This is a genomic window from Streptomyces sp. NPDC088554, assembly GCF_044752945.1.
Classification (GTDB): domain Bacteria; phylum Actinomycetota; class Actinomycetes; order Streptomycetales; family Streptomycetaceae; genus Streptomyces.
Window position 1 is genome coordinate 55,216 of record NZ_JBIVMF010000004.1, and the last position, 224,914, is coordinate 280,129.

The 224,914-nt window shown below is 71.1% G+C and carries 204 protein-coding genes, 2 tRNA genes, 7 pseudogenes and 1 riboswitch (2 of these 214 running past the window's edge); of the genes and pseudogenes, 93 read left to right on the top strand and 120 right to left on the bottom strand.

Translation table 11 applies throughout. The features are described 5' to 3' along the window. On the top strand, positions 1 to 926 hold the 3' portion of the coding sequence (locus ACIP8W_RS05870; RefSeq protein WP_402202100.1) for a tetratricopeptide repeat protein. 463 nt of this gene lie to the left of the window's left edge; 926 of the gene's 1,389 nt are visible here — the last part of the coding sequence; the start codon falls outside the window, past its left edge; its stop codon occupies positions 924 to 926. A gap of 113 nt (positions 927 to 1,039) precedes the next feature. Here ACIP8W_RS05870 and ACIP8W_RS05875 read toward each other — a convergent pair whose 3' ends face one another. Together ACIP8W_RS05875 and ACIP8W_RS05880 are read right to left on the bottom strand one after the other, a co-directional pair. Beyond that, the gene (locus tag ACIP8W_RS05875; protein WP_402149407.1) at positions 1,040 to 1,483 is read right to left on the bottom strand and encodes an ATP-binding protein; all 444 of its coding nucleotides are present in this window, start codon (positions 1,481 to 1,483) and stop codon (positions 1,040 to 1,042) included. Further along, positions 1,480 to 1,776: a hypothetical protein gene (locus tag ACIP8W_RS05880; protein ID WP_401946726.1), complete on the bottom strand. Its 297-nt coding sequence runs from the start codon at positions 1,774 to 1,776 to the stop codon at positions 1,480 to 1,482. Before ACIP8W_RS05880 ends, ACIP8W_RS05875 begins: the two co-directional genes overlap by 4 nt. Positions 1,777 to 1,978: 202 nt before the next feature. Here ACIP8W_RS05880 and ACIP8W_RS05885 point away from each other — a divergent pair, with 202 nt between their 5' ends. Then, complete coding sequence (locus ACIP8W_RS05885) at positions 1,979 to 2,524, top strand: UTRA domain-containing protein (RefSeq protein WP_401946728.1); 546 nt, start codon at positions 1,979 to 1,981, stop codon at positions 2,522 to 2,524. Continuing rightward, on the top strand, positions 2,521 to 3,300 hold the full coding sequence (locus ACIP8W_RS05890; protein WP_402149405.1) for a GntR family transcriptional regulator: 780 nt from the start codon (positions 2,521 to 2,523) through the stop codon (positions 3,298 to 3,300). The genes ACIP8W_RS05885 and ACIP8W_RS05890 overlap by 4 nt, the downstream gene beginning before the upstream one ends. A 250-nt stretch (positions 3,301 to 3,550) precedes the next feature. Here the strand turns inward: ACIP8W_RS05890 and ACIP8W_RS05895 are convergent, their stop codons facing one another. Continuing rightward, complete coding sequence (locus tag ACIP8W_RS05895; protein WP_402202103.1) at positions 3,551 to 6,451, bottom strand: SAV_2336 N-terminal domain-related protein; 2,901 nt, start codon at positions 6,449 to 6,451, stop codon at positions 3,551 to 3,553. Positions 6,452 to 6,526: 75 nt separating this feature from the next. Here ACIP8W_RS05895 and ACIP8W_RS05900 point away from each other — a divergent pair, with 75 nt between their 5' ends. Then, complete coding sequence (locus ACIP8W_RS05900; protein ID WP_402149401.1) at positions 6,527 to 6,718, top strand: DUF6104 family protein; 192 nt, start codon at positions 6,527 to 6,529, stop codon at positions 6,716 to 6,718. Positions 6,719 to 7,007: 289 nt separating this feature from the next. On the opposite strand, the gene ACIP8W_RS05905 is transcribed toward ACIP8W_RS05900, so the two are convergent. Further along, on the bottom strand, positions 7,008 to 7,817 hold the full coding sequence (locus ACIP8W_RS05905; protein WP_401946738.1) for a hypothetical protein: 810 nt from the start codon (positions 7,815 to 7,817) through the stop codon (positions 7,008 to 7,010). Positions 7,818 to 7,995: 178 nt separating this feature from the next. Here ACIP8W_RS05905 and ACIP8W_RS05910 point away from each other — a divergent pair, with 178 nt between their 5' ends. Beyond that, positions 7,996 to 8,895, top strand: a complete 900-nt coding sequence (locus ACIP8W_RS05910) for a DUF4097 family beta strand repeat-containing protein (RefSeq protein WP_402149399.1) — start codon at positions 7,996 to 7,998, stop codon at positions 8,893 to 8,895. A gap of 1 nt (position 8,896) precedes the next feature. Beyond that, positions 8,897 to 9,919: a helix-turn-helix transcriptional regulator gene (locus ACIP8W_RS05915; protein WP_402149396.1), complete on the top strand. Its 1,023-nt coding sequence runs from the start codon at positions 8,897 to 8,899 to the stop codon at positions 9,917 to 9,919. A 63-nt stretch (positions 9,920 to 9,982) separates the two neighbouring features. Here ACIP8W_RS05915 and ACIP8W_RS05920 read toward each other — a convergent pair whose 3' ends face one another. Further along, positions 9,983 to 10,423: a hypothetical protein gene (locus ACIP8W_RS05920; RefSeq protein WP_402149395.1), complete on the bottom strand. Its 441-nt coding sequence runs from the start codon at positions 10,421 to 10,423 to the stop codon at positions 9,983 to 9,985. A 38-nt stretch (positions 10,424 to 10,461) separates the two neighbouring features. Next, positions 10,462 to 10,584 (bottom strand): hypothetical protein, encoded by a 123-nt coding sequence (locus ACIP8W_RS05925; RefSeq protein WP_401946748.1) that lies wholly within the window; start codon positions 10,582 to 10,584, stop codon positions 10,462 to 10,464. A 525-nt stretch (positions 10,585 to 11,109) separates the two neighbouring features. On the opposite strand from ACIP8W_RS05925, the pseudogene ACIP8W_RS05930 reads away from it, so the two are divergent. From ACIP8W_RS05930 to ACIP8W_RS05940, 3 genes and pseudogenes are all read left to right on the top strand, one after another. Further along, a pseudogene (locus ACIP8W_RS05930) lies at positions 11,110 to 11,371 on the top strand (hypothetical protein). Continuing rightward, a complete protein-coding gene (locus ACIP8W_RS05935) occupies positions 11,343 to 11,870 on the top strand; it encodes a DUF6879 family protein (RefSeq protein WP_401946751.1) in 528 nt (175 codons plus the stop codon). Before ACIP8W_RS05930 ends, ACIP8W_RS05935 begins: the two are co-directional and overlap by 29 nt. A gap of 24 nt (positions 11,871 to 11,894) precedes the next feature. Then, positions 11,895 to 12,746 carry a helix-turn-helix domain-containing protein gene (locus ACIP8W_RS05940; protein WP_401946754.1) on the top strand — a complete coding sequence of 284 codons (852 nt, stop codon included), beginning with the start codon at positions 11,895 to 11,897 and terminating at the stop codon, positions 12,744 to 12,746. Positions 12,747 to 12,824: 78 nt separating this feature from the next. On the opposite strand, the gene ACIP8W_RS05945 is transcribed toward ACIP8W_RS05940, so the two are convergent. The 8 genes from ACIP8W_RS05945 to ACIP8W_RS05980 form a co-directional block, all read right to left on the bottom strand. Beyond that, a complete protein-coding gene (locus tag ACIP8W_RS05945) occupies positions 12,825 to 14,309 on the bottom strand; it encodes a carboxylesterase/lipase family protein (RefSeq protein WP_401946757.1) in 1,485 nt (494 codons plus the stop codon). A 310-nt stretch (positions 14,310 to 14,619) separates the two neighbouring features. After that, the gene (locus ACIP8W_RS05950; protein WP_402202107.1) at positions 14,620 to 17,031 is read right to left on the bottom strand and encodes an ATP-binding cassette domain-containing protein; all 2,412 of its coding nucleotides are present in this window, start codon (positions 17,029 to 17,031) and stop codon (positions 14,620 to 14,622) included. 84 nt (positions 17,032 to 17,115) lie between these two features. Further along, positions 17,116 to 17,532 carry a VOC family protein gene (locus ACIP8W_RS05955; RefSeq protein WP_401946762.1) on the bottom strand — a complete coding sequence of 139 codons (417 nt, stop codon included), beginning with the start codon at positions 17,530 to 17,532 and terminating at the stop codon, positions 17,116 to 17,118. Positions 17,533 to 17,541: 9 nt separating this feature from the next. Beyond that, positions 17,542 to 18,039: a helix-turn-helix transcriptional regulator gene (locus ACIP8W_RS05960; RefSeq protein WP_401946765.1), complete on the bottom strand. Its 498-nt coding sequence runs from the start codon at positions 18,037 to 18,039 to the stop codon at positions 17,542 to 17,544. Between the two features lie 51 nt (positions 18,040 to 18,090). Continuing rightward, entirely contained in the window at positions 18,091 to 18,666 is a 576-nt protein-coding gene (locus ACIP8W_RS05965) for a Clp protease N-terminal domain-containing protein (protein ID WP_401946768.1), read from the bottom strand. After that, on the bottom strand, positions 18,666 to 18,875 hold the full coding sequence (locus tag ACIP8W_RS05970) for a helix-turn-helix domain-containing protein (RefSeq protein ID WP_401946771.1): 210 nt from the start codon (positions 18,873 to 18,875) through the stop codon (positions 18,666 to 18,668). Before ACIP8W_RS05970 ends, ACIP8W_RS05965 begins: the two co-directional genes overlap by 1 nt. A 31-nt stretch (positions 18,876 to 18,906) precedes the next feature. Beyond that, positions 18,907 to 19,878, bottom strand: coding sequence for a zinc-binding dehydrogenase (locus ACIP8W_RS05975; protein ID WP_401946774.1), 972 nt, complete (start codon positions 19,876 to 19,878; stop codon positions 18,907 to 18,909). A 244-nt stretch (positions 19,879 to 20,122) separates the two neighbouring features. Next, positions 20,123 to 21,376 carry an NADP-dependent malic enzyme gene (locus ACIP8W_RS05980; protein WP_401946777.1) on the bottom strand — a complete coding sequence of 418 codons (1,254 nt, stop codon included), beginning with the start codon at positions 21,374 to 21,376 and terminating at the stop codon, positions 20,123 to 20,125. A 563-nt stretch (positions 21,377 to 21,939) separates the two neighbouring features. On the opposite strand from ACIP8W_RS05980, the gene ACIP8W_RS05985 reads away from it, so the two are divergent. The 4 genes from ACIP8W_RS05985 (at position 21,940) to ACIP8W_RS06000 (ending at position 25,508) form a co-directional block, all read left to right on the top strand. Then, the gene (locus ACIP8W_RS05985) at positions 21,940 to 22,902 is read left to right on the top strand and encodes an ABC transporter substrate-binding protein (protein ID WP_401946779.1); all 963 of its coding nucleotides are present in this window, start codon (positions 21,940 to 21,942) and stop codon (positions 22,900 to 22,902) included. Between the two features lie 58 nt (positions 22,903 to 22,960). Then, positions 22,961 to 23,911 (top strand): amino acid ABC transporter permease, encoded by a 951-nt coding sequence (locus tag ACIP8W_RS05990; protein ID WP_401946781.1) that lies wholly within the window; start codon positions 22,961 to 22,963, stop codon positions 23,909 to 23,911. Beyond that, positions 23,908 to 24,672 carry an amino acid ABC transporter ATP-binding protein gene (locus tag ACIP8W_RS05995; protein WP_401946784.1) on the top strand — a complete coding sequence of 255 codons (765 nt, stop codon included), beginning with the start codon at positions 23,908 to 23,910 and terminating at the stop codon, positions 24,670 to 24,672. The genes ACIP8W_RS05990 and ACIP8W_RS05995 overlap by 4 nt, the downstream gene beginning before the upstream one ends. A gap of 206 nt (positions 24,673 to 24,878) precedes the next feature. Then, the gene (locus tag ACIP8W_RS06000) at positions 24,879 to 25,508 is read left to right on the top strand and encodes a CGNR zinc finger domain-containing protein (protein WP_401946786.1); all 630 of its coding nucleotides are present in this window, start codon (positions 24,879 to 24,881) and stop codon (positions 25,506 to 25,508) included. Here the strand turns inward: ACIP8W_RS06000 and sodX are convergent. Continuing rightward, positions 25,412 to 25,828 carry a nickel-type superoxide dismutase maturation protease gene (gene sodX, locus ACIP8W_RS06005; protein WP_401946787.1) on the bottom strand — a complete coding sequence of 139 codons (417 nt, stop codon included), beginning with the start codon at positions 25,826 to 25,828 and terminating at the stop codon, positions 25,412 to 25,414. The two genes, ACIP8W_RS06000 and sodX, sit on opposite strands and share 97 nt — an antisense overlap. 150 nt (positions 25,829 to 25,978) lie before the next feature. On the opposite strand from sodX, the gene sodN reads away from it, so the two are divergent. Beyond that, complete coding sequence (gene sodN / locus ACIP8W_RS06010) at positions 25,979 to 26,374, top strand: superoxide dismutase, Ni (protein ID WP_402202111.1); 396 nt, start codon at positions 25,979 to 25,981, stop codon at positions 26,372 to 26,374. 541 nt (positions 26,375 to 26,915) lie between these two features. On the opposite strand, the pseudogene ACIP8W_RS06015 reads toward sodN, so the two are convergent. After that, positions 26,916 to 27,080: pseudogene (locus tag ACIP8W_RS06015) on the bottom strand (metallophosphoesterase family protein); the annotation flags it as partial. 135 nt (positions 27,081 to 27,215) lie between these two features. Then, complete coding sequence (locus ACIP8W_RS06020) at positions 27,216 to 27,641, bottom strand: RidA family protein (protein WP_401946793.1); 426 nt, start codon at positions 27,639 to 27,641, stop codon at positions 27,216 to 27,218. 209 nt (positions 27,642 to 27,850) lie between these two features. Between ACIP8W_RS06020 and ACIP8W_RS06025 the strand changes: the two genes are divergently transcribed. After that, on the top strand, positions 27,851 to 28,549 hold the full coding sequence (locus tag ACIP8W_RS06025) for a hypothetical protein (RefSeq protein WP_402154591.1): 699 nt from the start codon (positions 27,851 to 27,853) through the stop codon (positions 28,547 to 28,549). 13 nt (positions 28,550 to 28,562) lie between these two features. On the opposite strand, the pseudogene ACIP8W_RS06030 reads toward ACIP8W_RS06025, so the two are convergent. From ACIP8W_RS06030 to ACIP8W_RS06055, 6 genes and pseudogenes are all read right to left on the bottom strand, one after another. Continuing rightward, a pseudogene (locus tag ACIP8W_RS06030) lies at positions 28,563 to 28,901 on the bottom strand (GntR family transcriptional regulator); the annotation flags it as partial. A 268-nt stretch (positions 28,902 to 29,169) separates the two neighbouring features. Continuing rightward, entirely contained in the window at positions 29,170 to 29,622 is a 453-nt protein-coding gene (locus ACIP8W_RS06035) for a DUF6304 family protein (protein ID WP_401946797.1), read from the bottom strand. A gap of 47 nt (positions 29,623 to 29,669) precedes the next feature. Then, positions 29,670 to 29,890, bottom strand: a pseudogene (locus tag ACIP8W_RS06040) (dihydrofolate reductase); the annotation flags it as partial. 4 nt (positions 29,891 to 29,894) lie between these two features. Then, on the bottom strand, positions 29,895 to 30,491 hold the full coding sequence (locus tag ACIP8W_RS06045) for a GNAT family N-acetyltransferase (protein WP_401946800.1): 597 nt from the start codon (positions 30,489 to 30,491) through the stop codon (positions 29,895 to 29,897). A gap of 66 nt (positions 30,492 to 30,557) precedes the next feature. After that, entirely contained in the window at positions 30,558 to 31,616 is a 1,059-nt protein-coding gene (locus tag ACIP8W_RS06050; protein WP_402202114.1) for a family 2 encapsulin nanocompartment cargo protein polyprenyl transferase, read from the bottom strand. A 104-nt stretch (positions 31,617 to 31,720) separates the two neighbouring features. Then, positions 31,721 to 33,127 (bottom strand): family 2B encapsulin nanocompartment shell protein, encoded by a 1,407-nt coding sequence (locus ACIP8W_RS06055; protein WP_401946804.1) that lies wholly within the window; start codon positions 33,125 to 33,127, stop codon positions 31,721 to 31,723. A gap of 236 nt (positions 33,128 to 33,363) precedes the next feature. Between ACIP8W_RS06055 and ACIP8W_RS06060 the strand changes: the two genes are divergently transcribed. Next, positions 33,364 to 33,954 carry an N-acetylmuramoyl-L-alanine amidase gene (locus ACIP8W_RS06060; protein ID WP_401946806.1) on the top strand — a complete coding sequence of 197 codons (591 nt, stop codon included), beginning with the start codon at positions 33,364 to 33,366 and terminating at the stop codon, positions 33,952 to 33,954. Between the two features lie 58 nt (positions 33,955 to 34,012). After that, positions 34,013 to 34,963 (top strand): 1-aminocyclopropane-1-carboxylate deaminase/D-cysteine desulfhydrase, encoded by a 951-nt coding sequence (locus ACIP8W_RS06065; protein ID WP_401946808.1) that lies wholly within the window; start codon positions 34,013 to 34,015, stop codon positions 34,961 to 34,963. A 14-nt stretch (positions 34,964 to 34,977) separates the two neighbouring features. On the opposite strand, the gene ACIP8W_RS06070 is transcribed toward ACIP8W_RS06065, so the two are convergent. Further along, complete coding sequence (locus ACIP8W_RS06070) at positions 34,978 to 36,573, bottom strand: Na+/H+ antiporter (protein WP_402202116.1); 1,596 nt, start codon at positions 36,571 to 36,573, stop codon at positions 34,978 to 34,980. A 121-nt stretch (positions 36,574 to 36,694) separates the two neighbouring features. Between ACIP8W_RS06070 and ACIP8W_RS06075 the strand changes: the two genes are divergently transcribed. From ACIP8W_RS06075 to ACIP8W_RS06085, 3 genes are all read left to right on the top strand, one after another. Further along, a complete protein-coding gene (locus ACIP8W_RS06075; protein ID WP_401946814.1) occupies positions 36,695 to 36,955 on the top strand; it encodes a UBP-type zinc finger domain-containing protein in 261 nt (86 codons plus the stop codon). 242 nt (positions 36,956 to 37,197) lie between these two features. Then, positions 37,198 to 37,611, top strand: coding sequence for an anti-sigma regulatory factor (locus ACIP8W_RS06080; protein WP_114622250.1), 414 nt, complete (start codon positions 37,198 to 37,200; stop codon positions 37,609 to 37,611). Further along, positions 37,608 to 38,603: an RNA polymerase sigma factor SigF gene (locus ACIP8W_RS06085; RefSeq protein ID WP_401946816.1), complete on the top strand. Its 996-nt coding sequence runs from the start codon at positions 37,608 to 37,610 to the stop codon at positions 38,601 to 38,603. Before ACIP8W_RS06080 ends, ACIP8W_RS06085 begins: the two co-directional genes overlap by 4 nt. 60 nt (positions 38,604 to 38,663) lie before the next feature. On the opposite strand, the gene ACIP8W_RS06090 is transcribed toward ACIP8W_RS06085, so the two are convergent. Next, entirely contained in the window at positions 38,664 to 39,110 is a 447-nt protein-coding gene (locus ACIP8W_RS06090; RefSeq protein WP_401946819.1) for a hypothetical protein, read from the bottom strand. Between the two features lie 96 nt (positions 39,111 to 39,206). On the opposite strand from ACIP8W_RS06090, the gene ACIP8W_RS06095 reads away from it, so the two are divergent. Both ACIP8W_RS06095 and ACIP8W_RS06100 read left to right on the top strand, forming a co-directional pair. After that, on the top strand, positions 39,207 to 40,175 hold the full coding sequence (locus tag ACIP8W_RS06095; protein ID WP_401946822.1) for a diacylglycerol/lipid kinase family protein: 969 nt from the start codon (positions 39,207 to 39,209) through the stop codon (positions 40,173 to 40,175). Positions 40,176 to 40,492: 317 nt separating this feature from the next. Continuing rightward, positions 40,493 to 40,750: a WhiB family transcriptional regulator gene (locus tag ACIP8W_RS06100; RefSeq protein WP_004937597.1), complete on the top strand. Its 258-nt coding sequence runs from the start codon at positions 40,493 to 40,495 to the stop codon at positions 40,748 to 40,750. 217 nt (positions 40,751 to 40,967) lie between these two features. On the opposite strand, the gene ACIP8W_RS06105 is transcribed toward ACIP8W_RS06100, so the two are convergent. Then, entirely contained in the window at positions 40,968 to 42,461 is a 1,494-nt protein-coding gene (locus tag ACIP8W_RS06105) for a histidine kinase N-terminal domain-containing protein (protein WP_401947418.1), read from the bottom strand. Between the two features lie 626 nt (positions 42,462 to 43,087). Here ACIP8W_RS06105 and nagB point away from each other — a divergent pair. Beyond that, on the top strand, positions 43,088 to 43,870 hold the full coding sequence (gene nagB / locus ACIP8W_RS06110; protein ID WP_401946825.1) for a glucosamine-6-phosphate deaminase: 783 nt from the start codon (positions 43,088 to 43,090) through the stop codon (positions 43,868 to 43,870). Between the two features lie 59 nt (positions 43,871 to 43,929). Here nagB and ACIP8W_RS06115 read toward each other — a convergent pair whose 3' ends face one another. Beyond that, positions 43,930 to 45,483 (bottom strand): glycoside hydrolase family 3 protein, encoded by a 1,554-nt coding sequence (locus ACIP8W_RS06115; protein WP_402202119.1) that lies wholly within the window; start codon positions 45,481 to 45,483, stop codon positions 43,930 to 43,932. A gap of 304 nt (positions 45,484 to 45,787) precedes the next feature. Here ACIP8W_RS06115 and ACIP8W_RS06120 point away from each other — a divergent pair, with 304 nt between their 5' ends. The 5 genes from ACIP8W_RS06120 (at position 45,788) to ACIP8W_RS06140 (ending at position 53,024) form a co-directional block, all read left to right on the top strand. Next, the gene (locus ACIP8W_RS06120) at positions 45,788 to 46,549 is read left to right on the top strand and encodes a GntR family transcriptional regulator (RefSeq protein WP_402202262.1); all 762 of its coding nucleotides are present in this window, start codon (positions 45,788 to 45,790) and stop codon (positions 46,547 to 46,549) included. Positions 46,550 to 46,737: 188 nt separating this feature from the next. Then, positions 46,738 to 48,963: a carbon starvation CstA family protein gene (locus ACIP8W_RS06125; protein WP_401946831.1), complete on the top strand. Its 2,226-nt coding sequence runs from the start codon at positions 46,738 to 46,740 to the stop codon at positions 48,961 to 48,963. Continuing rightward, positions 48,960 to 49,166, top strand: a complete 207-nt coding sequence (locus ACIP8W_RS06130; protein WP_402202121.1) for a YbdD/YjiX family protein — start codon at positions 48,960 to 48,962, stop codon at positions 49,164 to 49,166. Before ACIP8W_RS06125 ends, ACIP8W_RS06130 begins: the two co-directional genes overlap by 4 nt. Before the next feature lie 152 nt (positions 49,167 to 49,318). Then, a riboswitch (cobalamin riboswitch) is annotated at positions 49,319 to 49,459 on the top strand. Positions 49,460 to 49,611: 152 nt separating this feature from the next. Continuing rightward, positions 49,612 to 51,996 carry a ribonucleoside-diphosphate reductase subunit alpha gene (locus tag ACIP8W_RS06135; RefSeq protein ID WP_401946836.1) on the top strand — a complete coding sequence of 795 codons (2,385 nt, stop codon included), beginning with the start codon at positions 49,612 to 49,614 and terminating at the stop codon, positions 51,994 to 51,996. Next, the gene (locus tag ACIP8W_RS06140; protein ID WP_402149381.1) at positions 51,996 to 53,024 is read left to right on the top strand and encodes a ribonucleotide-diphosphate reductase subunit beta; all 1,029 of its coding nucleotides are present in this window, start codon (positions 51,996 to 51,998) and stop codon (positions 53,022 to 53,024) included. The genes ACIP8W_RS06135 and ACIP8W_RS06140 overlap by 1 nt, the downstream gene beginning before the upstream one ends. Positions 53,025 to 53,103: 79 nt before the next feature. On the opposite strand, the gene ACIP8W_RS06145 is transcribed toward ACIP8W_RS06140, so the two are convergent. Continuing rightward, positions 53,104 to 53,598, bottom strand: a complete 495-nt coding sequence (locus tag ACIP8W_RS06145) for an ATP-binding protein (RefSeq protein ID WP_401946840.1) — start codon at positions 53,596 to 53,598, stop codon at positions 53,104 to 53,106. Positions 53,599 to 53,776: 178 nt separating this feature from the next. Here ACIP8W_RS06145 and ACIP8W_RS06150 point away from each other — a divergent pair, with 178 nt between their 5' ends. Continuing rightward, a complete protein-coding gene (locus ACIP8W_RS06150) occupies positions 53,777 to 54,616 on the top strand; it encodes a Scr1 family TA system antitoxin-like transcriptional regulator (protein WP_401946843.1) in 840 nt (279 codons plus the stop codon). Next, positions 54,613 to 54,882 carry a DUF397 domain-containing protein gene (locus ACIP8W_RS06155; protein ID WP_401946845.1) on the top strand — a complete coding sequence of 90 codons (270 nt, stop codon included), beginning with the start codon at positions 54,613 to 54,615 and terminating at the stop codon, positions 54,880 to 54,882. The genes ACIP8W_RS06150 and ACIP8W_RS06155 overlap by 4 nt, the downstream gene beginning before the upstream one ends. A 466-nt stretch (positions 54,883 to 55,348) precedes the next feature. Here the strand turns inward: ACIP8W_RS06155 and ACIP8W_RS06160 are convergent, their stop codons facing one another. Next, positions 55,349 to 56,269 (bottom strand): alpha/beta fold hydrolase, encoded by a 921-nt coding sequence (locus ACIP8W_RS06160; RefSeq protein WP_402202123.1) that lies wholly within the window; start codon positions 56,267 to 56,269, stop codon positions 55,349 to 55,351. A 595-nt stretch (positions 56,270 to 56,864) separates the two neighbouring features. Between ACIP8W_RS06160 and ACIP8W_RS06165 the strand changes: the two genes are divergently transcribed. Together ACIP8W_RS06165 and ACIP8W_RS06170 are read left to right on the top strand one after the other, a co-directional pair. Next, positions 56,865 to 58,682, top strand: a complete 1,818-nt coding sequence (locus tag ACIP8W_RS06165) for a transglycosylase domain-containing protein (RefSeq protein ID WP_402202125.1) — start codon at positions 56,865 to 56,867, stop codon at positions 58,680 to 58,682. Between the two features lie 171 nt (positions 58,683 to 58,853). Next, positions 58,854 to 60,863 (top strand): transglycosylase domain-containing protein, encoded by a 2,010-nt coding sequence (locus ACIP8W_RS06170; protein WP_401946853.1) that lies wholly within the window; start codon positions 58,854 to 58,856, stop codon positions 60,861 to 60,863. On the opposite strand, the gene def is transcribed toward ACIP8W_RS06170, so the two are convergent. The 8 genes from def to ACIP8W_RS06210 all read right to left on the bottom strand — a co-directional run bounded on the left by def (position 60,839) and on the right by ACIP8W_RS06210 (position 69,008). Then, positions 60,839 to 61,522, bottom strand: a complete 684-nt coding sequence (def, locus tag ACIP8W_RS06175; protein ID WP_401946856.1) for a peptide deformylase — start codon at positions 61,520 to 61,522, stop codon at positions 60,839 to 60,841. The genes ACIP8W_RS06170 and def overlap by 25 nt on opposite strands. Before the next feature lie 321 nt (positions 61,523 to 61,843). After that, positions 61,844 to 62,848: a tetratricopeptide repeat protein gene (locus tag ACIP8W_RS06180; protein ID WP_401946859.1), complete on the bottom strand. Its 1,005-nt coding sequence runs from the start codon at positions 62,846 to 62,848 to the stop codon at positions 61,844 to 61,846. Positions 62,849 to 63,009: 161 nt separating this feature from the next. Beyond that, on the bottom strand, positions 63,010 to 64,296 hold the full coding sequence (locus ACIP8W_RS06185) for an HD-GYP domain-containing protein (protein WP_402202128.1): 1,287 nt from the start codon (positions 64,294 to 64,296) through the stop codon (positions 63,010 to 63,012). Beyond that, a complete protein-coding gene (locus tag ACIP8W_RS06190; protein ID WP_401946864.1) occupies positions 64,293 to 65,825 on the bottom strand; it encodes an HD-GYP domain-containing protein in 1,533 nt (510 codons plus the stop codon). The genes ACIP8W_RS06185 and ACIP8W_RS06190 overlap by 4 nt, the downstream gene beginning before the upstream one ends. Positions 65,826 to 66,027: 202 nt before the next feature. Further along, positions 66,028 to 66,363: a mycothiol system anti-sigma-R factor gene (gene rsrA / locus ACIP8W_RS06195; RefSeq protein ID WP_401946867.1), complete on the bottom strand. Its 336-nt coding sequence runs from the start codon at positions 66,361 to 66,363 to the stop codon at positions 66,028 to 66,030. After that, entirely contained in the window at positions 66,360 to 67,019 is a 660-nt protein-coding gene (locus ACIP8W_RS06200) for a sigma-70 family RNA polymerase sigma factor (RefSeq protein WP_401946870.1), read from the bottom strand. The genes rsrA and ACIP8W_RS06200 overlap by 4 nt, the downstream gene beginning before the upstream one ends. 336 nt (positions 67,020 to 67,355) lie before the next feature. Beyond that, positions 67,356 to 68,021: an alpha/beta family hydrolase gene (locus ACIP8W_RS06205; RefSeq protein WP_402202264.1), complete on the bottom strand. Its 666-nt coding sequence runs from the start codon at positions 68,019 to 68,021 to the stop codon at positions 67,356 to 67,358. A gap of 171 nt (positions 68,022 to 68,192) precedes the next feature. Then, the gene (locus ACIP8W_RS06210; RefSeq protein WP_401946872.1) at positions 68,193 to 69,008 is read right to left on the bottom strand and encodes an SOS response-associated peptidase; all 816 of its coding nucleotides are present in this window, start codon (positions 69,006 to 69,008) and stop codon (positions 68,193 to 68,195) included. Between the two features lie 151 nt (positions 69,009 to 69,159). Here ACIP8W_RS06210 and ACIP8W_RS06215 point away from each other — a divergent pair, with 151 nt between their 5' ends. The 4 genes from ACIP8W_RS06215 (at position 69,160) to ACIP8W_RS06230 (ending at position 72,796) form a co-directional block, all read left to right on the top strand. After that, a complete protein-coding gene (locus tag ACIP8W_RS06215) occupies positions 69,160 to 69,888 on the top strand; it encodes a M50 family metallopeptidase (protein WP_402153102.1) in 729 nt (242 codons plus the stop codon). 111 nt (positions 69,889 to 69,999) lie between these two features. Next, complete coding sequence (gene aroA, locus ACIP8W_RS06220) at positions 70,000 to 71,352, top strand: 3-phosphoshikimate 1-carboxyvinyltransferase (RefSeq protein ID WP_401947427.1); 1,353 nt, start codon at positions 70,000 to 70,002, stop codon at positions 71,350 to 71,352. A gap of 4 nt (positions 71,353 to 71,356) precedes the next feature. Next, positions 71,357 to 72,367, top strand: coding sequence for a ribosome small subunit-dependent GTPase A (gene rsgA, locus ACIP8W_RS06225; RefSeq protein WP_401946877.1), 1,011 nt, complete (start codon positions 71,357 to 71,359; stop codon positions 72,365 to 72,367). A gap of 105 nt (positions 72,368 to 72,472) precedes the next feature. Next, a complete protein-coding gene (locus ACIP8W_RS06230; RefSeq protein WP_401946880.1) occupies positions 72,473 to 72,796 on the top strand; it encodes a DMT family transporter in 324 nt (107 codons plus the stop codon). On the opposite strand, the gene ACIP8W_RS06235 is transcribed toward ACIP8W_RS06230, so the two are convergent. Beyond that, complete coding sequence (locus ACIP8W_RS06235; protein WP_402202131.1) at positions 72,762 to 73,595, bottom strand: TetR/AcrR family transcriptional regulator; 834 nt, start codon at positions 73,593 to 73,595, stop codon at positions 72,762 to 72,764. The genes ACIP8W_RS06230 and ACIP8W_RS06235 overlap by 35 nt on opposite strands. A 173-nt stretch (positions 73,596 to 73,768) precedes the next feature. Between ACIP8W_RS06235 and hisN the strand changes: the two genes are divergently transcribed. Both hisN and ACIP8W_RS06245 read left to right on the top strand, forming a co-directional pair. After that, a complete protein-coding gene (hisN, locus tag ACIP8W_RS06240) occupies positions 73,769 to 74,569 on the top strand; it encodes a histidinol-phosphatase (protein ID WP_401946884.1) in 801 nt (266 codons plus the stop codon). 193 nt (positions 74,570 to 74,762) lie between these two features. After that, entirely contained in the window at positions 74,763 to 75,167 is a 405-nt protein-coding gene (locus ACIP8W_RS06245; RefSeq protein WP_401946887.1) for a cyclic nucleotide-binding/CBS domain-containing protein, read from the top strand. 152 nt (positions 75,168 to 75,319) lie between these two features. On the opposite strand, the gene ACIP8W_RS06250 is transcribed toward ACIP8W_RS06245, so the two are convergent. Next, on the bottom strand, positions 75,320 to 76,702 hold the full coding sequence (locus ACIP8W_RS06250) for a catalase (protein ID WP_401946889.1): 1,383 nt from the start codon (positions 76,700 to 76,702) through the stop codon (positions 75,320 to 75,322). Between the two features lie 138 nt (positions 76,703 to 76,840). Between ACIP8W_RS06250 and ACIP8W_RS06255 the strand changes: the two genes are divergently transcribed. Beyond that, a complete protein-coding gene (locus tag ACIP8W_RS06255; protein ID WP_401946892.1) occupies positions 76,841 to 77,260 on the top strand; it encodes a Fur family transcriptional regulator in 420 nt (139 codons plus the stop codon). A 210-nt stretch (positions 77,261 to 77,470) separates the two neighbouring features. On the opposite strand, the gene ACIP8W_RS06260 is transcribed toward ACIP8W_RS06255, so the two are convergent. From ACIP8W_RS06260 to ACIP8W_RS06275, 4 genes are all read right to left on the bottom strand, one after another. Continuing rightward, positions 77,471 to 77,544 (bottom strand) — tRNA-Met (locus ACIP8W_RS06260). Between the two features lie 76 nt (positions 77,545 to 77,620). Further along, a complete protein-coding gene (locus tag ACIP8W_RS06265; protein ID WP_402202134.1) occupies positions 77,621 to 79,591 on the bottom strand; it encodes a tetratricopeptide repeat protein in 1,971 nt (656 codons plus the stop codon). A gap of 208 nt (positions 79,592 to 79,799) precedes the next feature. Beyond that, positions 79,800 to 79,873 (bottom strand) — tRNA-Met (locus ACIP8W_RS06270). A 42-nt stretch (positions 79,874 to 79,915) separates the two neighbouring features. Further along, positions 79,916 to 82,909, bottom strand: a complete 2,994-nt coding sequence (locus ACIP8W_RS06275; RefSeq protein ID WP_401947430.1) for a UPF0182 family protein — start codon at positions 82,907 to 82,909, stop codon at positions 79,916 to 79,918. Between the two features lie 161 nt (positions 82,910 to 83,070). Here ACIP8W_RS06275 and ACIP8W_RS06280 point away from each other — a divergent pair, with 161 nt between their 5' ends. Further along, the gene (locus tag ACIP8W_RS06280) at positions 83,071 to 83,631 is read left to right on the top strand and encodes a PPA1309 family protein (RefSeq protein WP_401946897.1); all 561 of its coding nucleotides are present in this window, start codon (positions 83,071 to 83,073) and stop codon (positions 83,629 to 83,631) included. A 111-nt stretch (positions 83,632 to 83,742) separates the two neighbouring features. Here ACIP8W_RS06280 and ACIP8W_RS06285 read toward each other — a convergent pair whose 3' ends face one another. The 4 genes from ACIP8W_RS06285 to ACIP8W_RS06300 form a co-directional block, all read right to left on the bottom strand. Beyond that, positions 83,743 to 84,831, bottom strand: coding sequence for a PDZ domain-containing protein (locus ACIP8W_RS06285; protein WP_401946899.1), 1,089 nt, complete (start codon positions 84,829 to 84,831; stop codon positions 83,743 to 83,745). Between the two features lie 58 nt (positions 84,832 to 84,889). Next, positions 84,890 to 85,078, bottom strand: coding sequence for a hypothetical protein (locus ACIP8W_RS06290; protein ID WP_401946901.1), 189 nt, complete (start codon positions 85,076 to 85,078; stop codon positions 84,890 to 84,892). 203 nt (positions 85,079 to 85,281) lie between these two features. Then, complete coding sequence (locus tag ACIP8W_RS06295; protein WP_401946902.1) at positions 85,282 to 85,737, bottom strand: molybdenum cofactor biosynthesis protein MoaE; 456 nt, start codon at positions 85,735 to 85,737, stop codon at positions 85,282 to 85,284. 53 nt (positions 85,738 to 85,790) lie between these two features. After that, positions 85,791 to 86,903 carry an SDR family oxidoreductase gene (locus tag ACIP8W_RS06300; protein WP_401946904.1) on the bottom strand — a complete coding sequence of 371 codons (1,113 nt, stop codon included), beginning with the start codon at positions 86,901 to 86,903 and terminating at the stop codon, positions 85,791 to 85,793. 305 nt (positions 86,904 to 87,208) lie between these two features. Between ACIP8W_RS06300 and ACIP8W_RS06305 the strand changes: the two genes are divergently transcribed. Beyond that, positions 87,209 to 88,654 (top strand): zinc-dependent metalloprotease, encoded by a 1,446-nt coding sequence (locus tag ACIP8W_RS06305; RefSeq protein WP_401946906.1) that lies wholly within the window; start codon positions 87,209 to 87,211, stop codon positions 88,652 to 88,654. Further along, positions 88,651 to 89,196 (top strand): NUDIX hydrolase, encoded by a 546-nt coding sequence (locus ACIP8W_RS06310; RefSeq protein ID WP_401946909.1) that lies wholly within the window; start codon positions 88,651 to 88,653, stop codon positions 89,194 to 89,196. Before ACIP8W_RS06305 ends, ACIP8W_RS06310 begins: the two co-directional genes overlap by 4 nt. 73 nt (positions 89,197 to 89,269) lie before the next feature. Here ACIP8W_RS06310 and ACIP8W_RS06315 read toward each other — a convergent pair whose 3' ends face one another. The 4 genes from ACIP8W_RS06315 to ACIP8W_RS06330 form a co-directional block, all read right to left on the bottom strand. After that, positions 89,270 to 89,800, bottom strand: coding sequence for an AIM24 family protein (locus ACIP8W_RS06315; RefSeq protein WP_402202266.1), 531 nt, complete (start codon positions 89,798 to 89,800; stop codon positions 89,270 to 89,272). Beyond that, positions 89,698 to 90,354, bottom strand: a complete 657-nt coding sequence (locus ACIP8W_RS06320; protein ID WP_401947432.1) for a TerD family protein — start codon at positions 90,352 to 90,354, stop codon at positions 89,698 to 89,700. Before ACIP8W_RS06320 ends, ACIP8W_RS06315 begins: the two co-directional genes overlap by 103 nt. Then, positions 90,282 to 90,698: a TerD family protein gene (locus ACIP8W_RS06325; protein WP_401946913.1), complete on the bottom strand. Its 417-nt coding sequence runs from the start codon at positions 90,696 to 90,698 to the stop codon at positions 90,282 to 90,284. The genes ACIP8W_RS06320 and ACIP8W_RS06325 overlap by 73 nt, the downstream gene beginning before the upstream one ends. 116 nt (positions 90,699 to 90,814) lie before the next feature. Continuing rightward, positions 90,815 to 91,408, bottom strand: a complete 594-nt coding sequence (locus tag ACIP8W_RS06330; RefSeq protein ID WP_402148331.1) for a M48 family metallopeptidase — start codon at positions 91,406 to 91,408, stop codon at positions 90,815 to 90,817. Positions 91,409 to 91,574: 166 nt separating this feature from the next. On the opposite strand from ACIP8W_RS06330, the gene ACIP8W_RS06335 reads away from it, so the two are divergent. After that, on the top strand, positions 91,575 to 92,723 hold the full coding sequence (locus ACIP8W_RS06335) for a ThiF family adenylyltransferase (RefSeq protein ID WP_401946923.1): 1,149 nt from the start codon (positions 91,575 to 91,577) through the stop codon (positions 92,721 to 92,723). Between the two features lie 57 nt (positions 92,724 to 92,780). Continuing rightward, positions 92,781 to 94,232 carry an ABC1 kinase family protein gene (locus ACIP8W_RS06340; RefSeq protein WP_402202138.1) on the top strand — a complete coding sequence of 484 codons (1,452 nt, stop codon included), beginning with the start codon at positions 92,781 to 92,783 and terminating at the stop codon, positions 94,230 to 94,232. 110 nt (positions 94,233 to 94,342) lie between these two features. On the opposite strand, the gene ACIP8W_RS06345 is transcribed toward ACIP8W_RS06340, so the two are convergent. From ACIP8W_RS06345 to ACIP8W_RS06360, 4 genes are all read right to left on the bottom strand, one after another. After that, positions 94,343 to 94,669: a hypothetical protein gene (locus tag ACIP8W_RS06345; protein WP_401946928.1), complete on the bottom strand. Its 327-nt coding sequence runs from the start codon at positions 94,667 to 94,669 to the stop codon at positions 94,343 to 94,345. After that, entirely contained in the window at positions 94,666 to 95,034 is a 369-nt protein-coding gene (locus tag ACIP8W_RS06350) for a WhiB family transcriptional regulator (protein ID WP_401946931.1), read from the bottom strand. Before ACIP8W_RS06350 ends, ACIP8W_RS06345 begins: the two co-directional genes overlap by 4 nt. Positions 95,035 to 95,205: 171 nt before the next feature. After that, entirely contained in the window at positions 95,206 to 95,550 is a 345-nt protein-coding gene (locus ACIP8W_RS06355) for a hypothetical protein (RefSeq protein ID WP_401946934.1), read from the bottom strand. A gap of 176 nt (positions 95,551 to 95,726) precedes the next feature. Further along, a complete protein-coding gene (locus ACIP8W_RS06360; protein ID WP_402202140.1) occupies positions 95,727 to 97,934 on the bottom strand; it encodes an ATP-dependent DNA helicase UvrD2 in 2,208 nt (735 codons plus the stop codon). An 82-nt stretch (positions 97,935 to 98,016) separates the two neighbouring features. Between ACIP8W_RS06360 and ACIP8W_RS06365 the strand changes: the two genes are divergently transcribed. Then, the gene (locus ACIP8W_RS06365) at positions 98,017 to 98,142 is read left to right on the top strand and encodes a hypothetical protein (protein ID WP_401946940.1); all 126 of its coding nucleotides are present in this window, start codon (positions 98,017 to 98,019) and stop codon (positions 98,140 to 98,142) included. Between the two features lie 37 nt (positions 98,143 to 98,179). Continuing rightward, the gene (locus ACIP8W_RS06370; protein ID WP_401946943.1) at positions 98,180 to 98,422 is read left to right on the top strand and encodes a mycoredoxin; all 243 of its coding nucleotides are present in this window, start codon (positions 98,180 to 98,182) and stop codon (positions 98,420 to 98,422) included. 81 nt (positions 98,423 to 98,503) lie between these two features. Here ACIP8W_RS06370 and nudC read toward each other — a convergent pair whose 3' ends face one another. The 5 genes from nudC to ACIP8W_RS06395 form a co-directional block, all read right to left on the bottom strand. Beyond that, entirely contained in the window at positions 98,504 to 99,469 is a 966-nt protein-coding gene (gene nudC, locus ACIP8W_RS06375; RefSeq protein ID WP_401946946.1) for an NAD(+) diphosphatase, read from the bottom strand. A gap of 40 nt (positions 99,470 to 99,509) precedes the next feature. After that, a complete protein-coding gene (locus ACIP8W_RS06380) occupies positions 99,510 to 100,931 on the bottom strand; it encodes a dipeptidase (protein WP_401946949.1) in 1,422 nt (473 codons plus the stop codon). Between the two features lie 10 nt (positions 100,932 to 100,941). Continuing rightward, on the bottom strand, positions 100,942 to 104,535 hold the full coding sequence (locus ACIP8W_RS06385) for a UvrD-helicase domain-containing protein (RefSeq protein WP_402202143.1): 3,594 nt from the start codon (positions 104,533 to 104,535) through the stop codon (positions 100,942 to 100,944). A 130-nt stretch (positions 104,536 to 104,665) separates the two neighbouring features. Next, a complete protein-coding gene (locus ACIP8W_RS06390) occupies positions 104,666 to 107,968 on the bottom strand; it encodes an ATP-dependent helicase (protein WP_401946955.1) in 3,303 nt (1,100 codons plus the stop codon). A 206-nt stretch (positions 107,969 to 108,174) separates the two neighbouring features. After that, complete coding sequence (locus tag ACIP8W_RS06395; protein ID WP_401947434.1) at positions 108,175 to 108,564, bottom strand: MGMT family protein; 390 nt, start codon at positions 108,562 to 108,564, stop codon at positions 108,175 to 108,177. 245 nt (positions 108,565 to 108,809) lie between these two features. Between ACIP8W_RS06395 and ACIP8W_RS06400 the strand changes: the two genes are divergently transcribed. The 4 genes from ACIP8W_RS06400 to ACIP8W_RS06415 all read left to right on the top strand — a co-directional run bounded on the left by ACIP8W_RS06400 (position 108,810) and on the right by ACIP8W_RS06415 (position 114,384). After that, positions 108,810 to 111,773, top strand: coding sequence for a lysylphosphatidylglycerol synthase domain-containing protein (locus tag ACIP8W_RS06400; RefSeq protein WP_402202145.1), 2,964 nt, complete (start codon positions 108,810 to 108,812; stop codon positions 111,771 to 111,773). Between the two features lie 96 nt (positions 111,774 to 111,869). Further along, positions 111,870 to 113,507: an alpha/beta hydrolase gene (locus tag ACIP8W_RS06405; RefSeq protein WP_401946960.1), complete on the top strand. Its 1,638-nt coding sequence runs from the start codon at positions 111,870 to 111,872 to the stop codon at positions 113,505 to 113,507. Continuing rightward, the gene (locus tag ACIP8W_RS06410) at positions 113,435 to 114,268 is read left to right on the top strand and encodes an alpha/beta hydrolase (RefSeq protein WP_402202147.1); all 834 of its coding nucleotides are present in this window, start codon (positions 113,435 to 113,437) and stop codon (positions 114,266 to 114,268) included. Before ACIP8W_RS06405 ends, ACIP8W_RS06410 begins: the two co-directional genes overlap by 73 nt. Further along, entirely contained in the window at positions 114,265 to 114,384 is a 120-nt protein-coding gene (locus ACIP8W_RS06415; RefSeq protein WP_402202149.1) for an alpha/beta hydrolase, read from the top strand. Before ACIP8W_RS06410 ends, ACIP8W_RS06415 begins: the two co-directional genes overlap by 4 nt. Positions 114,385 to 114,624: 240 nt before the next feature. On the opposite strand, the gene moeZ is transcribed toward ACIP8W_RS06415, so the two are convergent. The 12 genes from moeZ to ACIP8W_RS06475 all read right to left on the bottom strand — a co-directional run bounded on the left by moeZ (position 114,625) and on the right by ACIP8W_RS06475 (position 129,351). Next, positions 114,625 to 115,803 (bottom strand): adenylyltransferase/sulfurtransferase MoeZ, encoded by a 1,179-nt coding sequence (gene moeZ / locus ACIP8W_RS06420; protein WP_401946964.1) that lies wholly within the window; start codon positions 115,801 to 115,803, stop codon positions 114,625 to 114,627. Between the two features lie 72 nt (positions 115,804 to 115,875). Then, the gene (locus ACIP8W_RS06425; protein WP_402148344.1) at positions 115,876 to 116,688 is read right to left on the bottom strand and encodes a spherulation-specific family 4 protein; all 813 of its coding nucleotides are present in this window, start codon (positions 116,686 to 116,688) and stop codon (positions 115,876 to 115,878) included. Beyond that, positions 116,676 to 117,677 carry an NAD-dependent epimerase/dehydratase family protein gene (locus tag ACIP8W_RS06430; protein ID WP_401946972.1) on the bottom strand — a complete coding sequence of 334 codons (1,002 nt, stop codon included), beginning with the start codon at positions 117,675 to 117,677 and terminating at the stop codon, positions 116,676 to 116,678. The genes ACIP8W_RS06425 and ACIP8W_RS06430 overlap by 13 nt, the downstream gene beginning before the upstream one ends. A 117-nt stretch (positions 117,678 to 117,794) precedes the next feature. Further along, a complete protein-coding gene (locus ACIP8W_RS06435; RefSeq protein WP_401946974.1) occupies positions 117,795 to 119,024 on the bottom strand; it encodes a hypothetical protein in 1,230 nt (409 codons plus the stop codon). Next, complete coding sequence (gene pelF, locus ACIP8W_RS06440; protein ID WP_402202152.1) at positions 119,021 to 120,847, bottom strand: GT4 family glycosyltransferase PelF; 1,827 nt, start codon at positions 120,845 to 120,847, stop codon at positions 119,021 to 119,023. Before pelF ends, ACIP8W_RS06435 begins: the two co-directional genes overlap by 4 nt. 189 nt (positions 120,848 to 121,036) lie before the next feature. After that, positions 121,037 to 122,743: an ABC transporter ATP-binding protein gene (locus tag ACIP8W_RS06445; RefSeq protein ID WP_402148349.1), complete on the bottom strand. Its 1,707-nt coding sequence runs from the start codon at positions 122,741 to 122,743 to the stop codon at positions 121,037 to 121,039. 20 nt (positions 122,744 to 122,763) lie between these two features. After that, complete coding sequence (locus tag ACIP8W_RS06450) at positions 122,764 to 123,753, bottom strand: ABC transporter permease (RefSeq protein ID WP_401946981.1); 990 nt, start codon at positions 123,751 to 123,753, stop codon at positions 122,764 to 122,766. Then, positions 123,750 to 124,793: an ABC transporter permease gene (locus tag ACIP8W_RS06455; protein ID WP_402202154.1), complete on the bottom strand. Its 1,044-nt coding sequence runs from the start codon at positions 124,791 to 124,793 to the stop codon at positions 123,750 to 123,752. Before ACIP8W_RS06455 ends, ACIP8W_RS06450 begins: the two co-directional genes overlap by 4 nt. Continuing rightward, positions 124,790 to 126,505: an ABC transporter substrate-binding protein gene (locus ACIP8W_RS06460; RefSeq protein WP_401946987.1), complete on the bottom strand. Its 1,716-nt coding sequence runs from the start codon at positions 126,503 to 126,505 to the stop codon at positions 124,790 to 124,792. Before ACIP8W_RS06460 ends, ACIP8W_RS06455 begins: the two co-directional genes overlap by 4 nt. A 214-nt stretch (positions 126,506 to 126,719) precedes the next feature. Continuing rightward, positions 126,720 to 126,818, bottom strand: coding sequence for an Ms4533A family Cys-rich leader peptide (locus ACIP8W_RS06465; RefSeq protein ID WP_401946989.1), 99 nt, complete (start codon positions 126,816 to 126,818; stop codon positions 126,720 to 126,722). A gap of 74 nt (positions 126,819 to 126,892) precedes the next feature. After that, positions 126,893 to 128,323, bottom strand: coding sequence for a DUF3152 domain-containing protein (locus ACIP8W_RS06470; protein WP_401946992.1), 1,431 nt, complete (start codon positions 128,321 to 128,323; stop codon positions 126,893 to 126,895). An 8-nt stretch (positions 128,324 to 128,331) separates the two neighbouring features. Then, positions 128,332 to 129,351, bottom strand: a complete 1,020-nt coding sequence (locus ACIP8W_RS06475; protein ID WP_401946994.1) for an alpha/beta fold hydrolase — start codon at positions 129,349 to 129,351, stop codon at positions 128,332 to 128,334. 112 nt (positions 129,352 to 129,463) lie between these two features. Here ACIP8W_RS06475 and ACIP8W_RS06480 point away from each other — a divergent pair, with 112 nt between their 5' ends. The 4 genes from ACIP8W_RS06480 (at position 129,464) to ACIP8W_RS06495 (ending at position 131,489) form a co-directional block, all read left to right on the top strand. Then, positions 129,464 to 129,703 (top strand): hypothetical protein, encoded by a 240-nt coding sequence (locus ACIP8W_RS06480; RefSeq protein WP_401946997.1) that lies wholly within the window; start codon positions 129,464 to 129,466, stop codon positions 129,701 to 129,703. Positions 129,704 to 129,892: 189 nt separating this feature from the next. After that, complete coding sequence (locus ACIP8W_RS06485) at positions 129,893 to 130,534, top strand: TetR/AcrR family transcriptional regulator (protein WP_401947000.1); 642 nt, start codon at positions 129,893 to 129,895, stop codon at positions 130,532 to 130,534. A 120-nt stretch (positions 130,535 to 130,654) separates the two neighbouring features. Continuing rightward, positions 130,655 to 130,882, top strand: coding sequence for a DUF3107 domain-containing protein (locus ACIP8W_RS06490; protein ID WP_401947002.1), 228 nt, complete (start codon positions 130,655 to 130,657; stop codon positions 130,880 to 130,882). Positions 130,883 to 131,219: 337 nt separating this feature from the next. Continuing rightward, positions 131,220 to 131,489, top strand: a complete 270-nt coding sequence (locus ACIP8W_RS06495) for a hypothetical protein (RefSeq protein WP_401947005.1) — start codon at positions 131,220 to 131,222, stop codon at positions 131,487 to 131,489. 9 nt (positions 131,490 to 131,498) lie between these two features. Here the strand turns inward: ACIP8W_RS06495 and ACIP8W_RS06500 are convergent, their stop codons facing one another. Next, positions 131,499 to 132,245: a ferritin-like fold-containing protein gene (locus tag ACIP8W_RS06500; RefSeq protein WP_401947008.1), complete on the bottom strand. Its 747-nt coding sequence runs from the start codon at positions 132,243 to 132,245 to the stop codon at positions 131,499 to 131,501. A 516-nt stretch (positions 132,246 to 132,761) separates the two neighbouring features. On the opposite strand from ACIP8W_RS06500, the gene ACIP8W_RS06505 reads away from it, so the two are divergent. Together ACIP8W_RS06505 and ACIP8W_RS06510 are read left to right on the top strand one after the other, a co-directional pair. After that, positions 132,762 to 134,819 carry a DEAD/DEAH box helicase gene (locus ACIP8W_RS06505; RefSeq protein ID WP_402202157.1) on the top strand — a complete coding sequence of 686 codons (2,058 nt, stop codon included), beginning with the start codon at positions 132,762 to 132,764 and terminating at the stop codon, positions 134,817 to 134,819. Positions 134,820 to 134,925: 106 nt separating this feature from the next. After that, positions 134,926 to 135,771, top strand: coding sequence for an alpha/beta fold hydrolase (locus tag ACIP8W_RS06510; protein ID WP_401947014.1), 846 nt, complete (start codon positions 134,926 to 134,928; stop codon positions 135,769 to 135,771). Between the two features lie 79 nt (positions 135,772 to 135,850). Here ACIP8W_RS06510 and ACIP8W_RS06515 read toward each other — a convergent pair whose 3' ends face one another. After that, positions 135,851 to 136,786: an NYN domain-containing protein gene (locus tag ACIP8W_RS06515; protein WP_402154099.1), complete on the bottom strand. Its 936-nt coding sequence runs from the start codon at positions 136,784 to 136,786 to the stop codon at positions 135,851 to 135,853. Between the two features lie 190 nt (positions 136,787 to 136,976). On the opposite strand from ACIP8W_RS06515, the gene ACIP8W_RS06520 reads away from it, so the two are divergent. Then, positions 136,977 to 137,129 (top strand): hypothetical protein, encoded by a 153-nt coding sequence (locus ACIP8W_RS06520; RefSeq protein WP_165840668.1) that lies wholly within the window; start codon positions 136,977 to 136,979, stop codon positions 137,127 to 137,129. A 104-nt stretch (positions 137,130 to 137,233) separates the two neighbouring features. Here the strand turns inward: ACIP8W_RS06520 and ACIP8W_RS06525 are convergent, their stop codons facing one another. The 4 genes from ACIP8W_RS06525 to ACIP8W_RS06540 all read right to left on the bottom strand — a co-directional run bounded on the left by ACIP8W_RS06525 (position 137,234) and on the right by ACIP8W_RS06540 (position 140,532). After that, a complete protein-coding gene (locus ACIP8W_RS06525) occupies positions 137,234 to 137,839 on the bottom strand; it encodes a MarC family protein (protein ID WP_401947019.1) in 606 nt (201 codons plus the stop codon). A gap of 239 nt (positions 137,840 to 138,078) precedes the next feature. After that, positions 138,079 to 138,948: a PHP domain-containing protein gene (locus ACIP8W_RS06530; RefSeq protein WP_401947022.1), complete on the bottom strand. Its 870-nt coding sequence runs from the start codon at positions 138,946 to 138,948 to the stop codon at positions 138,079 to 138,081. A 91-nt stretch (positions 138,949 to 139,039) separates the two neighbouring features. Continuing rightward, positions 139,040 to 139,678: a DUF6758 family protein gene (locus ACIP8W_RS06535; RefSeq protein WP_401947024.1), complete on the bottom strand. Its 639-nt coding sequence runs from the start codon at positions 139,676 to 139,678 to the stop codon at positions 139,040 to 139,042. Positions 139,679 to 139,938: 260 nt separating this feature from the next. After that, positions 139,939 to 140,532 (bottom strand): suppressor of fused domain protein, encoded by a 594-nt coding sequence (locus ACIP8W_RS06540; RefSeq protein ID WP_401947027.1) that lies wholly within the window; start codon positions 140,530 to 140,532, stop codon positions 139,939 to 139,941. A 443-nt stretch (positions 140,533 to 140,975) separates the two neighbouring features. On the opposite strand from ACIP8W_RS06540, the gene ACIP8W_RS06545 reads away from it, so the two are divergent. Beyond that, complete coding sequence (locus ACIP8W_RS06545) at positions 140,976 to 142,109, top strand: magnesium and cobalt transport protein CorA (protein ID WP_401947030.1); 1,134 nt, start codon at positions 140,976 to 140,978, stop codon at positions 142,107 to 142,109. 134 nt (positions 142,110 to 142,243) lie between these two features. Continuing rightward, positions 142,244 to 142,771 (top strand): hypothetical protein, encoded by a 528-nt coding sequence (locus tag ACIP8W_RS06550; protein WP_402202161.1) that lies wholly within the window; start codon positions 142,244 to 142,246, stop codon positions 142,769 to 142,771. Positions 142,772 to 142,798: 27 nt separating this feature from the next. Here the strand turns inward: ACIP8W_RS06550 and ACIP8W_RS06555 are convergent, their stop codons facing one another. Then, positions 142,799 to 143,578: a hypothetical protein gene (locus ACIP8W_RS06555; protein ID WP_402153862.1), complete on the bottom strand. Its 780-nt coding sequence runs from the start codon at positions 143,576 to 143,578 to the stop codon at positions 142,799 to 142,801. 200 nt (positions 143,579 to 143,778) lie between these two features. Between ACIP8W_RS06555 and ACIP8W_RS06560 the strand changes: the two genes are divergently transcribed. From ACIP8W_RS06560 to ACIP8W_RS06570, 3 genes are read left to right on the top strand one after another with little or no spacing between them, the layout of a single operon-like run. Next, entirely contained in the window at positions 143,779 to 145,062 is a 1,284-nt protein-coding gene (locus ACIP8W_RS06560) for a magnesium transporter MgtE N-terminal domain-containing protein (protein ID WP_401947039.1), read from the top strand. Beyond that, positions 145,055 to 145,657, top strand: coding sequence for a DUF1003 domain-containing protein (locus tag ACIP8W_RS06565; RefSeq protein WP_401947436.1), 603 nt, complete (start codon positions 145,055 to 145,057; stop codon positions 145,655 to 145,657). The genes ACIP8W_RS06560 and ACIP8W_RS06565 overlap by 8 nt, the downstream gene beginning before the upstream one ends. Before the next feature lie 54 nt (positions 145,658 to 145,711). Beyond that, on the top strand, positions 145,712 to 146,872 hold the full coding sequence (locus tag ACIP8W_RS06570; RefSeq protein WP_401947042.1) for an Mrp/NBP35 family ATP-binding protein: 1,161 nt from the start codon (positions 145,712 to 145,714) through the stop codon (positions 146,870 to 146,872). A 211-nt stretch (positions 146,873 to 147,083) separates the two neighbouring features. Here ACIP8W_RS06570 and ACIP8W_RS06575 read toward each other — a convergent pair whose 3' ends face one another. From ACIP8W_RS06575 to sigE, 5 genes are all read right to left on the bottom strand, one after another. Beyond that, positions 147,084 to 147,746 (bottom strand): hypothetical protein, encoded by a 663-nt coding sequence (locus ACIP8W_RS06575; protein ID WP_401947045.1) that lies wholly within the window; start codon positions 147,744 to 147,746, stop codon positions 147,084 to 147,086. Positions 147,747 to 147,862: 116 nt separating this feature from the next. Beyond that, on the bottom strand, positions 147,863 to 148,381 hold the full coding sequence (locus tag ACIP8W_RS06580; protein ID WP_401947047.1) for a sec-independent translocase: 519 nt from the start codon (positions 148,379 to 148,381) through the stop codon (positions 147,863 to 147,865). Between the two features lie 168 nt (positions 148,382 to 148,549). Further along, positions 148,550 to 150,241 (bottom strand): trypsin-like peptidase domain-containing protein, encoded by a 1,692-nt coding sequence (locus ACIP8W_RS06585; RefSeq protein WP_402202164.1) that lies wholly within the window; start codon positions 150,239 to 150,241, stop codon positions 148,550 to 148,552. Positions 150,242 to 150,330: 89 nt separating this feature from the next. Further along, entirely contained in the window at positions 150,331 to 151,215 is an 885-nt protein-coding gene (locus ACIP8W_RS06590) for an anti-sigma factor family protein (RefSeq protein WP_401947053.1), read from the bottom strand. Continuing rightward, the gene (gene sigE / locus ACIP8W_RS06595) at positions 151,212 to 151,970 is read right to left on the bottom strand and encodes an RNA polymerase sigma factor SigE (RefSeq protein ID WP_401947055.1); all 759 of its coding nucleotides are present in this window, start codon (positions 151,968 to 151,970) and stop codon (positions 151,212 to 151,214) included. The genes ACIP8W_RS06590 and sigE overlap by 4 nt, the downstream gene beginning before the upstream one ends. Positions 151,971 to 152,122: 152 nt before the next feature. Between sigE and ACIP8W_RS06600 the strand changes: the two are divergent. Further along, a pseudogene (locus ACIP8W_RS06600) lies at positions 152,123 to 152,789 on the top strand (O-methyltransferase). A gap of 176 nt (positions 152,790 to 152,965) precedes the next feature. Here ACIP8W_RS06600 and ACIP8W_RS06605 read toward each other — a convergent pair. After that, entirely contained in the window at positions 152,966 to 153,133 is a 168-nt protein-coding gene (locus ACIP8W_RS06605; RefSeq protein WP_009997451.1) for a DUF3117 domain-containing protein, read from the bottom strand. A gap of 312 nt (positions 153,134 to 153,445) precedes the next feature. On the opposite strand from ACIP8W_RS06605, the gene ACIP8W_RS06610 reads away from it, so the two are divergent. Continuing rightward, complete coding sequence (locus ACIP8W_RS06610; protein WP_402150606.1) at positions 153,446 to 154,249, top strand: enoyl-CoA hydratase/isomerase family protein; 804 nt, start codon at positions 153,446 to 153,448, stop codon at positions 154,247 to 154,249. 3 nt (positions 154,250 to 154,252) lie between these two features. Here ACIP8W_RS06610 and ACIP8W_RS06615 read toward each other — a convergent pair whose 3' ends face one another. Then, complete coding sequence (locus ACIP8W_RS06615) at positions 154,253 to 154,837, bottom strand: DNA-3-methyladenine glycosylase I (RefSeq protein WP_402202167.1); 585 nt, start codon at positions 154,835 to 154,837, stop codon at positions 154,253 to 154,255. After that, complete coding sequence (locus ACIP8W_RS06620; RefSeq protein ID WP_402202169.1) at positions 154,834 to 155,352, bottom strand: hypothetical protein; 519 nt, start codon at positions 155,350 to 155,352, stop codon at positions 154,834 to 154,836. The genes ACIP8W_RS06615 and ACIP8W_RS06620 overlap by 4 nt, the downstream gene beginning before the upstream one ends. Positions 155,353 to 155,515: 163 nt before the next feature. On the opposite strand from ACIP8W_RS06620, the gene folP reads away from it, so the two are divergent. After that, positions 155,516 to 156,385 (top strand): dihydropteroate synthase, encoded by an 870-nt coding sequence (folP, locus tag ACIP8W_RS06625; RefSeq protein ID WP_401947065.1) that lies wholly within the window; start codon positions 155,516 to 155,518, stop codon positions 156,383 to 156,385. Between the two features lie 48 nt (positions 156,386 to 156,433). Here the strand turns inward: folP and ACIP8W_RS06630 are convergent, their stop codons facing one another. Further along, the gene (locus ACIP8W_RS06630) at positions 156,434 to 157,180 is read right to left on the bottom strand and encodes a TIGR00730 family Rossman fold protein (RefSeq protein WP_401947439.1); all 747 of its coding nucleotides are present in this window, start codon (positions 157,178 to 157,180) and stop codon (positions 156,434 to 156,436) included. A gap of 130 nt (positions 157,181 to 157,310) precedes the next feature. Further along, the gene (gene dapE, locus ACIP8W_RS06635; protein ID WP_401947068.1) at positions 157,311 to 158,417 is read right to left on the bottom strand and encodes a succinyl-diaminopimelate desuccinylase; all 1,107 of its coding nucleotides are present in this window, start codon (positions 158,415 to 158,417) and stop codon (positions 157,311 to 157,313) included. A gap of 121 nt (positions 158,418 to 158,538) precedes the next feature. Between dapE and ACIP8W_RS06640 the strand changes: the two genes are divergently transcribed. Further along, positions 158,539 to 159,498, top strand: coding sequence for a hypothetical protein (locus ACIP8W_RS06640; protein WP_401947070.1), 960 nt, complete (start codon positions 158,539 to 158,541; stop codon positions 159,496 to 159,498). Positions 159,499 to 159,807: 309 nt separating this feature from the next. Beyond that, on the top strand, positions 159,808 to 160,182 hold the full coding sequence (locus tag ACIP8W_RS06645; protein ID WP_401947072.1) for an ATP-binding protein: 375 nt from the start codon (positions 159,808 to 159,810) through the stop codon (positions 160,180 to 160,182). A gap of 112 nt (positions 160,183 to 160,294) precedes the next feature. Here ACIP8W_RS06645 and ACIP8W_RS06650 read toward each other — a convergent pair whose 3' ends face one another. Beyond that, on the bottom strand, positions 160,295 to 161,401 hold the full coding sequence (locus tag ACIP8W_RS06650) for a bifunctional succinyldiaminopimelate transaminase/glutamate-prephenate aminotransferase (protein WP_401947075.1): 1,107 nt from the start codon (positions 161,399 to 161,401) through the stop codon (positions 160,295 to 160,297). Positions 161,402 to 161,544: 143 nt separating this feature from the next. Beyond that, entirely contained in the window at positions 161,545 to 161,865 is a 321-nt protein-coding gene (gene fdxA / locus ACIP8W_RS06655; RefSeq protein ID WP_018845645.1) for a ferredoxin, read from the bottom strand. A 140-nt stretch (positions 161,866 to 162,005) separates the two neighbouring features. Here fdxA and ACIP8W_RS06660 point away from each other — a divergent pair, with 140 nt between their 5' ends. Together ACIP8W_RS06660 and ACIP8W_RS06665 are read left to right on the top strand one after the other, a co-directional pair. Then, the gene (locus ACIP8W_RS06660) at positions 162,006 to 163,001 is read left to right on the top strand and encodes a GNAT family N-acetyltransferase (RefSeq protein WP_402202172.1); all 996 of its coding nucleotides are present in this window, start codon (positions 162,006 to 162,008) and stop codon (positions 162,999 to 163,001) included. Further along, positions 162,998 to 163,867, top strand: coding sequence for a transglutaminase-like domain-containing protein (locus ACIP8W_RS06665; RefSeq protein ID WP_401947080.1), 870 nt, complete (start codon positions 162,998 to 163,000; stop codon positions 163,865 to 163,867). Before ACIP8W_RS06660 ends, ACIP8W_RS06665 begins: the two co-directional genes overlap by 4 nt. 4 nt (positions 163,868 to 163,871) lie before the next feature. On the opposite strand, the gene ACIP8W_RS06670 is transcribed toward ACIP8W_RS06665, so the two are convergent. The 5 genes from ACIP8W_RS06670 to ACIP8W_RS06690 all read right to left on the bottom strand — a co-directional run bounded on the left by ACIP8W_RS06670 (position 163,872) and on the right by ACIP8W_RS06690 (position 168,473). Continuing rightward, on the bottom strand, positions 163,872 to 164,087 hold the full coding sequence (locus ACIP8W_RS06670) for a hypothetical protein (protein WP_402202174.1): 216 nt from the start codon (positions 164,085 to 164,087) through the stop codon (positions 163,872 to 163,874). A 178-nt stretch (positions 164,088 to 164,265) separates the two neighbouring features. After that, the gene (locus ACIP8W_RS06675; RefSeq protein WP_402202176.1) at positions 164,266 to 166,377 is read right to left on the bottom strand and encodes a hypothetical protein; all 2,112 of its coding nucleotides are present in this window, start codon (positions 166,375 to 166,377) and stop codon (positions 164,266 to 164,268) included. Between the two features lie 195 nt (positions 166,378 to 166,572). Next, positions 166,573 to 166,995, bottom strand: coding sequence for a DUF6113 family protein (locus ACIP8W_RS06680; RefSeq protein WP_401947086.1), 423 nt, complete (start codon positions 166,993 to 166,995; stop codon positions 166,573 to 166,575). Further along, positions 166,992 to 167,942, bottom strand: a complete 951-nt coding sequence (mshB, locus tag ACIP8W_RS06685; protein ID WP_401947089.1) for an N-acetyl-1-D-myo-inositol-2-amino-2-deoxy-alpha-D-glucopyranoside deacetylase — start codon at positions 167,940 to 167,942, stop codon at positions 166,992 to 166,994. The genes ACIP8W_RS06680 and mshB overlap by 4 nt, the downstream gene beginning before the upstream one ends. A gap of 336 nt (positions 167,943 to 168,278) precedes the next feature. Further along, complete coding sequence (locus ACIP8W_RS06690) at positions 168,279 to 168,473, bottom strand: hypothetical protein (protein WP_388815399.1); 195 nt, start codon at positions 168,471 to 168,473, stop codon at positions 168,279 to 168,281. A gap of 170 nt (positions 168,474 to 168,643) precedes the next feature. Here ACIP8W_RS06690 and ACIP8W_RS06695 point away from each other — a divergent pair, with 170 nt between their 5' ends. Continuing rightward, on the top strand, positions 168,644 to 170,806 hold the full coding sequence (locus ACIP8W_RS06695; protein WP_401947092.1) for a prolyl oligopeptidase family serine peptidase: 2,163 nt from the start codon (positions 168,644 to 168,646) through the stop codon (positions 170,804 to 170,806). Positions 170,807 to 170,966: 160 nt separating this feature from the next. On the opposite strand, the gene ACIP8W_RS06700 is transcribed toward ACIP8W_RS06695, so the two are convergent. The 13 genes from ACIP8W_RS06700 to ACIP8W_RS06760 all read right to left on the bottom strand — a co-directional run bounded on the left by ACIP8W_RS06700 (position 170,967) and on the right by ACIP8W_RS06760 (position 189,156). Continuing rightward, complete coding sequence (locus ACIP8W_RS06700; protein ID WP_401947094.1) at positions 170,967 to 172,058, bottom strand: ABC transporter ATP-binding protein; 1,092 nt, start codon at positions 172,056 to 172,058, stop codon at positions 170,967 to 170,969. Beyond that, a complete protein-coding gene (locus tag ACIP8W_RS06705) occupies positions 172,051 to 173,025 on the bottom strand; it encodes an ABC transporter ATP-binding protein (RefSeq protein WP_401947097.1) in 975 nt (324 codons plus the stop codon). The genes ACIP8W_RS06700 and ACIP8W_RS06705 overlap by 8 nt, the downstream gene beginning before the upstream one ends. A gap of 12 nt (positions 173,026 to 173,037) precedes the next feature. Continuing rightward, a complete protein-coding gene (locus ACIP8W_RS06710) occupies positions 173,038 to 174,039 on the bottom strand; it encodes an ABC transporter permease (RefSeq protein ID WP_401947100.1) in 1,002 nt (333 codons plus the stop codon). Then, positions 174,032 to 174,955: an ABC transporter permease gene (locus ACIP8W_RS06715; protein WP_401947102.1), complete on the bottom strand. Its 924-nt coding sequence runs from the start codon at positions 174,953 to 174,955 to the stop codon at positions 174,032 to 174,034. Before ACIP8W_RS06715 ends, ACIP8W_RS06710 begins: the two co-directional genes overlap by 8 nt. A gap of 37 nt (positions 174,956 to 174,992) precedes the next feature. Further along, on the bottom strand, positions 174,993 to 176,630 hold the full coding sequence (locus tag ACIP8W_RS06720; RefSeq protein WP_401947104.1) for an ABC transporter substrate-binding protein: 1,638 nt from the start codon (positions 176,628 to 176,630) through the stop codon (positions 174,993 to 174,995). 299 nt (positions 176,631 to 176,929) lie between these two features. Next, the gene (locus ACIP8W_RS06725; RefSeq protein ID WP_402202179.1) at positions 176,930 to 178,060 is read right to left on the bottom strand and encodes an ABC transporter ATP-binding protein; all 1,131 of its coding nucleotides are present in this window, start codon (positions 178,058 to 178,060) and stop codon (positions 176,930 to 176,932) included. Between the two features lie 25 nt (positions 178,061 to 178,085). After that, positions 178,086 to 179,147, bottom strand: a complete 1,062-nt coding sequence (locus ACIP8W_RS06730; RefSeq protein WP_402202181.1) for an ABC transporter ATP-binding protein — start codon at positions 179,145 to 179,147, stop codon at positions 178,086 to 178,088. A gap of 10 nt (positions 179,148 to 179,157) precedes the next feature. Further along, complete coding sequence (locus ACIP8W_RS06735) at positions 179,158 to 180,135, bottom strand: ABC transporter permease (protein ID WP_402202183.1); 978 nt, start codon at positions 180,133 to 180,135, stop codon at positions 179,158 to 179,160. A gap of 115 nt (positions 180,136 to 180,250) precedes the next feature. After that, the gene (locus tag ACIP8W_RS06740; protein ID WP_402202185.1) at positions 180,251 to 182,050 is read right to left on the bottom strand and encodes an ABC transporter substrate-binding protein; all 1,800 of its coding nucleotides are present in this window, start codon (positions 182,048 to 182,050) and stop codon (positions 180,251 to 180,253) included. 98 nt (positions 182,051 to 182,148) lie between these two features. Then, on the bottom strand, positions 182,149 to 183,120 hold the full coding sequence (locus tag ACIP8W_RS06745; protein WP_402202269.1) for an ABC transporter permease: 972 nt from the start codon (positions 183,118 to 183,120) through the stop codon (positions 182,149 to 182,151). 568 nt (positions 183,121 to 183,688) lie between these two features. Then, positions 183,689 to 184,273: a hypothetical protein gene (locus ACIP8W_RS06750; protein ID WP_402202186.1), complete on the bottom strand. Its 585-nt coding sequence runs from the start codon at positions 184,271 to 184,273 to the stop codon at positions 183,689 to 183,691. 226 nt (positions 184,274 to 184,499) lie between these two features. Continuing rightward, a complete protein-coding gene (typA, locus tag ACIP8W_RS06755; RefSeq protein ID WP_401947125.1) occupies positions 184,500 to 186,374 on the bottom strand; it encodes a translational GTPase TypA in 1,875 nt (624 codons plus the stop codon). A gap of 376 nt (positions 186,375 to 186,750) precedes the next feature. After that, a complete protein-coding gene (locus tag ACIP8W_RS06760; RefSeq protein WP_401947128.1) occupies positions 186,751 to 189,156 on the bottom strand; it encodes an ABC transporter family substrate-binding protein in 2,406 nt (801 codons plus the stop codon). 293 nt (positions 189,157 to 189,449) lie between these two features. Here ACIP8W_RS06760 and ACIP8W_RS06765 point away from each other — a divergent pair, with 293 nt between their 5' ends. The 6 genes from ACIP8W_RS06765 to ACIP8W_RS06790 all read left to right on the top strand — a co-directional run bounded on the left by ACIP8W_RS06765 (position 189,450) and on the right by ACIP8W_RS06790 (position 196,937). After that, a complete protein-coding gene (locus tag ACIP8W_RS06765) occupies positions 189,450 to 189,674 on the top strand; it encodes a hypothetical protein (protein WP_401947131.1) in 225 nt (74 codons plus the stop codon). A gap of 277 nt (positions 189,675 to 189,951) precedes the next feature. Then, entirely contained in the window at positions 189,952 to 190,827 is an 876-nt protein-coding gene (locus ACIP8W_RS06770; protein WP_402149772.1) for a hypothetical protein, read from the top strand. 21 nt (positions 190,828 to 190,848) lie between these two features. After that, positions 190,849 to 192,792: a fumarate reductase/succinate dehydrogenase flavoprotein subunit gene (locus tag ACIP8W_RS06775; RefSeq protein WP_402149773.1), complete on the top strand. Its 1,944-nt coding sequence runs from the start codon at positions 190,849 to 190,851 to the stop codon at positions 192,790 to 192,792. After that, the gene (locus ACIP8W_RS06780) at positions 192,789 to 193,592 is read left to right on the top strand and encodes a succinate dehydrogenase/fumarate reductase iron-sulfur subunit (RefSeq protein ID WP_401947140.1); all 804 of its coding nucleotides are present in this window, start codon (positions 192,789 to 192,791) and stop codon (positions 193,590 to 193,592) included. Before ACIP8W_RS06775 ends, ACIP8W_RS06780 begins: the two co-directional genes overlap by 4 nt. Before the next feature lie 427 nt (positions 193,593 to 194,019). Further along, positions 194,020 to 196,086, top strand: a complete 2,067-nt coding sequence (locus tag ACIP8W_RS06785; RefSeq protein ID WP_402202270.1) for a TPM domain-containing protein — start codon at positions 194,020 to 194,022, stop codon at positions 196,084 to 196,086. A gap of 137 nt (positions 196,087 to 196,223) precedes the next feature. After that, positions 196,224 to 196,937 (top strand): PspA/IM30 family protein, encoded by a 714-nt coding sequence (locus ACIP8W_RS06790; protein WP_402202189.1) that lies wholly within the window; start codon positions 196,224 to 196,226, stop codon positions 196,935 to 196,937. 37 nt (positions 196,938 to 196,974) lie between these two features. On the opposite strand, the gene ACIP8W_RS06795 is transcribed toward ACIP8W_RS06790, so the two are convergent. From ACIP8W_RS06795 to ACIP8W_RS06815, 5 genes are all read right to left on the bottom strand, one after another. Further along, a complete protein-coding gene (locus ACIP8W_RS06795) occupies positions 196,975 to 199,539 on the bottom strand; it encodes a SpoIIE family protein phosphatase (RefSeq protein ID WP_402202191.1) in 2,565 nt (854 codons plus the stop codon). A gap of 146 nt (positions 199,540 to 199,685) precedes the next feature. Continuing rightward, positions 199,686 to 200,135 (bottom strand): ATP-binding protein, encoded by a 450-nt coding sequence (locus ACIP8W_RS06800; RefSeq protein ID WP_402149966.1) that lies wholly within the window; start codon positions 200,133 to 200,135, stop codon positions 199,686 to 199,688. Positions 200,136 to 200,273: 138 nt separating this feature from the next. Beyond that, entirely contained in the window at positions 200,274 to 200,696 is a 423-nt protein-coding gene (locus ACIP8W_RS06805; RefSeq protein ID WP_401947150.1) for a (deoxy)nucleoside triphosphate pyrophosphohydrolase, read from the bottom strand. A 156-nt stretch (positions 200,697 to 200,852) separates the two neighbouring features. Further along, the gene (locus tag ACIP8W_RS06810) at positions 200,853 to 201,032 is read right to left on the bottom strand and encodes an SPOR domain-containing protein (protein WP_402202194.1); all 180 of its coding nucleotides are present in this window, start codon (positions 201,030 to 201,032) and stop codon (positions 200,853 to 200,855) included. Positions 201,033 to 201,346: 314 nt separating this feature from the next. Then, positions 201,347 to 202,099: a GntR family transcriptional regulator gene (locus tag ACIP8W_RS06815; RefSeq protein WP_401947156.1), complete on the bottom strand. Its 753-nt coding sequence runs from the start codon at positions 202,097 to 202,099 to the stop codon at positions 201,347 to 201,349. Positions 202,100 to 202,330: 231 nt separating this feature from the next. On the opposite strand from ACIP8W_RS06815, the gene ACIP8W_RS06820 reads away from it, so the two are divergent. After that, positions 202,331 to 203,446 (top strand): threonine synthase, encoded by a 1,116-nt coding sequence (locus ACIP8W_RS06820; RefSeq protein ID WP_401947158.1) that lies wholly within the window; start codon positions 202,331 to 202,333, stop codon positions 203,444 to 203,446. 61 nt (positions 203,447 to 203,507) lie between these two features. Here the strand turns inward: ACIP8W_RS06820 and ACIP8W_RS06825 are convergent, their stop codons facing one another. Genes ACIP8W_RS06825 through ACIP8W_RS06835 form a run of 3 tightly spaced genes read right to left on the bottom strand, consistent with a single transcriptional unit; the run spans position 203,508 to position 205,947 of the window. Further along, positions 203,508 to 204,491 carry a biotin-dependent carboxyltransferase family protein gene (locus tag ACIP8W_RS06825; RefSeq protein ID WP_402202196.1) on the bottom strand — a complete coding sequence of 328 codons (984 nt, stop codon included), beginning with the start codon at positions 204,489 to 204,491 and terminating at the stop codon, positions 203,508 to 203,510. Then, complete coding sequence (locus tag ACIP8W_RS06830) at positions 204,488 to 205,189, bottom strand: allophanate hydrolase subunit 1 (RefSeq protein WP_401947163.1); 702 nt, start codon at positions 205,187 to 205,189, stop codon at positions 204,488 to 204,490. Before ACIP8W_RS06830 ends, ACIP8W_RS06825 begins: the two co-directional genes overlap by 4 nt. After that, positions 205,186 to 205,947 carry a LamB/YcsF family protein gene (locus ACIP8W_RS06835; RefSeq protein WP_401947165.1) on the bottom strand — a complete coding sequence of 254 codons (762 nt, stop codon included), beginning with the start codon at positions 205,945 to 205,947 and terminating at the stop codon, positions 205,186 to 205,188. Before ACIP8W_RS06835 ends, ACIP8W_RS06830 begins: the two co-directional genes overlap by 4 nt. Positions 205,948 to 206,183: 236 nt before the next feature. Between ACIP8W_RS06835 and ACIP8W_RS06840 the strand changes: the two genes are divergently transcribed. Next, complete coding sequence (locus ACIP8W_RS06840) at positions 206,184 to 208,775, top strand: glycosyl hydrolase family 65 protein (RefSeq protein ID WP_402202198.1); 2,592 nt, start codon at positions 206,184 to 206,186, stop codon at positions 208,773 to 208,775. Positions 208,776 to 208,804: 29 nt separating this feature from the next. On the opposite strand, the gene ACIP8W_RS06845 is transcribed toward ACIP8W_RS06840, so the two are convergent. Then, a complete protein-coding gene (locus ACIP8W_RS06845; protein WP_401947171.1) occupies positions 208,805 to 209,134 on the bottom strand; it encodes a hypothetical protein in 330 nt (109 codons plus the stop codon). 203 nt (positions 209,135 to 209,337) lie between these two features. Beyond that, positions 209,338 to 210,528, bottom strand: a complete 1,191-nt coding sequence (locus tag ACIP8W_RS06850) for an 8-amino-7-oxononanoate synthase (RefSeq protein WP_402202200.1) — start codon at positions 210,526 to 210,528, stop codon at positions 209,338 to 209,340. Between the two features lie 569 nt (positions 210,529 to 211,097). Here ACIP8W_RS06850 and ACIP8W_RS06855 point away from each other — a divergent pair. The 12 genes from ACIP8W_RS06855 (at position 211,098) to ACIP8W_RS06910 (ending at position 223,316) form a co-directional block, all read left to right on the top strand. Continuing rightward, positions 211,098 to 211,682, top strand: a complete 585-nt coding sequence (locus tag ACIP8W_RS06855) for a LuxR C-terminal-related transcriptional regulator (RefSeq protein ID WP_402202202.1) — start codon at positions 211,098 to 211,100, stop codon at positions 211,680 to 211,682. Between the two features lie 362 nt (positions 211,683 to 212,044). Continuing rightward, on the top strand, positions 212,045 to 213,679 hold the full coding sequence (locus ACIP8W_RS06860; protein ID WP_402149959.1) for a long-chain fatty acid--CoA ligase: 1,635 nt from the start codon (positions 212,045 to 212,047) through the stop codon (positions 213,677 to 213,679). A gap of 314 nt (positions 213,680 to 213,993) precedes the next feature. Beyond that, complete coding sequence (locus ACIP8W_RS06865) at positions 213,994 to 214,914, top strand: ribonucleotide-diphosphate reductase subunit beta (RefSeq protein ID WP_401947181.1); 921 nt, start codon at positions 213,994 to 213,996, stop codon at positions 214,912 to 214,914. A gap of 10 nt (positions 214,915 to 214,924) precedes the next feature. After that, positions 214,925 to 215,416 (top strand): hypothetical protein, encoded by a 492-nt coding sequence (locus tag ACIP8W_RS06870; protein WP_401947184.1) that lies wholly within the window; start codon positions 214,925 to 214,927, stop codon positions 215,414 to 215,416. 186 nt (positions 215,417 to 215,602) lie between these two features. Next, positions 215,603 to 216,775 carry an acyl-CoA dehydrogenase family protein gene (locus tag ACIP8W_RS06875; RefSeq protein WP_401947187.1) on the top strand — a complete coding sequence of 391 codons (1,173 nt, stop codon included), beginning with the start codon at positions 215,603 to 215,605 and terminating at the stop codon, positions 216,773 to 216,775. Between the two features lie 10 nt (positions 216,776 to 216,785). Beyond that, positions 216,786 to 218,300 carry an amino acid adenylation domain-containing protein gene (locus tag ACIP8W_RS06880; protein WP_402202205.1) on the top strand — a complete coding sequence of 505 codons (1,515 nt, stop codon included), beginning with the start codon at positions 216,786 to 216,788 and terminating at the stop codon, positions 218,298 to 218,300. Then, complete coding sequence (locus ACIP8W_RS06885) at positions 218,297 to 218,569, top strand: acyl carrier protein (RefSeq protein ID WP_401947193.1); 273 nt, start codon at positions 218,297 to 218,299, stop codon at positions 218,567 to 218,569. The genes ACIP8W_RS06880 and ACIP8W_RS06885 overlap by 4 nt, the downstream gene beginning before the upstream one ends. 54 nt (positions 218,570 to 218,623) lie before the next feature. After that, positions 218,624 to 219,985 (top strand): NAD(P)/FAD-dependent oxidoreductase, encoded by a 1,362-nt coding sequence (locus ACIP8W_RS06890; RefSeq protein ID WP_401947196.1) that lies wholly within the window; start codon positions 218,624 to 218,626, stop codon positions 219,983 to 219,985. A 141-nt stretch (positions 219,986 to 220,126) separates the two neighbouring features. Continuing rightward, positions 220,127 to 220,852 (top strand): class I SAM-dependent methyltransferase, encoded by a 726-nt coding sequence (locus tag ACIP8W_RS06895; RefSeq protein WP_401947198.1) that lies wholly within the window; start codon positions 220,127 to 220,129, stop codon positions 220,850 to 220,852. Between the two features lie 20 nt (positions 220,853 to 220,872). Continuing rightward, positions 220,873 to 221,913 (top strand): ketoacyl-ACP synthase III family protein, encoded by a 1,041-nt coding sequence (locus ACIP8W_RS06900; RefSeq protein WP_401947200.1) that lies wholly within the window; start codon positions 220,873 to 220,875, stop codon positions 221,911 to 221,913. After that, entirely contained in the window at positions 221,910 to 222,053 is a 144-nt protein-coding gene (locus ACIP8W_RS06905) for a hypothetical protein (protein ID WP_401947202.1), read from the top strand. The genes ACIP8W_RS06900 and ACIP8W_RS06905 overlap by 4 nt, the downstream gene beginning before the upstream one ends. Before the next feature lie 9 nt (positions 222,054 to 222,062). Beyond that, on the top strand, positions 222,063 to 223,316 hold the full coding sequence (locus tag ACIP8W_RS06910) for an Nramp family divalent metal transporter (protein ID WP_401947204.1): 1,254 nt from the start codon (positions 222,063 to 222,065) through the stop codon (positions 223,314 to 223,316). A 36-nt stretch (positions 223,317 to 223,352) separates the two neighbouring features. On the opposite strand, the pseudogene ACIP8W_RS06915 reads toward ACIP8W_RS06910, so the two are convergent. Next, positions 223,353 to 223,502, bottom strand: a pseudogene (locus ACIP8W_RS06915) (Txe/YoeB family addiction module toxin); the annotation flags it as partial. Positions 223,503 to 223,737: 235 nt separating this feature from the next. Between ACIP8W_RS06915 and ACIP8W_RS06920 the strand changes: the two are divergent. From ACIP8W_RS06920 to ACIP8W_RS06930, 3 genes and pseudogenes are all read left to right on the top strand, one after another. Beyond that, the gene (locus tag ACIP8W_RS06920; RefSeq protein WP_401947207.1) at positions 223,738 to 224,007 is read left to right on the top strand and encodes a type II toxin-antitoxin system Phd/YefM family antitoxin; all 270 of its coding nucleotides are present in this window, start codon (positions 223,738 to 223,740) and stop codon (positions 224,005 to 224,007) included. Then, a pseudogene (locus ACIP8W_RS06925) lies at positions 224,000 to 224,264 on the top strand (type II toxin-antitoxin system RelE/ParE family toxin). Before ACIP8W_RS06920 ends, ACIP8W_RS06925 begins: the two are co-directional and overlap by 8 nt. A 65-nt stretch (positions 224,265 to 224,329) precedes the next feature. Further along, on the top strand, positions 224,330 to 224,914 hold the start of the coding sequence (locus ACIP8W_RS06930; RefSeq protein ID WP_401947210.1) for a hypothetical protein. The gene runs 585 nt beyond the window's last position; the window shows 585 of its 1,170 coding nt (coding positions 1-585); its start codon is at positions 224,330 to 224,332; its stop codon lies off the right edge, out of view.

The following is a 224,914-nucleotide window of genomic DNA, read 5'->3' on the forward strand; positions in this document are numbered from 1 at the left end:
ATCCGCAACGGCGTATCGGGGCGGCCGAAGTGCAGGCGGTGTCGGCCATGACCGATCGCCTGTCGGACCTCGATGACGATTTCGGTGGGCGCTACGCGCGTCCGATGGCTGCCGCCTTCTTGACCAATACGGTCGCCCCCTATTTGAGAGCGAGCGCGTCGAGCGAAACCCGGAAGTCGATGATGTCCACTGCCTCATTTCTCTGCTATCTGACGGGGTGGATGGCAGTGGACGAAGGCGCACATGGCCGAGCGCAAGAGTATTACGTGAAAGCATTGGAGCTCGCGGGTGCGAGTGGCGACCACCTGACCTATTGCCATGTTCTGCGCGGCATGTCGGTGCAGGCCGCGAACCTGGGGCACGGGACACCGGCCGTACGGTTTGCGAACGCCGCCGCCGAAGCATCCCCCGAGTCCAGTCCCCGCATGCGCGCCTTTCTTGCCGGGCAGCAAGCGCACTCGTACGCCCTGGCGGGCGAGCGGACGAACGCGCTGAACAGTCTGCGCGAGGCGGAACGCGCGGTGAATCAGGCTGAAAGCCGACTCGGGACGTTCGGCGGTTTCAGCTCGGCAACGCTGGCGTATGCCACATCAGAGGTCAGACATGCCCTCGGCGACGTGAAGGGAAGCGTTGAATCACTTCACGATCATTTTCGTCTGCGGGATTCCAGCGACAGCAAGAGGTCGGAAATTAAATTCGGTGCGATGCTGGCCGAAAGGCAGCTCGAAATTGGCCACCTCGAAGCGGCCTGTGTCACATGGGGGAAGGTGCTGGATGCGTACCCCGAGATCCATTCGAGCAAGGTTGACGGGCACGTAAGGAAAATCCCTTCCCTTCTCGCCCCGTTCCGCAGAAACGCGATGGCGCGTCACGTCTACGAACGCTCCCGGGAGATGCCTCCGAAGGCAAGGCAGGTGCCGGGATAGCCGCGCTGTCGGGCGATCCACTCGTGGAGGGAGCGCCGTCCTACGAGACGACAGCACCCCCACGGGCACCACCCGGCGAGGCGGCCCACTCCCGCAGCACGCGCATCAGCTGTTCAACGTTCATGCCGCCCACCACCGTCCGGGCCGGAGGCCGACAGCAGCGTGGCCCAGACGAGTTTCCCCACCCCGTGCCGCTCACCGACACCCCACCGGTCGGCCAGCGCCTCCACCAACACAAGCCCCCGCCCACCGCACCCCTCCGGATCGGCCCCCCGCCGCTGTGGTCGGTCCGACGACGCGTCATGCACCTCCAGCCGCAGGCCGCCCGGCACCATGAGAAACCGGGTCTCGATCTCCCGCCCCGGCGGCACATGGGCATGCCGTACAGCGTTGGTGACCAGTTCGGAAAGGACCAGCACCGCCGAGTCCTCCAGTGCGCTCAGCCCCCAGCCCGCCAGCGCCTTACCCAACTCCAGCCGCGCCAGCCCCACCGAGGCGGCATGCCGTTTCCACCGCAGCACCACAGCGTTGCCGTCCCGCTCCGGAACCCGGCTCACCGAGCCGCCCCAGCGATCCACAGCTCGCGCCGGCGCTGCCGACGGCGCCACTGCACGACGCGCTCGGAGCGCTCGAACTCGCTTCGGGCATAGAACAGCAGCAATGTGCCGTGCGTCCCGCCCACGGCAGTACGGCACCCATGAACGAAGACCACCACCGAGCGGAAACCGACCGGCCTGCGCGGGACTGCAGGTACCGGGTGCGGCGGAGTGGGCCGCGGGTGTCCCCGCTCCTCGGACGGAAATAAGCCACGCAACAGCGGCTCGAAGAGACGAACGATAAAGTCGCTCACTGTCCACGCTCCTTCAAAGCGTTGGCCGTACCCCGGGACGCATCACCGTCGCCGGGGTTTTCGTTGACCCTGGCTGTACGATCACGAGAACCGTACCGCTATTCACGAAAAGCAGCAAGACTGGTCGAGGCTGTGACAGCAAGTGACTCGCTTACCGTGTAAGCAGCAAGGCCGGAACAGCACCGGCAGACAGGAGGACGTCATGAGCGGCGACGCGTGGGTCAGTACCTCGATGCCGTATCTGACACCGTCGCGAGATGGCCAACCCGACGCATGGGCAGCCGAGTTGGCCGTACGGGGACGGCGGGGCGGCCAGCGGATCGTGCACGCGGGGGAGATCGGGGCACCGGCCGAGGTGGCGGAGGCTTTCGGGGTCGCCGAGGGGGAAGTGGTCGTTGTGCGGCGGCGGGTGATGTATCTGGAGGAGCGGCCCTGTGAGCTGACCGATACGTACTACCCCGTGTCCCTCGCGCGCGGCACGCCGCTCGCCGGGACCGCGAAGATCCCCGGTGGGGCCGTTGCCCTGCTCGCCGGGCTGGGGCATGCCGGGGTTCGCGTACGGGAGGATGTGACCGCCGCGATGCCCGGCGAGGCGGAGCGCGAGGCTCTGGACATGAGGCCGGGCGAGCCGGTGCTCCGGCTGACCCGTGTCACCTTCGACGGCACGGACCGGCCCGTTCAGGTGGACACCATGGCCATGCCCGCCGACCGTCAGCGGTTGCGCTACGAACTCGGGATCGGACGATGACCGTGGGCCCGGCCGAAGAGGAGACGTACGACCGGCGCTCCCTCCACGAGCGGATCGCCGCCGATCTGCGCGACGAGATCATGACTGGCGACCTCGCACCGGGTGGAGCGCTGCCGTCCACGGCACGGCTCAAGGAGCGGTTCGGCGCCTCGAACGCCACTATCCAGAAGGCGCTGCGGCTCCTCAAGGACGAGCGGCTGGTCATCGGCCGCGCGGGCGCCGCCGTGACCGTACGGGAGCACCGGCAGCGGACCGTCCGGCCCACGTCGTCCTTGGCGACGGCCGGTCCCGGGGAGCCGTACCCCTGGCTGGCCGAGGTCGCGGAGCACGGCGCGCGGGCCCGGAGCGAGCTGGTCGCCGTCGCCGAGACCGTGCCGCCCGCCGATGTCGCGGCGGCGCTGCGGCTGCCCGACAGCGGTACGGCGCTGCTCCGCCACCAGTTGCTCACCCTCGACGGCGAGCCGGTGGAACTGGTCCACTCCTACTACCCGCTGGATATCGCCCGGGGCACCGCCCTGATGGAGCACCGGAGGATCCTGGGCGGCACGCCCACGCTCCTGACGGCGCTGGGCCACCCGCCCCGTACCTGCGTGGACCGTGTCTCCGCGCGCGTACCCACCCGGGAGCAGTACGAGGCGCTGCGGCTGCCGGGCAGTCTGCCCGTGCTCCGGACACTGCGCGTGGTGTACGGCGACGGCGGGCGGCCGGTCGAGGCCACGGTGATGGCGAAGGCGGGCCATCTGTACGAGCTGCGCTACGAGTTCGCCCCGGAGTGAACCCGCCTCCGGACCAGCGGGGACAGAGCTTCCGCCGACGGCTCGGAGCCGTTCGGGGAGTTCGCCGACGCCGGCCGTGTGTGCGTATCGCGACAGCTCCGGTTCGAGGTCGCGGATCAGCGTCACGCACCTGGGGGCGTCGACGCGGCCGGCCAGGGCGAGGGCGCGGGCCTGGCGCGGGCGGCGGAGGGAGCGCGCGGCGGCGCGCCGGAGGCGGGCGAGCCGCTGGTGCGGGCGCCGGCGCTCCGGCTCAGCGCTCCAGCTCCGCGAGGCGGTCCGAGGTCAGCCGGGCCGTCCCGCCGCCGCCGTCCGGCAGCCTGCGCCATTCCGTACGGGCCGCCCGGTACGCCTCGCGCGCGGCCCGGGGGCGGCCCGCCTCCTCGTAGGCCGTACCCCGCCAGTGGTGGGCCGCGGCACGCAACTCGACGGCTTCCAGGAACTGTCGCGGATTCTCCGGCTCCGTCTCGGCGGTCCTGGCGGCCTCCGCCGCGTCCCGGAACGCCCCCGCCGCGTCGTCCAGCCGGGCCGGGCGGTGCAGCAGCCGGTGGGCGTCGAGGTGCGAGCGGCCCAGCTCCAGCCAGCAGCGGGCGGCGGTCAGCGGGTCGCGCGCCTCCTGGGCCGCGAGCCAGAAGAGGTGTTCGGCCTCGCGCAGGTCGCCCCGGTCCTCGGTGACGCGGTGGCGCAGCATCAGCGCCTTGCCGAGCATCAGCAGCCGTTCGGCCTGCCGGGCGGTGCCGGCCACCGTTTCCGTACGGCAGTCGCGCAGCACGCGCACCGCCGCGCCGGTGGAGTCGGCGCCGTCGGAGAGCTGGGCGCGGGTGAGGAGGGTGGCGCCCCACTCGGCGAGCAGGTCGGCGTGGGCCCGGGAGTCGCGCACGGTGCCCCGGGTGGCGAGGGCGAAGTACTCGGCGGCCTCGTCGAGGTCGGCCGGGCGCGGGGCGTCGCCCGCGCGTTCGTACCGGGCGACGCGGATACGGCCCGCGCGGATCCGGAGCGAGGCGAGAAGCCGTTCGTCGTGGACCGTCGCCAGCGACTGCTCGACCAGGGTCCACGCCTCGTCCAGTCCCTCGCCGGACAGCAGCAGCGCGTCCACCAGGTCCAGCAGGATGCGGGCCCGGCCGGAGACGGTGTGGCCGCCGGGCGCGAGCGCCTCGCGCAGCGAGCGGGCCGCCTGTCCCGCGTACAGCTGGGCCTGTTCGGTGTCGCCGGTCGCGCCGGAGAGGCGCAGCAGCGTACGGCCGTGGGCGAGCGGCAGCCCGGGCGGGCGGTGCTCCTGGTCGGGCCGGGCGTCGGCGAACTCCTCCAGCATGCCGATCGCCCCCTGGAGCAGCGCGGTGTCCCCGCCGAGCCGCCACTGCGCCTCCAGGGCGCGCACCCGCTCCAGGGTGAGCCGCAGGGCCTCGGCGGGGTCGAGGCCGGGCGCGGCACAGGCGACGGTGTACGCGCGGTCGGCGCGGCGCAGCAGCTCCAGGGCGCCGCGTTTGTCGCCCCTGCGGCGGTCGGCGGCGGCGACGTGCAGGACGCGGGCGAGGACGGCCTGTTCGCGGACGGCCCGGGGGTGCGCGGCGGCCCGCTCGGCCGCGCGTTCGGCCTCGCTGAGCAGCTCGCCGCCGCCCTGGACCTCCCAGAGCCGCAGCAGGCAGCGGGCGAACTCGGCCCACAGCCGGGGGTCGAAGGCGGCCGGTTCCTCGCGCTCGGTGGCGCCGCGCAGCAGTTGTACGGCGTCGATCAGGTCCTGGACCATGCCGTCGGACTCGAACTGGGCCAGCAGCTCGCGGGCGCTCTCCACGGCGGCGTTGAGCGGCGGGGCGGCGGCGGGCACGAACTGTTCCGGCAGCGGCACGAAGCGTTCCAGCACGCGTGCGGCGACCTCCGCGAAGGGGTGCGGGACGCGCCGGTCCTCGGCCTCCTCGCCCTCGTCGTCGCCGGGCGGCTCGTCCTCGTCGAGCGTGCCGCGCGGGAAGGGCGGGGTGTGCCGGGCGTCGCCGAGCCGGGCGAGCGCCAGGGCGGGGAAGTTGGGGCCGCCCCTGCCGAATCTCTGCTCTATGTACGCGGAGCAGTGTTTCAGTACGAGGACGGCCTCCTCGCGGCCGAGCGGTCCGAGCAGCGCTTCCTGGACGCCGTCCGCGAACTCGTACCACGGCTCGTCGTCGGCGCCGCCCTCCTTGCTGCGTATGAGAAGCCCGCTGAGCAGTACTTCGGCGAGTTCGGAGGGGCCCGAGTCGGGCAGCATCGCCCGCTGGACGAGCTGCATGACGGGCAGGTGGAGCGGGGCGGCGGCGAGGTAGACGGCGAGCTGTCCGGCGACCGGTGAGGCCGCCGAGCGGAAGCGGCTGACCAGCTGGAACGAGGAGAGCCGGTCCCCGGCCCCGGCGGCGGGCGTCGGCTGCTGGTCGGCGCGCACCCAGGCGACCGCGCCGGAGATGCGTCCCGCGCCGGTCCCCGACAGCAGCCGCGCCCAGGCGCCGAGCGCGCCCGCGACGGGCGGCAGGACGGGGACGGCGAGCGTCCCGGGCCGCTGCGCGGCGGAGGCGGTGGCCGCGTCGCCGCCGACCTTGAGCACGGCGCCGGCGGGTCCCTCGCCCCGGGACAGGACACCGTAGGTGACGGGGAGTCTGGTGCGGTTCCACATCCGCTGCGGCAGCGGCTGGAGTACGGCGGTGGGCGCCTGGCGGCCGAGCTGGTGCAGCAGCCGGTGGGCGTGCCCGCTGTGCCAGAGCGGTCCCGCGCAGTCGCTGACGACGACGGTGACCCGCCGTCCGGTCGGGTCGCTCAGCCGGTCGGCGGAGCTGAGCGGCGCGGCGGCCGGATCGGGGCTGCGGCTGACGGCGGGCGCGCCATCGGGTCCTTGGTGCAGATAGCGCACCCGGACATCGCGGAAGACACCCAACTGGCCCAAGATCTGCTGGAGTTCGGCGAACAGCCGCTCCCACACCCGCATCGACGACGACGCGTCCATGACGAACTGGAGGAGCGCGTCCGCCCGCGACACCCCACGGAACACCGGAATGATCAGCCCGCCGGCTCGGGCGCTCAGCTCAACGGTCGCCACCTCGTCAAGGGTACGGCGCAACGGGGGCGCGGCCGGACGGTACCGCTGGAGTGGCCGCAGCGCGCGCCGGAGTTCGAGCGGCGCGGTCAGCGCGGGCACCGTGGGGGGCACCCGGGGTGAGCCCGCCCCCCTCTGCCCGCCGTACCACCCCCACCAGGCATTAGGCTGAACGGCATGTACTTCACGGACCGAGGGATCGAGGAACTGGAGAAGCGGCGCGGCCAGGAGGAGGTCACTCTTGAGTGGCTGGCCGAGCAGCTGCGTACGTTCGTCGATCTCAACCCCGACTTCGAGGTTCCGGTAGAGCGCCTGGCGACATGGCTGGCGAGGCTGGACGACGACGAGGACGAGGACGAGGACGACTGACACTTCGGTCCTGGGGCGTTTCGCTCCTGAGCCGTTTCGGTTCCGGAGCGTTTCAGCCCTGGGGGGCTTCAGTGCTGGAGGCTTCAGCGCCGGAGGCTTCAGTGCCGGGGGGCTTCAGTGCCGGGGGGCTTCAGTGCCGGGGGGCTTCAGTGCCGGGGGGCTTCAGTGCTGGAGGGCTTCAGTGCCGGGGGGCTTCAGTGCTGGAGGGCTTCAGTGCCGGGGGGCTTCAGTGCCGGGGGGCTTCAGTGCTGGAGGGCTTCAGTGCCGGGGGGCTTCAGCGCTGGAGGCTTCAGTCCCAAGGCGTACGCAACCGGTCGTACGCCAGCGCCAGCGCCCCCTGGACCATCAGCAGCCCGCCCGCGAAGGCCCAGCCCGCGCTGCGCCGACGGGCCGCCCAGAGGGTGAGCGGGATACCGGCCGTGAGCTGGGCGGCGCCGAGGAGCCGGGCCCGGGGGCCGCGCAGCCAGGGGCCGAAGGGGCCGTCCTCGACCACGTCCAGCTCGGCGCGTAGAGCGTCGCGCCGGCCCGCCCACTCGACGCTCTCGGCGTCCGGCTGGACACGGACCACTTCGCGCAGCCGGTCGGCGGGTTCGCCGGGGGTGAGCCCGGCCGGGAGGACGAGGCCGGTCCTGGCCAGGAACGCCGTCAGGGCGAGCAGCCGGGCCCCGGAGTCGGCCTCGGGGTCGGGGCGGGAGAGCGGCTCCAGCGCCTGGAGGTCGAGCACGGGGTCGAGGCCGAGCCGCGCCGCGAACGTACGCATCGCCTCGTCCTCACCGACCGGGGTGCCGTCCGCGAGCCAGACGTAGCCGACGGTACGGCGGAAACCGGCGGCCAGCGTGTATCCGGCCCGGTCGCCGTCCCACCAGAGCGCGAGGACCGGCCAGCTCGCGCCGACGGCGAGCGCGGCGGCCCAGCCGGTGACCACGCGCTCGACCGGGTCGGCACCGTCCAGCCAGGGCTTGCCCTCGGGGACCAGGACGCTCCACTCGCCGCCCGCCGGGGCGAGCAGCAGCCGTTCACGGAGCAGATGGGCGGCGGGCCGTACGGCCGCCGGTTCGGCCCGGCAGAGCAGCAGCGCACCCACGGATGTCGCGGTCATGACCTCCACGCTAGGGCAATTTGCCCGCATATGAGCACTTGGACCCCGAGGGGGACGGCAAGGCCCTTGACTTTCCGTAACCGAGATATATCGTGTTGTCCGGGAGACGCGATATGTTGCGTCATGCCGGTCGGTTCCCAGTCCCAGCCCCAGCCCAGTTCCCCAGGAGGTCAGCATCATGGCGGAGTCGACGTGGGAGGTCGCCGAACCCGAGAAGCTCACCTTCGACGCCCCGGTGACCGCGCTCCATGTGCGCCTGGTCAACGGCACGGTGAACGTGGTCGGGACGGAGCGGAAGGACGCCCGGCTCGAAGTCTCCGGGCTCGAAGGACCGCCGCTGAAGGTGACACTGGACGGCTCCACGCTCACCGTGGCCTACGAGGATCTGCCGTGGAGCGGCATCCTCACATGGCTCGGCGGCAAGAGCCGGGTCGCGCGCTGGAGCGAGGAATGGCGCCGCAGCGCGGTCGTCTCCCTCTCCGTCCCGGCGGACACCTCCATCGAGGTGGGCACGCTCGGTGCCGGGACCGTGATCTCCGGGGTCCGGGGGCATACGGACATCAGGGGCCTCACCGGCGACACCACCTTCGTGGGGCTGTCCGGCGAGGCCCACGCCGAGACCCTGTCCGGGAGCCTGGAGGCCCAGGCGGTCACCGGCGCCCTCCGGTTCCACTCCCTCTCCGGTGACCTCACGGTCATCGAGGGGGCGGGTTCGTCCGTACAGGCGGACTCGGTCAGCGGTGACATGGTCATCGACCTCGACCCCGGCGAGCGGCCCACGGACATCAGACTGACGACGGTCTCCGGCGAGGTCGCGATCCGGCTGCCGCATCCGGCGGACGCTCGGGTGGAGGCGAACACCGCGAGCGGCTCGGTCTCCAACGCGTTCGACGATCTGCGGGTGACCGGCCACTGGGGCGCGAAGAAGATCACCGGCAGACTGGGCGCGGGCACGGGCATCCTCAGGGCGACGACCGTATCCGGATCGATAGCCCTGCTCCGCAGACCACCGGCCCAGGACGCACCGTACGACACCGACACCGCACAGGCTTCCCCGGCCGACACGAAGGAGCTCTGACATGCCCCCGGTCTTCGCCCACGGCCGACTCCGCCTCTATCTGCTCAAGCTCCTGGACGAGGCCCCCCGCCATGGTTACGAGGTGATCAGACTCCTGGAGGAGCGCTTCCAGGGGCTGTACGCGCCTTCCGCGGGCACGGTCTACCCGAGGCTCGCCAAGCTGGAGGCCGAGGGCCTGGTCACCCATGCCACCGAAGGCGGCCGCAAGGTCTACTCCATCACCGACGCGGGCCGCGCCGAGCTGGCCGGACGCACCGGGGAGCTGGCCGACCTGGAGATGGAGATCCGCGAGTCGGTCTCGGAGCTGGCGGCCGAGATCCGCGACGACGTACGGGGCGCGGCGGGCCAGCTGCGCAGCGAGATGCGCGCGGCGGCCTCCCGGACCCGTAAGGACGGCGGTCCGCCGAAGCCGGAGTGGGACAGCGTCTTCGCCGACAGCGAGTCCTGGCGCGTGGCCAAGGAGGAGCTGAAACGCGCGAAGCAGGAGTGGAAGGAGCAGGCCCGCAGGGCGAAGGACGAGTCGCGCCGGGCCCGTGAGGACGCCCAGAAGGCCCGCCGCCAGGCGAAGGAGGCGCAGGAGACGGCCCGCGAGGAGATGCAGCGCATCGCCCAGCAGGTCCAGGACCAGGTCCAGACCCACTTCGCCCGGGGCGACTGGCCCACAGCCGTCCGGGACGGCCTCTCCGAACTCGCGGTCCAACTGGGCGGCCTGACAGCCACCTCCTGGCCCCACCCCAAGCCAACCCCCACCCCGGAGCCCCCGGAAGCCCCCTCGGCTCCCCCGACTCCCCCGACTCCCCCGACTCCCCCCGAGGACCGATACACAGACCTCCCCACCACCGGCGACCCGACCAGAGACCTGGACCGACTGCTCGACCGCTTCCGCGACGACATCCGTGACACCGCCCGGGACAACGGCGTCACGGAAGCCCAACTGGCCGAGGCCAGACACCACTTGTCCACAACGGCAACGCACCTGGACGCACTGCTGCGCCCTTCGGGAGACCGCCCGGCAGACGTGTAGGTGCCACCGGCCGACCCGCCGGGGATGCCGTCGTCCGGCGGGCCCGGCCGGGTTCCGTCCCGGTCACCCCGTCGTCAGCGCCGACGCCCGTCGCATCAGCACCGGATCGGCCAGTACGAAACGGCCGGTGCACAGCCGATCGTGCCCGTACATGGTCCGCCCCAGCTCGATGGTCCCGGCACACTCCAACGACCAGACAGCCGAGCCGAGTTCAAGACCCCCGGGCTTGGGAACGCTCCGCCCGCTCCACCCCACACAGATCAGCCAGCAGGCTTCGGCGAACCCGCCACCACCGGTGGATCCGTACAGCCGGGTGGGCTGATGTCGCGCGGCGATCCCGAGCAGCCCCGGATCCGGGACACCGGGCGGGGACACGTATCCGATGACGGCGGTGTCCCCGAAGGCGCCGGTGGTGGCGTAGGCGAGTACGACGTACTGGTCGGGCCAGGTGTGCAACAACGGCACCACGGTCACCCGCCCGGTGCCGGTGATGGTTCGTGCCACGTTCTCTCCCTCTGAGCGTGCCGGGCGGGTCACTCGGTTCAGCCGCCGTTGTCCCCGCAGCCGGAGGAGGGGTTGGAGCCTCCGCCGTCGCCGTCCTCGATATCGGTGTTGTCCGGGTCGCTCTGGACAACCGCCGAGCGGTACGGGTGGATGTCGGCCATGTGCCTTTCCCTTCTTCTTCGAGGGGTTGGTGCACGGACCCGCTCCGGTCGTTGTCCTGCCAGGGAATGGACGACCGGAGCGGGCGAGGCTTCGGTGACCGCGCTACGCCGGCTCTCCGCCACGCACGGCCGGGGCCAGCGCGGGCCGCGCGGGCGCCGCGCACGGGGAGGGCGGCCCGCCGGGGGCGGCGTCATCCGCGTCGGGCCCGGTCATGCCACAGCAGGGTGACGCCGTGGCGTTCGCAGTAGGCGCCGGTCCCGTCCTCGTAGGGGAAGTCGTGACTTCCCCTGGCGCAGATCATCGGGCCGCCTCACCGATATGACGGAGTAACTCGAAGGTGTCCATGCCCAGGACCGTAGGGAACCCGGCCGCACTCCCACCAGGAATGTGCACCAATGTTCACACCAGCCAGTTACCCCTGTTTCAGAGCGACTTGTGCTCTTGTCAGGCGCCCTCCGTCAGCTCATTATGCTGAACATCAGCGCACACACAGCGAGCTGGAGGAACCATGCCGTTATTAGTTCATCGGCATCGACCCGAACACCGGGGAAGGCGAAAGCCCGACCGCCTGGGCGGACCACGAGCGACAGGAACTCGTCTTCCAAGGCCGGAAGGCCGACGAGGATTTGGAAGCGGAGTGCGCGGCCACGGAGATCCCCGGCCACGGAGATCCCCGGGCACGCGAAGGGCATCCCGGAGAACGAAGCCGTGATCCGGATTCCCGCCAGGATGGTGCACATCGTAAGGAAGGCATGCGATGCGCTTGACCGTCCCCAGCTGGGATGACCTCCTCGACTCGGCGCGTACCTCCGCCATGCACCTGGAGACGCGCGACTCCTACGCGGTCGACTACGAGAGCGGACCGTTCGCCGACTGGCGGGCCGGTTTCCGTATCGACCCGGCCGACCGGGCGTCCTGGTGGCGGCCGTGGCACACACTGATCGAGCGGACCGTGGCGCGCGGGGTCCTCGTACGCCGCGCGCGCATCGTGTCCGAACCGGTCAGCGAATACACCCGGTTCCTGCACGACGGCACGTTCAAGAACGTCACGGCCGGAGAGCAAGTGGTCTGGCTGCCACGCAGACAGACCACAGGCATCGCACTGCCCGGAAACGACTTCTGGCTCATTGACTACCAGCTGATCCGCTGGAACCATTTCACCGGCGAAGGCGCCTCAGCGGGGGGAGAGATGAGCGACGACCCGGCAGTGGCCGCGCTGTGCGCCACCGCGTTCGAGGCCGTCTGGGAGCGGGGCATTCCCCATGAGAAGTACCTGATCAGCTAGCGAGAGAGCACCCGAACCCGCCCCATGCCCGTATCTCCGTCCTCGTCGGCCCAGGCCGCACGCGAAGGCATCGCACAGCGCCTGCGCGCGCTTCGGGCCGACGCCGGAATCACCGGTTCCGAGCTGGCCGCCCGCTGCGGCTGGACTCATTCGAAGTCCAGCCGCATCGAGAATGCCCGAACGCCCCCGTCGCCTGCGGATATACGCGCATGGTGCGGTGCGTGCGGGGCGGAGGACCAGGCCGCCGACATCATCGCCCAGTCACACAACGCCGAGTCCCAGTACGTCGAATGGCGCCGCAAGGTACGAACGGGGCTGAAGCAGCTCCAGCACAGCTATGTGCCGCTGTTCAAAGCCACCCGGGTTTTCCGCGTCTACTCGGCCACGCTCGTCCCCGGCCTGCTGCAGACCGAGGGCTACGCCACCGGACTCATGTCGTCCATCACCGACTTCCGGGAAATCCCGAACGACGTCACACATGCGGTCGCCGCCCGCCTGGAACGGTCCCGGATCATCCACGAACCCGGACACCGCTTCGTACTCCTCATCGAGGAATCCGCACTGCGACACCACATCGGTGATGCGGAGGCAATGGCCGCCCAGCTCGGATATCTGCTGACCGCAGGCGCGCTGCCCTCGGTTTCGCTGGGTGTGATTCCGGCGGCGACACCGGAACGCTCCATCTGGCCGATGGAAACCTTCCACGTGTACGACGACACCCTCGTATCCATGGAACTCCTGTCCGCCCGGGTCACCGTCACCCAGCCGAGCGAAATCGCCCTCTACCTCAAGGCGTTCGAGGAGCTGCGCGGCATGGCCGTCTACGGAGCCGAGGCGCGGGCCCTGATCGTGAAAGCCATCGACGCTCTGAACTGACGATTCAACCGACCCGCAGCAGCCCCGGCACCGTCCGTGACGCGAAGGTCCCGGCCGGGCCGAGGCTGCGTTGCCCGTTCAGCCGGTGGCCGCGACCGCGTCCCACAGCGCGCACTGGTGGGCTGCGGTGAAGTCACCGGCCGGGCTCGGGCCGCCGGCTGACGCGGTCCGAAGGACCATCACCTCGCCCGGTCGGACACGCTGGTCAGCCATGTCGGGGAGGCCGGGGGCCCGGGGGACTCCGTGTGCGACGAACGACGACCAGTACTGGATCATCTGCCGGGACAGCTGCCGCTCCTCGGCGTTGAACGGCGCCTCGCGTCCGTGGTGCCGGAAGAGGTACTGGAGATCGTTGGTGTGCGTGGCCCCGAAGTCGTAGTCGGTGTTCTGGTTACGGAGATGCTCGGCGGGCGGACCGGTCACGTCCGCGAACTCGTACTGGTACACCGGGGCGCCCTGGGCGAGCTGCCGGCTGACGCGGGCGGTCGGACAGGAGTAGTCCCGGTCGCCGCGGGCGGCGGCGTGCGCGAGCGTCGGGGTCGGGTGGCCGGTCAGCGGATAGCGTGCCAGCACCTCGTCGGCGATGTCCTCGCCGAACCAGTCCCGCATGGCCCGGGGGTACTGTTCCGCTGTCAGCGGCCGGCCCTTGCCGTCGAAGTCGAAGTAGTCGAAGTACCGTCCCTCGTCGCGGTTGGTGCCGAAGAGGACCGGCACTTTCGCCTGCAGACCGGCCGCGAATGCCTCGGCGGGCTGACGCGGCAGTACGCGGTCGCCGACGACGGGCCCCCAGCCGTGGCGGGACTGCGCGGCGAGGATCTCCTGCGGGGACTTGGCGCGCAGGCAGTCCAGCACGGCGCCCGAGCCGGTGTCCGTACAGCCGAGAGCATCGGCGAAGGCGCGACCGGTGCTCCCTGCGTTCTCGAGGGGGATGGCCGCGCAGTCGCGGTAGGAGGCGGACTGGCTGATCGCGGCCCGGAACAGCCCGCGTGCGGTGGGCGAGGCCAGCTGGCTGCACACCGCACGGCCGCCCGAGGAATCCCCGGCGATGGTGACCGCGTACGGGTCGCCGCCGAATCGGGCGATGTTGGCGCGTACCCAGCGCATGGCGGCCTGCTGGTCGAGCAGGCCGTAATTGCCCCGCACGCCGGGCAGGGCCAGGAAGCCGGCCGCGCCGAGACGGTAGTTGATGGTCACCACGATCACGTTGCCCCGCGCGGCGAAACGGTCGGCGACGTAGTCCCTGCCGCCGCCCTGGACCATGCCGCCGCCGTGGATCCACAGCATCACGGGCAGCCGCCGCGGGCTCGCCGGGGTGTAGACGTTCAGGTTCAGGCAGTTCTCGGTGTACGTGGCCTGTTCGGGGTTCGTGCCCTGCGGGCAGCGGGGGCCGAATGCCGTGGCGTCGCGTATGCCTTCCCAGGCGGGGTGGGGCTGTGGTGGACGCCAGCGCAGTGTGCCGACCGGATCGGCGGCGTACGGAACGCCGAGGAACTGCCGTCCCTCGGCGGAGGTCTGTCCTCGGACCGGACCGGCGGTGGTCCGTACCACCGAGGACCCGTCCATGGCGGTGATCGCCGTACCGGATGCAGGAGCCGGAACGGAACCGGAACCGGAAGCAGACGCAGACGCAGACGCAGACGCGGAAGCGGGAGCGGGAGTGAGCACGGCAAGCAGCGTCGCGAGACACACTGCGGCAGCTGTGCGACGGGTGAGGAGCATGGGGGGATCGTCCTTCCACCGCTCGATATGCAGCGGCTGTGCGGTAGGGCAGCACTAAAGGATATTGATCTCTCAAGCTCTTGTACCGAAAACGGAATTCCACGCTCCTACGGAGAACGGGAAAGAACGGGAGAACGGCTCGCATCACGTCACGTCACGCCCCCGTGTACGCCGCCAAGTGCTCGGCCGTGAGCGTGGAGCGGGCGGCCACCAGCTCCGCCGGGGTGCCCTCGAAGACGATGCGGCCGCCGTCGTGGCCCGCGCCGGGGCCGAGGTCGATGATCCAGTCGGCGTGTGCCATGACCGCCTGGTGGTGCTCGATGACGATGACCGACTTTCCGGAGTCGACGATCCGGTCGAGCAGGCCGAGCAGTTGCTCGACGTCCGCGAGGTGGAGGCCGGTGGTCGGCTCGTCGAGGACGTACACGCCGCCCTTCTCCGCCAGGTGCGTGGCCAGCTTGAGCCGTTGACGCTCACCACCGGAGAGCGTGGTGAGCGGCTGGCCGAGGCAGAGGTAGCCGAGGCCGACATCGGCGAGCCTGCCGAGAATGACGTGCGCGGCGGGGGTGCGCGCCTCGCCCGCGCCGAAGAACTCCGCCGCCTCGGTCACCGACATCGCCAGCACCTCGCTGATGTCCCGGCCGCCGAAGTGGTGGTCCAGCACCGACGCCTCGAACCGCTTCCCCTCGCACTCCTCGCAGGTGGTGGCGGTCCCGGCCATCATCGCCAGGTCGGTGTAGATGACGCCCGCGCCGTTGCAACCGGGGCAGGCGCCCTCGGAGTTGGCGCTGAACAGCGCCGGTTTCACCCCGTTGGCCTTGGCGAACGCCTTGCGGATCGGGTCGAGCAGTCCGGTGTACGTCGCCGGGTTGCTCCGGCGCGAGCCCTTGATCACGGCCTGGTCGATGGCGACCACGCCGTCCCGTCCGGCCACCGAGCCGTGGATCAGCGAACTCTTGCCGGAACCGGCGACCCCGGTGATCACGGTGAGCACGCCGAGCGGGATGTCGACGTCGACGTCCTTCAGGTTGTGCGTACCGGCGCCGCGTACCTCCAGCACACCCGACCGCTCGCGCACCGACGGCTTCAGCGCGGCCCGGTCGTCCAGGTGCCGTCCGGTGAGCGTGCCGCCGGCCCGCAGCCCCTCGACGGTGCCCTCGAAGCAGACGGTGCCCCCTTCCGTACCGGCGCCGGGGCCGAGGTCGACGACATGGTCGGCGATCACGATCGTCTCGGGCTTGTGCTCCACGACGAGCACCGTGTTGCCCTTGTCCCGCAGCCTCAGCAGCAGGTCGTTCATCCGGCTGATGTCATGGGGGTGCAGCCCGATGGTGGGCTCGTCGAAGACATAGGTGGTGTCGGTCAGCGAGGAACCGAGGTGGCGGATCATCTTGACGCGCTGCGCCTCGCCCCCCGACAGCGTGCCCGCCGGCCGGTCCAGCGAGAGATAGCCGAGACCGATCTCCACGAACGCGTCGAGGGTCTTCCCCAGCGCGGTGAGCAGTGGCGCCACCGAGGGCTCGGCGAGACCGCGTACCCACTCGGCCAGGTCGCTGATCTGCATCGCGCACGTCTCGGCGATGTTGACCCCGCCGATCCGTGACGACCGGGCCGCCTCGCTGAGCCGGGTGCCGTCGCACTCGGGGCAGGCGGTGAAGGTGACCGCCCGGTCCACGAACGCCCGGATGTGCGGCTGCATCGCCTCCCGGTCCTTGGACAGGAACGACTTCTGGATCTTGGGGATCAGCCCCTCGTACGTGAGGTTCACCCCCTCGACCTTCACCTTGGTCGGCTCCCGGTAGAGGAAGTCCTGCATCTCCTTCTTGGTGAACTTGACGATCGGCTTGTCCGGGTCGAGGAAGCCCGACTCGGCGTACGTCCGCACGGTCCACCAGCTGTCCGACTTCCAGCCGGGGATGGTGAACGCGCCCTCGGAGATCGACTTGGAGGCGTCGTAGAGCTGGGTGAGGTCGATGTCGGAGACCGTGCCCCGGCCCTCGCAGCGCGGACACATGCCGCCGACGACGCTGAAGCTGCGCCGCTCCTTCACCGTCCGCCCGCCCTGGACGAGCGTGACCGCGCCCGCTCCGCTGATGGAGGGGACGTTGAAGGAGTACGCCTTGGGCGAGCCGATGTGCGGCTTCCCGAGCCGGCTGAAGAGGATGCGCAGCATCGCGTTGGCGTCGGTGACGGTGCCGACCGTGGAACGCGGGTCGGCGCCCAGCCGCTGCTGGTCGACGATGATCGCGGTCGTCAGCCCTTCGAGTACGTCGACCTCGGGCCGCCCCAGCGTCGGCATGAAACCCTGGACGAAGGCGCTGTAGGTCTCGTTGATCAGCCGCTGCGACTCGGCGGCGACCGTGCCGAACACCAGCGAGCTCTTGCCGGAGCCCGAGACCCCGGTGAACACCGTGAGCCGGCGCTTCGGGATCTCGATGCTGACGTCCTTGAGGTTGTTCACGCGCGCGCCGTGCACACGGATCAGATCGTGGCTGTCCGCGATGTGCGGGCCGGTCGCGACGGGCTTCGCGGGCGACCGCGTGTCCTTCCTCGGGGCCATACTCATCGCCTCTCCGTCCTCATCGTCACCGGTCCGATCGCCTTATCGCTTACTTCGATTGCTTCGATTGCTTCGATTGCTTCGATCGTCTTATCGCTCACGGGGCTGGGTGAAGCGGAGCATGTTACCGGCGGGGTCGCGGAAGGCGCAGTCACGGACGCCGTACGGCTGGTCGACCGGCTCCTGGAGCACCTCGCCGCCTGCGGCCCGGACGCGTTCGAAGGTGGCGTCGCAGTCGTCGGTGGAGAAGATCACGCCCCGCAGCAGCCCCTTGGCCAGCAGTTCCGCCATCACCTGCTTGTCGGCCTGTGAGGCGTTGGGGTCGGCGAGCGGCGGTTCGAGGACGATCTCGACGTCCGGCTGGGCGGGTGACCCGACGGTCACCCAGCGCATTCCCTCGAACGCGACGTCGTTGCGTACCTCCAGGCCGAGCGCGTCGAGGTAGAAGGCGAGCGCCTTGTCATGGTCGTCGACGGCGATGAAGCACTGTGCGAGTTTGATGTCCATGCCTCGACGCTACGAGGCGGCGGCTGATTCCGCTTCTCCGTTCCTGACCGGTTCGCCGGTACGGGCCGGAGCACCGCTCCCGCCGCCCGGGGCACCGCTCCGACCGGCACCGGGCCCCGGCCGTACCGGCCGTGTGAGGACCTTGGCGACGCACGCCGGGATCGCGGCCCCGGCCTCGTGGGGGCGGGCCCGGTAGACGCTGGGGCTCTCGCCGACCAGCTCGGTGAAGCGCGAGCTGAACGACCCCGGCGAGGTACATCCGACCGCGAAGCAGACCTCCGTCACGCTCAGATCACCCCGGCGCAGCAGCGCCTTCGCCCGCTCGACACGGCGGGTCATGAGATAGCCGTACGGTGTCTCCCCGAAGGCGGCGCGGAAGCTCCGGGAGAAGTGTCCCGGGGACATGAGGGCGACCCGCGCCAGCGCCGGGATGTCCAGTGGCCGCGCGTAGTCGCGGTCCATCGTGTCCCGGGCGCGCCGTAGCCGTACCAGGTCGTCCAGGGTCATACGTACCAGGATCGCACGGCGCCCGCGCCCAGCCCCGGCCCCGGCCCGGCCTCAGACCGCCGTGGGCAGTCCGCCCTCGCCCCACTCGCCGAACATCGCGCGCTCCAGGGCCGCGTACGTCGCGCCGTGGTCCGCCAGTACCTCGGCGGCGACGCCCGGCCGGGCGGCCAGGGCCAGCAGAAGGTATTCGGCGCCGATGCGGCGGTCCCGGCGGCCTTGGGCGATACGGAGCGACTCGACCAGGACCGCCTTGGCGGCGGGGGTGAAGGCGCGCGTCGCGAGCCGACGGCGGGACTGCTTCGCGGTGGGACGCATCGCGCCCTCGCCATGGGCCCGCTCGACCTTCGCGACGATCTCGCCCAGGTCGATGCCGAGCCCGGCCAGCGCCTGCTCGTCCGCCCGGGAGAGGCCGCCGCGCCGCCGGGCGTCGGTGAGCGCGGTCTCGATGGACGCGCGCCGGTCCGTGAGGCCGAGCGCGGCGAACGCGAACGACGCGCGCGTGCCGCGCTGTTCGAGGAGGGCCAGCAGCAGGTGTTCCTCCGCGACCGGGTCCGTTCCCGTACGTTCCGCCTGACCGACCGCCCCGGTGACAACGCTCCGGGCGTCCTGGGTGAACCGTTCGAACATCACTGCCTCCCGTGTTTCTTGTGCGCGGCCTGCCGGCTGACGCCCAGCTCGTCCGCGATCTCCTGCCACGACCAGCCCTGGTTACGGGCGCCTCGTACCTGTACGGCTTCGAGCTGTTCCAGCAGCCGTCGCAGCGCGGCGACCGCCCGGAGCCCGATCCGGGGGTCGCGGTCGCCCGCCCGTGCGGCGAGATCCGTTGCTTCGGTCATGACGTCAACTTACGTTGACACGGGAGGCGTGTCAACCTTCGTTGACACGCAGCACCACCTTGCCGAACAGCTCCCCCTCCGCCATCAGCCGGAAGCCCTCCCGTGCCCGGTCCAGCGGCAGCACCCGGTCGATCACCGGCCGCACCCCCTTCGCCGCGCAGAACGAGAGCAGCCCGGCCAGCTCGTCCCGCGAGCCCATGGTCGAGCCGACGACCTTCAGCTCCAGGAAGAAGATCCGGGTCAGCTCCGCGTGTGCCGGCCGGTCGCCGCTCGTCGCGCCGGAGATGACCAGCGTGCCGCCGCGCCGCAGGCACTTGACCGAGTGCGACCAGGTCGCGGCGCCGACCGTCTCGATCACCGCGTCCACCCGGTGCGGCAGCCGCGCGCCCGGCTCGAACGCCTCCTGGGCGCCCAGCTCCACCGCCCGCGCCCGTTTCACGGCGTCGCGGCTGGTCGCGTACACGCGCAGCCCCGCCGCGCCGCCGAGCACGATCGCCGCCGTGGCGACCCCGCCGCCCGCGCCCTGGACGAGGACCGAATCCCCGGGCCGTACACCGGCGTTGGTGAAGAGCATGCGGTACGCGGTCAGCCAGGCCGTGGGCAGACAGGCGGCCTCCTCGAAGCTCAGCCCGGGCGGCTTGGGGAGGATGTTCGCGGTCGGCACGGTCACCTGTTCGGCGAAGGTGCCCTGGTGCCGCTCGGTGAGGATCGACCGGGGCTCGGCGTCGGGCGCCCCGTCGTCACCTCCGCCGATGACGGAGTGCACGACGACCTCGTTGCCGTCGGGGTCCGTCCCTGCGGCGTCACAGCCGAGGATCATCGGCAGCCGCTCGGCGGAGAGCCCCACCCCGCGCAGCGACCACAGGTCGTGATGGTTCAGGGAAGCGGCCCGTACGGTGACGGTGGTCCAGCCCGGACGCGCCCCGGGCGCCGGGCGTTCGCCCAGCTCCAGGCCGTCGAGGGGGCGGACGGGGTCGATTCTGGCTGCGTAGGCGGCGAACATGGCCCGACGATAGGCCGGGGACGGCGCCCGGTGGAACCCGTACGGGCCCGGTCGAACCATACGTACACGAAGGAACCGTACGTACGGAAACGAGCGGGCCCGCACCGGAGAAGCCCCCGGGAAGGCCCCTACGGGAACGGCCCTGCGGCGGAACCCCTACGGGCCGCCCCGCCGGGAACGCGCCCGACACCGGGAGCATCCCCGACACCGGGAACGCGCCCCGACGCCGGGAACGCGCCCCCGATTACCTGCGCGCCACGCCCTCGGCCCTGGCCGCCGCCGCCACCGCGGCCGTGACCGCCGGGGCGACGCGCTCGTCGAAGGGGGACGGGATGACGTAGTCCGCCGCCAGTTCCTCCCCGACGACATCGGCCAGCGCGTCCGCCGCGGCGATCTTCATGCCCTCGGTGATCCGGGACGCCCGCACCTGGAGCGCGCCCGCGAAGATGCCGGGGAAGGCGAGGACGTTGTTGATCTGGTTCGGGTAGTCCGACCGGCCGGTGGCCACGACCGCCGCGTACCGGTGCGCGATGTCGGGGTGGACCTCGGGGTTCGGGTTGGCCATGGCGAAGACGAACGCCCCGGGGGCCATCGCCGCGATGGCGGGCTCCGGGACCGTACCGCCCGAGACGCCGATGAACACGTCCGCGCCGGACAGCGCGGACTCCAGCGAACCGGAGAGCCCGGCACGGTTGGTCAGCCCGGCCAGCTCGCGCTTGACGTCGGTGAGATCCTCGCGGTCGGCGCTGACGAGCCCCTTGCGGTCGGCCACGGCGACATCGCCGATGCCCGCCGCCAGCAGGAACTTCGCGATGGCGACCCCGGCCGCGCCCGCACCGGAGATGACGGCGCGCAGGTCACCGAGGGTGCGGCCGGTCAGCTTCGCCGCGCCCCGCAGGGCGGCGAGGGTGACGACGGCCGTGCCGTGCTGGTCGTCGTGGAAGACGGGGATGTCCACGCGCTCCTGGAGCCTGCGCTCGATCTCGAAGCAGCGGGGCGCCGAGATGTCCTCCAGGTTGATCCCGCCGAAGGAGGGGGCGAGCCGCACGACGGTCTCGATGATCTCGTCCGTGTCGGTGGTCGCGAGCGCCAGCGGCACCGCGTCGACACCGCCGAACTGCTTGAACAGGATCGCCTTGCCCTCCATCACGGGGAGCGAGGCCTCCGGCCCGATGTCGCCGAGTCCGAGCACCGCCGTACCGTCCGTCACGACGGCGACGACCTGCGACTTCCAGGTGTAGTCGTGCACCAGCTCGGGGTTCTCGGCGATCGCGCTGCACACCTTGGCGACACCGGGGGTGTACGCGAGGGACAGGTCGTCCTTGTCCCGGACGGGCACCGTGGCCTGGATGGCCATCTTGCCGCCGCGGTGGAGCGCGAAGGCCGGATCGAAGGGCTCGTCGGTGCCCGATGTACCGGATGCCGTACCGGCCGCGCCGCTCACGCCGCCCGTCAGGTCTGCACTGTCGCTGCGAGGATTGACGATCTCCGCTGCCATGTTCGTAACCCCTTAGAAGTCTTCATCGGTTGAGGGTGTCCACTCCTGGTCGAGGAGGGTGGGTGGGCGCCGCGTACCTACCCGCTCGGCGGTCGCGCCCCCAGGGATCCCCGGGGATGTCGTCGCGCCCACAGGGATCTATACGTACGCGCGGGCACGCCGCACACGTGCCGGGGCCCCGGATCAGGGGTGTGATCGTCCTTCTTACCGGACGGACCCGGTCCTTCACGAGTCCGCGCCCAGGCCGCGTACCGCCCATATCTCCGCGGTGACATGACTCATAGCCGATAATTCGGGCACAGAAGGCAACCGCTATGAATCACTCCCGAAAAGGGAGGCGGACGGAGATCTTCCGGCCGGAAGAAGGCATTCCGACGGATGGTCCGGCGTGATGGGCCGCTACGTCGAGGTCAGGGGGTGTCCCGTTACCCGATTTTGACATGACGGGTCCCCTGATTGGGTCAGTCCAAATGGCAGGATGCCACTCATCACACACGGTGGCGGCGCTCGAAGACGCGTGCTGGCCACTTTGGCAGCCCCTCACCCGCCGGAGGACCCTGATCATGACCGCACGCACCATCCGTCGTACGACCGCCGCGAAGTCCCGCATCGCCGCGGCCGGCGCGATCGTGGTCGCCGGCACCATGCTGCTGACCGCCTGCGGCGACCAGACGAAGAATGGCTCGGAAGGGTCCCCCTCGGCCGCCGAGAGCAAGGCCCCGCTCTTCGACCAGCTCCCCAAGGACATCCAGGACAAGGGCGTCATCAAGGTCGGCTCGGACATCGCGTACCCGCCGGTGGAGTTCAAGGACGACTCCGGGAAGACGGTCGGCATCGACCCGGACATCGCCGACGCCCTCGGCAAGGAGCTGGGGGTGAAGTTCGAATTCGAGAACGGCACCTTCGACACCCTCGTCACGGGTCTGCGTTCGAAGCGGTACGACATCGCCATGTCGGCCATGACGGACACGAAGAACCGCCAGGACGGCATCGACCCCGAGACCAACAAGAAGGTCGGCGAGGGCGTCGACTTCGTCGACTACTTCACGGCGGGCGTCTCCCTCTACACCAAGAAGGGCGCCGACACGGGCATCACCAAGTGGTCCGACCTGTGCGGCAAGAAGATGGTCGTCCAGCGGGCCAGCATCTCGGAGGACCTGGCCAAGGCCGAGAGCAAGAAGTGCGTGGCCGACGGCAAGGGCGCGATCTCCCTCGAAGCGTTCGACAACGACCAGCAGGCCCAGACCCGACTGCGCAGCGGCGGCGCCGTGGTCGGCTCCAGCGACTTCCCGGTCGCGGCGTACGCGGCGAAGACCTCGGGCGGCGGCAAGGACTTCGAGGTGGTCGGCGAGCAGGTCGAGGCCGCTCCGTACGGCATCGCCCTCGCCAAGAACAACCCGCTGACGAAGGCGCTCCGATCCGCCCTCGACGCGATCATCAAGAACGGCGAGTACGGCAAGATCCTGACCAAGTGGGGCGCCGAGGCCGGTGCGGTCAAGGAAGCCAGGCTCAACGGCGGTTCCTGAACCGCGTCGGGCCGAAAGGCTGAGCTGGCCGAAGTGAAGGGCTGAAAGGCAACCCCCCGTGACTGTCGACATCAACAAGTCGGACGGACCGAAGGCCGGGCCTCCGGAACCGGCGACCGCCGTTCCGGAGGCGATCAGGGCCGTACCCGTACGCCACTACGGGCGCTATGTGTCCGCGCTCGTGGCGATCGGTCTGTTCGTCGCCATCGTGTACGCCTTCTCGCAAGGCAAGATCAACTGGGGCGCCGTCCCCGAGTACTTCTTCGACGACCGGATCCTCAAGGGCGTCGGGCAGACCATGCTGCTCACGGTCCTGTCGATGCTGATCGGTGTCGTCGGCGGCATCATCCTCGCGGTGATGCGGCTCTCGAAGAACCCGGTGGTCAACTCGATCGCCTGGTTCTACATCTGGTTCTTCCGCGGCACCCCGGTCCTGGTCCAGCTGATGGTCTGGTTCAACCTCGGCCTGGTCTTCGAGTACATCAACCTCGGGCCGATCTACAAGGACTACTGGTCCAGCTTCATGACGCCGTTCCTGACGGCTCTGCTGGGCCTCGGCCTGAACGAGGCCGCGTACATGGCCGAGATCTGCCGCGCCGGTCTGCTCTCGGTCGACGAGGGCCAGACGGAGGCCTCGCACGCGCTGGGCATGAGCCAGGGCAGGACGCTGCGCCGGGTGGTGATCCCGCAGGCGATGCGCGTGATCGTGCCGCCGACCGGCAACGAGGTCATCAACATGCTGAAGACGACCTCGCTGGTGGCGACGGTGCAGTTCTACGAGCTACTGCGGTACGCGCAGGACATCGGGCAGACGTCGGGCTCCCCGGTGGAGATGCTCTTCCTCGCCGCCGCCTGGTATCTGGTCCTGACCTCGGTCCTGAGCATCGGGCAGTTCTATCTGGAGCGGTACTACGCGCGCGGTTCCAGCCGCAGCCTGCCGCAGACCCCGTTCCAGCGGATCAGGGCCACGGTGCTGTCCGTCGGCCGGCCCAAGGGAGGCATGGCATGACCACGGCGATGGTGAAGGCGGAGGGCGTCCACAAGTCCTTCGGCGCCGCCCACATCCTCAAGGGCATCGATCTGGAGGTCGCCCCCCAGGAGGTCTTCTGCCTGATCGGTCCGTCCGGCTCCGGCAAGTCGACGTTCCTGCGGTGCATCAACCATCTGGAGAAGGTGAGCGCGGGACGGCTCTCGGTCGACGGCGAGCTGGTCGGCTACCGGCAGAAGGGCGACAAGCTGTACGAGCTGAAGGACAGCGAGGTCGCCAAGAAGCGCCGGGACATCGGCATGGTCTTCCAGCGCTTCAACCTCTTCCCGCACATGACGGCGATCGAGAACATCATGGAGGCGCCGGTCCAGGTCCGCGGCGAGGCCAAGGCCGTGGCCCGCGCCCGCGCCGAGCGGCTGCTCGACCGGGTCGGACTGGCCGACAAGGCGGCGAACTACCCCTCGCAGCTCTCCGGCGGCCAGCAGCAGCGCGTGGCCATCGCCCGCGCGCTGGCGATGGAGCCCAAGCTGATGCTCTTCGACGAGCCGACCTCGGCGCTCGACCCCGAGCTGGTGGGCGATGTGCTGGACGTGATGCGCGATCTGGCGGAGTCCGGCATGACGATGATCGTCGTGACGCACGAGATGGGCTTCGCACGCGAGGTCGGGGACGCGCTGGTGTTCATGGACGACGGCGTGGTCGTCGAGTCCGGGCACCCGCGCGACGTCCTGGGCAATCCGCAGCACGACCGGACGAAGTCGTTCCTGTCGAAGGTGCTGTAGCGCGGAAACGCTACGGGTGAGGGGGCGGTACGGGGTCCCGTACCGCCCCCTCACCCATGGGTACCGCTCCCGGCGGACGTCACGCCGGACGGCCGGACGTCACGCCGGGCGCCGCCACCCGCACGGAACGTAATACCCTAGAAGCGCGAGGAGCCATTACGGGCTCCGCCGATCCCGACCCCGGACCGCTTCCGTAAGGACTACAGGTGGAACTGGCCTCTTACTCGGACTACGCCGTACGCCTGGTCAACACCGAGGAACCGGCCCGCGGCGCGGACACCCTGACCTCGGTCGAGGCCGTCCGTGCCCTCTTCGGCGCGAACAGCCAGGCGGCCCGGCGCGCCACGGAAGCGGACATCCCGCGCTTCCGTTCCGTACGGTCACGGCTGCGCGCCGTCTTCACCGCCGCCGACGAGGGCGAGGCGACCGGGGCGGTGGACATGCTGAACTCGTTGCTGCTGGAATTCCCGGTCAGCCCGCAGGTCTCCGGCCACGACCTCCTCGACGACGAGGGGCACCCACGCTGGCACATGCACCTCGCGGAGCACCCCTCCAACGCCACGGCGGGCTATGCGGCGACCGCCGCGATGGGGCTCGCCTTCCATCTGACGGCGTACGGGGTGGACCGGCTGGGCCTGTGCCAGGCTCCGCCGTGCCGTAACGCCTATCTCGACACCTCCACCAACCGGTCGCGCCGCTACTGCTCGGACCGCTGCGCGACCCGCGCCAACGTCGCCGCCTACCGGGCCCGCAAACGCCTGGAGACCGAACGCTCCGCCCGTACGAGCCGCAGTGCGGACAGCAGCCAGGAGACCACCGCGCGCGCCGACCGCTGATCCCCCAGCGGCCGGTAGCGCACCCTGACCCGGCCGAGCAGCAACTCCTCGGGCACCGTGCCGAACACCCGGCTGTCGCCCTCGGCGCCCGGATTGTCCCCGAGCACCCACCATCCGCCGTCGCGCCGCTCCGCCAGCCGCTTCACGATCAACAGGTCCTGCTGCAACGGGTGCTTCAGCACCGCCACATCGCCCGGCCGCACCGGGGCGCGGTAGTGCACCAGGAGCTGATCGCCGTGTTTGAGCGTCGGATACATGGACGGGCCCATGACCTCAGCGATTCCCAGCAACACCCTCGGCTCCCTCCCGCGCTCCGCCATCCGGTCACCTCCCGTTACCACGGTACGTTCCGTCACGAGTCCCCTACCGACCCCGGACTTTTGTCCTAAGCCCCAGGGGCACCCGCGAAAAGACGCTTCTCACGGAGTAATGTCCCACCTGAGAAGACGATCACGAGGAAGGACAGCTCCATGCTTTCCCGCCTGTTTGCCCCCAAGGTGAAGGTCAGCGCCCACTGCGACCTCCCCTGCGGCGTGTACGACCCCGCCCAGGCCCGCATCGAGGCCGAATCGGCCAAGGCCGTCCAGGACAAGATGGCCGCCAACGACGACATCCACTTCCAGGCGCGCGCCACCGTCATCAAGGAGCAGCGCGCCGAGTTGGCCAAGCACCATGTCTCGGTGCTCTGGAGCGACTACTTCAAGCCCCCGCACTTCGAGAAGTACCCGGAGCTGCACCAGCTGGTCAACGACACCCTGAAGGCCCTCTCGGCCGCCAAGGCGTCGACGGACCCGGCGACGGGCCAGAAGGCGCTGGACTACATCGCCCAGCTCGACAAGATCTTCTGGGAGACCAAGAAGGCCTGATCCCCGATCCAGGCCCCACGACGGCACCCGGCCCGCCCAGCGGACCGGGTGCCGTCGTTTTCACCGACTGCCCCCGTCCCCCGCAGGGTCTTCGGAGTCCTCGTCGAACGGCGTGTCGCTCCAGCGGAACCACGCGCGGCCGCCCTCTGCGCGCAGGAGGAACTCCGCCACGGCTCCGTCCGGCGCCACCGGCGAGACCGCCCGTCGTATCCCGTCGTACGCGGCCTCCCAGGCGTCCGGCTCCTCGTCGTCGCGGTCGGTCGGGACGAGCTCCTCGCCGTCGCGGTCGGTCAGGACGAGCTCCTCGTCGTCGCGCGGGGTCGCGTGGCAGAACAGGACGTCGCCCAGCCCCCGTCACCCGCAGATACCGCGTGGCCGGCAGCGCGGCCAGCAGGTCGATCCGGTCCTCGCGCAGCCGGCCCGCCGCCCGGGTGGGGATCGTGTCGGCGGCGGGCGGTACGCCCCTGCGCAGCTCGACGAGTTCGCGGTCGGCGTTGCCGCCGATCAGCACGGCCCGGTCGCCCAGCCGGGCCGGCCGGTCGAGCACTTCGGAGGGCTGCGGCCCGGCGGCGATGTCGCCGGTGACCACGATGCGGTCGGCCGCGGCCACCTCGGGTTCGGCGAGCACCGCCTCCAGGGCGGGCAGAACGCCGTGGATGTCGGAGAGAACGGCTACACGGCCGGGCGGGGTCGACACCGATCCCACTCCCCCTTCGGGCGGGCGCCGGGTGACGGTGAGGCCCCGTTCGCGCGGCGCGGAATCGCCATACGTGAGTTGTCGTCATGAACAGTCACAAACAGTCATGAACGGGCATCGGCGGCGTTGCCGCGTTGCCGTACGTCAGACCGTCCCGGCGCCCTCCGGAACCTCCGGGACCTCCGCCACCGCCGTGATCTCGACGAGCTGGCCGGTATATCCCAGGCACGCGACCCCGAGCAGCGTGGACGCGTGCGGACCCAGCGTCAGTCCGCCCGCGCGGACCACCTCCCAGACCCGGCTGAGGTCCGCCGGATCGCTCGTGACCACCGACACCGTGGTCACCACGACATCGCCCAGCCCGCAGCCGATCGCCCTCAACGCGGTCTCCAGATTGGCGAGGACCTGCTCGGTCTGCGCGACGAAGTCCTCGGGACCGACGAGTTTGCCGTCCGCGTCGAGCGGTACGGCACCGGCCAGAAAGGCCAGCCTCCGGCCCGTCTCGACGATCGCGGTGTGCGCGTAGTCCGGTGGCGGGAACAGACCGGGCACGGTCATACGGTGGGCCATCTCAATCGCTCCTTAAGTGTCTACCCGCTGATACGGCTGCGGGCCCGCCCCTGCTCAGCCTCACCCCGCCCGGACCACCGGTTCTTCCCGTACGACAAGACGGATCGGCGCCTCCCCCGCCACCGGTACGACAGGGAGGGACGGACGCCCCGAAACGTCCCGGGCGGCCTTTCCCCCGCCTTCCGCGCCCCCCTTGGTAACGTCGATCGGTGGACTTCAGTACGGAGATCGGCGCCTCGCCCCAGCACGGTCTCGGCCGCACCATCGAGGGCGAATTCACCACACGGCTGACGGTACGGACCGACTGTCCCGACCGGGCCGCCCCGCTCGGTGAGTGGGCCGCCGCCCACGGCCTCGCGCTCACCCCCGGCGTCCTGGACCGTGGGCGCACACCCTCCCGGCCGACGCTCGTCCTGCGCGGCACCGGCTGCCTGGACGAACAGCGGCGCGCCGCCGAGCGGTGTGTCCTGCGGCTGGCGGAGGCCGGATTCACCGTCGTACGGACCAAACTGGAGGCGGCCCCGTGGAACACGGGCGTACCGCAGACGGACGCCGAGGCCGCGACGCTGCCCGCGCGGTGTCACTTCGAGCACCGGGTGACCCTGCGGCTGCCGATCCCGTACGACACCACCCGGCTGACCACGGCCGTCCAGCGGCACTCCGCCCATGTCTCGCGCGACGCCCGCCGGGCGCTCCCCGGCGGGGTCCAGGAACGCTCCGTCACCCAGCAGGTGCGCGGCGCGGGCAGACCGGCGGCGCGGGCCCGGCTGGACGCGCTGCTCGACGGGCTCGTCGGGGCGGGCTTCCAACCGGCCGATGTGGAGGAGGAGTTCGTCCTGTACGACGACAACCCGGCGGTGGACGGCGGCTGGGTGGAGGAGCCGGCCGAGCGCAGGCCGGGCGGATGAGCCGCTGGCGCGCCAGGCCCGCGCGCACCAGGCTCACCACCTCGTCCTCCGGCAGGCCCAGCTCACGCGCCTCGGCGACCAGTTCGCCGACGCGTTGCGGCAGCCGCGCGCGCCCCTGCGCACCGGGCAGCTCCACGACCACCGCGCCGCGCCCCCGGCGCAGCTCTGTCAGTCCCTCCTCGCGGAGGCGCTGGTAGCCGCGGAGGACGGTGTGCACATTGATGTCCAGGGAGCCCGCGAGGGCGCGGGCCGCCGGGAGGCGGTCACCGGGGGCGGCCGTTCCGGCGGCGACGGCGCCGCGTACCGAGGCCGCTATCTGGTCGCCGAGCGGTACGGCCGACGCGGGGTCCACCCGGAAGAGCGTGTCAGCGGCCCCCGCGTCGTTCGTCGGGGCCGGCGCACATTCGCAAAACCGTTTCGGGCAGCGTTCACGACAACCTCCCATTGTTCACACATAGAACAATGGGAGGTTCACCAGAACAAGGCCCGCACCAGGTTCGGACCAGGGGCGAACCACGGCCGAATCAGGGTCATACCGGATGCGCCGGGCACCAGTTCATCCCAGACGCCGAGGCCGGGCCGTGACAGAACGTCAGACGCCGGTCAGGGACGGGGCCGGTTCAGGCCACCCCCACCAGCGGGCGGTCGCCCAGCTCCGTATCGGTCGGCAGCTGGCGCCGGATCCGGCCGAGCGCCTCCTCGAAGCCGCCGCCCGCGATACCCGACGCGTAGGCCGCCCCGCCGCAGTGCAGTGTCAGGCTCAACTCGGCGCGCCCCACCGGGCCTTCGGAGTCCCGCTCCCCCAGCGCCAGCAGACAGCTCAGCGTGGCCTGCTGGACCGTACCCTCGGAGCTGACGGGCAGGGGGATGTCCCACTCCATGACGCAGGAGGACAGCACCTCTCCCGCCTCCGCCGTGCCCACCGCCTGAAGAACGGCGAAATCCGCCCCCTCGTACTCAACTCCCCTGATCTGTGTACGCACTTGCTGCCCGCCCGCGGTGAGGGTGATCGCTTCCGCCCCCTGGCGGTCCCGATACCAACCCGCCCATGAATCAGTCGACTCCGCTTCCATGGCGCGGACTTTAGCGGTGGCGGCGATTCCGCCGCAGCACGGGTGGCCTACTCGCCGCCCACCGCACCGTCGCGCTTTCTGGCGTACGTCCTGACGAGCACCCCGCTCCCAAAGGTTCGCACGGATTCCAGCCTGTACGCACGCAGGGCGAAGCCGGCCCCGAACATCGCATGCCCGAGCCGAGGACCAGCGGATATGCTTTGATGGCCAACTCATCCACCTCATCGGCGAGTTGGCCCGCGAGGTCCGCGCCGCCGCAGAGGTGGACGCGGTCAGCCGCCCTGCGGCTCACGCCACATGGGCCACATCTGCGGCCCGTCCGGCAGATCCACGGTCTTCTCCATGAAGTCGAACCCGAGCCGCTCGTAGAGCCGGCTGCTGCGCGCGTTGCTCGCCTCCAGATAGGCCCCGACGCCGTCGCGGTCACAGCGCTCCAGTACGGGTTCGATCAGCGCCCGGCCCAGGCCCTCCCCCTGGCGGTCCGGGGAGACCGCGATCATCAGCAGGTACGCGTGCGCCCGGTCGTACGGATGGGCCTCGCCCGTCAGCCGTCCGACCAGCTCGGCCCGCTCGTTGTCCGGGTCGGAGACCTCCCGCATGAGGGCCGGGCCGTTGTCCTCCTCCTCGGGCTTCCCCGCGGGCACATGGAGCCAGAGCGCCATGGCGGACTCGTCCTCCAGCAGGTCCACCCAGCCCTCGGCGAGCGCGATATCGGCGAACACCCCGAGGAACAGGCCGTTCACCTTGCGGCGGTGGAGCGGGTCGGGAAAGATCCAGTGGCAGACCGGATCGTCGTAGAAAGCCTCTTCGAGCAGCCGCACCAGCGTCGCCCGGTCGGCCTCCCCCGCCCGCCTGATTCGTACACTCATCCTTCGGCCCTCCCCTTGATCGTCAACTTGACGCTGAGATCCTAGGGTTGGTTCCGAACATCCGTATCAGTGGGTACGCCGTGTCACGAACTCCGCCAGTGCCAGCAGGTCCCCCGCCGCCACGATGTCCGGCACCGCGCGGGACAGCTGGTGGACCGCCCGGGACATCCGGTCCGCCGCCTGGAGCTGCGCCCACTCGCGCCCGCCCGCCCGCTCGACGGCCGACGCCGCCCGCCGGACGGCGTCGGGACCGTCCATCGGCCCCCGGTACAGCTCGGCCAGCTCCTCGGCCGCCGGGGTGCCCGAGGCCAGCGCGGCGACCACGGGCAGGGACTTCTTGTGGGCGACGAGATCGGCGCCCGCCGGTTTGCCCGTACGCCCGGGGTCGCCCCAGATCCCGATCAGGTCGTCGATCAGCTGGAAGGCGAGCCCGGCCTCCCGGCCGAAGGCGTCCATCGCGTCGACCTGTTCGTCGTCCGCGCCCGCGTACAGCGCGCCGAGGGCGCACGACGTGCCCAGCAGGGCGCCCGTCTTGGCCGTCGCCATGGCGACGCACTCGGGGAGCGAGACCTCGTGCGGGCCGAGCCCCTCGAAGGCGCAGTCGGCCTGCTGGCCCGCGCACAGCTCGATGACGCAGGAGGCGAGCCGGGCCGAGGCCGCCGGGGCCGCCGGGTGCGGGTCCTCGGCGAGCACCCGCAGGGCGAGCGCCATCATGGCGTCGCCCGCGACGATCGCGTCCGGCGCGCCGAAGACCGTCCAGGCGGTGGCGCGGTGGCGCCGCGTCGGGTCCTCGTCGATCACGTCGTCGTGGAGCAGGGTGAAGTTGTGGGCCAGCTCCACGGCGACAGCCGCCCGTACGGCATGGGTCGCCTCCCCGGCCGTCGGGTCCCCGCCGAGTGCCCGCGCCGCCGCGAGCACGAGCGCCGGCCTGATCACCTTGCCCGCCGGTTCCGAGGCCGGGGCGCCGTCGGCGTGCTCCCAGCCGAAGTGGTACGCGGCGACCCGCCGCAGGGCGCGGGGCAGCGCCGCGACGGCGGACCGCAGCGGGGGATCGACGGCGATACGGGTGCGCTCCAGCAGGGCCACTGCCTCATGGCCCTCGGTGGTGGCATCCACTGTGGTCATGGTCACTTCTTCTCTCTTGCCGCGTGAAGGGGGAGGTACGGGAACGGCCCCGGGCGGGCCGCCGTGCGGTAGGGACACACCAGCCCGCCCGGGGCGCCGGTGCCTCAGCTCCAGCGGCCGACTTCGACGTTCTCCAGCACACCGAGGGCGTCCGGCACCAGCACCGCCGCCGAGTAGTAGGCCGTGACCAGGTACGAGATGATCGCCTGGTCGTCGATGCCCATGAAGCGGACCGACATGCTCGGCTCGATCTCGTCCGGAATGCCGCTCTGCTGGAGACCGATCACGCCCTGCTCGGCCTCGCCCGTACGCATGCAGATGATCGAGGTCGTCCTGGCGTCCGAGATCGGGATCTTGTTGCTCGGGAAGATCGGCACCCCGCGCCAGGCCGGCACGTGGTGACCCCCGATCTCCACGCTGTCCGGGTAGATCCCACGCTTGCTGCACTCGCGGCCGAAGGCGGCGATGGCGCGCGGATGGGCGAGGAACAGCTTCGAGCCGCGGCGACGCGACAGCAGCTCGTCCATGTCGTCCGGGGTCGGCGCGCCGTCGTGCGGCTGGAGCCGCTGGCCGTAGTCGCAGTTGTTCAGCAGGCCGAACTCGCGGTGGTTGATCAGCTCGTGCTCCTGGCGCTCGCGCAGCGCCTCGACCGTGAGCCGCAACTGCTGCTCGGTCTGGTTCATCGGCTGGTTGTAGAGGTCCGCGACCCGGCTGTGCACCTTCAGCACGGTCTGCGCGACGCTCAGTTCGTACTCGCGCGGCGCTCCCTCGTAGTCCACGAACGTGTGCGGGACGACGGCTTCGCCGACATGTCCGGCGGACAGGTCGATCGCCGCCTCGCCGTACTTGTTGGTCCGCTGCCGCGGTACGGCGGCGACCGCCTCCAGATGCGCGCGCAGCGAGTCCTCGCGCTCCGCGAGGTTGCGCACGTCCTGGCGCGAGAGCACCAGCACGGTGCAGGCCGTCGCCGCGCGTGCGGTGTAGGCCCAGGTGGCCTCCCCATCCACCAGGGCCTGCTCGCCGAAGTACGAACCGTCGGCGAGGACTTCGAGCACCGCGTCGTCCCCGTAAGGGCCCTCCCCCAGCTTCTCCACCCTGCCGTGCGCCAGCAGGAAGACCTCGTCGGCCGCGTCGCCGGACACGGCCATCACCTGGCCCGCCGCGAACTCCCGCTGCTCGCAGCGGCGCGCCAGCTCGGCGAGGACCGGCTCCTCCTCGTACCCCCGCAGCGCGGGCAGTTCGCCCAGCTCGGCGGGGATGACCGCGACGCGGTCCGCCGTCTGTACGAAGGTCACCCGCCCGTCGCCCACGGCGTAGCTGAGGCGGCGGTTCACCCGGTACGTACCGCCCTGCACCTGGACCCACGGCAGCATCCGCAGCAGCCACCGCGAGGTGATCTCCTGCATCTGCGGTGCCGACTTGGTGGTGGTCGCCAGGTTCCGTGCGGCATCCGTTCCCAGACTCTGCTGGGGCGGCGGCTGCACTGCGCGGACCTCGTTACCAACCGACATGAAATTTCCCCTCGAACTCTTGAGCTATTCGATCAGCTGCTGCCCTACGAGAAGAATGGTTCCATCACTTGGCGTAAAGACGCCATTACACAAACGAGTGGGAATGGAACGCGTGAAACGGGGCACAACACGCGGAAGTTCATCCCCGCAGCGCATTACGAAGACAAACTGTCGGGATCGGCTCTCCATCGATACACACCATTCCCCCACATGATCATCATCGAAAGGAGTCGGCCATGGCCCCACCCATGTCCGCGAGCAGCTTTCTCAACGCACTGAAGAATGAAGGGCTGACAGTCGTTCAAGTGGGCGATTGGCGAACGCATAATCGAAATCACAAAGGCGTTTGGGGACCCGTCAACGGCGTGATGATCCATCACACCGTCACCAAGGGAACCGACGCCACCGTCCGTATCTGCAAGGACGGTTACGCGGCCCTCCCCGGCCCGCTGTGCCACGGCGTCATCGCCAAGGACGGCAAGGTCCACCTCGTCGGCTACGGCCGCACCAACCACGCCGGGCTCGGCGACGGCGACGTCCTCGCGGCCGTCGCCGCCGAGAAGCGGCTCCCCCCGGCCCACTCGGCCAACACCGACGGGAACCCGCACTTCTACGGCTTCGAGTGCGAGAACCTCGGCGACGGCAAGGACCCCTGGCCCGAGGTCCAGCTCGACGCGATCGAACGCGCGGCCGCCGCGATCTGCCGGCACCACGGCTGGGGCGCGCCCTCCGTCATCGGCCATCTGGAGTGGCAGCCGGGCAAACCCGACCCGCGCGGCTTCACCATGGCCGCGATGCGCGAGCGCGTCCGGGACCGCCTCAAGTAGCGCCTCCCCCTGACCGCCCCCGGCCGCCCCGCCCCCGCCGAGCCCGGACAATGGAGAGATGACCTCCCACGAAGCGCTCGGCCTCGACGCCCTGCGGCCCCGGCTCCCGTCGCCGCTGCGGCCGGTCGAGGACGAGCGCTTCGCCCGGCACGGCGTACGGCTGCTGCTCAAGCGAGATGACCTGATCCATCCCGATCTGTCCGGCAACAAATGGCGCAAACTCGCCCCGAACCTCCATGCGGCGAAGGCCGCCGGCCGGCGCACGCTGGTGACCTTCGGCGGCGCGTACTCCAACCATCTGCGCGCGACCGCCGCCGCGGGCCGGCTGCTCGGCTTCGCCACCGTCGGCGTCGTCCGCGGACAGGAGCTGGCCGACCGCCCGCTCAACCCGTCGCTCGCCCGGTGCGCGGCCGACGGGATGCGGCTGCGGTACGTGGACCGCGCCACCTACCGCCGCAAGGCGGAGCCCGCCGTCGTGGCCGCGCTGCTCGCCGGGGCGGGGCTGGAGCCGGACACGGTGTACGTGGTCCCCGAGGGCGGCAGCAACACGCTCGCCGCCCGGGGCTGCGCGGACCTCGGCCGGGAACTGCGCGGCACGGCCGCGACGGTCGCCGTCGCCTGCGGTACGGGCGGGACCCTGGCCGGACTCGCCGCCGGACTCGGGCCCGGCCAGCGCGCGCTGGGGTTCCCCGTACTGAGAGGCGGGTTTCTCGACAAGGAGATACGTGACCTCCAGCGCGCCGCCTTCGGGGGCCCCGCCGGTGACTGGCGCCTGGACGACCGCTTCCACTTCGGCGGCTTCGCCCGTACCTCCACCGCGCTCGACGCCTTCGCCACGGAGTTCGGGGAGCGCCACGGGCTGGCGGTGGAACGTCTCTATGTCGCCAAAATGCTGTACGGACTGACGGAGCTGGCGGCGGAGGGCGCCTTCGCCCCGGACACCGCCGTCGTCGCGGTCATCACGGGCGGCCCCGAGCCGGAGAGCACCGGCGGCCCGGCGCCCTCGTAACCGCGCCGCGCCCCTCAGCCCTCCTCCCGGTACACCGCCGCCTCCTCCAGGTCCAGTCGGCGCAGCAGCGTCCGCATCATCTCGTCGTCGATCCGCCGCCCGTCCCGCAGCTCCACGAAGACCGCGCGCTCCGCCTCGATCATCTCCCGCGACAGCCGCCGGTAGGTCTCGTCCGCCGACTCCCCCGTCACCTCGTTGACCGCCCCGAGCCGCTCCCAGACCGCGTTGCGGCGGCGCTCCAGTCCGGTGCGCAGCCGGTCGGCCAGCGGCTTCGGCAGCGCGTTGCGCTCGTCGGCCAGCAGCTCGTCCAGCCGCCGTTCCGCGGCCGTGGACGCCTCGCTCTGCGCCTGCGCCTCGGCCAGGGTCCTGGCCTGCCGGTCGGGGCCCGCCACCTTGAGCAGCCGGATCAGCGCGGGCAGGGTGAGCCCCTGGACGACCAGGGTGCCGATCACGGTGACGAAGGTCAGGAACAGGATGAGGTCGCGCCCGGGGAAGGGTTCGCCGTCATGCGTGGTCAGCGGGATCGAGAACGCGATGGCCAGCGACACCACCCCGCGCATCCCGGCCCAGCCGACGATCAGCGGCGCGGTCCTGTCGGTGTCCGGCTCGCGCTCCCTGATCCGGGCGGACAGGGCGCGCGGCAGGAAGGTCGCGGGGAAGACCCAGACGAACCTGACCACCACGACGGCCACGAAGATCCCCACCGCGTAGAGCAGCGCCTGCCCGCCCCCGTACTCCCCGAGCCCCCGCAGTACGAGCGGCAGTTGCAGTCCGATCAGCGCGAAGACGACCGATTCCAGGACGAAGGCGACCATCCGCCAGACGGCGGCCTCCTGCAACCGGGTCTCGAAATCCACCTGCCAGGAGCGGTGTCCCAGATGGAGCGCGACCACCACGACCGCCAGCACCCCGGACGCGCCCACCGCTTCGGCCGCCGCGTAGGCGACGAAGGGGATGAGCAACGACAGCGTGTTCTGGAGCAGCGCCTCGGTCAGCCGGGTGCGCAGCCAGTGCAGCGGCACCATCAGCACCAGCCCGATCCCGACCCCGCCGACCGAGGCCAGCGCGAACTCCGCCGACCCGGAGCCCCAGCCGGCGCCCGCGCCCACCGCGGCGGCCAGCGCGACCTTGAACGCGGTGATCGCGGTCGCGTCGTTGAGCAGCGACTCGCCCTGGAGGATGGTGGTGATGCGGCTCGGCAGCCCCAGTCTGCGGGCGATGGCGGTGGCCGCCACCGCGTCCGGCGGCGCGACGACCGCGCCCAGCACCAGGGCGGCGGTCAGCGGCAGACCGGGCACCAGCAGATGGACCAGCCAGCCCACCGCCAGGGTCGCGAACAGGACGTACCCCACCGACAGCAGCGCGATGGGCCGCGCGTGCGCGCGCAGGTCGAGGTACGAGCTGTCCACCGCCGCCGTGTAGAGCAGGGGCGGCAGCAGCAGCGGCAGCACGATGTGCGGGTCGAGCGCGTACTCGGGCACCCCCGGTACGTACGCGGCGATCAGGCCCGCGGTCACCAGCAGCAGCGGCGCGGCCACGGGTGTCCTGCGGGCCGCCCCGGCGATCACCGCGCTGCCCGCCACCAGTCCGACCAGTGGAAATACGTCCATCACACCGTCCTCACAACGCTGCCCTCACCCGCGTTCGCGACCCGTCCGCGCCTGTCCGCACCCGTTCACGCCCATCCGCGCCCGTCCGCGCCCGTCCGCGCGCGTCGTAATCTTGGTCATCATGAGCGAGTGCCCCCACATCACGGAACTGCCGCGCCCCGAACCCGCCCCGCGGAGCGCCACCTGCACCGCGTGTCTGGCGGCCGGCAGCCACCCCGTTCAGCTGCGACTCTGCCTGGTCTGCGGCGCGGTGGGCTGCTGCGACTCCTCGCCGTACCGGCACGCCACGCTCCACTTCGAGGAGACGGGGCACGCGGTGATGCGGAGCTTCGAACCGGGAGAGAGCTGGCGATGGTGCTTCGTGGACGGTTCGATCGTGTGAGGGCTGGGTACGTCAACCATCCGCCGCTTCTTCGCAATTGACCGTCGCGACCCTCTGTCGACTTTCCGTGGCCATACATCTACGATGAGTGACGTACGGTGTCGGGGGTCCCGGCGACACAGCACCATGGATCGCGATAGCGTCGCCAGTCCAGACCGGCTACGTAACGACACGTACCGCGAGGCTCCTGGACATTCCCTGTCCCGGAGCCCTGAAGAGCTTGTGCCACCTTGGAGGTGAGGGTGTCCCAGATCGCAGGTGAGCCCGGGACCCAGGACTTCGTGGAAGTCCGGCTGCCCGCTGCGGGTGCCTATCTGTCCGTGCTGCGTACGGCCACGGCCGGTCTCGCGGCGCGTTTGGACTTCACTCTCGACGAGATCGAGGACCTCCGCATCGCGGTGGACGAGGCCTGCGCGATCCTGCTCCAGCAGGCCGTGCCCGGCTCCGTCCTCAGCTGCGTCTTCCGCCTTGTCGAGGACTCACTCGAAGTGATCGTCTCGGCCCCCACCACCGACGGGCGCGCGCCGGAGCGCGACACCTTCGCCTGGACAGTGCTCTCGGCACTGGCGGGCAAGGTGGACTCGACGGTCGCCGAGGACCGTACGGTCACGATCAGTCTCTACAAACAGCGCGGCGCGGGACCCGGGCCGGCGTGAGGAACGGGGACGGTCCGGTGCGTGACGAAGGGCGCATCCCAGAGGAACCGCGGGGAGGGCACGAAGCTCCGGCGGAGCCCGTGCGCGCCCCTGCGGGCATCCCCGAGCAGCAGGCCCGTCCCCATCCGGAGGACGGCGCCCCGGAAGACGGACCGGTCGGCCGGACGGCCGGGGCGGAGCAGGCGCGGGCAGAGCGGGCGGCCTTTATGAGCGAGCAGAACCGGCAGCACCACGATCCGCACGACCGCAGCGCGGCGCGGGCGATGTTCATCGAGCTGGGCAAGCTGCCGGACGGCTCGCCCGAGAAGGCGGAGCTGCGCAATCAGCTGGTGCGGATGCATCTGCCGCTGGTCGAGCATCTCGCGCGCCGCTTCCGCAACCGGGGCGAGCCGCTGGACGATCTGACCCAGGTCGCGACCATCGGCCTGATCAAGTCGGTCGACCGGTTCGACCCGGAGCGCGGGGTCGAGTTCTCGACGTACGCGACCCCGACGGTCGTCGGCGAGATCAAGCGGCACTTCCGGGACAAGGGCTGGGCCGTACGGGTCCCGCGCCGCCTCCAGGAGCTGCGGCTCTCCCTGACGACGGCCACAGCCGAGCTCTCGCAGCAGCACGGCAGATCGCCCACGGTCCATGAGCTGGCGGAGCGGCTGGGCATCTCGGAGGAAGAGGTCCTGGAGGGGCTGGAGTCCGCCAACGCGTACTCCACGCTGTCCCTGGACGTCCCCGACACGGACGACGAGTCCCCGGCGGTCGCCGACACCCTGGGCTCGGAGGACGAGGCGCTGGAGGGCGTCGAGTACCGCGAGTCGCTCAAGCCGCTGCTGGAGGATCTGCCGCCACGAGAGAAGCGGATCCTACTGCTCCGCTTCTTCGGCAATATGACCCAGTCGCAGATCGCGCAGGAGGTCGGCATCTCCCAGATGCACGTCTCCCGCCTCCTGGCCCGCACGCTCGCGCAGCTGCGCGAACGCCTGCTGGTGGAGGAGTAGACCGCGTCCGTACGGGCGCGAGAAGCGTGTGTACGGCAAGCGCGTGTGCGTACGTGAGCGCTACGCGCCGCCGGGGCCCCGGATACCCAGGGCCTCGGTGGTCGCCGCGTTGACGATCAGGACCAGTCCCGTGACGGCGACGGCCGCGAGCACGATGCCGACGGGGATCAGTCCGCCGGTCGAGGTCAGCAGCGTGTAGGCGACCGGCAGCGCGATGATCTGGGTGATCAGCGCGGGCCCCCGGCTCCAGCTCCGGCGGAGCAGCAGTCCCCGGGCGGCGAGCAGCGGGATGGCGCCGAGCGCGATCAGGGTGACCCCGCCCGTCTCGGCCTGCTGCGGGCTGTCGGGGCTCCCGAGCAACCCCATCACCAGCAGGTACAGACCGCCGACGATCAATGCCAGGGCTTCGAGCCCGCAGACGGCCGCGGCGGCCGTCAGCCGGGCGGGACGCGGTCCTGGGGCGGGTTCCGGGGTGGATGCGGGGGTGGTCCGCTCGCTGCTGCTCACCTGTGCAGGGTAACCACCGCCTTGGCGCGTACCACGAGGTAGGCCCCGCTGTCCCGGCGGCGACCGGGTCTCCGCCGGGCCGGTAATCTGCTTGGTATGCGCGCACTCCTCGTGGTCAATCCGGCAGCAACCACCACCAGTGCCCGCACCCGCGATGTACTCATTCACGCGCTGGCCAGCGAGATGAAGCTGGAGGCGGTGACCACCGAATACCGGGGGCACGCCCGCGACCTGGGAAGACGGGCCGCCGATTCGGACGATATCGAGCTGGTCGTGGCGCTCGGCGGGGACGGCACGGTCAACGAGGTCGTGAACGGCCTGCTGCACAACGGGCCCGACCCGGACCGACTGCCCCGGCTCGCGGTCGTCCCCGGCGGCTCGACCAATGTCTTCGCGCGCGCGCTCGGGCTGCCCAATGACGCCGTGGAGGCGACCGGCGCCATTCTGGACGCGCTCGCCCTGCGGAGCGACCGTACGGTCGGCCTGGGACTGGCGGCCGGCACCCCCGGCACGGACGACGAGTCGGTTCCGGCGCGCTGGTTCACCTTCAACGCGGGGTTCGGCTTCGACGCCGGAGTGGTCGGAAGAGTCGAACAGCACCGGGAGCGCGGGAAACGCTCGACGCACGCCCTCTATGTGCGTCAGGTCGTGCGTCAGTTCATGGAGGAGCCGCACCGCCGGCACGGAATGATCACCCTCGACCGGCCCGGCCAGGCCCCGGTCGAAGATCTCGTGCTCTCCATAATCTGCAACACCTCTCCCTATACCTACCTGGGCAATCGTCCGCTGTACGCGTCTCCGAGAGCCTCCTTCGACACGGCGCTCGATGTCCTCGGACTGACCAGGATGTCGACATCCGCAGCGGTCAGATACGGGACCCAATTGCTCGCCTCGACCCCCGATCAGGGCCCTCACGGGCGGCACGCCGTATCCCTTCACGATCTGACCGACTTCACCTTGCATTCCAAGGCGCCCCTGCCCTTCCAGATGGACGGAGACCATCTGGGACTGCGCACGAGCGTGACGTTCACAGGCGTTCGTCGTGCACTGCGTGTGATTGTGTGAGTAGAAGGAGGCAAACTCCTTTCACTCGAACGTTTAGCCTGGCATCCACCCCATGGAAGTACGGCTGTGACCTAGTCGACACCGAGGAATCCAAAAAAACTTTCCAGAAGGGGTTGTATCCGCCGCCGAGGTTTGCGAATCTCTACATGGCGATCGGGACGGCCCGCAACACCGGCCTCCCTGAGAGCAAGAACCCCTCCTCGAACACAAGGACCACACCAGTCCGCTGGCAGTCGGCCCTTCCCTTGTCGGGGGATTCGTGAAAGCGTTCACATTCACAAGCAACCCGCATGTCATACACAAGAGAGGTAGCAGCCATGGACTGGCGTCACAACGCCGTTTGCCGCGAGGAAGACCCCGAGCTGTTCTTCCCCATCGGCAACACCGGTCCTGCGCTGCTGCAGATCGAGGAAGCCAAGGCCGTCTGCCGTCGCTGCCCCGTCATGGAGCAGTGTCTGCAGTGGGCACTTGAGTCCGGCCAGGACTCGGGTGTTTGGGGAGGCCTCAGCGAGGACGAGCGCCGCGCCATGAAGCGCCGTGCCGCTCGCAACCGGGCGCGTAACGCGACCGCCTGAGCCCACCCCCACCACGCCTGGTCGGCGGAGCGTACAGCGTGTACGCATGGTCCCGCCCCCGAACCGCAGCGCGCAGTACCCCCCGATGCGCATCGCAAAGTGAGCTTCGAACCGAGCCCCGGGCCGTCACCACGGCCCGGGGCTCGTTGCTGTCCGCCGGGCCTCGGCTCTCCGGGCTTCTCCGGGCTCCGGGGCTGCGGCTTGTGCGGATTCCGCGCTACTTCTGTGGCTTCACCGGGATGTCCAGCATCACCCGGGTGCCCCGGCCGGGCGCCGGGACCATGTCGAAGGTGCCGCCCAACTCGCCCTCCACCAGGGTCCGGACGATCTGGAGCCCGAGGTTCCCGCCGCGCTGCGGGTCGAACCCCTCGGGCAGCCCGCGCCCGTCGTCCTGGACGGTGATCATCAGCCGGGTGTCGGAGGGCATGCTCCTCCCGCGCCGGATCCGGGGCTCCTCGCCGCGTACGGCCGAGACATCGACCCGGCCCTGCTCCCCCGGCACGAAGGCGTGCTCCAGGGCGTTCTGGAGGATCTCGGTGAGGACCATCGAGAGCGGGGTGGCCACCTCGGCGTCAAGAATGCCGAACCGGCCAGTACGGCGGCAGACGACCGTGCCCGGCGAGATCTCCGAGACCATCGCCAGCACCCGGTCGGCGATCTCGTCGAACTCGACCCGCTCATCCAGATTCTGAGACAGCGTCTCATGGACGATCGCGATGGAACCGACGCGCCGGACGGCCTCGTTGAGCGCCTCCCGGCCCTGCTCCGAATCCATCCGCCGGGCCTGGAGACGCAGCAGCGCGGCGACCGTCTGGAGGTTGTTCTTCACCCGGTGGTGGATCTCCCGGATGGTGGCGTCCTTCGTGATCAGCTCCCGCTCGCGGCGGCGGAGTTCCGTCACATCGTGGAGCAGCACCAGCGAGCCGATGCGGACGCCCTTGGGCTTGAGCGGGATGATCCGCAGCTGGATGACCCCGTCGCCCCCCTCGACCTCGGTCTCGCGGGGTGCGTAACCGCTGGCCAGCTTGACGATGGCCTCGTCCACCGGCCCCCGGGAGGGCGCCAGTTCGTCGGTGGTGCGGCCGAGGTGGTGTCCCACCAGGTCGGACGCGAGTCCCAGCCGGTGATACGCGGAGAGCGCGTTGGGGCTCGCGTACTGGACGATACCGTCGGCGTCGAGCCGGATCAGCCCGTCCCCGGCGCGCGGGGAGGCGTCCATGTCGACCTGCTGACCGGGGAAGGGGAAGGATCCGGCGGCGATCATCTGGGCCAGGTCGGAGGCGGACTGGAGGTAGGTCAGCTCCAGCCGGCTGGGGGTGCGGACGGTGAGCAGGTTGGTGTTGCGGGCGATGACCCCGAGGACCCTGCCCTCACGCCGTACGGGGATGGACTCGACCCGTACGGGAACCTCCTCACGCCACTCGGGGTCGCCCTCCCTGACGATGCGCCCCTCGTCCAGCGCCGCGTCCAACAGCGGTCTGCGGCCCCGGGGAACGAGATGGCCGACCATGTCGTCCTGATAGGAGGTGGGTCCGGTGTTGGGCCGCATCTGGGCGACGGACACATAGCGCGTGCCATCCCGGGTGGGGACCCACAGGACGAGGTCGGCGAAGGAGAGGTCGGAGAGCAACTGCCACTCCGAGACCAGCAGATGCAGCCACTCCAGGTCGGATTCACCGAGGGCTGTGTGCTGGCGGACGAGGTCGTTCATGGAGGGCACACCCGCGAGCGTACCCGCGGGTGGCCCGTGTTCCGGAACCCGGAAGGGCCAGGACCTGTTCCCGGGGGCTCCGGGGAAATAGGGTCGCGGTACGCGTGGACACGACAGAACAGCCCGGTCCACAATGAAGTGACAACGGCCTGATCCACGTCTTGCGCGGGTCCGCACTCGTGCCTCTTCTCCGTGCGCGGACGTGTCTTCACTCGCGCTTCCTCTCCGTGCGCGTCGGGCCGCCAGAGTCTCCGTCCTCCCCGCACAGGAGGGCGGACGAGGTCCGGCCGCTCTCTGCCCTGACTGCGACAGGACCTCTCCCACGGCCGCGCGGGACCGCACCCCGCCGGCCGAGCATTCCGGGCTGCGGTGCCGGACGGGCCGAGGGTCCCGTCACGGCGCCGCGGCCCGCGGGTGACCCGGCCCGCGGCCGGCCCGAGCCCGACAACCTCTCAGCCGCTCTCCCGGTCGGCCACGGCCCCGCCACCGGACCCACCCCGGATGTTCCCCCGCGGTTCGGCAACGGGCCACCGGCGGGCCCCTGACGGGACGAACCCCCCTGCTAGAATTGGTCTATACCACATAGTGAGATTTTCGGAGTTCTCTTCAGATCGGCAGGTCCCAGCGTGGAAGTTGTCATCGTCAAGGACGCCGCGGCGGGTGGCGCGCTCATCGCGGACAGCATCGCCACGCTGCTGCGCCACCGCCCCGACGCCCTGCTCGGGGTGGCCACGGGCTCGACCCCGATCCCGGTCTACCGGGCGCTGACGGCCCTGGTCCGCTCCGGCGCGGTGGACATCTCCGGCGCCAGGATCGCCCAGCTCGACGAGTACGTGGGACTGCCCCCCGGCCACCCCGAGTCGTACCGCTCGGTCGTGCTGCGCGAGGTGGTCGAGCCGCTGGGGCTGAGCGAGAGCGCCTTCATGGGGCCGGACGGCAGCGCCGCCGACGTCCAGGCCGCCTGCGAGGCGTACGACCGGGCGCTGGCCGAGGCGGGCGGGGTCGATCTCCAGCTGCTGGGCATCGGCACGGACGGCCACATCGGCTTCAACGAGCCCTGTTCCTCGCTGGCCTCCCGCACCCGTATCAAGACGCTGACCCGGCAGACCCGTGCGGACAACGCGCGCTTCTTCGACAGCCCCGAGGAGGTGCCGCACCATGTGATCACCCAGGGCATAGGCACCATCCTGGAGGCCCGCCATCTGGTGCTGCTGGCCACCGGCGAGGGCAAGGCCGAGGCCGTGGCGCAGGCCGTCGAGGGCCCGGTCGCCGCGCTGGTCCCGGCCTCCGCGCTCCAGCTGCACCCGCACGCCACGGTCGTCGTGGACGAGGCGGCCGCCTCCCGGCTGAAGCTCGCCGACTACTTCCGCGCCACCTTCGCCTCCAAGCCGGACTGGCAGGGCATCTGACCCGTACGGGAGACTCCGCACGGGAGATCCCTCAGGGGACAGTCCGTACGGGAGAGCCCCTACGGGGTGGTACGAAAGGTGCGGGCGCCCCGGCCCGCGATGACCTCCGCCGCCGCCCGGCCGCACACCCGCGCCGCGCCGTGCGTCGCGATGTGCAGGGCACCCCTCGGCTCCGCCGCGTTCACGCCCATCTCCACCACGACCGTCCCGGGCCGCGCGGCCAGCAGCGCGTCCAGGGCCCTGGCCATCCCCGGGTGGCGGTGGACGTCGCGCACGACGGCGACGACCGTACGGTCCCCCGCCGCCGCCAGCACCGCCGCCGCCAGCGCCGCCGGCTCGCTGTCCGCCATCACGGAGCCGCTGTACGAACCCGTCGCGGTCCCCGGGAGCAGGCGCGCCAGCTCCGCCGTGACGCCCCACGGGGTCTCGTCCCCCACCGCCGGGTTCGCGACGGGGGTGAAGGCCGCGACGTACGGCGGCCGGGTGAGCGGTCCGGCCGTCCCCGTCACCCGTACGGCACGGCGGGCGGCCACCAGCCCGACCGCGGGGCCGGACTCGGCCTCCTCCCGCACCGCCGCGCCCGACCCCGGTGCGCCCCCGGCCCGCAGCGTCCAGCCGGCGAGTCCGCGCACCCGCGCGGCCGCGTCGGCCAGCCGTTCCTCGGGGAGCTCGCCGCTCCGTACCGCCGCCACCAGCGCGTCGCGCAGCCGGAGCACGGTGCCCTCGTCCGCCAGACCGCCGCCGACACAGATCGCGTCGGCGCCCGCGGCGATGGCGAGGACGGAGCCGCGCTCGATCCCGTACGTCGAGGCGATGGCCCGCATCTCGATGCCATCGGTGACGATCGGCCCCCGGAAGCCCAGCTCCGCACGGAGCAGACCGGTGAGGATCCGCCCGCTGAGGGTCGCCGGGCGGTCCGGGTCGAGCACGGGCAGCAGAATGTGCGCGCTCATCACCGACCGGGCACCGGCGGCGATGGCGGCACGGAAGGGCAGCAGGTCGCGGGCGTGCACGGTGTCCAGGTCCGCATCGATCCTGGGCAGCGAGTGGTGCGAGTCCACGGCGGTGTCGCCATGGCCGGGGAAGTGCTTCACACAGGCGGCGACCCCGACGCTCTGGAGGCCCTCGACATAGGCGGCGGTGTGCCGGGCCACCAGCTCCGGATCGGCGCCGAAGGACCGTACCCCGATCACCGGATTGTCGTCGTTGGAGTTCACATCGGCGGACGGCGCCCAGTTGAGGTTGACCCCACACGCCGCCAGCCGTCCGCCCAGCTCACGGGCGACGGCCCGGGTGAGGTCGAGGTCGTCGACGGCCCCGAGCGCGCGGTTCCCCGGGAAGGAGGAGCCGTGGCGCACCTCCAGACGGGTGACATCGCCGCCCTCCTCGTCGATCGCTACCAGGACCTCGCCCCGCTCCGCCCGCAGCCGCGCGGTGAGCGCGGCGAGCCGCTCGGGGGTGTCGATGTTGCGGCCGAACAGCCCGACCGAGGTGAGCCCCTCACCGAGCCGGCGCAGCAGCCAGTCCGGGGCGGTGGTGCCGAGGAAGCCCGGCTGGAGGACGGCGAGCGCGTCACGGGTGAGGGTGTCCGTATGGGATACGAGTGTGGTCATCGTGCCGCCCTCACGAGTGTTGGTTCAGACCAGGCCAGAGCTTGGCCCGGACCTTTCCCGGTGTCAAGAACACAGCGGCCACGCACCCGTCCGCCCGGAACACATCCCCCATAACGCATCCGTCCGGAACAACCCGTCCACCCGGCACACCTCTCCCGCGCACACCGGGCAACGGCGGCCACGTCCGTTACCGGACCGACACCCGAGAGGGGGGAACACCCCCTGCCCCGCCCGTGCCACGATGTGAGCCGCGACAGACGGAGGAGCGCCGGTGACGGCACCACAGGGATCGGAAGAGCAGGCCATGACGACGGACGGGGGCGGTACGGAGACCGAGACCGGGGCCGCCATCCGGACCGCGCGGGTACCCAAGTACTACCGCCTCAAGCGGCACTTGCTCGACATGACGGACACACTGCCGCCCGGCACACCGGTCCCCCCGGAGCGCACACTCGCCGCCGAGTTCGACACCTCGCGCACCACCGTCCGCCAGGCGCTCCAGGAACTGGTCGTCGAGGGCCGGCTGGAACGCATCCAGGGCAAGGGCACCTTCGTCGCCAAGCCCAAGGTCTCCCAGACCCTCCAACTCACCTCGTACACCGAGGACATGCGCGCCCAGGGGCTGGAACCCACCTCCCAACTGCTGGACATCGGCTATGTCACCGCCGACGACACACTCGCCGGACTGCTCGACATCACCACCGGCGGACAGGTGCTGCGCATCGAGCGGCTGCGGCTGGCCAGCGGCGAGCCGATGGCCATCGAGACCACCCATCTGTCGGCCAACCGCTTCCCCGCGTTGCGCCGTTCGCTCGTCAAGTACGCCTCCCTCTATACGGCGTTGGCCGAGGTGTACGACGTGCGCCCCGCCGAGGCCGAGGAGACCATCGAGACCTCACTGGCCACCCCGCGCGAGGCCGGACTGCTCGGTACGGATGTCGGCCTGCCCATGCTGATGCTCTCGCGCCACTCACTGGACACCGCGGGCGAACCGGTGGAGTGGGTACGGTCGGTGTACCGGGGCGACCGCTACAAGTTCGTGGCCCGCCTGAAGCGCCCGGTGTGACGCGCCCGGTGCGCCGGGTGCGACAGCGCCGGGTGCGCCCGGTGTGACGCGCCGGGTACGCGGCCCGGCACACTCCCCAGTGGCGTTGTTTCTGTGCAGATCCGGCCACAGGGGGTGACTGCGGCCGATCGCCTCGCTTAGATTTCCTGCGCGTTACCACAGGCGATCAGCGAGGGGACGGAACCGCCGTGACAGAACCAGTACCACCCAGCACCGCGCCGAAGAGTGCCCGCGGTCTCACCCCGAAATCGGTCGCCGTCTGGGTGCTCGTCGCCCTGGTGGGCGCGGCCGGCTGGGGAGTTCTCGCGCTCTCGCGCGGCGAGGAGGTGTCGGCCGCCTGGATGCTGGCGGCCGCTCTCGGCTCGTACGCCATCGCGTACCGCTTCTACTCGCGCTTCCTCGCGAACCGCGTGCTCAAGGTCGACAAGACCCGCGCCACCCCGGCCGAACGGCTCGACAACGGTGTCGACTTCCACCCCACCGACCGGCGGGTGCTCTTCGGCCACCACTTCGCGGCCATCGCGGGCGCGGGTCCGCTGGTCGGTCCGGTGCTGGCCGCGCAGATGGGTTATCTGCCGGGCACGATCTGGATCGTCGCGGGCGTCATCTTCGCCGGTGCCGTCCAGGACATGGTGACGCTGTTCTTCTCCACCCGCAGGGACGGCCGTTCGCTCGGCCAGATCGCCCGGGACGAGATCGGCCCCTTCGGCGGAGCCGCCGCGCTGATCGCCCTCTTCATGATCATGATCATCCTGCTGGCGGTGCTGGCGCTGGTCATCGTCAACGCCCTGTCCCACTCCCCGTGGGGCGTCTTCTCCATCGCCATGACCATCCCGATCGCCCTCTTCATGGGCGTCTACCTGCGGGTGCTGCGGCCCGGCAGGGTCACCGAGGTCTCACTCCTCGGGGTCGCCCTGCTGCTGCTCGCCATCGTCTCGGGCGGCTGGATCGCCGAGTCCTCGTACGCGGACACCTTCACGCTGGAGGCCGGGACCCTGGTCGTCTGGATGGTCGCGTACGGCTTCCTCGCCTCCGTACTCCCGGTGTGGATGCTGCTGGCGCCGCGCGACTATCTGTCGACCTTCATGAAGGTCGGCACGATCGTGCTGCTGGCGCTCGGTGTGGTGATGGTGCTGCCGACCCTGAAGATGGACGCGGTCACCGAGTTCGCGACCGGGCGCAACGGTCCGGTCTTCGCCGGGTCGATGTTCCCGTTCGTCTTCATCACCATCGCGTGCGGCGCGCTCTCCGGCTTCCACTCCCTGATCGCCTCGGGCACCACCCCCAAGATGGTCCAGAAGGAGACCCAGATCCGGCTGATCGGCTACGGCGCGATGCTGACCGAGTCCTTTGTCGCGATCATGGCGATGATCATGGCCTGTGTCATCGACCCGGGTCTGTACTTCGCCGTCAACTCCCCGGCCGGTGTCATCGGCGGTACGGTCGAATCCGCCTCGCAGGCCGTCGCCAACCTCGGCTTCACCATCTCGCCCGACCAACTCGCCCAGGCCGCCAAGGACGTCGAGGAGACGAGCCTGCTGTCACGGACGGGCGGCGCGCCGACCTTCGCGCTCGGCATGTCGGAGATCTTCTCGGCCGTCGTCGGCGGGGCGGGGATGAAGGCGTTCTGGTATCACTTCGCCATCATGTTCGAGGCGCTGTTCATCCTCACCACGGTGGACGCGGGCACCCGGGTCGGCCGCTTCATGCTTCAGGACATGCTCGGCAACGTGTACAAGCCGATGCGGCAGGTCAGCTGGAAGCCGGGCGTCTGGTTCGCCAGCGCGGTCGTCGTCGGCGGCTGGGGCTACTTCCTCTGGGTCGGGGTGCACGACCCGCTGGGCGGCATCAACCAGCTCTTCCCGCTGTTCGGTATCGCCAACCAGCTGCTGGCGGCCGTCGCCCTCGCCGTCTGCACCACCCTGCTCGTCAAGTCGGGCCGGCTGAAATGGGCCTGGGTGACGGCCGTACCGCTCGCCTGGGACGCCGCCGTCACACTCACCGCGAGCTGGCAGAAGATCTTCTCCGCCGATCCGAAGGTGGGATTCTTCACCCAGCGCGATGTGTACCAGGCGGGCATCGACCGGGGCGAGGTCCTGCCCCCCGCCAAGACCATGGACGACATGCAGACCGTGGTGACCAACTCCACGGTGGACGGGGTCCTCACGGCCCTCTTCGCCGTCCTGATCCTCGTCGTCATCGCGGACGCCGGACGCGTCTGTTTCAAGGCGATCCGCGACCCGGAGGGCATCGTCCTGTCGGAGACCCCGCACGTCGAGTCCAGGATCGTCGCCCCGGCCGGGCTCATCCCCACCTCGGAGGAGAAGGCCGAACTGGCGGCGGGCGTGGGCGCGGGAAGCGGCGTCAGTGCGGGAGTGGGGAGAGGTACGGGCTCCGGAAGCGGTACGTCATGACCCCCGCCACCCGGGTCCGGCACACCGCGGGACGGATCCGCTGGTACGTCCGGGAGCTGACCGGCGAGTCGACGTACGACCGTTACGTCGCCCACATCCGCGCCTCCTGCCCGGACGCCCCCGTGATGACCCGCCGCGCCTTCGAGCGCGCCCGGATGGACGCCCGCGAGGCCGACCCCCGGGAGGGCTTCCGCTGCTGCTGAGGGGCGCTCCGGGCCCGTAGGGGCGGGGTGGCCGTCCCGTACGGGAGGCACGACCGGGCCCGTACGGGAGGTGCGGCCGTCCCGTACGGGAGGGAGCTCGCACCCCGGACGAAAGGCGCACGACACAACATCTGGGGGGTGGCGAAAGGCTCGCCCCCCAGATGTATGCTCGTGCTCGCTGTCGACGCAGGGGAATCCGGTGTGAATCCGGAACTGTCCCGCAACGGTGTGCTGTGGTGTGCTTTGTCATGCCTCCGCGAGTCCGGGTACCTGCCGGCAGTGTGTCCGGCTCGACCGATCCGGACGCCCAGACGTCCGGGCCTCGCGGTTGGGCCGGTGGACGCCGCACACACCGTGCTGCCCTGATGTGACGGGCCGTGCCGTGGTGCGCGCGGACCCCGACTCCCCTCCCGAAGGCCCAGAGCCGAGCGAGGGAGAGCACCACGTGACCATCGCGCCAGCGGATCCGGTTCCGGCACTGTCGGAGATCACTCAGGCGACGGCCGACGGCCCCGGGACCGCGTTGCTGCGGACCCTGACGGAGCTGACCGCCGATCTGCCCGACACCGACCCGGGCAGAGTCGCGGCCGCCGCACTGCGGGGCCGTAACGCCCGGTCGGACGAGGCCGAGCTGCGCGAGCTGGCCACCGAGGCGGCGGCGGGCCTGATCTCCGAGGACCCCGCCTACTCCCGGCTCGCCGCCAGGCTGCTGACCCGCACCATCGCGGACGAGGCGGCGACCCAGGGCGCGGTGTCCTTCTCCGGATCCGTCGCGACCGGCCACCGCGAGGGCCTGATCGCGGACCGTACGGCCTCCTTCGTGGCGCTCCACGCTCCCCGGCTCGACCGGCTGATCGACCAGGACGCCGACGACCGCTTCGGTTATTTCGGGCTGCGCACCCTCTACAGCCGCTATCTGCTCCGCCACCCGATCACCCGCCAGGTGATCGAGACCCCCCAGTTCTTCATGCTGCGTGTCGCCTCCGGCCTCGCGGCCGACGAGAGCGCCCACGCGCTGGACGAGGTCTCCGCGCTGTACCGGCTGATGAGCAGGCTGGACTATCTGCCCTCGTCGCCGACGCTCTTCAACTCCGGCACCCGCCACCCGCAGATGTCCTCGTGCTATCTGCTGGACTCCCCGCTGGACGAGCTGGACTCCATCTACGACCGCTACCACCAGGTGGCCCGCCTCTCGAAGCACGCGGGCGGCATCGGGCTCTCGTACTCCCGCATCCGTTCGCGCGGTTCGCTGATCCGGGGGACGAACGGCCACTCCAACGGCATCGTTCCCTTCCTCCGGACGCTGGACTCCTCGGTCGCGGCGGTCAACCAGGGCGGCCGGCGCAAGGGCGCGGCCTGTGTCTACCTGGAGACCTGGCACGCGGACCTGGAGGAGTTCCTCGAACTCCGCGACAACACGGGCGAGGAAGCCCGCCGTACGCACAATCTGAACCTCGCGCACTGGATCCCCGACGAGTTCATGCGCCGGGTCGAGTCGGACGGCGTCTGGTCGCTGTTCTCCCCGGCGGACGTGCCCGAGCTGGTCGACCTGTGGGGCGACGCGTTCGACGCCGCGTACCGCAAGGCCGAGGCCGACGGTCTGGCCCGCAGGACCATCCAGGCCCGCGAGCTGTACGGCCGGATGATGCGCACCCTGGCCCAGACCGGCAACGGCTGGATGACCTTCAAGGACGCGTCGAACCGTACGGCCAACCAGACCGCCGAGCCCGGCCACACCGTCCACTCCTCGAACCTCTGCACCGAGATCCTCGAAGTCACGGACGACGGCGAGACGGCGGTCTGCAACCTGGGCTCGATCAACCTCGGTGCGTTCGTCCTCGCGGACGGCGAGATCGACTGGGAGCGGCTGGACGAGACCGTCCGTACCGCCGTCACCTTCCTCGACCGCGTCGTGGACATCAACTTCTACCCGACCGAGCAGGCCGGCAACTCCAACGCGAGGTGGCGACCGGTCGGCCTCGGCGCGATGGGCCTCCAGGACGTCTTCTTCAAGAAGCGTCTGGCCTTCGACTCCCCCGAGGCCGCCGCGCTCTCCACCCGGATCGCCGAGCGGATCATGCTCGCCGCGTACGAGACCTCCTGCGACCTGGCCGAACGCTCGGGCCCGCTGCCCGCGTGGTCGAAGACCCGTACCGCGCGCGGAGTGCTCCACCCCGACCACTACGGCGTCGAGCTGACCTGGCCCGAGCGCTGGGACGCGCTGCGCGCCCGGGTCGCGGAGACCGGGATGCGCAACTCGCTGCTCCTCGCCATCGCGCCGACCGCGACGATCGCCTCGATCGCCGGTGTGTACGAGTGCATCGAGCCGCAGGTCTCCAACCTCTTCAAGCGCGAGACGCTCTCCGGCGAGTTCCTCCAGGTCAACTCCTACCTGGTGGACGAGTTGAAGCAGCTCGGCGTCTGGGACGCGCAGACCCGCGAGGCGCTGCGCGAGTCCAGCGGCTCGGTCGCGGGCTTCACCTGGATCCCGGCCGAGACGCGTGAGCTGTTCCGTACGGCGTGGGAGATCCCGCAGCGCGGCCTGATCGACATGGCGGCGGCCCGTACACCGTTCCTCGACCAGAGCCAGTCGCTGAACCTGTTCCTGGAGACGCCGACCATCGGGAAGCTCAGCTCGATGTACGCGTACGCCTGGAAGAAGGGCCTCAAGACGACGTACTACCTGCGTTCGCGCCCGGCGACGAGGATCGCGCGCGCGGCGGGCGCACCCCAGACCGCCACCGCGCCCGTACCCGCCCAGGCGACCTCCGCCGAGGACGCTGTCGCCTGCTCCCTGGAAAACCCCGAGTCCTGCGAGGCCTGCCAGTAATGACCACCACCGATTCCGTTTCTGTACAGAAGAACCTGCTGGACCCGGGCTTCGAACTGACCCTGCGCCCCATGCGCTACCCGGACTTCTACGAGCGCTACCGCGACGCGATCAAGAACACCTGGACGGTCGAGGAGGTCGACCTCCACTCCGACGTCGCCGACCTCGCCAAGCTCACCCCGGGCGAGCAGCACATGATCGGCCGGCTGGTCGCGTTCTTCGCGACGGGCGACTCGATCGTCTCGAACAACCTGGTGCTGACGCTCTACAAGCACATCAACTCCCCCGAGGCCCGCCTCTACCTCTCGCGCCAGCTCTTCGAGGAGGCCGTGCACGTCCAGTTCTATCTGACGCTGCTCGACACCTACCTCCCCGACCCGGCGGACCGCGCGGCGGCCTTCGACGCGGTGGAGGAGATCCCGTCGATCCGCGAGAAGGCGCAGTTCTGCTTCAAGTGGATGGACTCGGTGGAGAAGATCGACCGCCTGGAGTCCAGAGCCGATCGCCGCCGCTTCCTGCTCAACCTGATCTGCTTCGCGGCCTGCATCGAGGGCCTGTTCTTCTACGGCGCCTTCGCGTACGTGTACTGGTTCCGCTCGCGCGGCCTGCTGCACGGCCTGGCGACCGGTACGAACTGGGTCTTCCGCGACGAGACCATGCACATGAACTTCGCGTTCGAGGTCGTCGACACGGTCCGCAAGGAAGAGCCCGACCTCTTCGACGACGAACTCCAGCAGCAGGTCACGGACATGCTCAAGGAAGCGGTCGACGCGGAACTCCAGTTCGGCCGCGACCTGTGCGGCGAGGGCCTCCCGGGCATGAACACCGAGTCGATGCGCGAATACCTGGAGTGCGTCGCCGACCAGCGCCTCCAGCGCCTGGGCTTCCCCCCGGTGTACGGCTCGCAGAACCCGTTCTCCTTCATGGAGTTGCAGGGCGTCCAGGAACTGACCAACTTCTTCGAGCGCCGCCCGTCCGCGTACCAGGTGGCGGTGGAGGGCACGGTCGGCTTCGACGACGACTTCTAACCGTACGGAGCTGTTGTACGGGGGCGGTGGGGCCGGCGCCGAAAGGCACCCCGGCCCCACATCCGTATCCGGGACCGCTTCATACGGGATACCCCACCTCCGCCCACACCGTCTTGGTGTACGGATCCCGCACCGCCCACCCCCACCGGTCCGCGTACGCGGCCACCAGCAACAGCCCCCGCCCACCGGTCGAGTCCACCGGCGGCGGGGGCGAGATCCCGGGCGCCCTGGGCAGCCGGTCGGGCCGGGTGTCGATCACCTCGATACGTACCAGCTCCGCCGCGAGCGCGAGCCGCACCTCGAAGTCCCGCCCAGGGGTACGCCCGTGGGTCACCGCGTTCGCGGCCAGCTCGGCGACGACGGCGGTGACCACGGCGGAGGTCGCGCCGGTCCGGGGGATGTCCCACTCGTCGAGCTGCTGCGTACAGAGCAACCGGGCCAGACGGGCGCCGCGATGGCTGGAACTGAGTCTGATCCGGGCCGGCGGATAGAGCGGCGACAGCGGCGGCGGGGCGGCAAGCTCGGCGGGCGCGGGCCCGGTGGAGACGGCGGCGGGGGAAGTTTCCGACTTCATAGAGCGACGGTCCCGTTACGCGCCTACCCTGACCAGGGAGGACGCCTGTACCTGAAGGCCGTGTACGGGTCGGGCCCGATTTTGTACGGGTCGAGATCCGTAACGCCTCCAGGACAACGGGCGTTGCCGGGTATAGAAGGCATTCGGACATCGGCACACACGCTGGAGTGTGAGGCGTATGGGAACCAGCCGTACGAAGAAGCAACAGGCGCAGGGCGACGACCGTCCGGGCATCTGGGTCGGCTACGGCAAACTGCTCAAACTGCACCGGGAGCGGGCCGGGTTGACCCAGGAGGCGCTGGCCGAGGCACTGGGCTACTCCGTAGAACTGGTCGGCTCGATCGAACAGGGCCGCAGGCCCGCGAAGGCGGCGTTCACGGACGCGGCGGAGCGAGTCCTGAACGCGGGCGGGACACTGGCGGTGTTGCAGGACGATGTGGATCTCGCGAAACTACCGGCGTTCTTCTACAACTTCGCCGTGATCGAGACGGACGCGATCAGCAGGTACGACTTCGAGCCACTGCTGATCCCCGGACTCCTCCAGACAGAGGAGTATGCGCGGGCTCTCTTCTCCAGGCACTGTCCGGTCCTCTCCGAGGAGATGATCGAGCAGCGCGTGGAAGCCAGGCTCAGCCGCCAGAAACTGCTGACCCGCACACCGGCCGTGGAGCTGTGCTTCATCATCGCGGAATCGGCTCTGACGACGACCGTGGGCGATGCCGCGTTGATGAAGAGGCAGCTTCAACATCTGCTGGTCCAGGGGGCGCTGCCCAACGTAGAGATCCAGGTCATGCCGGCCGCTCACGGCTTCCACCTGGGGTTGAACGGCCCTATGGTCGTCATGGAGACCTCGGAGCACCGGCATGTCGCCTACATCGAGTCCCAGGGGGCCGGACTGGTGATCACTGATCCGACAAGGGTCAGCACCTTCGGCTTGCGCTATGGCAAGCTGCGCACGCAGGCTCTGAACGGTGATGAGTCCGCACGTCTTATCCAGCGCTTGGCAGGAGAAGCATGAGTACGGAGCAGGTGGAGACCGCCACCGCCCAACTGGTCTGGTTCAAGAGCAGCTACACCGGCTCGGATGGCGGAAACTGTGTAGAAGTAGCGTGGTACAAGAGCAGTTACAGCGGCTCGGGCGGCGGCGACTGCGTAGAAGTGGCGGTGGCCCCCACCGCCATCCACATCCGCGACTCCAAAAGAACCCAGGGCCCCGTACTCCAGTTCCCCGCCACCGGCTGGACGGACTTCGTCGCCTTCGCCCAGGCGACCGAATCCGTCTGACCCGGCTCCGTACAGGTACGGCAGGGGGTCCCTCGGGACCCCTCAGCGGGGTTTCACCATCACCGGACAGGAGCGCCACAGCGCCACTCCGGCCACTATCAACTCCGCCACCACGCGGCGTTCGGAGGAGAACCGGCCTCACCGGCTCGTCTACGACGGTGTATCGGCCTCAAGAACCGGCCCCCTGGACCCACCCCGCAAGCTGGCGAGTATCCGCGTCATTGCCCAGGATCACTGGCAAACGGATGACGAGGAGTACCAGCTCGCCAACCATCACGACAAGATCGGCGTCATTACCGCGTACTGCCGCAACGTCGCTCGGAAGAACACCACCAAGGTGTTCGCCCGGTATGGCATCGACCTCGAACCGATCGCTGACCTGCGGTTCTCGTGAGAGAGCCCGGCTCTGCGAAGCGCCCTGACGTACGCAGCGAAGATACGTGCGCGAAGGCGCGGGTGCGGGCGCTCAGTGCCGGCGCAGGAAGCTCATCAGTACGCGGTTCCAGGTATCCGGCTGCTCCCAGTGCGGATTGTGGCCCGCCTCGCCGATGACGTGTGTCTCGACGTCCTGGAGATGCTGGGCGATGAGGCGCTTGACGGAGGGCGGGGTATAGAGGTCCGCGTCGCCGGTGATCAGCTGGACCGGCAGGGCGATGGTTTCCAGGGAGGCCCAGGTGATCCTGTTGGCGAGCGCCTGACGGAACGCGTCGTCCATCCTGGCCCGATGATGGATCTCCGTCCAGGCCGCTACACCATTCGGGTTGCCGCCTCGATAGGACGGTCCCAACTCCTTGAATTCTTCCGGCATTTCATCGAATGGGGCGGGCCGGAGGGAACCGGAGAGCCGTGTGTAGTCGGCGTCGGAGATACCCATGATGCTGCCGGAGACGGTGAGGCTGCGCAGCCGGTCCGGGTGGGACAGGGCGTAGTCGACGGCAATCTCACCGCCCGCCGCCAAGGCCGCCAGGTGGAAGCGGTCCAGGCCGAAGTAGTCGGCCAGGACGTGCAGGTCCCCGGCACCGGTATCCGCATCGGCCCGGTTTCCGGCCACCGAGCGGTAGGCGCCGCGTCGCGAGTAGCCGATCGTCCGGAACCCGGCGCGGGCGAGTACCGGCTGCTGGTACGGCCAGCTCTCTCCGCTCCCGGAGAAAGGGTGCAGCAGAACGACGGCCGCTCCGCTGCCGCCGGTGTCCCAGCACCACAGGCTCCCGCCCCCGACGACCGGGACCTGATGCTCGGTCACCGGCACCTGTTCCGGTACGGGCACGCGCTCCCAGGGCACGGCCCCGCCCATGGCCTTCCCTCCACCCCTGGAATCGGCGGCGGCCTGCCCGGCCCCCGCACCACCGACCGCGAACGCGGCCACCGCGGTAGCGCCGCCACTCACCAGCGCACGGCGACTCGGCCCTAATCCGGTGATGTCCCGTCCCCTGCCCATCTCGTTCCCCTCATCCGCGGCCCCTGTCGACACGTCGATACCGCGCCCACAGCACATCGCCGCCGCCTCACCGCCCACTGTGGCATCGGCGCTTGTGAATCAGCTGTGGGGCGCATACCACCGCGCCGGCGGCACCCGGCCGATGGATCCAACCCCGGCACACCAGAAGCGAGATGGCCGCCCCGTACGGCCTGATCACCACCCGCGAACCCTCACCACACGGAGTGCGCCGACTCCGTACCGTCAAATATTGTGATGCTCGCGTGATCAGCACAACCACACGCCCTCCACATCGATCTTCTCTCTCGAGTCCACATCGGACGAGCGGTTCACGGCCCGAGAAAAGAGGTCCGCGTCGATGCAGCTTCCCCCCACGCCCCCGTCGCGCCCCGCCCGGCGGAGTGAAGAAACGGTACGCTCCCGGCACGGTCGCCGTCGTCGGCGGCGGCGCGTCCCACCGGCCCGGAGCGGGTGGAAGGGGTTGCGCCGGTGGGCACCGTCGTGGCAGTTGGCCGGTGCGCTCGCGTTGCTGTCCGTTGGGGTGATGACCACGGTCGGGTCCGTCATCTACACGTTCATCGAGGTACCGGACGAGCACGATGTGGCGCGCCGTCAGGCGACCGTCTACTACTGGGCCGACGGCAGCCGCATGGTGAGCGTCGGCGATGTGAACCGGCAGAGCGTCACGCTGGACCAGATCCCGAAGTCCGTCCAGCACGCCGTCATCGCGGCGGAGAACGAGAGCTTCTACACCGACTTCGGCATCTCGCTGATGGGCATCGGCCGCGCTGTCGTCAACATCTTCAAGGGTGGTGAGACACAAGGTGGTTCGACCATCACCCAGCAGTATGTGAAGAACACCTATCTCAGCCAGGACCAGACCGTGACGCGGAAGGTCAAGGAGCTCTTCCTCTCGCTGAAGATCAGCAAGCAGCGGTCCAAGGCGGAGATTCTCCAGGGCTACCTCAACACCAGCTGGTTCGGCCGCGATTCGTACGGGATACAGGCCGCCGCCCAGGCGTACTACGGAATCCCCGCCAAGGAACTGAATCCCAGTCAGGGAGCTTTGCTCGCAGCCCTGCTGAAGGGGGCCGACACCCTGGAGCCGTCGCTCTCCCCCGCCCATCACCGGCGGGCGGTCGAGCGCTGGAGCTGGATCCTCGACCGGGAGGTCGAGACCGGTGTGATGAGCGCCGCCGAGCGCGCGAAATACACGGTCTTCCCCGAGCCGAAGGAGCCCGTCAAGCCGACCAGCCAGGCCGGGCAGATCGGCTATCTCGTCGACATCGCCAACAAGTACCTGCGCAGCCACTCCTCGCTGACCGACCAGGAACTGGCCTCCGGTGGCTTCCGTGTCTACACCACCTTCGAGAAGGACAAGGTGACCGCGCTGGCCAACGCGGTCGAGAAGGTACGGAGCGACAGCCTCGACCCCGAGGCGCGGGAGGCCGACCGGCATGTCGAGGTCGGCGCGGCCTCGGTGCGGCCCAAGGACGGGGCGATCGTCGCGGTGTACGGCGGCGAGGACGCCGTCAAGCGCTTCAGCAACAACGCGGACACCTCGGGGGTCCCGGCGGGCTCGGCCTTCAAGCCGTTCGTGTACGCCGCCGCCCTCGACCGGAGCGCCAACGGGGGCCCGGTCGTGCTCGCCGACACCGTCGACGGGAGCGGCGTCCCGGCGCTGGTCAAATCGCTCGTGGACTCGGAGAACATCCCGTTCGTGGAGGCGGGCGCGGAGATCGGTCTGGAGAAGGTACGGGACACGGCGGTCGCGTCCGGGCTGCGCAAGGAGAGCATGGCGCGGCTGGAGCCGACCTTCGCCATCGGCACCTCCACACCCAGCGCCGTCCGGCTCGCCAGCGCCTATACGACCTTCGTCAACTCCGGTACGAGAACGGAGCCTTACTCGGTGACGAAGGTGGAGTGGGACGGTGTGGCGCTCGCCGGTTTCGACCGGCCCCGCGCCCAGCGCGTGATGGACGCGAAGGTGGCCACGGAGGTCGGCTGGGCGCTCCAGCAGGTGGGCTCGGCCTCGCTGGCGCCCACCCGGGACCAGTGGTTCGGCCGGCCGGTCTGGGCGGGGCGTACCGGGGTCAACGACCGTATGAAGTCCGCCTGGTTCATCGGCGCGACCCAGGAACTGTCCACCTCGGTCACGATGTTCCGCACGCGGCCCGACATCCCTCAGCTGCTGCCGATGAACGGCGTGGGCGGTGAGGAGTCCGAGCGCGGCAGTGTGTTCCCGCCCCGGATCTGGACCGACTACCAGCTCGCGGTGGCGCCGACCTCGCTGGACCGGGTCCCGTCGGTGTCCGTACCCGCGCCGGCCGCCTCCGCGCCGGCCGCCACGGCGGGCCCCTGACCCGCCCGGGGGTACGGGTCCGGCGGCACGCCGCCGGACCCGTACCCCGGCGAACGACCAGGCCCACCCCACCCCCGTACCGTATCGATACCTCATCGGTCACCGGAAAATTGAACGCATACCCCCGCCATTACGTACCGCTCTCATGACTGAGGAGAGAGGTCCGCGCCGATGATTCCGCCCCACTCGCGCAGCACCGCGCAGTCCGACGCCGACTGGCCGTACGCGGCCCCGAACGGTGTGGACCCACAGGGTGCCAGAGGCGGACTGCGTGTGGACTACCCACGCGACGGCCGGTGGGGCCTGCGGCGCTGGGTGCCGTCCTGGAAGCTGGCGACAGGGGTTGTGCTGGGGTCGATCGGCGCGCTGGTCGGGCTGTTCGCGCTGATCTACGCGACCATCGACATCCCCGCCGAGCGCGATGTGGCCAGCCGCCAGGCGACCGTCTACTACTGGGCCGACGACAGCCGCATGGTGAGCGTCGGCGATGTGAACCGGCAGGAGATCCCGCTCGCCCAGATCCCCGTACCCATGCAGCACGCGGTCATCGCGGCGGAGAACGCGGACTTCTACACCGACTCGGGCGTCTCGTACCGGGGCATCGCCCGCGCCGTGGTCAACATGGTCAAGGGCGAGGGGACCCAGGGCGGTTCGACGATCACGCAGCAGTTCGTGAAGAACGCCTATCTCAGCCAGGACCAGACCCTCAGCCGCAAGGCCAAGGAGTACTTCCTCTCCCTGAAGATCACCAATCAGCGGCCCAAGCAGGAGATCCTGGAGGGCTATCTCAACACCAGCTGGTTCGGGCGGGATTCGTACGGTGTGCAGGCCGCCGCCCAGGCGTACTACGGGATTTCGGCGAAGGATCTGAATCCCAGTCAGGCCGCCCTGCTCACCTCCCTGTTGAAGGGTCCCGACAATCTCGATCCGTCGCTCTCCCCCGCCCATCGCGAGCGGGCCGTGGCGCGCTGGAACTACATTCTGGACCGACAGGTCGAGACAGGTCTGATGAACGCCGCCGAGCGCGCGACGTACACGGTCTTCCCCGAGCCGAAGGCGCCCGTCAAGCCCAACAGCCAGGCGGGCCAGATCGGTTATCTCATCGACATCGCCAACAAGTACCTCAAGAACCGCGCCGACCTCACCGACCAGGACCTGGCCGACGGCGGGCTGCGTATCTACACCACCTTCGAGAAGGACAAGGTCTCCGCACTGGCCCAGTCGGTCGAGGCGGTACGGAACGAGAGCCTCGCCCCGCAGACCCGCGAGAGCGACCGGAACGTGGAGGTGGGCGCGGCGTCGGTACGGTCGTCGGACGGCGCGGTCGTCGCGGTGTACGGAGGGCAGGACGCCGTCACCCACTTCAGCAACAACGCGGACACCTCCGCGGTGCCGGCGGGCTCGGCGTTCAAGCCGTTCACCTACGCCGCCGCGCTGGAGTACGGCGGTCTGGGCTTCGTACCGGCCGAGGAGTCGGGTGTGCCGACGCTGGGGCTCGTCGAGTCGCTGGTGTCGTCCCAGAACGACGCGTTCATGGCGGCGGGCGCGAACGTCGGTCTCGACAAGGTCAAGGACATGGCGGTCGCGTCCGGGCTGCGCGAGGAGAGCATGGCGCGGCTCGACCCGACGTTCTCCGTGGGTACGTCGACGCCGAGCGCCGTCCGACTGGCCACCGCGTACACCGCGTTCGTCAACAACGGCGCCAGGAACGAGCCGTACTCGGTACGCCGGGTGGAGCGCGACGGCGTGGCGCTCAGCGGCTTCACCCCGCCGGACGCGGGGCGGGCGATGGACCCGGCGGTGGCCCAGGAGGTCAGCGCGGCGCTCCAGCAGGTCGGGGCGAACAGCGTCGAGCCGACCTCGACCCGGTTCCTGGCGACCCCGGTCTGGGCGGGCCGGACCGGGGCGAACGACGGGATGAACTCGGCGTGGTTCATCGGCACCACACCGGAGCTGTCCACCTCGGTGACGATGTTCCGCGCGGAGGACGGCTCGACGGAGTTGCTGCCCATGGACGGTGTGGGCGGCCAGGACTCCGAGCAGGGCACGGTCTTCCCGCCCAGGATCTGGGCGGATTACCAGCTCGCGGTGGCGCCGGAGTCGTTCGTGACGGTTCCGGAGACGCCGACGCCACCGGTGCTGGCGACGGACGAGGATCAGGGGTTCGGGACGACCTCGTAGCGCGGGGTGTTCTCCGCCATCTGCCGGAGCGCGTCCTTGCGGTCGCGCTTCGACAGGCGGTCGATGTAGAGGTACCCGTACAGGTGGTCGGTCTCGTGCTGGAGGCAGCGGGCGAAGAAGCCGGTGCCCTCGACCCTGATGGGGTTGCCCTGGATGTCCTGGCCGCGGACCACCGCGTAGTCGGGGCGGGCCAGGGCCGCGTACGCGGTCGGGACGGAGAGGCAGCCCTCGTTGGAGTCGTCGAGGTGGCGCTCGGCCGGGGGCAGCTCCTCCAGCACCGGGTTGCAGACGGCGCCGACGTGCCGTACTCCGTCGTCGTCCGGGCAGTCGTAGATGAAGACCTTGAGGTCCACCCCGATCTGGTTGGCGGCCAGGCCCACGCCCTCGGCGGTGTGCTGGCTGGCGAACATGTCGTCGATCAGCGCGGCCAGTTCGTCGCCGAACTCGGTGACGTCCGCGCACTCCTTGTGGAGCACCGGGTTCCCGACGACGGTGATCGGGCGGGACGTGCCGCGCTCGCGGTGTGCCAGCTCGCGCGCCTCGGCGTCCTCCGTGTCCACGACAAACCCGCCGAGGCCGTCGAGCCCGTCGAGGCCGTCCCCGGGCTCGGCCACCGAGATGTCGCTGTCGTTCCGCTGGTCCGTCTCCTGCTGCGCCATGTCCGCAGTACGCCTTCCTCGGTGCCCGATGTGCTGCCTGCACGATCCGTGCGATGTGCCCGTACAGCCTAAGGGCAGCGCCAGGCGCTCCCGGCAGGGTTACGACAGGACCCCGGCGGGGTACACGGCAGGATCCCCCGGCCGAGTCCCGCAGGACCCCGGCACGGCCCCGCACGGCCCCGCACTGCCCCGCACTGCCCCGCGCTGCCCCGACAGGGGCCTCGCCAGCCCCTGAGGGATCCACCAAAACCCCTGAGGGACTCGGGAACGCCACAAGCCCCTGGGGGACCAGCGGACCGAAGAGGCAGCCGCCCCCACCGCTCAGCAGACCTCTTCCAGGTCACGCCATTCCCGGCTGTCCGGGCTGTCCGCGACCCAGCCGTCCAGCAGCCCGCGCACCAGCCCCGGCGGCGCCGCGATCCCGCATTCGCGCTCGGGGGCCCACAGCTCCCCGGCGGTGCGGTGCCCGAGGGGGCCGGGGTGGCCCGGTTCGCTGTGGTCGTGCGGGTCGAGGTGCTCGCCGTCGCCCTCGGCGCTGGGCATCCGGCTCTCGGAGCAGGCCCGGCACAGCAGCCGTACGGACGAGGACCAGTCCTCGGCGGCGAACCCCGCGTCGGCGGCCAGCCGCTCCAGGGCGTCCCTGTCCGCCTCGGTGGCGGCCTCCAGGAGCACCACCCAGGTGGGGACGGGCGAGGGCGCCCACAGCTCGATCTCGTCGAAGACGGGGTACGCCCGCACGGCGCCGTCCGGACTGGCGGCGGTGGTGCGCTCGCCGTTCGGTACGCCGTCGTGGAGGACGACCTCGCCCCAGCGGCGGCCGGACGAGGGCAGCGGGATGGAGAGGACCTCGATCCTGGCGGGGTCGAGCCTGCGGCCCCAGACAACCTCGGCCTCGCCCTCGGGCGAGAGGCGGACGGCGGCGCTGCCCAGCGCCATGCCTTCCGGCTCGCCGTTGGCCTCGGCGGTGTGCGGATTGCCCGGCACCCGCAGCCCGTACGCCTGCCAGGCGCGACGGGCCAGCGGCCAGTCCTGGAGCGCGGTGGCGGCGATGCCCACGTTCCACCAGTCGGGGGCGCCGCTCTCCTTGTCGAGCAGGGCGACGGCGCGCAGCCCGGCGGCGCGCGCCTGCTCCCAGTCGTGCCGGAACTTGTGCAGCAGCGCCAGATTGAACCAGGACTCCGAGAGCCAGGGCTCCAGGTCCGCCGCGCGGGTGAGCAGTGCCCCCGCGTCCTCGTACCGGCCGTCGCCGATCAGCGTGAACGCGCGGTCGGTGGCCTGCCGCCACGAGGCGGAGGGCCGATGCCGTACCTTCCCGAAGATCCTCACGATTCCCGCCTGCCGGTCGCTCGGGTCAGTGCCTGCCCCCGGACACTCTCTTCTTCGATGCTTCTCAATGGTTCTCGAACGGTTGTCGACGCCCGCTACTTGCATACCCTCTTCTTGGCATCCAACCATGCCGGGTCGGGCACCCGCTCATTACTCGTGGGTTATCCCCTCCCACCAGGGGCCGGGCCGCCCCGGAGCAGCACCCGCGCGAGGGATTCCACCACCTCGGGCTGGTAGTCGTGGCCCGTGCCGAGCCGCAGCCGCTCCAGCGCGTCGAGCGGTCCGCTCGCACCGGCGCGTTCCCCGGCCAGGTCGTCGTACGCGTTGACGGTCCGGATGATCCGGGCGGACATCGGCTGTTCCCGGTACGGATCGGCCTGCCGCTCCACCACGACCGCGACGGCGGCGGGCACCCCGGTCTGCCGTACGACCGCGCCGCCGAGCAGGGCGATCCGGCGCTGTTCGGCGACCGGCAGCAGGGCGGTGGCGCCTTCGGGCACCGGGTCGACGAGGGACAGCTGGCCGATGTCGTGCATCAGGGCCGCGTACTCCAGGACGGTCAGTTCGGATCCGGAGAGCCCCAGCTCACGGCCGACGGCCCGGCTCAGCTCGGCGACCCTGCGGGAGTGCCCGTGCGGGGTGTATCCGGCGATCTCGGTGGCGCGCGCGAGGGAGGCGATGGTCTGCCGGTAGGTGGTGCGCACGGCCGCGTACCGCCGGTAGGACAGCTGCGTGAGCAGCAGGGGTACGCAGAACACGGGCAGCGCCCACAGTCCGGCGACGGCGACGCCGAGCGCGATGACCGCGCCGGTCGCGCAGACGGCGGAGCCGATGTGCAGCAGGGCGCGCAGCTCGTCGCGGAGGAGCGGGCCGAAGGGGTGCCGGGTGCGGGCGCGCAGTATCAGCGCGGCGAGTACGGCGTCGCAGAGCGCGGTGAGCACCAGCAGCAGAAGCAGGAGTATCGCGTAGCCGGGGCCGGTCCCGAAGCATTCGCGCAGCTCACCGGAGTGGTAGAGCGGCTGGAAGCAAACGGCGGCGAAACCGACGGTGAGGACGCGGCCGACCGTGTGGTCGAGTGCGGGCCCCTGTCCCCTGACGAGGTGCGGTACGGCCCCGGCGAGCCCCGCCGTGAGGACGACGGCGATGGTCTGGAGGACGCCGTGGGTGGTGGGCTCCCCGGCGTTCTCGCCCAGCAGCGCGTAGCCGAGCGCCCCGGCGGCGCCCAGCGGCGCGGGCTCGCGTTCGCCGGGCGGCGCGTACCGGCGGGCCAGCTCCCCGACGGCGATGAGTACGCCGAAGGCGAGCGCGATCCGGGGTTCGGCGAGGCCGTGCCCCAGCGTCGAGCCGAGCCCGGCCGCGGTGAGCAGCCCGGCGGCGCCGTACACGCCGAGGACGGTGAGGGGGATTGGCTGGGATCCGGTGCCGCGTACGGCTTCCAGCGCGGTCATGGCCGCCCCCCGTGAGCAGCGCGCCACACGGCGCCGGCCCTGCCGGAAGGCAGCGCGGACGGCAGCGCAGGAGGTACGGCAGGAGGAACCGCAGGAGGAACGGCAGGAGGAACCGCAGGAGCGACAGCAGGCGGGACGTTTCCGCGTGCGGTGGGCGCGGGCACGGCCCCGGCCCCCGGTCCCGCCCCCGGCTCGGTACCGCAGGCGGGCGGCGGCGCGCCCGGCTCGTCGGCGGTGACGGCGGTCTGCCAGCCGTGCCGGTCCAGGGCCCGGACGAGCGCCCGTACCATCTCCGGGTCGAACTGCGTCCCCGCACAGCGCTCCAGCTCCTCGACGGCGGCGGCCACCGGCCTGCCGCGCCGGTAGGACCGGGTCGAGGTCATCGCGTCGAAGGCGTCGGCCACGGCCACCACCCGGGCGAACTCAGGGATGCGGTGCCCGGCGAGACCGTACGGATAGCCGCTGCCGTCCAGCCGCTCGTGGTGGTGGAGGATCGCGCTCCTGGCCTCGCCGAGGAAGCCGATGCCGCGCACCATCTCGTGCCCGTACTCGGGGTGCAGCTCGATCACCCGCCGCTCCTCGGGCGTCAGCGGCCCGTCCTTGCGCAGGACCCGGGTGGGGACGCCGAGTTTGCCGACGTCGTGCAGGATCCCGGCGAAGCGGAGCATCTCGATCCGCTCCCGCTCCATGCCCAGCTCCTGGGCGATCAGCACGGAGGCGTGCCCGACGCGCTCACTGTGCCCCCGGGTGTAGGTGTCCTTGATGTCGACCGCCTGGACGAGCGCCCGGATGGTGGCCTGGTGGGCGGCGCGCTCGCGGTGGTACTGGGCGAAGACCCAGCAGGAGATGTACATCGGCAGCAGGACGAAGAGCGCCGAGAGCGGTCCGTACGGGCTGCGCCACAACACCGCCATCATCAGCCCGGCCAGCCCGTGCGTGGTGTGCGGGGCGAGCGAGCGCGACAGCAGCCCGCGCCAGGCGGTGCGCGCCGGCTGCCGCTCGGCGGTGCGGAGGATGACGCCGTCCAGCGCGAAGAGGACCAGGCAGAAGGCGAGCGCCGCGACGGCGGTGGGCAGCAGCACGTACGGGAAGTCCGGGGCGGTCAGCCCGTACCCTCCGCCGCCGAGGGCGACAGGGCCGCCGAAGAGCATCTGCGCGCGGGCCGCCGCCCCGGTCGCGAGGGCCAGCTGCGCCGCGCGCCAGATCCGCCGCGCCCCCTTGGGCCGCCGCTCGACCCGGCCGAGCAGCGCCCCGGGCACCGCGACGAGCGCGGCGGCGGCGGGCGGCAGCAGAAAGGCCGCGGCGAGCAGGACGGGGAAGAACGACCCGGCGGGCACCGGTACGGAACCGCCGCGCAACGGCAGCCGACCCCGCGCGGGCATCTCGCAGACCGCGTACAGCGCGGCCAGCAGCGCGACCGCCGTCCAGGGCGTCTCCGCGCCGGCCTCCAGCGCGGGCCGGACACAGGCGGCAGCCGCCAGCGTCACCGCCAGAATGCTCGCCCGCGCCGCTCCCGGTAAGGCCCCCACGCGCCCTCGCCCCCCTCCGGCCCGGCCCGGACAAAGGGGTCAGGCCGAACTAGAGGGTCAGGCTAGCGAGTTGACGTCGATTCATCGGCTGAACGCCGACGATTAGCACCTTCGAGTGAGAACCGGTGACAGCGCGACGGAGCCGCCCCACAGAGGAAGGGGGTTACTCCCGGACCGCGGGAGCCGCCCCAGGGGGAAGGGGTTACTCCCGGACCGCGCCCGGGAAGTCCGCGCTCGCCAGATCCGGGCTCGCGACCGCGATGTCGTGGTCGGGCACGGCCTGGCCCGAGCGGATGAGATCGATCCGGCCCAGCACCTTGGCCCGCAGGTCGGACGGCACGTCGTCCTGGCCGCAGCACCGCTTGACCAGCTTCTTCACGGCCTGTTCGAGCCCGTACTTCTCCAGGCACGGCGAGCACTCCTCGAAGTGCACTTCGAACTTGGTGCAGTCGCTGTCGGGCATCTCGTGGTCGAGGAATTCGTAGAGGTGGTCGAGTACCTCGGCGCAATCCGTCTCATGCGGCCCTCCGCAGCTCATGAGTCCGAACCTTTCCGATCATCCGACGACTCTCCGACACCCGCCGGGACGAGCCCGCGGTCGCGGGCGTAGTCCTCCAGCATTCCGCGCAGCTGGCGTCGGCCACGGTGGAGTCGCGACATCACCGTGCCGATGGGTGTCCCCATGATGTCGGCGATCTCCTTGTAGGCAAAGCCCTCCACATCGGCGAGATACACCGCGATGCGGAACTCCTCGGGGATCGCCTGGAGCGCGGACTTCACATCCGAGTCCGGGAGATGGTCCAGCGCCTGCGACTCGGCCGAGCGCAGACCTGTCGACATGTGCGACTCGGCGCGCGCCAGCTGCCAGTCCTCGATCTCCTCGGCGGCGCTGCGCTGGGGTTCGCGCTGCTTCTTGCGGTACGAGTTGATGAACGTGTTGGTGAGGATGCGGTACATCCACGCCTTGAGGTTGGTCCCCGCGCGGAACTGGTGGAAGGACGCGTACGCCTTGGCGTAGGTCTCCTGCACGAGATCCTCGGCGTCGGCCGGGTTACGCGTCATGCGCAGCGCGGCCGAATACATCTGGTCGAGGAAGCCCAGGGCATCCCGCTCGAAGCGGGCATTGCGCTCGGCGGTGGTCTCTTCGATGTGGCCGTCGTCGGTCGCTCCGTCGGTCCCAGTGACCGGACCCACCTCCTCCAACGCTGTGGCGGGGCCGAAAGCGGACCCACTCGAATCGGAGAATAGTCGACCTTGGTGCGACGGGGCCTGTCGGTCTGCTGCGCCTGCCGTACGGGCCGAAGCGGTCTTGCCCGCCGGAAGTACGGTCCACTCCAGGTCAGTGGCGTCTGAGCGGCGCGGGCAGATGGTCGAACCCATACGACGGACTCCCTCTCGATGCGCTGTATACCGATGTCCCTGTACCGATGTCCCTGACAACAGCGCGGCCCCTTCCGGCATTCCCGCGCGCCCGTCCCCCCTCGCTCCCGACCGTCCCACCCGTCCTCGCTCCCGGCCGCCCCACCCGTCTCAGTGGTCACCCAGCGCGGCGAGCCATCCGGCCACGCCCCCGGTGATCCGTTCCAGCGCCTCGTCCTGGCCGAGGGACGCCCTCTTCGGTACGGCGAAACCGTGGTCCCCGTACGCCACCTCCACCAGCTCCCGGCCCTCCCCGGCAGCCCCGGCCCGGAACTCCGCCGGGAACTCGGCGGGCTTCCCGAAGGGGTCGTTCCCGCCCTGGACGACCAGCGTGGGCACCCCGGACCCCAGCAGTTCGGCCGCCCGGGACTTCTCGGGCCGGCCCGGCGGGTGCAGCGGAAAGCTCAGGGCCAGTACGGCGTACGCGCCCAGCTCCCGCGCGGTACGGCAGGCCACCCGCGCCCCCGCGCTGCGCCCTCCCGCGACGACGGGCGCCCCCGGCCCGGCCAGCGCGGGCCACAGCGCGCGCCACCCGGTGTCCAGGGTCTTCGGAGCGGGCGCCACCTTCTTGCCTGCCACCCGCCACGGCTGCTCCACCAGGGCGACGGTGAAGCCCAGCGGCGGCAGCGCGGCGGCCAGGGCCCGCAGGTCGCGCGCCTCGATGCCGCCGCCCGCGCCATGGCCGAGGGCCAGGACGAGGCGCGGACGCCCCGTCGACGCCGGGTGCCAGGTGATCCGGGCGTCCCCGGCCGGGGTCGGCACGGTCTCGGCGGTCATGTCCGTCGCCGCCGTCGCCGCGCGCTGTACGGTCCGGGCGTCACCGTCCGCCGTAACGCTGCCCGCCGTGTCCCGGTCCGGCGTACCGCTGTCCGGCGTACCGCTGTCCATCGTGTCGCTGTCCGTCGTGTCGCTTCTCACACCGCCATCCTGCCCGCGGCGCGCCCTTTCTCAGAACAGCGTGCTCTCCTCCGGCGCGGCCAGCTCCGTCAGCAGCTCGGGCCCGTTGTTGCGGACATCGCTGACCGCCGTCGCCACCGGATACGCCCGCATGCGCCCCGGGGGCGGCGGTGTGAGCAGCTCCCGCAGGCTGTCGGGGTCGGTACGGGCGGGGTCCAGCCAGGCGTCCCAGCGGTCCGGGGTCAGCATCAGCGGCATCCGGGGATGGATCTCGGCCAGCGAGCCGGGCCCCTCGGCGGGGGCCACCGCCAGCGGGGTCGTCTCCGCCTCCGTCGTGATCACCGAGCAGGTCACCCACCAGGCGGCCGGATGCGCGTCGGGCAGCGTCCGGTCGCGCCAGAACTCGTACAGCCCGGCCATCGCCATCACCGAGCCGTCCGCCGGGGCGACGAAATACGGCTGTTTGCGGGACCGTTTCCGCTTGCCCTGCTCCTCCAACTGCCGCTCCTGCGAGCCGGTCACCCACTCGTAGTAGCCGTCCGCCGGGACGATGCACCGCCGCGAGGCGAACGGCCGCCGGAACGACGGCTTCTCGTGCACCGTCTCCGCCCGCGCGTTGATCATCCGGGCGGCCCCCTCGGGCGTCTTCGCCCACGCGGGCACCAGCCCCCAGCGGAGCCTGCGGAGCTGGCGTACCGGCCGGGGGTCGCGCGTGTCCTTCAGAGGGCGGTCCAGCACGACGTAGACCTCCTTGGTCGGCGCCACGTTCCAGTCGGGGGCGAGCGTCTCGGCGGGGTCCCACTTCTCGATCCCGAACACCGCCGAGAGGTCCTCGGGCCCCCGGCTCGCCGCGTACCTGCCGCACATTCCCGTCAACCCCCAGCGCCCGCGCCCTGTGCACCGCCTGTGTGTTTCCGTCCGCCCGGAACGGCCTTCGGCGGGTGAGCGTCTTTCTCGCATATCTCGTACTGAGTGCCAGACTGCCACGACGCGAACCGAGCTGAGGAGCCTCCCGGACATGGCCAGCATCGACCCCACCTCGATCGGCGATCTGTGGGATCGCGTCTTCGGGACCCAGAGCCCGCCCGAGCGGTGGCTGGTGATCGCGACGGCGGTCGTCGCGCTCGCCGCCGTCGTGCCCCGGCCGCTCTGGCGGATATCGCGGAACGCGATCACGATCGCGCACGAGGGCGGCCACGGGCTGATCGCCCTGGTCACCGGGCGCCGGCTCGACGGCATCCAGCTCCACTCGGACACCTCGGGGCTGACCGTCAGCCGGGGCAAGCCCACCGGTATCGGCATGATCCTGACCGCCGTCGCGGGCTACACGGCCCCGCCGCTGCTCGGTCTGGGCGGCGCGTGGCTGCTCTCTGCGCACCACACCACGCTGCTGCTCTGGCTAGCGACGGCGCTGCTGCTCGCGATGCTGGTGATGATCAGGAACGCGTACGGGGCGCTCACCGTGATCGTCACCGGGGCGGCGTTCCTGCTGGTCTCCTGGCTGACCGGTCCCGACGTCCAGTCGGCGTTCGCGTACACCGCCGTATGGTTTCTGCTGCTGGGGGGCGTGCGCCCGGCGTTCGAGCTCCAGTCGAAGCGCCGGCGCGGCGGTGCCGGGGACTCGGACGCGGACCAGCTCGGCCGGCTGACCCACACCCCACCCGTGTTCTGGCTGCTCTTCTTCCACGTCGTCTCGCTCTGCTCGCTCATCGGCGGCGGGCACTGGCTGCTGGACCTGAAACTCTGAGACGGCGGTACACGCGCTATCACCCTCCGGTTACACGCCGGTTTCCGCGTATTTGATCAGGATCACGGCCCGTCAAGAGCCACTAAAGTGTGGCCCATGACCGAAAGCGCCATGACCGAAAGCTCCGTGCAGCCCGCCCTCTGGCCCGCCCCCTATGCGAGCGGGGCCGTCGAAGCGACGGTCACCGTGCCCGGATCGAAATCGGTCACGAACCGCGGCCTGGTCCTCGCCGCGCTGGCCGCCGAGCCCGGCTGGCTGCGCCGCCCGCTGCGCTCCCGCGACACCCTGCTGATGGCCGAGGCGCTGCGCGCGATGGGCGTCGGTATCGAGGAGACCGTCTCGTCGAGCTCCGACACCGCCGGTACGACCGGCGAGGCATGGCGCGTGATCCCCTCGGGGCTGCACGGCCCGGCGACCGTCGATGTCGGCAACGCCGGTACGGTGATGCGCTTCCTGCCCCCCGTCGCCACGCTCGCGGACGGCCCGGTCCGCTTCGACGGCGACCCCCGCTCGTACGTACGCCCGCTGCACAGCGTCATCGACGCGCTGCGCGTCCTCGGTGCCCGGATCGACGACGACGGCCGGGGCGCGCTCCCGCTGACCGTGCACGGCGGCGGGGCGCTGGAGGGCGGTCCGGTGGAGATCGACGCCTCCGCGTCCTCCCAGTTCGTCTCCGCGCTGCTGCTGTCGGGCGCGCGGTTCAACCAGGGCGTGGAGGTACGGCACGTCGGCTCCGTCCTGCCGTCCCTGCCGCACATCCGGATGACCGTGGACATGCTGCGCGGGGTCGGCGCCCAGGTCGACGAGCCCGAGACCGGCGGCGAGCCGAACGTCTGGCGGGTCTCCAGCGGCGCGCTGCTCGGCCGCGATCTGACCGTCGAGCCCGACCTCTCCAACGCGCAGCCGTTCCTGGCCGCCGCGCTGGTCACGGGCGGCCGGGTGACCGTACCGGACTGGCCGGTGCGGACCACCCAGCCGGGCGACGCGCTGCGTGAGATCTTCACCGCGATGGGCGGGACCTGCGAGTTCACCGAGACCGCCGAGGGCACCAGCCTCACCTTCACGGGCACCGGCCGGATCCATGGCGTCGATCTCGATCTGAGCGAGGTCGGGGAGCTGACGCCCGGTATCGCGGCCGTCGCCGCGCTCGCCGACTCGCCCTCCACCCTGCGCGGCGTCGCCCATCTGCGGCTCCACGAGACGGACCGGCTGGCCGCGCTCACCAAGGAGATCAACGAGCTGGGCGGTGATGTCACCGAGACCGCCGACGGACTCCACATCCGCCCGCGCCCGCTGCACGGCGGCGTGTTCCACACGTACGACGACCACCGCATGGCCACCGCCGGATCGATCATCGGACTGGTGGTGGACGGAGTGCGGATCGAGAACGTCGGTACGACCGCGAAGACCCTCCCCGACTTCCCCCACATGTGGACACGGATGCTCGCGGGAGCGGGAGCCTGACGCGATGCGCCGCTACGGCAAGAACCCGGACGAGGACGACATCCGCTCCCGCCCCAACCCCAAGGGCAACCGCCCGCGCACCAATATCAGGCCCAAGCACGAGGACGCCTCCGAGGGCATGGTCCTGACCGTCGACCGGGGCCGGCTGACCTGTCTCGTCGGGGACCGCGTCATCATGGCGATGAAGGCGCGCGAACTGGGCCGCAAGGCCGCCGTGGTGGGAGACCTGGTCGAGATCGTCGGCGACCTGTCGGGCAAGAAGGACACGCTGGCGCGCATCGTACGGATCGGGAAGCGCCGTTCCGTACTGCGGCGGACGGCGGACGACGACGATCCGTACGAGCGCGTGGTCGTCGCCAACGCCGACCAGCTGGCGATCGTCACCGCCCTCGCCGACCCGGAGCCCCGGCCCCGGCTGATCGACCGCTGTCTGGTCGCGGCGTACGACGCGGGGCTCGAACCGCTGCTCGTCCTGACGAAGTCGGACCTCGCCCCGCCGGACGAGCTGCTGGAGACCTATCTGACGCTGGGGATCCGCTATGTCGTCACCCGCCGCGACGAACTGGCCACCGGCGGCGCGGCGGACCGGGTCCGGGAGTATCTGGACGGCCGGACCACCGCGTTCGTCGGACACTCGGGCGTCGGCAAGACGACCCTGGTCAACGCGCTGGTGCCGGACGACCGGCACCGGACCACCGGCCTGGTCAACGCCGTCACCGGCCGGGGCAGGCACACCACCACCTCGGCGCTCGCGCTGCCGCTCGCGAAGGCGGAAGGCTGGGTCATCGACACCCCCGGCATCCGCTCCTTCGGGCTCCACCACGTCGATCCGTCCCGGGTCATCCTCGCCTTCCCCGAGCTGGTGCCCGGTACGGAGGGCTGCCCCCGGGCGTGCAGCCACGACGAACCGGACTGCGCGCTCGACGCCTGGGTGGCGGACGGCCACGCCGACCCGGCCCGGCTCTACTCGCTGCGACGGCTGCTCGCCACCCGGGAGCGACGCGAAGGCGACTGAGTTGCCCGCCTTTGCGGTCAACCGTCACAGGTAAGGCCATAATCACACCAGGTGTGACGGCAACAGCCGGCAGAAGTGGTCACCGGCGCGGGGAGGCTTTCAACGATGGCGTGGCTGCTGGTTGTCGTCGCCGGGATCCTGGAGACAGGGTTCGCGGTCTGTCTCAAGCTCTCCCACGGATTCACCCGGCTGTGGCCGACCGTCGCCTTCGCGGTCTTCGCCCTGGGCAGCTTCGGCCTGCTCACGCTCGCGCTGCGCAAGCTCGATGTCGGTCCCGCGTACGCGGTGTGGACAGGCATCGGCGCGGCGGGCACCGCGATCTACGGGATGGTCTTCCTGGGTGATGTCGTGTCCACCCTCAAGCTGGTCTCCATCTCGCTGGTGGTCATCGGGGTCATTGGGCTCCAGCTCTCGGGCTCGGCGCACTGAACCGCCCCGGCCCCCGACCCGCCGCCCCACGCCCGCCCCGCCCCTGCGCGCTCCGGCCCGGCGCGCTGAGCAACGCGGACGGTACGGCGGTGACGGCGGCCCGGACCAGCGGCGCCACGGAGTCCCCTCCGGGCGCGATCAGATGGGCGAGCGCGAGCCGGACGGCCAGCTCACAGCGGTGGAGCAGCTCGGCGCGGCCCTGATCAACACCGTGGGGCCCGTGAAGCTGCTGGGTCTGCTGGACCGGCTGTGTCTGCTGTGGCTGCCGGGATCCCTGCGGCCTCCGGGGCTCCTGGAACGGCGGCCCGGCCGGGGCCTCCGCCGCCACCCCGTGGCTCCGGCCGAGCGCCGCGGCGGACCGGTCCCGTACGAGCGCGACGAGTTCGGTGGCCCCCGGCGGGCCCGCGTCGGCGCGGCGCTGCGCCGGGACGCCGGACGGGGCGGCGGTGGCCCGGACGGGTCTGGGCGCCGGCAGCCACTGCCCCCAGGAGTCGGTCAGCAGCGCCCGCAGCAGCGGCCGGGCGCGCGCCTCGCCCACGGTCCACTCGGCGACGGCCACCAGCCGGTCGGCGGCGTCCGCGCGCTCCCGGAGCAGCCGCTCCACCCCGTACAGATAGCGGTCGGCCTCGCGGCGTACGAGCGCTCTGGCGAGTCCGTCCTTGCTGCCGAATTCGTTGTACAAGGTCTGCCGGGAGAGACCGGCGGCCGACGCCACGTCGACCATCCTGATCGCCGACCAGGGCAGATCCGCGAGAGCCGCGAGAGCGGCGTCCTGTAATGATTCACGTGCTGTAGGCATATGCGTCTCCGGGGCCGTTCGGCTCGGGGCTCGGAATGATGCGCTCAGAGTTGACGGGCTGTCGCTGACTGTCAAGACCATTGGCGACTTCCCGCCGGATCCGGCCGACGCCCACCCTTCCGGGGAACGGACCCCGTAGCAGGTCGGGGCGGGCCATGGATACTGTGACGCCCATGCCCGATTACCACGATGACCTGCGTCTCGCCCATGTCCTGGCGGACGCCGCCGACGCCGTGACCATGGACCGGTTCAAGGCCCTCGACCTCAAGGTCGAGACCAAGCCGGACATGACGCCGGTGAGTGAGGCCGACAAGGCCGCCGAGGAGCTGATCCGTGGCAATCTGCAACGCGCGCGACCGCGCGACGCGATCCTGGGGGAGGAGTACGGCGTCGAGGGCACCGGGCCGCGCCGCTGGGTCGTCGACCCCATCGACGGCACCAAGAACTACGTACGCGGAGTACCCGTCTGGGCGACCCTGATCTCGCTGATGGTGGCCGCCGAGGGCGGCTACGAACCGGTCGTCGGCGTGGTCTCCGCCCCCGCGCTGGGGCGCCGCTGGTGGGCCGCGAAGGGCGGCGGCGCGTACACCGGCCGGAGCCTGACCTCGGCGACCCCGCTGCGCGTCTCGAAGGTCTCCCAGATCCGGGACGCGTCGTTCGCGTACTCCTCACTGACCGGCTGGGAGGAGCAGGGGCGGCTCGACGGCTTCCTCGATCTGACCAGAGCCTGCTGGCGCACCCGCGGATATGGCGACTTCTGGCCGTACATGATGGTCGCCGAGGGCTCGGTGGACATCTGCGCCGAACCCGAACTGTCCCTCTGGGACATGGCGGCCACCGCGATCGTCGTCCAGGAGGCGGGCGGCACCTTCACCGGCCTGGACGGCCGCCAGGGCCCGCACAGCGGAAACGCGGCGGCCTCGAACGGGATCCTGCACGAAGAGCTGCTGGGCTATCTGAATCACCGGTATTAGCCCGAGGCCGCCGGGCGCCCCTCCGGGGAGGGCGCCCGGGAGCGGGCGCCCCGGGGGCGAACCGGGCCCCGCGATGCGCCACGCGCTCCCGCGCCCCCTTGTTGACCGGGCCCAACGGTGTCACTCTGGGAGTTCCCCCACTTGTGAACTTGTGAATCGTTTCTCCGATTCACCGAGGAGGTGACCCCACCCCATGCTCGTCCGTGACGCCATGAGTTCGGTGGTCCTGACCATCGGTCCCGCGCATACGCTCCGCCAGGCCGCTCGGCTGATGTCCGCACGCCGTGTCGGCGCCGCCGTCGTCCTCGACCTCGACCGGTGCGGTATCGGCATCCTCACCGAGCGCGACATCCTCAACTCGCTCGGTTCGGGCCAGTCCCCCGATGTGGAGACCGCGTCCGCGCACACCACGACCGCCGTCGTCTTCGCCGCGCCGGTCTGGACGCTGGAGGAGGCCGCGGCGGCCATGTCCACCGGCGGGTTCCGGCATCTGATCGTGCTCGACGAGCGCGAGCCCGTCGGAATCGTCTCGGTCCGCGACATCCTCCGCTGCTGGGCCCCGGCCAGACGCGGGACCGCCGTACTGGCCGGCGCCTGACCGTCTCGTACCACCACATTTCGTACGACCGATAGGACCGGTACGACAGGTCGGGGCCGGATCCCCCGGGAGAGATCCGGCCCCGACCTCCCGTCACCCGACCGGCGCCGCCCAACGAGGCGCTACGCCCAGCCGCCGCCTCGGCGCGGCCGTCAGCCGCGCAGGGCCTGGAGCGCGGCTGCCAGTCGCTCGCCGAAGTCACTGTCCGCCCGGCGGAAGTTGTCCACCGCGCGCTCGGCGATGTCGTCGCGCGAGACCTTGGCGAGGAAGGCCGCGAGGTTGTCGACGAGCCGCGCCTTCTCGTCCTCGGAGTACAGGCGGTAGAGGTCGCCCGCCTGGACGAAGTCGCTGTCCTCGACATGGCTCGGAGCCTCGCGGCCGCCCGCGCCGCCGGTGACGGCGACCGGCTGCCGCAGGGGGCCGCCGAAGCCGTTCGGCTCGGCGCGCGGGCGGTTCACCGGCAGGCGGTCGGCGTCGATGCCGACGCGGTAGCGGTGGGCGTCGCCGTACGCGAAGAGGCGGCCCTGGAGCATCCGGTCCGGGGACGGGCCGATACCGGGCACGAAGTGGGCCGGCGAGAAGACGGACTGCTCGACCTCGGCGAAGATGTTCTCCGGGTTGCGGTTGAGCTCCAGCGTGCCGATCTCGATCGGCGGGTAGTCGCCGTGCGGCCAGACCTTGGTCAGGTCGAACGGATTGAAGCGGTACGTCGCGGCCTCCGCCGCCGGCATGATCTGCACCTGCACCGTCCAGGACGGGAAGTCGCCGCGCTCGATCGCCTCGCGCAGATCGCGCTGGTGGGAGTCGGGGTCCTCGCTCGCGAGGACGGCCGCCTCCTGCGATGTCAGGTTCCTGATGCCCTGGTCGGTCTTGAAGTGGTACTTGACCCAGAAGACCTCGCCGGCCTCGTTGTTCCACTGGAACGTGTGCGAGCCGTACCCGTTCATATGACGCAGCGTCGCGGGGATGCCGCGGTCGCCGAACAGCCAGGTGATCTGGTGGGTGGACTCGGGCGAGAGGCCCCAGAAGTCCCAGACGTTGTCCGCCTCCTGAGAGCCGGTGCGCGGGTCGCGCTTCTGGGTGTGGACGAAGTCGGGGAACTTGATGGCGTCCTTGATGAAGTACACCGGGGTGTTGTTGCCGACGAGGTCGTAATTGCCCTCCTCGGTATAGAACTTCAGCGCGAAGCCCCGGGGGTCGCGCACCGCGTCGGCCGAGCCGAGACCGCCCGCGACGGTGGAGAAGCGCAGAAACGTCTCGGTCTGCTTGCCGACCTCGGAGAGGAACTTCGCCCGCGTCCACCGGGAGACATCGCGGGTCGGCGTGAAGGTGCCGTACGCGCCGGCGCCCCGGGCGTGCGCGACACGCTCCGGTAAGCGCTGCCGCTTGAAGTGCGCGAGCTTCTCCAGCAGCGCCTGGTCCTGGACCGACACCGGACCACCGACGCCCGCGGTCGCGCTGTTCCGGTCGTCGGCGGCCGGTGCTCCGGCCTCCGTCGTCAGCAGTCCCTGCGTCATGTGCGCCTCCTGCGTCATTTCGCTGCTTTCGCCGCGGTTTTCCGCCCCCCACTGATCCGTCGAATGAATCTTACAATGGACTCTGTCCAAGCCCAGCAATCATCCAAAGTCACACTCTCTCGGGACACAACCCCCCTCACTGTTAGGCTGACCCTCATGAGTGACCTGTTGGAACGACTTCGCGAACGCGGCTGGCGCATGACGGTGCAGAGGCGTGTCGTCGCCGAGGTTCTCGACGACGGGGACCACATCCATCTGACGGCCGACGAGGTGCACGCGCGCGCCGTCGCCCGGCTCCCGGAAATCTCCCGGGCGACCGTCTACAACACGCTCGGCGAGATGGTGACGCTCGGCGAGGTCATCGAGGTCTCCACGGACCGCCGCGCCAAGCGGTACGACCCGAACGCGCACCGGCCCCACCACCACCTGGTCTGCGCGCAGTGCGGCGCCATCCGGGACGTACACCCCTCGGGCGACCCGCTGGCCGACCTGCCGACCGGCGAGCGCTTCGGCTTCACGATCTCGGGCGTCGAGGTGACGTACCGGGGCCTCTGCCCGAACTGCTCTCCCGCGTAAAGCGGCATTCGACGCACAGCGGTATTCCGGCAGTACGACGGTACGGAGAAGGCCCCGGCGCGCCTCACGGCAGCGCGGGCCCTTCTGCGCGACCGGCTCCCGCGCATGCCAAGGGCCGGACACACCAGGGGCGGATCCAAGGGCCGGACACGCCGAGGGCCGCGCATGCCGAAGGCCCGGATCTCTTCGAGATCCGGGCCTTCGATTCAGTAGCGGGGACAGGATTTGAACCTGCGACCTCTGGGTTATGAGCCCAGCGAGCTACCGAGCTGCTCCACCCCGCGCCGTTGAATGCAACACTACGTCACCCCGCCGACCAGCGCAAATTCATATAAGCGCAGCCCCGGGGCCCGGAGCGCGTCACGCGGTCAGCTCCTGATGGAGCGCCTCGCGCAGCCGGGCCGCGCGCTCCGACACCTCGGCGGGGCCCAGCTCGACGGCGCGGGCGCACCAGCGCTGCCCCTCGGTCAGCTCGCCCCGGCGGGCGGCGAGCAGCGCGAGGCGCAGCGCGGCCCGGCCGTGTCCGGCCTGCGCGGCCCGGGTCCACCACAGGGCGGCCTCCCGCTCGCCGCCCTCGCGGGCGAGCAGCAGCCCCAGGTTGAAGGCGCCGTTGCGGCTGCCCGCCTCCGCCGCCTCGCGGTACCAGCGGGCGGCTCCGGCGCTGTCCCCTCGCGCGGCGGCGAGCATGCCGACGCGCACCTGGGCGCGGCGGTGGCCCTGCTCGGCCGCCCGCTCGTACCACTGCTCGCACTCGCTCTTGACCGCGTGCGGCTCGCCGAGCACGGGCGGCCCCGGCGGTGGCTGGCGCGCGTCGAGGACGGTGGCGAGCCGGAAGGCGGCCTCGGCGCTGCCCCCGCCGGCCGCGCAGCGCAGATGGCGCTCGGCGGTACGGTCGTCGCCGTCCCTCAGGCAGGCGATGCCGACCTGGAGGGCGGCCTCCGTGTGGCCGGCCGCCGCCGCGCGCTCGTACCAGCGCAGCGCCGTGCCGTCGTCGTCGCGTCCGGCGTGCAGGATGCCGAGGTTGAAGGCGGCGTCCACGCTGCCCGCCTCGGCCGCCTTGGAGAACCAGGGCTCGGCGCCGGTCGGGTCGTCGGCCTGGAGCAGCAGGACCGCCAGCGCGTTGGCGGCCTCGCGGTGACCCGCGTAGGCGGCGCGGCGGTACCACTGCTCGGCCTGGACGGTGCGGTCCTGGGCGGCGCAGAGCAGCCCGAGGTTGTACGCACCGTTGACGTCGCCCGCGTCCATGGCGGCCCTGTACCAGCGCTCGGCGGTCTGCTGCTCGCCCCGGGCCGCGTGGAGCGCGCCGAGGGCGTTGGCGGCGTTCCCGTCGCCGTCCTGGGCGGCGCGCAGCCACCAGACGGCGGCGCTCTCCTCGTCACCGGCGTCGCGCAGCAGGAAGCCGAGGGCGCAGGCGGCCCGCGCCTCGCCGTCCTTGGCGGCGGTCAGATACCAGCGGCCCGCCTCCTTGAGGTCGCCGCGCTTCTCCAGGATCACGCCGAGGTGCAGCGCGGCCCTGCGGTGCCCCTTGGCGGCGGCCTGCCGGTACCACTGCGCGGCCTCGGCGATCAGCGTCGGCCCGAGCCCGGTGGTGCCGGTGGCCGGGCCCGCGGTGCCCCTGGTGCCGGTACGCAGGCCCGTGCCGGTGTCGGTGGGCCACCGCGCGGGGTCGGGAATCGCACGGAGGCGGCCCGAGGTCGGCGGGCCCGTACCGCTGTTGTAGACCACGTCCGCGCCGGAGCGCGCCGCCTCGCGCGCCCGGCGCTCCAGAGCGCGGGCGAGCCGGTACGCCGCCTCGCGGTGGCCCTGCTCGGCGGCGGCCCGCAGCCAGCGCTCGGCCCCGACGTCGCTGCGGTGCTCCAGCAGGTCGGCGAGGGCGTAGGCGCCCAGCGCGTGGCCCTGCTCGGCGGACTGGCGCAGCCAGTACTCGGCGGCCGGTTCGTCGCCCAGCTCGCGGTAGTGGCGGCCCAGGGCGTGCGCGGCCGCGGCGGACCCGGCGACGGCGGCGATACGCCACCAGCCCGCCGCCTCGTCCCCGTAGCCGCGCTGATGGAGAAGGACCCCCAGATTGTTGGCGGCGGCCCGCTCGCCCTCGGCGGTGGCCGCACGCAGGTACGGCTCGGCGGCGTCCAGATCGCCCCGGCGCAGCAACAGTGCGCCGAGCACGCTCATCGACGCGGTATCGCCGGCATCGGCAGCGCGCCGGTGGCGCGCCTCGACGTCGGCGGTCTCTTCCGTGCCGGCGCCGCCGGCAGCGCTGTCAGCGCTCTCATCCCGTCGCTGCACAAACCGCCCTGTCTCCAACAGAGTTGCCCTATCCCCCATATTTTCCATCGTCGCACCACCTGCCACGCACGTACAGCTGGTATACCGTGACCCGCGAAGGTCACTACAGCGTTTTGTCGACATGCCCACAGAGAGACACATCAAACACTCGCGGGATCAACTCCCCCGGCCCGCACCGGACTTCGTACAGTCGCGTTCCGCACAGACACATGACAAGGGCCCGAATCCTGGTAAGGATCCGGGCCCTTGACTTTCGTAGCGGGGACAGGATTTGAACCTGCGACCTCTGGGTTATGAGCCCAGCGAGCTACCGAGCTGCTCCACCCCGCGTCGTTGTGTCCCAACCGTACCACGGGGTGGAGTGAGGCCATCTCAGCTGCTGTTGTCGTCGGCCTTCCTGCCGGCGGCAGCGCTGTCCGTACTGCTTGCGCTGTCCGTACTGCCGGTACTTCCCGCGCTGTCGGTACTTCCCGCGCTCTCCTTACTCGCGGAGGACCCCGACGTGGAGCCCGATCCGGCGTCCGCGCCCGCCGCCCTCTGGAGGGCGTCCTGAAGGTCCTTCTGGGCCTTCCCGTACGCCGTCCAGTCCTGCTCCTTCAGCGCCGCCTCACCCTCCGCGTACGCCTTCTGGGCGTCCGCGATGGCCTGCTGGAGCGCCTTGCCGCCGGTGGCGGGCGGAGTCGTGGTGTCCGACGGCGGTGTCGTCTCCTCCGTACCCTCGGCACCGAACACCGCGTTCAGCGCCTCGGGCAGGCTGTCCTTGAAGACCGGCTTGCCTCCGTAGGAGACGGCCACCTTCTTCAGCAGCGGGTAGTTGGCGCTGCCGCCGCGCGCGTACACCGGCTCGATGTAGAGGAAGCCCCCTTCGAGCGGGACCGTCAGGAGGTTGCCGTACTCGATGTCCGAGTCGGTTCCTCTCAGGTTCCTGACGAACTCGGCGACTTCCGGCACACCGTTCAGCTCGCTCTGCACCTGCTGCGGCCCCTGGACCGTGGAGGTGACCCTGAGCACTCTGATCTTGCCGTAGTCGGTGCTCGTGGCATCCGCGTCCACGGCCATGAACGCGCCCAGGTTGGGGCGTCCGTTGGGCGTGAAGGTGGTCGTCAGCGAGAACTTCTGGTCGCTCTGGCCGGGCATCTTGAGGCTCAGGTAGTACGGCGGGACCGAGTTGCTGTTCTTGGTGGTCGGGTCGTCCGGCACCTGCCACGCGTCACTGCCGCTGTAGAACTGCGCGGCGTCCTTGACGTGGTAGCGGGTGAGCAGCTCCCGCTGCACCTTGAACATGTCCTGCGGGTAGCGCAGATGCGCCAGCAGGGTGGGATCGATGTCCGCCTTCGGCTTCACCGTGCCGGGGAACGCCTTCATCCAGGTCTTCAGCACCGGGTCCTTGGTGTCCCACTGGTACAGATTCACCGCGCCGTCATAGGCGTCGACGGTGGCCTTGACCGAGTTGCGGATGTAGTTGACCTGGTTCTGCTGCGCGACGACCGCGCGCTGGCTGTCGGTCAGCGAGTCGGCCGTGGTGTCGCCCAGCGTCGTACGGGACGCGTACGGGTAGCCGTTCGTCGTCGTGTACGCGTCGACGATCCACTGGATACGTCCGTCGACCACGGCCGGGTAGGCGTCGCCGTCGATGGTCAGCCAGGGGGCGACCGCCTCGACGCGCTCCTTGGGCGTGCGGTTGTAGAGGATCCGCGAGCCCTCGCCGATGGCACCGGAGTAGAGCATCTGGGGCTCGCTGAACGCCACGGCGTACGCCGCGCGGTTCAGCGGGTTGGAGAGGTCTACGCCGCTCCTGCCCTTGTAGCTCGTCGTCTTCTCGCCGTTCTTCTCGTAGTCCAGCTCCTTCTGGGGGCCGCCCACGATCGAGTACTGCTCGGTCTTCTCGCCGTAGTACACGCGCTGCTCGTAATTGCCGAGCTGCCCGGTCGTCGGCAGGCCCGACTCGGTGAAGTCGGGGGCGCCGACCGTGCCCTCGTTCTCGTCGGTCACCGTGTTGGTCCCCTTGGACGCGATCACTCCGTACCCATGGGTGTACGTGAAGTGGTCGTTGATCCAGTTGCGCTTGGGGATACCGGTGATGTTCAGCTCGCGCAGACCGACCACCGTGTCCTGCGGCTTTCCGTCGGGTCCGGTGTACCGGTCGACGTCCAGCGTGGCGGGGAACTGGTAGTACTTACGCTCCTGCTGGAGCTGCTGGAACGCGGGCGAGACGACGTTCGGGTCGACCAGCCGGTAGCTCGCGGCACTGTCGGCGGCCCTGCGCTGCTCGACCTTCTTCGCCGAGTCGCCCTTGCCGCCGTAATCCTGCACATCGGCCGTGTCGATGCCGTACGCCTTGCGCGTGGCATCGATGTTCTTCTTGATGTACGGGGCTTCCTTGGCCTGCTCGTTCGGCTGGACCTGGAACTTCTGCACGATCCCCGGGTAGAGACCGCCGATGAGGATCGCCGACAGCACCATCAGACCGAAGCCGATCATCGGCAGCTGCCAGGTGCGGCGCCAGAGCGTCGCGAAGAACAGCACGGCGCAGATGACGGCGATGCAGAACAGGATCGTCTTCGCCGGGAGATAGGCGTTGGCGTCGACATAGCGCAGCCCGGTCCAGTTGCCCGCCGCCTTGAAGTCGCTGGACTTCACGGCCAGGCCGTACCGGTCGAGCCAGTACGCCACGGCCTTGAACGAGACGAAGATGCCGAGCAGCACCGAGAGATGCCCGGTGGCCGCCGCCGTCGCCCGCGCGCCCGGACTGGTGACGCGCAGCCCGCCGTACAGATAGTGGGTCAGCGCCGCGGCGATCAGCGACAGCACGGCCGCCGCGAAGCCGAAGGCGAGCAGGAAGCGGTACCAGGGCAGATCGAACGCGTAGAACGCCACGTCCATCTTGAACTGGGGGTCCTTCTGCCCGAAGGGCACCCCGTTCACCCACATCAGCCAGGTACGCCACTGGCCGGAGGCGGAGGCCCCGGCGATCAGCCCGACCAGCGCCATGACCGCCAGCAGCACCCACTTCTTGTACGGGGCGATGCCCATCCGGTAGCGGTCGAGGTTCTGCTGCTCCATGGACATCGCGCTCAGCGGCGGCCGCAGCCGGTGCGCCAGCCAGATGTTCACGCCGACGGCCAGGGCCATCAACAGCCCGAAGACCGCGAACAGACCGATCTTGGTCCAGAGAGTGGTGGTGAAAACCGATGAGTACTTCACCGAGCGGTACCAGAGCCAGTCGGTCCAGAACCCGGCGAACATGATGAAGAGCATGGCCAGCACGGCCAGCACGCCCAACGTCATGAGCAGGGTCCGGGCCCGACGGGATGGCCGGCCCACTCTGATCCGTGGCCCGGTCGGGCCTCCGCCGCGGTCCGGCATCTGGAAAGCCAACGTGCGCACCTCGAAGTTCGCGGTCGTGTGATTCAGCGGCTGATTCAGCCCGTACAACGGGCCCCAGCGATCGTAGGGCCCACTCATGCAACTTACTGAGGCTTTACCTAGTTCCCGCACCCGGGTCCGAAGGAGGCAGGATATTGACCATGTCCAACCTTTCTTCCTCAGGCACACCCATGGCCGCGAGCCCGCTGACCCGCGCGGTGCTCGAAATCGACGAGTACGCGTCGGGGCTCGGCTGGGACCAGCCGGCCCGGCTCTTCGCCCTCGTCGACACCGCGCGGCTGCGCACCGACGAACCCGGTCTGGCGGCCCAGCTGGGTCTCGACGACGACGGCGGTGCCGTCGCGCCGCTCACCCCCATCGAGCAGGACGAGATCCCGGCCGGCACCCCGCTGGACGAGTTCCTCGGCACCATCGCGTGGCCCGGGGCGGTGGCGGGCTGCGCGATGACGGTGGAGCGCCTCATGCTGCCGCCGTCGGCGGAGGACTCCGTACCGGACGGGCTGAACGAGGCCGCCCTCGCCAAGTGGGTCGCCGCCCATCCGGAGCGCCAGGAGGTACGGATGACGGTGGCCGTACTGCGCGACGGCACCCGGGAGTCGGCGCTGCGGCTGCGCGAGAAGGACTCGCCCAATGAGGTCCTGACCGGTGCCGGGCTGGTCCCGGGACTGGCCGAGGCGCTCTCGGCGACCTTCGAGGCGTAACCCCTCGGTGCGGCTCCGGGCCCGACTCGTGAGCAGCGCCCCGGCGCCCCGCCGGAGCGCTGTCGCCCTCGTCGCCCGTCGGCCCCGCCGCCCGTCCTCGGATACGGCCGGTCAGCCTGTCGAACAGCTCGGCAGGCCGGCCGTGTCCCCCGCCTTGATCAGATCCAGCGATTTCCTGGCGTCGGCGAGGGTCTTCACCCGCACCAGGGTGAGCCCGCCGGGAATGTCCGACGCGGCGGCGGCGCAGTTCTGGTCCGGCGTGAGGAAGTACCGCGCCCCCGCGTCGCGGGCACCGACGAGTTTCATGTCGATACCGCCGATCGGGCCGACCTCGCCCTTGTCGTCGATCGTGCCCGTACCCGCGACGAACGCGCCGCCCGTGAGCGATCCGGGCGTGAGCTTGTCGACAATGCCGAGAGCGAACATCAGCCCGGCGCTCGGCCCGCCGACATCGGCGAGATTGATGTCGACGGTGAACGGGAACGTGTGGTCGGTGCCCGCCTGGATACCGACGATCGCACGGCCCCCGTCGGGCGACTTCTTGGTGGTGACCGTCACCTTCTCGGTGTCCGTGGGCTCCTTGCCGGCCTTCTCCGCCGCCTTCGCCTCCTTGGCGGGGACGATGGTGAAGACCACGTCCTCACCGGGCTTGTGCTTGGTCACGAGCTTCGCGACGTCCGACGGCTCCTCGACCGGCGAGCCGTCCACGGCCTTGATCACATCTCCCGCGTGCAGCGTGCCCTCGGCCGGGCTGTCCTTGATCACCGAGGAGACGATCGTGCGCGAGGCCACCGGGATGTCCAGCGACCGCAGGGCCGCGACCTTGGCGCTCTCCTGGGACTGGCTGAACTCCTCGGCGTTCTCCTGTGTGGACTGCTCTTCCGTCTTGCCGTCGGGATACAGGGTGTCGTGCGGCACCACGACGCTGTCGTGGGCCAGCCAGCCGTAGACCGCTTCGACGATATTCATGTGGTAGTCCGCGCCGGTGACCCTGACCGTCGTCATATTGAGATGACCCGAGGTCGGATACGTCTTGCGCCCCGAGATCTGGAGCACCGGCTCGCCACGGGCATCCCCGAGCGTGTTGACCGTCGGTCCGGGGCTCATCTCCGCGTACGGCACTTTGATGAGCACTCCAGCGCAGAGCAGCGCGATGAGAGCCAGGGTGGAAGCGAGCATCGTCGCGGTGCGGCGTGGCATGGAACGACAGTACGGGAAGGGTCTGTCAGCGCACCCCCGGGCCCGGTCCGGCCGGTCCTCAGACAGCGTCGGTACCCGGCGCCCCGGGGGCCGCCGCCCTCTCCATCTCCATCGCGTCACGGAACCGGGCATAGCCGTTCAGCTCGGCTATGTCTCCGGTAGTGCGGTCCCTCGCTGCCCAGCTTCCCCATATCGCGGCTCCCACGACGGCGAAAAGCGGAATCAGCAACCAGGCAAGTGCGGCCATACCGACCTCCGGCTCGAATGAGCGTATACAGGCGTATACAACTGACCGATCAGCAGATTAACCATCTGCTGAACCAACGCTGCTGGCCGCGCCACAGTTACGCAAATCGGACTAAAAAGATCAACCAATAAGCTGCCCCCTCGACGAGGCGCTACGCGCCCACCCTCCCTCCCGTCACCCGACCACCGCCCCTCGACGAGGCGCTACGCGCCCACCCACTCTTCCGTACCGTCCGAGAACTTCTGGTGTTTCCAGATCGGCACCTCCGACTTGAGGTCGTCGATCAGCCTCCGGCACGCCTCGAACGCCTCCCCCCGGTGCGCGCAGGAGACCGCCACGACGACCGCCAGATCGCCGACCGCCAGATCGCCCACCCGGTGTACGGCCGCCAGCGCGCGCACCGGGAAGTTGGCCACGACCTTCTCCGCGACCCGGCGCAGCTCCGCCTCGGCCGACGGGTGGGAGGAGTAGCCGAGGCCGTCGACATCCGCGCCGCCGTCATGGTCGCGCACCGTACCGACGAAGAGCGCCGTGCCGCCCGCCGCGTCATCGCCGACCGCGCGGAAGACCTCGTCGACACTGAGCGGGGTGTCGCGGATCGCCAGCAGCCGGATGGGGTCCCGCGGCTGCTCGTCCGGGCGGGAATGCGTGTTCGCCATGGGGTCCATCGTGCCGTACAGCACCGACAGCACGGAAGCCTTCGGGATACTGTCTACAGTCGACGCCTCGCCTTGCGCGCCCGCCGTACGAGCGCGGCCGTGCCCAGCAGCGCGACGGTGGCGCCCGCGGCGCCCGCGGCGGTGGCGTCCTTGCGGCCGAGTCTGCGGCCCGCGAGCGTATGGCGCCCCTCGACCTCCTCCAGCAGCGCGGCCAGGACCTCCTCATTGATCCAGCGGGGCCGCCAGCCCGCGTCGTGCAGCCTGCTGACGCTGACCACCCAGGGGTGCATCGTGTACGCGAGATCCCCGGCGGGCGAGGGGGTGAGGCCGATCCGGTGCAGCCGGGCCGCGGCTCCCAGGGCGACCGCCGACGGCAGCTCCATCCGGCGGATGCCGCTCAGCTCCTCGACCTCCTCCTGTTCGAGCCAGCCGTCGCAGCCGACCGCGAACTCCCCCTCGACCTTTTCGAGCGCGGCGTACTCCAGCGCGCTCACCAGGTCCTCGATATGGCAGAACTGCCAGGTGGGGCGGGAGCCCGCGACCACCAGCAGCCGGGGCGACTCGAAGTAGCGGGTCAGGGCCGTGTCCGTACCGCCGACCAGGACGGCGGGGCGTACGACCGTCACATTGAGGCCGGGGTGCGCACGGGGCGCGCGGCGGCCCAGGCGTTCGATCTCCAGCAGATCGCCGACGCCGGTGGCCTCGGCGGTCGCGCGCAGCTCGGCGTCCTCGGAGAGCGGGATGTCGTTGTCGGGGAGCGCGCCGTAGACCATGGCCGACGTACAGAGCACGACCCGGTGGACCCCGGCAGCCGCGGCCGCCGTGAGCACGGTCTGGGTACCGCGCACGTTGTACGCCGTACGGGCGGCGGCGTCGGTCTCCAGATCGAGATCGAGCGCGAGATGGACCACCACGTCCGCGCCGCGGAGCTTCTCCGCGATGGCCGGATCACGGACGTCGAGGATGTGCCACCGCGCCTCCGGGACCTCTCCTCTGCGTTCGTCGATGGCGATGACCTGCTTGATCTCGTCCGACGCGGCCAGCCGCCGGGTCAGCAGGTCTCCGACGCCGGAGGCGGCGCCGGTGACCGCGACGACGGGGCCACGGGACGGGGTCGGGGTGGAGCGGTTTCGCGCTGCGCGAACCTGCGGATCTGGGGAACTCACCGGGCGTCTCCAGCGGTTGTCTTCAATACGTACGCGAATGACGCGTACGTACCAGGTGACGTCCATCCTGCCGCAGGCCATCGGCCGACGGAGCATCGAGCCCTGAAGCCACCGGGGTGTCGGGTCCGTTCCGGTCGTCGGAAACGGGAGAACACCAGGTCGCGGGCAGGGTCCGGCTCCATCGCCGGGCGCGGTCGGCGGCCCGCGACGGCACCCTCGACCGCCCCGTGCCCCTTACGCTGGGTGGAGTGGTCGGGCAGCCGCCGCCGGCAGGAAGCCGGTGGCCCTACGAGCCGAGGAACCCCGTGAGTGACACCCCATTCGGATTCGGTCTTCCGCCGGAGGAGCCGGAGGACGGCGACGGCAAGAAGAAGAACCCCGCCGGAGGTGGCCAGGGCGGTCCCGGCAACCCCTTCGCGGGGTTCGGGCTGCCGGGCGGCCTCGGCGGCGCAGGTGGCGCCGGTGGCGCGGACAACCCCTTCGCCGCGATGTTCGGTTCGCTGAACCCCAACGACCTGGGCGCGGCCTTCCAGCAGCTGGGCCAGATGCTCAGCTACGAGGGCGGTCCCGTGAACTGGGACATGGCGAAGCAGATCGCCCGCCAGACGGTCTCCCAGGGCACCCCGGACGGTACGAAGGACGCCAGCATCGGTCCCTCCGAGCGCTCCGCCGTCGACGAGGCCGTACGGCTCGCCGACATCTGGCTGGACGGCGTGACCTCGCTGCCCTCCGGTGCGAGCACCGCCGTCGCGTGGAGCCGCGCCGAGTGGGTCGAGGCGACGCTGCCCGCGTGGCAGCAGCTCGTCGACCCGGTCGCCGAGCGGGTCGGCATCGCGATGAGCGAGGTGCTGCCCGAGGAGATGCAGTCCGTGGCGGGCCCCCTGATCGGCATGATGCGCTCCATGGGCGGCGCCATGTTCGGCCAGCAGATCGGCCAGGCCGTGGGGGTACTGGCCGGTGAGGTGGTCGGTTCGACGGACATCGGGCTGCCGCTGGGCCCTGCCAACAAGGCCGCGCTCCTTCCGCTGAACATCGAGGCGTTCAGCAAGGACCTCGGTGTGCCGAAGGACGAGATCCGGCTCTACCTGGCGCTGCGCGAGGCCGCCCACCAGCGGCTCTTCGCCCATGTCCCGTGGCTGCGGTCGCATATGTTCGGCGCGGTCGAGGGATACGCCCGGGGCATCAAGGTCGACACCAGCAAGCTGGAGGACGTGGTCGGCCAGTTCGACCCCAGCCGCCCCGAGGAGATCCAGGAAGCGCTTCAGCAGGGCATGTTCCAGCCGGAGGACACCCCGGCGCAGAAGGCCGCGCTGGCCCGCCTCGAAACGGCGCTCGCGCTGGTCGAGGGCTGGGTGGACGCGGTGGTGCACGAGGCCGCGAAGCCCCGGCTGACGGCGGCCGACGCGCTGCGCGAGACGCTGCGCAGGCGGCGCGCCTCCGGTGGCCCGGCCGAGCAGACCTTCGCCACCCTCATCGGGCTCGAACTGCGGCCCCGGCGGCTGCGGGACGCCTCCCGGCTGTGGGCCTCGCTCACGGACGCGCGGGGCGTCGACGGCCGCGACCGGCTGTGGGAGCACCCGGACATGCTGCCGACCGCTTCGGACCTGGACGACCCCGATGGTTTCGTCCACCACGAGCAGGCCGACTTCTCCGAGCTGGACAAGATGCTCGGCGAGGCGGCCCGTGGCGAGCAGGGCGACGGCGGCGGGAACGACAAGAGGGACGACAAGAGGGACGACACCGACAAGTGAGCCTGCACGACGACGCCGTTCTCGTACTGAAGGAGCTGGAGGGGCTGGAGGGCTCCGAGGACCAGTCGGAGCTGCGCAAGCTCTATCTGGACCATCTGGCCGCCCACCCCGACGGGGTGTGGAAGACGTGCGCGGCCGGGCATCTGACGGCCAGCGCCCTGGTGATCGACCCGGACCGCGGCCAGGTGTTGCTGACCCTCCACAAGAAGCTCGGCATGTGGCTCCAGATGGGCGGCCACTGCGAGCCCGGTGATGGGACACTGCTGCGGGCCGCCCTGCGGGAGGCCATGGAGGAGTCCGGGATCCTGGATCTGGTTCCGGTGCGGGAGAGTCCCGTACGGCTGGACCGGCACCCCATCCCGGCCCCCTGCCACTGGCATCTGGATGTCCAGTACGCGGTGCTGGCGCCGCCCGGGGCGGTCGAGCGGATCAGCGAGGAGTCGCTCGACCTGCGCTGGTTCCCGTACGACGAGGTGCCCGGGGTCGCGGACGAGTCGGTGGTCCGGCTGCTGGAGCAGACCCGCGCCGCGCTGGCCGGCTGAGACACGACGGCCGGAGGTCACGCGGCAGGGGCGCGCCGCCCCTGCCGTACCCTCCGAGGGCCGAGGAACCCTGTCAGCGGCTCCAGGCGTTGTTCTGGTTCTGCCCGTGGGCGCCGTGCCGGCCGACTCCGTACTGGGCGGCCGGGCCCCGGCCGATCGCCGCGCTCTGCGGGGGCGTCACCTCGCTGGGCTGGACGAGCGCGAAGCCCTGGCCGAGGAAGCTCAGCTCCCAGCCCTCCCCGGTGTCGCCGCGCCGTCGCCGTATCCCCGAGGAATGGGTCTGCGCCTGCGTCTGTACGCGCAGGGCGGTGGACCAGGCGACGACCGCGTCGGCGTCCGCGCTGACGTACTTGTCCGGCGTGACCCGCATCATCAGCGGCCGGCCCGAGGTCATCAGCGCGACCTTGCCCCGGCCCGAGGTGTTCAGCTGATACGCGTCGCCGACGATACGGCCGGCGAAGCCGGCTCCCTTGTAGCCGAAGTCGACCTTGCCCTGGCACATCACCATGCTGCCCTGGCGGGCCAGGACGGGGTTGCCCCCGATGCCGAGGTCGACCCGGACCAGCTGGCCGTTCTGCGAGGTCCAGCGCTGTCCGGTGGGCACTTCCCGGTACGGCTGGAGCGCAGCCGCGAGCCCGGCGCCGCCCGGCGGCACACACTGCGGGACCCCCTGGGGCGCGCCGGGCGGCTGCTGCCCGTACGGACCGGCGCTGTCTGCCCGTACGGGGACGGCGCGACCTGTCCGTACGGAGACGGCGCCGGTGGCGGCGGGGCGGGCGCCTGCTGCGGTACGGCGGCGGGCGGGGCCATGGGCGCCACGATCGTCTGGGCCGCGCGCACCGGCTGGGGCGCCGGGGCCGGCGGTCCGGCGGGCACGCCGAAGGCCGGGGCGGGGGCGGACGGAGGGCTGAAGGCGGGCGGGGCGAAGCCCGGGACCGGGCCGCCGGCCTGCGGCTCCGGGGCGGCGGGCGCTTCCTCGGCTACCTCGCCGCCGAAGTTCTTCAGCAGCGCGTCGAGTCCGCCGTCGAAACCCTGTCCGACGGCGGCGAACCGCCAGACATCCTTGAGGTAGAAGTCGCCGAGCATCACGGCCCGCTCGGTGGTGAACTCCGCCCCGTCGAACGCGTACCGGACGACTTCCTCGCCCCCGGCGACGATCCGGTATAGCCGGGGCCGATCTGGGACATCTGCCCGGCGCCGTCGAGGGTGGCGGTGAACGAGAGCTTGTGGATGGTCGCGGGGATACGGTCCAGCGTCACCCGGAAGGACTCGGTGTCACCCGCCTGAGCACCCAGCAGCTGCACCGATTCCTCGGGGGACTTCGACTGGTTGAAGAAGATGAAATAGCGGTCGCCGGAGAGCTGTTCGTCGGCGTCGAGGCCGAAACAGCTGATGCCGAAGGTCAACCCGGGACCGGCGATCTGCACACCTGCATACAGATCGGTCCCCGGTGTGAGATCGCCGATCCTGGCCTTGTGGCCACGCTGGAATCGCCTTGCCATGCGGAACGACCGTCCCCCGTCCCGAATGCGAACATGTCGCGTCAGGCCAACGGCTGGCTCTGACAATGGCCGAAACAGGTACAGACTCGGTACAGGACGGATGCCCGGTCACCGGCTCATCCCTCGCCGTCCCGCTCCTCTTCTTCCCGTTCCCGCTCCTCGCCGTCCACGACGGGCGGTTGCGGCAGCCGCTCGGCGGCGACCACGCCTTCGAGATAGCCGCGGGCCCTCTCCGTACGGGGATACGCCTCCAGGAGCCGCCAGAACCGCGGGCCGTGCCCCGGCACGAGCAGATGGGCCAGCTCGTGGACGAGGACATAGTCGACGACGTACTCCGGCATGCCCTGGAGACGGTGCGACAGCCGGATGCTGCCCTCGGCGGGGGTGCACGATCCCCATCGGGTGTTCTGGTTGGTGACCCAGCGGACGGAGTCGGGACGCGCCCTCCCGTCGAAGTACTGGGCGGACAGCCGCTCGGCCCGCTCCATCAGCGCGCCGTCGCCGAGGACGCGTTTGCTCTCCTGTGCGGCGAGCTTGTCCAGCATCACCGTCACCCAGCGCCGCTCCTCCGCCTCCGACATCCGGGCGGGGATGAGCACGATGGTCCGGTCGCCCTCGCGGTACGCCGAGACCGTCCGGCTGCGGCGGGCGCTTCTGCGGACCTCGACAGCGCTCGTTGCCACGCGGCGTGGAGAGGGGTCGGCGGGCACATCATGACGTTACCCGCTGGGCACAAGGGAAGTCCCGTCTCCACGAACGGATCATTAGAACGACTAATGCCCGCTCCTGTGGATAACTTTCTGCACCGTTCGCCGCCGCCCTGCATTCTGTGGAGCGGGAGACGGAGAACCGGACGAGATCGACGGGGAGGCCAATATGCATCCGATGGTGAAGCCCGCGCTGCGGCGCGCCTGGCGGGAGCGGCAGACAGTGCAGTTCGGGGTCACTCCCGCGCACGCGGTGCTGGTCGGGCCGGTCGATACGGCCACGGGCAGTTTCATGGAGCTGCTCGACGGGACGCGTGGACTGCCGCTGCTGCGGGAGGAGGCCCGCGCGATGGGGCTGCCGGACGGCCAGGCGGACGCGCTGGTGCGGCGGCTGACGGCGGCGGGGCTGATCGACGACGTGGGCGCGGGCGGTGCGGCGGCCGACGCGTTGCGGAAGCGGACGGAGACGGTCGAGCGGCTGCGCCCCGATCTCGCGTCCCTCTCCGTCGTCCATCGGGAGCCGGGGGCGGGGATGCGCCGGCTGGCGGCGCGGCGGACGATGCGGGTCCAAATCAGGGGCGCGGGGCGGGTCGGCGCGGCCGTCGCCGCGGTGCTCTCGGCCTCCGGGGTGGGGCGGGTCGACGTGCTGGACAGCGGCTGTGCGGAGGCGGGGGACGTGGCGCCGGGCGGGCTGCCCGCGCGGTCCGTCGGGGAGCGCAGGGACACAGCGGCCCGGCAGCTGGTCCGGCGGTCGGCGCCCGGCCGGGCGCCGAGTGCCTCGGAGTACGCGGAATCCTCGGGCGAGGGCGGGCCTGCGCTCTCCCTGGTGATCGTCACCCCACGGGACGGGCTGGCGGCGTACGCACCCGACGCGGCGTCGGCCGAGCCCTGGATCGCCACGGGCACCCCACATCTGTACGCGGGGGTGATCGAGGCCACGGGGCTGGTCGGGCCGCTGGTGCTGCCCGGTGGCACGGCGTGCGCGGGCTGTCTGGCGCGGGGGCGGACGGACCGCGATCCCGGGTGGCCCCGGATGCTGGCGCAGTGGCGCTCCGGGCGCGGGATGTCCTGCGTACCGGCCTGCGATCTGGGGCTGGCCACCACAGTGGCGGGACTGACAGCGGCTCATGCCCTGGCGTTCCTGGACGGGGAGCTGCCCGCCAGTACGGGGGCGCGGTGGGAGGTCTCACTGCCGCTGCTGGACTGGACTCCGGAGCGGATCGCGCCCCATCCGGAGTGCTTCTGCGGAGCCGCGGGCCGACGGGAGGGGGTGCGCGTCGCGGAGACCGAGACCGCGCACGACACAATGGTGGGGTAACCGCCGTACGCGGCTTGGCTCTCTGGGACTCGTCGCGGTTCGTCCAAGGAGGGGCTCATGTCTGATCTTCCCCGCAAGGCGGTCACCCGCACCGCGAAGCTGGCCACGCTGCCGCTGAGCTTCGCGGGCCGGGCCACCTGGGGCCTGGGCAGACGAATCGGCGGGAAGTCCGCGGAGATCGTCACCCGGGAGTTGCAGCAGCGCACCGCCGACCAGCTCTTCAAGGTCCTCGGGGAGCTGAAGGGCGGGGCGATGAAGCTCGGGCAGGCGCTGTCCGTCTTCGAGTCCGCGCTGCCGGAGGAGATCGCCGGGCCCTACCGGGCGGCGCTCACCAAGCTCCAGGAGGCGGCGCCTCCGATGCCGACCCGCACGGTTCACGCGGTGCTGGCGGAGCGGCTGGGCGAGGAGTGGCGTGAGCTGTTCCTGGAGTTCGAGGACAAGCCCTCGGCCGCCGCGTCGATCGGTCAGGTGCACCGGGCCGTCTGGCACGACGGGCGCGAGGTCGCGGTCAAGGTGCAGTACCCGGGGGCCGGGGAGGCGCTGCTGTCCGATCTGACCCAGCTGAGCCGGTTCGCCAGGCTGCTGGGGCCGCTGATCCCGGGGATGGACATCAAGCCGCTGATCACGGAGTTGCGCGACCGGGTCTCCGAGGAGCTGGACTACGCCCTGGAGGCGGAGGCGCAGCGGGAGCACGCGGCGGTGTTCGCCGGTGATCCGGGGGTGGTGGTGCCGGCCGTGGTGCACCAGGGCGAACAGGTCCTGGTGACCGAGTGGATGGACGGCGTACCGCTGGCGGAGGTGATCTCGGAGGGCACGCCCGAGCAGCGGGACCGGGCGGGGCAGTTGCTGGCGCGGTTCCTGTTCTCGGGCCCGGCGCGGACGGGTCTGCTGCACGCGGACCCGCATCCGGGGAACTTCCGGCTGCTGCCGCCCCTGGCGGGCGAGGACGACGGGAGCGGTGAGTTCCGGCTCGGGGTGCTGGACTTCGGCACGGTGGACCGGCTGCCGGGCGGGCTGCCGGACATCATCGGCAAGGCGCTGCGGATGGCGCTGGAGGGCGATGCCCAGGTGGTGTACGACCGGCTCCGCGAGGAGGGGTTCGTCAGGGACGCCATCGATCTGGACCCGGACGCGGTGCTGGAGTATCTGCTGCCGATCATCGAGCCGACGGCGGTGGAGGAGTTCACCTTCACCCGGAGCTGGATCCGTGAGCAGGCGACGCGGATCGGCGATCCGCGCTCTCCGGCGCATCAGCTGGGCAAGCAGCTGAATCTGCCGCCCGCGTATCTGCTGATCCACCGCGTCACGCTGAGCACGATCGGGGTGCTCTGCCAGCTGAACGCGACGGTACGGCTCCGGGACGAGCTGGAAGCCTGGCTGCCCGGATTCCTGCCGGCCCCGGAGCCGGACCCGGACTCCGCACTGGACCAGGCCCCATGCCGGGCGCGGGTGCCGGGGCAGGCGCTGAAGAAGGACGCGGCGGAAGCCGGGGCTGAAGCGGAGTCCTGAGTTCTGGGTTCTTGGGGCCGTGAAAGGGCGTGGGGCCGGTCCGTCGGGACCGGCCCCACGCCGTTTCGGTTGCTGGTGCTGCTGTGCCACGCCGGCCTGTTGCCGTCGTCCTACTGCATGACGGCCATGGCCAGCGCGCGGCGCGCGCGCAGCGATACGCGCTCGGCGCGGCGCTGCATCCGCCGGGCGGCGACCAGGCGCATGGCCCGGCGCTCCGCGTCGGCTTCCCGCAGCCGCTCGTTCATATGCGCGCGTGCCAGGGCTTCTGGAATGAGTTGCATCTCGCGGGTCCTGTTCTGACGCGAGTCGTTCGCGCCCATGGTGGTAACGACTGGGGTGGCGGAGCCGGAGGGCTCTCGCGGGGAAACAGAGGTCATCGGAGCCTGCTTCTGGGGATCGTGCGTAAAGGGACGGTCGATGGTGCCGACGGCTGTCATGCCGAGACCGGGTTCTTGCGCGGACGGCCACGCGGACGCTTCCGGGCGACTACCACGCCCTGGACGAACAGCTCACCGCCCCAGACACCCCACGGCTCGCGCCGCTCCTTGGCCCCGGCGAGGCATGCCTCCATCAGCGGGCAGGTGCGGCACAGCTCCTTGGCGTACTCGACGTCGGCCGGGGACTCCGCGAAGAAGACCTCCGGGTCGTAGGCACGACAGGGAACGGGTACGCCGAGGTTCTCGATGGCGTCGTCGAGCGCGGTGAGCGCGGTGAGGGGGGTCAAGGCCGAGTCCTCCGTGGGGCGGGGCGGGGCGATCGATTCGGAAGGCGGTACGGACGGGGCGTGCGCTTCGAGTTGCACGGGTGTCTTTCCTCGTCTGGTCGGTCCGGCCTGTTTGGCCGGGTGTCGGCTGGTACCGGGTGCCGTTGTCCCAGGGCCCCTTCGCTCCGGCTGTCCCGTTCGGGACAAACAGAAGGGCCGCGGATCCCGGGTGGGGTTCCGCGGCCCTGAAGGCGCCTGCCTGATTCCGAATCAGGCTGGATCACTCCAGGGTTCGAGCCCACGGAAGGCCCACATCGTGTGATGCTGCGTCTGCTTTGTTTCGGCACCGGTCGCCGCAAAGGCATAGGCCTGGGGTGCCTGTGCCGCTGCTACTCCTGCTTCCAGTGCCTTGCACGGTCGCTCATTGCGCTCCAGTCCGTCGCGCTCCCGGACAGGGAGAACGGGCAGACCCGAGGGACGGACGGCGGAAGCGCCGGACAGTCCACTGGCGATGAGCTGGGAACCGGAGAAGCCGAGGGTGCAGGCGGAGACGACCGAGGGATCGGTCATTTTGACGGTGCTGATGAAGTCGGAGCTGCGGTTGATGCTGATCACTGGAATCGCCTCCTCTCGGCGTCTCGAAGACCGGCCGAGGCCGATCGTGCGTATATGGACAAGTAGCTGAACTAAGTAGAGCACGGGACAGGGCTTCGGAGAAGCCGTTGTTCCGTGGTTAAGAACCTATGGGGATTCCTGGGGCGGGCGCAAACTATTTTCCCGACGAGTTTCCATCAACTGTCCCCGGACGCACCGGCACCGTCCTCACCTGCGCAGATGGCCAGCACATCGGCACCGAAGCGGCCCAGCTTGCGGACACCTACCCCGGAGATGCCCGCCAGCTCGCCCGAGGTGCCCGGCACAGCCTCGGCGATCGCCATCAGCGTCTTGTCGGTGAACACGCAGTACGCGGGCTGGCCGATCTGTTCCGCCTGGCCGGCGCGCCAGTCGCGCAGTCGCTCGTACAGCCCCTCGTCCATGTCCGAGGGGCAGTCCTCACAGCGGGTCAGCTTCATCTCCCCGGCGTCGGTGAGCGTCCTGCCGCACACCCGGCACAGCACGGGGCCGCGCCGCTTGCGCCGGGCCGCGCCGCCGCGCTCCACGGATCCGCCCCCGTCCACCGCCGCGCCCCGGGCGACGGGGCCCGCAGAGCCCGGCCGGAGCCCGTTCAGGAAGCGGGTCGGCCTCCGGGAGGCCCGGCCCCCCGGAGAGCGGGAGAGCGCCCAGGAGAGGGTGAGGTGCAGCCTCGCCCGGGTGACGCCGACGTAGAGGAGCCGGCGCTCCTCCTCGATCTGCTCATCGGTCTTGGCGTAGGTGATCGGCATCATTCCCTCGGTCAGCCCCACCAGGAAGACCGCGTCCCACTCCAGGCCCTTCGCCGCGTGGAGCGAGGCGAGCGTGACGCCCTGGACCGTCGGCGCGTGCTGGGCGGCCGCGCGCTCGTCCAGCTCGGCCACCAGATCGGCGAGCGTGGCCGTCGGCTTGGCCCGGACGAAGTCCTCTGCGAGCCGGACAAGGGCGGCCAGCGACTCCCAACGGTCACGGACCGCGCCCGAGCCCGCCGGGGGCTCGGTGGTCCAGCCCTTGGTGGAGAGCACGGCCCGCACCTGTGAGGGCAGCTCCACCACATCGTCGAGCAGCGCGTCATTGCCCCCGAAGCGGGCCGCCCCCCGCAGCGCGGCGCCCGCTTCCCGTACCTCCTGGCGCTCGAAGAAGCGTTCGGCGCCGCGCAGCTGGTAGGGCACCCCGGCGTCGGCGAGGGCCTGTTCGTAGACCTCCGACTGGGCGTTGATCCGGAACAGCACGGCGATCTCACCGGCCGGGACACCGGTGGCGATCAGATCGCGGACCCGGCGGGCGGTGCCCTCGGCCTCGGCGGGCTCGTCCGCGTACTCCGTGCGGACCGGCTCGGGGCCCGGGTCGCGCTGCGAGATCAGTTCGAGCCGGTGCTCGGCGGCCCGTCCGCGCGCCTGGTTCAGCAGGGCGTTGGCCAGGTGGACGACCTGCGGGGTGGAGCGGTAGTCGCGGATGAGCTTCACCACGGTGGCGTTCGGGTGCCGGGTGCGGAAGTTCAGCAGGTGGTCGGGGGTGGCCCCGGTGAAGGAGTAGATCGTCTGGCTGGCGTCACCGACGACGCACAGGCTCTCCCGCTCGCCCAGCCAGAGATCGAGCAGCCGCTGCTGGAGCGGGCTGACGTCCTGGTACTCGTCCACCACGAAGTGCTGGTACTGCCGGCGGATCTGGTCGGCGATGTCGTGCCGGTCCTGGAGGATGCCGACCGTCAGCAGCAGGACGTCCTCGAAGTCGATCACCGAACGCTCGCGCTTCAGCTGCTCGTACATCGCGTAGATCTGGCCGGTCTCCGCCGGGTCGCGCGGGGCCTCGCGGCGGGACTTGGCCACGATCGCCGGATAGTCGGCCGGCACGGTCTGGGTGACCTTCGCCCATTCGATCTCGCTGGTGACATCCCGCAGCTCGTTGCGGTCCAGCCGGATCCGGCAGCGGGCCGCGGCCTCGGCGACGAGCTGGACCTTGCGGTCCAGCAGCCGGGGCAGTTCGCCGCCGACCGCCCTGGGCCAGAAGAACTGGAGCTGGCGCAGCGCCGCCGAGTGGAACGTCCGCGCCTGGACGCCGCCCGCGCCGAGCTGCCGCAGCCGCCCGCGCATCTCGCCCGCCGCCCGGTTGGTGAACGTGACGGCCAGCACGCTGCCCGGCTGGAGTATCCCCGCCCGCACCCCGTACGCGATCCGGTGCGTGATCGCGCGCGTCTTGCCCGTGCCGGCCCCCGCCAGCACGCACACCGGCCCGTGCAGGGCCGTCGCCACCTCGCGCTGCTCCGGGTCCAGCCCTGCGAGCACCGCGTCGGCATCGCGCGGCGGCGTCACGATCTGGCCGCCCTCGGATTCCTGCGGGAACAGTGGGGAGTACGTTGCTGATGTCACCCCGCCATGCTGCCAGGTCCCCGGGGACGGCTGCGGAAGTTGTCCACAGGGGAGGCCCGATGGTCGTACGAATGCCCCGGGAATGGCGGCCGGGCGGCGCGCGTTCGACAGGGTGCGGGCCCCGCGTACGCAGGAGAACCAGGACAACGACGGCGTACGCAGGACGGCGAGCCCGCGCGGAAGCGCGGACGACGCGTCCACCGAGTGACACGAGTGACACAAGAGACAGAGGAGCGCCAGAGACCATGCCGGGCACTGTGACGATGTACAGCACCACGTGGTGCGGATACTGCCGTCGGCTGAAGGGCCAGATGGACCGCGAGGGCATCGCGTACACCGAGATCAACATCGAGCACGACCCGGAGTCGGCGGCCTTCGTCGAGAAGGCGAACGGCGGCAACCAGACGGTGCCGACCTTGCTCTTCCCGAATGGCTCGACGCTGACCAACCCCTCGCTCGCGCAGGTCAAGCAGGCTCTCGGCGCCTGAGCCGAGCCGGGCGCCCATGGTCCGGGCCCTCGCCGGGTACTACCGGCGAGGGCTCTGCCATGGCTCAACCAACAGTTCGGTTCAGCGGATCGGTTCAGCGGATCGGTTCAGCGGCTTGGGCAGGGGCTTGCCGTACCACAGCTCGACCAGGCGCGCGGCGATCGAGATGCCCAGCGGGGGCAGGATCTCGCCGGACTCGATCGCGGCCCTGAGGTCCTCCCGGGAGAACCAGCGCGCCTCCTCGATCTCCTCGCCGTCCACCGTGATCTCCGCCGAGGTGGCGCGGGCCATGAAGCCCAGCATCAGGCTGGACGGGAACGGCCAGGGCTGGCTGGCGATGTACTCGACCTCGCCGACCGTGACGCCCGCCTCCTCGAAGACCTCGCGGGCCACCGACTGCTCTATCGACTCGCCCGGCTCGACGAAGCCCGCGAGCGTGGAGAAGCGCCCCTCCGGCCAGTGGACCTGGCGGCCGAGGAGCGCGCGGTCCTCCTCGTCGGTGACCAGCATGATCACCGCGGGGTCGGTACGTGGGTAGTGCTCGGCGCCGCAGGCCGGGCAGCGGCGGATGTGGCCGGCCGCGGCGATCACCGTACGCTCGCCGCAGCGCGAGCAGAAACGGTGCAGCCGCTGCCAGTTCTCCAGCGCCACCGCGTGCACCATCAGCCCCGCGTCGCGCGCGGACAGCAGCACCCCTGCCTCGCGCAGCCCGGCGGGGCGCGCCGACTGGTCCATCCGTCCGGGGAACGAGTCCTTCTGGAGTGCGAAGTAGCGGACGCCGTCCTCGTCCATACCGAGGAAGTAGCGGTGGGTCTCGGTCAGGGGCGCCTCGAAGGACGGGGTCATGACCAGTTCCGTACGCCCGTCGGGGGTGTCGTCGATCAGCGCCTGCCCGCCCGACACCACGAAGACCCGTGTCGTCGGGTGGCTCCAGGCAGCGGCGAGCCATGCCTCGTCGAGACGGTGGTGCGCGGCCCGGTCGATACCGCTGAGGGCGGTGAGGCCGATGGGACGGTGTGCGGCGGCGTCACCGCTGGTGGTGCTCACAGGTAACTTCCAACTCCCCCGGGGTGGATTGAGTTCTGGATCAGCGGGTGGCCGGCTCGGGGCCGCCGTCGGGGCCGGACTGTCCCAGGTCGCCCCAGAGGTACGCGGTGGTTTCCGCGCCTTTGAGGAGCAGGTCGAGTTCGACTTTCTCGTTCGGTGCGTGCCAGCCGTCGGAGGGTACGGAGATACCCAGGAACAGCACCGGCGCACCCAGCACGTCCTGCAGATCTGCGGCCGGTCCCGAACCGCCCTCGCGGGTGAAGCGGATCTTCCGGTCGAAGGCACGGCCCATGGACCGTACGACCGACTGGAGCGCGGGGTGGTCCAGCGGGGTCAGACAGGGGCGGGTGGCCGCGCCGAAGGTGATGCCGTGGCGGATCCCGGCGGGGATCCTGGCCTCGACCCAGTCGCGTACGGAGCGCTCGATCCGCTCCGGTTCCTGCCCCGGGACCAGCCGGAACGAGAGCTTCAGATGGGCGGAGGACGGGATGATCGTCTTGCCGCCGGGCCCCTGATAGCCGCCGCCGATGCCGTTGACCTCTGCGGTCGGCCGGGCCCAGACGCGCTCCAGGGTGGAGAAGCCCGCCTCCCCGAGGGTGCCGTGCGAACTCGCCGTACGCAGCCACTCCTCCTCCGCGAAGGGCAGCTCCGCGATGAGCGCGCGCTCGGCGTCGGTCAGTTCGGTGACGTCGTCGTAGAAGCCGGGCAGCGTGACGCGTTCGTCCTCGTCGTGCAGGGCCGCGACGAGGCGGGCGGCGACGGTGGCCGGGTTCGGCACGGCGCCGCCGAAGGAACCGGAGTGGATGTCCTGGTCGGGGCCGTACAGCTCGATCTCGCAGTCGGCGAGGCCGCGCATGCCGGTGCAGACGGTCGGGGTGTCCTCGGACCACATGCCGGTGTCGGAGACGATCACGACATCGGCGGCGAGCCGGTCGGCGTGCCGCTCAGCCAGGTCGCGGAAGTTCGGCGAGCCCGACTCCTCCTCGCCCTCGACGAGCAGCTTGAGGTGGACGGCGGGGGTGGCGCGTCCGGTGGCGGCGAGATGTGCCCGTACCCCGAGGGTGTGGAAGAACACCTGCCCCTTGTCGTCCGCGGCACCGCGTCCGTACATCCGGCCGTCCTTGACGACGGGCTCGAACGGGTCGGTGTGCCAGCCCTCCGCGCGGTCGGCGGGCTGGACGTCGTGGTGGCCGTAGACCAGCACGACCGGTGCGTCCGGGGTGTCGGAGGGCCACTCCGCGAAGACCGCGGGGGCGCCCGGTGTGTCCCAGATCTCAGTGACCGGGAAGCCGGTCTCCTTGAGTTTGGCGGCGAGCCAGTCGGCACTGCGCCGTACGTCGGCGTCGTGATCGGGCTGGGCGGATACGGAGGGGATACGCAGCCAGTCGGCGAGGTCGTCGAAGAACGCCGTGCTGTGGGCCCGAATGTAGGAGTGGACGACGTTGTCCGAACTGTCGCTCATGCTGTCGAGCCTAACGGGCTCTGTGGGCTGTCTCGTCTGCCGCGTCCGCCGACCGGACGTCCATGGGTGTGTCTCCGCTCTCTTTGTCGTCGGTGCCCGCCGTCTCTTCGGTCTCTTCGGTCAGCAGGCGTTCCAGCTCCGGGCGGCCGGGCAGCCGGTCGGGGTGGACGACCTCGCCCGTCCGTACGTACACGAACGCGGCCGTCACCGCGGTCAGCGGGACGCCGTACTGCTCGGCCCAGGCCAGCCGGTAGACCGCCAGCTGGAGGGGGTCGCCGGTGCGGGCGCGGTTGGTCTTCCAGTCCACGATCTCGTACGTGTACGCCGCCCGGCCGGTGGCCGGGTCGACCCGCGCGTGACGGTAGACGGCGTCGATACGTCCCCGGATCAGCCGGCCCGCGAGGGTCAGGTGGAAGGGTGCCTCCACGCGGTACGGCGTGCGGCGGGCGAACGGGGTGCGTTCGAACGCGGCCTTGAGCGCGGCTAGGTCGCGCTCGTCCACGATCTCCGGCTCGTCCTCGTCGCCGCCGGGCAGCTCCTCGGGGCCCAGCATCGGGAGCGGCAGCTCCTCGAACCGCGACTCCACCCAGGCGTGGAACCGGGTGCCCCGGCGCGCCGCCGGCCTCGGCGGACGCGGCATGGGCCGGGCCAGCTCCTGGGCGAAACGGCTCGGGTCGGCGGCGAGGCTCAGCAACTGGGTGGCGGAGAGCGACAGCGGTACGAGGACGTCGCGGACGCCGCCCCGAGCGCGCCGCAGCTCACCGGCGAGGGCGTCCAGATCGCGGTCCCAGGAGGCGAGGGTGCGGATCTCCTCCGGGGTGAGCCGGGGGCTCTCGGGCCGGGGGCTCTCGGGCGCCCGGGGGGCGGGGAGGAGCGGGTGCACGGCGTCGGCCGTCGGTGGATCCGGGCGTACGGGCGTCAGGGTGTCCCAGTCGGGTTCCTCGAAGTGCTCGAAGTCATCGACCTCTTCGTAGTCCCCGTCCTCGTGCTCCTCGTGGTGCTCGTAGTGCTCGTAGTCCTCCGGGCCCTCGAAGTGCTCGGGGCCCCCGGCGTCCTCGTCATGCTCGAAGTCGGGTTCCCCCGGCTCCGCCAAGGACTCCTCCTGCGTCCCCGGCGCGTCCAGATACGCCCTGACCGTGTCCGCCGCCCTCCTGCGGCGCGCCATGGACCGCGCGTCCAGCGGGAGGGGCCAGGGGATGGGGGTGGTCGCCGCGGCCAGCGCGGGGTTCTCGTCCGACTCGTCCGGCGCGTCCGCCCACGCCTCGATCTCGCCGTGGCCCGCCGCGCAGTGGTCGTACAGGGCGTGCAGGAAGTCGGACGGGCCCCTGGGGCGCTTCTGGGTGGGGCCCCACCAGTGGCCGGAGCCGAGCAGCAGGGAGCGGGGGCGGGTGAAGGTGACGTAACCGAGGCGCAGCTCCTCGGTGTGCTGATGGGCCTTCATGGCCTCCTTGAACGCCTTGAGGCCCTTCGTGTCCCAGGAACCGATCTCGGGGAGCGTCGGCCCGTCGCCGCGCAGCGCGTGCGGCAGGACCTTCGGCTGGGCCGTCCACGCCTCGCGGGCCCTGCCGCTGGGGAACTGGCCGGTGACCAGGCCCGGGACCGCGACGACGTCCCACTCCAGGCCCTTGGACTTGTGGGCGGTGAGGACCTTGACGGTGTTCTCGCCGCCGGGCAGCGCGTTGTCGAGGCCCTTCTCGTACTGCGCGGCCGTACGGAGGAAGGCCAGGAAGGCCAGCAGTCCGGCCTCCCCGTCGAGCGCGGCGAAGGAGGCCGCCGTGTCGAGGAAGTTGCCGAGGGTCTCGCGGCGGCGGGCGGCCAGGGCGTGCGGGGACGCGGAGAGCTCGACTTCCAGGCCGGTGGTGGCCAGGACCCGGTGCAGGACGTCCATCAGCGGGTCGGCCAGGGAGCGCCGCAGGTCGCGCAGCTCGGCGGCGAGCCGGGCGAAGCGGACCCTGGCGGCGGCGGAGAAGGGCAGGCCGTCCTCCGGGGTGCCCCCCGTGTCCAGGAAGGTGTCGAGCGCGTCGGCGAGCGAGATGACCTCGGCGGGGTCGGTGCCCTCGACCGCCGCGGCCAGCCGCGCGTCGGGGTCGTCCGCGTCGGCGCCGGTCCCCCGGTGGACCAGCAGCCGGGCGCGTCGGCCCAGCAACGCCAGGTCGCGGGGGCCGATGGACCAGCGGGGGCCGGTGAGGAGGCGGACGAGGGAGGCGTTGGCGCCGGGGTCCTGGAGGACCTCGCACATCGCGACGAGGTCGGCGACCTCGGGGAGGTGGAGCAGTCCGGACAGGCCCACGACCTCGACGGGCACCTCGCGGGCCACCAGCGCGCCCTGGATCTCCGGGAAGTCCCCGGCCGTACGGCACAGGACGGCGATCTCGGCGGGCTCCTTGCCGGTCCGTACGAGATGGGCGATCGAGTCGGCGAGCCACTCGATCTCCTCGGCGTGGGTGGGCAGCAGGGCACAGCGCACGCCGCCGTCGCGCTCGGCGCCGGGGGCGGGGCGCAGCGCCTCGACGCCTTCGTGCATCGCGCGCAGGGGCTCGGCGAGGCCGTTGGCGAGGTCGAGGAGGCGGCCGCCGCTGCGGCGGTTCTCGCTGAGGGAGAAGCGGGCGGCGGGGGCGCCGTCCGCGTGCGGGAAGTGGTCGGGGAAGTCGTCGAGGTTGGCCACGGAGGCGCCGCGCCAGCCGTAGATCGCCTGACAGGGGTCGCCGACGGCGGTCACGGCGTGTCCGGTGCCGCCGCCGAAGAGGCCGGAGAGCAGCAGCCGCTGGGCGACCGACGTGTCCTGGTACTCGTCGAGGAGGACGACGCGGAACTCGTCCCGCAGGAGCGCGCCGACCTCGGGTCTGGTGGCGGCGAGGCGGGCGGAGAGGGCGATCTGGTCGCCGAAGTCGAGGAGGTCGCGGGCGCTCTTGGCCTCGCGGTAGCGCCCGACGAGTTCGAGCAGCTCATGGCGGGCGAGGGCGGCCTCGGGGACCTTGCGCAGCTCGGCGTTGCCGAGGCGGACGCCGTCCAGGGTGGCGAGCAGCTCCGTGTCGTACGCGGCGAGCGCGGCGGGCTCCACGAGGTGCTCGGACAGCTCGCCGTCGAGCGCGAGCAGATCGCTGACCAGCGCGGGGAGCGTCTTGGTCAGCGCCGGGTACGGTCCCGGGGCGTCCCGCAGGACGCGCGCGGCGAGCTGGAAGCGGGTGGCGTCGGCGAGCAGCCGGGAGGTGGGCTCCAGGCCGATCCGCAGCCCGTGGTCGGTCAGGAGCCGGCCCGCGAAGGCGTGGTACGTGGAGATGCGGGGCTCGTCCGGCGGATGCTCGGGGTCGATGCTGTCCGGGTCGGTGACCCCGGCCCTGACCAGCGCCTTGCGGACGCGCTCGGCCAGCTCGCCCGCCGCCTTGTTGGTGAACGTCAGGCCGAGGACCTGCTCGGGGGCGACCTGTCCGCTGCCCACCAGCCACACCACCCGGGCCGCCATCACCGTGGTCTTCCCGGAGCCGGCTCCGGCCACGATGACCTGCGGGGCGGGCGGCGCCGTGATGCAGGCCGTCTGCTCCGGGGTGAAGGGGATCCCGAGAAGCTCCTTGAGCTGCTCGGGATCGGTGAGGTGTACGGACACATCGGGAAGGTTAACCGCCACCACTGACAACGCCCGCCGGACCGGAGATCGCAGACCGGAGACCGGAGACCGCAGGTCACAGGCCACGGATCACGGTTCACTTCACGGATCACGGATCACGGATCACGGATCACTCCACGATCTGACCGCCCTCGGGCTGCGCGCTGCACGACGCGCGGAACGCGCAGTGCCCGCAGTGCGCCCCGGTGGCCGGGGTGAAGCGTTCGTCGAGTACGCGTCCGGCGGCGGTCGTCAGGAGTTCGCCGACCCACTCCCCCGTCAGCGGCTCCTGCGCCTGGATCCTGGGGAGTGCGTCACCGCCCTCCTTCTTGGGCGCCGGCTGGCGCAGCTGGACGAGTTCGGCGCCGCCCGGTTCGGGGCGGCGGCCGTCGAAGACCTCGTCGAGCGCGCCCTCGCGCACGGCGAGCTGGTAGACGGCGAGCTGGGGGTGGCGGGCGACCTCGTCCTTGGTGGGGACCTGTTTGCCGGTCTTGAAGTCGACGACATAGGCGCGGCCCTGTCCGTCCCGCTCGACGCGGTCCATGGAGCCCCGGATGCGCACTTCGTACGTTCCCGCTTCGAGGGTGACGTCGAAGCCGTGCTCGGTGGCGGCGGGGGTGCGGCCGCCCCGGTCCATGACGTGCCAGCTCAGAAAGCGTTCGAGCGCCACGCGCGCGTGCTCCTTCTCCTGGCGGGACTTCCAGGGTGCGTCGAAGGCGAGCGCGTCCCATACGGAGTCCAGGCGTTCCATGAGGACGTCGAGATCGGCGGGGGTACGGCCGGAGGCCACCTCGTCGGCCAGTACGTGGACGACGTTGCCGAAGCCCTGGGCGGCGGTGGCGGGCGCGTCGGCCTTCACCTCGCGGCCCAGGAACCACTGGAGCGCGCAGGTGTGGGCCAGCTGCTCCAGGGCGCTCCCGGAGAGCGCGACGGGCTGGTCCCGGTCGCGCAGCGGGACCGGGCTGCGGGTCGGTTCGTACATGCCCCACCAGCGGTCCGGGTGGGCGGCGGGTACGAGCGCCCGGCCGTCCTCGTCGCCGAGCGCCGCGAGCCGGGCGAGCCTGCGGGCGGCGGCGTCCCTGAGGGCCGGGGAGGCGGCCGGGTCGACGGTGGTGGCGCGCAGTTCGGCGACGAGCGGGGCGACGGCGAGGGGGCGGCGGGGGCGGCCGGTGATGTCCCTGGGTTCGACGCCGAGTTCGGTGAGGAAGCGGGAGGGCTGGTCGCCGTCGTCGGCGGGCGCCTTGACGGCGGTGACGACGAGCCGTTCGCGGGCGCGGGTGGCCGCTACGTAGAACAGCCGTCGCTCCTCCGTAAGGAGGGCACCGGGAGTGAGCGGTTCGGCGAGTCCGTCGTGGCCGATCCGGTCGGCCTCCAGGAGGGAGCCGCGCCGCCGCAGGTCGGGCCAGAGCCCTTCCTGGACCCCGGCGACGACGACGAGGCGCCATTCGAGCCCCTTGGCGCGGTGTGCCGTCATCAGCCGTACGGCGTCGGGGCGCACGGCCCGGCGGCTGAGGGTGTCGGCGGCGATGTCCTGCGCGTCCAGCTCCTCCAGGAAGTTCAGCGCGCCCCGGCCGCCGACGCGCTTCTCGGCGCGGGCGGCGGTGTCGAAGAGCGCGCAGACGGCGTCGAGGTCGCGGTCGGCGGTGCGGCCGCCGACGCCGCCGCGCAGGGCGGCGCGTTCGAGCCGCCCCGGCCAGGTGGTGCCGTTCCACAGCTCCCAGAGGGCCTCCTCGGCGGTGCCGCCCCCTTCGAGCCGCTCGCGCGCCGTGCGCAGGAGCGCGCCGAGCCGCTGCGCGCCCCTGGCGTACGCGGGGTCGTGCGCCACCAGCCGCTCGGGCTCGGCGAGCGCCCGTGTGAGCAGGGTGTCGGAGGGCGCGGGCACCCGGGTCCCGGCGGCCCGTTCCTCGTCCCGCAGCGCGCGGCCGAGCCTGCGCAGATCGGCGGCGTCCATGCCGCCCAGCGGCGACGCGAGGAGGGTGAGCGCGGTCTCCGTGTCCAGCCAGCTCCCCGGTTCCGGTGGGCCGTCCCCGACGGGCCGGCGCACCGTCGCCGTGGCCACCGCCCTGAGCGCGGTCAGCAGCGGCGCCACGGCGGGTTCGTGGCGCAGGGGTACGTCGTCCCCGTCCACCTCCAGCGGCACCCCCGCCGAGGTCAGCGCGCGGCGGACGGACGGGATGGTGCGGCCCCCGGAGCGGACCAGGACGGCCATGTCCTTCCAGGGGACGCCGTCCTCCAGATGCGCCCGGCGCAGGATGTCCGCGATGTTCTCCAGCTCCGTGGACGGGGTCGGGAAGGTGTACGTCTCGACCCGGCCGCCCTCCCGTACGGCGGCCGGCTCGCGGTGGGCGCGTACCTTCTCGGCGGGCAGCCGGTTCAGCGGCATCCGGCGGGTCAGCAGCCGGGTCGCCGCCAGCAGCGCGTCGCCCGAGCGGCGTGAGACGGTGAGCACCTCGACGGGCGCCGGGTCGCCGCCGGGGCGCGGGAAGGCGTACGGGAAGTCGAGGATGCCATTGACGTCGGCGCCCCGGAAGGCGTAGATCGACTGGTCCGGATCGCCGAAGGCGACCAGTGTGCGGCCCCCGCCCGCCAGCGCGCGCACCAGCCGGACCTGCGCCGGATCGGTGTCCTGGTACTCGTCGACGAACACCGCGTCGTACCGCTCCATGAGGCGCGTCCCGACCTCGGGGCGCCCGGTGAGGCGTACCGCCTGGTGGACCAGTTCCGTGTAGTCGAGCGCCCCCTGCATGCCCAGGTTGTCCAGGTATTCGGCGAGAAAGGACGCGGCGGCCGACCAGTCGGGGCGGCCCGCCCGGCGGGCGAACGCGCCCAGCTCGGCCGGGTCGAGGCCCAGCTCACGGCTGCGGGCCAGCACGGCCCGTACCTCGTCGGCGAACCCGCGCGTGGTCAGACACGCCCGCAGTTCGTCCGGCCAGCGCACCCGCGAACGCCCCTCGCGCTCCAGCTGGAGCTGGCCCGCGAGCAGTTCCCGTACGACGAGGTCCTGCTCGGGTCCGGAGAGCAGCCGCAGCGGCTCGCTGAAGAGATCGGCCTCCTGGTGGGCGCGGATCAGGGCGTAACAGAAGGAGTGGAAGGTGGTCGCCTGCGGTCCGCGCCTGCCGCCGAGCCGTACCGCCATCCGGTCGCGCAGCTCCACCGCCGCCTTGCGGCTGAAGGTGAGCACCAGGATCCGTTCGGGGTCCGCGCCCCGGCCGACCCGCGCGGCCACGGATTCCACCAGGGTCGTGGTCTTGCCCGTACCCGGCCCGGCCAGCACCAACAGAGGACCCGACCGATGGTCAACCACGCGCCGCTGCGCTGCGTCCAGCAGAGGGGGATCCACCGGGACCGGCGCGGTACGCACCAGCCGGTACGCGCCGGGGGTCTGCCGCGCCCGACGGTGTGGGGTACGCCCGGGGAAAGAAGAGGAGCTCACGTGGATCGCCGGTCCTGGAAGGGGTGCTGGTGGTGACGGAGCCAGGACGGTTGACGGATGCCGGTGTCCTGGCGGGGGCGCGCGCGGCGCGTGCCGACGACGCTACGCGGTCGGGGAGCCCGACCGCGCACGGCCCGTCCCCGGGGCCGGGCGCTCCGGCCCAGGACCGCCGGGACATCCCTGGTACGCCCGGATGGCGGAAGCTGTCATATGTGAGCCATCCCGCCCGGGTCCGTACCGTCCCAGCGCGCCCGCCGCATGTCCAGCCGCGGCACATGCCCCTGCGCCGAGCGCGCCGCCGAGCGCAGCGGGGTGCCCTCCGCCCGGTAGTGCTCCAGGGCCCGCAGCTCGTGTCCCGGCAGCAGCGCCCCGTCCGAGCGGACCACGCGCCACCACGGCACGGCGCCGCCGTAGAGCGCCATGGCCCGGCCCACCTGGCGCGGGCCGCCGTCGCCGAGCCACTCCGCGACATCGCCGTACGTCATCACCCGGCCGGGTGGAATCAGCTCGGCGACATCGAGCACCCGCTCCGCGTACGCGGGAAGCTCCTCCGCCTGCTCTTCCCCCACCTGCTCCCCGGGCTCCTCGTTCGTCATCCGGTCCATCCTGCCGCACGCCACCGACAACTCCTCGGGGCCGCCGCACCGGAACGCGTCCGAACGGTCACCCTGGGTATGCACACACACGAGGTGTACACGCACAAAGGGAGGTATCTCGCACGTCCGATGCCCCCGCAATGCACCCTGATGCCCCCGTCTGTCATGAGCCCATGCCACCATCATCCGGGCGGTGACAGGTGATACGAGACCAAGACGAGACGGATTCGGCGAAGGAGCGGGCGGTGCGGCCTCACGAGGCAGCGGATACCTCCGGCGCTGAGCCGCGCCCGGACACCACCGGGAAGGACACCACCGGAACGGACAGAGCGGCGGTCGGGGCGACGGACCGAACCGGAACGGACGCGGCCGACCAAAACCGGACAGACGCGGCGACGACCGAGGCCGCGGACCGCCCCCGGACAGCCGACGCGACGACCGAGGCCGCGGACCGCACCCGGACAGCCGACGCGACGACCGAGGCCGCGGACCGCACCCGGACAGCCGACGCGACGGCCGAAGCCGCGGACCGCACCCGGACAGCCGACGCGACGGCCGAAGCCGCGCCCGACACCGGCAGCACCGTCGCCGGTCTCTGCCCCCGCGACGACGGCGCCTCCCGCGCCGACCGGGTATCCGGTGACGAGCCGCTGCTCGCCGCCCGGGTGCACCGCCCCTCCGATCTGCTGCGGCTGCTCATCGGCGTCCTCGGCATCGCCCTGGTCATCGGGCTCTCCGCCTTCGCCCACGGCACCACCTCCGGCCTGGAACAGGACATCAGCAAGGGCACCGGCCAGGCCCCCGACCTGTTCGTCAAGCTGGCCGGTCTGGTGTCGAGCATCGCCGTGCTGCTCGTCCCGGTCGCGTTCGCGATCGAGCGGCTGATAAAGCGGGACGGCCTGCGGATCGCGGACGGCGTCCTCGCCGCCGTCCTGGCGCACGGCGTCACGCTCGCCACCGACCTCTGGGTCGCCAGGGCCGCCCCCGACTCGATCCAGGACGCGCTGACCAGGCCGCAGATCGGCGGTCCGGGGCTCACCGATCCCGTACACGGCTATCTCGCGCCCGTCATCGCGTACATGACGGCGGTCGGGATGGCGCGCAGACCCCGGTGGCGGGTGGTGCTCTGGGTGGTGCTGCTGCTCGACGCCTTCGCGATGCTCGTCGCCGGATACACCACGCCGTTCTCGATCGTGCTGACCGTGCTGATCGGCTGGAGCGTCGCGTACGGCACGCTCTACACCGTCGGCTCGCCCAATGTGCGGCCCACCGGCCAGACGCTGATGGCGGGGCTGCGCCGGGTCGGGTTCCGGCCGGTCAGCGCGATGCGCGCCGACGAGGCGGCCGACGCCAGCGAGCAGGGCGACCGGGGACGCCGCTATCTGGTCACCCTGGAGGACGGGCCACCGCTCGATGTCACCGTCGTCGACCGCGAACAGCAGGCGCAGGGCTTCTTCTACCGGGTCTGGCAGCGGCTGACGCTGCGCTCCATCACCACCCGAAGATCCATCCCCTCCCTGCGCCAGGCCCTCGAACAGGAGGCGCTGCTCGCGTACGCGGCCATCGCCGCCGGCGCCAACGCCCCCAAACTGATCGCCACCTCCGAGCTGGGCCCCGACGCCGTCATGCTCGTGTACGAGCACCTCGGCGCGCGCTCTCTCGATTCGCTGGCGGACTCCGAACTCACCGACGAGCTGGTACGGGGCGCCTGGCGCCAGGTGGAGGCCCTCCAGTCGCGGCGGATCGCCCACCGCCGGCTCACCGGGGACGCGCTGGTCGTGGACCGTACGGGCAAGGTGATCCTGACCGAACTGCGCGGCGGCGAGATCGCGGCGGGCGATCTGGTGCTGCGGATGGACACCGCGCAGATGCTCACCACCATGGGGCTGCGGGTGGGCGCCGAGCGCTCGGTCGCCGCGGCGGTCGAGGTGCTGGGTCCGGACGCCATCGCCGACTCGCTGCCGCTGCTCCAGCCGATCGCGCTGAGCCGCTCCACGCGCGCGACGCTGCGCCGGCTCGCCCGTGAACGCTCGCAGCGCGAGCGCGAGGCCGTCCTCCAGGCGTCGGAGGCCAACAAGCACGCCAAGGCGGTGGAGCACGCCGCCGCCGAGAGCGACCGCAAGGCCGCGCGGAAGTCCCTGCGCGCGGAGAAGCAGGCGGAGAAGCGCGCCATAGACGAGGCGCTCGACGAGGCGCGCGAGGAGGATCTGCTCTCCCAGATGCGCCGGCAGGTGCTGCTGATCAGACCACAGGCACCGGTCGAACCGGTCCGGCTCGAACGGATCAAGCCCCGGACGCTCTTCAGCTTCATCGCCGGGGCCGTCGCCGCGTACTTCCTGCTCACGCAGATCACCCAGGTGGACTTCGGCTCGGTCGTCAGCGACGCGCACTGGGGCTGGGTGCTCGCGGCCCTGGCGTTCTCGGCGCTCAGCTATGTCGCGGCGGCGATGAGCCTGCTCGGTTTCGTACCGGAGCGCGTGGGGTTCGGGCGTACGGTCCTGGCGCAGGTCGCCGGGTCCTTCGTCAAGATCGTCGCGCCGGCGGCGGTCGGCGGGGTGGCGCTCAACACCCGCTTCCTCCAGCGCGCGGGGGTGCGGCCGGGGCTCGCCGTCGCCAGCGTCGGCGCCTCGCAGCTCTTCGGGCTGGGCGCGCACATCCTGCTGCTGTTGTCGTTCGGTTATCTGACCGGTACGGAGAAGACCGCGTCGCTCACCCCGTCCAGGACGGTGATCGCGGGGCTGCTGACCGTCGCCGTGCTGGTGCTGGTCGTGACCGCGATCCCGTTCCTGCGCAAGTTCGTGGTGACCCGGCTGCGCTCGCTGTTCGCCGGGGTGGTGCCACGCATGCTCGATGTGCTCCAGCGGCCGATGAAGCTGCTCACCGGCATCGGCGGGATGCTGCTGCTGACGGGCGTGTTCGTGATGTGTCTGGACGCCTCGATCCGGGCGTTCGACAACGGCAACCAGCAGCTGAGCTACGCGAGCATCGCGGTGGTCTTCCTCGCGGGCAACGCGCTGGGCTCGGCGGCGCCGACGCCGGGTGGAGTGGGCGCGGTCGAGGGCGCGCTGACGCTGGGTCTGCTGGCGGTCGGCCTGCCGAAGGAGGTCGCCGCCCCCGCCGTACTGCTCTACCGGCTGCTGACGCTGTGGCTGCCGGTGCTGCCGGGGTGGCTGAGCTTCAGCCACCTCACACGCAAGGGAGCGCTCTGACCCCACCGCGCTCCGACGCGGCCCGTGGACGGCGTACGCCACCCGCATGGACCGCGGCCCCGCGCGCCCCGGGCGCCCCGGGCGCACCATGGGTCCATGCCAACCTTCTCCGCCCGGCGCTCCACGGCCCTGGCCGCCGTCACCGCCGCCGCACTGCTGGCCGCCACCGGATGCTCGGACAGCTCGGGTTCCTCGGGCGGGGGTTCCGGGGACGGGACCTCGCACAGCGGGACCTCGCACGGTGTGACCTCCCGCAGCGGACACTCCGCCGGTACGCCCCTCCCCTCCGCCCTCACCTCGCAGCGGCTCACCTGGAAGGGCTGCGGGGCCCCGACGACCGCGGAGGGCGGCGGGACGGCCCCGTCCCCGCTGCCCGGCGGGACGACGTGGGAGTGCTCCGTGATGAAGGTTCCCCTCGACTACGCCAAGCCGTCGGGCGACACGATCGGGCTGGCCCTCATCCGCGCCAGGGCCCGTGACACGAAGAAGCGGATCGGATCGCTCGTCTTCAACTTCGGCGGCCCCGGCGGCTCCGGGATCACCGGGCTGCCGTCCTTCGCCAAGGACTACGAGAAGCTCAGGTCCCGCTACGACCTGGTGAGCTTCGATCCGCGCGGGGTCGGCAGCAGCGCCGGGATCCGGTGCGAGAGCGACCGGCAGCTCGACGCGTACTTCGCGCAGGACGCCATGCCGGCCACGGCCGCCGAGGAGCGGACGTACGTCAAGAACCTGACCGACTTCGCCGCCTCCTGCGAGAAGAACTCGGGGAAGCTCCTCCCGTACGTCGGTACGACCAGCGCGGCCCGCGACATGGAGCTGATGCGCCAGGTCCTCGGCGACGACAAGCTCCACTACTTCGGGATCTCGTACGGCACCGAGCTGGGCGGCGTCTACGCCCATCTCTATCCGAAGTCCGTGGGCCGGGCGGTCTTCGACGCGGTCGTCGACCCGACGCAGGACTCCGAACAGGGCTCGCTCGGCCAGGCGAAGGGCTTCCAGCTCGCCCTGACCAACTTCGAGAAGGACTGTGTCGCGCGCGGCGACGCGTGCAGGCTGCCCGGCAGCACCCCCCAGGAGATCGAGTCGTTCATCATCAAGCTGGTCGACCGGATCGGCAAGCAGCCGATCGCGGGCAGCGGCGCCCGGAAGCTGACGGGGACCCAGGCCACCAACGGCATCGCCCAGGCGCTCTACTCGAAGGACTTCTGGCCCTATCTGGAGCAGGGGCTCGACGACGCGGACGGCGGCAGCGGCGCGCTGCTGCTCGCCCTCTCCGACTCGATGAACGGCCGTGACCAGAACGGCGGGTACAGCAACATCCAGGCGGCCAACTCGGCGGTCAACTGCGCCGACTCCAAGGAGCGCTACAGCCTGGCGCAGACCAAGGCGAAGCTCCCCGAGTTCCGCGCGGCGTCGCCGGTCTTCGGCGACTTCCTGGGCTGGGGGCTGATGGGCTGCTCCAAGTGGCCGGTGCCCGGCCAGTGGACGCATCCGGACGTCAGCGCGCCGGGCTCGGCCCCGATCGTGATCATCGGCAACACCGGCGACCCGGCGACCCCGTACGCGGGTGCCAAGGCGATGTCCGACGCGCTGGGCAAGGGCGTCGGCGTCGAGGTCACCTACCACGGGCAGGGCCATGGCTCGTACGACAGCGGCAACGCGTGCGTGCAGAAGGCCGTCAACGACTATCTGCTGAACGGCAAGGTGCCTGCGGCGGGGACGGTCTGCCGCTGACCCATCGTTCGGAAACCCGCCGACCTGCCGACCCCGCCGACCCCGCCGACCTGCCGATCCCCTCGCGCGTCGGGCGGCTCACCCTCGACGCGGTCGTCGACCCGACCGCCGACTACATAGGCCACTCCCGCAACCAGACGCTCGGCTTCCAGCGCGCCCTGGACAACTACTTCCGCGACCGGGACATCGACCCCGAGGACGGCACCGCGCGCGTGGTGCGGCTCCTGGACCGGCTGGACGCCGAGCCGCTGCCGACCGCCTCGGGCCGGACGCTCACCCAGAGCCTCGCGCTCGCCGGGATCATCATCCCGCTGTACGCGCGGGAGAACTGGCCCTGTCCGACCCAGGGGCTCGACGACGCCGAGGCCGGGGACGGCACCGAGCTGCTGCGGCTGGCGGACTCGTACAACGGCCGGGATTCCCAGGGCCGTTACCGCACCTCGCGCCACTCGCAGCGGGCCATATCCTGCGCGGACGCGCAGGGCAGGGTGAGCGCCGAGGAGGTCCGCTCCGGGCTGCCGGCGGACTTCCGGCGGGTGTCGCCGGTCTTCGGGCCGTATCTGGCCTGGGACCTGGCGGGCTGGTGCGCCGACTGGCCGGTCCCCGGCCGCCGGTCCCCGGCGCGCGAGAGACCACGGGTGGCGGCGGCGGGCGCGGCCCCGATCCTGGTGGTCGGCGGCACGGGTGATCCGGCGACCCCGTACGAGGGCGCGCAACGGATGGCACGGGCTCTGGGCGAGGCCGTGGGAGGGTGCTGGTGACCTATGAGGGCGAGGGCCATGGCGCGTACCCCACCGGGGACAGCTGCGTGAGGGCGGCGGTCGACGGCTACTTTCCTGCGCGGCGAGATACCCGCCTCGGGACGCGCTGCGGGTAGGAGGCCGCGCGAGAGCCATCGGCCCGCGACGCCACCCCGCCTGCTCACACGACACCCACGGCACCCACGGCCCGGAACGGCCGAGAGGGCTGTCCGCGCGGCGTGCGCGAACGGCCCTCTCCGGGAATGCGGCCCTGCGGTCCGGGAATCCGGGAATCCGGATCCTGGAACGCCGGCCCTACGGGTCCCGTGGATCCCGGCCTACGGGTCCCGTGGGTCCCGTGGGTCCCGGAATCCGGATCAGTAGATCGGCTTGTGCGGCTCGATCTGGTTGACCCAGCCGATCACTCCGCCGCCGACGTGCACCGCGTCGGAGAAGCCCGCCGACTTGAGCACCGCGAGGACTTCCGCACTGCGGACACCCGTCTTGCAGTGCAGGACGATCTTCTTGTCCTGCGGCAGGGTCGCCAGGGCGGTGCCCATCAGGAACTCGTTCTTCGGGATCAGCTTGGCGCCGGGGATCGAGACGATCTCGTACTCGTTCGGCTCCCGGACATCGATGATCTCGATGTTCTCCTTCTCGTCGATCCACTCCTTGAGCTGCTTGGGAGTGATCGTCGCGCCCGCCGCCGCCTCCTGGGCCTCCTCGGACACGACGCCACAGAATGCCTCGTAGTCGATCAGCTCGGTGACGGTGGGGTTGGCGCCGCAGACCACGCAGTCGGGGTCCTTGCGGACCTTGACCTGGCGGTACTGCATCTCCAGGGCGTCGTAGATCATCAGGCGGCCGACCAGCGGGTCGCCGATACCGGCCAGCAGCTTGATGGCCTCGGTGACCTGGATGGAGCCGATGGACGCGCAGAGCACGCCCAGCACGCCGCCCTCGGCACAGGAGGGGACCATGCCCGGCGGCGGGGGCTCCGGGTAGAGGCAGCGGTAGCAGGGTCCGTGCTCGGACCAGAACACGCTGGCCTGGCCGTCGAAGCGGTAGATCGAGCCCCAGACGTACGGCTTGTCGAGGAGCACGCAGGCGTCGTTCACCAGGTAGCGGGTGGCGAAGTTGTCCGTGCCGTCCACGATCAGGTCGTACTGCGAGAAGATCTCCATCACGTTCTCGGCCTCGAGCCGCTCCTCGTGAAGGACGACGTTCACATACGGGTTGATCCCGAGGACGGAATCCCGCGCGGAGGCGGCCTTGGAGCGGCCGATGTCCGCCTGGCTGTGGATGATCTGGCGCTGGAGGTTCGACTCGTCGACCTCGTCGAACTCCACGATGCCGAGCGTGCCGACACCGGCCGCGGCCAGGTACATCAGGGCCGGGGAGCCGAGACCGCCGGCGCCCACGCACAGCACCTTCGCGTTCTTCAGCCGCTTCTGCCCGTCCATCCCGACGTCCGGAATGATCAGATGACGGGAGTACCTGCGGACCTCGTCGACGGTGAGCTCGGCAGCGGGCTCGACCAGGGGTGGCAGCGACACAGAGACCTCAACAAGGGGGTTGGCCGGTCATTCAGTACGGTTGTTCTCCCTGCAACACTGCCACGCCCCTTCTCATTCCGAGACACCCGGTCCGACTCGCGAGACGATTTCGTCCCAGTAGCCGGGCAGCGCCTCGAAGGCCCCTCCGGCCCCGGTCCGTTCACCACGGCCGGTCCGGCCGGACCAGTCGGACCGTTCAGACCAGTCGGACCGTTCGGCCCGGTCGGTGAGGAAGATCGTGCCCGCGCCCTGCCAGCGGGCTATCCGCACGGCCTCGTCCAGATGGGTGCGCGGCACGCCGTGGACGAGATGGACGAAACGCTCGGGCGGATGGTCCGCCGTCCACTCCGGCGCCTGCGACCAGCGGTAGTCCTTCCACGGCCCGGAGAAGGTCACCAACTGATCGGCGACCTCGGTGTATCCGGGATACGGAGGGACCCCGTGCCCCAGGACGAGATAGGCACCGCCGCCCGGCGGCAGCGCCTCCAGGGTCGCCGTCGTCCGCCGTACCGCCGGGAGGTCCGCGCGGCCCGCCGGGCACCGGCCGAGGAAGAACCCGCCGACGCGGTACCAGGCGAGGAAGCGCTGCGCGTCGGTGACGATCTCCCCGAAGGGGCGGGTGCCATGGGCCAGGTCGAGATGGCCGAGCACCCTGGCGCCCGCGTTGGTGAGCCGGCCCGCCGCCTCCAGGCAGTGCGGGTCGGGCCGGTCGCCGGGGCCGTCCGCGACATTGAGGACGGCCCAGTGCAGCGGGGTCCCCGGGCGCGTCAGCCCCGCCCACTCGGCGGCGGCGACCAGCGGATGCGCGTACCCCGGAACACCGAGGCCGAGCCGGCTCCCCTCCGTGGCGGAGAGCCGGGCCCCCGGCGTGGTCAGATACGGCACGCCGCCTCCATCCAGATATCGGCGAGTGACTCCTCCAGATTGATCCGGGGCCGCCAGCCCAGCCGGTCGCGCGCCGTGCGGACGTCTGCCTGCTGCCAGCCGCCGCAGCCGTCGGGGTACGGGAACGGCCCCGCGCCCGGATGGTCCGGGGATTGCTCGCCCCGGGGGGCGCCGATGGGGGCGTGGCCCGCGCGCGGCATCCTCGGGTCGACGGGGCCGCCGCCGGGGCCCTGGGGCAGGTCGAGCTCGTGCAGGGCGCCGCCGAATCCCGCGACCCTCGCCAGGACGGCCGCCGCGTCCCTGAGCCTGACCGCGCGCCCGGTGCCGATGTTGACGATGCCCTGCGCGGCGGAGAGCGAGGCGGCGTGGACGGCGCGCGCCACATCGCGTACGTCGACGAAGTCGCGCTGCACCCCGAGGCCGCCGAGCTTCAGCTCGCCGTCGCCGGACTGCATGGCGCGGCGCATCGCCTCCGCGAGCCGGCCGAGCGGGGAGCCGGCCGGGGTGCCGGGCCCCACGGGCGAGAAGACCCGCAGGACGATGGCGTCGAGCCCGGAACCCAGCACCAGTTCGGACGCGGCGAGCTTGCTCACGCCGTACGGACCGCCGGGCCGGGGCACCGCGTCCTCGGCGGTCGAGGAGCCGGCCTGCGAGGGGCCGTACTCGGAGGCGCAGCCGAGCTGGACGAGCCGGGCGCCGCAGCCGCTGCGGCGCAGGGCCTCGCAGACGGTGGCGACGGCGACGGTGTTGTGCCGGGTCAGCTCGCGGGCGCCGCCCCGGGTGGCACCCGCGCAGTTGATGACGACCCCGGGGTGGACGGCGTCCAAGAAGCGGGTGAGGGCTCCGGGGCTGCCGTTGGCGAGGTCGAACCGTACGTCGGCGTCGTCTCCGCGGCCGAGCGCGGTCAGGTGCACAGCGGGATCGGCGAGCAGCCGGTCGGCCACGAAGCGGCCGAGGAAACCATTGGCACCGAGCAGCAGGACCCTCATCGCGCGGCCCCGCAGGAGGGACGGGCCGGTGCTGCGACCGGTGCTGGGAAATGCGGGCTCATCGTCGTACGTCTCCTTGTGAGGTGGTGCGGGGATGGGGTTACGGGGGTAGGCGGCTCAGGTGTGCGCCGAGGCTCGGGAGAGGGCGACGGCGGCGTGCAGAAGAAGGCCGAGTGCGGCGGTTCCGCAGGCCAGGGTGGGTACGGCGGCGGCGCCCCCGGCGGCGACCACGGCCCGGACGGGCACGGCGAGGAGGCCGCGTCCGGGGATCCGGGCGGCCAGTACGGCCGCGCAGGACAGCGCCTCCAGCGCGCAGGCGGCGGCGAGTCCGGCGACCGCGGTCTCGGGGAAACCGTGGACCATGAGCAGCCGGGCGAGCAGGAGGAGCGTGCCGAGGGCGACGGTGGGCGCGAGGCCGCCGCCGTCACCGCCGCCGTCCCCGGTGAGGAGGGCGGCGAGCGGCGCGAGGCCCGCCAGGGCGGCGGCGTACAGCGCCACGAGGGTGAACAGCAGGGGGCGGGTCCCGGCGGCGAAGTCGGCGAGGCCGTGGCTGCCGGTGAGTCTGCGGCGGGCCAGTACGGAGAAGAGGTGGGCGCACCAGGCGGCGGGGACGACCGCGAAGGAGAGCGCGAGCAGCGGGGTGAGGGTCGCGGGCCAGGGGCCGTCCGGGCCACCAGCGACCAGCTCGGCCAGCAGTCCGTCGCCGCACAGCAGATAGGCCAGCAGCCAGTGGACCCAGAGTCCGGCGGCGGGGCCCGTACGGCCTTCGGCGCGCAGCGGTCCGCGGCGGAGGCAGGCGGACAGCGCGCCGGAGAGCGCGAGGGCTCCCGCCAGACCTATCGCGAGGCGGCGCTGTCCCGCGCTGTGTTCGAGGCCGAGGAGGGTGGCGGCGCAGACGGCACCGGGGAGCAGGGTGAACGGCACCCATCCGGCCCGGCCCGCCGCGCCCTTCCACCCGGCGCGTGCGTCGACGGCGCGCGCCGGGGGCTCCGGGAACCGCCCGGCCGGTCCGTCGGCGGCGCTCGGGACGCGGGCGAACAGCTCCTCGGCGAGCGAGAAGACGTCCTGGTGGCGGAAGCGGGCGGCGGTCCTGTCGGTGATCCCGTGCGCTTCGAGCCCGGCGGCGATCTCCAGCGGGTCGACGGCGCGTTCGCACAGCGCCCGATGGCGGTGGAGCAGCGCCTTGACGGGATCGGCAGGCCCCCGCCGCACCCCGCCCCGGCCGGAGGCGCGCGGATCCTGCGTACCCCCGGAAGTACCACCGGAAGTACCCCCGGAAGCGGCCCGTACGGTCCCGCAAGCGGCCTGCGCGCCCCCGGAGACGGGCGGTGTGGTCGGTGTCGTCATGCGGGGGCCTCCGTCAGGTGGGCGTCCTGGGTGGGGGCCGGAAGCAGCGGGGTGCCCGTGGTCCGGGGAACGGGGAGCAACGGGGTGCCCGCGGTCCGGGGAACGGGAAGCAACGGGGTGCCCGCAGTCCAGGGAACGGGAAGCAACGGGGTGCCCGCAGTCCAGGGAACGGGGAGCGACGGGGTGCCCGCGGTCCAGGGGACGGGGACGTAGGTCTCGGCCGGGTGTGCGAAGGGCCGTGGCTCGCCGGCCGCGTCGACGGCTTCGGCGGGGCGCCGTACGGGGGCGCGGGCGATGATCTCCAGGTAGAGGGAGCGGAAGGCCGCGAGGTTCTGCTCGACGGTGAACAGCTCCAGCGCGCGGGCGCGCGCGGCGGCGGCCAGTCGCTCCCGGCGCTCGGGGTCGCGCAGCAGCGCGATACAGGCGTCGGCGAGCGCCCCCGGATTGCGCGGGGGCACCACCAGTCCCGTACCGCCGATGACCTCGGCGACCGCGCCGACGTCCGTGGAGACCGTGGCGCGTCCGCAGAACATCGCCTCGACCAGGCTGACGGGGAAGCCCTCGACGACGCTGGAGAGGACGACGATCCCGCCGGCCGCGTAGGCGTCGGGCAGGTCGGGGGCGTCGGGGCCGCCGATCTCCTCGAAGGAGACGGGGTTGGCGCCGACCGCGTGCGCGTCGGCCGCCTCGTCGGGGAAGAGGTGGGCCGCGAGCCCCCGGCAGTGCGCCAGGTACTCGGCGGCGGCCGGGCTCCCGGCGGGCGCGCCGACGATCCGCAGCCGGGCGTCCGGCTCGGCCTCGCGGATCCGGGCGAAGGCGTGCAGGAGGGAGATCAGGTCCTTGGCGGGTTCGATCCTGCCGACCCAGACGAGTGTGGCGGGATCGCCGCTGTCCTCGGCCTCGCCCACGGCGGCGAACCGCTGTCCCTCCATGCCGGGGTGGACCATGCGCAGCTTGGCTCGGTCGGCGCCGCAGCGCTCCTGCCAGCGTCGGGTGTGGACATTGCCGGGGGTGATGATCCGGGCCTGCCGGTAGATCTCGGCGGCGAGCAGCCCGTGGAAGGCGGCGAGCAGCGCGCGCACCGGCGTGCCGAGCGCGGCCACGGGCCCACCGGTCGCCGTCGTCGCCGCCGACGCTCCCGTCGCCAGGTAGTGCGCGCGCAGCTGTACGCCGTACTCCGTGACCAGCAGCGGTACGCCGAAGAAGCGTTTGGCCAGCAGTCCGGAGAGCGCGGCCGAGCCCCCCGAGGCCGCGTGGCAGAGGTCGGCGGCGGCCAGTCCGTCGTCGCCGTACCAGTCGAGCGAGAGGGGGCGCAGGGCGCGCTCCAGCTGGTCGGCGAAGGCCAGGAAGTCGGGGACGGTCGCGGCCTGTACGCCCCGGCGCGCGCCGGGGGCGCGGCAGGCGGCTTCCAGCAGCCGCGCGGCGGTCTCGGAGCGGAGCGCCCCGTACAGTCCGCCGCGCTCCCCGGCGAGCCGGGCGAGCCCGTACAGCCCGGTCGCGAAGCCGTCCGCCGTCGCCGCGTCCTCGGCGCGCGCGGAGCAGATCGCGGCGGCCAGCGTGGCGAAGTGCTCGGCGAAGCGGCGGCGGTCGCGCCGTCCGTATCGACGGCCGTCGTCCGCCGCCCCCCAGAGGGGCGCGGTGCGCACGCGCCGGACCTGGTCGGGCAGCCGGATCCAGCCGAGCGCCTCCTGGCGCGGGGTGCGGCCGAGCGCGTAGATGTCGAACTCGTGCGGTGCGAGCCCGCGCACGAGCCGGTCGCACCAGAGCCTGGAATCACCCGTCGCATACGGGTACCCACCGTCCGTAAGCAGTCCGATCCGCACGAGCGCACCCCCGATCTCCCTTGTGGGCGGCCGCCGTTGATCGGCGACACGCAGCGGGACGACCGTAAGCGGACAACCGGGTGGTACGACGGACGGTTGTCCGTCGTACCACCGGAAGGGGTGAATGCACGTAACTTTCCCGCACTGGGCGCGTTCTGTGGCGCTACAGAACGGTCCGGGTACGGAGGGTCAGGCCACGGCCACACCCTGGGTGTCCCGGGCGCCCGTGGACAGCGCCCCCGGCAGCGCCCCGCGCGCCGTCCGGCGCGCCGCCGCGAGCGTCGGGTCCAGCGCGGGCACGGCGGCGAGCAGTTGCCGGGTGTACGCCTCGGAGGGCGACCCGTACACCTCCTCGACCGTGCCCTGTTCGACGATCCGGCCCTGGCGCATCACGGCGACCCGGTCGCTCACCTGCCGTACGACCGCGAGGTCGTGGGCGATGAAGACGAGCGCGAGGCCCAGCTCCCGCTGGAGTTCGGCCAGCAGCGCGACGACCTGCGCCTGGGTCGTCACGTCGAGCGCGGAGACGGGCTCGTCGCAGACGATCAGCCGGGGCTCGGCGGCGAGCGCCCGCGCGATGCCCACGCGCTGGCGCTGGCCCCCGCTGAACTCGTGCGGATAGCGGTCGTAGCGGTCGGGGTCGAGCCCGACGCGCTCCAGCAGCCCGCGCACCCGCGCGACGATCCGCTCCTCGTCGAGCACCCCGGCGGCCCGGAGCGGATCGGCGATGGACTCGCCCACCGAACGGCGCGGGTTGAGCGAGGAGACCGGGTCCTGGAACACCATCTGGAGCTCGCGGCGGTAGGGCCGCAGCTGCTTCTCGGAGGCCGCCCCGATCTCCGTACCCCGGTAGCTCAGCCGTCCGGCGGTCGGGTCCAGCAGCCGGACGAGCATCCGGCCCAGGGTGGTCTTGCCGCTGCCGGACTCGCCGACGACGCCGAGGGTCTCCCCCGGCCGTACGGTGAGCGAGACGCCGTCGACGGCGGTGACGGTCGTCCGGCCGCGCCGGAACTCCCGCCGCAGGTCGACGGCTTCGATCAGCGGTTCGCCGGCAGCCGCCCCGGGCGCGCGCTCCACCGGCGCGTCCACCCGGGGCACCGCCGCCAGCAGGGTGCGCGTGTAGGTGTCGCGGGGCGTGCCCAGCACCTCGGCCACCGGCCCGCGTTCCACCTCGCGCCCCTGCCGCATCACCAGCACCTCGGACACGCTCTCCGCCGCGACGCCCACGTCATGGGTGACCAGCAGCAGCCCCATGCCGGTCTCCCGGCGCAGATCGTGCAGCAGGTCGAGGATCTGCGCCTGTACGGTCACGTCGAGCGCCGTGGTCGGCTCGTCCGCGATCAGCAGCCTCGGTTCGCAGGCCAGCGCCATCGCGATGAGCGCGCGCTGCCGCATCCCCCCGCTGAACTCGTGCGGCCTGGACTTGGCCCGGCGGGCCGCGTCCGGGATGCCCACCCGGTCGAGGACCTCGACGGCCCGCGCGCGGGCGGCCCGGCGGGTGGCGGCCGTGTGGACGCGGTAGACCTCGGCGATCTGGTCGCCGATGGCGTAGTACGGGTCGAGGGACGACAGCGGGTCCTGGAAGACCATCGCGGCCACCGCGCCGCGCAGCGCGCGCAGTTCGCGGTCGGAGGCGGTGTTCACGTCCGTACCACCGACGAGGACCTTTCCGCCGACGCGGGTGCCGGTCCCCCGGTGCAGCCCGAGGAGCGCGCCCGCGACGGTGCTCTTGCCGCTGCCGGACTCCCCGACCAGGCCGATCGCCCGGCCCGCGCCGAGCGTGAAGGACAGGCCGTCCACGGCCCGTACGGTCCGGTCGCCCGCCGTGAAGTCGACGGTCAGGTCCTCGACCCGGAGCAGCACGTCCGCCCCCGCACGGTCCGTCGCAGAAGCCACGGGAGTCCCAGGGATGTCCGTCACAGGAGTGCCACCCTTCGGTCGGCCACCGCGTACAGCAGATCGGCCACGACGTTCGCCAGGACGACCACGGCGCCGGTCACCAGCACCACGCCGACCACCACCGGCAGATCGACCGTCCGCACCGAGTCGACCAGAGTCTTTCCGATCCCCGGTATCCCGAACAGTGTCTCGGTGAGCACCGCCCCGCCCATCACCGTGCCGAAGTCGTTCGCGTTGAGCGCGATGACCGGCGGTACGGCACCGCGCAGCGCGTGCCGCGCGACGATGCGCCGCTCCCCGACGCCATAGGCGCGGAAGGTACGGATATGGTCCTCGGCCAGCGTCTCCAGCGTCGAACTGCGCGTCAGCCGCGCGTACTTGGCGCTCTCGAACAGTCCCAGTGTGAGCCAGGGCAGCAGCAGATTCCACGCCCACTGTTCCGGGTCGTCCGTGAACGGCACGTACGACGGGAACGGCAGCCACTGCAGGTACGCGCACACCACCATCAGGAGCAGCAGCCCCAGGATGAACACGGGCGTGCCGGTGGCGGCGAGCGTGAGCACGGTCAGGGCGCGCTCGGTGATCCCGCCGCGCCGCAGCGCGGAGAGCAGCCCGGTGCCGACGCCGACGAGCAGCCAGACCGTCATCGCGCCGAGCGCGAGGGAGAGCGTCGCGGGGGCCCGCTCCAGGATCAGCTGGGTGACCTGCTGGTCGGTCTTGTACGAGAAGCCGAGGCAGGGCGCGTCACAGTGCAGCAGGGCCGTGCCGGTGGAGTAGTCGCGTCCGACGAAGATGCCCTGGAGGAAGTGCGCGTACTGCGCGAACACCGATTCGCCGAGCCCGAGCCGCTCGCGCACCTGAGCGACCTGCGCGGTCGAGCAGCGGTCGCCGCAGGCCAGCCGCGCGGGGTCGCCGGGGGCGAGGTAGAAGAGGGCGTAGATGACCACGGAGAGCACGAGCAGGACGAGCAGCGCGCCGCCGAGCCGTTTGAGCAGATAGCGCGTCATGAGGCGGTGTCCTTGGCGGCGATGTCCTTGGCTGAGGTTCCGGCGGCCGGCCGCGCGGCAGCGCCCGCGGTACGGGCCTTGCGGCCGGCCCGGGTCCCGACGCGCAGCCGGCTGGCCTCGCGCGGATCCAGCGCGGTGCGCACCGCGTCCCCGAGCACGGTGAAGCCGAGCACGGTCGCGAAGAGCAGTCCGGCCGGCAGCAGGACGTACATCGGGTCGGCCCGGAACCAGATCTGCGCGCTCGAAAGCATCTGCCCCCACGAGGGCGTCGGCGGGGTGACCCCGATGCCCAGGAAGGACAGTGACGCCTCGATCACCATGTTGGTGGGCAGCAGGATCGCCGCGTACGTGATCACGGGCGCGGCCAGCGACGGCAGCAGCTCGCGCCGGGCCACCCGCAGCCGTCCGGAACCGCCGAGCCGGGCGGCGGCGACGAAGTCGAGGTGTTTCAGGGTGAGTGTCTGGGCCCGTACGATCCGGGCCGTACCGCCCCAGTTGAGCAGGCCGATGACCAGGATCAGCAGCAGCGGGCGCGGGAAACCGGTGGGGACGACGGCGGTCAGGGCGATGGCGATGACGAGCATCGGCAGGGCGACCATCAGATCGGTGACCCTGCTGAGGAAGCTGTCGACCAGTCGGCTGCCGAGGCCGGCGGCCAGCCCGATGGTGACGCCGATGGCGACCTGGACGACGGTCGCGCCGACGGCGACGAGCAGCGAGACACGGGCCCCGTACAGCAGTCGTACGAACAGATCGCGCCCGGTGCCGGGTTCGACCCCGAGCCAGTGGTCCGCGCTCACCCCGCCGAACGAGCCGATCGGGACGCCGCCGCGCGCCGAGTCGATCAGCGCGTCGTGGTAGGTGTCCGCGTCCTGGCCCTCCAGCGCGGCGAGCAGGGGCGCGGCGAGCGCAAGGACCACCAGCAGCACGAGGACGCCCCCGGCCACCATGGCCGAGGGACGTTCGCGCAGCCTGCGCCACACCTGCCCGGTGCCCGGGGCGGCTGCCCCGGGCACCGTCACATCGGGAGGGGTGCTCACTTGACCGAGACCTGCGAGATGTCGAGGACGCCGGTCCAGTCGCTGATCACGATGTTCTTGACGTCCTTGCCGTACAACCGCTTGTAGACGGGGTGGAAGAGCGGTACGTCGAGGGCCATCGCGCCGATCTTCTTGTCGAGCGCTCCCCAGCGCGGGGCGGCGGCGGACTGGTCGGTCAGCTTGTTGATCTCGTCGATCTCCTTGTTGACCGACGGGTCGTTCAGCTGCGCGTGGTTGTAGTTGGCGCCGTCCTTGACGATCTGCCGGCCGTCGAAGATCGGGGCCAGGAACGGGCCGCCGGACGGCCAGTCGGCGCCCCAGCGGGAGAGGAAGAAGCCGGGTCCGTCCTTGTACGCCCAGCGCGCGTCGTTGAACGCGTTCTGGTCGAGGCCGACGAGCTCGACCGTGATCCCGGCCTGCTTCAGCGCCTCCTGGACGGCGGTGGCGACCTCGGGGCTGGTCTCGCGGTTCTGGACCGTGGAGTGGGTGAGGGAGATCGTCAGCCCGTTGGGGTAACCGGCCTCCTTCAGCAGCTCCTTGGCCTTGGCCGGGTTGCCCGTCCGGCCCGCCGGGAAGTGGTCGTACGGCGTGTAGCCGAACGCCTTCGACTCGGGCAGGAAGGTCGTCGCGGGCTCGGCGAGCGCGGAGCCGCCCGCCGCGTTGATCACGCTGGTGCGGTTGATCGCGTACGAGATCGCCTCGCGGACCTTCGGGTTGTCGAACGGCTTCACCTTCGGGTTGAAGGCGAGGTAGTTCGTGTAGCCGAAGTGCCCGGTGCCGACCCGCGCGGCGAGCGACTTGTCGCCCGTGACCTCGGCCAGCTCGGCCGGGCCGAGGTTGGTGTCGGTGGTGACGGCGGCGGCGTCGGCACCGGAGCTGGTGGCGAGCCGCTGGTTGATGACGGCCGAGTCGAGGCCCGCCTTCACGTCGATCTTGTCCGGGTAGGCGTGGCGCTGGTCGTCGGTCTTCTCCGACCAGTACGGGTTGCGCTCCAGCACCATGTGCTGGCCGTCGCCCTGGTTGGAGACGACCTTGTACGGGCCCGAGGAGATCGGGTGCTCCTCGTACTTGGCGCCCGTGTCCTTCGCCTTGGGGACCGGCGCGAACTGGGTCTGGGTCGCCACGAAGGGGAAGTCGCCCTCGGGCTTGTCGAGCTTGAAGATGATCGTCTTCGCGTCGGGCGTCTCGATCGAGGCGAGGCCCTTCTTGTCCTTGTACGGACCCTGGTAGTCGGCGCCGCCGACCAGCCAGTCCCGCAGATAGGGCGCGCCGCCGGACAGCTCGGGGGCGAAGGAGCGCTCGATGCCGTACTTGATGTCGGCGGTGGTGATCGGGGTGCCGTCCTCGAACTTCAGCCCGTCCTTGAGCGTGTACGTCCACTCCGTGGCGTCCGCGTTGGGGCGGCCCGTGTCGGTGGCGAGGTCGGGGACGACCTTGGTGCCCGCCTGGCCGTCGGCCCGGTTGCGGGTGGTCAGCGTACGGAAGACCAGCGAGGGGACGTTTCCGCCGCCGGAGGTGTAGAGCCGCGCCGGGTCGAAGTCGCTCTGCGGCTCGGTGTTCAGCACCGAGAGTGTGCCGCCCTTCTGGGGCTTCGCACTGCTCGCGCCGTCGGCCTTGGCCCCGTTGTCCTGGGGGCCCGCGCAGGCGGCTGCGACGGCCATGACGGCGGCTGCCGCGGCCACGCGGCGGGATATGACGGACGGTTGACGCATCGGGGTGGGCCTCTCGGTGAGCTGCGCGCGCAGCGTTCCAGCGGACGGGAGCGGGCGGAAACAGGAGCGGGGCGAGATCGCCCGGCGTCCGCGCGGATCACGGCTGCGGAGAGGAAGGGGAAAGACCCGGCATGCCGCGTCCGTGTACGGACGACAGAAGGCCCGGGGCACGGGAAACCGACGAACGATCACGCCGGCCCGTGCTCGGGCGGGTCTAACGACAGAGAATGTCGGCCACGCACAGCGGCGTGACGCCTATGAGCGCGAGCTCAATGGCGGCATGACCGGTTGCGGTGACGCGGGTGGACGACATGTCGAGAAATATGAATGACCCCGCGTGCGATGTCAATCGCAGGGTGAGACAGCTATCTCGCCAAATGGACAGGTTCAGGCCGTGGGGTACACCCAGGGGTTCGGCCTGCACGCGATTCCGTCGATTTCCAAGGTCTTGGTCTGCTGCTGCATCACCGGGGCGAGCGCCCCGGGCGTGCGGCAGCTCACATGGCCGTTGCCCAGCCGGTGGCCCACCTCGTGGTTGATCAGCATCTGCCGGTAGGGAAGCATCGCCTTCGGTCCGAAGGTCTTCGCGCCCTGTGCCCAGCGCCAGGCGTTGATCATGACGCGCTCGGTCGCGGCGGAGTCGCAGGAGACGTTGTCGATGGTCGTGTCCAGATCCGACTTGTCGCACCAGACCCCCGTGGTCCCCGGGCTGGCCAGGGTGATCACGAAGTCGGGGGCCCCGCTGGAGATCCGCTCGAAGGTCATGGCGCCGTTGTGGGCCCAACTCCGGTTGTCGTTCAGGGTCTTCCAGACGGCGTCCGCGAACAGCTTGCCGTCCAGACCGAGCCCGTCCTCGATGTCCACCCGGTAGCGGACCTTCTTGCCCTTGCCGGGCGCCCTGTCCAGACCGGGTACGGCGGTGAAGGTACCCGAAGCGGTCAGTGTCGGGGAGAGCGCGAACCGCCGGGTCATCAACTGTGCGTACGTCGCCACCGCCGGGGCGCCCTCCCCGGTCGCGGTCTGCGCCGCCGTACCGGTGGGCGAGGGGCTGGTCCTGCCGTCCGAGCGGGAGGCGTCGTCCTGGTCCGTACGGTCGAGCCCGCCGGCCGCCCGGTCCGCCGAGGTGTCGGTGCCGCCGCCCGCGACCTGCCCCGCCACCACGACCGCGAGGACCGTCGTCACGGCGGCGGCCGCGATCCCGGTGATCGCCCGCCCCTTGCCGCCCCTGGCCTCCGGCCCCGGACCCCCCGCGCCCGTACCACCGTCGCTTCCGTCGCCCGTACCGCCGCCACCGTCACCGGCCGCGACGTCGGGCCCCGGGGGGTACGGGACCGGCGGGGCGCCGAACACCCCTGGCGCCGCACCCGCCGCCGTCCCGGCCGCTGTCCCCGGCGCGCCGAAGGCGTTGGTCCCGGTCCGGCTGATCCTGGTCCGGCTCGTCCCGATCGGGCTCGACCCGAAGGCGTCGTCGTCGAATGCCTCGACGAACTCCCGCCGCGGGCCCGGTATCACCGGCGTGGCCGCCGTCTGCGGGGCCTTGCGGGGGGCCGCGCCCTGCCGGTCGCCGTACCGCTGCCCGGAGCCCCAGCCGCCCCCGGGCTCATGCTGCTCGGGGTGGCCGCCGCGCACCTGCGGGGTGCCGTGCGCGGGCGTGGCGCACGCCGTACCGGTGTGCTCGTCACCGCCGGGGCCGGGCTCGGGGCGTCTGCGCCGACCGCCGCCGGGGGCTTCCCGCTCCGGACCCGGTTCACCGTCGGCGACACCCGTCGCGGGCTGTGGTCCCTGGAGTACGGGGCCTTTGCGGCTGTGTCGTCCCACGCTCCGGATCAGCTCCTGCCGTCTTCATGTCCGTCGTGCCGGCGGTGTCGGCCGTGCCGCTCGCTCCGGTCGGTCGCCTCGATCTCCTCGATGAGATCCCGGCACGCCCCGGCGATCCGGGACGGAAACTCCATCATGGCAACATGCCCGGCGTCAGGGAGCGTAAGGAGCCGGGAATCACGAAAAGCAACCGATGCCTTACGGGCCATACGGTGTGAAACGAGCCGGTCCCGCCCGCCGTAGACGAGCAGCGTCGGCGCGAGCACGCGTTCGGCCCGCCGCCACAGCCCGTGCTGACCGCCCAGCGTGTAGGCGTTGACGATACCGCGTGCCGAGCCGGTCATCGCCTCCCAGAAATAAGGGAGTTGGAACCTGCGCTCCATCTCCTGGACCGCGTTGCGCAGCTCCTCGTCACCGACCGCGGCGGGGTCCCCGTACGTCAGCGACATGGCCCCGCGCGTACGCCGCTCCGCCGTCCAGTCCCGCGTCAGCCGGGAGAACAGCGGGGCCACGCCCGGCACGGCGAGCAGCGCGGTCGGAATCGCCGTGCGCTGCACCCGGATCTCCGGCAGCGCGGGCGAGACCAGCGTCAGGGACCGCGCCAGATCGGGCCGGGCGGCGGCGACCTGGGTGACCACGGCCCCGCCGAGCGAGTTGCCGAACAGGTGCGCGGGACCTCGTCCACCCGCGTCCAGCATCCGGACGACGGCACGGGCATGGGCGGTGACGGAGTAGTTCCCGTCCCGCGGCGGCGGCGAGTCCCCGAAGCCCGGCAGGTCGACGGCCTCGCCGTCGACCAGGTCCGCCAGCATCGGCATCAGCGCCGACCAGTTCTGTGAGGATCCCCCCAGCCCGTGCACATAGAGCGCGTACGGCGCCCCGGCACGGGTCGCGGGCCGTGACCGTACGTTCAGCGCGAGGCCGGGCAGCGCGACGGACCGCAGCCGCTCCCCCTCCGCGACCCGCACGGCGCTCACCTTCGGCGCCACAGCGGCGGCGAGGGTTTCCGGCAGCTCGGTCGAAGACATGCGGGCAATGTTACGAGACGATCACGCCCCCCTTCACGTGTTCGCCGTCACAGGCCGCATGGCGCCGGGCAACCGGGGCTTCTACGCTCGGAGGGAGAGAAAGGGGCACGCCATGGCGGTCGACCCCACAGACCCCGACACCTTCGAGACGGACACCTTCGAGACGGCCGACGAGACCACGGAACGGAGCGCGGAGATCCCCGAGGCCGACGCGGCGGAACAGAAACGCGAGGCCCGCCGGCGCGACGACGAACCACTGCCCCGTATCGACCCGGACAGGGCGAGCGAGGGCGACGCCTTCGACCAGGCACGGACGGTGGATCTGGGCGACGAGGACGACTACCGCCCGTGACCGGGCGGAAACACATACGCCGGGCACGTCAACCGTCGACAGTGGCAGAAAGCGCCCCGGAGGGGAACCGCGCTTCCGAAAAAGGGTGCTCCGTGAAATTCTGCGTCCGCACCACACTCCGCGGGGTTACCCAAAAGTACGATGGCGGAGCTGCGCATCGCGCGCACGGAACGAACTTTGGGAGGCGGCGTGACAGCCATAGAGCAGACCGAGGCAGCGCGCCCGCGAGGCACGCGCCTGCCGCGCCGCGCCCGACGCAATCAGCTGCTGGGCGCGGCACAGGAGGTCTTCGTCGCGCAGGGGTACCACGCGGCCGCGATGGATGACATCGCCGAGCGGGCCGGGGTCAGCAAGCCCGTCCTCTACCAGCACTTCCCCGGCAAGCTGGACCTGTATCTCGCCCTGCTCGACCAGCACTGCGAGGCCCTGCTCCAGGCGGTCCGTACGGCGCTCGCGTCGACCACGGACAACAAGCTGCGCGTCGAGGCGACCATGGACGCGTACTTCGCCTACGTCCAGGACGAGGGCGGCGCGTTCCGGCTGGTCTTCGAGTCGGACCTGACCAATGAGACCGCGGTGCGCGAGCGCGTCGACCGGGTCGCCCTCCAGTGCGCGGAGGCGATCTCCGATGTGATCGCCGAGGACACCGGGCTGTCCAAGGAGGAGTCCATGCTGCTGGCCGTGGGCCTCGGCGGGGTCTCCCAGGTGGTGGCCCGCTACTGGCTCTCCAGCCGGTCCGCCATCCCCCGCGACCAGGCGGTCCAGCTCCTCACCTCGCTGGCCTGGCGCGGTATCGCGGGCTTCCCGCTGCACGCCGGTGAGCAGCACTGAGCGGGGCGTGTTCGCTGCGGGCGTGCACCGCGACGTCTTCCGGATGGTCTCTCCGGGCTAATGTGTGCTGCGTACGGCGCGGCTGATCGCGCAACGCAGACCGTTCGGAGGGACAAAGCCGTGGAGGTCAAGATCGGCGTGCAGCACACGCCCCGCGAGATCGTTCTGGAGAGCGGGCAGTCCGCCCAGGAGGTCGAGAGCGCCGTGGCCGACGCGCTGGCCGGCAAGGCGCAGCTGCTCAGCCTCACGGACGACAAGGGACGCAAGGTGCTCGTACCGGCCGAGCGGATCGCGTACGTGGAGATCGGCGAGCCGACGGCACGTCGCGTCGGTTTCGGCACCCTGTAGTAAGCGCGCTCCGCGGTCGCGCACCTCACGGTCGCGTCCGGGGTCGCGTCACCTGAACCATCCGGCGATGGCCCGGCGGGAACCCCCGCCGGGCCATCGCTTTTTCCCGTCTGCTTTTCCCGTTTTCCCCGTCGCTTCTCCCGTCGCCGGTACGACCCGCCTTCCCGGTCGTCCTCCGGTCGCCGGTACGGCGTAGCCGCGTACCACTATGCGCGTAGCGAAACGTCCCGGGCGGGCGGGCCGAAAACGGTTGCCCTCCAGGTACCGCGGGTAGTGACGTGCTGGGCCCGCCAGGGCCCGGACCGCACCACCCCCCGGCGTCGTGAGGTGATCGGCAGTGATCCTGGAAGTCCTCGGATCGGTTCTGCTCGGACTCGGTCTTTCGTGGGCGGCGTCCCACCGGCTGTCCCACCGGCTTCCCCCGCAGCGGACGGTGTTCACCGCCGGGCCGCTCGGCGCGCTCTTCGGCACCTATCTGACGCATACGGCGCTCGGCCCCGGCCATGTCGTGGCGACGCTCGTCGGCGCGCTGCTGGTGGGGGCGGTGCTGCTCTCGCTGCTGCTGCGCCCGGCGGGCCGGCGGCTCCACCGGGCACAGCCCTCCTGAGGGGGCGGGTCAGGCGGCCAGTCCGAGGGCAGCCATCCGCTTGGTGTGCGCCTCGGTGATCCGGGAGAACATCCGGCCGACCTCCGCGAGGTCGAAGCCGCCCGCCACGCCGCCCACCAGCATCGTGGACAGCGCGTCCCGCTCGGCCACCACGCGCTGCGCCTGCGAGAGCGCCTCGCCCATCAGCCGGCGCGCCCAGAGCGCGAGCCGTCCGCCGACGCGGGGCTCCGCCTCGATCGCGGCGCGCACCTTCTCGACGGCGAAGTTCCCGTGTCCCGTGTCGTCCAGCACCGACAGCACCAGAGCGCGGGTGTCGGAGTCCAGGCGCGCGGCGACCTCGCGGTAGAAGTCGCTGGCGATCGAGTCGCCGACGTACGCCTTGACCAGGCCCTCCAGCCAGTCCGAGGGCGCGGTCAGCCGGTGGAAGTCGTCCAGCGCCTTCGCGAACGGCTCCATCGCGCCGGTCGGGTCGGCGTCGATCTCCGCGAGCCGGGCGCTGAGCCGCTCGAAGTGGTGGAACTCCGCGGCGGCCATCTTCGCCAGCGCCGCCTTGTCCCCCAGGGTCGGCGCCAGCTTGGCGTCCTCGGCGAGCCGCTCGAAGGCCGCCAGTTCCCCGTAGGCGAGGGCGCCCAGCAGATCCACGGCGGCGGCGCGGTACTGCGGCTCGGCCGAGGCCGTGCCCCAGTCCTGAGCGGCGATTCCGGTGGGTTCCTCGGCTGCGGATACGGGCGCGGTGGCGTTGTCGGGCGTCTCCATGAAACGCACAATAGCCCGCTCCCCACCCCGGGTACGGGCCGGTCGGAACAGGCCGTAGGACGGTTCTCGCCCATTCGCCCGACACAGCTGCGCGATTCCGGGGTACAGTGATAAAGCGCCTGCCGACTTTTCGGCGGGCCATCGCAGTGTTTGACCGAGAGGCGTTCGCAGACGTTCTCTCGGGCAGGCCCCATGAGGATGCCCGGTCGGTGGCCCGATCGGCTCCGCCCCCGACCGCCCTCCGCGCGGATCGTGCGCACAGCAGCGTACGGCCGCAGATGAGGGGCCCCCTCAGCGGCACGAGCGCTCGAGCGACGGCAGTGGTCCCGCGCCATCCGGCCAATCCACGGCCGGCCGAGTACCCAGGTGCGGTACGACCCCCAGCGTTCGCCTCGCGTCGCGTCTCACAGAAGAGGCAGCACCCTGACTACGACTTTCCGAGACCTCGGAATCCTCCCCGAAACGGCCGAGGCGCTTGAAGCCGTCGGCATCCTCTCCCCGTTCCCCATCCAGGAGATGACCCTCCCGGTCGCGCTGTCCGGCAAGGACGTCATCGGCCAGGCCAAGACCGGCACCGGCAAGACGCTCGGTTTCGGCCTGCCGCTGCTGGAGCGGGTCACGGTCCCGGCGGACGTCGAGTCCGGCCGCGCCGTGCCCGAGCAGCTCACCAACGCCCCGCAGGCCCTGGTGGTCGTCCCGACCCGCGAGCTGTGCCAGCAGGTCACCAACGACCTGCTGACCGCGGGCAAGGTACGGAACGTACGCGTGCTCGCGATCTACGGTGGCCGGGCGTACGAGCCCCAGGTCGAGGCCCTCAAGAAGGGCGTCGACGTGATCGTCGGCACCCCCGGGCGGCTGCTCGACCTGGCGGGCCAGAAGAAGCTGGACCTCTCGCATGTGCGCGGGCTCGTCCTCGACGAGGCCGACGAGATGCTCGACCTGGGCTTCCTGCCCGACGTCGAGCGGATCATCCAGCTGCTGCCGCCCAAGCGCCAGACGATGCTGTTCTCCGCGACCATGCCGGGCGCGGTCATCGGCCTCGCACGTCGCTACATGAACCAGCCCACGCACATCAGCGCCACCTCCCCGGACGACGCGGGCGCGACCGTCGCCAACACGACGCAGCGTGTCTACCGCGCCCACTCCATGGACAAGCCCGAGATGGTCGCGCGGATCCTCCAGGCCGAGGGCCGCGGGCTCGCGATGATCTTCTGCCGTACCAAGCGCACGGCGGCCGACATCGCCGACCAGCTCGCCCAGCGCGGCTTCGCCTCCGGCGCGGTCCACGGCGACCTGGGCCAGGGCGCCCGCGAGCAGGCGCTGCGCGCCTTCCGCAACGGCAAGGTGGACGTGCTGGTCTGCACCGATGTCGCCGCGCGCGGTATCGACGTCGAGGGCGTGACCCACGTCATCAACTATCAGTCGCCCGAGGAGGAGAAGACCTACCTCCACCGCATCGGCCGCACCGGCCGAGCGGGCGCTTCCGGTACGGCCGTCACGCTGGTCGACTGGGACGACATCCCGCGCTGGCAGCTGATCAACAAGGCGCTGGACCTCGGCTTCCCGGACCCCCCGGAGACGTACTCCACCTCCCCGCACCTGTTCGAGGAGCTGAGCATCCCGGCCGGGACCAAGGGTGTCCTGCCGCGTGCGGAGCGTACGCGCGCCGGGCTCTCCGCGGAGCAGGTCGAGGACCTCGGCGAGACCGGCGGCCGTGGCCGCAAGGCGCCCGCCGCGGCCCCCGCAGCGGCCGTCGTACGGGAGGAGCGCCCGGCCCGCACCCCGCGCCAGCGCCGCCGCACCCGTGGCGGAAGCACACAGGGCGGAGCGGCGACGACGGTTCCCCCGCTCGCGCCGCGTCCCGTGCCCGAGGACGAGCCGCAGTTCCAGACGGCCGTGCCCATGGACCTGCCGCGTGCGGAGCCCGCGCCGGCCACCGCCACCGAGCCGCGCACCCCGCGCCGCCGTCGGCGCACCCGCGCCACGGTCGGTGCCGTCGAGGTCCCGGTCGCGGAGGCCGTGACGGAGGTCACGGCGGTCGCCGCGACCGTGGCCGAGGTCGTCGAGGCCCCGGTCGCGGAGGCGGAGGCCGTCGAGGCCCCCAAGCGCCGCCGCCGGACCCGCGCTGTGAAGCCCTCGGCGGAGCCGACCGAGGCCGCTGAGGCCACTGAGGCCGTCGAGGCTCCCAAGGCCGCCGAGGCCGAGGTCAAGCCGCGTCGCCGCACCCGCGTCGCCAAGCCGAAGGCCGAGGCCGACGAGGCCCCGGCCGCCGAGACCGTGGCCGACACCGACGCCCCCGAGGCCGAGGTCAAGCCCCGCCGCCGCACCCGCGTCGCCAAGCCGAAGGCCGAGGCCGACGAGACCCCGGCCGCCGAGACCGTGGCCGACACCGACGCCCCCGAGGCCGAGGCCAAGCCCCGCCGCCGCACCCGCGTCGCCAAGCCGAAGGCCGAGGCCAACGAGACCCCGGCCGCCGAGACCGCCGAGGCACCGGAGGCCGAGGCCCCCAAGCGTCGCCGCCGCGCCCGTACCGTAAAGCCGGCGGCCGAGGCCCCGGAGCCCGCCGAGAGCTGATCCCGGCCGTGGTACGCACGATGGCCCGTCGCCCTCCGGGGCGCCGGGCCATCGGCATACCCGGACCGGGGGCGGAGCCGGTGATCGCGCCGGTTAGCCTCGTGGGATGAGCAGGCCGCCCACCTTCACCCCGCCCCCCTGCGCCCACGCGCGCACCCTCTCGACCCGACGCGGGCGTTTCGCCGTGCTCGACGGCAGACCGTCGGACGGCACACCGCAGGGGACCGTCCTGATGCTGCCCGGGTTCACCGGCAGCAAGGAGGACTTCATCGCGCTGCTCGCCCCGCTGGCGGAGGCGGGCTACCGGACCCTCGCGGTGGACGGTCGCGGACAGTACGAGACGGATGGCCCCGACACCCAGGAGGCTTACAGCCAGGGCGAGTTGGCCGCCGACGTACTGGCGCTGGCCGAGGCGATCGGCACCCCCGTCCATCTGCTCGGGCACTCGCTCGGCGGCCAGATCGCCCGCGCGGCCGTGCTGCTCGACCGGAGCCCGTTCCTCTCCCTGACCCTGATGTCCTCGGGGCCCGCGCTGGTCGCCGAGGCCCAGCGGGAGCGGGTGACACTGCTGGGCGACGCGCTCGGGTCCATGACCATGGACGAGGTCTGGCAGATCATGCGGTCGATGGACCCGCCCGAGGACTTCGACGCCGACGGCGAGGATCTGCGCCGGCGCTGGCTGCGGACCAACCCGGCCCAGCTGATCGCCACCGGCCGGCAGCTGGCCGAGGAGCCCGACCGGGTGGCCGAGCTGGCCTCCGTGCAGCGGCTGCCCTTCCATGTGATCTCCGGCGAGCGGGACGACGTCTGGCCGGTGCCGCTGATCGACGACATGGCGGAGCGGCTCGCGGCCCACCGGACGGTCGTCGCCGACGCGCAGCACTCCCCCAACACCGACCGCCCCCTGGAGACCGCCGCCGCGCTCGCGGAGTTCTGGAACGGCCTGCACTGACCAGGCCACTGACACACCACTGGCACACGTGCCTGTACAGGCACCCGCTGCCTGTACAGGCAGCGGCCCGGGGCGTCGGCTAGTACTGCGCCTGCAAGTGCTGCCAGAAGCCGTCCCGCAGCGCCCTGCGCAGCAGCGCGTGCCCCCGCAGCGACCGCTGGAGCAGCTTCTCCGCCTCGATCAGCAGATCCTGGTCCACCGGCCCCGGCAGATAGGGGTGGCCCGGCAGCAGGTCCATCATGGCCGCCAGCCCCCGTTCCGACAGCCAGGTCGCGGCGATCTGCGCGCCGACGAAGCGGACCTGGTCGCGGGAGGGCGGCGGCTCGCCCTCGTGCTCGTACGTGGTGACCGGGCGCCGGGTGACGTACGGCTTGCAGAAGTCCAGGTCGAAGGTGCGCTGGCTGTCGACCTCCCACAGCAGCGGCTCGGCCTGGTTGCGCCCCTCGCCCGCCTCTATGCCCCAGAGGTGGACCCGGGCGCCGTACCCCTGCGCGGCCTCGACGGCCGAGACGAGGTCCTCGTCGCCGCCGACGAGCGCGGCGTCGCTGATGGCGCGGTGTCTGGCGAGCGATTCGAGATCCGTGCGGATCAGGGAGTCGACGCCCTTCTGCTGGTTGTTGGCGTTCAGGTTGCCGAGTCTGACCTTGACGTCGGGCAGCTCGGCGATGGACTGCTGCTCGGAGGTGTGGATCCGGCGTCTGGCGCCGTCGTACCAGTACACGCGGAGCAGTCTGCTGTCCGCGAAGATGATTCTGGCCTTGTCGATGAACGCCTCGATGAGCCCCTCGGCGTCCAGATCGAAGGACCGCCGGTCCTCGGTGCCCGCTACAAGCAACCCGGCCGCAGCATAGACGTAACCCGCGTCGACGAAGATGGCATGCGTGGACGGGGTCTTGGCGACCTCGGCGAGCATCCGCTGAAGCAACTCGTTGGTACGTTCCAGCCGGGCGCCGATCTCGGCGAGGTCCGGCGGGTTCTCCGAAGGGGTCTCCGGGGGAATGTCTGCCTCGTTCATACGCCATTCATTCTGTGTGGACGACACCGCACCTGCCACTAGTTAGCCACTCGAAAAGTTTCCTTAGCGTAGGGAATGTTTGCAGAGGGCAAGACGTTGAGCAGGTGTGTGGCCGTCATGCATAAGTAGCGATGGACTCATCTGTCACCCATAGTTCTCCAGCAGGAGGATCAGACGAAGGGAGAAGCCGATGCGCTTCGAAATAATGCGCCTCGACGACGTCGACGGTTCAGCCGTGGACAGCACCGTTGTGGACGCCGCCTCCGTCAACCGGATCGTGCAGCAGGCCGCCGCGATGGGCCAGCGCATCTATATCCGCCCGGCCGAATCCTCGGCCTCGTAACACCTCGCTTCCCCCACCCCACCTCACCCGCTCTTGGCACGAGCGACGAAAGCGCCCTCGTACGGACCATGGCGTCGGTCACCCGTACGGGGGCGCTGCCCGTCTCAGCCGTTCTGGATGACCTGGGTGACACCGTTGATGATCTGCTGTACGGCAATGGCCGAAAGCATCATCCCCGCGAGCCGGGTCACCAGCACCACGCCCCCGTCCTTGATGACCCTGATGATCACCAGCGAGTAGCGCATCGTCAGCCAGAGCACGACATGCATCGCGACGATCGCCGCCCAGACCGAGAGCTGCCCCGCCACCCCGTCGGCGTGCTGGACGGCCAGGATCACGGAGACGATCGCGCCGGGCCCCGCGAGCAGCGGCATGCCCAGCGGGACGAGCGCCACATTGACGTCCTTGGTCTGCTGGGGCTCGTCGGTCTTGCCGGTCAGCAGATCGAGCGCGATGAGCAGCAGGAGCAGCCCTCCGGCGATCATCAGGGCCGGTACGGAGACATGCAGATAGTCCAGGATCTGCTGGCCGAGCAGCCCGAAAACGGCGATGACCCCGAAGGCCACGGCCACCGCCTGCCAGGCCATGGCGCGCTGGACCTTGGCTGGGCGCCCGGAGGTGAGGGCGAGGAAGATCGGGGTGATCCCCGGGGGGTCCATGATCACGAAGAGGGTCAGGAACAGGGAGCCGAAAACGGCGGCGTCGAACACAGTGATGCCTTGCGGAAGGAGCGAAAAGGAAAGGGACGGGAGCGGCACGGCGACTTCGCCGTACCACGGGTGCGGTGGGCAGGGGCAGCGGATCTCCGTACAGCCGATGCGGCACGGGGACTTCGCCGTACCGCGGGCGCGTACGGAGCTTCGCCGTACAGCGGGTACGGCACGGCGGATCGCCGTGCATCGGGAGCGGTGGGAGCGGGTTCCGTACGGCGGGTGCGGTACGGAGCTGGTCAGGCGGGTCCGCCCGCGCCGGGCACCGGGAAGGCGCCCGTGGCGCGGCGCGTGATCTCGCCGTAGATCTCCGGGTCGGTGGTGCACGCGCCGAGCTCCACGGACTTGCGGGTGCCGTGGTAGTCGCTGGAGCCGGTGGTCAGCAGTCCCAGGTCGGCGGCGAGCCCGCGCAGCCGGGCGCGGGTCGGGCCGTCGTGGTCCATGTGGTCGACCTCTATCCCGTCGAGACCGGCGGCGGCCAGCTCGGCGATGGCCGACTCGGGCACCACCCGGCCGCGCTTGACGGCCTGGGGGTGGGCGAGGACGGTGACCCCGCCCGCCGCCTTGACCAGGCGGATCGCCTCGAAGGGGTCGAGTTCGTGCTTCTCGGCGTACGCGCGTCCGCCGTCCGCGAGCCACTGGGGCGTGAAGGCGTCGGAGACGGTCTCGACGACGCCCAGCTCGACGAGGGCGGTGGCGATGTGCGGGCGGCCCAGGGAGGCGTCGCCCGCGATGCGCACGACCTGCTCCCAGGTGACCGGGACGCCCAGCTCCTGGAGCTTGCCGACCATCGCGCGGGCGCGCGGGACGCGGTCGTCCCGTACCAGCTCGCGCTCGCGCAGGAAGTCCGGCTCGGCGGCGTCGAAGAGGTACGCCAGCATGTGCAGACCGGTGCCGTCGAGGCGGCAGGAGAGTTCGGCGCCGGTGACGAGGGTGAGCGGCCTGCCGGTGTCCGGGAGGGCGGCGACGGCCTCGGCATGGCCCCGGGTCGAGTCGTGGTCGGTCAGCGCGACGACGTCGAGCCCGGCGGCGGCCGCGTTGCGCACCAGCTCGGCGGGGGTGTCCGTACCGTCCGACGCGGTGGAGTGGGTGTGCAGATCGATGCGCACGACGCGGACTCCGGGGCTCGGAACGGACGGGGGGACGCTTCAGGATAGCGGCAGCCCAGGACCGCCCCGAGCCGGGATACGAGCCGTTCCGTCAGTGCAGCAGCCGCGGGGACAGCGGACCGCAGGGGAGCAGCTCGGCCTCCGCGCCCGCGTCGCGCAGATCGGTCAGGACCAGCTCGTCGTAGAGCAGCAGTCCGGACTGTTCCGGCCAGACGATCGCCCAGAGCCAGAGTCCGAGCGCCTCACCGGCGAAGACCGCGCGGTCCTGGGGGGCCTCGGGGACGTGCCAGAGCGGAGTGGGCCGGCCCGCGGCGAGCAGCTTGGCCTGGGGCGGCTTGTCGACGTGGAGGGCGGGGCCGGGGTCGGGGCCCGGGATGCCCGCGTAGCGCGCGCCGAGTCCGATGCCCAGCTCCTCGGCGATGAGCAGCAGCTCACCCGTACCGCCGAAGGGTCCCGGACCCGAGCAGGCGACGACGGTGGCGCGGCCGCCGCTGCGGTCGTCGCCCGCGTACGCGACCCCGGCGAAGAGCCAGCCGACCGGCAGTGGCCAGGGCATCCAGACCGGGACGCGCGCGCGGTGCACCACGGCGTCGAGCGCTTCGACGCTGGGTGGTATCACCGGCTGGAGCGGGTGGACCGTACCGTGTTCGTCGCACTGCCAGGAGTCGGCGAAGAGACCGGGCGCCCTGACCCGGCCACCGCACTTCGGGCAGCTGGGTTCGCCCCTCATACCGTGGCCCTCATACCGTCACGGTCCTCCGTGGCGCCGCTCACGTCAAGGGACGATCACCGGTCCGGCACGGCCGGCGACGGAGCGGGACCACTGGTCGGAGCCGGTCGGAGGGTCTGCGGACGGGCTCCGGACGGGCTGCGGCGGAGCTTCGGGAACTTTCGAACACCGGCCGGGCGCCGGGGGCCGTTCGGGTCACGGCACGGCCGAACGGCTCCGGGCCGTGACCCGTCCGTACCGGGCCGGCCCGGTACGGGCGGTCAGTCCAGCGCGACCGAGCGGCGCAGCGGGTCGCGCAGGTCGGTGCCGTGGGACAGCCAGCGTTCCTCCAGCTCCCCGGCGCCCCTGACTCTCTTCCAGGCGGCCTCGTTGGGGGTCATCGGCAGCAGCGGCAGGAAGCGCACCGGGTCCAGCGGCGCGTCCAGCTCCAGATCCGGCACCAGTCCGCCGGACTCCCCCACCAGTACGGAGCTGAAGGGGGCCCCCGGCCACAGTGGCTCCCCGAGGTCCAGCGAGCCGCCGGGGGCCACGACAACGCCCTCGACCTGCGGGGAGGAGGCCAGGACGGCGAGCGGGCGCAGCACCCGGTCGGTGTCGGCGAGTCCGCCGCGTACGGAGAGGACCAGCTCGGCCCGGGGCCCCTTGACGGGGTCGGCGAGCAGCTCCGCCGGGTCGGCCATCGGCTGCGCCGACATCCCCAGGGTGGCGTAACGGATCACGCCGGATCCCTCGGCGTCCACGAAGCGCAGAACCTCGATCCGGTCCGTACCCAGGAAGGTCACCGAGGCGCGCGCGTCGGGTTCGCCGAGGGCCGTACGGAGACGGGCCTCGACGAGAGCGAGAATTTCTTCCATCCGGCGAGCATAGATCGCGTAAGGATGGGGCAAGAGAAAGAATTGGCCCGCTGTCGGCTGATAGCCTGGGCCGCTGGTTGGGACAGCACGCCGAGCGTCGCTATCCGGTCCCGACAACACGTCATCCCCTACGGGGGACCGGCTGGAGGAGGTGAGGCTGCGGTGGATCGAAGTCATCCGGCCAGTACCAGCCGCTCTTCCGGCCGAATTCCCACTCCGGCAATCTGACGCCCCGCCCCTGTCCGGGCTCACGGCTTCCCGCACGACGGAAGAGCACTTTTCTCATCGCCGGTGTTTTTGCCTGTCTGTAGCGAACGCCTGTCTGTTGCGAACGCCGTCACCGCGATCCCGCGGTGCCGCCCGCTTTGCGGACGTCATGCCCCACGTCCCCATTCCGGGCCGCGCCACGCCCTCGCCGACGGCCTCTCCGTAAGGAGCCCGCCATGTCGATGATCCGTGACCTCCGCGCAGCGGTCCGCCCGTCCCTGCGCCGAAGCAGCACCAACCAGGGCAAGCCGAGCAAGTACGACACGTACGACGCCACCCGGGACCCCTCCGCCTCCAGCGCGGTCGTCGACTGCGCGGTCTACCGCGAGGGGCGGCGGGTCGAGCGGGCCTCCTGTGTCACCCCGCACGAGGCGATGCTGCGGGTGCGGGAGAGCGGGGGCTTCGCCTGGATCGGGCTCCACGAGCCGACCGAGGCGGAATTCGCGGGGATCGCGGCCGAGTTCGGGCTGCACCCGCTGGCGGTGGAGGACGCGGTGCACGCGCATCAGCGGCCGAAGCTGGAGCGGTACGACGACACCCTGTTCACCGTCTTCAAGACCATCCACTACGTGGAACACGCCGAGCTGACCGCGACCAGCGAGGTCGTCGAGACCGGCGAGGTGATGTGCTTCACCGGCGACAACTTCGTGATCACCGTCCGGCACGGCGGCCGGGGTTCGCTGCGCGATCTGCGCCACCGGCTCGAATCCGACACCGAGTTGCTGGCCAAAGGGCCTTCGGCCGTACTGCACTCCATCGCCGACCATGTCGTCGACGGATATGTCGCGGTGGCGGCGGCCGTGCAGGACGACATCGACGAGGTCGAGATCGACGTGTTCTCCGCCCCGGCGAAGGGCAGCCCCCGGGGTGGCGACGCCGGGCGGATCTACCAGCTCAAGCGCGAGGTGCTGGAGTTCAAGCGGGCGGTCTCACCACTGCTGCGGCCGATGCAGCTGCTGAGCGAGCGGCCGATGCGGCTGATCGACCCCGACATCCAGAAGTACTTCCGCGATGTGGCCGACCATCTGTCCCGGGTGCACGAGCAGGTCATCGGCTTCGACGAACTGCTGAACTCGATCCTCCAGGCCAATCTGGCGCAGGCGACCGTCGCCCAGAACGAGGACATGCGCAAGATCACGTCCTGGGCGGCGATCATCGCCGTACCGACGGCGGTCTGCGGGGTCTACGGCATGAACTTCGACTACATGCCCGAGCTGAGGTGGAAGTACGGCTACCCGCTGGTGCTGGTCGCGATCGGCTCGATCTGTCTGGCGATCCACCGGATGCTGAAGCGCAACGGCTGGCTGTAGCGCGTATCGCGCGATACGGACGGACCGGCCGACCCGGCCGAACGGAAAAGTCGCTCGCAACAGTCGATCCACCCGTACACCGGCTTCCGTACACCGGCGGACCGCCGTGCCGGGCCCCCGATAGGCTGCGCGGCATGACAGAACCTCACCTCCCCGACCTGGCCCTCGCCGACCGGGCCCTGGTCGAGGAGGCCACCAAGAAGTCCGGCCTCGTCTGGGTACGGGAGTCCGGGCCCGCCCGTGCGCTGTGGCACCTCTGGCACGAGGGCGCCGCGCTGCTGGTCGGGGACGGCCCCGGGGAGCAGCCGCTGCCGGGGCTCGCGGACGGCTCGCGGGCCGAGGTGACCGTACGCAGCAAGGACAAGGGCGGTCGGCTGGTGGCCTGGACGGCGGATGTCGTGGAGCTGGCGCCGCGCTCGCCCGAGTGGGAGGCTGCCGTCGCCGAACTGAAGGGCAAGCGGCTCAACGCCCCGGACGCCGAGGCGATGCCGGAGCGCTGGGCGCGGGAGTGCCGGGTGCTGCGGCTGGTGCCCCTGACGGCGGTGACCGAGCTGCCGCAGGGCTCGCTGGCGGCCCCTCCGCTGCCGACGCCCGCGACGACCCGCGTGCCCGCCTCCCCCTCCCTGGGCCGACTGCTGCTGGGCCGCAGGAAGAAGGGCTGACGTCGGCCGCTTCCCGGAGCTGCCGGTCTACTGGCCGGTGGTCTTGGGCAGCCTGCTGCCGTAGTCGACGGTCTGCCCCTTCGTCGGCGCCTCCAGCTCGAAGTCCTTGCCCCAGTCGGCGAGGGTGAGCGTGCCCGCGTTGCCCGCGCGCTCCAGCTGCACCGGGTAGGGCGTGCCCTCCAGCGCGACGTCCAGCGTGCCGCCGTCGCCCTCGCTGCCGCTGATCTTGATGGTCCGCACCCCGCCGATCCGGTCGCGCTCGCCCTTGTTCAGCTTGCCGTGCAGCGACAGGATCCCGCTGAGCAGCACATTCATATCGGTGAAGCCGGTCAGCTGCTTGTACGCCGGGTCGTCCTCCGGCACCTTCACATACTTGTCCCTGAGCTTGCCCGCGGCCTCGGAGTCCGACGTACTGGGCGGGGCGGTCGCCTTGCCGTCCGTCTCGGTGTGGCTCCAGAAGTCCGCGTCTGCCTTGAGGAACAGCTGCTCCTCGATGCGCAGCAGCTGGAAGGTGGTGGTCCGGGAGACCACGGAGCCGATGGCGCCGTTCCCCTTGAGCCGCATATTGAGCTTGTACGTCTCGCCCCCGCTGACCAGCGCCCCGGAGAGGCGGACCGCGCCCGCGCCGTCCGCCGCCGTCTTCGCCTTCTTCTCGATCTCGGTGGCGGAGAGTTTCCCGACCCCGTTCGTCCCCTTGTCGGGATCCTCGCCACCGCCGCACGCGGTGAGTCCCGGGGCCAGTACCGCGCCGAGCAGGAGGGGGAGCAGGACCCGGCGGACGCCGTCGGAGAGCGGGGGAACGGTCACAGACGCACTTGCCTCTCATACGCTGCTGGGGTGGCAGACCGCAGCGTACCCGGGCGGCCCGTGCCTCTCGACAGAGAGGCGCGGGCCACCGTGAGGACGGATCCGTCAGCGCGTCCCGCAGCGGTACGGGCTAGCCTGAACCCGTCATCATGCTGGATAGAACGACATAAGGATCGCCAAGGACAGGGAGGCGCTCGGAGATGGCGGCAAGCGCGCCCCGGGTCTTCGTCTCGCATCTCGTCGGCGTGCCGGTTTTCGACCCCACCGGCGATCAGGTGGGCCGGGTCCGCGATCTGGTCGCGATACTGCGGGTCACCGGCCGGCCGCCGAGGCTGCTGGGGCTCGTGGTCGAGGTGATCGGGCGGCGCCGGATCTTCCTGCCGATGACCCGGGTGACCGGTATCGAGTCGGGCCAGGTGATCACGACCGGGGTGCTGAACGTACGGCGCTTCGAGCAGCGTCCGACCGAGCGGCTGGTCCTCGGCGAGCTGCTCGACCGCCGGGTGCGGCTCGTCGAGAGCGACGAGGAGGTGACGGTCCTCGATGTCTCCGTACAGCAGCTGCCCGCGCGCCGGGACTGGGAGATCGACAAGGTCTTCGTCCGGCGCGGCAGGGCGGGCGGCGCGCTGCGCAGGCGCGGGGACACGCTGACGGTGGAGTGGTCGGCGGTCACCGGGTTCTCGCTGGAGGAGGAGACGCAGGGCGCGGAGCGCCTGGTCGCCTCCTTCGAGCGGCTGCGTCCGGTCGATCTCGCCAATGTGCTGCACCATCTGACGCCGAAGCGGCGGGCCGAGGTCGCCGCCGCGCTCGACGACGACCGGCTCGCCGATGTGCTGGAGGAGCTGCCCGAGGACGATCAGGTGGAGATCCTCGGCAAGCTCAAGGAGGAGCGCGCGGCCGACGTCCTGGAGGCGATGGACCCGGACGACGCGGCCGACCTGCTCTCGGAGCTGCCCGAGTCCGACAAGGAGCGGCTGCTGACGCTGATGCGCCCCGACGACGCGGCGGACGTGCGGCGGCTGATGTCGTACGAGGAGCGGACGGCGGGCGGGCTGATGACGACCGACCCGATCGTGCTGCGGCCGGACGCGACGGTGGCGGACGCGCTGGCCCGGGTGCGGATGCAGGACCTGTCCCCGGCGCTCGCGGCGCAGGTCTATGTGTGCCGCCCGCCGGACGAGACGCCGACGGGCAAGTACCTGGGCACGGTCCACTTCCAGCGGCTGCTGCGGGATCCGCCGTACACGCTGGTCAGCTCGATCGTGGACAGCGATCTGCCGCCGCTGGCCCCGGACACCCCGCTGACCGCGATCACCGGCCATCTCGCGGCGTACAACATGGTCTCGGCGCCGGTGGTCGACGACAGCGGGGCGCTGCTGGGCGCGGTGACCGTCGATGACGTACTCGACCATCTGCTGCCCGACAACTGGCGCGAGACCGGATTCCACGGTCCTGAGGAGGGGGAGACGGGCCGTGGTGACTGAACGCGGGGACCGGGACGGCGGCGGCCGGGACCGGCCGAGGAGCGGGAGCGGTACGGGCGCGACGGCGATAACGCGCGGCGCGCGGGTGCGGCTCGACCAGCCGCGCCCGCAGCGGCGCCGGATACTGCCCGAGTACGACCCGGAGGCGTTCGGGCGGCTCTCGGAGCGGGTGGCCAGGTTCCTGGGGACCGGCCGCTTCATCGTGTGGATGACACTGGTCATCATTGTGTGGCTGGCGTGGAACATCCTCCTGCCGCCCGCGCTGCGCTTCGACCCGTACCCCTTCATCTTCCTGACGCTGGTGCTCTCGCTCCAGGCGTCGTACGCGGCACCCCTGATCCTGCTGGCGCAGAACCGCCAGGACGACCGGGACCGGGTCACCCAGGAGCAGGAGCGCAAGCAGAACGAGCGGGCGATCGCGGACACCGAGTATCTGACGCGGGAGATCGCGGCGCTGCGGATGGGGCTCGGCGAGGTCGCCACGCGTGACTGGATCCGTTCCGAGCTCCAGGACATGGTGAGGGACATGGCCGATCACCATGTGCTGCCGCCGGAGACCGGGCGGGCGCGGGGGCGCGAGGAATCCGACCGCTGACGGACCGGCGCACGGGCTTTCCGCAGGCGGGGCCCGGCGCCGTACCATCTCCGTATGGCTACCGACACGTACGGAACCGCCGTTCCCGCGGAAGACGCGGTGCGCGAAGCGCTGGCGACGGTGAACGACCCCGAGATCCACCGGCCGATCACCGACCTGGGCATGGTCAAATCGGTGGATATCGGCGCCGATGGCGTGGTGGCGGTCACGGTCTACCTCACGGTCTCCGGCTGCCCGATGCGCGACACGATCACGCGGACCGTGACGGACGCCGTCGCCCGTGTCGAGGGCGTCACCCGGGTGGATGTCACGCTGGACGTGATGGGCGACGAGCAGCGGCGCGAGCTGGCCGCCGCGCTGCGCGGCGGGACCGCCGAGCGCGAGGTGCCGTTCGCCCAGCCCGGCTCGCTGACCCGGGTGTACGCCGTGGCGTCGGGCAAGGGCGGTGTCGGCAAGTCCTCGGTGACGGTCAATCTGGCGGCGGCGATGGCGGCCGACGGGCTGAAGGTCGGCGTGGTCGATGCGGACATCTACGGGCACAGCGTGCCGCGCATGCTCGGCGCGGACGGCAAGCCCACCCAGGTCGAGAACATGATCATGCCGCCGTCGGCGCACGGCGTGAAGGTGATCTCCATCGGCATGTTCACCCCGGGCAACGCCCCAGTGGTGTGGCGCGGCCCGATGCTGCACCGGGCGCTCCAGCAGTTCCTGGCGGATGTCTACTGGGGCGACCTGGATGTCCTGCTGCTCGATCTGCCACCGGGGACCGGCGACATCGCGATCTCGGTGGCCCAGCTCGTCCCGAACGCGGAGATCCTGGTGGTCACCACCCCGCAGCAGGCGGCGGCCGAAGTGGCCGAGCGGGCCGGGTCGATCGCCGTACAGACCCATCAGAAGATCGTCGGCGTGGTCGAGAACATGTCGGGCCTGCCGTGTCCGCACTGCGACGAGATGATCGACGTCTTCGGCACCGGCGGCGGCAAGCTGGTCGCCGAGGGACTGACGCGGACGACCGGCGCCGAGGTGCCGGTGCTCGGCGGGATCCCGATCGACGTACGGCTGCGCGAGGGCGGCGACGCGGGCAAGCCGATCGTCCTGTCCGACCCCGACTCCCCCGCCGCGGTCGCGCTGCGCTCCATCGCGAGCAAGCTGGGCGGCCGCAAGCGCGGCCTGTCGGGCATGTCGCTGGGCATCACGCCGCGCAACAAGTTCTGAGAACGGTACGCCGACGGTACGAGGTACGGAGGTAAGGGGCGCCGGCAATGGCGTGCGCCCCTTACAGCGGACCCGGTCACGGCGAGTCCGGTGATCACAGCGGGTCCAGTGATCACAGCAGGTCCGGTGATCACAGCGGGTCCAGTGATCACAGCCGGTCCGGTGATCACAGCGGGTCCAGTGATCACAGCCGGTCCGGCGGGGGCGCGGGTCAGCCGTAGGACCTGATGTCCTCGATCACCGAGAAGCCGAGCCCGTACGCGCTCATCCCGCGCCCGTACGCGCCGAGGTGGACCGGTCCGCCCGGGGAGCCCGCCAGCACCCAGCCGAACTCGGACTCGCGGTAGTGGAAGGGCGTCGGCACCGCGTCGACCGGCAGCGAGAGCACCGACCAGGACGGCCCGTTGAGCTCGTCGGCCAGCTCGAACGCGGCCTCCGTCTGCTGCTTCAGCCAGTCGTCGCGCAGGGTGTGGTCGAGCAGTACGGGCCAGGTGGCCGAGAGCAGCCCCGCCCCGGCCAGCCAGGCCGCCGAGGAGGCCGTGGTGGCGTCCAGGTGCCCGGTGCCGTCACCGGTGCTGCACGCGGGGCCGGCGGCGACGGTGACGACGACCGCGAAGCGTTCCCTCTCGGCGGTCGCCGCGTCCGGTCTTATCGACGGCCCCTCGCCATGGCCCGTGGCGCCGTGCCGTACCTCGCCGTCGGCGGTGGCGCCGACCCGCATCAGCCTGCGCGGGCCCGTGAACGCGTCGTCCAGTCCGTACCAGGGGAAGGGCGCGCGCAGATAGCCGGCGAGCGTATGGGGGGCGGCCGGTCCTCCCTCGGCGTCCACGGGACCGTTCGCGTCCCGCGTACCTGCCCGACTCGTCGTCTCCATCTGCCGGCGCCTCCTCGATCTCGAAACGTCCGCAGCGGCCCGCCCCCGACGGGCGTCTCACTGCCGGACAGATGGAGGATAGCCACCCGGCCCCGGCTCGCAGGGATTGGCCGTGCTCAGGTGGCGTCCGAGTCGAAGAGCGGACGCTCTGCGGGCGCGGGCTTCTTGAGCAGGTCAGGGGTGGTGGCGGGGCTCTTCTTGAGCAGGTCGGGCAGGGTCGTGGAGCCGTTCGCGGACGACCCGTTCGCCGAGGAGCCGCTGAGCGTCTTCACGGCGGCGGGCGCGGCCTCCTCGGTGGAATCACTCTCCCGGCCGTTGACCACATCGGTGATGTCCGAGATCTCCTTGCGGAGGTCGAAGCTGCTGCGGATCTCGCCCAGGCCCAGATCGTCGTTGCCCTCCATGAGCTGCTTACGGACGAACGTCTTGGGGTTCAGGTCCTCGAACTCGAAGTCCTTGAACTGCGGGCCGAGCTCCGAGCGGATGTCTTCCTTCGCGTTGTCGGAGAACTCGCGGATCTTCCGTATGAAACCGGCGACGTCCTGGATGACCTTGGGCAGCTTCTCCGGGCCGAAGACGATGACCGCGAGTACCACGATCGTGACCACCTCAAGGGCGCCAATGTCACTGAACACTCTGCTGCTCCTTGTGTTCTCCGGCCCACGGACGATGTCGGGGGCGTCCATGCCCGAGCGGTCGAGGTGGAACGGGGTCCGGGCCGTTCCACGGTACCTGTCGTACCGGCCAGGACGGTACCTTCCGGACCTGTCCACCCGCTGTGAGAAACGGCGCTCCGGTAACTGTCAGCTGCCGTCCGCCGAGCCGAGCGTGAGGCTCATGGTCCGTTCCTCGCCGCCGCGTACGAGCGTCAGCTCCAGCTTGTCCCCCGGCCGGTGCGCGCGGATCTTGACGATCAGCTCCTCGCCGCTGTGCACCCGCTCCTTGTCGACCTGGGTGATCACATCGCCCGGCTTGATGCCCGCCCGGTCGCCGGGGCCGTCCGCCGTCACGGCCCGACCGCCGTCCGCGGCCTTCGCGCCCACCCGGGCGCCGTCGCCCGCGTACTCCATGTCGAGGCTGACACCGATGATCGGGTGGGTGGCCCGGCCCGTGTTGATCAGCTCCTCCGCGACCCTCTTGCCCTGGTTGATCGGTATGGCGAAGCCCAGTCCGATGGAGCCCGACTGGCCCGCGCCGAGGCCGGTGCCGCTGTCCGCCGCACGGATCGCGCTGTTGATCCCGATGACCCGCGCCTTGCTGTCGACCAGCGGGCCGCCCGAGTTGCCCGGGTTGATCGGGGCGTCGGTCTGGAGCGCGTCGACATAGCTGATGTCGCTGCCGTCGCCCTTCTCGCCGCCCGCCGTGATGGGACGCTGCTTGGCGCTGATGATCCCGGAGGTGACCGTGTTGGACAGGTCGAAGGGGGCGCCGATGGCCACCACCGGGTCGCCGACCTGGACGTTGTCGGAGTTGCCGAGCGGCAGCGGCTTGAGCCCGGTGACCCCGGTGACCTTGACCACAGCGAGGTCGTAGCCGCTGTCCTTGCCGACGAGCTTCGCGCTGGCGGTCTCGCCGCCGCTGAAGGTGACCGATATCTCGCCGGAGGAGCCCGCGGGCTGGACGACATGGTTGTTCGTCAGGATGTGGCCCCGCTGGTCGAGTACGAAGCCGGTGCCCGTGCCCTGCTCGCCCTCGCCGCTGACATGGAGGGTGACGACGCTCGGCAGGGCGCTGGCGGCGATGCCCGCGACGCTCTCGGGCGCGCGGCCACCGCTCTCCGGACCCGCCTGCGGCAGCTCGACGGTGCTGAAGCCGCCGTTGCGTTCGATGTACGCGCCGACCGCGCCGCCGAACACACAGCCCGCGAAGACCAGCGCCGCGACGGCGGCCGTCCCGGCCCGCCGCCGCTTCCCGCCGGGCTCGCCGCACTGGGTGAGCGGCTGCTGCGGCCCGGGGGTGGACCAGGGGTCGTACCGGAGCCACTGCGGGGACGGCGGCGAGACCGCCGCGGGCCCCGCCGGGCCCTGGGCGAGCACCTGGGGCCCCGCCGACCCCGCGTAGGGGTCCTGGGCGTACGGGGGCGCCATCGGGGTCCCGTGCGCCGGGGTGGGCAGCTGTACGGGCGGGGCGGGCGCCCAGGGCCCCGGGCCGCCGTAGGGCGGGGTGCTGTAGGCGTCCGGCTCGTGCAGCGGCCGGGGGCGGTCCTGGGGGCCGGGCTCCACCGGGGTCACCGGAGCAGGCGGGGCTTCCCGCGTCAGACCCTCGGGCGCGGGCGCCCCTGCAGCGGACACCCCGGGAGCGGACACCCCGGGAGCGGGCGCCTCGGGCGCGGGCTGCCCGTCCTCGACGGGCGGCCGCTCCTCTACGGCTGTCCGCTCCTCGACGGGCGCCCGGTCCGTGCTGGGCGGCGCCTCCGGCTCTCGTGGTGTCTCATGTCCCACCGAGGGACGGCTCCACCACTTCGCCTTCGGTCCGCTGGGCTTCCCGTCGTCCATGCTCTCCCCGCAACTGCCGTTCCGCGCCCCCGAAGGGGCGCCCTGCGAGGATTCAACCAGGTTCGGCCCGGCGGGCACATGGGAGTTGGTCAGCGCCTGGCCGAAAGCGGCGCGACGGGCAGCGTCGGAGCGTCCATCCGGGTGGGACGCGGGGCCGCCGTGGGACTGAGCTCCGGGTCGTCGATCTGGAGCGCCGAACCCGCCGGCCCCGTCGGCCGTATCAGCAGCTCGGTGGAGTCGATCAGGGTGCCCGACGCGTAGCCGTGCCCGGAGAGGGTCTCCACCTGGGAGACACCGGCCGGGACCGCGGGGGCCTGGCCGTTCCCCGTGTGCGCTCCGGCGGCGCCGCCCTGGCGCCGGGAGGACTCACCGCCCACGGAGACCGGGGCCGTGGTGCCGGGGGCCCGCATGGGGGTCACGCTGTTGCCCGCGCCCCGCTGGAGGACATCGGCCGTCCCCAGCTGCATCGTCCCGCCGAGGGCCATCGCCGCGAAGGACACCGCGCTGGCCGCCGCGAAGGCGAACCGCCGTCCGCGCCACGGCGAACGCTCGGCCTCCTGGCGCCCGACCTCGTGGATACGGAAACCGGAGCCGCCGGAGAGCCCACCGGCGCCCGCCGGGACATAGCCGAAGCCGTCCGGGCGCACCCCGAAGACACCGTCGCCGAAGCGCCGGGCGCCCTCGAACTCGAAGAGCCCCTTGCCCTCGTCGTCCTCCCCGGCGCCCGGTCCCGACGATCCGCCGGGCAGGCTGTGGAGCCGGGCCAGGAACCCCGCGGAGGGCAGCGGCGGGGCGGTCTGCGCGAACACGCTTTTCAGCCGGCGCTGCGCGTCGGCCTCCGCCTTGCACTTGGCACAGGTCGCGAGATGGGCCAGCACGCGCTCCCGCGCGTCATGGTTCAGCTCCCCGTCCACCAAGGCGGCGAGTCTGTCCCCCAGATGCTGTTCGGCGGGGGTGGGGCCGGTGCCACTCACGCCGCTCCGACCTCCCCGGCCACACTTGCGAAGGCGCGCTGCTCGGCCCTGGCCTCGGGGGAACGGTGCTGGAGTGCCTTGCGCAGATGCGAGCGCCCCCGGTGGATCCGGCTGCGCACGGTGCCGAGCTTCACTCCGAGCGTGGCCGCGATCTCCTCGTACGACAGCCCCTCGATGTCACAGAGCACGACCGCGGCGCGGAACTCGGGCGCGAGGGTGTCCAGCGCCTGCTGGACGTCCGCGTCGAAGTGCGTGTCGTGGAACACCTGCTGGGGCGACGGCTCACGGCTGGGCAGCCGCTCCGCCGCGTCGTCGCCGAGCGCGTCGAACCGGATCCGCTGCTTGCGACGGACCATGTCCAGGAAGAGATTGGTGGTGATGCGGTGGAGCCAGCCCTCGAAGGTGCCGGGGGTGTACGTCGACAGCGAGCGGAAGACCCGGACGAAGACTTCCTGGGTCAGGTCCTCGGCGTCGTGCTGATTGCCCGTGAGGCGGTACGCGAGGCGGTAGACACGTCCGCTGTGGGTGCTGACGATCTCCTCCCAGCTGGGAGGCGTCCACGTCTGCGATTCCGCATCCGATGCGAAGGTCGCGGTCACGGCGGAGTCGGTGGAGCGAGAACGGTCAGCTGTGTTGGTCACGGATTTCGGCTCGCCGACCGACCTGAGAAAGCGCCTGAGCACTCCTCCCCGATCCACAGGCGCAGCCGCACCTCCCCTATCGGCTCTGGTGGTGTCCAGTGGAGCCCCTACCATAGCCACTCCGCCCGTTAGTTCCGGATAAGAATCTTTACGTGAATTGGGAGCCGGTCCCCGGCCCGATACCTGGTGCTCCCCGCCCGCTCCTGCCTCCTTCTCAACGCCCGGTCCCATCTGCGGGTTCCCGGGTACAGCGGATACAGTCACCGTTGCGCCGCCAACGGGGACAAGGAGAGGGTCATTACCGCCAACCGGCAGACGAGCTGGGCGTTCGCCGACGCCTTTGTCGCCGAGGACGAAGCACTGCGCTGGGCCCGGGACCGGGCCCGCGACTCAGGGCTCCGCTCGGTGTCACCAGGCACTGGCGCCGCGCTGCGTCTGCTCGCCGCCACGCTCGACGCGAAGTCGGTGGCGGAGATCGGCACCGGTACCGGGGTCTCCGGGACGTATCTGCTCCAGGGCATGCGGCCGGACGGCGTCCTGACCACGGTCGACACGGAACCGGACCGCCAGCAGGTCGCCCGGCACGCCTTCCGCGCCGCGGGCTTCGCCGGGAACCGCGCGCGGTTCATCCCCGGGGGCGCCCTGGACGTACTGCCACGCCTCGCGGACGGCGGCTACGACCTGGTCTTCTGCGACGGCGACCGGCTCGAATCACTCGAATATCTCGTTGAATCGCTACGGCTGCTGAGGCCCGGCGGACTCGTCTGTTTCGAGGGTGTCTTCTCCAACGGCCGGACGGTCGACTCGGCGGCCCAGCCCGCAGAGGTGCTGCGGGTGCGGGAGCTGCTGCGCGCCGTACGGGAGAGCCGGGAACTCCAGTCGACGCTGCTGCCGGTGGGCGACGGACTGCTCTGCGCGGTACGGCGGGGCTGAGCGCCGCCGGACGTCGAGGGCCTCTCCTGACCACCGACGGCCCTCCTGCCGACGGCCCGCTTGCCGATCACCTCCGGAACAGAGCTCTGCCCCGGCACGGACTGATCCGTACCGGGGCAGAAGTCTGTCTGTCCAAGGGTGACCCAACACCCGGAAGACCGTTCATTTCGTTCCGCTCAGCCGACGACCTTCTTCAGCGCGTCGCCGAGCGCCTCCGCCTCGTCCGGAGTCAGCTCGACGACAAGCCGACCGCCGCCTTCGAGCGGAACGCGCATGACGATGCCCCGCCCCTCCTTGGTCACCTCGAGCGGGCCGTCGCCCGTTCGCGGCTTCATGGCCGCCATGCTCGTTCCCCTTCCTGAAACCAGCTCATCGCAGCCGGCTTGCCCCTTGCAGGCCCTGTGTCACCGGCATCGAACACATTGCTTCAAGCCCATTATCCCGCATGGCGGGACCCGATGACCAACATCGGATGGCATCGCTTCGGCAACGCGCTCTCTCAAAACCCCTCAATTCGGCGATCCGGCTGCGATACTTCGCCGCTCCGTGCTCCGTGGGCACCCGACTTTCTTAGACGCAGGTCACATGCCCGGCGCGGGAGATCTCCGCCATGCTGGGGCCCGACAGGACTGCCGGAGCCGCGAAGGGACCCGACCATGGCCGACACCGTGCTGTACGACGTGAGTGACGGACTCGCAACGATCACGATCAACCGCCCCGAGGCCATGAACGCGATGAACATCGCCACCAAGGCCGCCCTCCGGGACGCGCTGGTGACAGCGGGAGCCGACTCCGCCGTACGGGGTGTTCTGCTGACCGCCGCGGGCGATCGCGCCTTCTGTGTGGGCCAGGACCTCAAGGAGCACACCACCCTGCTGGCCGCCGATCTGGAGAACGGCTCCGGGGCGACGATGAGCACCGTACGGGAGCACTACAACCCGATCCTGCGCGCGATCACCGAGATGCCCAAGCCGGTCGTCGCGGGGGTCAACGGGGTCGCCGCGGGCGCGGGGCTGGGCTTCGCCCTCGCCGCGGACTACCGGATCGTCGCGGACACCGCCTCGTTCAACACCTCCTTCGCGGGGGTGGCCCTCACCGCCGACTCCGGGGTCTCCTGGACCCTCCCCCGGCTGATCGGCCACGGCCGCGCGGCCGATCTGCTGCTCTTCCCCCGCTCGATCCCCGCCGCCGAGGCGTACGGCTGGGGCCTGGTGAACCGGGTCGTGCCCGCCGCCGAGCTGCCCGCCGAGGCCGCCGCCGTCGCCCGCGCCCTCGCCTCGGGCCCGACGCTCGCCTACGCGTCGCTCAAGGAGTCCCTGGCGTACGGGGCGGAACACTCGTTGGCCGAGACGCTGGAGAAGGAGGACGAACTCCAGTCGAGGGCGGGCGCGTCGGCGGACCACTCCATCGCGGTCAACGCCTTCCTGGCCAAGGAGAAGCCCCGGTACGTGGGGCGCTGAGGCTCAGGGCCGGGCCACGCAGCCTTCCAGGTGGTCGTTGACCAGCCCGCACGCCTGCATCAGGGCGTAGGCCGTCGTGGGCCCCACGAAGCGGATCCCGCGCTTCTTGAGATCCTTGGCCAGGGCCGTGGACTCCTCGGTGATCGCCGGAACATCGGCGATCGTCGGGGGCGCCGGGCGCTCGGCCCGGTCCTTGGGCGCGTGGGACCAGATCAGGGCGTCCAGCTCACCGGCGGACCACTGGGCGAGGACCCGCGCGTTGGCGAGGGTCGCGTCGACCTTGGCGCGGTTGCGGATGATCCCCGGATCGGCGAGCAGCCGCTCGCGGTCCGTGTCGGTGAACTCCGCCACGGACGCGATCCTGAACGAGTCGAAGGCGGTACGGAACCCCTCGCGCCGGCGCAGGATCGTGATCCAGGACAGCCCCGACTGGAACGCCTCCAGACAGAGCCGTTCGAAGAGGGCGTCGTCGCCGTGGACCGGGCGTCCCCACTCCTCGTCGTGATAGGCCAGATAGTCCTCGGTGGACAGCCCCCAGGGGCAGCGCGGCCGCCCATCGGGGCCGGGCACCACGGCTCCGTCGCTCATCGGCCGGTCTCCTCGCCGGGCTTCCCGGAGTCGCCGGCCTTCCCCGAGCCGCCCGGTCCTCCGGAGTCTCCAGGCTCTTCGACGTCACCGGACTTCCCGAGGTCGACGGGCCGCTCGAAGTCCTCCGGCCCGAGATCGTCCGGCCCGAGATCCTCCCGCCCACCGAAGAGTTCGCGCGTCCCGGGCTTTCCGAAGAAGCCGGCCGGGGAGACCGCCGTGGCCTGCGCCCCCGCGAGCGCCGACTCCAGCTCCGCGATCCGCGCGTCCCGCTCCGCCAGCTCCGCGCCGAGCCGGGCGAGTACGTCGTCGACGTCCGCCATCCGGTAGCCGCGCGCGCCGACCGGCAGCCGGAGCGCCTCGACATCGGCGCGGCCGACCGGCCGGGTCACCGGCAGTGGGTCCACCAGCCGCTCCGGAGAGACCTCCGGCAGGATCGCGCGGTCGCCGCCGCCGACGACGGCGAGGGTGACCGCGGAGACGACCACGACCATCGCGATGAGCAAGAACAAGAACACGGGCTTCTCCCCGGGCAGGAAACGTCGATGCCGATCGTGCCATGAGCCGTCGGCGCCGGGGACGGCCAGCGACCGTTAAAGTCACAGTCGGAGCAGGTCCGGACAGGTCCGGAGCGGCTCCGGAGCAGGTCGACGGGGAGCCGATACGCGGGAAGGGCACGGAATGCGCGGAGTTCTGCGGCTGGGACGTCGGGAATTCGAGGCGTACGAGCCGGTGATCATGGCAATCGTCAACCGGACCCCCGACTCCTTCTACGACCAGGGCGCGACCTTCCGCGACCGGCCCGCGCTGGAGCGGGTGGAGCGCGCGGTGGCGGAGGGCGCCGCCATCATCGACATCGGCGGGGTGAAGGCGGGGCCCGGCGAGGAGGTCACCGCCGAGGAGGAGGCGCGCCGTACGGTCGGTTTCGTCGCGGAGGTGCGGCGGCTCCACCCGGACGTGGTGATCAGCGTCGACACCTGGCGCCACGAGGTCGGCGAGGCCGTCTGCGCGGTGGGCGCGGATCTGCTGAACGACGCCTGGGGCGGGGTGGACCCCCGGCTGGCCGAGGTCGCCGCGCGGTACGGAGCGGGGCTGGTCTGCACCCACGCGGGCGGCGCCGAACCGAGGACCCGGCCGCACCGGACGACGTACGACGACGTACTGACGGACATTCTGCGGGTGACCCTGGGACTGGCCGAGCGCGCCGTGGAACTGGGCGTGCGCCGGGACGGGATCATGATCGACCCCGGTCACGACTTCGGCAAGAACACCCGGCACTCGCTGGAGGCGACCCGCAGGCTGGACGAGATGGCCGGGACGGGCTGGCCGGTGCTGGTCTCGCTCTCCAACAAGGACTTCGTCGGCGAGACGCTCGACAAGCCGGTCAAGGAGCGGCTGATCGGCACGCTGGCGACGACCGCGGTGTCGGCGTGGCTCGGGGCCAGGGTCTACCGCGTCCACGAGGTCGCGGAGACCAAGCAGGTGCTGGACATGGTCGCGTCGATCGCGGGCCACCGGCCCCCGGCCGTGGCCCGCCGGGGCCTGGCCTGAGCCGGAGGGCGCGGAGCCGCGAGGGCCCCGTACCCTCCCGGCCCCGGGTCAGTTCCCGGTCTCCTTGGTGACCAGCGCGACCGCTTCCTCCACGTCGTCCGTGACGTGGAAGAGCAGCAGGTCCTTCTCGGACGCCTTGCCCTGCGCCACGACCGTGTCGCGCAGCCAGTCGACGAGCCCGCCCCAGTACGCCGTACCGAACAGGACGATCGGGAAGCGGGTGACCTTACGGGTCTGGACCAGCGTGAGCGCCTCGAACAGCTCGTCCAGGGTGCCGAGACCGCCCGGCAGGACCACGAAGCCCTGCGCGTACTTCACGAACATCGTCTTGCGGACGAAGAAGTAGCGGAAGTTGACCCCGATATCGACATGCTGGTTGAGCCCCTGCTCGAAGGGCAGCTCGATGCCCAGGCCCACAGAGATGCCCTTGGCCTCCCGCGCGCCCTTGTTGGCCGCCTCCATCGCCCCCGGGCCGCCGCCCGTGATCACCGCGAACCCGGCGTCGACCAGCGCCCCGCCGAGCCGTACGCCCTCTTCGTACTCCGCCGTGCCCTCGGCGGTGCGTGCCGAGCCGAAGACGGCGATGGCCCGGGGCAGCTCGGCGAGGGCTCCGAAGCCCTCCACGAACTCCGACTGGATGCGCATCACCCGCCAGGGGTCGGTGTGCACCCACTCGGAGTCGCCCTCGGTGTCCAGCAGCCGCTGATCGGTCGTCCCCGGCTGGACCTGCTCCCGGCGGCGGATCACCGGTCCGAGCCGCTGTTCCTCCGGCTTCGTTCCCTCCGGCATGCCCATGAGCTGCTCCCTCCGCTGCTGTGCGCTGTTCTGGCGCAAGGGTAGATCCACGGACGTGACAAACGGAGAAATTCCGTCGAAAGATCGGACGGCGGGAGGACCCGGGGGCGGGGCCGGACGGCGGATCCGCTCAGCCGACCGGGCCGGTGAGCCAGTCGCGCAGCCGGTTCTCGCAGTGCGTGATCCGCTCGACGGCCACCCGCTCGTCCCGTTTGTGGGCGAGGAGTGGGTTGCCGGGGCCGTAGTTGACGGCGGGCACCCCGAGCGCGCTGAACCGCGCGACGTCCGTCCAGCCGAACTTGGGCCGCGCCGTACCGCCGACAGCCGCCATGAACGCGGCGGCGGCCGGGTGCGAGAGCCCCGGCCGGGCCGCGCCCGAGTGGTCGTCCACGACGAACTCGGTCACCCCGCAGTCCGCGAAGACCTCGTGGACATGGGCGAGCGCCGCCTCCTCCGTGAGGTCGGGGGCGTAGCGGTAGTTGACGACGACGACGCACGCGTCGGGGATGACGTTGTTGGCGACGCCCCCCTCGATCCGTACGGCGTTGAGCCCCTCGTGGAACTCCAGGCCGTCGACGACCGGCCGGCGCGGTTCGTACGCGGCGAGGCGGGCCAGGACGGGGGCTGCGGCGTGGATCGCGTTGGACCCCATCCAGCCGCGCGCGGAGTGCGCCCGCTCCCCGGCGGTGTGCAGCAGGACCCGCAGGGTGCCCTGGCAGCCGCCCTCGACCTCGCCGTCCGTCCCTTCGAGGAGTACGGCGAAGTCGCCCTCCAGCCAGTCGGGGTGGGCCTCGGCGACATGCCCGAGGCCGTTGAGGTGCGCGGCGACCTCCTCGTTGTCGTAGAAGACGAAGGTGAGGTCCCGGTTGGGCTCGGGGACCGTCGCGGCGATGCGCAGCTGGACCGCGACACCGGACTTCATGTCGCTGGTGCCGCAGCCCCAGAGCATCCCGTCCTCGTCCAGCCGGGAGGGCACGTTGTCCGCGATCGGGACGGTGTCGATGTGCCCGGCGAGGATGACCCGCTCGCCTCGGCCGAGAGCGGTCCTGGCCACGACGTTGTTGCCGTACCGGTCGACGGTGAGGTGCGGCAGGGCGCGCAGCGCCTGCTCGATCGCGTCGGCAAGCGGCTTCTCGTCGCCGCTGACGGACGGGAAGTCGACGATGCGCGCGGTGAGCGCCGGGCCGTCGGTGGTGAGGTCGAGCGGGGTCTCGGGGGTGCCGTTGCTGTGGGACATGTTGTGACCCTAATACCCCGCCCTCACCCACCCTCATACCCCTCGGGTCGGCTTCCTCCGGTGACACCGGGCGCTCCGGAAGCGGGGCACGGGACGCTGCCGACTCCAGTACGGTGGCCTCGTGTCCGAGACCGTCTCCTCCCCCCGTCGCGGCCGCTCCTTGCGTCTGGCCGCCGCGTTGACCGTGCTGCTGGCCCTGGCCGGGTATGTGGTGGTGCAGTACGTGAGCGGCGGAGGGGGTGCGCCCCGGTGTGTGGTGCGGGCCGCCGACGGGGCGGGGGACGGCAGTCCCTCGTACGCGATGAGCCCCGAGCAGGCGGAGAACGCGGCCACGGTCTCGGCGGTGGGCACCACGCGCGGGCTGCCGGAACGCGCGGTCACCATCGCGCTGGCGACCGCGCTCCAGGAGTCCGCGCTGCGCAATCTGGACTACGGCGACCGGGATTCCCTCGGGCTCTTCCAGCAGCGTCCCTCGAAGGGGTGGGGCAGCGCCGCGCAGATCCAGGATCCGGTCTACTCGGCGGGTGAGTTCTACGACCATCTCGTCAAGGTCCCCGGCTACTCGCGACTGCCGCTCACCGAGGCGGCGCAGCGCGTCCAGCGCAGCGGTTTCCCGCAGGCGTACGCGAAGCACGAGCCGGACGCGACGCTGCTGGCGGCGGCGCTCACCGGCCGGTCCGCGGCCTCGCTGAGCTGTTCGGCGCCGAACAGCGGGGTGGCGGGGGATCCGGCGAAGGTACGGGCGGCGCTGGTGCGGGACTTCGGGCCGGAGGTGCTGCCCGCCTCGGCGGGCCGGGCCACCGGGGGCAGTTCCGCGGAGCTGTCGGTGCCCGCGTCGGTCACCGTGACGGCCGGTCACCACGGCAACTCGGCGGACGGCGGTCCGTCGCCGCAGCGCGGCTGGGAGCTGGCGCACTGGGCGGTGGCGCAGTCCGCCGTGCTGGGCATCGACGAGGTCTCCTACGCGGGCCGGGTGTGGAGCGCGGAGCAGGCGTCCGAGGGCTGGCGCACGGCGGACGGCAGTACGGAAGCGGCGCGGCGGGACAGCGCGCGCGACGTCCATATCCGCACCGCGCAGTAGTACGGCGCATCACCCGGACGGACGAGTCGCGGTCTGCCCCGATCGACTGTCCCGCCGGGGCCTCCCGGGCCGCCGGGGGCTCTGTCGACAGCGGGCCACTTCCCTTGCGTACCAAGGGAAGTGACGGTTCGCCGGATACCGTCGCCGGGTCCTTCCGGCCGCTCTCCGCCCCGGTCGGTCCGGTGGGGCTTACGGATTCTTTACCCTCATTCACCGCATCCTCCGGTGCCCTTCGAGGGGTTGTCACTCCGTCCGATCGACGGACAAACGGCAAGTGACACGCCCTGTTCTCTCCCTCGAAGGAGCATCATGTCCGCGAATCTCCCCCTGTCCCGTCGGGTCGCCCGTACCGCGCTGCTGATCGCGGCGGCGGCTCCGGTGATCGGCGCGGCCGGCTCCGCGCACGCGGCGGCGCTGCCGCAGGCGCCCGACCTCGGCGCGGTGAGCGCGCTCGACGGCGCGGTCGTGGGCGACACGGTCGACACCGGCACCCAGCAGGCCACGCAGCTGGTGAACACCGCCGGAACGGTCCTGGGCAAGGCCGCCGCCGACGCCACGAAGGGCGCGGGCAAGGCCGCCGGGAAGGGGACGACGAAGGGGAAGGGCTCCGCCAAGGGCGCCACCCCGGCCAAGGGCGCCGGGCTCCTCGGCGGGCTGCCGCTCAAGGGCCTGCCGCTCGGCTGAGCCGTCCGTACGTAAAACCTCCGCGCGAGCAGAGGCACGTACGGAGACATGTACGGAGTCGTGTACGCGAAAGGGAGGGTCCCCCGGGACCCTCCCTTTCGCGTACGACACGTCAGCCCAGCCGCTTGGCCGCCGCCGCGATCCGCTCGTCGGTGGCCGTCAGCGCCACCCGTACATGCCGCTCCCCCGCCACGCCGTAGAAGTCGCCGGGGGCGACGAGGATGCCGAGACCCGCGAGGTGCGCCACCGTGTCCCAGCACGGCTCGTCCCGTGTCGACCACAGGTACAGGCTCGCCTCGCTGTGATCGATCCGGAAGCCGTGCGCCTCCAGCGCGGTGCGCAGGGCGGTGCGGCGGGCCGCGTACCGCTCGCGCTGTTCCCGTACGTGCGTGTCGTCGCCGAGCGCCGCGACCGTCGCCGCCTGCACCGGGGCGGGGACCATCATCCCGCCGTGCTTGCGGATCGCCAGCAGCTCGCCGAGGACGGCCGCGTCGCCCGCGAGGAAGGCCGCGCGGTATCCGGCGAGGTTGGAGCGCTTGGAGAGCGAGTGGACCGCCACGATCCCGTCGTACGAACCACCGCAGACATCCGGGTGCAGTACGGAGACGGGCTCGGCCTCCCAGCCCAGCTCCAGGTAGCACTCGTCGCTGAAGAGCAGCACGTCGTGCTCGCGCGCCCAGGCGACGATCCGCGTCAGCTCCGCCGGGGACAGCACCCGTCCCGTGGGGTTCGACGGCGAGTTGAGCCACAGGAGCCTCAGCCCGGCCGGGTCCAGCTCGGTGGGGTCGTCGTACGCCACCGGCTCGGCGCCGCAGAGCCGCGCCCCCACCTCGTACGTCGGGTAGGCGAGCCGGGGGAAGGCCACCCGGTCGCCCGCGCCGAGGCCGAGCTGGGTCGGCAGCCAGGCCACCAGCTCCTTGGAGCCGACCACCGGCAGCACGTTCGCGTGTGCCACCCCGCGCGCCCCGAGCCGCCGCTCCACCCAGCCGGTCAGCGCGTCCCGCAGCGCGGCCGTCCCCCACACCGTCGGATACCCGGGCGAGTCGGCGGCCGCCACCAGGGCCCGCTGGATCAGCGCGGGCACCGGGTCGACGGGGGTGCCGACGGACAGGTCCACGATTCCGTCCGGATGGGCGGCCGCCGTCGCTTTGTACGGCTCCAGCTTGTCCCAGGGGAAGACGGGGAGGCGCGAAGAGACTCGCGAGGAGACTGCGGACACGTGCTCACTCTTTCTTTCTCGTGCTGTGCGGGAACTTCTCGTGCTGTGCGGAGACTTCTCGTGCTGTACGGGAACGGGGAACGGGAGCGGAAAACACAGCGGTCCCGTACGGCGGCGAGCCATACGGGACCGAGGGCGCTCTGTCAGCCGTTCTGCGGCGGCAAAGCGGCGATGAAGGGGTGGTCCCGCTCGATCAGACCGAGCTTGGAGGCACCACCGGGCGAACCCAGCTCATCGAAGAACTCGACGTTCGCCTTGTAGTAGTCCTTCCACTCGTCCGGGGTGTCGTCCTCGTAGAAGATGGCCTCGACCGGGCAGACCGGCTCACAGGCTCCGCAGTCGACGCATTCGTCCGGGTGGATGTACAAGGACCGGGAGCCCTCGTAGATGCAGTCGACCGGGCACTCCTCGATGCACGCCTTGTCCTTGACGTCGACACAAGGCTGCGCGATGACGTAGGTCACGCTGTCGTTCCTCCTCGATAGGGCGCGGCGGGCCGATCTGCGGCTCCGTCCACGGGCGCGCGGGAGCGCGGCGTCGTCGATGCCCACATCTAGTATCTCCGTTCTTGGGCACGATCCGAACAGAAGGGGTGGACAGACCTGTGGAATTCACTTTCAGCGGACGGTTCGAGGTCCGAGTAACCCGCACCGACGTGGGCAAACGTGTATCAGTCAGACAACTGACCGGGGATGCTCGGGCCGGCGAGAAGTTCACCGACACGGTGGGCGTTCTCACATCGTGGGACAACGGTGTACTCCTGATCACGCGGCGGACCGGCGAGAGCGTCCGCATTCCGGAATCCGCCTTGGTCGCGGGCAAGGTCGTACCGTCCGCGCCTGCCCGGCGACGGGGACCCTCGGCGACGTTCGAGGAGCTGTCGCGGGTCTGCGCGCGGGCCTGGCGGCCGGTGGAGAGCGAGCGGCTCGGCGACTGGGAGCTGCGGGCCGCCTCCGGCTTCACCCGGCGCGCCAATTCCGTACTGCCGCTCGGTGATCCCGGACTGCCGCTCGACGAGGCGCTGACGCGGGCGGGTCAGTGGTACGAGAAGCGTGCGCTGCCGCTCTTCATACAGACCGCGACCGGCGCCGAGGGCACGCAGGAGCGGCTCTGCGCGGAGCTGGAGCGGCGGGGCTGGCTCCCGGAGGTGTCGACGGAGGTACGGACCGGCGCGCCGGCGCCGCTCGGCGACCGGGACTCCGACATCTCGGCCGTACGGCTGGAGCGGTCGGTCGACGATGCCTGGCTGCGGCGCTACCAGCGGTCCGCCGACCCCGGGCCGCATGTCCTGCACGTGCTGAACAGCGGCCCCTCGGTCTGGTTCGCGACCGTCCCCGGGGAGGGCGCCGTGCCCGCGGCGATCGGCCGGTGTGTGGTCGACGGGCGCTGGGCCGGGTTCATGGCCGTCGAGGTCGACCCCGCGTACCGTCGCCGAGGGCTGGCCACGGCCGTGATGACGGCGCTCGCCCGGCGCGCGCTGGAGGAGGGCGCGTCGGCCGCCTGGCTCCAGGTCGAGGCGGACAACACGGCGGCACGCGTCCTGTACGACGGCCTGGGCTTCGCCGTCCACCACCACTACCAGTACTTCCGGGCGCCATGAGCGGGTACGAGGCCCCGCCGCCCGCCGGCTCCGCCGACCGGCGCCGCCGATTCGCCGAGGAGGTCCGCGCGGAGCGGCCCGATCTGGCGACCCTCTGTCTGCTGGTGGGCGCGGAGGGCGAGCCCGCGCTCGGCGAGGCCGGGATCGACGCGGCCCAGACCGAGCTGGACCGGCTCGCCGGACTGCTGCCCTACGGCGTCGTCGGGGCGCGGGCCTGGGCGGCGGCGCTCGGTGACCTCCTCGGCGCCCGCTACGGCTTCCACGGCTCCGCCGCCGACTACCAGCGGCTGGAGTCCTCGCTGCTGCCCGCCGTCCTGCGCCGCCGGCGCGGGCTGCCGATCCTGCTCTCCGTGGTGTGGATCGAGGTCGCCCGACGGGCCGGGGCGCGGGTGTACGGGGTGGCCCTGCCCGGCCACTTCGTCGTGGGCCTCGGCGACCCGGAGGGCCCCGGTGGTCCCGTACTCGCCGATCCGTTCGCGGCCGGGCGGATCCTCGCGGGCGCGGACGCCGAGCGGCTGGTCGCGGACGCGACGGGCGCGGCGGCGGGGCCGCTCGATCCGGAGCTGCTGCGGCCCGCCGATCCGCTGGAGATCATCCAGCGGGTCCTGAACAACATCCGCGCCTGGGCCACCGCCCGCCCGGAACGTACCGATGTCGCCCTCTGGGCGGTCGAGCTGTCCCTGCTGCTCCCCGCCCATCCGGCCAGGCTGCGCTACGACCGCGCCCAATTGCTGGTCCAGCGCGGGCACTTCCTGCACGGCGCGGCGGAGCTGGACGAGTACGCGCGCGTGGTCGAGACCGTGGAGCCCGCGACGGCGGAGGCCGTCCGCGCCCGCGCGCGGGCGGCTCGGGCGCGGCTGAACTGAGCCGTCAGGCGGGCAGGGCGGCCCAGAAGCGGGTGAGGGCCCGGCGGCACGCTGCGGGTCGTACACCCCGATGGCGTCGGTGACCCAGCTGCGCAGCAGCTCGGGGCGGCGCAGCTGCCGCGTTCACCACATGGCCGCCGCCCCAGTTATGGCCGACCGGGTGGACGGGGGTGCCGATCGCTTCCAGCTCGGCGACGAGCCAGTACCGGTACTCGGTCACGGTGGCGCCGCCCCTCCGGTACGGGCGCGCCGAAGCCCGGGGGCGACAGCCGGGCCGCATCGTCACGCCCCGGCTCCGCGACCGTGCGGCCCGACCCTAGGCCCGCCATCCTGCGGCGTACATGACACGCCGAAGCCCCCGGCCCGGTACGGACGGGGGGGTTCGGCGGGACGGGAACTCAGCTGGGGTCGAGGGCGATCGTCTGGGTGCGCTCGACGGGCGTCCTGCCACGCAGGGCCTTCTGCATCGCCTGGGCCACATCCGCGGAGGAGACGGGGTACTGCTTGCCGTCGCCCTTGGTGATCGTGATGCCGTCGAAGACGCCTTCGAGGAGCTGGTCGATGGCGTTCCTGTCGTACACCTCGACGAGTTTTCCGTCGATCGGCTTCATCGAGAGGATCTTCGGCAGCGATCGGGCGGGACCGAACTGGATCTCCTTACCGCCCGCCCTGATCGTGATCAGACCGGACATCGCGGGCTCGGCGAACTCCTTCATCGCCCGGTCCAGCTCCGTCTGGTCGATCGTCGGCTGACGGGTCGCCACGGGCAGCTCGACGGCGTTCGGCTCGCCCGTCTGGACCTGTGTGCGGTACGCGTCACGGGTAGCGATGATCGAACGGTTGACGTCGAGCGCCTTGCCCGCCCGGCCGGGGACGGCGACGGCCTTGTCCGGCTCGAACCTGATGGTCCCGTCGGTGGCCGAACCCGAGACGCCCGCCAGATCGGTCAGCGCGGCGGTCAGCTTCTCGTCGTCGACCGGGATCACCGGCTCGGCGACCCTGGCCTCGCCGAAGAGCGAGCCGATGACCGAGATCGGGTTGTAGTCGCTGCCCGCCGCCTTGCGGACGGTGGCCTGGCTGTCGAGGCTGAGCCCCGCCTTCTCCGGGGCCAGCTCCTCCGTCTTCCCGCCGATATTGAGCCGCAACGGGGCGACGGCGCGTTTCCCGAGGGTGGCGTCGAGCTTGGCGACGGCTTCCTCGCGGGTACCGCCGCCGATGTCGACGCCGAGGACGGTGGTGCCCTTGGGGACCTCCGAGTGGTTCATCAGCAGGCCCGCGCCGTAGAGCCCGCCGACCGCCACGACGGCGGCGACACCGAGGAGCGTCAGCTTCGAACGCCCCTTCTTCTTCGCGTTCTTCGCGGGCGCGGCGGCCGGAGCCGGGGCCCTGGTGCCCGGGGCGCCCTGCGCCGAGCCGACCCCACCGGGGAAGTCCGGCGCGGAGAAGCCCTGGTCGGACGCGCCGCCCGGTGCTCCCCCGCCGGGGAAGGGCGAGCGGTGCTCCGCCGGGACCACGGGGATCCCGCTGGTGAGCGTGGCCCCGGAGAGCTGGCCCGAGGGGTCGGGCGCGAGCTGCTGCGGGGTCAGTACGGCGGTGTCGTCGGACATCCTCGGCGCGCCGCCGAGGGACCCGGACGGGGTGCCGAACGCCATCCCGCCGGTGACCGGCCCCGCCGTGGGGCCCGTGGGGCCCGTGGGGCCCGCGCCGGGGGTCGGAATGCCGTACGGCGGGGTGGTCGGGCCGCCGTTGGGCGCGAAGCCGTTGGGTACGGATCCGCTGGGCGCCGACCCGTTGCCCGCCGACCCGTTGCCCGCTGTCCCGTTGGGCAGGAACGCGTTGGGGGCCGACCCGTTGGCGGGCGCGCCGCCGGGGGCGAAGCCGTTGGCGCCCGGGGCGAAGCCGCCCGCCGCCGCTCCGGAGGCGCCCGCTCCGGAGGCGAACCCGCCGCCGAGCGTGGAACCGCCCTGCGACGGCTGTCCCTCGGAGGCGTACGCGGACTCCGGGCGACGCTCCTCGTCGGGCACCCCGGCGACCGCGGCCGCCCCGGCGCTCATCCCGGCAGCGGTGCCCGGGGCCGCCTTGCGCGGCGCGAACCAGTCGTTGCCCGACTTGCCCTCGGGCGGGCCCTCCTGCGGGGTCTCGGCGGCCCGCTCCCGCTCCTTGGCCTCGGCGGCGGCCCTGGCCACGTCGGGCCGGGGGATGGCCGCCGTACGCTCGTTGGCCGCGACGCCCTTGCCGTTGGTGTCGCCGTCGCCCATGGGCGTACGCATCACGACAGGCGGAATCGGCCGCGAACCCGGGATGTTGATCCGGATGCGCGTGGTCAGCGTGGTCTCGGTCTTGGGCTCGTCCGGCTGGGTGCCGGGCCCGGTCTCTGTCTCCTCCGGAGCGTCCTGCTGGGGATGCAGCGACGGATACTGGCGGGATCCGTACGGCGGTGTCCCCGAGGGGTACGCGGCTCCGCCGCGCCCCTGGGGCCCGGAGGACGAAGTGTCAGTTTCACGACTCAAAGCAGGTTCTCCCGGTTGGCTCCGCCGCCCGTTCCACTGGTACTCAACTGTTCAGGTTCCCCTGTGCCGGAGGCGAGGGGGAGGCCCGGAGCGCGCACCACGATACTGGCCGCCGCCGACAGAGACCCGGCGACCGTGGGAAGCGATGCTCCGCCGACCGTACGACCGAGGTCAATTCAGCGGCAGCCGGGCGCGTCACTTCCCCATGCGCTTCCCAATACGGCCGGACTGGGCGCCCGGTTGCGGCAACCGCGACATCGTGGCACACATCACAGCCACCAACATGCCGCCGAGCAGGTAGACCAGCGGTCCGATACCCGCCGAGAAGGCCGCGTCGCCCTCCGGGCGGCCCGTGCTCAGCAGGATCGCGGCGCCCAGCCAGCCGGTCGCCGGCGCCCCCACGCCGAGCTGTGTGCCGGTCGCGTACAGCCCTCCGTAGAACACTCCGGCGGTGGCCAGCAGCGCGAGCAGCAGCCCGCCGGGGAACCAGCCGCCCTGGACGAGCGAGCCCGCGACACCGACGAGCGCGCCGAGCACCATGAGCCCCGAGTAGGCCGCGATACGGGCGGGTCGGGGCGGTCCTGTCAGGAAGCCGCCCACCGGCTGCCGCCCGCTCACGCGCCCGCCGCCGAAACGCCCGGACCGGCCGGTCCGGCAGGTCCGGCAGGTGCGGCAGGTGCGTCGGCGATTCCGGCGAAGAGATCGCTCTCGCGTTCGCCCTCGGGCGCGCCGGACACACCCTGGACCAACTGGTAGTACTCACCACCGAAGATCGGCTGACCGAGGTCGTTGGAGAGCGCGAAGAAGGGCCCGTCCACGGCGATTTGGGTGGCGTGGGCGCGCATCGCGGCCGATTTGCCGGGCCCGTACCGCACCGCGTCGATCTCCGCGGTGATCTCGGCGTCCGGGACCACTCCGGGGATGTCCTCGACCGCGGCGATACCGGGGAAACCGGCGTCGGATGCACGCAGCCGGGCGAAGCCCTCCTCGGCGACCGAGCGGGGCATGCGGTTCCAGTAGATCTTGTCGATGGCGTGCGGGGCGCCCAGCTCGGGCCGGAACCCGCTCTCGGCCGCCAGCTCGGCGGCGCGCATGGCGACGCGGTGGGCCTGGATGTGGTCGGGGTGGCCGTACCCGCCGTTCGGGTCGTACGTGACGAGCACCTGCGGACGTACCTCACGGATCACCTCGACGAGGTACCCGGCGGCGTCGTCGAGGTCCGCCTGCCAGAAGGCGTTCGCACGGTCGTTCTGCACGACGCCCATCATCCCGGAGTCCCGGAACCTGCCGGGGCCGCCGAGGAAGCGGTGGTCGGTGACGCCCAGCTCCTTCATCGCGGCGGCGAGTTCGCCGATGCGATGGGTGCCGAGGGTGTCGTCGCGGTCGGCCGCCAGATGGGCGAGTTCGGGCAGGATGACCTCGCCCTCCTCGCCGAGCGTGCAGGTCACCAGAGTGACCAGGGCGCCCTGGGCCGCGTACATCGCCATGGTGGCGCCGTTGTTGATCGACTCGTCGTCCGGGTGCGCGTGCACCAGCAGCAGACGACGGGCGGGGAGATCGGTCATGGAGGACAGCCTACGAGCCGGGGGCCGGGCACGCCGGACAGCCCCTCGGCCGGTGGGCGGTGACGACGGCCGAGGGGATACGGCCCGGAGGGGCCGGGGGCGGCGCTAGTGCCGCGACCGGCAATGTCCACCCGGGGCAAAGCTTGCCGGGAGGGGCACTAGACGAGTCATTCCGAAGCCCGCCTGCGGGGAGGCGCCATGCACGCACATCCGCGGCGTTGTCGTCGGTCAACGACGCTCCGCGTCGCTTCCCTCCTCCGCCTTGCGGCTGCACGCACCTGACACCTCCCCGCCCGCCCCGAGGGGGCGGACGGCGCTACTTTCGGAATAACTCGTCTAGAACTTGATGCCGCCGATCATCCCCGCCACGTTCGTGGTGAGTTCACTGATGGTGGGAGCGATGGATGAACTGGCGATGTAGAACCCGAGCAGCATGCAGACCACCGCGTGTCCTGCTTTGAGCCCGGATTTCCGGACCAGCAGGAAGACGACGATCGCCAGCAGCACCACCACGGAGATCGAGAGTGCCACGGCGGTTCACCTCCATAGATATTCGGTCGGGAAAACGCAGCATGCATGTGCCCGGCAGATCCATACCCACCTATCGCTACGGATCATAACTATCCGTGGATACGCATCGATCGGTGCACGGCAGCACATGGGGGCGCACAAACGCCCAATTGCCCGCTAGGTTCGGGTGTATGACCTCGCCGCAACAGCTCCCGTTCCCACGTCAGCACGCCAGAACCCAGCGGTTCTCCCTCGGTTCGCCGCGTTCGTTCACGGTCTCGCCCGACGGCTCCCGGGTGGTCTTCCTCCGCTCCGGATCCGGTGCGGATCGCGTAAACCGCCTCTGGGTACTGAATGTTGAGGAATCCTCCGAATCGGTCGCCGCCGACCCGGACGTTCTGCTGGGCGGTGGCGAGGAGCGGCTCCCGCCCGAGGAGCGGGCGCGGCGTGAACGCAGCCGTGAGGGCTCTGGAGGCATCGTGGGATACGCGGTGGACGCTCAGGTCGAACTGGCCGCGTTCGCGCTCTCAGGGCGCCTGTACGCGGTCGAGCTGCGGGCCGGGACGACGACCCCGCTGGACACCCCCGGGCCGGTGATCGACCCGCGTCCCTCGCCCGACGGGCGGCACATCGCGTACGTGGCCGGCGGGGCGCTGCGGGTGACCGGCGCGGACGGCCGGGACGACCACGAGGTGGCGGGGCCCGGGGAGGGCGGGAGCGGCGGGATCACCTATGGCCTGGCCGAGTTCATCGCCGCCGAGGAGATGAGCCGCGACCGCGGCTTCTGGTGGTCCCCCGACTCCGACCGGCTGCTCGTCGCGCGGGTGGACACGGCGGAGGTGCGGCGCTGGTGGATCTCCGACCCCGCGCACCCGGACCGCGCACCCGTCGCGGTGGCCTATCCGGCGGCCGGGACGCCCAACGCCGAGGTGCGGCTCCTGCTGGTGGGGCTGGACGGCGCGCGCACGGAGGTGGTCTGGGACCGGGCCGCGTATCCGTATCTGGCGCGGGTGCACTGGTCGTCGGCGGGCGCGCCGCTGCTGCTGGTCCAGAGCCGCGACCAGCGCGACCAGCTGCACCTGGCGGTGGACACGGAGACCGGCGCGACCACGACCGTACGCCGGGACGAGGATCCGGCGTGGCTGGAGCTGCTGCCCGGGGTGCCCGCCCGGACACCGGACGGGCGGCTCGTCCGGATCTCGGACGAGACGGGCGTCCGGGCGCTGGTGGTCGGGGACCGGCCGCTGACCGGGGCGCGGCTGCATGTGCGGTCGGTGCTGGACATCGGCGAGGACGACATCCTGATCACGGCGTCGGCGGGCGAGGAGGCGCGGGCCGACGGGGACGGCGACGGGGACGGGGACGGCCGCGAGATCGGCGAGATCCATGTGTACCGGGTCGGCGAGCTGGGCGTCGAGCGGTTCTCGGCGGGCGCGGGGGTGCACTCCGCCGTACGTACGGGCGCGGTGACCGTCCTGGTGTCGGCCGTGCTCGGGACCCCGGGATCGTCCGTCCAGGTCTTCAAGGACGGCGAGCCGGTGGCCCGGATCGGGTCGTACGCCGAGCGGCCGGTCCTGACCGCGCGCCCGGAGCTGACCGAGGCGGGCGCGCGCCGCATCCCGTGCGCCGTGCTGCTGCCCACCGGCTACCGCGCGGCGGACGGGCCCCTGCCGGTCCTGCTGGACCCCTACGGCGGTCCCCACGGCCAGCGGGTGCTCGCCGCGCAGAATCCGTACCTGGTCTCCCAGTGGTTCGCCGACCAGGGGTTCGCGGTGCTCGTCGCGGACGGGCGGGGCACCCCCGGACGGTCGCCCGCCTGGGAGAAGGCCGTCCACCGGAATCTGCTGCTCACCCTGGACGACCAGGTCGAGGCGGTCCAGCAGCTCGCCGGACGGTTCCCCTTCGACCTGGGGCGGGTGGCGATCCGCGGCTGGTCGTACGGCGGCTACCTGGCCGGGCTCGGGGTGCTGCGCCGCCCCGATGTCTTCCACGCGGCGGTCGTGGGCGCCCCGGTGACCGATCTGCGGCTCTACGACACGCACTACCAGGAGCGCTATCTCGGCACCCCGCAGGAGAACCCCGAGGTGTACGCGGCGCATTCGCTGGTGACGGACGAGGGGCTGTCGGCCCCGGAGTCCCCGGCGCGGCCGATGATGATCATTCATGGGCTCGCCGACGACAACGTGGTGGTCGCGCACACCCTCAAGCTCTCGGCGGCGCTGCTGGCGGCGGGGAGGCCGCACGAGGTGCTGCCGCTCACGGGCGTGACGCACATGACCCCGCAGGAGCAGATCGCGGAGAACCTGCTGCTGCTCCAGGTCGACTTCCTGAAGCGGTCGCTGGGCATGCCGTAACCCCGCGGAGGGGCCCGGAAGCACGGGTAACCGGCCGGGTCTCCTGGAAGCCCCGGCCGGTTCACGGCACCCGCACGGCCGTACGTTGTCCAGCCTGACGGGTCCGTATATCGGTCAAGGGTCCGCGAAGTTGCTTGCATGTTAACGAAATTAATGCGCTTTATGACGTTTCGTCCTCATCCGTACTCGTGGGTACGGTCTGCCGCTCCGCCGCGAAATGGCAGGCCGAGGCGTGCACGGCGGGCCCCTCCGCGTCCCGGAGGACCTCCGGGACGGCGAGCAGCGGCTCCTCCACCACGCACCGCTCCTGCGCCTTCCAGCAGCGGGTACGGAACCGGCACCCGGAAGGGGGATGCGCCGGGGACGGAACATCCCCCACAAGGATGATCCGCTCGCGGTGCTCGCGGGCGGTCGGGTCGGGCAGCGGCACGGCGGAGAGCAGCGCCTGGGTGTAGGGGTGCGTGGGGTGGTCGTAGATCTGGGTGTCCGTGCCGATCTCGGCCACCCTGCCCAGATACATCACCCCGACCCGGTCGGAGATGTGCCGGACGATCGACAGGTCGTGCGCGATGAAGATGTACGAGAGGTCGAACTCGCTCTGGAGTCGCTCCATCAGGTTGATGACCTGGGCCTGGACCGAGACATCGAGCGCCGAGACCGGCTCGTCGGCGACGATGATCTCCGGCTGGAGGGCGAGCCCGCGCGCGATCCCGATGCGCTGGCGCTGACCGCCGGAGAACTGGTGCGGATAGCGGTTGATGTACTCCGGGTTGAGCCCGACCACATCCAGCAGCTCCCGGACCCTGCGCCGCCGGTTGCCCTTCGGCGCCACCTCGGGATGGATCTCGTACGGCTCGCCGATGATGTCGCCGACCGTCATCCGGGGGTTGAGCGAGGTGTACGGGTCCTGGAAGACCATCTGGATGTTCCGGCGCACCGCCTTCATCGCCCGCCCCGACAGCCGGGTGATGTCCTCGCCCTTGTAGCGGATCGTGCCGGAGGTCGGGCGCTCCAGATTGACCAGCATCTTCGCCACGGTCGACTTGCCGCAGCCGGACTCCCCCACGATGCCGAGCGTCTCGCCGGGCGCCAGGTCGAAGGAGACGCCGTCGACCGCCCGCACCGCCCCGACCTGCTTTCTGAACAGGACGCCCCGGGTGAGCGGATAGTGCTTGACCAGGTCCCGTACCTCCAGGAGGGGTTCGGTGGCGGGCCGGGCCGAGGTGGCGCCGGCCGGGGTGGGTTCAGCCATCGAGCGTCTCCTTCCAGAAGAAGCAGGCGCTGCGGCGTCCGCCGCCCACGTCGAACAGCGGGGGTACATCGGTCCGGCACACGTCCTGGGCCATCGGGCAGCGGGGGTTGAAGGCACAGCCGGGCGGGATGTGCAGCAGGTTGGGCGGGAGCCCCTTGATCGCGTACAGCTCCCGGCCCTTCTGGTCCAGCCGGGGGATCGACTCCAGCAGACCGCGTGTATAGGGGTGGGCGGGCGCCTTGTAGATGTCGTGCACCGGGGCGGTCTCCACGATCCGGCCCGCGTACATCACCGCGATCTTGTCGGCGACGTCCGCGACCACCCCCAGGTCGTGGGTGATCAGGATCAGCCCCATGTTCAGCTCGCGCTGGAGCTCGGCGAGGAGGTCCATCACCTGGGCCTGGACGGTGACGTCCAGCGCGGTGGTCGGCTCGTCCGCGATGATCAGCGAGGGTTCCAGCGCGAGCGCCATCGCGATCATGATGCGCTGGCGCATACCGCCGGAGAACTGGTGCGGATAGTCGTTCACCCGCTCCTCGGCCGCCGGGATCCTGACCCGGTCCATCAGCTCGACGGCCTTCGCCCGCGCCTGTTTGCGGTTCATCCCCCGGTGGACGATGAACATCTCGCCGAGCTGGGCGCCCACGCTGAGAACGGGGTTGAGGGAGGACAGCGCGTCCTGGAAGATCATCGCCATCTCGGCGCCCCGGATCCTCCGCCGCCGCTCCTCCTTGAGCTTCAGCAGGTCCTCGCCCTTGAACAGCACTTCGCCGCCCGCGACCCGGCCGGGCGGCGAATCCAGGATCCCCATGATCGCCTGCGCGGTCACGGACTTGCCCGAGCCCGACTCCCCGAGCACCGCGAGCGTCTCCCCGGGCTCCACCGAGTAGGTGACCCCGTTGACCGCCTTGGCGATCCCGTCCCTGGTGTGGAACTCCACCTGAAGATCGCGCACATCGAGCAACATGTCCCTGCCTCCTCAGCGCAGCTTGGGGTCGAGGGCGTCGCGCACCGCGTCGCCGAGCATGATGAAGGCGAGCACGGTGAGCGCCAGCGCGGCGGCCGGCCAGAGCAGCATGTGCGGGGCGTTGCGGATGTACGGCGAGGCGTCCGAGATGTCGATCCCCCAGGACACGGTGGGCGGTTTGAGCCCGACGCCGAGGTACGACAGGGTCGCCTCCAGCGCGATGAAGGTGCCGAGCGCGATCGTGGCGACGACGATCACCGGCGCGACGGCGTTGGGCAGTACGTGCCGCAGCATCATCCGCGCGTTGGAGGCACCCAGCGCGCGGGCGGCCTGGACGAAGTCGTTCTGCTTGATGGTGATGACGGACCCCCGGGCGATCCGGGAGATCTGCGGCCAGTTGAACAGCACCATGAAACCGATCAGGGTCCAGACCGTGGCGCTGGGCACCACGGACAGCAGGACCAGACCGCCGAGGACCACCGGAATGCCGAAGAAGATATCGGTGATCCGGGAGAGGATCGCGTCCCAGAATCCGCCGAAGAACCCGGCGAGACCGCCGAGGACGGAGCCGACGACCGCGACCCCGAGGCTGGCGAGCACACCGACGACGACCGAGGTCCTGGTCCCGTAGACCGTACGGGTGTAGACGTCGCAGCCCTGGCCGTTGTAGCCGAAGGGGTGGCCGGGCTCCGAGCCCTGCTGGGCCTTGGCGAGATCGCAGGAGAGCGGATTGCCGTCGGCGATCAGCGACGGCCAGATCGAGATGACCACCAGAAAGAGGATGACGAGCCCCGAGACGATGAAGACCGGGTTGCGGCGCAGATCGCGCCAGGCGTCCGACCAGAGGCTGCGCGGCCGGCCCGCCGCCCCGCCGTCGATTCCCCGGTGCCCGTCGGGCCCCTCCGGGCCCTGGTTCAGGGTCAGCCCCTCACTGGTGGCGAGCTCCATCGCGCCGCCCGCGCCGGTCGCCGCGATGGCTCCCTCGTCGGGGCGCGGCAGCTGTGGTTCAGGCATACCGGATCCTCGGGTCGAGAACGGCGTACAACAGGTCGACCAGCAGATTCGCCACAAGGAAGACGATGACGAGCACGGTCACGAAGCCGACGACGGTCTGCGTGTTCTGACGCAGGATGCCCTGGTAGAGCTGGTATCCGACGCCATGGATATTGAAGATCCGCTCGGTGACGATCGCCCCGCCCATCAGGGCGCCGATGTCCGTACCGATGAAGGTGACCACGGGGATCAGCGAGTTCCGCAGCAGATGCCGGGTGATCACCCGGTGTCTGGGCAGGCCCTTGGCGACAGCGGTACGGACGTAGTCGGAGCGGGCGTTCTCCGCGATCGAGGAGCGTGTCAGCCGGGTGACGTACGCCAGCGACACCGAGGCGAGCACCAGCCCCGGCAGGATCAGCTGGTCGAGCGGCGCCTCGGGCGCGACGGACGGGTCGATGAGCTTCCACTTCACCCCGAGCAGCAGCTGCGCCAGCAGCCCGGTGACAAAGGTCGGCACGGCGATGATCACCAGGGTCAGCATCAGTACGGAGGTATCGATCGGGCGGCCCCGGCGCAGCCCGGTGATGACGCCGAGGACGATCCCGATGACGATCTCGAAGACGATGGCCACGATCGTGAGCCGGATGGTGATCGGGAAGGCCGAGCCCATCAGGTCGATGACCTTCTGACCGTTGAAGGCGGTACCGAAGTCCCCGGAGAAGACATGCCCCATATAGGTCAGGTACTGCTGCCACACGGGCTTGTCGAGGCCGAACTCCTTGCGCAGCTGAGCCTCGGTGGCCGGGTCGCACTGCCGGTCGCCGCAGAGGCCCGCGATGGGGTCGCCCATCACATTGACCATCAGGAAGATCAGCAGGGTGGCGCCGATGAAGACGGGGATCATCTGCAACAGGCGCCGGATCACGTAACGTCCCATGAACGGCTCCAGGGGTGGTGCGGCCCGGTAGAGAGCCCTAGCCGACCTTGATCTCGTTGTAGACGGGGACGCTGAAGGGGTTCAGCGCGACGTGGGAGACCCGGTCCGAGTACCCGGCGCTGCCGTTCTGGTACCAGAGCGGGATGGCCGCCATCTGGTCCCGTAGAACACCTTCCGCCTGCTGGAACTTGCTGACCGCCGCCTTGGTGTCGGTCTCCGCGTTGGCCTCGTTGACGAGCTTGTCGAACTCGGGGTTGCTCCACTTGCCGTCGTTGGACGAGGCGTTGGTGTAGTAGAGCGGCTGGAGGAAGTTCTGGATCAGCGGGTAGTCCATCTGCCAGCCCGCCCGGAACGGTCCTGTCAGCTTCTTCTGGCCGATCTGGTTGCGGAAGTCCGCGAAGGTGCCGACCGGACTGCCCACGCACGCCTTGTCATTGCCCAGCGTGTTGTTGACGCTGTTGCAGACGGCATCGACCCACTCCTTGTGCGAGCCGGTGTCCGCGTTGTACGTGATCCTGAGCCGGCCGCCGGGGATACCGCCGCCCTCCTGGATCAGCTTCTTCGCGGCGGCCGGATCGTACTCGCAGGCCTTGCCGCAGAGCCCGGCCTTGTAGCCGCCGGACGCGCCGAGCACCGGGGAGGTCCAGTCGGTCGCCGGGGTACGGGTCTTCTGGAAGATGGTGTCGGTGATCTGCTTGCGGTTGATCGCCATGGAGAGCCCGGTACGGACCTTGACGGCGTTCGGGGTGTTCCACGCCTTGTCGTAGTAGGGGAAGGCGAGGGTCTGGATGATGCCCGCCGGGGTGTTGATGTACCGGCCGCTCAGATCCGCCTTCACGTTCTTGAGCTGCGCGGCGGGGACGTCGTCGACCAGGTCGAGGTTGCCCGCGACCAGATCCGTGTAGGCGGTGTTGTTGTCCGTGTAGACCTTGAGGTCCACACCGCCGTTCTGCGCCTTGTCCGGGCCGGGGTACTTCTTCCAGGTACGCAAGGACATCTGGGAGCCCTTGGTGTAGTTCTGAACGGTGTACGGGCCGTTGCCGATGGGCTTGGAGAGCCAGGCCGCGTGCTGGTCGTAGAACGCCCTGGGCAGTGGCGCGAAGGCCGGGTACCCGAGGGTGTCGGGCCAGGTGGAGAAGCGCTGCGACAGCTTGACGGTGAACGTCCGGTCCCCGGTGACCTTGAGCCCCGACAGTGTCGTCGCGGTCGGGTTGCCCGTCTCCGGGTGGACCTTGTCGTACCCGTCGATGTACTGGAAGAAGTACGCGTTCTTCTGGTTGTTCCGCAGATCCGCGCCGTAGTTCCAGGCGTCCACGAAGGACTTCGCCGTGACCTTCTCACCGTTGCTGAAGGTCCAGCCGTCCTTGACGGTGACGGTGAAGTTCGTCGAGTCCTTGGTCTCGACCTTCTCCGCGACCGCGTTCTCGGCCTTGCCGGTCTTCGGGTTGTACCGCTTCAGCCCCCGGAAGATCATGTCGAGGACCTTGCCGCCCTGGACCTCGTTGGTGTTCGCCGGCTCCAGCGGGTTCTGCGGATCCCCCCACGAGGAGCGCACCACGCCGTCGGCACCACCACTGCCGCTGCCGCCGCCGGATCCCCCACCACCACAGGCCGTCGCCGCGAGGGCCACGGCCACCGCACACGCGGCCCACTTGGCGTGCGTAGCTCCACGCATGAAGTGCCTCCTCATCAGGCGCAAGTCTCACTTGATACCAAATACACCCCACACAGTGACGAACCGCACCTTTATGACGGCTGGACGGGCGGTCAGACCGGGAGCGCGTCCTCCCAGGTGTCCGCCGAGCCGCGGAGCGGCCTCCGCCTCCTGAGGACCGGTCCCGACGCGGGCGGTCACTTCCAGCGGTCCTGCACCTCGACGACCTCTCACCGCCGAAAGGCCCGCGCCCGGGTTTCGTCCCCGGGCACGGGCCCTTACGTACCTCTCCTACGCGCCTCTACCTACAGGCGAACGCGTCACGCCTCGTCGGACACCTGCTTCTCGATCGCCACCAGCGCCGGGTCCAGGACGATGTCCTCGTCGCGCGGCGCGGTGGACGGCTCCTCCGGGAAGTGGCAGGCCGTCAGATGGCCGTCGGCGCTGTTCGAGAGCTGGACCAGCGGCGGCTCCTCCGAGGCGCACTTGTCCTGCGCCTTCCAGCAGCGCGTACGGAACCGGCAGCCGGACGGGGGCATGATCGGCGAGGGGACGTCGCCGGAGAGCCGGATCCGCTCCTTCTTCTCCAGATCGATGTCCGTCTCGGGCACCGCCGACAGCAGGGCGTGGGTGTACGGGTGCCGCGGGCGGTTGTAGAGCGAGTCGCGGTCGGCGACCTCCACCACCTTGCCCAGGTACATCACGGCGACCCGCTCCGAGAAGTGCCGCACGATCGCCAGGTCATGGGCGATGAAGACGAAGGCGATCCCCAGATCGCGCTGCAGGTCCTGGAGCAGGTTGATGACCTGCGCCTGGATGGAGACGTCCAGCGCGGAGACCGGCTCGTCCGCGACGATCAGCTTCGGCTCCAGCGCGAGCGCGCGGGCGACGCCGATGCGCTGGCGCTGGCCGCCGGAGAACTCGTGCGGGAAGCGGTTGTAGTGCTCCGGGTTGAGGCCGACGATCTCCAGCAGCTCCCGGACCCGCGCCTCACGGCCACCGGCCGGCTTGATGTTGTTGATCTCCATCGGGCTGGAGATGATCGTGCCGACCGTCTGCCGCGGGTTCAGCGAGGCGTACGGGTCCTGGAAGATCATCTGGATCTCGGACCGGATCGGCGCCAGCTGCTTGCGGTTGGCGTGGGTGATGTCCTGGCCGTTGTACGTGATCGTGCCGCCGGTCGGCTCCAGCAGCCGGGTGAGCAGTCGGCCGGTGGTCGACTTGCCGCAGCCCGACTCGCCGACCAGGCCCAGGCTCTCACCCGGATAGACGCTCATCGTCACGCCGTCGACGGCCTGGACCGCGCCGACCTTCCGTTTGATGGGAAAGCCACCGTAGATGGGGAAGTGCTTGGTCAGGCCCTTCACTTCGAGCAGCGGCTCGGTCGCGGCGGGGTCACGGCGCGGGGAAACCGCGTCCGTGACGGTGGTGGTGGTGTTCTTCTCGCTCATGGTCATAGCCCCAGTTGCCGGTACATCAGCCCAGCCGGGGCTGAATCTTCTCGATGAAAACCTGCTGCTTGCGGTCCGCCGTCAAATGGCACGCGGAGCCTCGTCCTTCGGGGAGCAGCGGGCGCTCGTTCGAGCAGCGTCCACCCTCGACCAGGTCGACGTAGTCGCACCGCGGGTTGAACGCGCAGCCGGTGGGCGGGTTCAACAGGCTGGGCGGGGTGCCCGGAATGGGCCGCAGCGGCTCGTTCACATCGGAGGTGAGCCGCGGCATCGAACCGAGCAGGCCCCAGGTGTAGGGGTGCTCCGGCTTCTTGAGCACTTCGCGTACGGAACCGCGCTCGATGGCCCGGCCCGCGTACATCACGAGCAGATCGTCGGCGAAGTTGGCCACGACACCGAGGTCATGGGTGATCAGGATGATCGCGGAGCCGAACTCCTGCTGGAGGTCCTTGAGCAGGTCGAGGATCTGCGCCTGGACGGTCACGTCGAGCGCGGTCGTCGGCTCGTCGGCGATCAGCAGCTCGGGGTTGCAGACCAGCGACATGGCGATCATCGCGCGCTGGCGCATACCACCGGAGAACTGGTGCGGATAGTCGTCGACGCGGCTCTTCGGGTCCGGGATGCCGACCTTGCCCAGCATCTCGATGGCCCGCGCGCGGGCCTCCTTCTTGCTGGCGCCGGTGTGCTTCATGTACGGCTCGGCGATCTGCCGGCCGACGGTGTAGTACGGCGACAGCGCGGTCAGCGCGTCCTGGAAGATCATCGCCATCTTGTTGCCGCGGAGCTGTTCGAGCTGCTTGCCCGAGACATCCGTGAGGTCCTGGCCGTCGAGCAGGATCTCGCCCTGGATCGCCGTGGACTGCGGGTTGTGCAGCCCCAGGATGGACAGGTTGGTCACGGACTTGCCCGAGCCCGACTCTCCGACGATGCCGAGGGTCTGGCCCCGCTGGAGGTCGAAGGACAGCCCGTCCACGGCCTTGACGATGCCGCCCTCGGTGGAGAAGTGGACACGCAGGTCGCGTACCGAGAGGAACGCGTCCGACCCGTTCGGGGCCGTGGCGTCCTCGGTCTTGGTGAGTGTGGTCACGGTCGTACTCCTAGGACAGACGCACGCGCGGGTCGATGATGGCGTACATCGCGTCCACGATGACGTTGAACAGAAGGATGAAGGCCGCGCTGACCACCATGACGCCCATGGTCAGCGGCAGGTCCTTGTACATGACCGAGTCACGGGCGAGCAGACCGATGCCGGGCAGTCCGAAGGTGATCTCGGTGACCATGGCACCTCCGAAGAGCGCGCCGAGGTCCATGCCGAGGATGGTGACGATCGGGATGAGCGAGCCGCGCCAGGCATAGCGGAAGAAGACGAAGCGGCTGCTCATGCCCTTGGCACGGGCCGCTCTGACGTGCTCTTCCTGGAGCTGTTCGATCATGGTCGAGCGTGCCATACGGGTATAGCTGGCGGTGAAGATCACCGACATCACGACCCAGGGAATCAGCAGACCCATGAACCAGCCGCTGGGGCTCTCGCTGAACGGGACCCACTTCGGCTTGTCCAGCCAGCCGGTGCTGTAGACGAAGAGACCGAGCATGACCGGGCCGAGGAAGTAGATCTGGAGCGAGCTGAGCACCAGGGACGCGGAGCTGAACGCCTTGTCGGTGAAGGTGCCCTTCTTCCACGCGGCGATCATGCCCGCGCCCAGACCGAGGATCAGGAAGACGATGAGGCCGCCGACGGAGAGGGAGAACGTCAGCGGGAAACGGTCGACGATGGTGTCCCAGACCAGCTGCTGGTTGTTGAAGGAGACACCGAAGCAGGGCGCCGCGCAGTGGCCGACGGCGAAGTCACGACCGGCGAAGATGCCGACGAGGAAATCCCAGAACTGCACCGGCACCGGCTTGTCGAGGCCGAGGTTCTGGTGGATCACCGCCAGCGCGTCCGGAGTGCAGTTCTTGCCGCACGAGAGCAGGGCAGGGTCCTGCGGAATGGCGAAGAACATGAAGAACGTGACGGCGCTGATCAGAAAAAGCGTCAGGACTGCGCCGAACGTCCGGCGAAGGAGGAATTGAAGCATTGGCTGGTCGCTGCTCTCAGGACGGCGGCTGTGAGGGGGTCGAGAGGAGAGGATCGGCGGACCGGAGGTGCGCGCTCCGCCGTGCGCGCACCTCCGGAACCTGCCTACGCGGTGCTTACTTCTTCAGGAAGAGACGCGTGACGTCGATGTAGCTGGAGTCCGACGAATAGCGGGCGCCACCGACGTTGGAGCCGAAGATCTGGAACACCTTGGTGTAGTAGATCGGCGCCGCCGGGTTGATCCGCTCGACGATGTCGTGGTGCAGCGCGGTCCACGCCTTCTGGGCCTCGGCCGGGTCCGTGATCTTCAGGATGCGGGCGATCTCGGCGTTGACCTTGGGGTCGTTGATGTGCGAGTAGATCGACGAGCCGTCCTGGAGCTGCTTGCCGTCGTACAGCGGCGGGATGACGGTGGAGGCGGACGGCCAGTCCTGGCCCCAGCCGGTCATGTAGAGGTCCAGGCCGTTGTCGACCTTGCCGACCTGCTCGTACCAGGTGGAGGAGTCGATCTCCTTCTTGACCACGTCGAGGCCGATGGCCTTCAGACGGTCGGCGATGACCACGGCCTGCTGCTGGCGGACCGGGGTGTTGCCGTACGCGTAGATGACCTTCTGGCCCTCGGCGCCGGCCTCCTTGATCAGCTCCTTGGCCTTCTCGATGTCGCCGTTGGGCTTCTTGAGCTTGCCGAAGGGGTCGTAGTCCTTCTCGTAGCCCGGGGTGGTCGGGGACATCAGACCGGTCGCGGTCTCACCGCCGTAGGCGCCACCGTCGAGCTTGTAGATCTGGGCGCTCGGCATCGCGTACGTGATGGCGTCGCGGACCTTCTTGTTCTTCATCCGGTCGAGGTTGAAGTTGAGCTGCCAGACGTAGGGCGCGTAGCCCTCGATCGTCCGCTTCTTCGCCTCGGGGTCCGAGATGACGTTGCGCACCTGGTTGGTGGAGACCTGGCCGGTGAACATCACGGTGTTCTTGGCCTCGCCGCGGTCGGCCAGGATGGTCTTGGTCTGGTCGTCGTCGTCGTGGTTGTACTCGATGTTCCAACCGTCGACGTACTGGTGGCGGACCGAGTCGGTCTTCGGGTCCCAGTTCGTGTTCTTGACCAGCGTCATGGACTTGCCGGGCTTGAAGTCCTTGATCTTGTACGGGCCGGTCGCGACCGGGGCCGTGTCGTACTTCTCCTTGGTGTCCGTCTTCTCGGGGACCACGGAGTAGCCGGGCATCGCGAGCGCCTGCGGCAGGTCGGGCTGCGCGTCCTTGAACTTGAAGACGATGGTCTTCGCGTCCGGGGTCGCCAGGACCGAGTCGGGCAGGTGCTTGCCCTTGAACGGGCCGTCGGGCAGCGCCTTGCGGTACGTGGTGCCCGTACCGGACAGCCACTGCTGGATGTACGTCGGGCCGTCCGTGATGAACGGGGCGTACATCCGCTCGATCGTGTGGCGGATGTCCTTCGAGGTGATCGGGGAACCGTTCTGGTCCTTCAGCCCGTCCTTGAGCGTGAAGGTCCAGGTCTTGCCGCCATCGGTCTCCTTGCCGGAGTCGGTGGCCAGGTCGCCGACGAGGGTCTGCTTGCCGTTGTCGTCCTCCTGGTACTGGGTCAGACCGCGCTGGAGGAGTCTGTCGAGGAGCTTCCCGTCGCTGACGTAGGTCTGGCCCGGGTCGAGGTGCGAGAAGTCGGCCTCCTGGAAGACGGTCATGGTGCCGCCGGTCTTGGCACCGGGAACCTCGGCCGCCGGACCGGTGGACGCCTTGGCATCGCCGTAGGTCACGGAGGCCGACTGCTTGGCGGCGTCCTCCTGAGTCTTGCCCTTGTCCTTGGTCGCGGTGTCGGTGTTACCGCCACAGGCGGTCAGCGCGAGCGAACCGGCCGCCAGGGCGACGACGACAGCACGTGTCCTGCGTGTGCCAAAGATGCTCATGAGATGAGTACCCATCTGTCAGTAGTGATCCAACTGTGCTGCCGGCGCATCCGGTTGTGGACCGGCGGCCGGGGAGCAGCTATCCCTCAACCAGGACGTCAGCGTCCGGACTTCGGGTCGAAGGCGTCTCGTACCGAGTCGCCGAGAAGGTTGAACGCCACGACGAAAATGACCATGGCGACACCCGGGAAGAGCATGTAAACCGGGTCCTGCTCGTAGATACCGGCGCCGGTGGCGAACATCCGTCCCCAGTCCGGGGTGGGTTCGACATAGCCGACACCCACGAAGGAGAGGAAGGCCACCGAGAGAATGGTGGACGGCAGCAGCAGGGTGGCCTGCACCAGGATCGGTGTGACCAGGTTGGGCAGCAGCTCCTTGCGGATGATCCGCCAGGGAGAGGCGCCCGCGATCTTCGCGGCCTCCACGAACTCCCGCTCGCGCAGCGACAGGGTGGCCGCGCGGATCAGCCGGGCGAGGCCCATCCAGCCCAGGAACGACAGCACCGTAATGATCGCCATGGCACGGAGCGAGGTGGGGGTCTCCTCGTCGGGGCGGACGAACGCGGCCACGATGACCGGCATCGAGGCGATGAAGAAGAGCTGGCTGGGGAAGCCCAGCAGGAAGTCGGTGAACCGGCCGAGCCAGTAGTCGATCCTGCCGCCGTAGTACCCGCCGATCAGCCCGACCAGCACACCCACGAGGACCATCAGAACGGTGGCCGCCAGCGCGGTGTAGATCGAGGTGCGCATGCCGTAGACGAGCTGCATGAACACGTCCCGGCCGAGGTTCGGCTCGATGCCGAACCAGTGATCGGCGGATATGCCCCCCGCCACCCCGGTCGGCATGTTGAACTCGTCGAGCAGGTCCAGGTTGTCCTGGCCGTACAGGGTGTAGGCGTCCTTGCCGTACACCATCTTGATCACCGGCGCGAGAAGCGCGACCACGAAGAAGAAGATGACGACAATGGCCGAAATGATCCCGGTACGGTCCCGCTTGAAGCGGCGCCACATCAACTGGCCGGGCGAGAGCCCGGCAGGCGTCTTGGCCTCGTGGGTCCCGTCCTTCGACACGTTGTCCGCGCCGGGAAGGGTGGACGCCTCGGCGTCCTCGGTCTGTACTGGACTTGTCACGATCGCTCTTCCCCCATGGGGATCACAACCGCGCGTCCGACCCATTTGGCGCTTATGGCACCACGCATGGGGTCCTCCTCATGAGTCCACTTGTCACTACGAGAAGGGCACTATCTACGCGCGCTGACACCCCTGACAGTGCGCTTTTTCCAGTACCCCGAAGTGTGCTGTGCTCGCGAGTCTGCACCCCCCACAGCGCATGACTCATTGACCCGAGCTCATTGGCCAACTATTAAGTAACACCGAGCCGTAAACCACACTTAAAGTGTCTCGTTTTGGCAACGCACTCGCACGGCTCTGCCCGAAATGCGGACAAAGTGAGCGCAGACAGACACCCGCGAAACGGACTGTTAACACGTGATGCGGAGATTCCGGTTCGACATCCGGACACCCGGTCCGGGAAAAACAGTTGCGCAGAGCGAGGACGTCTGCACAGAAAGACGCCCCGGTCACCCGCGCGATGCGCGCGGGTGACCGGGGCGTCTTGACGGCCCGAGCCGGCAGCGGGTCAGCAGTACTTCTTCTTGACCACGGCGGCGAGCGATCCCTTCGGCACGGTCGTACCGCAGCGGACCCCGCCTTCCGTGGGAACGGTCCAGCTGACCGCCTTGCCCTCGCGCCCGGTCGCGATCCACTTCGTGCCACGGTCACAGCGCCACTGCGTGTAGTAGCCGGACGCCCTTCGCGTGCCCGAGTACAGCACGTACGTGCCGTTCTTCGACAGCTTGTAGGTGACGGACTCGGACTTCTTGTTCGTCGACTTCTTCTCGGCCTTCAACTCCAGGCCGAGGCTGCCCTCCAGGCTGCCGATCACGACGCTGCCGCTGACCTTCGCCCCCGCCGTGGTCGACACCGAGGCGGTGATCTCACTCACCTTCTCGGCGCTGTAGGTCTTGCTCGCCGTGCCCCCAGTGTAGTTCTCCAGCACCTTGCGGTGCGTCACCACCCACGGCTTCTGGGCCGAGAACCAAGTGAGCTTGGTCATCCCCGGGTTGCACATCGGATCATTGCTCGCCGGAGCCGCCACGGCCGGAGCCGCCAGCATGCACGACGCGGCCGTTCCCGCGAGGACCAGAGCTACTGCCTTACGCATAATTCCCCCATTCACTGACGCAAATAATCACGTCAGCCCCGTTGGTGCCGCCCTGCGAATCTTGGCAACGAAGCCATTATTTCAGCACACCTCGGTGCCACTCAAGTGATTTGAGGATCCATTGAGGTAGGTGGGTTGAATGGTCTCGACCGCAAACCGGCCCGGCCCGCTCCCTCCATACGTTCGGGGGGAGCGGGCCGGGCCGTCAGCCGTAAGAACCCGTGCGTCAGCCGTTCTTGGCGCGGGAGGCGGCGCGGCCGCGGAGCTTCTGGTCGAGGACGACCTTGCGGATACGGACCGTCTCCGGGGTCACCTCGATGCACTCGTCGTCGCGGCAGAACTCCAGGGACTGCTCCAGCGACAGCTTCCTGGCCGGCACCACGTTCTCCGTGGTGTCCGCGGAAGCGGCACGCATGTTGGTGAGCTTCTTCTCCTTGGTGATGTTCACGTCCATGTCGTCGGCGCGCGAGTTCTCGCCGATGATCATGCCCTCGTAGACCTCGGTGCCGGCCTCGGTGAAGATGACACCGCGCTCCTGGAGGTTGACCATCGCGAACGGCGTCACCGTGCCCGCGCGGTCCGCCACCAGCGAGCCGTTGTGACGGGTGCGCAGCTCGCCGAACCACGGCTCGTGGCCCTCGAAGATGGAGTGCGCGATGCCCGTGCCGCGGGTCTGGGTCAGGAACTCCGTACGGAACCCGATGAGTCCGCGCGAAGGAACGATCCACTCCATGCGGATCCAGCCCGAGCCATGGTTGGTCATGGTCTCCATGCGGCCCTTGCGGATCGCCATCAGCTGGGTGATCGGGCCGAGGTGCTCCTCGGGGGAGTCGATCGTCATGCGCTCGATCGGCTCGTGCGTCTTGCCGTCGACCTGCTTGGTGACGACCTCCGGCTTGCCGACGGTCAGTTCGAAGCCCTCACGGCGCATCTGCTCGACGAGGATCGCCAGCGCCAGCTCACCGCGGCCCTGGACCTCCCAGGCGTCGGGACGCTCGGTGTCCAGGACGCGGAGCGAGACGTTACCGATCAGCTCGCGGTCGAGACGGTCCTTGACCTGGCGGGCGGTGACCTTGTGGCCCTTGCCGCCCTTGCCGACCAGCGGCGAGGTGTTGGCGCCGATGGTCATCGAGATCGCGGGCTCGTCGACCGTGATCAGCGGCAGCGCGATCGGGTTCTCCGGGTCGGCCAGGGTCTCGCCGATCATGATGTCCGGGATACCGGCGATGGCGCAGATGTCACCCGGGCCCGCCTTCTCGGCCGGCTTGCGGGTCAGCGCCTCGGTCATCATCAGCTCGGTGATGCGGACGTTGGACTTCGTACCGTCACGCTTGATCCAGGTGACGGTCTGACCCTTCTTCAGCTCGCCCTGCTCGACGCGGCAGAGGGCGATACGGCCGAGGAAGTTGTCGGCGTCCAGGTTGGTGACATGGGCCTGGAGCGGCGCCTCCTCGTCGTACTCCGGAGCCGGGACGTGCGACAGGATCGTGTTGAAGAACGGCTCCAGGTTCTCGCTGTCCGCCGGGACCGTGCCGTCCTCCGGCTTGGTCAGCGAGGCGATGCCGTCCCGCGCGCAGGCGTAGACGATCGGGAACTCGATCTGCTCCTCGGTCGCGTCCAGGTCCAGGAAGAGGTCGTACGTCTCGTCGACGACCTCGGCGATCCGGGAGTCCGGGCGGTCCGTCTTGTTGATGCAGAGGATGACCGGCATCTTCGCCTGGAGCGCCTTGCGGAGCACGAAGCGGGTCTGCGGAAGCGGGCCCTCCGAGGCGTCGACCAGCAGCACCACGGCGTCGACCATCGACAGACCGCGCTCGACCTCGCCGCCGAAGTCGGCGTGGCCGGGGGTGTCGATGATGTTGATCGTGATCGGGTCGCCACCGGTCTTCGGGTGGTACTTCACGGCCGTGTTCTTGGCCAGGATCGTGATGCCCTTCTCACGCTCCAGGTCGTTCGAGTCCATCATCCGGTCATCGAGGTGCTCGGCGGCGTGCGCGGCGAAGGCGCCGGCCTGCTTCAGCATGGCGTCGACCAGAGTGGTCTTGCCATGGTCGACGTGGGCGACAATGGCGACGTTACGGATGTCGTGGCGCGTGGGCATGCTGGCTGGCGCTTCTCTCGATCGTGGGTGCGGCGTTGTTTTCCTCGTACGCCCGCCGGGCGGACACGCCACGGCTAACCCCATCGTACGGGGCTGACGCGCCGGGGGCTTCCCGGGACGATCGGAGAGGTGTATATCACGGCGGGGTGGGGCCGGGGTGGAGCCCATGACGGCGGGAGTGGACTGCCCGCGTCGGGGACGGCCGTGGAGGTTGTGGATCGCCATGGCAGGGGGTGCCACGGACTGCGGACAGCTTGCCCGCCGGACAGGCCGACGGGCAAGTGATTTGATCGGGTTCTGAGCTTGTGAAGCGGCTGTGACCTGCTTTTTCTTCTGTTTTTGGGGTCCAGGTCAGATAGCCGTCGGCTGCTCTTCGCTACTTCTTCTTCTCGCCCTCGGACTGCTGGAGGTCCGGTCCCGAGACACCGGGCTTCTTGTACCCGATGTCCTGGTAGCGGGGGGCCGCGAAGCCGAAGGCGCCCGCGTTCATCAGCCCCGGCTTGGCCGCCACCAGCTGCGGCCGCTGATAGAGGGGGATAGAACCGGCCGCGGCCCAGATCCGGGCGTCCGCCTGCCGGAGCAGCTCGCGGGAGGTCTTCTCGTTCAGCTCGGAGACGGCGCGGTCGAAGAGCTGGTCGATGTGGTCCGTACCGACGCGGGTGTAGTTCTGCTCCACCAGCAGCGAGCCGTCGCTGGCGGGCACCGGCTTGGCGTAGATCGGCCGGCCGTCCGTCGCCGGGTAGGCGGTGGCGGGCCAGGAGTAGAGCGCCAGGTCGTAGTCGCCCGAGGCGATGTGGTCCTTGAAGTAACTGTCGTCCGCCACCTTGGTGATCTCGGTGCCGATGCCGATGCGGTCGAGCATCCGCGAGATCCGCTCGCCGACCGTACGCAGCGACTCCGAGCCCTCCCCCGACGGCAGGACGAAGCGGAGCGTGAGGGGCTTGCCGTTCTTGCCGAGCGGGCCGCCCTTCGCGGCGGCGCCCGAGCCGGCGGGCGCGGGTGCCGCCGTACCCTGCGGGGCGTAGGCGCCCGGCATGCCGCCCGCCTTCTTGTCCTGGTTCTCCTGGGCCGCGTTCACGGCCCGCTGCCGGGCGTCCGTGTCGTCGGCGGCCCGGCGGAGCAGGGCGACGCTCCGGTGGGCGGCGGCGGGGGCGGGCGCGAGGACATGGACGGCGGACTCGGGGCGGGAGGCGGCGCGGGATCCGGACTTGCCGTCGTCGCCGACGATGTACAGGCCCTCGTCGGAGGCGGCGTCGGAGGCCGTACCGGACGCGGTGCCGGCGGCCGTATCCGAAGCGGCTCCGCTCTTGCCTTCGGTTTTCTCGGTTCTCTCGGCCTTCTCGTCGGCCTTCTTCCCCTCCTCCGCCTCGCTGCCCGCCTTCGTCTTGTCCTTCGCCACCGCCTTCGCGCCCCCCGGCGTCCAGCCCGCGTCCGCCAGCAGCGCCTGTGCCTCGTGCGTGTCCTGCTTGCCGAGTGCCCGGCTGCTGTCCGCGTACACGTGCTGCCCGGCCAGTGCCAGATGGCTGCCCGGAGGGAGCGCGGGCAGTCCGAGCGGCTTGAGTACGGTGTCGGCCAGCTCCTGCCGGTCCAGCGCGCGGGCCACGGCCCTGCGGACCCGCTCGTCCGCCAGCGGCCCGGACTCGCCGTTCAGCGCGAGCTGTGTGTAGGCGGGCTCCAGGGACTTCCGTACGACATAGCCGCGCAGCGCCTTCTGCTCGCCGGTGTACAGCTCGACCGCCTCGGCCGTCCGTCTGCGGGCGTCCTGGGCCGCCTCCGCCTTCTCGTCGTCCGAGCCGTTGGCGAGTGCCCAGGAGCGGAGCGCCGAGGCGGGGGTGGTCTCCGAGCCGGGGCCGTGGGTGAGCGGCTGCCCGCCGGATCCCTTGTCCCGGTGCGCCAGGGAGATACGTTTCGCCGCACCGCTGTCGATCTCCGCGAGGTCGAGCCTGCCCTCGGCGAGGGCCGCCGCGCGCTTGCTCCGGGGCACCGCGCGCAGCACGATCGAGTCGAGCTTCGCGGGCTCGCCCCACCAGTGGGAATTGCGGACGAGCGTGGCCTCCTTGGCCGACCGGTCCGTCTTCTTGAGCAGGAAGGGGCCCGCCGTCGTCTTCAACTCCTTCCTCGCCCCGTCGTTGAAGGAGTTCGGGGTCCCCATCACGTCCTTGGGATAGAGGGGGCTGAAGAGCGACCGCCAGTCCGCGTAGGGCTTGTTGAAGGTGACCCTGACCTCCAGGTCGTCCGCCCCGCGCTCGATCTTCTCGATCCGCTCGTACCCGGCGTTGCGCGCCGTCCAGTACGCGGAGTCCTTGCCGCGCAGCGCGCGCCACTGGGCGACGAAGTCCGGCGCCCCGATCTCCCGGCCGTCGCTCCACACCGCCTGCTGGTTGAGCTTGTAGAGCACGACCTGTTTCGGTTCGTGCTCGACGATCTTCGCGGACTCCAGATAGTCCGGGTTGAGCTGGGGGCGGCCGCGCGCGTCGAGGGTGAAGAGGGAGGGGAGCACGGCGTCGGCGATCCGGCCGGTGGCGGCGTTGGCGTCGGCCTGGAAGACGTTGAGCGTCGTGGGCATGGTGTCGATCGCCCAGCGGACGGTGCCGCCCTGGCCGACCCACTTCCGTCCGGCGGGCGCGATGTCGGGGGCGGCGGCGGACGTGGTGTCGCTCTGGTCCTTCTCCGAGGTGCACGCGGACAGGACGGGCAGGGCGAGCACCCCGGTGGTCAGGAGCGCGACGGAGCGGAGCGTTCGGGAGCATGTCCTCCCGCGTGGGGCGTCGACGTGGGACATGGCTTGTACCTCTTCGTCCTGTTTGTGGAATTTATAGATGATCACATCTATTGCCCACTCACTGAAGGGGACCGCCCCCGGCCATCCGCGCAGACACGACGGCACACCCCTGGAACACCACCCGTGCGGCCCAGCCCACGCAACAGCGGACGCAGCAACAGGACGCCCCGGCGAACGCGCCCTTCACAAGCGGGCGTGTGACGCGGGACACTCTGACGCGGAGGGCGGCCCGGAAGGCGACAGCCCCGAATCCCCGCACGCTCTCCCGCCGATCGTGGAAGCGAGGGCAGCCCATGACCCCCCAGGACGAGATAACCGAAGTACGGCGCAGGCTGGACGACCTGATCCGCACGGTCGAGCGGCTGGAGCGCACCCTCGCGCACACCCACCGCCGGACCGAGCCGCTCCCCCGCCGCGCCGACGAGCTGGTGACGATCCCCGACACCCCGTACGACAACACGCTGTGGACGGACTCGGACGACGAGGGACTAGGGGTACGGGACCGGCGCGCCCCGTAAGCACCGGGGCTCCAGGTCCCGGGGGCGCCAGGCAGGGCTCGGGGCGCCTACGGGCCCGCAGGGCCGTGGCCCGCAGGGCCGTGGCCCGCAGGGCCGTGGCCCGCAGGGCCGTGGCCCGCGCAAGCGGTAGCCCCAGGCCCGTAAAGCCCGTGGCCCGTAAACCCGTGGCCTGTAAGCCGCAGGCCCGTAAACCCGTGGCCCGGTGGGTACGCCGACCCGCACCCCGCCCCCGGCCCGCTCCAGGCTCTGTCCCGCACCCGGACCCAGGAGACCCGCTTTGGCCACCGGAACCGAACCACCACCCGCCGGACCGACCACCGCCCCCGCCACCGGACCGACCACCGGCGCCCGCACCCGCACCGGCACCGGAGTGCACGGCGCCTCGCGCGCTGCCATCGCCCCCCGCCATCTGCGGACGGACCGCTGGTGGTCGGCGCCCGCCGGGACGGCCGCCGGGCTGCTCGCCTTCATCGTCTACTCGACCTGGCGCGCCTTCTCGAACAGTGACTACTACGCGGCGCCCTACGTCTCGCCCTTCTACTCCCCCTGCCTCGCGGAGAACTGCGTCCCCATGCGCGGCGGGCCCAACTGGGAGCTGGTGGGCGGCTGGTGGGGCCTCTCGCCCGCACTGCTGATCCTGGTCTTCCCGCTGGGCTTCCGGCTGACCTGTTACTACTACCGCAAGGCGTACTACCGGGGCTTCTGGGCCTCCCCACCCGCCTGCGCCGTCGCCGAGCCGCACAAGAAGTACACCGGCGAGACCCGCTTCCCGCTGGTCCTCCAGAACCTCCACCGCTACTTCTTCTACGCGGCGCTGCTGGTCTCCTGCGTCCTGACGTACGACACCGCCCTCACCTTCCGTGACGAGGAGTACGCCTGGGGCCATCTGGGCCTGGGCACGCTGCTGTTCCTCGTCAACATCGGGCTGATCTGGGCGTACACCCTCTCCTGCCACTCCTGCCGGCACATCATCGGCGGGCGGCTGCGGCACTTCTCCCGGCATCCGGTGCGGTACCGGCTGTGGGGCTGGGCCGGAAAGCTGAACCACCGCCACATGCAGCTGGCCTGGGCCTCGCTGGTCAGCGTCGTCCTCTGCGACTTCTACGTGTATCTGCTCGCCACCGGGGCCTTCGACGATCCGCGCATCTTCTGACCAGCAGGGAGTCCGTCACCTATGACGCAAGTGGAACGCCGGCAGTGGGACGTCGTCGTGATCGGCGCGGGCGGGGCCGGGCTGCGGGCCGCCATCGAGGCGCGCGAGCGGGGCGCCCGTACCGCCGTCATCTGCAAGTCCCTGTTCGGCAAGGCCCATACGGTCATGGCCGAGGGCGGGATCGCCGCCTCCATGGGCAATGTGAACTCCGGGGACAACTGGCGGGTGCACTTCCGCGACACCCTGCGCGGCGGCAAGTTCCTCAACCAGTGGCGGATGGCCGAGCTGCACGCGCGGGAGGCGCCCGACCGGGTCTGGGAGCTGGAGACCTGGGGCGCGCTGTTCGACCGTACCCCCGACGGCAGGATCTCCCAGCGCAACTTCGGCGGCCATGAGTACCCCCGGCTCGCCCATGTCGGCGACCGGACGGGGCTCGAACTGATCCGTACGCTCCAGCAGAGGATCGTCGCGCTCCAGCAGGAGGACTTCCGGGAGTACGGGGACTACGAGGCGCGGCTCAAGGTCTACCAGGAGTGCACGGTCACCCGGCTGCTGAAGGACGGTGGTGAGGAGGGCGGCGAGGAGGGCGACCGGATCTCCGGGGCCTTCTGCTACGCGCGCGAGTCGGGCCGGTTCTTCGTGCTGGAGGCCCCGGCCGTCGTCCTCGCCACGGGCGGTATCGGCAAGTCCTTCAAGGTGACCTCGAACTCCTGGGAGTACACCGGCGACGGCCACGCGCTGGCGCTGCTCGCGGGCGCGCCGCTGCTCGACATGGAGTTCGTGCAGTTCCATCCGACCGGTATGGTCTGGCCGCCCTCGGTCAAGGGGATCCTGGTCACCGAGTCGGTGCGCGGCGACGGCGGGGTGCTGCGCAACGCGGACGGCAAGCGGTTCATGTTCGACTACATCCCCGAGGTCTTCAAGGAGAAGTACGCCGAGTCCGAGGACGAGGGCGACCGCTGGTACGAGGACCCCGACCACAACCGCCGCCCGCCCGAGCTGCTCCCGCGCGACGAGGTGGCCCGTGCGATCAACTCCGAGGTCAAGGCGGGCCGGGGCTCACCGCACGGCGGGGTCTTCCTGGACGTCTCGACCCGGATGGACGCGGAGATCATCCGCCGCCGACTGCCGTCGATGTACCACCAGTTCAAGGAGCTGGCGGACGTCGACATCACGGCGGAGGCCATGGAGGTCGGCCCGACCTGCCACTACGTGATGGGCGGCATCGCCGTCGACTCGGAGACCGCCGCCACCCCCGGGGTCGCCGGGCTGTACGCGGCGGGCGAGGTGGCCGGCGGTATGCACGGCTCCAACCGGCTCGGCGGGAACTCCCTCTCCGACCTGCTGGTCTTCGGCCGCCGCGCCGGACTGCACGCCGCCGCGTACGCGGCCGGGCAGGCCGCGCGCCCGGTCCCGGCACAGGCACGGATCGACGAGGCGGCGGCGGAGGCGCTGCGCCCGTTCCACAGGGCCGAAGGAGAGGGTGCCGAAAGGGAGGGCGCCGAAGGGGACGGGGGCGCCGAGAATCCGTACAGCCTCCACCAGGAGCTCCAGCAGACGATGAACGACCTGGTCGGCATCGTCCGCCGCGAGGCCGAGATGGAACAGGCCCTGGAGAAGCTGGCCGCCCTGCGGGTCCGGGCGGAGCGCGTCGGGGTCGAGGGGCACCGGCAGTTCAACCCCGGCTGGCACCTCGCGCTCGATCTGCGCAACATGCTGCTGGTCAGCGAGTGTGTGGCGCGGGCCGCCCTGGAGCGTACCGAGAGCAGGGGCGGCCACACCCGGGAGGACTGGCCGGGCATGGCGTCCGACTGGCGCCGGATCAATCTGTACTGCGGACTCGCCCAGGACGGCGGGATCGCGCTCTCCCGGCGTACGACCGAGCCGATCCGTCCCGACCTGCTCGCGCTGTTCGACAAGGAAGAGCTGGTCAAGTATCTCGCCGAAGAGGAGCTCCACGATTGAACGCGCCCACCTCCGACGAAGCGAACTCTTCCTCCTACGAAGCGAAGTTCAGGGTCTGGCGCGGTGACGAGGACGGCGGCGGGCTGACAGATTTCGCCGTCGAGGTGAACGACGGAGAGGTCGTCCTCGACATCATCCACCGCATCCAGGCGACCCGGGCGGCGGATCTGGCGGTGCGCTGGAATTGCAAGGCGGGCAAGTGCGGTTCGTGCAGCGCGGAGATCAACGGCCGTCCCCGGCTGCTGTGCATGACCCGGATGTCCGTGTTCTCCCGCGAGGAGACGGTCACGGTCACCCCACTGCGCGCCTTCCCGGTGATCCGGGACCTGGTGACGGATGTGTCCTTCAACTACGCGAAGGCGCGCGAGGTCCCGTCCTTCGTGCCGCCGCCGGGGGTGGCCGCCGGGGAGTACCGGATGCGGCAGATGGATGTGGACCGCTCGCAGGAGTTCCGCAAGTGCATCGAGTGTTTCCTGTGCCAGGACACCTGTCATGTGGTGCGGGACCACGAGGAGAACAAGACGGCGTTCGCCGGACCGCGCTTCCTGATGCGGGTGGCCGAGCTGGACATGCATCCGCTGGACGCGGCGGCGGAGTCGGGGCTCGACCGGAAGCGGACCGCGCAGGAGGAGCACGGCCTCGGCTACTGCAACATCACCAAGTGCTGTACCGAGGTGTGCCCCGAGCAGATCAGGATCACGGACAACGCGCTGATCCCGCTGAAGGAGCGGGCGGCGGACCGGAAGTACGACCCGCTGGTCTGGCTGGGCAACAAGATCAGACGCCGGGACGCGCGGTGAGCCGTGGACCGTCTGGGGGTACACGGTGCCGTACCCCCGGACGGCTCGGCGGCCCTCCGCCAGGTCCACGCACCCCCACCCCCCGCGGTACGCCGTCCGGTCCTTCCCCGTCGCCGCGAAGTCGACATGGATCGCGACCCCGAACCGCGCGCGCTTCCTCTCCCCCCTGATGCGCGCGGCCCACTCGTGTTCCACCGGTGTGCCGCGCGCGTTCTGTCACGTGTTCTCTTGCGTTTCGCGTCGCGTCACGTGTCGTGGCGCGTGTTCCGGGGCCGGGGGCCCGGAAGGCGTACAGGCTGCGCGCCCCGGTGTCCGGTCGCGGGGTGGCGAATGCGGACATAGCCTCCCCCATGTGACGCCCATCGCACACCGTACCCATCCCTCCATAGCCGGCCGCGTCCTGCCCGCCGTGCTGGCCGCGCTGGTCATGGCGGGGTGGCTCGTCGCGCCCGGCGCGCGGGCCGAGGATCCGGTGACGCTCTCCCGGCAGGGACAGATCACCGACCGGGTGGGGGCGCTCGGCGGCCGGAAGGCCGAGGTCGGCCAGGCCCTGGAGCGGCTGTACGACGAGCGGCGGGTGCAGTTGTTCGTCGCGTACGTACGGGACTTCTCCGGGCGGTCCGCGCAGAGCTGGGCCGACGCCACGGCCACCCGCAACGGGCTGGGACGCGACGACCTCCTGCTGGCCGTCGCCACACACGACCGGCAGTACGCGTACTCCGCCGCCACCGACGCGCCCCTCACCGCCGCCCAGCTGCGGGAAGTCGCCGCCACGGCCGTCGAGCCCGCGCTCCGGCAGAACGACTGGGCGGGCGCGGCGATCGGCGCGGCCAACGGGTACGGGGCGGTGCTGGCGGGCCGGGCCGTGCCTGCCCCCGCGATCACCCCGGGCGCGGCCGACCCGGGCGGCGCGGGGGACGGCGCGGCGGTCAATCTGGTGCTGCCCGTCGTCGTGGTGGTCGCCGCGGCGGGCGCCGCCACGTACGCATTCTCCCGGCGCAGACGGCGCGTGGCCTCCCGTACGACACCGGGCGCGGCCGGGCGGCAGGGCTGGGGCTCGCCGGGCGGTACCGGGCCGCCCCCGCTCGTACCGCTGCCGGAACTGGACGGGCGGGCGAAGCGGCTGCTGGTCGGCACGGACGACGCGCTGCGGACCAGCCAGGAGGAGTTGGGCTTCGTCACCGCGCAGTTCGGGGAGGCGGCCGCCGCGCCCTTCACCGACGCGGTGGCCTTCGCTAAGGGCGAGCTGACGGCCGCGTTCCGGGTGCGCCAGCGGCTGGACGACGCGTATCCGGAGGACGACGCGGACCGCCGCCGGATGCTGGACGAGATCATCGCCCGCTGTACGCGGGCGGACGCCCGGCTGGACGCCGAGTCCGAGGGCTTCGACCGGCTGCGGGCCCTGGAGCGCAACGCGCCGCAGGCCCTCGACGCGGTGACGGCCGCCCACCGCGAGCTGACCGGCCGCGTCGACACGGCCGCGGCCACCCTCACCGCGCTGCGCGGGCGGTACGCCGACTCGGCGTCCGCGCCCGTGGCGGACAGCGTCACCCAGGCCGGGGACCGGCTCGTCTTCGCGTCGACCGCGCTGGGCGAGGCCCGTTCCTCGGTCGGGGCGGGGGACAACGGCGGGGCCGCCGTCCACGTACGCGCCGCCGAGAGCGCCGTGGACCAGGCGGCCACCCTGGTGGCGGCGGTCGAGCGGCGCGCGCAGGAGCTGGCGGAGGCGGCCGGGAAGCTGCCGGGCGCGCTGACCGAGACGGAGACGGATCTCGCCGACGCCCGGGGGCTGCTGCGGGGCACCGCCGAGGGCGTACCGACCGCCGATCTCCAGGGCCGGATCGGCCGCGCGGAGGCGGTGGCCGACGAGGTACGGCGGGAGATGGACACCGGACGGTACGACCCGATCGATGCCCTGCGCCGGGTCGAGGAGGCGGACGCGGTCCTCGACGAGGCCCTGGCCGGAGCGCGACGGCGCGAGGAGGGCGACCGGCGGGCGGGCACGCTCCTCGATCAGGCGATGCTCACCGCCCGTTCGGCCATCGGCGCCGCCGCCGACTACGTGACCACCCATCGCGGGGCGGTCGGCAGCCAATCCCGTACCCGGCTCGCGGAGGCGCAGCGGCGACTGGAGTCCGCGCACACGCGGGCCGCGTCGGGCGACGCGCAGTCCGCGCTGGCGGAGGCCCAGGCGGCGGACGGGCTGGCGCTGGCCGCCCAGGATCTCGCCGAGCAGGACGTCCGGTCGTACGAGAGCCAGTACGGGATCCAGTACGGCGGTCCGTACGGGAGCCCGTACGGCGGCGGGCCGCGCGGCGCGGGCGGCGGGCTCGGCGGCGCGATGCTCGGCGGGATCCTGCTCGGCGGTCTGTTCGGCGGAGGCGGCGGGGGCCGGGGCGGCGGCTACGGCTACGGCGGCAGGGGCGGAGGCGGTCCCGGCAGTTTCGGCGGCGGCGGCACCCGTGGCCGGATGGTCGGCGGCGGCCGGTTCTGAGGGAAGCCACCACCCGGAAACGCCCACCCGGAGATGCCCACCCGGAAACACCCCGGCGAAGTGCCCATGGAGAAGTGCCACCCGGTCCAGGACGCGGCCCGGAACTCAGCCCGGAACTCAGCCCAGGGAGAAGAGCCATGACCACCAGGCAGACCATTCTCGGCCGTGTCGCCCAGCTCGCGAAGGCCAATGTCAACGCCCTGCTGGACCAGGCCGAGGACCCGCAGAAGCTGCTCGACCAGCTGATCCGCGACTACACCAACAACATCGCGGAGGCGGAGGAGGCGGTGGCGGGCACCATCGGGAATCTGCGGCTGCTGGAGCAGGACCACGCACAGGACACGGACGCGGCCCGCGAGTGGGGCGAGAAGGCGCTCGCGGCCAGCAAGAAGGCGGACGGGCTGCGCGCGGCCGGTGGCAGCGCGGACGCGGACAGATTCGACCAGCTGGCCAGGGTGGCGCTGGAGCGGCAGCTCCAGTCCGAGAAGGAGGCGCGGACCGCCGCGCCGGCCATCGCCTCACAGACGGAGGTCGTGGAGAAGCTCAAGTCCGGTCTGGAGCAGATGAGGTCGAAGCTGACGCGGTTGCGGGCGAAGCGCGACGAGCTGGTGGCGCGGTCCGCGTCGGCGCGCGCGCAGAATCAGATGGTGGACGCGGTCAAGAACATCGATGTCCTCGACCCGACGAGCGAACTCGGCCGGTTCGAGGACAAGGTACGGCGCGAGGAGGCGCGGGCCATGGGCAAGCAGGAGCTGGCCGCCTCGTCGCTGGACCGGCAGTTCGAGCAGTTGGACAGCCTCGGGGACAGCGCGGAGGTAGAGGCGCGGCTGGCGGCGCTGAAGTCCGCCTGACCGCCCCTCCCCCTCCCCGCTCTCGTCCCCGCTCCCGTCAGTACATGCTCAGCAGCTGCTCCACGGTCGGCTCCGGCGCGGGGCCGCCGTCCGGCAGGGCGAGTTCGAACCAGACCGTCTTGCCGCGCGGGGTGATACGGCGCGATCCCCAGGCCGCGCTGAGCAGCCCGACCAGTTGCAGCCCGCGGCCGCCCTCGTCGGTGTCGCGCGCCCTGCGGCGCCTGGGCTGGACCAGCCCGTTGTCCCACACCTCGCAGACGAGGGTGCGGTCACGCAGCAGCCGCAGCCTGATCTCGCCCTCGCCGTACCGCAGCGCGTTGGTGACCAGCTCGCTGACCAGCAACTCCACGGTGTCGACCAGCGGTTCGAGATCCCAGGAGATCAGTTGCGTACGGGCCAGCTCCCTGGCCCGGCCGACCGAGCGCGGCTCGCGCGGGAGCTGCCAGTCGCCGACCGCCTCGGTGGGCAGCCCCTGGATCCGGGCCATCAGCAGGGCGATGTCGTCCTCGCCGTGCCGGGTGTCCAGCGTACTGAGCACGTGGTCGCACACGTCCTCCAGCGGGCGGACCGGGTTGGCGAGGGCCGCGCGGAAGGCGGTGAGCCCTTCGTCGAGCGGCTGGTCCCTGGACTCGACCAGCCCGTCCGTGTAGAGCGCGAGCAGCGCGCCCTCCGCGAGATCGACCTCCACCTGCTCGAACGGCTCGCCACCGACCCCGAGCGGCATCCCCGGGGGCACGTCGAGGAGCAGCGCCGCCTCGTCCGGTTCGACGACGACGGGCGGCGGATGTCCTGCGTTGGCGAAGGTGCAGCGCCGGGTGACCGGGTCGTAGACCGCGTACACACAGGTGGCGAGATAGACCTCGGAGAGGTCCGCGTCCCGCGATTTGTGGGCGACCCGCGAGGTCTGCTGGGCGCCACTGGGGGTGCCGAGGCCGCGCGCGATCTCGTCGAGCGCGGAAAGCACCTCGGCGGGCTCCAGGTCGAGCAGTGCCAGGGTGCGTACGGCTGTGCGCAGTTCGCCCATGGCGACGGCGGCCCGCAGTCCGCGTCCCATCACGTCCCCGACGACCAGCGCGGTGCGGTGGCCCGGCAGTTCGATGACGTCGAACCAGTCGCCGCCGACCTCGGTGGCCGTGTTGCCCGGCAGATAGCGGCAGGCGATGTCCAGTCCGGCGGCTTCCGGGTCGCCGGGCGGGAGCAGGCTGCGCTGGAGGATCAGCGCGCGCTCGTGCTCCCTGCGGTAGAGCCGGGCGTTGTCGATACAGACGGCGGCGCGCGCGGCGAGTTCCCCGGCGAGCAGTCGGTCCCGCTCGCCGAACGGCTCGCTGCCCTTCGTACGGGAGAACTGGACGAGCCCGATGACGGTGTCGTGCGCGACCATCGGTACGGCGAAGCTGGACTGGATCAGGCTGCCCGGCTCGCCCGGGATGGCCTGAACCCGTCCGGTGCGCAGGGCGCTCGCGCTGAGCGAGCTGAAGGGGAAGCGGTGGACCGCGCCGACCTCCGGCGGTACGTACCCCTCGCCCTCCTCGCCGACCGGTCCTGACAGCGGTCCTTCGGAGACGGCGCTGGCGAAGGCGACCCGGCGCAGCCGGGCGCTGCCGCCGCCGGATTCTGCGCCCGAGGACTCCCAGCGTCCCGGCGGGGTCTCCTCGCCGGTGATCAGGGACTGGTAGAGGTCCACGGAGGCGAGGTCGCAGAAGCCGGGTACGGCGACGTCGAGCAGCTCGCGGGCGGTGGTCTCCAGGTCGAGGGAGTTGCCGATGCGCGCGCTCGCCTCGTTGAGGAGCGCGAGGTTACGGCGGGCGCTGGCGGCTTCCCGGGCCGCGACGTGACGGTGTGTGACATCGGTGCCGACCCCGGCGACACCGAGGGCGCGGCCGGTGGCGCCGTGCACGCGGTAGAGGTTGACCGACCAGTTACGGCGTTCCTGGGTGTCGGGTCTGACGCCGACGATCTGGATGTCGCTGGCGGACTCCCCGGTCTCCAGGACCCGGGCGAGCGCGGCGGTCAGCCGGTCGGCCTCGGCGCGCGCCAGATAGTCGTACACCGTGTGTCCCCGGTGTTCACCGGTCCTCCCACCACCGAAAACGGTGGCGAAGCGCTGGTTGACCCGGCGCATCCGCAGATCGGTTCCGAACAGGATGAACCCGAAGGGAGATTGGCCGAAAATAGCCTGCGAAGAGGCCAGCTCGGTTTCGATCCGCTGGAGCGCGCGGACATCGACGACGATGCAGAGCGCACCCCGCTCCCCCTGGGTCGTCTCGCTCGGCATCACATAGATCTCGGCGAGCCCCTGCTCCCCCCGGCCGTCCCCGGTCCGGATCGGGACCAGCCCGGTCCATTCCTTGCCGTCGAGGATCTCCGCGACCGCCCGGCGGCCATGCGCCCGCAGACGCGCGGGCATGAACACCTCGACCGGGTCCTTGCCTCTGACCTCGTGCGACGCGATGCCGAACAGCTCCGCGGCCCGCTCACTCCACTGCTCGACCAGCCCATCGGGGCCGATCGAGAACGACGCGACCCTGATGTAGTCATAGATCGAACCGGGCGGACTGCTCTGCCATACGACGTCGCCCGCCGTCCCAGATATCTCGCTCACGCGACCGTCCCCTCCAGCTCACGCACCGGACCGGCCTTGCCCGCAGTATTCAGCACTACGGCTCCGACCGGCACGCTGTTCACGATCACAGCACACTCTCGTTCCTTTTGAGCCGCGTACGACGTGATCGTTGCCCCTTCACCCGTCTAGCCGGGGAGGGGCAGCTCGAACCACACGGTCTTACCTGTCCTACGCGCCCGCGTTCCCCAGCGCCGGGCGGAACAGGCCACCAGCGACAGCCCTCTGCCGCCCTCATCCTCGGGCCCCGCCGGGCGTTCGGTCGGCGGATCGGGGAGCGGATCGGAGATCTCCACCAGCAGAAACGCACGCTCCGTGACCACCGCACGGACCGAACGCCCGGCGGGACCCGGCGCGCGGACCGCGACCCGGACCCCGATCGGTCCGTAGGCGTGGCGCAGGGAGTTGGTGACCAGCTCGCTCACCAGCAGGACGGCCAGTTCGTCGACGGCGGGCGGCAGACTCCAGCCGCGCAGCGTGTCGTGGACGGCGTGCCGGGCGTCGCGTACGGCGTCGAGTTCGGCGGGAAAGGTCCACTCGGCGCACGCGCCGTTCGCTGCCCGGAGCAAGCCGATCACATCCCACTGCCGATGACGGATCAGCGCCCGGAGGAAGGAGGGGCCGCCCGGGACGGCCCTCTACGGGATGACCCTTTTCGGAGATTCCCTCTCCAGGAGGGCTAACCTTCACATACCCGATATTTACCGCGCCTACCGTCACAGTGGCCCGTCCTGCACCAGTCGGCGGTCCGACACCAGCAGCCGGGCGGCCTCCGCGACGGCCGGGCGGTCCTGGTCGAGCCAGTCGACGGTATGGATCTCGTCGGGGCCGAGCCAGCGCAGTTCGTCGTGGTCCTCCAGGGGCCTGGCCTCACCGGAGAGCAGCCGGGCCGTCCACACCCGGAGCACATAGCCGCGGTCGAGCGGCCACTCGCCGGGGATCCGCTCCACCGGCCGGGCCTCGACGCCGAGTTCCTCGCGGAGTTCGCGGACGAGGGCCTGTTCCGGCAGCTCGCCCCGCTCCACCTTGCCGCCGGGCAGCTCCCAGCGGCCCGCCACCTCGGGCGGCGCGCTGCGGCGCGCGGCCAGCAGCCGCCCCCGGTCGTACAGGGCACCGGCCACCACCACGCGATCGTCCATGCGCGGGAGCGTAACGCGCGCGGGCCCAAGCCCGTGAGCCGGACCCCGGCCGTACGAAGCCTTCCCTCCCCGGTCAGGGGCTGTCCTGGCGGACAGCGCCCGGCCGAGAGCGAGGGCGAGCGCGGACAGCGCCCGGCCGAGAGCGAGGGCGAGGGGCTAGCGAGCCGGCTGGCTCACTCGCTCCACCGAGTACAACTGCTCAGGGCCGCTGCCGCGGAGGCTGTCGACCGTCTTCTGCGCCTCGTCCTGCGTCGCGTATCGCCCGACGCGGTAGCGGGCACCGTTGCCGTCGTGCCGGACCACCAGCCACGGGAGCGCGGCCCCACTGTCGTTCATCGTGCCTCTCCCGGCGCCGACCTGCGTCTCTCCGTACATCCCCAGGAAATCCCCATCCGCATATGCCCGAGCGTACGCCCGACCTTCACGCAGCGGATATGTGTTTTCACAAAGAGATACTCATCCGGCCAACAAAGCGCCGAAACCAGGGGGCGGGAAACGCCTGTTCACGCCCCTGCCCCAGCCGAACACCCCGCCCGAACCGTCCCGCGGCCACCGCCAACTCCGTACGGAACCATGGGAAACAGGACATCACGATCCGGACAGGGACCCCGGCCGGAGCCGCCCGGTCGGGCGAGAACGTCCGGTTCCAGTCACTTGACAGGCAGGTGGTACGCGACGCGATACCGATCGGCGGGGATCACGACCTCCGCCGTCTCCACCGCCCGCCCCGACGCGAAGTACGTGCGTTCCAGCACCATCACCACATGGCCGGGCACCCCGCCCAGCGCCAGCAGCTCGTCCGCGAGCCCGGGACGCGCGCCGACCTCCTCCAGCACGTTGTCCACGACGATGTCGATGGCCGCCATCCGCTCGACCACCCCGCAGCCGCCGAGCGGCCCCTCCTCGGGGAGCATCACCGGGGTCCGTCCCGTCACCGCGAGGGGCTCCCAGGAAGTGGAGAGCATCATCGCCTCGCCCGCCTCCCGGAAGACATAGCGCGTCCGCATCACGCGGTCCCCGGGCTGGATGCCGAGCCGGGCCGCGACCTCGGCGCTCGCCTCGTCCTGGCTGCTGCGGGACTCCCAGGTGCCCCGCGCGCCCGTCTCCGCCTGCTCCTGCCGGAACGGGCTGGAGCCGGCCGGCGGCCGGTAGCCCGACCGGGAGATACGGCGCGGGACCGGCCGCTCCCGTACGTACGTACCCGAACCGGAGCGGCCCTCGACCAGACCCTCGGCCATCAGCACCTTGCGCGCCTCCAGCGCGACCGTGTCGGAGACGCCGTAGTCCTGCCGGATCCGGGCCTGCGAGGGCAGCCGGGTGTGGGGCGGCAGCGTGCCGTTCTCGATCTTCTCGCGGAGATCGCTCGCAACGCGCAGATAAGCGGGCCGCTCACCGAAGGCCACTGGCCACTCCCATCAGGTTGACAGACAGCGACAGCCTGGCAACCGTGGGTTGCCCGCCGCAAGCAAGGGCCAGTGCTTCACTCGGAGTAATGATCCGTGTCCCCGCAGGGCGTTGGCCCGCCGTGTTCCCCCCTGGGGCCCCGGCAGTGCCGTGGGCCGTCCCCCGGAGGACGGTCCGTGCCGTGGGGCCGTCCCTGAGGGACTGTCAGTGGTGGCTGCCATCCTGGGGCCATGACCACGACCTATCTCTGTCCGGTGGACGGTACCCGCTCCCCCGTCGAGTCGCTCGCCTGGTGCTGCCCCCTCTGCCGGGGGCCCTGGGACCTGGACTTCGACGCCGGGCCCGTCCCGCTCGACAGCCTCCCCTCGCGGGTCAACTCGCTGTGGCGGTACGAGGAGGCGCTGCCGCTCGCCGCCCCTGCGGGCAGCCTCGGGGAGGGGCGCACCCCGCTTGTCGAGTTGTCGCCGTTCATCGGCGCCAAGCTCGACTTCCTGATGCCGACGCTCTCCTTCAAGGACCGGGGCGCGGTGATGCTCGCCGCGCTGGCCCGGACGCTGGGCCCGGAGCGGGTCGTCGCCGACAGCAGCGGCAACGCGGGCACGGCCGTCGCGGCGTACTGCGCGCGGGCCGGGCTGCCCTGCGCCGTGTACGTACCGGAGGCGACCTCGGCCAAGAAGACAGAGCAGATCCGGGCCCATGGCGCCCGGCTCATACGCGTCCCCGGCGACCGCGAGGCCACCGCGCTCGCGGCCCGCGCCGCCGCCGACGAGCCGGGCACGTTCTACGCGAGCCATGTCCACAACCCGTACTTCCTGCACGGCACGAAGACCTATGTCTACGAGCTGTGGGAGGACCTCGGGGGCCGGCTCCCCGAGGCGATCGTCGTACCGGTCGGCAATGGCACGCTGCTGCTCGGAGCGGCGCTCGCGATCACCGAGCTGTACGGACACGGGCTGATCGCCGAGCGCCCCGCCCTGATCGCCGTCCAGGCCGAGGCCGTCTCCCCGCTGGCCGCCGCCTTCCACGCGGGCGCGGACACCCTGCCGGCCCGCCCCGGGGCCATGGCGCCGACGCTCGCCGAGGGCATCGCCATCCCGAACCCGCCGCGCGCCCGGCAGATCCTGCGCGCCGTCCGGGAGTCCGGCGGGACGTTCCTCACCGTGACGGAGGACCAGGTACGGACCGCACAGCTCGATCTGGCCTCCCGCGGCCTCTTCGTGGAGTCCACGGGCGTGGCCTGCTGGGCGGCGGTGGGCGGCTGGACGGACCGCTCCGCCGTGGTGCCGCTCTGCGGCGCGGGCGCCAAGACGGGCCTGGCGCCCGCAGGAAGGCGAGCCGATCGGTGAGCTGTGCGGATCGGGGGGCTGTGCGGATCAGGGGGCTGTACCGATCGGTGAGCTGTGCGGATCAGGGGGCTGTACCGATCGGTGAGCTGTGCGGATCAGGGGGCTGTACCGATCGGTGAGCTGTGCGGATCAGGGGGCTTCGGTGAGTTTTACGGAACCGGACCGCCGCCCCCGGTGGCAGCTGTCCCGCGAGGGCCAGATCCGCCGCGTGCACCACCCCGATCACCGGATAGCCCCCGGTGACCGGATGGTCCGCCAGGAACAGGATCGGCTGTCCGTTCGGCGGCACCTGAAGGGCGCCGCGCACCATGCCCTCGGCGGGCAGTTCGCCCTCCCGGGCGCGTACGAGCGTGGGCCCCGCCAGCCGGACCGCCACCCGGTTGCCGCGGCTGGTGGCCTCCCAGACCTCGCCGTACAGCGCCGCGACGGACCCCCGGTCGAACCAGTCGTCGCGCGGCCCCGGCACGACCCGGAGCACGAAGTCGCGGGGCGGATCGGCGCGCGGGGCCAGGTCCACGCCGGGCAGGGTGCCCGTGGGCGGCGCCAGCGGGAGGACGTCGCCCGCCGACAGCGGCGGCGGGCCGAGCCCCGACAGCAGGTCGGCGGAGCGGGATCCGAGGGTGGCCGGGACATCGGGCCCGCCGCGCACCGCGAGATACGTCCGCAGCCCGGCGGTGGGCACGCCGAGTTCGAGCAGTTGCCCGTCGGCCATCGCGAAGGGCGCGTTCATCCCGAGGCGGACGCCGTCCAGCCGGGCGGGGCAGGGCGCCCCGGTGAGCGCCGCGTAGACGACGCCCCGGGCCCGCGTCCTGACCCGCAGTCCGCCGAAGGTGGTCTCCAGGGCCGGGGTGTTCTCCGGGTTGCCCACCAGCCGGTTGCCGAGCGTCAGCGACGGCGGGTCGGCGGCGCCCGAGGCGGTCACGCCCAGATGGGCCCAGCCGGGCCTGCCGAGGTCCTGAAGGGTGGTCAGCGGACCGGGCGCCAGGATCTCCAGCCGCCGTCCTCCGGTGCTCACCGCCCCCGCGTTCACCGCTCGGGCGCTCATCGCCCCACCGCCCGCAGCCGTACGGGCCGGCCGGGCACCAGCAGCGCGGGCGGGTCCCGCCGCTCGTCCCACAGGGCGAGCGAGGTCGTGCCGAGGAGCCGCCAGCCGCCCGGCGAGGGGCGCGGGTAGATCCCGGTGAAGCCGCCCGCCACCGCGACGGCGCCCGCGGGCACTTCGGTACGCGGCTCGGCGCGCCGGGACAGCCCCAGCACCGGGTCCGTGCCGGTCAGATAGCCGAAGCCGGGGGCGAAGCCCGCGAAGGCGACGGTGTAGAGGGGTGCGGTGTGCCGGGCGATCACCTCGTCCACGGTCAGCCCGGTCAGCGCGGCGGCCTCCGCCAGGTCGGGGCCGTCGTAGCGGACGGGCACGATCAGCGTGCCGGGCCCGTCGGGCGCCCCGGCCCCGTCGGCCGCCCCGGACCTCTCGGTCGCGTCCAGCCGTTGCCCGGCCGCCACCGTCGTCCCGGCGGCGCGGCGCGTCATCTCCCGGGCCAGCGCGTCGTGTCCGGTGACCGCCGGGTCGTAGGTGACCAGCAGGGTGCGCGCGGCGGCGACCAGCTCCCGGACGCCCGGCGGCGTGTCGTACTCCATCGCGGTGCGCAGGGCGAGGACCTCCTCGATGGAGTCCAGGTCGGCGATGAGCGCCGCGCTGCCCACGGCCCGCACCGCAAGCGCGCCACGCGGACCGGCCGGCGTCATCGGGCGGCGAAGGGCCGGGGGGCGTGGCCCGCGCGGGTGAGTTCCTCGCGTACCAGCCGGGCGATCTCCACCGCGCCGGGCGTGTCGCCGTGCACGCACAGGGAGTCGGCGGCGACCGGGACCTCCGTACCGTCGACCGCCACGATCACGCCCTCCGTCACCAGCCGCAGGCAGCGCGCCACGATCTCGCCGGGATCGTGCAGTACGGCGCCGGGCTCGCGCCGGGGGACGAGAGCGCCGCTCGCGGTGTAGGCGCGGTCGGCGAACGCCTCCCGGACACAGCCCAGTCCGGCCCCGGACGCCCGCCGCAGCCACGCGCTGCCGGGCAGCCCCAGCACGGGCAGACCCGCGTCGTACAGCCGTACCGCCTCCACGACGGCGGCGGCCTGCTCCTCGTGGTGGACGATCGCGTTGTACAGCGCGCCGTGCGGTTTGACGTACGCGACGCGCGCCCCGGCCACCCGGGCGAAGCCGTCGAGGGCGGCGAGCTGGTAGAGCACGTCGTTGACGAGTTCGGCCGGGTCCATGTCGATGAACCGCCGCCCGAACCCGGCCAGATCGCGGTAGCCGACCTGCGCGCCGATCGCGACGCCCCGCTCGGCCGCCCGTTCGCACACCCGCCGCATCACGGTCGGATCGCCCGCGTGGAAACCGCAGGCCACGTTGGCGCTGGTGACGATGGACAGGAGCGCGTCGTCGTCCCCCGACCGCCACTGGCCGAAGCCTTCGCCGAGGTCGCTGTTGAGATCAATCGCCATGGTCGTCACCTGCCCACGAGGAGAAGTCACCCGGTCCGAGAAAGAGTCACGCGGTCCGAAGAGGATCGCGCGGTACGAGATACGAGAAGAGTCGCGCGGTCCCACGGGACCATCGTCCCCCGCGCGGACCACCCGAACCGACAGCACCCACAGCACGCGGCCACCCGGGTGGGCCGGGCCGCTCGGCACGCGCGCCCCGGCTCCCCTCCCGTACCCCTGTTCGTACGGTCGGTTCCGTGCCCCTCTCCCGTACGCCCTTCCTCGCGCCCCTCCTCGCGGGCGCGCTCGCCGTCACCGCCGTCCCCCCGGTCGCGCACGCCGCCGACCCCGCGCCCGTGACCGCGCCCGCCGGCTGCGGGCAGGAGGACGACCCCGGCTGGTCCCCCGCCGCCACCCGGATCGACCCCGCCGACAGCCACCACGCCCACACCGGCAACGGCTATCTGGGCGTCCGCGTGCCACCCACCGGGGCCGGTTACGCCGAGCCGGGCGGCGCGACCGGCTTCCCGCTGTACACCCCCCGCTACGACGGCGCCCTCGTCGCCGGGCTGTACGCCCACGAGCCGGACGTCACCGCCGACCGCCAGGTGATCGCCGCGCTGCCTACCTGGACGACCCTGGACGTACGGGTGGGTGACGAGACGTTCGGCCCCCGGAGCCGGATCTCCCGGTACCGCCAGAGCCTGCTGCTGCGCTGCGGGGTGGTCCGTACCGCACTGCGCTGGACCACGGCGGACGGCCGCGTCACCGATCTGGTGTACGAGGTCCTCACCGACCGCTCCGACCCCCATGTCGGCGCCGTACGGCTGAGCCTCACCCCCCGCTGGAGCGGCGACGCCACCGTCACCGGGGAGCTCGACTGGCGCGGGGCACGCCGTATCACCCGTACCGGTACGGAGGGCGGGGTCGCCACCTTCCGTACGAACGGCACCGCGACCACCGGCGCCCTCGCGGCCACGCTGCGCCCCGCGCCGCGCGGCGCGTCGGCGGTGCGGGAGGGGCGTACGCACACCTTCGAGAAGTACGTCGGCGTCGACACCGCCCTCACCTCGGCCGACCCCCGGGCCGCCGCCCTCACCGCGTCGCGCGGGGCGGCCGACCGGGGCTGGCGGGCGCTGTTCGACGCCAACGCGGCGGCCTGGGCGCCGCTCTGGGGGCCGGACATCGACGTACCGGGCCACGCGGATCTCCGGGCGTGGCTGCGTTCCGCGCAGTACGGGCTGCTGACCGCCGCCCGCCCCGGCGCCGCCGACAGCCTCGCGCCGACCGGGCTGAGCAGCGACAACTACGCGGGCCAGATCTTCTGGGACGCCGAGACCTGGATCTACCCGGGGCTGCTGGCGACCCGGCCCGAACTGGCGCGCTCCGTCGTCGAGTACCGCTACCGCACCCGGGAGGCCGCCGCGTCGAACGCCGCGAAGCTCGGTTTCAAGGGCCTGTTCTACCCGTGGACCAGCGGCGGCGAGGGGTACGTCTGGCCCGAGTGCCAGAGCTGGTACCCGCCGCACTGCGTCACCCAGAACCACCTCCAGAGCGATATCTCCCTCGCCGTCTGGCAGTACTACCTGGCGACCGGCGACCGCGCGTGGCTGCGGGAGCGCGGCTGGCCGCTGATGCGCGGGATCGCCGAGTTCTGGGCGTCCCGGGTGACCGCCACCCCGGACGGCGGCTACTCCGTCAAGGAGGTGGCGGGCCCCGACGAGTACAGCAACGGCGTCACCGACGGCGTCTTCACCAACGCGGGCGCGGCGACCGTCCTGCGGAACGCGGTCCGGGCGGCGGCGCTCGTCGGCGCGACGCCCCCGGCCGAGTGGACCAGGATCGCCGACCGGATCCGTATCCCGTACGACGCCGAGCGGAAGATCTACCTCCAGTACGCGGGCTACGACGGGTCCCGGATCAAGCAGGCGGACACCGTGCTGCTCACCTATCCGCTGGAGTGGCCGATGCCCGAGGGCGCGGCGGCGGCCACCCTCGACTACTACGCCGCGCGCACCGACCCGGACGGGCCCGCGATGACCGACTCGGTGCACGCGATCGACGCGGCGGCCATCGGGGAGCCGGGCTGCGCGGTCCACACGTACCTCCAGCGGTCGATCAGACCGTTCGTCCGGGGCCCCTTCGCCCTCTTCTCCGAGGCACGCGGCGACAAGGCGGGCGCGGAGGATCCCCTGTCGGGCTCGCCCGCGCAGGACTTCCTCACCGGCAAGGGCGGTTTCCTCCAGGTCTTCACGCACGGGCTGACGGGGCTCCGGCCGCGCGAGGACGGGGTCCGGCTGGACCCGATGCTGCCGCCCCAGCTCGCGGACGGTGTCACCCTGCGCGGGCTGCGCTGGCAGGGCCGTACGTACGACATCGCCATCGGCGCCCGCGAGACCACGCTCCGGCTGACGTCCGGCGCCCCCTTCACCATCCACACCCCGGCGGGCGCCCGTACCCTCGCCGCCACCCTCACGCTCCCGACCCGCCGCCCGGACCTCACCCCGACCGGCAACGCGGCCCGCTGCCGCCCGGCGACCGCCACCTCCGAGGAGAGCGGCCTGTACGCGGCGGCCGCCGTCGACGGCAGCGCGGCGACGTCCTGGGTGCCCGCCGACCCCACCGCCTCGCTCACCGTCGACCTGGGCGGAACGGCGCCCGTCGCCGAGGTCGCCCCGCGATGGACGGACCCGCGCCCGGCCTCGTACACGATCGAGACCTCGACGGACGCGGCGCACTGGCAGCCCCTGGAACCGGGCGCGGAGGCCCGCCACGTACGGGTGACGGTCCGGTCACCGGCGGGCGACGAGCGCACGGGCATCAGCGAACTGACGGTGACCCGGAACTGATACGGGCCCGTCCTCCCTTGTACGACGTTTCACAGCGGCCCTTCCTGTACGTACGGAGCGGTCCGCACCGCCAGCCACTCGGTGCACCCCCATGCCCCGAGCGCCAGCGCCCCCACCACCACCAGCGCCGCCAACGGCTCCCGCAGCCGCAGCGCGCCGACCGCCAGCGCCCACGCGCCGAGCGCCAGCGCGGGCATCCCGAACAGCATCAGCGGCAACTCGACATAGAGCAGCCGCAGATCCGTCTGCCCCTCGAACCGCACCAGCCCCGCCCTGGCCCCCCTCGCCCACACCAGCGGCCCGACCGCGAACCCGCCCACCACGGCCAGACACCCCGCCCACCCACGCGTCTTCTCCATGCCCCCGACGGACGCACGGGCCCCCCGCCCGGTTCCGGCCCGCCCGGCCTCCCGTACAGGTGACGCCCCGCTCGTGTCACGGCGCGGGGAAGGCGTACGGAGACCGGGCGCCGACGCCCCCTCGGCAGCGGGTGAGAGGCCACCTCGTCCATCGAGACGGAGCACGCCCGCCGAGGTCGTCGGCCGCCCTCGCGCCTCATGCGCTACGGCGTCGCCGCCCCCTCCGGCGCGGCCTCCGTGATCACCTCCACCGCCCGGTCGACCTGAGCGGGGGTGAGGTCCGCGCGGGAGGCGATACGGATACGGGAGATCCCGTCGGTCACCGCGGGCGGCCGGAAGCAGCCCACGCGGACGCCCTGTTCGGCGCAGCGTGCCGTCCACTCCTCGGCGGTCTTCGGCGAGGGCGCCCGGACCGACACCACCGCCGCGTCGGGCGTGCTCACCGTGAAGCCGCGCTCCTTCAGCCTCATCGAGATCTCCGCGGCGATGCCCCGGGCGCGCGGCACCAGATCGGGCTCGGCACGCATGATCCGCAGGGCTGCCAGCGCGGCCGCCACGTTGGCCGGGGCCAGGCCGGTGTCGAAGATGAAGGTGCGGGCGCTCTCGACCATCTGCCGGATCGCCCGCCGTGGGCCGAAGACCGCGCCGCCCTGGGCGCCGAGGGACTTGGAGAGGGTGAGCGAGGTGACGACGTCCGGCGCGGAGGCCAGCCCCATGGCGTGTGCGGCGCCCCTGCCGCCCTCGCCGAGTACGCCGAAGCCGTGCGCGTCGTCGACGAGCAGGGATGCCTGGTGCTGTCGGCAGACCTCGATCACGTCGCCGAGCGGAGCGAGGTCGCCGTCGACCGAGAAGACCGAGTCGGTGATCACGAGCGCGTTCGGCTGCCGCCGGTTCCGCAGCGCTTCGCCCATCGCCTTCACGTCGAGGTGCGGGGCCACGGAGACCTCCGACCGGGACAGCCGGCAGCCGTCGATCAGCGAGGCGTGAATGTCCTGGTCGGTGACGATGAGCGACTCCGGTCCTGACAGGGTCGTGATCGCGCTCAGGTTGGCCATGTATCCGGAGGAGAAAACCAGTGCCGCCTCGGCCCCGGTGAAGTCCGCCAGCTCTTCTTCGAATTCGGCGTGCAGGGCCGTGGATCCGCTGACCACACGGGATCCGGTCGAGCTGGTGCCCCAGCGGCGGGTGGCCTCGACCGCCGCCTCGACGACCCGCTTGTCCTGGCTCAGTCCGAGGTAGTCATTGCCCTGGAGGGCAATGAACTCTTCGTCGGCGTCGCGTGTCCGCAACCGCCGAAAAATTCCGGCGGCCGCCCGTCGCTCGAACTCCTTCTCCAACCAGTCGAAAACCCTCTCAGGAGAGGGCGTCACCGCTTCCGTGTTCCGTGAAGTCATGGCGGGAGGCTAGCCGGGCAAACCACGTACCTGGACGTGCCCCAACGTAAACCAACAGAAGTCCCACTCTTCCCCGAGTCGGTCGGGGACGCCTCCTGACCACCCCCTACTCGGGAAGGATCCCGAATAGGGGTGTCCGACCATTCTTATCGTTTCGGTAACGTCAACGGAAGGTGCCGCATTACCGAGTCCGAGGCGTGACCCCTATACCAAATCCCCTACCATCACTCACCACCGAGGGGCCCGCCCGCAAGCCGACGGGCCCCTCGGAATCAGGCAAGGTTAGATCCGCGTCGCCCTGGGAAAGAACGGACTACTCACGTCCGGTCACACGGCAAGCGGAGGTTGCCCCGCATTGGATGTGCGGGATCCGAACCCGATCGGACCTGTCATTCCGGTAAATATAAAAATAAAATCAAGGCAAAGAGCGTTGCACAGCGCCATTCAGTTCAGAAAGGTCCCCAATGACTGGACAAGTTCGCGGATACGAGGTGCGAATACCCAAACCCCGGATCGCCAGAGATGAATGCCCCCACTCCACACGTCGATTCGACAGTTTCTCGGAACTCATGGACGACTTCGGCCTCTGCGTGGCCTTCGTCGCCCCTTGTCTCTGCATCACATCTGCCAGTGAAAATTTCTCTCGCCTCTTCGGGAATACCACTGAATCAATCAGACGGTTGTCGTTCCGCGACATCTTGAGATTCCACCCGGAAAGCCGTCTGGGCGAAAATTTCGATCAGATTTTCCACGGCCATCAGAAGTACTTCGCAGAGCACTTCGGCGGTGCGTCGCTCAACCGAAGCGTGAACGATTTGCAGATATACGCCTTCGCCATGGAAAAGGACTGCGACGACGACGGCAGGACGGCACTGGTGATCGTCAGGCGCCAGAGCGGCGCCCCCGGCGAGAAGACCGTCGTCCTGAGCGAGATCGCCGCCCGCATCGTCGAGGGCGTCGCGATGGGCGAGTCGTCGACCCAGATCGCCTCCCGGCTCAACCTGAGCAAGCAGGGCGTCGAGTACCACATCAGCGGCCTGTTGCGGAAATTCGACGCACCCAGCCGGACCGCGCTGATCTCCATGATTTTCGTCAAGCGTATTTTCGATCCGACCTGTTGGCCACCGAAGGTACTTCCGCAGTATGTGAAATAGCCGCAGGGCGGCCGGGGTCCGACCGGACCGGGTCCCGGCCGCCCAGGAGAATTACCTGCCGTTTTCGCGAGGGCTTCTCGGCAAATCCCTCCCACCTCGGCACGGGCATCACACGCGACGCGAGGAACCCCCCGTCGCCACGCCCGGATCTCTCATCGTCATGCGGTCATTTCCCGGCGCCCTTCCGCCCGGCCCGCGACCCTTCCGCCCGGCCCGCGACCTTTTCGCCAGGCCCGCGACCTTTCCACCCGGCCGGTGACTTTTTCACCGGGCCCAGTGACCTTCCGCCCGGCCGGTTTTCCCCCCCGCCCGCGCATTCCATCCCTTGCCCCGAGCCCTGAGCCCCGTACTGGAGCCTTCCCATGTTGAGCACCATGCAGGACGGACAATTCTCCCTGGCCGACCTCCTCCAATACACGCGTCGCGTGCACGCGGATATCGAGGTCACCACCTGGACGGAGGCCGGGCCACGACGTACGACGTACGGGGAGATCGGCCGGGACGCCGCGCGGCTGGCGCACGCGCTGCGCGGGCTCGGTGTCACCGGTGACCAGCGGGTGGCCACCTTCATGTGGAACAACGCCGAGCACCTGACCGCGTACTTCGCCGTCCCCGCCATGGGCGCCGTACTGCACACCCTGAACGTCCGGCTGTTCCCCGGCCAGTTGGTCTACATCGCCAACCACGCCGAGGATCACGTCGTCCTGGTCGACGGCTCGCTCGTGCCGCAACTGGCCGAGCTGCTGCCGCGGATGACGACGGTCCGGCACGTCGTGGTCGTCAACGGCGATCCGGGCGCGCTCCGGGCCCCCGCCGCCATCGAGGTCCACGGCTACGACGACCTGCTCGCCGGAGAGCCGGACGACTTCCCCTGGCCCGACATCGACGAACGCCAGGCCGCCGCCATGTGCTACACCTCCGGCACCACCGGCGATCCGAAGGGCGTCGTCTACTCGCACCGGTCGATCTGGCTGCACTCCCTCCAGGACTGCATGACGAACAGCACATGTCTGTACCAGGGAGACAGATCCCTGGTCCTCGTCCCCATGTTCCACGTGCTGGCCTGGGGACTGCCCCACTCGTCGGCGATGATCGGCGGCTCGCTGGTGCTGCCGGACCGTTTCCTCCAGCCCGCGGACATCGCGCGGATGCTCGCCTCCGAACGGCCGACGCTGGCCTGCGGCGTGCCCGCGATCTGGCAGGCGGTGCTGCACCACCTCGACTCCGCACCGCAGGACATCTCGCACCTGCGGGAGATCGTGGTCGGCGGCTCCACCTGCCCGCCCGCCCTCTTCACGGCGTACGAGGAGCGACACGGCGTACCCCTCCTGCACTGCTGGGGCATGACCGAGACATCCCCGCTGGGTACGGTCGCCCGGCCGCCGGCCGGTACGGACCCCGAACGGGCCTGGGCCCACCGCTTGTCCCAGGGCCGTTTCCCGGCTCCGGTGCGGGCCCGGCTGCTCGACGACGAGGGCCGGGAACTGCCCTGGGACAACGAGAGCGTCGGCGAGGTGGCACTGCGCGGGCCGTGGGTGGCGGCCGGCTACTACGGCGGCGCCGAGCCCGATCAGTCGCACGACGGCTGGCTGCGCACCGGGGACATCGGCCGGATCAGCCCCGACGGCTACCTGACACTGACCGACCGGGCCAAGGACGTGATCAAGTCCGGTGGCGAGTGGATCTCCTCGATCGACCTGGAGAACCAGGTGATGGCCCACCCCTCGGTGGCGGAGGCCGGCGCGGTCGGGGTACCGGACGAGCGGTGGGGCGAACGGCCCCTGGTCGCGGTCGTACTGAACGCGGGACAGCGGGCGACCCCCGCCGAACTGCGCGCGTTCCTGTCCGGGCGGGTGCCCCGGTGGCAGCTGCCCGAGCGGTGGACGTTCGTCGCCGCGCTGCCGAGAACGAGTGTCGGCAAGGTCGACAAAAAGCAGCTGCGGGAGCTGTATGCCAAGGGCGTGCTCGACCTGCACCACATCCCGCCCTCCGCGTAAGGAGAACAGGCGGTCAGCCGATCCGGACGGGGGATCCGGGACCGGCCCGGACTAGCAATAGTGCCAGTTTCACTTCACTCGTCCGCCGCAAAGTCCTCAGGTGTTATAAAGTTCAAATGCATCGAGCCGAGTTCCCGAACAAAAGGGTTCCGGAGAATTCGACCGTTCTTTTCTCCCCTTGTCTTCCGGCTGCACAGCAGACCTGAAGGAATTCTTTCCTTCATTTCCGACTGCCAATTATCAGCCGCTCCAGGGTGAAAGCAAGAGAAAGCAAAGAGGTCATGACCGATCTGTCCAAGGAATTGATATCCCGTGTGGATAGCGCCGCACTTCATCAAATCCGCGACCTTGATATCGACGACGTCATCGCCTATCTCCACACCGATCTCAAGAAGCTGCCGGACTACACGTCCCTGTACAAGCGATACCACCGCCAGCGCTGGAACGCCTACGAGATCGACTTCGCCCAGGACATGGACGACTGGCAGAACCGGATGACGCGGGAGGAGCGCGACGCGTTCACCGCCGTCTCCGCCGGGTTCCACCACGGGGAGCGCCAGGTCGAGGTGGAACTCCCGGTGTTCATGCTCGGCGGGACCGAGGAATCGAAGATGTTCCTGGCCAGCCAGGTCGAGGACGAGGCCAGGCACATGGTCTTCTTCGACCGCTTCTACCGGGAGGTCGTCGACCTTCCCGGCGAGTCGGTGCAGGAGCTGCTCGACTCGTCGTTCGGGTACATCTCCGAGACCTTCGTCGGCGCGTTCGGGCTTCTCGCGTACCTCGCGGACGACCTGCGGCGCGACCCCGAGGACCCCGTCCGACGGGTGCGGTACGGCACCTCGTACTTCCTGTGGATCGAGGGTGTCCTGGCGCTGACCGTCATGAAGGTCACGCTGGGTTTCTGCCGCAACCGGGGGCTGCTCCCCGGCTACTACACGGGGTTCACCGCGTCCTGCCGGGACGAGGCCCGCCATGTGCAGGGGGGCATGCGGTTCCTGCGCGACTCGGTGCAGGAGGACCCGCGGCTGCTGCTCGCCGTCCACGACACGCTCCGGGCGGCCCTGACCGTCTCCGCCACGACGAGCCGGCGGATCCCACTGGAACCGCTCGGCTGGGACCTGGCCGGCCTCCAGCAGGAAATGATGCGCCAGCTCTGGATGAAGCTGTCGGACGTCGGCATCGGCCTCCCCCCTGACCTGGACAGCATGGTTTCCGCGATCCGGACCCGGGCCTGAGGAGGACCGCATGACGACGAACATGATGGAGAACGCGCCGCTGACCGTGCCCGGATTCCTTACCGAGGAGTGGGCCGAGGACGTACGCCGGGCGCTGAACGCCGGGCCGGACGAGGAAGCCCGCGCGGCCAAGCTGCCGAACTACTGGCGGTGGATCGAAGGAGTGCGCTCGACGTACTCGTCCTCGTGGGCGCTGGGCGTCGTCGGCCTGCCCGACGCCCCGGACGACGGCGGCTACCTGCGCCTGGACTGGCAGGACGGGCAGTGTGTGAAGGCGTCCGTGCTCGGCCCGGCCAAGCCCGCCGAGATGGCGGTCGACTATGTCCTGCGCGGCGACCTCGCCACCTGGCGGCAGTTGCTGTCGGACGAGTGCGACCCGCGCCGCGTGGTGATGTACCGCCAGCTGCGGCTGGAGAAGGGGGACACGCTCTCCTTCTTCCAAGCGATCTACTTCTTCGCCGAGGCGGTCGGCGTGCTCAGCAAGGTTCCCGTGCGTCTGTGACGGAATGTCCGCGATGGAAACGTCTGTGCCGGAACATCCGCGGCGGAAACGTCTGTGCCGGAACATCCGCGGCGGAAACGTCTGTGCCGGAACATCCGCGGCGGAAACGTCTGTGCCGGAACATCCGCGAGAAAAGCCTCCGCGCACCCCTGACGACGCGCCGCGGAGAGGAATCGGTGGAGATTCATGGAGTTCAGCTGGGCTGCTGACCAGCAGCATCGCTACGACAGCACCCTCGCAGAGGTGACGAGGTTCTTCACGCGGACCCCCCCGTCCCCATCCTCGGGGACGGACCCGCAGACGGGCCCTGAACCGGACGGCTTCAGCCGGGAGTCCTGGCGGTTCCTCGGCGGGCTGGGCGTCCTGGGTGCCTGTGTTCCCTGTGAGTACGGTGGACAGGGCCTCGGAGCACTGGACACCGCGCGGGTCTTCGAGGCCGTGGGGCGGGGGTGCCCGGACACCGGGCTGGCCTTCGCCGCCGCCGCGCACCTGTTCGCCTGCCTGATGCCGATCGTCGCGTTCGGCTCGCCCGCGGTGCGGGAACGGGTGCTGCCCGGACTCTGCTCGGGCGAACTCGTCGCCGCGAACGCCATGACCGAGGCCGAGGCGGGATCGGACACCGGCAGCCTCCGTACGACCGCCACCCGCGTACCGGACGGCTATCTGCTGAACGGCACCAAGACGTTCGTCAGCAACGGCCCGGTCGCCGATGTCCTGGTCGTCTACGCGACGACCGACCCGGAGGCCGGTCACTGGGGCACCACCGGATTCGTCGTGGACGCGCACGGGGCGGGCGTGGTGGCGGGTGAGCCCTTCGCCAAGCTCGGTCTCGACGGGTGCCCGGCCGGAACGGTCGAGTTCCGGGACTGCCCGGTGCCCGAGTCGGCGGTGCTCGGTGGGCCGGGGCAGGGGGCGGCGGTCTTCCAGCACTCGATGGGCTGGGAACGCGCCTGCCTGTTCGCGCTCTACGTCGGCCTCCAGGAACGCCTGGTCGACGAGTGCGTGGCGTACGCCCGCCAACGGCGCCAGTTCGGGCGTCGTATCGCCGAGTTCCAGTCCGTGTCGAACCGCGTTGTCGATATGAAGATCCGTCTGGAGAGCGCCCGGCTGCTGCTCTACCGGACCTGCTGGGAGATGGACCAGGGCGGTACGAGCGGACTCTCCGCCGCGCTGTCGAAGCTCGCGATCTCGGAGGCGGCGCTGACGACCGCCGTCGACGCCGTGCGGACCTTCGGCGGCCAGGGGTTCCGCAAGGGGTTCGGTATCGAGTCGGCGCTGCGTGACTCGGTCGCCGCCACCCTCTTCTCCGGCACCTCGGACATCCAGCGGCAGCTGGTGGCCATCGAACTGGGTCTGTGAGGACATACCGATGAGAACGTCCCCGGAACCCGCCGGGCTCCACCACCTGCTGGCCGACGCCGCCCGCGCCACCCCCGACGCGCCCGCCGTGCACCTGGGCGACGCGACCTGGTCGTACGCCGAGCTGGACCGCATGGCCGAGCGGTACGCCGCCGCGCTCGCCGCCGTCGGCGTGACCGCCGGTGACCCGGTGCTGATCTGGGCCGAGAAAAGTGCCGACGTCATCGCGCTGACGCAGGCCGCCCTGCGCCTGGGCGCGGTCTACAGCCCCCTCGCGCCCGCCAACCCGCCCGCCAGGGTGGCCAGGATCGCCGCCACCCTGCGGCCGACCCACGTCGTCACGGACCAGGCGGGCGCACGGGCCGCGGCGGCCGCGGGCTGGCCCACCGCCGCACCGCCCCTGATCACCTTCGACGCCCTGCGGGAGCGGGCCGCCGCCCGGCCCGCTCCGCCGTGGCACCCCGCCGGGCCGGACGATCCGGCGTACGTCCTCTACACCTCCGGCTCCACCGGTGACCCGAAGGGCGTCTGCCTGAGCCACCGCAACGCGCTGGCGTTCCTGCGGTGGGCCGTGGCCGAGACCGGTCTGCGCGCCGGCGACCGGCTCGCCAACCACGCCCCCTTCAACTTCGACCTCTCCGTCTTCGACCTCTACGGCGCCTTCCGCGCCGGGGCGTCGGTGGACCTGATCCCGGACGACCTCGCCCACGCGCCCTCGGCCCTGGTGGACTTCCTCTTCGAGCGGAGGATCACCGTCTGGTACTCGGTGCCGTCGGCGCTGCTGCTCATGATGCGGCTGGGCGGGCTGCTCGACGCGGGCGTCCCCCCGGCCCTGCGCGTCTGCGTCTTCGCCGGCGAGCCCTTTCCCACCGGCGGGGCCCTGCGGCTACGGGCGGCCTGGCCGGGGGTGCGGCTGTTCAACTGGTACGGGCCGACCGAGACCAACGTATGCGCCGGATACGAACTGACCGGGGCCGACGACGGACGGTCCGAGCCACTGCCGATCGGGAAACCCGCCGCCGGCGACCTCATCAGGCTCGACGGTACGACGGCGGACGGCACCGGGGAGATCGTCGTGGACGGTCCCACGGTCATGCTCGGCTACTGGGGTCAGGACCGGCTGCCCCCGGGCGGCTACCGCACGGGGGACCTCGGCCGCTACGACGCCGACGGGAACCTCGTATACCTGGGCCGCAAGGACGCCATGGTGAAGGTACGGGGCCACCGGGTCGAACCCAGCGAGATCGAGGCCGTGCTCAGCACCCACCCGGGCATCGCCGATGTGGCGGTCGCCGTCACCGGCACGGGAGTCGAGGCCCGGCTGCACGCCGTCGTCGTACCGGCCGGCCCCCAGCCGCCCGGACTGCTCGCTCTCAAGGCCCACTGCGCGGCATCGCTGCCGACGTACATGGTCGTCGACTCCGTGTCGGCGGCCGAAAGCCTCCCCCGCACCGCGAACGGCAAGACCGACCGTTCTCGTCTGCTCGCCACGCTCACCCCCGCTCAGCAGAAGGAGAAACCGTGACCGACCTCGACCGCACGAAGATCCTGTCGAAACTCAACGATTACGTCGTCGCGGAGTTGCTCGACGGCAAGGACGCCGAACAGTTCGACACGACGACGCCGTTGCTCGACTGGGGCCTGCTCAACTCCATCGAGACGGCCCGGCTGGTCAGTTTCGTCCGGCAGGAGCTGGGGGTGCGGGTGCCTCCGGCCGACATGGTCAAGAAGAACTTCCAGGACCTGGAGTCCATCGCCGATCTGCTGCTCTCCCTCCAGGACTCCTCGGCCTGAGACCGCCGGACCTCCCTTTCCACGACCCCATGACACGTATGAAGGAGCCAACTCATGAGCGGTGACCACGAGTACGACTACGACGTGGGCATCATCGGTGGCGGTCCCGCGGGCTCGACCCTCGCCTCCTACCTGGCCAAGGCCGGGCTGTCCGTCGCGGTGTTCGAGAGCGAGTTCTTCCCCCGGGAGCACGTCGGCGAGTCGCTGGTACCGGCGGTGATCCCGGTCCTGCACGACATCGGCGCCATCGACAAGATCGAGAACGGTCCCTTCGTCCGCAAGTACGGCGCGGCCTGGACCTCCTCGGACACCCGCCCGACCAGCACCATGGAGTTCGACGCGGGCTCGCACGGGCTGGGCGTCGCGGAGATCGCGTACGAGGAGCGGGAACAGCCCGGCGTCGACCGCACCTACGCCTGGCACGTCGACCGGGGCGAGTTCGACCTCGTCCTGCTGAAGCACGCCGAGGAGCTGGGCGCCAAGGTCTACCAGGGGATGCGGGTCAACCGCGTGGACTTCTCCCGGGCGGACCGGCCGGTGCTCCATATGAAGGTCGGCAACCAGCGGACCGAGGTCCCGGTACGCATGGTGGTCGACGCCACCGGCCGCCAGACCCTCCTGGGCAGTCAGCTCAAGGTCAAGGTCAACGACCCGGTCTTCAACCAGTACGCGGTGCACACCTGGTTCGAGGACCTGGACCGCGAGTCCCTGGCCCGCCGCCCCCAGGACGCCGACTACATCCATGTGCACTTCCTCCCCGAGGAGGACACCTGGGTCTGGCAGATCCCCATCACCGAGACCATCACGTCGATCGGTGTGGTCACCCAGAAGCAGCGGTTCAAGGAGGCCAAGGACGACCTGGAGGGGTTCTTCTGGCAGGCCGTCGGCAGCCGGCCCGAACTGGGCGACGCCCTGCGCAAGGCCAAGCAGCTGCGGAAGTTCAAGTCCGAGGGCGACTACAGCTACGGCATGCGGGAGATATCCGGCGACAGCAGGCTCCTCATCGGGGACGCCGCCCGCTTCGTGGACCCGATCTTCTCCAGCGGTGTGAGTGTCGCGATGAACAGCGGCCGGCTCGCCGCGACGTCCATCATCGCCGCGCACGAGGCCGGTGACTTCACCAAGCACCGCTTCGACGGCTACGTCGACACACTCCGGCGCGGGGTGAACATCTGGTACGACTTCATCTCCATGTACTACCGGCTGAACGTGCTCTTCACCGCGTTCATCGACGACCCCCGCTACCGGGAGGACGTCATCCGCATGCTCCAGGGTGACGTGTACGACGCGGACGAGCCCGCCGCCCTGACCGCGATGAAGGAGTACGTCGCGGCCGTCGAGGCCGACCCGTCCCATCTCTGGCACTCCCACCTGGGCAACCTGAAGGCGTCGGCCTCGGCGCTGGCCCTCTTCTAGGGCGGGTTGCGAAAGTCCCGGTCTCCGGTCACCCGGGGCCCCGACCCACCCGACGGGCCCCGGAACACGGAACACCCACCACCGGCCCGCCGCACCGCAGCGGGCCTCCGGAGCAGTGCGCGAGGAAAGGAAGACAGCCGGATGGGAAGCCGATACGGGCCTCTGTGGGAGGTCTACTGGAAGGATCTCCCACAGCGCGACAGCGAGGCCTTCTGGGACTGCCCGCCGGACCTGGGCGCCGCAACTCACATCCGGCTCTTCGGACCGTACGCCGACCCCACGCTGCCGCTGATCGACGTGGGCTGCGGCAACGGCACCCAGACCGCCTATCTGGCCGGGCACTACGAGCGGGTGCTGGGCGTGGACATCGCCGAGGCCGCGCTGGCCAAGGCCAGACAGGTCAACGGCGGCCCCCGCGTGGAGTACCGGCGGCTGGACATCCTGGACGAGGCGGCCGTACGGGAGTTCCGGGACGAGCTGGGCGAGGTGAACGTCTACCTGTCCGGTGTCATCCACCAGCTCACCCCGGCCGACCGGGACACCTGCATCCGTTCGCTGGCCCTGCTCACGGGCGGGCGCGGCACCGTGTTCGCCCAGGAACTCACCCCCGACAGCTACCACTACATGGCCCACCTCATCACCACCGGCCGCCACGACCTGCCGAAACTCGACCGTGTGTCGGCCTACTTCGGCATCGGGCTGCAGACAGCGGCGGGCGAGGCCGAGCTGGAGGCGGTCTTCACCGCCGCCCGCTTCGAACTCCTCGCCGCCGGAAGCCTGTCCATGCACACCACGGAGAAGCTGACCGACGGCACGCCCCTGACCCTTCCGGCCCATTACGTGGTGGCCCGGCCGCAACGGCCCTGACTCGTACGGCGGATTCCCCCATGAAAGTGAACGACGTCTTCATCAGCGGCATCGGCGTCCACCTGCCCGACACCGTCCCGATCGAGCGGGCCGTGGCCGACGGCCTGATCGCCGAGGGACCGGCCCGCGCATCCGGGTACACCGGTGCCGCCGTGGCCGGTGACGTACCCCCGGTCGAAATGGCCCTGGCCGCCTCCCGGCAGGCACTCGCCCGGTCCGGCCAGGACCCGACCGGCCTCTCCCTGCTCCTGTACGCCGACAACTACAACAACGGCCCCATCGGCTGGTATCCGCAGTCCTACCTGCAACGCCATCTGGTGGGCGGTCACCTGACCACGGCCGAGGTGCGCCAGGGGTGCAACGGCATGTTCGCCGCGCTGGAACTGGCCGCCGGGTTCCTGGCGGGCCAGGGCCCGGACGCCACCGCGATGGCGGTGGCCGCCGACAACATCAGCATGCCGCACGTGAACCGATGGCAGTGCCTGGCCCCGGACTTCGTCATCGGGGACGCCGCTTCGGCGGTCGTCCTGACCCGTGCGCCGGGCGTCGCCCAGCTGCTGTCCATCACCTCCATCACGGTGGTGGAACTGGAGGAGATGGGACGCGGACGGGAGCCCCTGTTCCCGTCCCGCGACGACAGCGCCGCCTGGGACCTGGCCGGGCGCATCGAGGACTTCCAGAGGGACGTGGCGGACCGGGACGACGGCGAGAGCCCCTGGCTGCCGCTGGTCAAGGCCCGGATCGAGGTGATCGACCGGGCACTCGACGAGGCCGGCATCGAGATAGCCGATATCACGCGCGTCGCCTACAACCACTCCTCCCGGCAGCACATGGAGGACGGTGTGCTGCGCACACTGGGCATCGGGATCGACCGGTCCAACTGGGAGTTCGGCCGCCATCTCGGCCACCTGGGGCCGAGCGACCAGGTGGTCTCCCTCGACCACATGCTGCGCTCGGGCGAACTCGTCCCGGGGGACCACCTGTTGATGCTGGGCATCAGCCCGGGGCTCAACGTCGCGGCGGCCGTGGTGCGGATCCTCGCGGCGCCGTCGTGGTCATGACGGGCCCCTTGCTGAGCCCGCTGCGACCGCCCCCGCCCGACAAGGACCTGCCCGACAAGGACCTGACGGTCGATCTCGACCGGGTCACCGCCGACCCGACACCCCACCCGGCACCCGGCCCACCGGCGAACCACCCGTAAGGAGTGCCCATGCCTTCGACGGATGGGACCGTGACGAAACAGAACCCCACGCGACCGCGGCTGAGGGCGGTACCGCTGCTGGGCCCCGCCTTCGTCGCCGCCATCGCCTACGTCGACCCCGGTAACATCGCGGCGAACGTCTCCGCCGGGGCGCAGTACGGATACCTGCTGGTCTGGGTGCTGGTCGTGGCCAACGCGATGGCCATGGTCGTGCAGTACCTGTCGGCGAAACTGGGGCTCGTCCTCGGGCGCAGTCTGCCGGAGGTACTCGGTGACCGGATGCCCCGGGCCGGCCGACTGGCCTTCTGGGCCCAGGCCGAGCTGGTCGTGATCGCCACCGACCTGGCCGAGGTGGTCGGCGGCGCGATCGCCCTGGAGATCCTCTTCGGCGTACCGCTGCCGCTCGGCGGCCTCATCGTCGGCGGGGTGTCGATGTGGGTCCTCGCCCTCCAGACCAGGCACGGTCAGCGCACCTTCGAAGGCGTCGTGATGGGGGCGCTGGCCATCATCGTCATCGGTTTCGTCGCCGGGCTGTTCGTCAACGGCGTCGACTGGACGGCCGCGGCCGGCGGCCTCACCCCCCGGTTCGACGGCGCCCAGACCGTACTGCTCGCCGCGAGCATGCTGGGCGCGACCGTCATGCCCCACGCCATCTACCTCCATTCCTCGCTCACCCGCGACCGCCACGGCTTCGACCCGGACCCCTCCCGGATCCGGCTGCTGCTCGGCGCGAGCCGCTGGGACGTGGGCATCGCCCTCCTCATCGCTGGCTCGGCCAACATCGCGCTACTGCTGCTCGCCGCGGGCAACCTGTACGGCGTCCCCGGCGTCGACACCCTCCAGGGCGCCCACGCCGCCATCGCCCACAGCCTCGGCACCACCGTCGGCCTCGTCTTCGCCGTCGGGATCCTCGCGTCCGGCCTGGCCTCCACCTCGGTCGGCTGCTACGCGGGTGCGGCCGTGATGTCCGGGCTCGTACGGGTACGGATTCCGCTGCTGCTGCGCCGCGCCGTCACCCTCGTCCCCGCACTCGTCATCCTGACGCTCGGCTTCGACGCGACCCAGGCCCTGATCCTGAGCCAGGTGATGCTGAGCATCGGCATCCCGTTCGCCCTCATCCCCCTGGCCCGCCTGACCTCCGACCCCCGCCTCATGGGCCCGTTCGCCAACGGCACCGCGCTGAGGCTGACCACCTACGCCACCGCCCTGGCCATCGTCGTGCTGAACGCGCTCCTCGTCGTCCTCACACTGACCGGGAGCTAGGACCTGTGCCGAGCAGCACGTGGGACAGTGCCGGACTCAGTAGCGGTAGCGAGCTGCCAGGATCACAATCTCCCCGTCCGTGACCAAGTAAACGAGGCGATGCGCGTCGTCGATCCGCCTCGATCAGGCCCCAGGCAAGTGGTACTTGAGCGGCTCGGGCTTGCCGATCCCCGTGAAGGGATCACGCGGGTCCGCCAGGTCACCCACGTGGTGTTACGTCATCCGCCACACGTTGAAGCGGAGTGTTCAGCACAACACTCCCACCTGTAAAAACACCGTTTTCGAAGCTTATATCCAGCACCGATCCAGCACGGCGCGAGTTCATCCAGCACATCCAACACGCGCGACCGCAGCAACGAGGGCCTGTCCACCGCCACGATTTCCGTTGCGTACACATGGAACACTCGGTACGCCTGAGCGCATGACGCAGCCACTACCCACAGAGTCCATCCGCGACGTGCGCGCGCACTTGGCGGACGTCGTGGAGCGCGCAGACCGCGACGACGTGCCCACAGTGATCACACGCCGAGGCAAGGAAGTCGCCGCCATCGTCTCCATCGAGGTGCTGCGCAAGTATCAGGAGTGGGAAGAACGCGAGATCAACCGGATCATCGACGAACGCATGGCCAACCCCGCGTCCGGCATCCCGATCGAGGACATCATGAAGGAGACGCTGGCGCGGAGTGAGTGAGTACCGAACCGTCTTCCGCCCTGAGGCACAGGCCGAACCTTCGGAAGATCCCCCGCGACATGGCGCTACGCATCCTGACCAAGCTGACGGAGCTGGAGACCGACCCTCTCGGCTTCAACACCACCGCGCTCGCGTCCCAGCCCGAACGTCGCCGCCTGCGCGTCGGCGACTACCGCGTCGTTTACACGATCGACAACGGTGAACTGGTGGTGTGGTTCGTGCATATCGGGCATCGCTCCACCGTGCACGACACCTAGAGTCAGGGACGCCACCGTCCGGACCAGCAGGCCAGGTTGTCAGTGGCGACTGCTTTCATGACGCCATGAACACTGTGCACGCGATCGCCACCCTCCTTCCCGCCCCCATCGAACTCCGCGCCCACCTGCGCGCGTTGACAGTCCTGGAGACTGCGATCGCCGACGATCCGCAGTACTGCTACTACACCTTCGACGTCGCCTGGGGCCCCGGCGAAGAGGCAGCCTTGATGGAGAACGGTTCGGGGGACGACTTCTCCGTCCTCTTCACTCCGGCCGGCGTGCTCATACGCGGCTTCGACCACGAGTCGGCGATGAGCCCGTACGGGACGGACGACGAGCAGGTCTGGCCCGGAGTCATCGACGAAGTGCCCGCCGCACTGCGCCCGCTCCTGGACGAACCTGCCTTCTGCGATGAGGGCATCAACGCCCCTCGGGTCACCGCCTGCCTGTGGCGGGAGACCGGCGACACGGCCTGGCGCACCGGCTCGAACATCGACTTCCCGCCCGGCAGCGAGGACCCGGACGGCTCCGGTTTCCTCTTCCACCTCCTCGCCGACCGCTCCCCCGAGGCCGCCCAGGCCCACTTCGAGGACTACTACGAGCGCCCCGTCCCCCTCGAAGCCGTCCGCCACGTCCTCGCCGGACATCCC

What these genes read in the sequence shown, in the direction of transcription:
- ACIP8W_RS06120 (WP_402202262.1), top strand. Translation starts at nt 45,788, where the DNA reads ATGACGACGGACGGGGGCGGTACGGAGACCGAGACCGGGGCCGCCATC.
- ACIP8W_RS06335 (WP_401946923.1), top strand. Translation starts at nt 91,575, where the DNA reads ATGCATCCGATGGTGAAGCCCGCGCTGCGGCGCGCCTGGCGGGAGCGG.
- ACIP8W_RS06735 (WP_402202183.1), bottom strand. Translation starts at nt 180,135, where the DNA reads ATGCTTCAATTCCTCCTTCGCCGGACGTTCGGCGCAGTCCTGACGCTT.
- ACIP8W_RS06165 (WP_402202125.1), top strand. Translation starts at nt 56,865, where the DNA reads ATGACCACGGTCGGGTCCGTCATCTACACGTTCATCGAGGTACCGGAC.
- ACIP8W_RS06700 (WP_401947094.1), bottom strand. Translation starts at nt 172,058, where the DNA reads ATGGCTGAACCCACCCCGGCCGGCGCCACCTCGGCCCGGCCCGCCACC.
- dapE (WP_401947068.1), bottom strand. Translation starts at nt 158,417, where the DNA reads ATGTCCCACAGCAACGGCACCCCCGAGACCCCGCTCGACCTCACCACC.
- ACIP8W_RS06540 (WP_401947027.1), bottom strand. Translation starts at nt 140,532, where the DNA reads ATGGAAGAAATTCTCGCTCTCGTCGAGGCCCGTCTCCGTACGGCCCTC.
- rsgA (WP_401946877.1), top strand. Translation starts at nt 71,357, where the DNA reads ATGCGCCGCTACGGCAAGAACCCGGACGAGGACGACATCCGCTCCCGC.
- ACIP8W_RS06905 (WP_401947202.1), top strand. Translation starts at nt 221,910, where the DNA reads ATGACGGGCCCCTTGCTGAGCCCGCTGCGACCGCCCCCGCCCGACAAG.
- ACIP8W_RS06880 (WP_402202205.1), top strand. Translation starts at nt 216,786, where the DNA reads ATGAGAACGTCCCCGGAACCCGCCGGGCTCCACCACCTGCTGGCCGAC.
- ACIP8W_RS06465 (WP_401946989.1), bottom strand. Translation starts at nt 126,818, where the DNA reads ATGTCGTCCACCCGCGTCACCGCAACCGGTCATGCCGCCATTGAGCTC.
- ACIP8W_RS06405 (WP_401946960.1), top strand. Translation starts at nt 111,870, where the DNA reads ATGCCAACCTTCTCCGCCCGGCGCTCCACGGCCCTGGCCGCCGTCACC.
- ACIP8W_RS06750 (WP_402202186.1), bottom strand. Translation starts at nt 184,273, where the DNA reads ATGCGTAAGGCAGTAGCTCTGGTCCTCGCGGGAACGGCCGCGTCGTGC.
- ACIP8W_RS05885 (WP_401946728.1), top strand. Translation starts at nt 1,979, where the DNA reads ATGAGCGGCGACGCGTGGGTCAGTACCTCGATGCCGTATCTGACACCG.
- ACIP8W_RS05980 (WP_401946777.1), bottom strand. Translation starts at nt 21,376, where the DNA reads ATGGCAGCGGAGATCGTCAATCCTCGCAGCGACAGTGCAGACCTGACG.
- sodX (WP_401946787.1), bottom strand. Translation starts at nt 25,828, where the DNA reads ATGGCGGAGCGCGGGAGGGAGCCGAGGGTGTTGCTGGGAATCGCTGAG.
- ACIP8W_RS06450 (WP_401946981.1), bottom strand. Translation starts at nt 123,753, where the DNA reads ATGACGCGCTATCTGCTCAAACGGCTCGGCGGCGCGCTGCTCGTCCTG.
- ACIP8W_RS06235 (WP_402202131.1), bottom strand. Translation starts at nt 73,595, where the DNA reads ATGCCTACAGCACGTGAATCATTACAGGACGCCGCTCTCGCGGCTCTC.
- ACIP8W_RS06055 (WP_401946804.1), bottom strand. Translation starts at nt 33,127, where the DNA reads ATGTCGGTTGGTAACGAGGTCCGCGCAGTGCAGCCGCCGCCCCAGCAG.
- ACIP8W_RS06860 (WP_402149959.1), top strand. Translation starts at nt 212,045, where the DNA reads ATGTTGAGCACCATGCAGGACGGACAATTCTCCCTGGCCGACCTCCTC.
- ACIP8W_RS06665 (WP_401947080.1), top strand. Translation starts at nt 162,998, where the DNA reads ATGAGCGGGTACGAGGCCCCGCCGCCCGCCGGCTCCGCCGACCGGCGC.
- ACIP8W_RS06765 (WP_401947131.1), top strand. Translation starts at nt 189,450, where the DNA reads ATGACCCCCCAGGACGAGATAACCGAAGTACGGCGCAGGCTGGACGAC.
- ACIP8W_RS06890 (WP_401947196.1), top strand. Translation starts at nt 218,624, where the DNA reads ATGAGCGGTGACCACGAGTACGACTACGACGTGGGCATCATCGGTGGC.
- ACIP8W_RS06615 (WP_402202167.1), bottom strand. Translation starts at nt 154,837, where the DNA reads ATGAGCGACGGAGCCGTGGTGCCCGGCCCCGATGGGCGGCCGCGCTGC.
- ACIP8W_RS06140 (WP_402149381.1), top strand. Translation starts at nt 51,996, where the DNA reads ATGACCACCACCGATTCCGTTTCTGTACAGAAGAACCTGCTGGACCCG.
- ACIP8W_RS06560 (WP_401947039.1), top strand. Translation starts at nt 143,779, where the DNA reads ATGGCGGCAAGCGCGCCCCGGGTCTTCGTCTCGCATCTCGTCGGCGTG.
- ACIP8W_RS06380 (WP_401946949.1), bottom strand. Translation starts at nt 100,931, where the DNA reads ATGAGCGACAGTTCGGACAACGTCGTCCACTCCTACATTCGGGCCCAC.
- ACIP8W_RS06740 (WP_402202185.1), bottom strand. Translation starts at nt 182,050, where the DNA reads ATGAGCATCTTTGGCACACGCAGGACACGTGCTGTCGTCGTCGCCCTG.
- ACIP8W_RS06835 (WP_401947165.1), bottom strand. Translation starts at nt 205,947, where the DNA reads ATGGCGATTGATCTCAACAGCGACCTCGGCGAAGGCTTCGGCCAGTGG.
- ACIP8W_RS06480 (WP_401946997.1), top strand. Translation starts at nt 129,464, where the DNA reads ATGGCGGTCGACCCCACAGACCCCGACACCTTCGAGACGGACACCTTC.
- ACIP8W_RS05890 (WP_402149405.1), top strand. Translation starts at nt 2,521, where the DNA reads ATGACCGTGGGCCCGGCCGAAGAGGAGACGTACGACCGGCGCTCCCTC.
- ACIP8W_RS06255 (WP_401946892.1), top strand. Translation starts at nt 76,841, where the DNA reads ATGAGTGACCTGTTGGAACGACTTCGCGAACGCGGCTGGCGCATGACG.
- ACIP8W_RS06535 (WP_401947024.1), bottom strand. Translation starts at nt 139,678, where the DNA reads ATGAGGGGCGAACCCAGCTGCCCGAAGTGCGGTGGCCGGGTCAGGGCG.
- ACIP8W_RS06585 (WP_402202164.1), bottom strand. Translation starts at nt 150,241, where the DNA reads ATGGACGACGGGAAGCCCAGCGGACCGAAGGCGAAGTGGTGGAGCCGT.
- ACIP8W_RS06710 (WP_401947100.1), bottom strand. Translation starts at nt 174,039, where the DNA reads ATGCCTGAACCACAGCTGCCGCGCCCCGACGAGGGAGCCATCGCGGCG.
- ACIP8W_RS05910 (WP_402149399.1), top strand. Translation starts at nt 7,996, where the DNA reads ATGGCGGAGTCGACGTGGGAGGTCGCCGAACCCGAGAAGCTCACCTTC.
- ACIP8W_RS05970 (WP_401946771.1), bottom strand. Translation starts at nt 18,875, where the DNA reads ATGACCGAAGCAACGGATCTCGCCGCACGGGCGGGCGACCGCGACCCC.
- ACIP8W_RS06150 (WP_401946843.1), top strand. Translation starts at nt 53,777, where the DNA reads ATGGGAACCAGCCGTACGAAGAAGCAACAGGCGCAGGGCGACGACCGT.
- ACIP8W_RS06895 (WP_401947198.1), top strand. Translation starts at nt 220,127, where the DNA reads ATGGGAAGCCGATACGGGCCTCTGTGGGAGGTCTACTGGAAGGATCTC.
- ACIP8W_RS06820 (WP_401947158.1), top strand. Translation starts at nt 202,331, where the DNA reads ATGACCACGACCTATCTCTGTCCGGTGGACGGTACCCGCTCCCCCGTC.
- ACIP8W_RS06910 (WP_401947204.1), top strand. Translation starts at nt 222,063, where the DNA reads ATGCCTTCGACGGATGGGACCGTGACGAAACAGAACCCCACGCGACCG.
- ACIP8W_RS05915 (WP_402149396.1), top strand. Translation starts at nt 8,897, where the DNA reads ATGCCCCCGGTCTTCGCCCACGGCCGACTCCGCCTCTATCTGCTCAAG.
- ACIP8W_RS06520 (WP_165840668.1), top strand. Translation starts at nt 136,977, where the DNA reads ATGCGCTTCGAAATAATGCGCCTCGACGACGTCGACGGTTCAGCCGTG.
- ACIP8W_RS05960 (WP_401946765.1), bottom strand. Translation starts at nt 18,039, where the DNA reads ATGACCCTGGACGACCTGGTACGGCTACGGCGCGCCCGGGACACGATG.
- ACIP8W_RS06370 (WP_401946943.1), top strand. Translation starts at nt 98,180, where the DNA reads ATGCCGGGCACTGTGACGATGTACAGCACCACGTGGTGCGGATACTGC.
- ACIP8W_RS05900 (WP_402149401.1), top strand. Translation starts at nt 6,527, where the DNA reads ATGTACTTCACGGACCGAGGGATCGAGGAACTGGAGAAGCGGCGCGGC.
- ACIP8W_RS06065 (WP_401946808.1), top strand. Translation starts at nt 34,013, where the DNA reads ATGACCTCCCACGAAGCGCTCGGCCTCGACGCCCTGCGGCCCCGGCTC.
- ACIP8W_RS06145 (WP_401946840.1), bottom strand. Translation starts at nt 53,598, where the DNA reads ATGAAGTCGGAAACTTCCCCCGCCGCCGTCTCCACCGGGCCCGCGCCC.
- ACIP8W_RS06365 (WP_401946940.1), top strand. Translation starts at nt 98,017, where the DNA reads ATGGCGGCCGGGCGGCGCGCGTTCGACAGGGTGCGGGCCCCGCGTACG.
- ACIP8W_RS06050 (WP_402202114.1), bottom strand. Translation starts at nt 31,616, where the DNA reads ATGACCACAGTGGATGCCACCACCGAGGGCCATGAGGCAGTGGCCCTG.
- sodN (WP_402202111.1), top strand. Translation starts at nt 25,979, where the DNA reads ATGCTTTCCCGCCTGTTTGCCCCCAAGGTGAAGGTCAGCGCCCACTGC.
- ACIP8W_RS06045 (WP_401946800.1), bottom strand. Translation starts at nt 30,491, where the DNA reads ATGAGTGTACGAATCAGGCGGGCGGGGGAGGCCGACCGGGCGACGCTG.
- ACIP8W_RS06500 (WP_401947008.1), bottom strand. Translation starts at nt 132,245, where the DNA reads ATGGAGACGCCCGACAACGCCACCGCGCCCGTATCCGCAGCCGAGGAA.
- ACIP8W_RS06130 (WP_402202121.1), top strand. Translation starts at nt 48,960, where the DNA reads ATGACCCCCGCCACCCGGGTCCGGCACACCGCGGGACGGATCCGCTGG.
- ACIP8W_RS05925 (WP_401946748.1), bottom strand. Translation starts at nt 10,584, where the DNA reads ATGGCCGACATCCACCCGTACCGCTCGGCGGTTGTCCAGAGCGACCCG.
- ACIP8W_RS06900 (WP_401947200.1), top strand. Translation starts at nt 220,873, where the DNA reads ATGAAAGTGAACGACGTCTTCATCAGCGGCATCGGCGTCCACCTGCCC.
- ACIP8W_RS06265 (WP_402202134.1), bottom strand. Translation starts at nt 79,591, where the DNA reads ATGGAAAATATGGGGGATAGGGCAACTCTGTTGGAGACAGGGCGGTTT.
- ACIP8W_RS06295 (WP_401946902.1), bottom strand. Translation starts at nt 85,737, where the DNA reads ATGGCGAACACGCATTCCCGCCCGGACGAGCAGCCGCGGGACCCCATC.
- ACIP8W_RS06075 (WP_401946814.1), top strand. Translation starts at nt 36,695, where the DNA reads ATGAGCGAGTGCCCCCACATCACGGAACTGCCGCGCCCCGAACCCGCC.
- ACIP8W_RS06790 (WP_402202189.1), top strand. Translation starts at nt 196,224, where the DNA reads ATGACCACCAGGCAGACCATTCTCGGCCGTGTCGCCCAGCTCGCGAAG.
- ACIP8W_RS06285 (WP_401946899.1), bottom strand. Translation starts at nt 84,831, where the DNA reads ATGCCACGCCGCACCGCGACGATGCTCGCTTCCACCCTGGCTCTCATC.
- ACIP8W_RS06855 (WP_402202202.1), top strand. Translation starts at nt 211,098, where the DNA reads ATGGACGACTTCGGCCTCTGCGTGGCCTTCGTCGCCCCTTGTCTCTGC.
- ACIP8W_RS06920 (WP_401947207.1), top strand. Translation starts at nt 223,738, where the DNA reads ATGACGCAGCCACTACCCACAGAGTCCATCCGCGACGTGCGCGCGCAC.
- ACIP8W_RS06695 (WP_401947092.1), top strand. Translation starts at nt 168,644, where the DNA reads ATGACCTCGCCGCAACAGCTCCCGTTCCCACGTCAGCACGCCAGAACC.
- ACIP8W_RS06340 (WP_402202138.1), top strand. Translation starts at nt 92,781, where the DNA reads ATGTCTGATCTTCCCCGCAAGGCGGTCACCCGCACCGCGAAGCTGGCC.
- ACIP8W_RS06155 (WP_401946845.1), top strand. Translation starts at nt 54,613, where the DNA reads ATGAGTACGGAGCAGGTGGAGACCGCCACCGCCCAACTGGTCTGGTTC.
- typA (WP_401947125.1), bottom strand. Translation starts at nt 186,374, where the DNA reads ATGCCCACGCGCCACGACATCCGTAACGTCGCCATTGTCGCCCACGTC.
- ACIP8W_RS05985 (WP_401946779.1), top strand. Translation starts at nt 21,940, where the DNA reads ATGACCGCACGCACCATCCGTCGTACGACCGCCGCGAAGTCCCGCATC.
- ACIP8W_RS06215 (WP_402153102.1), top strand. Translation starts at nt 69,160, where the DNA reads ATGGCCAGCATCGACCCCACCTCGATCGGCGATCTGTGGGATCGCGTC.
- ACIP8W_RS06435 (WP_401946974.1), bottom strand. Translation starts at nt 119,024, where the DNA reads ATGACGACACCGACCACACCGCCCGTCTCCGGGGGCGCGCAGGCCGCT.
- ACIP8W_RS06775 (WP_402149773.1), top strand. Translation starts at nt 190,849, where the DNA reads ATGACGCAAGTGGAACGCCGGCAGTGGGACGTCGTCGTGATCGGCGCG.
- ACIP8W_RS06510 (WP_401947014.1), top strand. Translation starts at nt 134,926, where the DNA reads ATGAGCAGGCCGCCCACCTTCACCCCGCCCCCCTGCGCCCACGCGCGC.
- ACIP8W_RS06760 (WP_401947128.1), bottom strand. Translation starts at nt 189,156, where the DNA reads ATGTCCCACGTCGACGCCCCACGCGGGAGGACATGCTCCCGAACGCTC.
- ACIP8W_RS06170 (WP_401946853.1), top strand. Translation starts at nt 58,854, where the DNA reads ATGATTCCGCCCCACTCGCGCAGCACCGCGCAGTCCGACGCCGACTGG.
- ACIP8W_RS06645 (WP_401947072.1), top strand. Translation starts at nt 159,808, where the DNA reads ATGTCCGCGAATCTCCCCCTGTCCCGTCGGGTCGCCCGTACCGCGCTG.
- ACIP8W_RS05955 (WP_401946762.1), bottom strand. Translation starts at nt 17,532, where the DNA reads ATGGACATCAAACTCGCACAGTGCTTCATCGCCGTCGACGACCATGAC.
- ACIP8W_RS06845 (WP_401947171.1), bottom strand. Translation starts at nt 209,134, where the DNA reads ATGGAGAAGACGCGTGGGTGGGCGGGGTGTCTGGCCGTGGTGGGCGGG.
- rsrA (WP_401946867.1), bottom strand. Translation starts at nt 66,363, where the DNA reads ATGAGCTGCGGAGGGCCGCATGAGACGGATTGCGCCGAGGTACTCGAC.
- ACIP8W_RS05950 (WP_402202107.1), bottom strand. Translation starts at nt 17,031, where the DNA reads ATGAGTATGGCCCCGAGGAAGGACACGCGGTCGCCCGCGAAGCCCGTC.
- ACIP8W_RS06060 (WP_401946806.1), top strand. Translation starts at nt 33,364, where the DNA reads ATGGCCCCACCCATGTCCGCGAGCAGCTTTCTCAACGCACTGAAGAAT.
- ACIP8W_RS06545 (WP_401947030.1), top strand. Translation starts at nt 140,976, where the DNA reads ATGTCGATGATCCGTGACCTCCGCGCAGCGGTCCGCCCGTCCCTGCGC.
- ACIP8W_RS06825 (WP_402202196.1), bottom strand. Translation starts at nt 204,491, where the DNA reads ATGAGCGCCCGAGCGGTGAACGCGGGGGCGGTGAGCACCGGAGGACGG.
- ACIP8W_RS05905 (WP_401946738.1), bottom strand. Translation starts at nt 7,817, where the DNA reads ATGACCGCGACATCCGTGGGTGCGCTGCTGCTCTGCCGGGCCGAACCG.
- ACIP8W_RS06805 (WP_401947150.1), bottom strand. Translation starts at nt 200,696, where the DNA reads ATGGACGATCGCGTGGTGGTGGCCGGTGCCCTGTACGACCGGGGGCGG.
- ACIP8W_RS06035 (WP_401946797.1), bottom strand. Translation starts at nt 29,622, where the DNA reads ATGGAAGCGGAGTCGACTGATTCATGGGCGGGTTGGTATCGGGACCGC.
- ACIP8W_RS06460 (WP_401946987.1), bottom strand. Translation starts at nt 126,505, where the DNA reads ATGCGTCAACCGTCCGTCATATCCCGCCGCGTGGCCGCGGCAGCCGCC.
- ACIP8W_RS06325 (WP_401946913.1), bottom strand. Translation starts at nt 90,698, where the DNA reads ATGGCAAGGCGATTCCAGCGTGGCCACAAGGCCAGGATCGGCGATCTC.
- ACIP8W_RS06810 (WP_402202194.1), bottom strand. Translation starts at nt 201,032, where the DNA reads ATGAACGACAGTGGGGCCGCGCTCCCGTGGCTGGTGGTCCGGCACGAC.
- ACIP8W_RS06275 (WP_401947430.1), bottom strand. Translation starts at nt 82,909, where the DNA reads ATGCCGGACCGCGGCGGAGGCCCGACCGGGCCACGGATCAGAGTGGGC.
- ACIP8W_RS06475 (WP_401946994.1), bottom strand. Translation starts at nt 129,351, where the DNA reads ATGTCTTCGACCGAGCTGCCGGAAACCCTCGCCGCCGCTGTGGCGCCG.
- def (WP_401946856.1), bottom strand. Translation starts at nt 61,522, where the DNA reads ATGGCGCAGCAGGAGACGGACCAGCGGAACGACAGCGACATCTCGGTG.
- ACIP8W_RS06280 (WP_401946897.1), top strand. Translation starts at nt 83,071, where the DNA reads ATGTCCAACCTTTCTTCCTCAGGCACACCCATGGCCGCGAGCCCGCTG.
- ACIP8W_RS06105 (WP_401947418.1), bottom strand. Translation starts at nt 42,461, where the DNA reads ATGAACGACCTCGTCCGCCAGCACACAGCCCTCGGTGAATCCGACCTG.
- ACIP8W_RS06515 (WP_402154099.1), bottom strand. Translation starts at nt 136,786, where the DNA reads ATGAACGAGGCAGACATTCCCCCGGAGACCCCTTCGGAGAACCCGCCG.
- hisN (WP_401946884.1), top strand. Translation starts at nt 73,769, where the DNA reads ATGCCCGATTACCACGATGACCTGCGTCTCGCCCATGTCCTGGCGGAC.
- ACIP8W_RS06395 (WP_401947434.1), bottom strand. Translation starts at nt 108,564, where the DNA reads ATGACGAACGAGGAGCCCGGGGAGCAGGTGGGGGAAGAGCAGGCGGAG.
- ACIP8W_RS06245 (WP_401946887.1), top strand. Translation starts at nt 74,763, where the DNA reads ATGCTCGTCCGTGACGCCATGAGTTCGGTGGTCCTGACCATCGGTCCC.
- ACIP8W_RS06605 (WP_009997451.1), bottom strand. Translation starts at nt 153,133, where the DNA reads ATGGCGGCCATGAAGCCGCGAACGGGCGACGGCCCGCTCGAGGTGACC.
- mshB (WP_401947089.1), bottom strand. Translation starts at nt 167,942, where the DNA reads ATGACCGATCTCCCCGCCCGTCGTCTGCTGCTGGTGCACGCGCACCCG.
- ACIP8W_RS06850 (WP_402202200.1), bottom strand. Translation starts at nt 210,528, where the DNA reads ATGACTTCACGGAACACGGAAGCGGTGACGCCCTCTCCTGAGAGGGTT.
- ACIP8W_RS05940 (WP_401946754.1), top strand. Translation starts at nt 11,895, where the DNA reads ATGCCCGTATCTCCGTCCTCGTCGGCCCAGGCCGCACGCGAAGGCATC.
- ACIP8W_RS06705 (WP_401947097.1), bottom strand. Translation starts at nt 173,025, where the DNA reads ATGTTGCTCGATGTGCGCGATCTTCAGGTGGAGTTCCACACCAGGGAC.
- ACIP8W_RS05995 (WP_401946784.1), top strand. Translation starts at nt 23,908, where the DNA reads ATGACCACGGCGATGGTGAAGGCGGAGGGCGTCCACAAGTCCTTCGGC.
- ACIP8W_RS06720 (WP_401947104.1), bottom strand. Translation starts at nt 176,630, where the DNA reads ATGCGTGGAGCTACGCACGCCAAGTGGGCCGCGTGTGCGGTGGCCGTG.
- ACIP8W_RS06575 (WP_401947045.1), bottom strand. Translation starts at nt 147,746, where the DNA reads ATGGAGACGACGAGTCGGGCAGGTACGCGGGACGCGAACGGTCCCGTG.
- ACIP8W_RS06610 (WP_402150606.1), top strand. Translation starts at nt 153,446, where the DNA reads ATGGCCGACACCGTGCTGTACGACGTGAGTGACGGACTCGCAACGATC.
- ACIP8W_RS06230 (WP_401946880.1), top strand. Translation starts at nt 72,473, where the DNA reads ATGGCGTGGCTGCTGGTTGTCGTCGCCGGGATCCTGGAGACAGGGTTC.
- ACIP8W_RS06725 (WP_402202179.1), bottom strand. Translation starts at nt 178,060, where the DNA reads ATGAGCGAGAAGAACACCACCACCACCGTCACGGACGCGGTTTCCCCG.
- ACIP8W_RS06095 (WP_401946822.1), top strand. Translation starts at nt 39,207, where the DNA reads ATGCGCGCACTCCTCGTGGTCAATCCGGCAGCAACCACCACCAGTGCC.
- ACIP8W_RS06115 (WP_402202119.1), bottom strand. Translation starts at nt 45,483, where the DNA reads ATGACCACACTCGTATCCCATACGGACACCCTCACCCGTGACGCGCTC.
- ACIP8W_RS06630 (WP_401947439.1), bottom strand. Translation starts at nt 157,180, where the DNA reads ATGGGCATGCCGGAGGGAACGAAGCCGGAGGAACAGCGGCTCGGACCG.
- aroA (WP_401947427.1), top strand. Translation starts at nt 70,000, where the DNA reads ATGACCGAAAGCTCCGTGCAGCCCGCCCTCTGGCCCGCCCCCTATGCG.
- ACIP8W_RS05945 (WP_401946757.1), bottom strand. Translation starts at nt 14,309, where the DNA reads ATGGACGGGTCCTCGGTGGTACGGACCACCGCCGGTCCGGTCCGAGGA.
- ACIP8W_RS06875 (WP_401947187.1), top strand. Translation starts at nt 215,603, where the DNA reads ATGGAGTTCAGCTGGGCTGCTGACCAGCAGCATCGCTACGACAGCACC.
- folP (WP_401947065.1), top strand. Translation starts at nt 155,516, where the DNA reads ATGCGCGGAGTTCTGCGGCTGGGACGTCGGGAATTCGAGGCGTACGAG.
- ACIP8W_RS06870 (WP_401947184.1), top strand. Translation starts at nt 214,925, where the DNA reads ATGACGACGAACATGATGGAGAACGCGCCGCTGACCGTGCCCGGATTC.
- ACIP8W_RS06020 (WP_401946793.1), bottom strand. Translation starts at nt 27,641, where the DNA reads ATGGCCCACCGTATGACCGTGCCCGGTCTGTTCCCGCCACCGGACTAC.
- ACIP8W_RS06570 (WP_401947042.1), top strand. Translation starts at nt 145,712, where the DNA reads ATGGCTACCGACACGTACGGAACCGCCGTTCCCGCGGAAGACGCGGTG.
- ACIP8W_RS06430 (WP_401946972.1), bottom strand. Translation starts at nt 117,677, where the DNA reads ATGAGGGTCCTGCTGCTCGGTGCCAATGGTTTCCTCGGCCGCTTCGTG.
- ACIP8W_RS06830 (WP_401947163.1), bottom strand. Translation starts at nt 205,189, where the DNA reads ATGACGCCGGCCGGTCCGCGTGGCGCGCTTGCGGTGCGGGCCGTGGGC.
- ACIP8W_RS05965 (WP_401946768.1), bottom strand. Translation starts at nt 18,666, where the DNA reads ATGTTCGAACGGTTCACCCAGGACGCCCGGAGCGTTGTCACCGGGGCG.
- ACIP8W_RS05935 (WP_401946751.1), top strand. Translation starts at nt 11,343, where the DNA reads ATGCGCTTGACCGTCCCCAGCTGGGATGACCTCCTCGACTCGGCGCGT.
- ACIP8W_RS06345 (WP_401946928.1), bottom strand. Translation starts at nt 94,669, where the DNA reads ATGACAGCCGTCGGCACCATCGACCGTCCCTTTACGCACGATCCCCAG.
- ACIP8W_RS06185 (WP_402202128.1), bottom strand. Translation starts at nt 64,296, where the DNA reads ATGACCGCGCTGGAAGCCGTACGCGGCACCGGATCCCAGCCAATCCCC.
- ACIP8W_RS06205 (WP_402202264.1), bottom strand. Translation starts at nt 68,021, where the DNA reads ATGACCGCCGAGACCGTGCCGACCCCGGCCGGGGACGCCCGGATCACC.
- ACIP8W_RS05975 (WP_401946774.1), bottom strand. Translation starts at nt 19,878, where the DNA reads ATGTTCGCCGCCTACGCAGCCAGAATCGACCCCGTCCGCCCCCTCGAC.
- ACIP8W_RS06100 (WP_004937597.1), top strand. Translation starts at nt 40,493, where the DNA reads ATGGACTGGCGTCACAACGCCGTTTGCCGCGAGGAAGACCCCGAGCTG.
- ACIP8W_RS06715 (WP_401947102.1), bottom strand. Translation starts at nt 174,955, where the DNA reads ATGGGACGTTACGTGATCCGGCGCCTGTTGCAGATGATCCCCGTCTTC.
- ACIP8W_RS06550 (WP_402202161.1), top strand. Translation starts at nt 142,244, where the DNA reads ATGACAGAACCTCACCTCCCCGACCTGGCCCTCGCCGACCGGGCCCTG.
- ACIP8W_RS06290 (WP_401946901.1), bottom strand. Translation starts at nt 85,078, where the DNA reads ATGGCCGCACTTGCCTGGTTGCTGATTCCGCTTTTCGCCGTCGTGGGA.
- ACIP8W_RS06210 (WP_401946872.1), bottom strand. Translation starts at nt 69,008, where the DNA reads ATGTGCGGCAGGTACGCGGCGAGCCGGGGGCCCGAGGACCTCTCGGCG.
- ACIP8W_RS06250 (WP_401946889.1), bottom strand. Translation starts at nt 76,702, where the DNA reads ATGACGCAGGAGGCGCACATGACGCAGGGACTGCTGACGACGGAGGCC.
- ACIP8W_RS06505 (WP_402202157.1), top strand. Translation starts at nt 132,762, where the DNA reads ATGACCCTCCCGGTCGCGCTGTCCGGCAAGGACGTCATCGGCCAGGCC.
- ACIP8W_RS06070 (WP_402202116.1), bottom strand. Translation starts at nt 36,573, where the DNA reads ATGGACGTATTTCCACTGGTCGGACTGGTGGCGGGCAGCGCGGTGATC.
- ACIP8W_RS06785 (WP_402202270.1), top strand. Translation starts at nt 194,020, where the DNA reads ATGGCGGGGTGGCTCGTCGCGCCCGGCGCGCGGGCCGAGGATCCGGTG.
- sigE (WP_401947055.1), bottom strand. Translation starts at nt 151,970, where the DNA reads ATGGTAGGGGCTCCACTGGACACCACCAGAGCCGATAGGGGAGGTGCG.